The organism is Vibrio sp. ED002 (assembly GCF_023277445.1).
Taxonomy (GTDB): domain Bacteria; phylum Pseudomonadota; class Gammaproteobacteria; order Enterobacterales; family Vibrionaceae; genus Vibrio; species Vibrio jasicida.
Genome location: NZ_CP080238.1, coordinates 1,153,430 through 1,384,115 on the forward strand (window position 1 = coordinate 1,153,430; position 230,686 = coordinate 1,384,115).

General features: G+C 44.8%; 204 protein-coding genes, 7 tRNA genes, 1 other RNA gene and 2 riboswitches (2 of these 214 cut by a window edge). Of the genes, 77 read left to right on the plus strand and 135 right to left on the minus strand.

Annotated elements, in window-relative coordinates; genetic code table 11:
- Window positions 1-314, plus strand: the 3' portion of a protein-coding gene (locus ITG12_RS05360; RefSeq protein ID WP_005528920.1) for a zf-TFIIB domain-containing protein. Its footprint begins 58 nt before the window's first position; 314 of the gene's 372 nt are visible here — the last part of the coding sequence; its start codon lies off the left edge, out of view; it ends in the stop codon at window positions 312-314.
- 63 nt (window positions 315-377) lie between these two features.
- Here the strand turns inward: ITG12_RS05360 and vopD are convergent, their stop codons facing one another.
- The 12 genes from vopD to sctW are packed head-to-tail and all read right to left on the minus strand — an operon-like array spanning window position 378 to window position 10,038.
- Window positions 378-1,382, minus strand: a complete 1,005-nt coding sequence (gene vopD, locus ITG12_RS05365; protein ID WP_038875745.1) for a type III secretion system translocon subunit VopD — start codon at window positions 1,380-1,382, stop codon at window positions 378-380.
- Window positions 1,383-1,391: 9 nt separating this feature from the next.
- Window positions 1,392-2,591: a type III secretion system translocon subunit VopB gene (gene vopB / locus ITG12_RS05370; RefSeq protein ID WP_038875749.1), complete on the minus strand. Its 1,200-nt coding sequence runs from the start codon at window positions 2,589-2,591 to the stop codon at window positions 1,392-1,394.
- A gap of 3 nt (window positions 2,592-2,594) precedes the next feature.
- Window positions 2,595-3,086, minus strand: a complete 492-nt coding sequence (gene vcrH / locus ITG12_RS05375; protein ID WP_005426175.1) for a SycD/LcrH family type III secretion system chaperone VcrH — start codon at window positions 3,084-3,086, stop codon at window positions 2,595-2,597.
- A gap of 12 nt (window positions 3,087-3,098) precedes the next feature.
- Complete coding sequence (locus tag ITG12_RS05380; protein WP_248873807.1) at window positions 3,099-4,916, minus strand: virulence-associated V antigen; 1,818 nt, start codon at window positions 4,914-4,916, stop codon at window positions 3,099-3,101.
- 10 nt (window positions 4,917-4,926) lie between these two features.
- A complete protein-coding gene (locus ITG12_RS05385; RefSeq protein ID WP_005426293.1) occupies window positions 4,927-5,217 on the minus strand; it encodes an LcrG family type III secretion system chaperone in 291 nt (96 codons plus the stop codon).
- Between the two features lie 60 nt (window positions 5,218-5,277).
- Window positions 5,278-5,691, minus strand: a complete 414-nt coding sequence (locus tag ITG12_RS05390) for an LcrR family type III secretion system chaperone (protein ID WP_038866895.1) — start codon at window positions 5,689-5,691, stop codon at window positions 5,278-5,280.
- Window positions 5,691-7,817 carry a SctV family type III secretion system export apparatus subunit VcrD gene (gene vcrD, locus ITG12_RS05395; RefSeq protein WP_104048126.1) on the minus strand — a complete coding sequence of 709 codons (2,127 nt, stop codon included), beginning with the start codon at window positions 7,815-7,817 and terminating at the stop codon, window positions 5,691-5,693. Before vcrD ends, ITG12_RS05390 begins: the two co-directional genes overlap by 1 nt.
- Entirely contained in the window at window positions 7,801-8,139 is a 339-nt protein-coding gene (gene vscY / locus ITG12_RS05400) for a type III secretion system chaperone VscY (RefSeq protein ID WP_038875758.1), read from the minus strand. Before vscY ends, vcrD begins: the two co-directional genes overlap by 17 nt.
- Before the next feature lie 5 nt (window positions 8,140-8,144).
- The gene (gene vscX, locus ITG12_RS05405) at window positions 8,145-8,522 is read right to left on the minus strand and encodes a type III secretion system protein VscX (protein ID WP_038875761.1); all 378 of its coding nucleotides are present in this window, start codon (window positions 8,520-8,522) and stop codon (window positions 8,145-8,147) included.
- Window positions 8,519-8,893, minus strand: coding sequence for a type III secretion chaperone SycN (gene sycN / locus ITG12_RS05410; protein WP_038875764.1), 375 nt, complete (start codon window positions 8,891-8,893; stop codon window positions 8,519-8,521). Before sycN ends, vscX begins: the two co-directional genes overlap by 4 nt.
- Complete coding sequence (locus tag ITG12_RS05415) at window positions 8,880-9,164, minus strand: TyeA family type III secretion system gatekeeper subunit (RefSeq protein WP_005426113.1); 285 nt, start codon at window positions 9,162-9,164, stop codon at window positions 8,880-8,882. Before ITG12_RS05415 ends, sycN begins: the two co-directional genes overlap by 14 nt.
- A complete protein-coding gene (gene sctW, locus ITG12_RS05420; protein ID WP_038875767.1) occupies window positions 9,145-10,038 on the minus strand; it encodes a type III secretion system gatekeeper subunit SctW in 894 nt (297 codons plus the stop codon). The genes ITG12_RS05415 and sctW overlap by 20 nt, the downstream gene beginning before the upstream one ends.
- Window positions 10,039-10,224: 186 nt before the next feature.
- Between sctW and vscN the strand changes: the two genes are divergently transcribed.
- From vscN to sctU, 8 genes are read left to right on the plus strand one after another with little or no spacing between them, the layout of a single operon-like run.
- Window positions 10,225-11,547: a SctN family type III secretion system ATPase VscN gene (gene vscN, locus ITG12_RS05425; RefSeq protein ID WP_038875771.1), complete on the plus strand. Its 1,323-nt coding sequence runs from the start codon at window positions 10,225-10,227 to the stop codon at window positions 11,545-11,547.
- Window positions 11,544-12,005 (plus strand): YscO family type III secretion system apparatus protein, encoded by a 462-nt coding sequence (locus tag ITG12_RS05430; RefSeq protein WP_038875774.1) that lies wholly within the window; start codon window positions 11,544-11,546, stop codon window positions 12,003-12,005. The genes vscN and ITG12_RS05430 overlap by 4 nt, the downstream gene beginning before the upstream one ends.
- A gap of 9 nt (window positions 12,006-12,014) precedes the next feature.
- Window positions 12,015-13,367 carry a type III secretion system needle length determinant gene (locus tag ITG12_RS05435; RefSeq protein WP_038875777.1) on the plus strand — a complete coding sequence of 451 codons (1,353 nt, stop codon included), beginning with the start codon at window positions 12,015-12,017 and terminating at the stop codon, window positions 13,365-13,367.
- Entirely contained in the window at window positions 13,367-14,332 is a 966-nt protein-coding gene (gene sctQ / locus ITG12_RS05440) for a type III secretion system cytoplasmic ring protein SctQ (RefSeq protein ID WP_038875799.1), read from the plus strand. Before ITG12_RS05435 ends, sctQ begins: the two co-directional genes overlap by 1 nt.
- Window positions 14,329-14,979: a SctR family type III secretion system export apparatus subunit VscR gene (vscR, locus tag ITG12_RS05445; protein ID WP_038866882.1), complete on the plus strand. Its 651-nt coding sequence runs from the start codon at window positions 14,329-14,331 to the stop codon at window positions 14,977-14,979. The genes sctQ and vscR overlap by 4 nt, the downstream gene beginning before the upstream one ends.
- 13 nt (window positions 14,980-14,992) lie before the next feature.
- Window positions 14,993-15,259: a SctS family type III secretion system export apparatus subunit VscS gene (vscS, locus tag ITG12_RS05450; RefSeq protein ID WP_005426136.1), complete on the plus strand. Its 267-nt coding sequence runs from the start codon at window positions 14,993-14,995 to the stop codon at window positions 15,257-15,259.
- Window positions 15,256-16,038 (plus strand): type III secretion system export apparatus subunit SctT, encoded by a 783-nt coding sequence (gene sctT / locus ITG12_RS05455; RefSeq protein ID WP_038875780.1) that lies wholly within the window; start codon window positions 15,256-15,258, stop codon window positions 16,036-16,038. Before vscS ends, sctT begins: the two co-directional genes overlap by 4 nt.
- An 18-nt stretch (window positions 16,039-16,056) precedes the next feature.
- The gene (sctU, locus tag ITG12_RS05460) at window positions 16,057-17,106 is read left to right on the plus strand and encodes a type III secretion system export apparatus subunit SctU (RefSeq protein ID WP_038866876.1); all 1,050 of its coding nucleotides are present in this window, start codon (window positions 16,057-16,059) and stop codon (window positions 17,104-17,106) included.
- Window positions 17,107-17,250: 144 nt separating this feature from the next.
- Here the strand turns inward: sctU and ITG12_RS05465 are convergent, their stop codons facing one another.
- The 18 genes from ITG12_RS05465 to ITG12_RS05550 all read right to left on the minus strand — a co-directional run bounded on the left by ITG12_RS05465 (window position 17,251) and on the right by ITG12_RS05550 (window position 31,814).
- Complete coding sequence (locus ITG12_RS05465) at window positions 17,251-18,729, minus strand: CesT family type III secretion system chaperone (protein WP_248873808.1); 1,479 nt, start codon at window positions 18,727-18,729, stop codon at window positions 17,251-17,253.
- An 11-nt stretch (window positions 18,730-18,740) separates the two neighbouring features.
- Entirely contained in the window at window positions 18,741-19,199 is a 459-nt protein-coding gene (locus ITG12_RS05470) for a CesT family type III secretion system chaperone (protein ID WP_248873809.1), read from the minus strand.
- Between the two features lie 344 nt (window positions 19,200-19,543).
- Window positions 19,544-20,704, minus strand: coding sequence for a VopS family T3SS effector adenosine monophosphate-protein transferase (locus ITG12_RS05475; protein WP_248873948.1), 1,161 nt, complete (start codon window positions 20,702-20,704; stop codon window positions 19,544-19,546).
- A gap of 3 nt (window positions 20,705-20,707) precedes the next feature.
- Entirely contained in the window at window positions 20,708-21,139 is a 432-nt protein-coding gene (locus tag ITG12_RS05480) for a CesT family type III secretion system chaperone (protein WP_248873810.1), read from the minus strand.
- Between the two features lie 209 nt (window positions 21,140-21,348).
- Window positions 21,349-21,984: an HrpE/YscL family type III secretion apparatus protein gene (locus ITG12_RS05485; RefSeq protein ID WP_005426171.1), complete on the minus strand. Its 636-nt coding sequence runs from the start codon at window positions 21,982-21,984 to the stop codon at window positions 21,349-21,351.
- A complete protein-coding gene (gene vscK / locus ITG12_RS05490) occupies window positions 21,963-22,628 on the minus strand; it encodes a SctK family type III secretion system sorting platform protein VscK (RefSeq protein WP_248873811.1) in 666 nt (221 codons plus the stop codon). Before vscK ends, ITG12_RS05485 begins: the two co-directional genes overlap by 22 nt.
- A complete protein-coding gene (gene sctJ / locus ITG12_RS05495; protein ID WP_029388702.1) occupies window positions 22,621-23,367 on the minus strand; it encodes a type III secretion system inner membrane ring lipoprotein SctJ in 747 nt (248 codons plus the stop codon). The genes vscK and sctJ overlap by 8 nt, the downstream gene beginning before the upstream one ends.
- A gap of 17 nt (window positions 23,368-23,384) precedes the next feature.
- A complete protein-coding gene (gene sctI / locus ITG12_RS05500; RefSeq protein WP_005426285.1) occupies window positions 23,385-23,729 on the minus strand; it encodes a type III secretion system inner rod subunit SctI in 345 nt (114 codons plus the stop codon).
- Window positions 23,730-23,737: 8 nt separating this feature from the next.
- On the minus strand, window positions 23,738-24,385 hold the full coding sequence (locus ITG12_RS05505) for a YopR family T3SS polymerization control protein (RefSeq protein WP_248873812.1): 648 nt from the start codon (window positions 24,383-24,385) through the stop codon (window positions 23,738-23,740).
- Window positions 24,385-24,741 (minus strand): YscG family type III secretion system chaperone, encoded by a 357-nt coding sequence (locus ITG12_RS05510; protein ID WP_005426289.1) that lies wholly within the window; start codon window positions 24,739-24,741, stop codon window positions 24,385-24,387. The genes ITG12_RS05505 and ITG12_RS05510 overlap by 1 nt, the downstream gene beginning before the upstream one ends.
- 3 nt (window positions 24,742-24,744) lie before the next feature.
- Window positions 24,745-24,993, minus strand: a complete 249-nt coding sequence (gene sctF / locus ITG12_RS05515) for a type III secretion system needle filament subunit SctF (RefSeq protein ID WP_005426103.1) — start codon at window positions 24,991-24,993, stop codon at window positions 24,745-24,747.
- Between the two features lie 16 nt (window positions 24,994-25,009).
- On the minus strand, window positions 25,010-25,216 hold the full coding sequence (locus ITG12_RS05520) for an EscE/YscE/SsaE family type III secretion system needle protein co-chaperone (protein ID WP_005426287.1): 207 nt from the start codon (window positions 25,214-25,216) through the stop codon (window positions 25,010-25,012).
- The gene (gene sctD / locus ITG12_RS05525) at window positions 25,203-26,504 is read right to left on the minus strand and encodes a type III secretion system inner membrane ring subunit SctD (protein WP_248873813.1); all 1,302 of its coding nucleotides are present in this window, start codon (window positions 26,502-26,504) and stop codon (window positions 25,203-25,205) included. Before sctD ends, ITG12_RS05520 begins: the two co-directional genes overlap by 14 nt.
- Window positions 26,505-26,509: 5 nt before the next feature.
- On the minus strand, window positions 26,510-28,381 hold the full coding sequence (gene sctC, locus ITG12_RS05530) for a type III secretion system outer membrane ring subunit SctC (protein ID WP_104046797.1): 1,872 nt from the start codon (window positions 28,379-28,381) through the stop codon (window positions 26,510-26,512).
- Window positions 28,381-28,809, minus strand: a complete 429-nt coding sequence (locus tag ITG12_RS05535) for a YscB family type III secretion system chaperone (RefSeq protein WP_038866855.1) — start codon at window positions 28,807-28,809, stop codon at window positions 28,381-28,383. The genes sctC and ITG12_RS05535 overlap by 1 nt, the downstream gene beginning before the upstream one ends.
- Before the next feature lie 12 nt (window positions 28,810-28,821).
- Complete coding sequence (locus tag ITG12_RS05540) at window positions 28,822-29,802, minus strand: T3SS regulon anti-activator ExsD domain-containing protein (RefSeq protein ID WP_283102924.1); 981 nt, start codon at window positions 29,800-29,802, stop codon at window positions 28,822-28,824.
- A 143-nt stretch (window positions 29,803-29,945) separates the two neighbouring features.
- Window positions 29,946-30,806 carry an AraC family transcriptional regulator gene (locus ITG12_RS05545; protein ID WP_248873815.1) on the minus strand — a complete coding sequence of 287 codons (861 nt, stop codon included), beginning with the start codon at window positions 30,804-30,806 and terminating at the stop codon, window positions 29,946-29,948.
- Window positions 30,807-31,406: 600 nt separating this feature from the next.
- On the minus strand, window positions 31,407-31,814 hold the full coding sequence (locus ITG12_RS05550) for a YscW family type III secretion system pilotin (RefSeq protein ID WP_061034975.1): 408 nt from the start codon (window positions 31,812-31,814) through the stop codon (window positions 31,407-31,409).
- A 359-nt stretch (window positions 31,815-32,173) separates the two neighbouring features.
- Between ITG12_RS05550 and ITG12_RS05555 the strand changes: the two genes are divergently transcribed.
- Window positions 32,174-32,620 (plus strand): CesT family type III secretion system chaperone, encoded by a 447-nt coding sequence (locus ITG12_RS05555; RefSeq protein ID WP_005537110.1) that lies wholly within the window; start codon window positions 32,174-32,176, stop codon window positions 32,618-32,620.
- Window positions 32,621-32,627: 7 nt separating this feature from the next.
- A complete protein-coding gene (exsE2, locus tag ITG12_RS05560) occupies window positions 32,628-32,927 on the plus strand; it encodes a T3SS regulon translocated regulator ExsE2 (protein ID WP_248873816.1) in 300 nt (99 codons plus the stop codon).
- Window positions 32,928-33,161: 234 nt separating this feature from the next.
- Here exsE2 and ITG12_RS05565 read toward each other — a convergent pair whose 3' ends face one another.
- The 3 genes from ITG12_RS05565 to ITG12_RS05575 form a co-directional block, all read right to left on the minus strand.
- On the minus strand, window positions 33,162-34,415 hold the full coding sequence (locus ITG12_RS05565) for an RHS repeat-associated core domain-containing protein (protein ID WP_248873817.1): 1,254 nt from the start codon (window positions 34,413-34,415) through the stop codon (window positions 33,162-33,164).
- A 1-nt stretch (window position 34,416) separates the two neighbouring features.
- On the minus strand, window positions 34,417-38,214 hold the full coding sequence (locus tag ITG12_RS05570) for an RHS repeat domain-containing protein (RefSeq protein ID WP_248873818.1): 3,798 nt from the start codon (window positions 38,212-38,214) through the stop codon (window positions 34,417-34,419).
- Between the two features lie 70 nt (window positions 38,215-38,284).
- Window positions 38,285-39,478, minus strand: a complete 1,194-nt coding sequence (locus ITG12_RS05575; protein ID WP_038876007.1) for a hypothetical protein — start codon at window positions 39,476-39,478, stop codon at window positions 38,285-38,287.
- Between the two features lie 486 nt (window positions 39,479-39,964).
- On the opposite strand from ITG12_RS05575, the gene ITG12_RS05580 reads away from it, so the two are divergent.
- Entirely contained in the window at window positions 39,965-40,249 is a 285-nt protein-coding gene (locus ITG12_RS05580; protein WP_038876005.1) for a ribbon-helix-helix domain-containing protein, read from the plus strand.
- Window positions 40,250-40,338: 89 nt separating this feature from the next.
- Here the strand turns inward: ITG12_RS05580 and ITG12_RS05585 are convergent, their stop codons facing one another.
- From ITG12_RS05585 to ITG12_RS05600, 4 genes are all read right to left on the minus strand, one after another.
- Window positions 40,339-41,259, minus strand: coding sequence for a helix-turn-helix domain-containing protein (locus ITG12_RS05585; protein ID WP_248873819.1), 921 nt, complete (start codon window positions 41,257-41,259; stop codon window positions 40,339-40,341).
- 63 nt (window positions 41,260-41,322) lie between these two features.
- Entirely contained in the window at window positions 41,323-41,460 is a 138-nt protein-coding gene (locus ITG12_RS05590; protein WP_160167704.1) for a hypothetical protein, read from the minus strand.
- A gap of 186 nt (window positions 41,461-41,646) precedes the next feature.
- Window positions 41,647-45,825 carry a tandem-95 repeat protein gene (locus tag ITG12_RS05595; protein ID WP_248873820.1) on the minus strand — a complete coding sequence of 1,393 codons (4,179 nt, stop codon included), beginning with the start codon at window positions 45,823-45,825 and terminating at the stop codon, window positions 41,647-41,649.
- Between the two features lie 21 nt (window positions 45,826-45,846).
- The gene (locus ITG12_RS05600; RefSeq protein WP_219822483.1) at window positions 45,847-46,857 is read right to left on the minus strand and encodes an OmpA family protein; all 1,011 of its coding nucleotides are present in this window, start codon (window positions 46,855-46,857) and stop codon (window positions 45,847-45,849) included.
- A 1,091-nt stretch (window positions 46,858-47,948) separates the two neighbouring features.
- Between ITG12_RS05600 and ITG12_RS05605 the strand changes: the two genes are divergently transcribed.
- Entirely contained in the window at window positions 47,949-48,305 is a 357-nt protein-coding gene (locus ITG12_RS05605) for a hypothetical protein (RefSeq protein ID WP_038875989.1), read from the plus strand.
- 60 nt (window positions 48,306-48,365) lie between these two features.
- On the opposite strand, the gene ITG12_RS05610 is transcribed toward ITG12_RS05605, so the two are convergent.
- The 4 genes from ITG12_RS05610 to ITG12_RS05625 all read right to left on the minus strand — a co-directional run bounded on the left by ITG12_RS05610 (window position 48,366) and on the right by ITG12_RS05625 (window position 52,825).
- The gene (locus ITG12_RS05610) at window positions 48,366-48,932 is read right to left on the minus strand and encodes a transglutaminase-like cysteine peptidase (RefSeq protein WP_248873821.1); all 567 of its coding nucleotides are present in this window, start codon (window positions 48,930-48,932) and stop codon (window positions 48,366-48,368) included.
- A 350-nt stretch (window positions 48,933-49,282) separates the two neighbouring features.
- Window positions 49,283-49,370: transfer RNA gene (locus ITG12_RS05615), tRNA-Ser, on the minus strand.
- 144 nt (window positions 49,371-49,514) lie between these two features.
- Window positions 49,515-49,964, minus strand: coding sequence for an L-alanine exporter AlaE (locus ITG12_RS05620; RefSeq protein ID WP_038866830.1), 450 nt, complete (start codon window positions 49,962-49,964; stop codon window positions 49,515-49,517).
- Window positions 49,965-50,404: 440 nt separating this feature from the next.
- Window positions 50,405-52,825 (minus strand): hybrid sensor histidine kinase/response regulator, encoded by a 2,421-nt coding sequence (locus ITG12_RS05625; protein WP_248873822.1) that lies wholly within the window; start codon window positions 52,823-52,825, stop codon window positions 50,405-50,407.
- A 53-nt stretch (window positions 52,826-52,878) separates the two neighbouring features.
- Here ITG12_RS05625 and ITG12_RS05630 point away from each other — a divergent pair, with 53 nt between their 5' ends.
- Window positions 52,879-53,490 carry a YecA family protein gene (locus ITG12_RS05630; RefSeq protein WP_096030927.1) on the plus strand — a complete coding sequence of 204 codons (612 nt, stop codon included), beginning with the start codon at window positions 52,879-52,881 and terminating at the stop codon, window positions 53,488-53,490.
- Window positions 53,491-53,552: 62 nt separating this feature from the next.
- Here ITG12_RS05630 and ITG12_RS05635 read toward each other — a convergent pair whose 3' ends face one another.
- The 22 genes from ITG12_RS05635 to aspS form a co-directional block, all read right to left on the minus strand.
- A complete protein-coding gene (locus tag ITG12_RS05635) occupies window positions 53,553-54,719 on the minus strand; it encodes a glutathionylspermidine synthase family protein (protein WP_248873823.1) in 1,167 nt (388 codons plus the stop codon).
- 8 nt (window positions 54,720-54,727) lie between these two features.
- Entirely contained in the window at window positions 54,728-55,297 is a 570-nt protein-coding gene (locus ITG12_RS05640) for a DUF1190 domain-containing protein (protein ID WP_038866823.1), read from the minus strand.
- Window positions 55,298-55,305: 8 nt separating this feature from the next.
- Window positions 55,306-55,722 carry a DUF350 domain-containing protein gene (locus tag ITG12_RS05645; protein WP_038866820.1) on the minus strand — a complete coding sequence of 139 codons (417 nt, stop codon included), beginning with the start codon at window positions 55,720-55,722 and terminating at the stop codon, window positions 55,306-55,308.
- Window positions 55,722-56,765 (minus strand): ion channel, encoded by a 1,044-nt coding sequence (locus ITG12_RS05650; RefSeq protein ID WP_038866818.1) that lies wholly within the window; start codon window positions 56,763-56,765, stop codon window positions 55,722-55,724. Before ITG12_RS05650 ends, ITG12_RS05645 begins: the two co-directional genes overlap by 1 nt.
- A gap of 132 nt (window positions 56,766-56,897) precedes the next feature.
- A complete protein-coding gene (gene nadA, locus ITG12_RS05655; RefSeq protein WP_038875982.1) occupies window positions 56,898-57,959 on the minus strand; it encodes a quinolinate synthase NadA in 1,062 nt (353 codons plus the stop codon).
- A 233-nt stretch (window positions 57,960-58,192) separates the two neighbouring features.
- Window positions 58,193-58,948 carry a tol-pal system protein YbgF gene (gene ybgF, locus ITG12_RS05660; RefSeq protein ID WP_038866815.1) on the minus strand — a complete coding sequence of 252 codons (756 nt, stop codon included), beginning with the start codon at window positions 58,946-58,948 and terminating at the stop codon, window positions 58,193-58,195.
- Window positions 58,949-58,963: 15 nt separating this feature from the next.
- Window positions 58,964-59,485 (minus strand): peptidoglycan-associated lipoprotein Pal, encoded by a 522-nt coding sequence (pal, locus tag ITG12_RS05665; protein WP_038866814.1) that lies wholly within the window; start codon window positions 59,483-59,485, stop codon window positions 58,964-58,966.
- A 30-nt stretch (window positions 59,486-59,515) separates the two neighbouring features.
- A complete protein-coding gene (gene tolB / locus ITG12_RS05670; protein ID WP_080869721.1) occupies window positions 59,516-60,868 on the minus strand; it encodes a Tol-Pal system beta propeller repeat protein TolB in 1,353 nt (450 codons plus the stop codon).
- 16 nt (window positions 60,869-60,884) lie between these two features.
- Window positions 60,885-61,907, minus strand: a complete 1,023-nt coding sequence (tolA, locus tag ITG12_RS05675; protein ID WP_038866812.1) for a cell envelope integrity protein TolA — start codon at window positions 61,905-61,907, stop codon at window positions 60,885-60,887.
- A gap of 13 nt (window positions 61,908-61,920) precedes the next feature.
- Window positions 61,921-62,364: a protein TolR gene (gene tolR / locus ITG12_RS05680; RefSeq protein ID WP_038866811.1), complete on the minus strand. Its 444-nt coding sequence runs from the start codon at window positions 62,362-62,364 to the stop codon at window positions 61,921-61,923.
- Window positions 62,365-62,367: 3 nt separating this feature from the next.
- Window positions 62,368-63,066, minus strand: a complete 699-nt coding sequence (tolQ, locus tag ITG12_RS05685; RefSeq protein ID WP_248873824.1) for a protein TolQ — start codon at window positions 63,064-63,066, stop codon at window positions 62,368-62,370.
- Window positions 63,056-63,475: a tol-pal system-associated acyl-CoA thioesterase gene (gene ybgC / locus ITG12_RS05690; RefSeq protein ID WP_010447291.1), complete on the minus strand. Its 420-nt coding sequence runs from the start codon at window positions 63,473-63,475 to the stop codon at window positions 63,056-63,058. The genes tolQ and ybgC overlap by 11 nt, the downstream gene beginning before the upstream one ends.
- Window positions 63,476-63,647: 172 nt before the next feature.
- Window positions 63,648-63,950, minus strand: a complete 303-nt coding sequence (gene ybgE, locus ITG12_RS05695) for a cyd operon protein YbgE (RefSeq protein ID WP_038875975.1) — start codon at window positions 63,948-63,950, stop codon at window positions 63,648-63,650.
- Window positions 63,943-64,050: a cytochrome bd-I oxidase subunit CydX gene (gene cydX / locus ITG12_RS05700; RefSeq protein WP_000270284.1), complete on the minus strand. Its 108-nt coding sequence runs from the start codon at window positions 64,048-64,050 to the stop codon at window positions 63,943-63,945. The genes ybgE and cydX overlap by 8 nt, the downstream gene beginning before the upstream one ends.
- A 12-nt stretch (window positions 64,051-64,062) precedes the next feature.
- The gene (gene cydB / locus ITG12_RS05705; protein ID WP_038866805.1) at window positions 64,063-65,199 is read right to left on the minus strand and encodes a cytochrome d ubiquinol oxidase subunit II; all 1,137 of its coding nucleotides are present in this window, start codon (window positions 65,197-65,199) and stop codon (window positions 64,063-64,065) included.
- A 17-nt stretch (window positions 65,200-65,216) separates the two neighbouring features.
- The gene (gene cydA / locus ITG12_RS05710; RefSeq protein ID WP_038866802.1) at window positions 65,217-66,803 is read right to left on the minus strand and encodes a cytochrome ubiquinol oxidase subunit I; all 1,587 of its coding nucleotides are present in this window, start codon (window positions 66,801-66,803) and stop codon (window positions 65,217-65,219) included.
- A 461-nt stretch (window positions 66,804-67,264) separates the two neighbouring features.
- Window positions 67,265-68,269 carry a Holliday junction branch migration DNA helicase RuvB gene (ruvB, locus tag ITG12_RS05715; protein ID WP_038866800.1) on the minus strand — a complete coding sequence of 335 codons (1,005 nt, stop codon included), beginning with the start codon at window positions 68,267-68,269 and terminating at the stop codon, window positions 67,265-67,267.
- 21 nt (window positions 68,270-68,290) lie between these two features.
- Entirely contained in the window at window positions 68,291-68,902 is a 612-nt protein-coding gene (ruvA, locus tag ITG12_RS05720; protein ID WP_038866798.1) for a Holliday junction branch migration protein RuvA, read from the minus strand.
- 78 nt (window positions 68,903-68,980) lie between these two features.
- Complete coding sequence (locus ITG12_RS05725; protein ID WP_038875973.1) at window positions 68,981-70,432, minus strand: methyl-accepting chemotaxis protein; 1,452 nt, start codon at window positions 70,430-70,432, stop codon at window positions 68,981-68,983.
- Between the two features lie 122 nt (window positions 70,433-70,554).
- Entirely contained in the window at window positions 70,555-71,076 is a 522-nt protein-coding gene (ruvC, locus tag ITG12_RS05730) for a crossover junction endodeoxyribonuclease RuvC (RefSeq protein WP_005426231.1), read from the minus strand.
- Window positions 71,077-71,175: 99 nt separating this feature from the next.
- Window positions 71,176-71,922: a YebC/PmpR family DNA-binding transcriptional regulator gene (locus ITG12_RS05735; protein WP_038866794.1), complete on the minus strand. Its 747-nt coding sequence runs from the start codon at window positions 71,920-71,922 to the stop codon at window positions 71,176-71,178.
- Window positions 71,923-72,066: 144 nt separating this feature from the next.
- On the minus strand, window positions 72,067-73,845 hold the full coding sequence (gene aspS, locus ITG12_RS05740) for an aspartate--tRNA ligase (protein WP_038875971.1): 1,779 nt from the start codon (window positions 73,843-73,845) through the stop codon (window positions 72,067-72,069).
- A 271-nt stretch (window positions 73,846-74,116) separates the two neighbouring features.
- Between aspS and ITG12_RS05745 the strand changes: the two genes are divergently transcribed.
- The 7 genes from ITG12_RS05745 (at window position 74,117) to ITG12_RS05775 (ending at window position 80,711) form a co-directional block, all read left to right on the plus strand.
- On the plus strand, window positions 74,117-74,983 hold the full coding sequence (locus ITG12_RS05745) for a DUF72 domain-containing protein (protein ID WP_038875969.1): 867 nt from the start codon (window positions 74,117-74,119) through the stop codon (window positions 74,981-74,983).
- Between the two features lie 104 nt (window positions 74,984-75,087).
- Window positions 75,088-75,825, plus strand: a complete 738-nt coding sequence (cmoA, locus tag ITG12_RS05750; protein ID WP_038866790.1) for a carboxy-S-adenosyl-L-methionine synthase CmoA — start codon at window positions 75,088-75,090, stop codon at window positions 75,823-75,825.
- A 105-nt stretch (window positions 75,826-75,930) separates the two neighbouring features.
- Window positions 75,931-76,902 carry a tRNA 5-methoxyuridine(34)/uridine 5-oxyacetic acid(34) synthase CmoB gene (gene cmoB, locus ITG12_RS05755; protein WP_038875968.1) on the plus strand — a complete coding sequence of 324 codons (972 nt, stop codon included), beginning with the start codon at window positions 75,931-75,933 and terminating at the stop codon, window positions 76,900-76,902.
- Between the two features lie 220 nt (window positions 76,903-77,122).
- A complete protein-coding gene (locus tag ITG12_RS05760; RefSeq protein ID WP_038866788.1) occupies window positions 77,123-77,869 on the plus strand; it encodes an ATP-dependent zinc protease in 747 nt (248 codons plus the stop codon).
- 11 nt (window positions 77,870-77,880) lie between these two features.
- Window positions 77,881-79,386, plus strand: a complete 1,506-nt coding sequence (locus tag ITG12_RS05765; protein ID WP_038866785.1) for an inactive transglutaminase family protein — start codon at window positions 77,881-77,883, stop codon at window positions 79,384-79,386.
- A gap of 3 nt (window positions 79,387-79,389) precedes the next feature.
- Window positions 79,390-80,358, plus strand: a complete 969-nt coding sequence (locus ITG12_RS05770) for an alpha-L-glutamate ligase-like protein (protein ID WP_038866784.1) — start codon at window positions 79,390-79,392, stop codon at window positions 80,356-80,358.
- A gap of 125 nt (window positions 80,359-80,483) precedes the next feature.
- Entirely contained in the window at window positions 80,484-80,711 is a 228-nt protein-coding gene (locus ITG12_RS05775; protein ID WP_162142535.1) for a hypothetical protein, read from the plus strand.
- A gap of 89 nt (window positions 80,712-80,800) precedes the next feature.
- On the opposite strand, the gene ITG12_RS05780 is transcribed toward ITG12_RS05775, so the two are convergent.
- The 3 genes from ITG12_RS05780 to ITG12_RS05790 form a co-directional block, all read right to left on the minus strand.
- Entirely contained in the window at window positions 80,801-82,441 is a 1,641-nt protein-coding gene (locus ITG12_RS05780; protein ID WP_038875966.1) for a GMC family oxidoreductase N-terminal domain-containing protein, read from the minus strand.
- Window positions 82,428-83,993: a long-chain fatty acid--CoA ligase gene (locus tag ITG12_RS05785; RefSeq protein ID WP_248873825.1), complete on the minus strand. Its 1,566-nt coding sequence runs from the start codon at window positions 83,991-83,993 to the stop codon at window positions 82,428-82,430. The genes ITG12_RS05780 and ITG12_RS05785 overlap by 14 nt, the downstream gene beginning before the upstream one ends.
- Before the next feature lie 81 nt (window positions 83,994-84,074).
- Window positions 84,075-85,565 (minus strand): coniferyl aldehyde dehydrogenase, encoded by a 1,491-nt coding sequence (locus ITG12_RS05790; RefSeq protein ID WP_248873826.1) that lies wholly within the window; start codon window positions 85,563-85,565, stop codon window positions 84,075-84,077.
- A 165-nt stretch (window positions 85,566-85,730) separates the two neighbouring features.
- On the opposite strand from ITG12_RS05790, the gene ITG12_RS05795 reads away from it, so the two are divergent.
- On the plus strand, window positions 85,731-86,762 hold the full coding sequence (locus tag ITG12_RS05795; RefSeq protein WP_038875960.1) for an AraC family transcriptional regulator: 1,032 nt from the start codon (window positions 85,731-85,733) through the stop codon (window positions 86,760-86,762).
- A gap of 69 nt (window positions 86,763-86,831) precedes the next feature.
- Here the strand turns inward: ITG12_RS05795 and mukB are convergent, their stop codons facing one another.
- Genes mukB through cmoM form a run of 4 tightly spaced genes read right to left on the minus strand, consistent with a single transcriptional unit; the run spans window position 86,832 to window position 94,135 of the window.
- Complete coding sequence (gene mukB / locus ITG12_RS05800) at window positions 86,832-91,295, minus strand: chromosome partition protein MukB (RefSeq protein ID WP_248873949.1); 4,464 nt, start codon at window positions 91,293-91,295, stop codon at window positions 86,832-86,834.
- Window positions 91,296-91,297: 2 nt separating this feature from the next.
- On the minus strand, window positions 91,298-92,023 hold the full coding sequence (gene mukE, locus ITG12_RS05805; protein WP_038866775.1) for a chromosome partition protein MukE: 726 nt from the start codon (window positions 92,021-92,023) through the stop codon (window positions 91,298-91,300).
- On the minus strand, window positions 92,004-93,341 hold the full coding sequence (gene mukF, locus ITG12_RS05810; RefSeq protein WP_038866773.1) for a chromosome partition protein MukF: 1,338 nt from the start codon (window positions 93,339-93,341) through the stop codon (window positions 92,004-92,006). The genes mukE and mukF overlap by 20 nt, the downstream gene beginning before the upstream one ends.
- Window positions 93,342-93,343: 2 nt before the next feature.
- On the minus strand, window positions 93,344-94,135 hold the full coding sequence (gene cmoM / locus ITG12_RS05815; protein WP_038876035.1) for a tRNA uridine 5-oxyacetic acid(34) methyltransferase CmoM: 792 nt from the start codon (window positions 94,133-94,135) through the stop codon (window positions 93,344-93,346).
- A gap of 114 nt (window positions 94,136-94,249) precedes the next feature.
- Here cmoM and elyC point away from each other — a divergent pair, with 114 nt between their 5' ends.
- The gene (gene elyC, locus ITG12_RS05820) at window positions 94,250-95,056 is read left to right on the plus strand and encodes an envelope biogenesis factor ElyC (protein WP_038866771.1); all 807 of its coding nucleotides are present in this window, start codon (window positions 94,250-94,252) and stop codon (window positions 95,054-95,056) included.
- A gap of 101 nt (window positions 95,057-95,157) precedes the next feature.
- Here the strand turns inward: elyC and torR are convergent, their stop codons facing one another.
- A complete protein-coding gene (gene torR / locus ITG12_RS05825) occupies window positions 95,158-95,871 on the minus strand; it encodes a two-component system response regulator TorR (protein ID WP_038866769.1) in 714 nt (237 codons plus the stop codon).
- 233 nt (window positions 95,872-96,104) lie between these two features.
- On the opposite strand from torR, the gene torD reads away from it, so the two are divergent.
- The 5 genes from torD to ITG12_RS05850 all read left to right on the plus strand — a co-directional run bounded on the left by torD (window position 96,105) and on the right by ITG12_RS05850 (window position 100,400).
- Window positions 96,105-96,752 (plus strand): molecular chaperone TorD, encoded by a 648-nt coding sequence (torD, locus tag ITG12_RS05830; RefSeq protein WP_248873827.1) that lies wholly within the window; start codon window positions 96,105-96,107, stop codon window positions 96,750-96,752.
- 442 nt (window positions 96,753-97,194) lie between these two features.
- The gene (gene purR, locus ITG12_RS05835; protein WP_248873828.1) at window positions 97,195-98,199 is read left to right on the plus strand and encodes an HTH-type transcriptional repressor PurR; all 1,005 of its coding nucleotides are present in this window, start codon (window positions 97,195-97,197) and stop codon (window positions 98,197-98,199) included.
- Window positions 98,200-98,478: 279 nt separating this feature from the next.
- Window positions 98,479-98,568, plus strand: a riboswitch (cyclic di-GMP riboswitch).
- Between the two features lie 116 nt (window positions 98,569-98,684).
- Complete coding sequence (locus ITG12_RS05840; RefSeq protein WP_038866763.1) at window positions 98,685-99,275, plus strand: TfoX/Sxy family DNA transformation protein; 591 nt, start codon at window positions 98,685-98,687, stop codon at window positions 99,273-99,275.
- A 118-nt stretch (window positions 99,276-99,393) separates the two neighbouring features.
- On the plus strand, window positions 99,394-100,083 hold the full coding sequence (locus ITG12_RS05845) for a TVP38/TMEM64 family protein (RefSeq protein WP_038866761.1): 690 nt from the start codon (window positions 99,394-99,396) through the stop codon (window positions 100,081-100,083).
- Entirely contained in the window at window positions 100,083-100,400 is a 318-nt protein-coding gene (locus tag ITG12_RS05850) for a DUF2007 domain-containing protein (protein ID WP_038866760.1), read from the plus strand. The genes ITG12_RS05845 and ITG12_RS05850 overlap by 1 nt, the downstream gene beginning before the upstream one ends.
- A gap of 37 nt (window positions 100,401-100,437) precedes the next feature.
- Here ITG12_RS05850 and ITG12_RS05855 read toward each other — a convergent pair whose 3' ends face one another.
- The 4 genes from ITG12_RS05855 to topA form a co-directional block, all read right to left on the minus strand.
- Entirely contained in the window at window positions 100,438-101,241 is an 804-nt protein-coding gene (locus tag ITG12_RS05855) for an alpha/beta hydrolase (RefSeq protein WP_038866759.1), read from the minus strand.
- A gap of 122 nt (window positions 101,242-101,363) precedes the next feature.
- Complete coding sequence (gene glgA / locus ITG12_RS05860) at window positions 101,364-102,821, minus strand: glycogen synthase GlgA (protein WP_038875955.1); 1,458 nt, start codon at window positions 102,819-102,821, stop codon at window positions 101,364-101,366.
- The gene (gene glgC / locus ITG12_RS05865) at window positions 102,811-104,028 is read right to left on the minus strand and encodes a glucose-1-phosphate adenylyltransferase (protein ID WP_038866756.1); all 1,218 of its coding nucleotides are present in this window, start codon (window positions 104,026-104,028) and stop codon (window positions 102,811-102,813) included. The genes glgA and glgC overlap by 11 nt, the downstream gene beginning before the upstream one ends.
- A 534-nt stretch (window positions 104,029-104,562) precedes the next feature.
- A complete protein-coding gene (gene topA, locus ITG12_RS05870) occupies window positions 104,563-107,193 on the minus strand; it encodes a type I DNA topoisomerase (protein WP_248873829.1) in 2,631 nt (876 codons plus the stop codon).
- A gap of 480 nt (window positions 107,194-107,673) precedes the next feature.
- Between topA and ITG12_RS05875 the strand changes: the two genes are divergently transcribed.
- Window positions 107,674-107,922, plus strand: a complete 249-nt coding sequence (locus ITG12_RS05875) for a YciN family protein (RefSeq protein ID WP_038866754.1) — start codon at window positions 107,674-107,676, stop codon at window positions 107,920-107,922.
- Between the two features lie 64 nt (window positions 107,923-107,986).
- On the opposite strand, the gene aroA is transcribed toward ITG12_RS05875, so the two are convergent.
- Window positions 107,987-109,267, minus strand: coding sequence for a 3-phosphoshikimate 1-carboxyvinyltransferase (aroA, locus tag ITG12_RS05880; protein WP_104027056.1), 1,281 nt, complete (start codon window positions 109,265-109,267; stop codon window positions 107,987-107,989).
- A 160-nt stretch (window positions 109,268-109,427) separates the two neighbouring features.
- On the minus strand, window positions 109,428-109,904 hold the full coding sequence (locus ITG12_RS05885) for a glycine zipper 2TM domain-containing protein (RefSeq protein ID WP_038866750.1): 477 nt from the start codon (window positions 109,902-109,904) through the stop codon (window positions 109,428-109,430).
- Between the two features lie 41 nt (window positions 109,905-109,945).
- Here ITG12_RS05885 and aat point away from each other — a divergent pair, with 41 nt between their 5' ends.
- The 3 genes from aat to infA all read left to right on the plus strand — a co-directional run bounded on the left by aat (window position 109,946) and on the right by infA (window position 111,653).
- Window positions 109,946-110,656: a leucyl/phenylalanyl-tRNA--protein transferase gene (gene aat, locus ITG12_RS05890; protein ID WP_038875951.1), complete on the plus strand. Its 711-nt coding sequence runs from the start codon at window positions 109,946-109,948 to the stop codon at window positions 110,654-110,656.
- Window positions 110,653-111,354, plus strand: a complete 702-nt coding sequence (locus ITG12_RS05895) for an arginyltransferase (protein ID WP_038875949.1) — start codon at window positions 110,653-110,655, stop codon at window positions 111,352-111,354. The genes aat and ITG12_RS05895 overlap by 4 nt, the downstream gene beginning before the upstream one ends.
- Window positions 111,355-111,434: 80 nt before the next feature.
- Window positions 111,435-111,653, plus strand: a complete 219-nt coding sequence (infA, locus tag ITG12_RS05900; protein WP_001040192.1) for a translation initiation factor IF-1 — start codon at window positions 111,435-111,437, stop codon at window positions 111,651-111,653.
- Between the two features lie 186 nt (window positions 111,654-111,839).
- Here infA and clpA read toward each other — a convergent pair whose 3' ends face one another.
- Entirely contained in the window at window positions 111,840-114,110 is a 2,271-nt protein-coding gene (clpA, locus tag ITG12_RS05905) for an ATP-dependent Clp protease ATP-binding subunit ClpA (RefSeq protein WP_038866743.1), read from the minus strand.
- A gap of 48 nt (window positions 114,111-114,158) precedes the next feature.
- Window positions 114,159-114,479 carry an ATP-dependent Clp protease adapter ClpS gene (clpS, locus tag ITG12_RS05910; protein ID WP_005427554.1) on the minus strand — a complete coding sequence of 107 codons (321 nt, stop codon included), beginning with the start codon at window positions 114,477-114,479 and terminating at the stop codon, window positions 114,159-114,161.
- 698 nt (window positions 114,480-115,177) lie between these two features.
- Here clpS and cspD point away from each other — a divergent pair.
- Complete coding sequence (gene cspD, locus ITG12_RS05915; protein WP_038866741.1) at window positions 115,178-115,396, plus strand: cold shock domain-containing protein CspD; 219 nt, start codon at window positions 115,178-115,180, stop codon at window positions 115,394-115,396.
- A gap of 169 nt (window positions 115,397-115,565) precedes the next feature.
- Here the strand turns inward: cspD and ITG12_RS05920 are convergent, their stop codons facing one another.
- Window positions 115,566-117,791 (minus strand): NADP-dependent isocitrate dehydrogenase, encoded by a 2,226-nt coding sequence (locus ITG12_RS05920; protein WP_248873830.1) that lies wholly within the window; start codon window positions 117,789-117,791, stop codon window positions 115,566-115,568.
- A gap of 370 nt (window positions 117,792-118,161) precedes the next feature.
- Between ITG12_RS05920 and ITG12_RS05925 the strand changes: the two genes are divergently transcribed.
- A complete protein-coding gene (locus tag ITG12_RS05925) occupies window positions 118,162-118,866 on the plus strand; it encodes a pseudouridine synthase (protein WP_248873831.1) in 705 nt (234 codons plus the stop codon).
- A 70-nt stretch (window positions 118,867-118,936) separates the two neighbouring features.
- Here ITG12_RS05925 and ITG12_RS05930 read toward each other — a convergent pair whose 3' ends face one another.
- Together ITG12_RS05930 and ITG12_RS05935 are read right to left on the minus strand one after the other, a co-directional pair.
- Window positions 118,937-119,614, minus strand: coding sequence for a DUF2057 family protein (locus ITG12_RS05930; protein WP_038866735.1), 678 nt, complete (start codon window positions 119,612-119,614; stop codon window positions 118,937-118,939).
- Window positions 119,615-119,690: 76 nt separating this feature from the next.
- Complete coding sequence (locus tag ITG12_RS05935) at window positions 119,691-120,716, minus strand: porin (protein WP_038896302.1); 1,026 nt, start codon at window positions 120,714-120,716, stop codon at window positions 119,691-119,693.
- Window positions 120,717-121,232: 516 nt separating this feature from the next.
- Between ITG12_RS05935 and dinG the strand changes: the two genes are divergently transcribed.
- The 8 genes from dinG (at window position 121,233) to ITG12_RS05975 (ending at window position 132,004) form a co-directional block, all read left to right on the plus strand.
- Complete coding sequence (dinG, locus tag ITG12_RS05940) at window positions 121,233-123,308, plus strand: ATP-dependent DNA helicase DinG (protein WP_038866732.1); 2,076 nt, start codon at window positions 121,233-121,235, stop codon at window positions 123,306-123,308.
- 14 nt (window positions 123,309-123,322) lie between these two features.
- Entirely contained in the window at window positions 123,323-124,108 is a 786-nt protein-coding gene (locus tag ITG12_RS05945; RefSeq protein ID WP_038866730.1) for a TSUP family transporter, read from the plus strand.
- Window positions 124,105-124,650, plus strand: coding sequence for a primosomal replication protein (locus ITG12_RS05950; protein WP_038866728.1), 546 nt, complete (start codon window positions 124,105-124,107; stop codon window positions 124,648-124,650). The genes ITG12_RS05945 and ITG12_RS05950 overlap by 4 nt, the downstream gene beginning before the upstream one ends.
- Entirely contained in the window at window positions 124,650-124,814 is a 165-nt protein-coding gene (gene rsmS, locus ITG12_RS05955) for a pleiotropic regulatory protein RsmS (protein WP_038866726.1), read from the plus strand. The genes ITG12_RS05950 and rsmS overlap by 1 nt, the downstream gene beginning before the upstream one ends.
- A gap of 84 nt (window positions 124,815-124,898) precedes the next feature.
- Complete coding sequence (gene xthA, locus ITG12_RS05960; RefSeq protein WP_038875944.1) at window positions 124,899-125,705, plus strand: exodeoxyribonuclease III; 807 nt, start codon at window positions 124,899-124,901, stop codon at window positions 125,703-125,705.
- Window positions 125,706-126,080: 375 nt separating this feature from the next.
- Window positions 126,081-127,574, plus strand: a complete 1,494-nt coding sequence (locus tag ITG12_RS05965) for an ATP-binding cassette domain-containing protein (protein ID WP_248873832.1) — start codon at window positions 126,081-126,083, stop codon at window positions 127,572-127,574.
- The gene (locus ITG12_RS05970) at window positions 127,567-128,910 is read left to right on the plus strand and encodes an HlyD family type I secretion periplasmic adaptor subunit (protein ID WP_248873833.1); all 1,344 of its coding nucleotides are present in this window, start codon (window positions 127,567-127,569) and stop codon (window positions 128,908-128,910) included. The genes ITG12_RS05965 and ITG12_RS05970 overlap by 8 nt, the downstream gene beginning before the upstream one ends.
- 63 nt (window positions 128,911-128,973) lie before the next feature.
- Window positions 128,974-129,055, plus strand: a riboswitch (cyclic di-GMP riboswitch).
- Window positions 129,056-129,085: 30 nt separating this feature from the next.
- Window positions 129,086-132,004 (plus strand): hypothetical protein, encoded by a 2,919-nt coding sequence (locus ITG12_RS05975; protein ID WP_248873834.1) that lies wholly within the window; start codon window positions 129,086-129,088, stop codon window positions 132,002-132,004.
- Between the two features lie 77 nt (window positions 132,005-132,081).
- Here ITG12_RS05975 and ITG12_RS05980 read toward each other — a convergent pair whose 3' ends face one another.
- The 5 genes from ITG12_RS05980 to ITG12_RS06000 form a co-directional block, all read right to left on the minus strand.
- On the minus strand, window positions 132,082-132,759 hold the full coding sequence (locus ITG12_RS05980; RefSeq protein ID WP_038866714.1) for an ABC transporter permease: 678 nt from the start codon (window positions 132,757-132,759) through the stop codon (window positions 132,082-132,084).
- 3 nt (window positions 132,760-132,762) lie between these two features.
- Complete coding sequence (locus ITG12_RS05985) at window positions 132,763-133,503, minus strand: ABC transporter permease (RefSeq protein WP_038866711.1); 741 nt, start codon at window positions 133,501-133,503, stop codon at window positions 132,763-132,765.
- Between the two features lie 80 nt (window positions 133,504-133,583).
- A complete protein-coding gene (locus tag ITG12_RS05990) occupies window positions 133,584-134,354 on the minus strand; it encodes an ABC transporter substrate-binding protein (RefSeq protein WP_038866708.1) in 771 nt (256 codons plus the stop codon).
- Window positions 134,355-134,438: 84 nt separating this feature from the next.
- Window positions 134,439-135,209, minus strand: coding sequence for an ABC transporter ATP-binding protein (locus ITG12_RS05995; RefSeq protein WP_038866706.1), 771 nt, complete (start codon window positions 135,207-135,209; stop codon window positions 134,439-134,441).
- Window positions 135,210-135,442: 233 nt separating this feature from the next.
- The gene (locus ITG12_RS06000; RefSeq protein WP_248873835.1) at window positions 135,443-136,897 is read right to left on the minus strand and encodes a flagellar sheath protein A; all 1,455 of its coding nucleotides are present in this window, start codon (window positions 136,895-136,897) and stop codon (window positions 135,443-135,445) included.
- A gap of 457 nt (window positions 136,898-137,354) precedes the next feature.
- Here ITG12_RS06000 and ITG12_RS06005 point away from each other — a divergent pair, with 457 nt between their 5' ends.
- The 9 genes from ITG12_RS06005 to ITG12_RS06045 all read left to right on the plus strand — a co-directional run bounded on the left by ITG12_RS06005 (window position 137,355) and on the right by ITG12_RS06045 (window position 150,331).
- Window positions 137,355-138,902 (plus strand): DUF3360 family protein, encoded by a 1,548-nt coding sequence (locus ITG12_RS06005; protein WP_248873836.1) that lies wholly within the window; start codon window positions 137,355-137,357, stop codon window positions 138,900-138,902.
- 306 nt (window positions 138,903-139,208) lie between these two features.
- Window positions 139,209-141,485: a formate C-acetyltransferase gene (gene pflB, locus ITG12_RS06010; protein WP_038866700.1), complete on the plus strand. Its 2,277-nt coding sequence runs from the start codon at window positions 139,209-139,211 to the stop codon at window positions 141,483-141,485.
- Between the two features lie 152 nt (window positions 141,486-141,637).
- On the plus strand, window positions 141,638-142,615 hold the full coding sequence (locus ITG12_RS06015; RefSeq protein ID WP_038866698.1) for a lipid A deacylase LpxR family protein: 978 nt from the start codon (window positions 141,638-141,640) through the stop codon (window positions 142,613-142,615).
- A gap of 144 nt (window positions 142,616-142,759) precedes the next feature.
- Entirely contained in the window at window positions 142,760-143,500 is a 741-nt protein-coding gene (pflA, locus tag ITG12_RS06020) for a pyruvate formate lyase 1-activating protein (protein WP_038866696.1), read from the plus strand.
- A gap of 195 nt (window positions 143,501-143,695) precedes the next feature.
- Window positions 143,696-144,361 carry an energy-coupling factor ABC transporter permease gene (locus tag ITG12_RS06025; protein WP_038875931.1) on the plus strand — a complete coding sequence of 222 codons (666 nt, stop codon included), beginning with the start codon at window positions 143,696-143,698 and terminating at the stop codon, window positions 144,359-144,361.
- A 158-nt stretch (window positions 144,362-144,519) separates the two neighbouring features.
- Entirely contained in the window at window positions 144,520-145,020 is a 501-nt protein-coding gene (locus ITG12_RS06030) for a YfbU family protein (RefSeq protein WP_038866692.1), read from the plus strand.
- Between the two features lie 488 nt (window positions 145,021-145,508).
- Window positions 145,509-147,443, plus strand: a complete 1,935-nt coding sequence (locus ITG12_RS06035; RefSeq protein WP_038867152.1) for a PrkA family serine protein kinase — start codon at window positions 145,509-145,511, stop codon at window positions 147,441-147,443.
- A 45-nt stretch (window positions 147,444-147,488) separates the two neighbouring features.
- Complete coding sequence (locus tag ITG12_RS06040; RefSeq protein WP_248873837.1) at window positions 147,489-148,760, plus strand: YeaH/YhbH family protein; 1,272 nt, start codon at window positions 147,489-147,491, stop codon at window positions 148,758-148,760.
- Window positions 148,761-148,771: 11 nt separating this feature from the next.
- Complete coding sequence (locus ITG12_RS06045) at window positions 148,772-150,331, plus strand: SpoVR family protein (RefSeq protein WP_038866687.1); 1,560 nt, start codon at window positions 148,772-148,774, stop codon at window positions 150,329-150,331.
- Between the two features lie 81 nt (window positions 150,332-150,412).
- On the opposite strand, the gene kdsB is transcribed toward ITG12_RS06045, so the two are convergent.
- The 5 genes from kdsB to ITG12_RS06070 are packed head-to-tail and all read right to left on the minus strand — an operon-like array spanning window position 150,413 to window position 156,379.
- Window positions 150,413-151,168, minus strand: coding sequence for a 3-deoxy-manno-octulosonate cytidylyltransferase (gene kdsB / locus ITG12_RS06050; protein WP_038866685.1), 756 nt, complete (start codon window positions 151,166-151,168; stop codon window positions 150,413-150,415).
- Window positions 151,168-151,347 (minus strand): Trm112 family protein, encoded by a 180-nt coding sequence (locus ITG12_RS06055; RefSeq protein WP_005378451.1) that lies wholly within the window; start codon window positions 151,345-151,347, stop codon window positions 151,168-151,170. The genes kdsB and ITG12_RS06055 overlap by 1 nt, the downstream gene beginning before the upstream one ends.
- Entirely contained in the window at window positions 151,328-152,335 is a 1,008-nt protein-coding gene (gene lpxK / locus ITG12_RS06060; RefSeq protein WP_248873838.1) for a tetraacyldisaccharide 4'-kinase, read from the minus strand. Before lpxK ends, ITG12_RS06055 begins: the two co-directional genes overlap by 20 nt.
- Before the next feature lie 5 nt (window positions 152,336-152,340).
- Window positions 152,341-154,089 (minus strand): lipid A ABC transporter ATP-binding protein/permease MsbA, encoded by a 1,749-nt coding sequence (gene msbA / locus ITG12_RS06065; RefSeq protein ID WP_038866683.1) that lies wholly within the window; start codon window positions 154,087-154,089, stop codon window positions 152,341-152,343.
- Window positions 154,090-154,120: 31 nt separating this feature from the next.
- On the minus strand, window positions 154,121-156,379 hold the full coding sequence (locus ITG12_RS06070; RefSeq protein WP_248873839.1) for a DNA internalization-related competence protein ComEC/Rec2: 2,259 nt from the start codon (window positions 156,377-156,379) through the stop codon (window positions 154,121-154,123).
- A gap of 8 nt (window positions 156,380-156,387) precedes the next feature.
- Between ITG12_RS06070 and ITG12_RS06075 the strand changes: the two genes are divergently transcribed.
- A complete protein-coding gene (locus tag ITG12_RS06075; protein WP_005431694.1) occupies window positions 156,388-156,897 on the plus strand; it encodes a DUF2062 domain-containing protein in 510 nt (169 codons plus the stop codon).
- Window positions 156,898-157,096: 199 nt separating this feature from the next.
- Here the strand turns inward: ITG12_RS06075 and lolE are convergent, their stop codons facing one another.
- From lolE to lolC, 3 genes are read right to left on the minus strand one after another with little or no spacing between them, the layout of a single operon-like run.
- Window positions 157,097-158,341, minus strand: coding sequence for a lipoprotein-releasing ABC transporter permease subunit LolE (gene lolE, locus ITG12_RS06080; protein ID WP_038866676.1), 1,245 nt, complete (start codon window positions 158,339-158,341; stop codon window positions 157,097-157,099).
- A 2-nt stretch (window positions 158,342-158,343) separates the two neighbouring features.
- A complete protein-coding gene (gene lolD / locus ITG12_RS06085) occupies window positions 158,344-159,051 on the minus strand; it encodes a lipoprotein-releasing ABC transporter ATP-binding protein LolD (RefSeq protein WP_038875924.1) in 708 nt (235 codons plus the stop codon).
- Window positions 159,044-160,252, minus strand: coding sequence for a lipoprotein-releasing ABC transporter permease subunit LolC (lolC, locus tag ITG12_RS06090; protein WP_248873840.1), 1,209 nt, complete (start codon window positions 160,250-160,252; stop codon window positions 159,044-159,046). The genes lolD and lolC overlap by 8 nt, the downstream gene beginning before the upstream one ends.
- 251 nt (window positions 160,253-160,503) lie before the next feature.
- Here lolC and ITG12_RS06095 point away from each other — a divergent pair, with 251 nt between their 5' ends.
- The 4 genes from ITG12_RS06095 (at window position 160,504) to ITG12_RS06110 (ending at window position 165,942) form a co-directional block, all read left to right on the plus strand.
- On the plus strand, window positions 160,504-161,073 hold the full coding sequence (locus tag ITG12_RS06095) for a PilZ domain-containing protein (RefSeq protein WP_038866671.1): 570 nt from the start codon (window positions 160,504-160,506) through the stop codon (window positions 161,071-161,073).
- A 5-nt stretch (window positions 161,074-161,078) separates the two neighbouring features.
- Entirely contained in the window at window positions 161,079-164,540 is a 3,462-nt protein-coding gene (gene mfd / locus ITG12_RS06100) for a transcription-repair coupling factor (protein ID WP_248873841.1), read from the plus strand.
- A 7-nt stretch (window positions 164,541-164,547) separates the two neighbouring features.
- On the plus strand, window positions 164,548-165,318 hold the full coding sequence (locus tag ITG12_RS06105; RefSeq protein WP_042602659.1) for a peptidoglycan binding protein CsiV: 771 nt from the start codon (window positions 164,548-164,550) through the stop codon (window positions 165,316-165,318).
- A gap of 78 nt (window positions 165,319-165,396) precedes the next feature.
- Complete coding sequence (locus ITG12_RS06110) at window positions 165,397-165,942, plus strand: GNAT family protein (RefSeq protein WP_038875917.1); 546 nt, start codon at window positions 165,397-165,399, stop codon at window positions 165,940-165,942.
- Window positions 165,943-166,060: 118 nt separating this feature from the next.
- On the opposite strand, the gene ITG12_RS06115 is transcribed toward ITG12_RS06110, so the two are convergent.
- The 7 genes from ITG12_RS06115 to hinT form a co-directional block, all read right to left on the minus strand.
- On the minus strand, window positions 166,061-167,350 hold the full coding sequence (locus tag ITG12_RS06115; RefSeq protein ID WP_038875915.1) for an NAD(P)/FAD-dependent oxidoreductase: 1,290 nt from the start codon (window positions 167,348-167,350) through the stop codon (window positions 166,061-166,063).
- 526 nt (window positions 167,351-167,876) lie between these two features.
- Window positions 167,877-168,416: an alpha/beta hydrolase YcfP gene (ycfP, locus tag ITG12_RS06120; protein ID WP_038875913.1), complete on the minus strand. Its 540-nt coding sequence runs from the start codon at window positions 168,414-168,416 to the stop codon at window positions 167,877-167,879.
- Window positions 168,417-168,495: 79 nt separating this feature from the next.
- A complete protein-coding gene (thiK, locus tag ITG12_RS06125) occupies window positions 168,496-169,374 on the minus strand; it encodes a thiamine kinase (protein ID WP_248873842.1) in 879 nt (292 codons plus the stop codon).
- Between the two features lie 43 nt (window positions 169,375-169,417).
- Window positions 169,418-170,008: a penicillin-binding protein activator LpoB gene (lpoB, locus tag ITG12_RS06130; RefSeq protein ID WP_038866656.1), complete on the minus strand. Its 591-nt coding sequence runs from the start codon at window positions 170,006-170,008 to the stop codon at window positions 169,418-169,420.
- Window positions 170,009-170,095: 87 nt separating this feature from the next.
- On the minus strand, window positions 170,096-170,488 hold the full coding sequence (locus ITG12_RS06135) for a YcfL family protein (protein ID WP_248873843.1): 393 nt from the start codon (window positions 170,486-170,488) through the stop codon (window positions 170,096-170,098).
- Window positions 170,488-171,882 carry a hypothetical protein gene (locus ITG12_RS06140; RefSeq protein WP_248873844.1) on the minus strand — a complete coding sequence of 465 codons (1,395 nt, stop codon included), beginning with the start codon at window positions 171,880-171,882 and terminating at the stop codon, window positions 170,488-170,490. Before ITG12_RS06140 ends, ITG12_RS06135 begins: the two co-directional genes overlap by 1 nt.
- Before the next feature lie 73 nt (window positions 171,883-171,955).
- Entirely contained in the window at window positions 171,956-172,306 is a 351-nt protein-coding gene (gene hinT / locus ITG12_RS06145) for a purine nucleoside phosphoramidase (protein ID WP_038875905.1), read from the minus strand.
- Window positions 172,307-172,541: 235 nt separating this feature from the next.
- Here hinT and ITG12_RS06150 point away from each other — a divergent pair, with 235 nt between their 5' ends.
- Both ITG12_RS06150 and ITG12_RS06155 read left to right on the plus strand, forming a co-directional pair.
- Window positions 172,542-174,533 (plus strand): methyl-accepting chemotaxis protein, encoded by a 1,992-nt coding sequence (locus tag ITG12_RS06150; protein ID WP_248873845.1) that lies wholly within the window; start codon window positions 172,542-172,544, stop codon window positions 174,531-174,533.
- A gap of 165 nt (window positions 174,534-174,698) precedes the next feature.
- A complete protein-coding gene (locus ITG12_RS06155; protein ID WP_038866647.1) occupies window positions 174,699-175,859 on the plus strand; it encodes a DUF1887 family protein in 1,161 nt (386 codons plus the stop codon).
- A 143-nt stretch (window positions 175,860-176,002) separates the two neighbouring features.
- On the opposite strand, the gene udp is transcribed toward ITG12_RS06155, so the two are convergent.
- From udp to ITG12_RS06180, 5 genes are all read right to left on the minus strand, one after another.
- Window positions 176,003-176,761 (minus strand): uridine phosphorylase, encoded by a 759-nt coding sequence (gene udp / locus ITG12_RS06160; RefSeq protein ID WP_038866646.1) that lies wholly within the window; start codon window positions 176,759-176,761, stop codon window positions 176,003-176,005.
- Window positions 176,762-177,069: 308 nt separating this feature from the next.
- A complete protein-coding gene (locus ITG12_RS06165; protein ID WP_248873846.1) occupies window positions 177,070-179,379 on the minus strand; it encodes a zinc/cadmium/mercury/lead-transporting ATPase in 2,310 nt (769 codons plus the stop codon).
- Window positions 179,380-179,479: 100 nt separating this feature from the next.
- Complete coding sequence (locus ITG12_RS06170) at window positions 179,480-180,931, minus strand: MATE family efflux transporter (protein ID WP_248873847.1); 1,452 nt, start codon at window positions 180,929-180,931, stop codon at window positions 179,480-179,482.
- Window positions 180,932-180,994: 63 nt separating this feature from the next.
- On the minus strand, window positions 180,995-181,414 hold the full coding sequence (locus ITG12_RS06175; protein ID WP_038866642.1) for a CBS domain-containing protein: 420 nt from the start codon (window positions 181,412-181,414) through the stop codon (window positions 180,995-180,997).
- Window positions 181,415-181,758: 344 nt separating this feature from the next.
- The gene (locus tag ITG12_RS06180) at window positions 181,759-183,378 is read right to left on the minus strand and encodes an NAD(P)/FAD-dependent oxidoreductase (RefSeq protein ID WP_248873848.1); all 1,620 of its coding nucleotides are present in this window, start codon (window positions 183,376-183,378) and stop codon (window positions 181,759-181,761) included.
- A gap of 232 nt (window positions 183,379-183,610) precedes the next feature.
- Here ITG12_RS06180 and ITG12_RS06185 point away from each other — a divergent pair, with 232 nt between their 5' ends.
- Window positions 183,611-183,934, plus strand: a complete 324-nt coding sequence (locus ITG12_RS06185) for a ferredoxin family protein (RefSeq protein ID WP_110416353.1) — start codon at window positions 183,611-183,613, stop codon at window positions 183,932-183,934.
- An 89-nt stretch (window positions 183,935-184,023) separates the two neighbouring features.
- Here ITG12_RS06185 and ITG12_RS06190 read toward each other — a convergent pair whose 3' ends face one another.
- From ITG12_RS06190 to ITG12_RS06210, 5 genes are all read right to left on the minus strand, one after another.
- Window positions 184,024-184,758, minus strand: coding sequence for an RNA methyltransferase (locus tag ITG12_RS06190; protein WP_248873849.1), 735 nt, complete (start codon window positions 184,756-184,758; stop codon window positions 184,024-184,026).
- A gap of 184 nt (window positions 184,759-184,942) precedes the next feature.
- Window positions 184,943-187,696 carry a cation-transporting P-type ATPase gene (locus tag ITG12_RS06195; RefSeq protein WP_248873850.1) on the minus strand — a complete coding sequence of 918 codons (2,754 nt, stop codon included), beginning with the start codon at window positions 187,694-187,696 and terminating at the stop codon, window positions 184,943-184,945.
- A 707-nt stretch (window positions 187,697-188,403) separates the two neighbouring features.
- An RNA gene (gene ffs, locus ITG12_RS06200) (signal recognition particle sRNA small type) lies at window positions 188,404-188,500 on the minus strand.
- A 136-nt stretch (window positions 188,501-188,636) separates the two neighbouring features.
- Window positions 188,637-190,640 (minus strand): GGDEF domain-containing protein, encoded by a 2,004-nt coding sequence (locus ITG12_RS06205; protein ID WP_038875866.1) that lies wholly within the window; start codon window positions 190,638-190,640, stop codon window positions 188,637-188,639.
- Between the two features lie 172 nt (window positions 190,641-190,812).
- Complete coding sequence (locus ITG12_RS06210; RefSeq protein ID WP_038875864.1) at window positions 190,813-191,556, minus strand: hypothetical protein; 744 nt, start codon at window positions 191,554-191,556, stop codon at window positions 190,813-190,815.
- A gap of 272 nt (window positions 191,557-191,828) precedes the next feature.
- Between ITG12_RS06210 and ITG12_RS06215 the strand changes: the two genes are divergently transcribed.
- Window positions 191,829-192,131, plus strand: a complete 303-nt coding sequence (locus tag ITG12_RS06215; RefSeq protein ID WP_038876030.1) for a DNA base-flipping protein — start codon at window positions 191,829-191,831, stop codon at window positions 192,129-192,131.
- Window positions 192,132-192,168: 37 nt separating this feature from the next.
- On the opposite strand, the gene ITG12_RS06220 is transcribed toward ITG12_RS06215, so the two are convergent.
- Window positions 192,169-192,603, minus strand: coding sequence for a YbaY family lipoprotein (locus ITG12_RS06220; protein WP_038875861.1), 435 nt, complete (start codon window positions 192,601-192,603; stop codon window positions 192,169-192,171).
- A gap of 167 nt (window positions 192,604-192,770) precedes the next feature.
- Between ITG12_RS06220 and tesB the strand changes: the two genes are divergently transcribed.
- Window positions 192,771-193,631 (plus strand): acyl-CoA thioesterase II, encoded by an 861-nt coding sequence (tesB, locus tag ITG12_RS06225; RefSeq protein ID WP_038866625.1) that lies wholly within the window; start codon window positions 192,771-192,773, stop codon window positions 193,629-193,631.
- A 52-nt stretch (window positions 193,632-193,683) separates the two neighbouring features.
- On the opposite strand, the gene ITG12_RS06230 is transcribed toward tesB, so the two are convergent.
- On the minus strand, window positions 193,684-196,731 hold the full coding sequence (locus tag ITG12_RS06230; protein ID WP_038875859.1) for a hypothetical protein: 3,048 nt from the start codon (window positions 196,729-196,731) through the stop codon (window positions 193,684-193,686).
- A gap of 333 nt (window positions 196,732-197,064) precedes the next feature.
- Window positions 197,065-197,532 carry an Lrp/AsnC family transcriptional regulator gene (locus ITG12_RS06235; RefSeq protein WP_038875858.1) on the minus strand — a complete coding sequence of 156 codons (468 nt, stop codon included), beginning with the start codon at window positions 197,530-197,532 and terminating at the stop codon, window positions 197,065-197,067.
- A gap of 145 nt (window positions 197,533-197,677) precedes the next feature.
- On the opposite strand from ITG12_RS06235, the gene ITG12_RS06240 reads away from it, so the two are divergent.
- Complete coding sequence (locus ITG12_RS06240) at window positions 197,678-198,772, plus strand: PLP-dependent cysteine synthase family protein (protein ID WP_038875856.1); 1,095 nt, start codon at window positions 197,678-197,680, stop codon at window positions 198,770-198,772.
- Between the two features lie 71 nt (window positions 198,773-198,843).
- Here the strand turns inward: ITG12_RS06240 and ITG12_RS06245 are convergent, their stop codons facing one another.
- Window positions 198,844-199,161, minus strand: a complete 318-nt coding sequence (locus ITG12_RS06245) for a DUF1244 domain-containing protein (RefSeq protein ID WP_248873851.1) — start codon at window positions 199,159-199,161, stop codon at window positions 198,844-198,846.
- A 202-nt stretch (window positions 199,162-199,363) separates the two neighbouring features.
- On the opposite strand from ITG12_RS06245, the gene ITG12_RS06250 reads away from it, so the two are divergent.
- Window positions 199,364-199,939 carry a porin family protein gene (locus ITG12_RS06250; protein WP_038875854.1) on the plus strand — a complete coding sequence of 192 codons (576 nt, stop codon included), beginning with the start codon at window positions 199,364-199,366 and terminating at the stop codon, window positions 199,937-199,939.
- A 91-nt stretch (window positions 199,940-200,030) separates the two neighbouring features.
- On the opposite strand, the gene ITG12_RS06255 is transcribed toward ITG12_RS06250, so the two are convergent.
- From ITG12_RS06255 to ITG12_RS06270, 4 genes are all read right to left on the minus strand, one after another.
- Window positions 200,031-200,873 carry an IS3 family transposase gene (locus ITG12_RS06255; protein WP_248873950.1) on the minus strand — a complete coding sequence of 281 codons (843 nt, stop codon included), beginning with the start codon at window positions 200,871-200,873 and terminating at the stop codon, window positions 200,031-200,033.
- Window positions 200,870-201,379 carry a transposase gene (locus ITG12_RS06260; protein WP_248873852.1) on the minus strand — a complete coding sequence of 170 codons (510 nt, stop codon included), beginning with the start codon at window positions 201,377-201,379 and terminating at the stop codon, window positions 200,870-200,872. Before ITG12_RS06260 ends, ITG12_RS06255 begins: the two co-directional genes overlap by 4 nt.
- A 76-nt stretch (window positions 201,380-201,455) precedes the next feature.
- On the minus strand, window positions 201,456-204,569 hold the full coding sequence (vmeF, locus tag ITG12_RS06265) for a multidrug efflux RND transporter permease subunit VmeF (protein WP_248873853.1): 3,114 nt from the start codon (window positions 204,567-204,569) through the stop codon (window positions 201,456-201,458).
- Complete coding sequence (locus ITG12_RS06270; RefSeq protein ID WP_038873962.1) at window positions 204,569-205,657, minus strand: efflux RND transporter periplasmic adaptor subunit; 1,089 nt, start codon at window positions 205,655-205,657, stop codon at window positions 204,569-204,571. Before ITG12_RS06270 ends, vmeF begins: the two co-directional genes overlap by 1 nt.
- Before the next feature lie 283 nt (window positions 205,658-205,940).
- On the opposite strand from ITG12_RS06270, the gene ITG12_RS06275 reads away from it, so the two are divergent.
- From ITG12_RS06275 to ITG12_RS06300, 6 genes are all read left to right on the plus strand, one after another.
- Window positions 205,941-206,025 (plus strand) — tRNA-Tyr (locus ITG12_RS06275).
- Window positions 206,026-206,110: 85 nt separating this feature from the next.
- Window positions 206,111-206,195, plus strand: a tRNA-Tyr gene (locus tag ITG12_RS06280).
- A gap of 85 nt (window positions 206,196-206,280) precedes the next feature.
- Window positions 206,281-206,365: transfer RNA gene (locus ITG12_RS06285), tRNA-Tyr, on the plus strand.
- A gap of 85 nt (window positions 206,366-206,450) precedes the next feature.
- Window positions 206,451-206,535: transfer RNA gene (locus ITG12_RS06290), tRNA-Tyr, on the plus strand.
- An 83-nt stretch (window positions 206,536-206,618) separates the two neighbouring features.
- Window positions 206,619-206,703: transfer RNA gene (locus ITG12_RS06295), tRNA-Tyr, on the plus strand.
- 83 nt (window positions 206,704-206,786) lie between these two features.
- Window positions 206,787-206,871: transfer RNA gene (locus ITG12_RS06300), tRNA-Tyr, on the plus strand.
- A gap of 139 nt (window positions 206,872-207,010) precedes the next feature.
- Here the strand turns inward: ITG12_RS06300 and ITG12_RS27720 are convergent.
- Both ITG12_RS27720 and ITG12_RS06305 read right to left on the minus strand, forming a co-directional pair.
- On the minus strand, window positions 207,011-207,145 hold the full coding sequence (locus ITG12_RS27720; RefSeq protein ID WP_265101992.1) for a hypothetical protein: 135 nt from the start codon (window positions 207,143-207,145) through the stop codon (window positions 207,011-207,013).
- 141 nt (window positions 207,146-207,286) lie between these two features.
- Complete coding sequence (locus ITG12_RS06305; protein ID WP_038879452.1) at window positions 207,287-208,159, minus strand: TIM44-like domain-containing protein; 873 nt, start codon at window positions 208,157-208,159, stop codon at window positions 207,287-207,289.
- 255 nt (window positions 208,160-208,414) lie between these two features.
- Here ITG12_RS06305 and ITG12_RS06310 point away from each other — a divergent pair, with 255 nt between their 5' ends.
- The 3 genes from ITG12_RS06310 to ITG12_RS06320 all read left to right on the plus strand — a co-directional run bounded on the left by ITG12_RS06310 (window position 208,415) and on the right by ITG12_RS06320 (window position 211,959).
- The gene (locus ITG12_RS06310) at window positions 208,415-209,005 is read left to right on the plus strand and encodes a TetR-like C-terminal domain-containing protein (protein WP_038865527.1); all 591 of its coding nucleotides are present in this window, start codon (window positions 208,415-208,417) and stop codon (window positions 209,003-209,005) included.
- A gap of 13 nt (window positions 209,006-209,018) precedes the next feature.
- Window positions 209,019-210,893: an MFS transporter gene (locus tag ITG12_RS06315; protein ID WP_038879450.1), complete on the plus strand. Its 1,875-nt coding sequence runs from the start codon at window positions 209,019-209,021 to the stop codon at window positions 210,891-210,893.
- A 160-nt stretch (window positions 210,894-211,053) separates the two neighbouring features.
- A complete protein-coding gene (locus tag ITG12_RS06320) occupies window positions 211,054-211,959 on the plus strand; it encodes a putative sulfate exporter family transporter (protein ID WP_038879448.1) in 906 nt (301 codons plus the stop codon).
- A 3-nt stretch (window positions 211,960-211,962) separates the two neighbouring features.
- Here ITG12_RS06320 and ITG12_RS06325 read toward each other — a convergent pair whose 3' ends face one another.
- Together ITG12_RS06325 and ITG12_RS06330 are read right to left on the minus strand one after the other, a co-directional pair.
- On the minus strand, window positions 211,963-212,145 hold the full coding sequence (locus ITG12_RS06325) for a hypothetical protein (protein WP_038865532.1): 183 nt from the start codon (window positions 212,143-212,145) through the stop codon (window positions 211,963-211,965).
- A 96-nt stretch (window positions 212,146-212,241) separates the two neighbouring features.
- Window positions 212,242-213,123 (minus strand): LysR substrate-binding domain-containing protein, encoded by an 882-nt coding sequence (locus ITG12_RS06330; protein WP_038879445.1) that lies wholly within the window; start codon window positions 213,121-213,123, stop codon window positions 212,242-212,244.
- 157 nt (window positions 213,124-213,280) lie between these two features.
- Here ITG12_RS06330 and nagE point away from each other — a divergent pair, with 157 nt between their 5' ends.
- Window positions 213,281-214,735 carry an N-acetylglucosamine-specific PTS transporter subunit IIBC gene (nagE, locus tag ITG12_RS06335; protein WP_038879443.1) on the plus strand — a complete coding sequence of 485 codons (1,455 nt, stop codon included), beginning with the start codon at window positions 213,281-213,283 and terminating at the stop codon, window positions 214,733-214,735.
- A 50-nt stretch (window positions 214,736-214,785) separates the two neighbouring features.
- On the opposite strand, the gene menE is transcribed toward nagE, so the two are convergent.
- From menE to ITG12_RS06365, 6 genes are all read right to left on the minus strand, one after another.
- Window positions 214,786-216,219 carry an o-succinylbenzoate--CoA ligase gene (gene menE / locus ITG12_RS06340; RefSeq protein WP_038879440.1) on the minus strand — a complete coding sequence of 478 codons (1,434 nt, stop codon included), beginning with the start codon at window positions 216,217-216,219 and terminating at the stop codon, window positions 214,786-214,788.
- The gene (menC, locus tag ITG12_RS06345; protein ID WP_038879437.1) at window positions 216,204-217,193 is read right to left on the minus strand and encodes an o-succinylbenzoate synthase; all 990 of its coding nucleotides are present in this window, start codon (window positions 217,191-217,193) and stop codon (window positions 216,204-216,206) included. Before menC ends, menE begins: the two co-directional genes overlap by 16 nt.
- A 129-nt stretch (window positions 217,194-217,322) precedes the next feature.
- A complete protein-coding gene (gene menB / locus ITG12_RS06350) occupies window positions 217,323-218,189 on the minus strand; it encodes a 1,4-dihydroxy-2-naphthoyl-CoA synthase (RefSeq protein ID WP_038879434.1) in 867 nt (288 codons plus the stop codon).
- Window positions 218,190-218,215: 26 nt separating this feature from the next.
- Window positions 218,216-219,010 (minus strand): 2-succinyl-6-hydroxy-2,4-cyclohexadiene-1-carboxylate synthase, encoded by a 795-nt coding sequence (gene menH, locus ITG12_RS06355; protein WP_248873854.1) that lies wholly within the window; start codon window positions 219,008-219,010, stop codon window positions 218,216-218,218.
- A complete protein-coding gene (gene menD, locus ITG12_RS06360; protein WP_038879428.1) occupies window positions 218,997-220,715 on the minus strand; it encodes a 2-succinyl-5-enolpyruvyl-6-hydroxy-3-cyclohexene-1-carboxylic-acid synthase in 1,719 nt (572 codons plus the stop codon). Before menD ends, menH begins: the two co-directional genes overlap by 14 nt.
- Complete coding sequence (locus ITG12_RS06365; protein ID WP_038879424.1) at window positions 220,712-222,019, minus strand: isochorismate synthase; 1,308 nt, start codon at window positions 222,017-222,019, stop codon at window positions 220,712-220,714. Before ITG12_RS06365 ends, menD begins: the two co-directional genes overlap by 4 nt.
- A 217-nt stretch (window positions 222,020-222,236) precedes the next feature.
- Between ITG12_RS06365 and ITG12_RS06370 the strand changes: the two genes are divergently transcribed.
- The 3 genes from ITG12_RS06370 to ITG12_RS06380 all read left to right on the plus strand — a co-directional run bounded on the left by ITG12_RS06370 (window position 222,237) and on the right by ITG12_RS06380 (window position 225,488).
- Window positions 222,237-223,451, plus strand: coding sequence for a pyridoxal phosphate-dependent aminotransferase (locus tag ITG12_RS06370; RefSeq protein WP_005437583.1), 1,215 nt, complete (start codon window positions 222,237-222,239; stop codon window positions 223,449-223,451).
- Window positions 223,452-223,565: 114 nt separating this feature from the next.
- Window positions 223,566-224,150 (plus strand): 5'-deoxynucleotidase, encoded by a 585-nt coding sequence (yfbR, locus tag ITG12_RS06375; RefSeq protein ID WP_038865545.1) that lies wholly within the window; start codon window positions 223,566-223,568, stop codon window positions 224,148-224,150.
- Between the two features lie 3 nt (window positions 224,151-224,153).
- Window positions 224,154-225,488, plus strand: a complete 1,335-nt coding sequence (locus ITG12_RS06380) for an anti-phage deoxyguanosine triphosphatase (RefSeq protein WP_042602167.1) — start codon at window positions 224,154-224,156, stop codon at window positions 225,486-225,488.
- A 19-nt stretch (window positions 225,489-225,507) separates the two neighbouring features.
- Here the strand turns inward: ITG12_RS06380 and ITG12_RS06385 are convergent, their stop codons facing one another.
- Entirely contained in the window at window positions 225,508-226,125 is a 618-nt protein-coding gene (locus ITG12_RS06385) for a DTW domain-containing protein (RefSeq protein ID WP_038879423.1), read from the minus strand.
- A gap of 3 nt (window positions 226,126-226,128) precedes the next feature.
- On the opposite strand from ITG12_RS06385, the gene rrtA reads away from it, so the two are divergent.
- Window positions 226,129-226,680 carry a rhombosortase gene (gene rrtA / locus ITG12_RS06390; RefSeq protein WP_038879420.1) on the plus strand — a complete coding sequence of 184 codons (552 nt, stop codon included), beginning with the start codon at window positions 226,129-226,131 and terminating at the stop codon, window positions 226,678-226,680.
- A 134-nt stretch (window positions 226,681-226,814) separates the two neighbouring features.
- Here the strand turns inward: rrtA and ITG12_RS06395 are convergent, their stop codons facing one another.
- From ITG12_RS06395 to lon, 4 genes are all read right to left on the minus strand, one after another.
- Window positions 226,815-227,114 carry a helix-hairpin-helix domain-containing protein gene (locus ITG12_RS06395; RefSeq protein WP_038865551.1) on the minus strand — a complete coding sequence of 100 codons (300 nt, stop codon included), beginning with the start codon at window positions 227,112-227,114 and terminating at the stop codon, window positions 226,815-226,817.
- Window positions 227,115-227,259: 145 nt separating this feature from the next.
- Entirely contained in the window at window positions 227,260-229,119 is a 1,860-nt protein-coding gene (gene ppiD, locus ITG12_RS06400) for a peptidylprolyl isomerase (RefSeq protein ID WP_038879417.1), read from the minus strand.
- 214 nt (window positions 229,120-229,333) lie between these two features.
- Complete coding sequence (locus ITG12_RS06405) at window positions 229,334-229,606, minus strand: HU family DNA-binding protein (RefSeq protein ID WP_005430934.1); 273 nt, start codon at window positions 229,604-229,606, stop codon at window positions 229,334-229,336.
- A gap of 191 nt (window positions 229,607-229,797) precedes the next feature.
- Window positions 229,798-230,686, minus strand: the 3' portion of a protein-coding gene (gene lon, locus ITG12_RS06410; protein WP_038879414.1) for an endopeptidase La. The gene runs 1,463 nt beyond the window's last position; the window shows 889 of its 2,352 coding nt (coding positions 1,464-2,352); its start codon lies beyond the right edge, outside the window; it ends in the stop codon at window positions 229,798-229,800.

Genomic DNA, 230,686 nt, shown 5'->3' on the forward strand with positions numbered 1-230,686 from the left:
TTGAACGCTGCACTGAATGTAAAGGCTTATGGATTGACGCCTACGAAGTGGAAGCGATGAAGCCGTTAGCTGATGTGATTGATTCAGGTGACGAAGAAATCGGAAAAGCCTTCAATGCGATTGATCGTATCGATTGCCCTGTATGCCCAAACAATCAACTGCTTCGATTGGTCGATCCAAAACAGCCTCATATCTGGTTTGAAAGCTGTCCTACGTGTAAAGGTCGCTTCTATGACGCCGGTGAATTTAAAGATCTAGCGACACTCGACCTATCTGATTTTTTCAAGAAATTTGGCTTGGTTGAGCGCGTGTAATTTATTTCTTCTTTCCATAAAAAAGGCGCTGTATTCCCAGCGCCTTGATGATTGATAGCAAACCTATACCGTAGGGATAGAGGCACGCCATGCTTGGTTTTGACTATCAGCGATAGAGCGGAAAAGCTCACGCAGCTCTTTTAGCAAACCTTCTTGGAAGCCAATGTTTTCATCGGCTCTCTGTTTGTCTGCTTGAGCACGAGTTGCTAATACCTCATCCTCTTTGCTTCGAGCTTGAGCTTTCGTTTGCTCTACATTTGCAGCTGAATTCGCCATTTGGCCAAGTCCCTGCAATACCGCGTTCTTCGATTGGTTTGCGCCCATCATCTTGTCGAACTTGCGGCCACCACTAGACAAAGTATTTGTCGTATCAGTAATGCTATCTTTTGCGAACGCATGAGCACGTCTCACTTGATCTTGTTGAGTTTTCGACAAGTTAGTATTACCCATTAACTCTTCAACCTGATCAAAGCCTGCTTTCTGCGTCTTCAATACATTGTTGCCCGCGACTTCTGCCTTGATTTCTTTGCCCGCTTTGAAAGAACCCACGGCACCGATAATAGCAGTCACACCAGCCAATACGCCTGATACTACCGCCATCGCGATCATCGCTTTAGCAGAGTTGTTTAACTCTTCCGCTTGGCTCTTGATGCTTGCAACGTTTGCTTCAACGGCAATTTCACGTTGCAGAACCTGTTGCTCACGGCTTAGCTTAGACACTTGGTAAAGCAGAGTAATCAGAGACAGTGATTGCGAAATGGCATCCGATGGTGACTTAACCACTTGCTCACCATTCAGTGCTTTTTCGGTGGTTTGCATTAATAGATTTACGGTTGGAGCCAACGCGCTCATCAGCTTTTCTACCACACGAGCTTGATCGCCAATCGCAGGGGCTTTTGGCCCATCCAATTGGTAGTTCTTCGCACCCGTTACTGCACGATCATTGTTACCACGGACAGCAGCAGCTTCGGTTTTCGTCTCAGACGTTTTCTCTGCCTGAGTTGTTTTGCCTAGTTCACCCAAACCGTAAAGGTCAGCGCGTCCAGTATTACTAATTTTATCTAACATGGTTGCTCCTTAAACCGTCGCTGGGCGACTCATTACCGCTTGCATCGTTTCGCCTTTCGCATGAATCATCTGCATGATGACACTCATTAGCTCTTGGAAATCTTCCATTAGCTTGGCGATTTCTTCTTTAAGTTTGTCGATCACCGCTTGGCTAAGCGTCATCTTCGCCCTTAAATCTGTAATGTCAGCTTGGATTTCAGTTACATGCGCATTGTTTGCAGCATGAACGCTGTCCGTGGTCCCCTTGCCTACGTTAACAGTAAGGTCGACGGTCTCAGCACCGTAACGGATTGCCTTCGCGGTGGTTGTCGCCGCTTTAGAACCCATATCGGCAATTTTCGCCATGTTTGTCGCCGCTTTGGTTGCGATATCAGTGACTTTTTGCGCAATTGAACTTGCACTTTTCGCCGCTAACTTCGCAATACCACTCGCAGCTGCACCACCAAATGTAACTACAGCGCCAATGACGGCAGTCGCAATCTCTAACGCCATGACGACTTTATTAAGTATATCGACGTTAATTCCAGCCTCTTTCATCGCCTCTTGAACAGCAGGCTCTTGCAGAGTCATATTGATTGCGCCCATCACTCCGCCCGCGATCATTAATGCGCCAGCTGCCGCACCAACACCCGTCGCCACCATGATTGCACCAACGACAATAGAAACCACAGCGCTAACCCAACCGAAGATCTTGGAAGCTAAGCCCGATTTTTGTGCTTCTTTCGCTGCCGCTTCAGACTCTTTGATCTTCTCTAGGTTTTCTGCCATCTCTTGTTCGTGCTTCGCTTTCGCTACCTTCACTTCCTGAATTTTGAGCTCGTTTTGAGCGCTTTTCAGTTTGTCTGTGATAGCAGCCAGTTCAACTTCAAAATCATCTGCATAACCTGAGATGATTTTCACTGCTAGCGAGCCCGTACTGTCGGCAACCGCGTGTAAAACCTTGGCAATTGAGTCTACGATTTTTTGTAGCTGCTCCATGGCTTTAAGCGTAAGGTCACTCACCTTATCGCTGACTGCGGCATTTGGTGCATCAAGCTGAACTTTTACCTTACCGGTGTTCAATGCTTCAGCATCTTTACCTTTTACGTTTTCAACGGTTACTGACGGCGATGCATAAGCAGCGGTCTTGTTAACCTTGTTTAACGTAGTTTGGTCAGAATCAGGCGTGTATACCTGACTCTGAATGCGGTCAAGTGCAATAGAATTCATATTCTAGTTACTCCTTTTGTTTCTCACCGCTTCTAACATGATGCCTGCTCGTTGATGCAAGTCTGCATACTCTGATTTCCCAGCAGACATCTCCTTCGCGCTGTAAAACCCACTCTCTGCTTCCGTCAGTTGCTCAAGCTTGAGGTGACATTCTGCAGAGTGGAAAGGTGGGCGTGGATCATTTACGTCCACAAGCGCAGCGTAGCTGTAGGCGTCAAGCGCCTGCAGGTACTCACCCAGTTCCTGACGAGCCGCACCCAAACCAATGAAAAATCGCGCTTGATAGTGATCAAGCATGCTAAGCAGCTGAAATACCTTAGCGGCCTGCTCTATTTTGCCTGACTGGAAAAAGTTGTATCCAACCGCATAAATGTGCTCGATGGTGTCTGCTGATACATCGTGCAGCATTTTTAGCGTGCCCCCCTCTTCCAAAAATGAAAGGAGTTCCTCTGCTTGCATTTGAGATGGGTCAGTTGGCGCGTTTTGTGTAGTCATGGTTATTTATCCTTAAAGGGCTCGTAGGATTTCTTGTAAAATACTGTGGTACTTCTGAACAAATTTGTTCATCGCTTCAACGGTTGCGTTGTACTGAGAACTGGTGTCGTTTAACTCGGTCGTTTTAATCTGCACTTCATCGTTGAGCACTTTAGATTCTGCGGTGACAGAACTGGAGAAATTAGACAGCTTGTCCCCTTTGAAAGAGTCGCTTCCAACTTCCATTCCCTGTTTTACTAAAAAGTCTTTATGGTTGGTGATGTTGTTGTCTTTTAAGTATTTGTATTCAGGAGAAGCCTTAAACGCCGCGTCATTGTCGTAACCAAAATCGCTGGCTTTAAAGTTGTTCGCTGAATCACCCGGCTTGTAAGTGCCATCAACACTTTGGGTCGAGTGTATTTTTGACTGAACGACACTAAACACTTTCAATTGGATCGTTAGATCTTCGAGTTGTTCTTTTTGCTCGTTACGCTTTTCAAGGCGGTCGACTCGGCGCTCGTTTAGAGCAAACAAGACGCGTTCATCAAAGCGGTCACCGATACTAGATTCAATCACCGACAGTAGGTCACGAGCGGTCAATGCGTGCTCGGCATTCACTTCTTTACTGCTCACTTCCTCTGGTGTGATTTTGCCCAAACGATCATTGAGCTTTTCTAGGTTCTCCATCATTTTTTGATGACGTGCAATGAAATCCGTCCCGATGTCTTGGCCTGCGACTATTTTGTCGAAAAGGAGTCGGATATCTTGTGCGGTGTTTTGTTTAATCCGCTCAAGTTGCTCCGGTGTTGTTTGAGTGACCTGGACATCGAGCAAGCCGTTATAGAACGCATCGATCTGAGTGTTGATAAGCGCAATGGCTATATTGGAGAACAAACTCGATAAGGTGATCGCACTAGGATCCGATTTTATTCTCGCGATTTCGGCATCAAGGATAGTTTGCAGTTGAGCAACACCACCTGCGCCGTAAGCATTTTCAAACTGTCCTTTTACTTGTGTCGCTAAGCCATTTAGCGCATCGGTAAGTTCCTGCTTAGACATGCCTGGAATCCAAGCAATCTTGTTCGCCAAGGCCTGTGCATCATCGGTGCTGATGGTGATCCCAATGCTATTGAAAGAGGCAACAAGTTGAGCGGTAACAGCAGCTCTAAAGCTTTCTTCTGTTAAGAAGTAGTCTGAATTCTTAAGCTCATTAAGGTTGACCGAACCAAGATTACCAAAGGCATTTCGCAAGAACGGAATAGCACTCTCGCGAACCTCACTGGCACTCATCTGCACTGCCAGTGCATTTACAAACGAGCTAATCTCTGCCGTTGCTGCTTTAAGGGCGCTCGTATCTAAAGCTTCAATTTGCAGTGCTTGGTTACTCTGGCTTCCCAAACGGAAATTAGCGACAAAATCGGTCGGAAGCGAGCTGTCGACCTTGTCTTTTAGCTGTGTGCTAAACCAAGATTGGAATTGATGTGCGAGCGTAGTATTAACGCCCATCTCCACTTCTTTAGGTGCGTTCTGACCATTCAACGCTTGGTGTTGCAGTGACTGCATCCAATGCGCAGCGGTCTCAGCGGCAGTAGTCCCGGTAAAGGCATCTTGCTTCTTTAACAAGGTTTCCAATGAGTCTGCATAAAGATCCAAGCTTTCTTGTTCGGTGCGCCCAACGACCATAGGTAATTGGCGAATCAATGACTCCAATTGATTCGGGTCGATACGGGCATCGCTTAGAATGGGAGAAAGGGTCTTAACCAAACTCTGCTGGAATGCGATCTGAGAATCACGATTGGCTGTTGTATTGAGAACTCCGGTGATGGAGTTCATGGCTGTCATATCCGTCATGTAAAAACCTCTAGATCACCATGCCACGCATCATGGTCGGTCGCTTGCGCCTAGTGCCTTTGGTGCTCGCGGCTTGCGGTTGATGCTGTTGTTGTCTGCGGCGTTGTACTTCTTCAAGCAGCTCATGCTCTGCTTGCTTCATCAATTGAGGCGAAGCGTTTAACCCATCGAGCAGAATGTTGCCTGCTACCGGACCAACGCCTAATCCTTCGAGTAGTTCATTGAATACGTCAGTCCTGTCTTCTGCATTGCGAATAGCAAGTTCTGAGTTTTCAATGGTTTCAGTAAAGGGTTGCTTCATCTTGGGTCCTATCTTAAAGCGAAGCATCTCTGGGATGCTGTCAGTAACAGTCGAGAGTTTTTACTTTTTTCTCTTTTTAAGTGGGCGGTAATCACTGAGGCGCAAGAAGTACCAATCTTCTTGTTCATCATGGCTCGCCCCACAGGCGCGTAAGTAGAATTGTGCTAACCGATGGCTGCTCATGTTGCTACCTCGCAATACATCAACGTTGCCACGGATAGCCCAGTCGAGCGGGTACAAACGGATGGCATGTTCTGCGAGCATAAATAGCGCGGAGAAAGGGTTGCTTAGACCTTGGTTTGGGCTGATTCTTCGCAGCAATACGATGATGATTTCGCCCTCTTCGACACGAAAGACCAGCTCCATCCCATCACATTCATAACGATGACCAAGTAAGATGGTACTTTTCTGCCAAAAGTAGGGCGTCACTTCGATGCCTGACGCCACTAGAGACTGAGTGAGAAGGCATTTCATCACATACCTACCCTGCCAAGCGGTTGAATATTGATTTGTTGCGTCAGCTCTTGGAACGACAACACCGGCAACTCGTAGTATTCAGATTCAATCAGTTTGCGTACGTAACGACGCACGTCCATCGACACCACCAGCACAGGCTTATTTGGCATGCGGCTTAAATCACCAATGGTTTGCTTAACGTCGCTGACAAATTGCTGAGTGACAGAAGGGTCAAGCGCCAAATAACTGCCCGCAGAAGTCTGACGAATGCCGTTACGGATCGTATCCTCCAAACTCTGATCCAACAGATAAGCTGGCAGCATGTTTTGACCGCTGGCGTACTTGTAACAGATATAGCGTTTCAAGCTTGAACGGATATATTCTGTCAGCTGTACCACGTCTTTCTCCTTCTGGCCCCACTCCACCATGGCTTCTAAAATCACTCGTAAATTACGAATAGAAATGTCTTCAGAAACCAAACGCTGCAGGATTTCCGTCATCTTTTGCAGAGGCACAATACGTTGCGCTTCTTTCACCAGTTCGGAATAGCTGCCTTCCATTTGCTCAAGCAGATAGCGGGTCTCTTGAATACCGATGAAGTCTTGCGCGTACTCTTTCAAAACGTGAGACAAGTGATAAGTCAGAATGCGATCGGGGGTCAGAAAGCCCACATGACTGTTTTGCAGTTTTTCGTGATGACTTTGATCGACCCAAATGCTCGTAATGCCAGGCAGAAAGTCGTCGTCTTTTTCGTAAGGTACGCCCAGCAAATCAATCTGTTCATTACCTTCGGTCACCAGCAGTTTTTCGCTTTCAATTCGCCCGCGAGCTACTGGTACTTCTTGCAATTGAATCAAGTACTCGCCGTTACTCATTCCTTCGTTGAAGCGTAAGTGAATACCGGGGAACGGCACACCGAGATCGAGGTAAAGCGCGCGCCTGACTCGTGCAAGCTCATCGTTCAGAGCCACGGCTTCTAAACTCTCTTGTAAACGAGAATCCAAGTCGATGAGCAGCGGTACTGTCATCGCAAACTCTTCTTGCTCACCCAGCTTGCCTTTGCTATTACGAGATGGCGTCGGTTTATTAGGCTTAGCCGCTGGCGAACCAGCACCTTGGGCGACGAAGCTAGGTAAATCAGAACTGTCGGATTCGCTTTGTTTTTTCTGTTGGTAGAACAAGAAGAAGCCACCACCGCCAACAATCGCGGCAAGAATCAGGAAGGTAACCTTCGGAAAGCCCGGAATAAGAGCAAACAAGATAAGCAGAACGCCACCAACCAACAAAGCTCTTGGCTGAGCAGTCACCTGACCACCAATATCTGAGCCTAAGTCAGAAGAGTCCTCGTTTGAAACACGAGTAACGATGATGCCGGCCGTGATAGCGATAAATAGTGCTGGGATCTGCGAAACCAGACCATCACCGACGGTTAGGATTGCGAACAGCTCAAGTGCCTCAGAGGCAGACATGCCCTTTTGAGTCACACCGATGGTAACACCACCGAGAATGTTCACCACGATGATAATCAGGCCCGCAATTGAGTCCCCTTTCACGAACTTCATCGCACCATCCATCGAGCCATACATTTGGCTTTCTTTTTCGATCAATGAACGGCGGTGACGCGCCTCATGAACATCAATAACCCCGGCACGCATATCGCCGTCGATACTCATCTGCTTACCCGGCATCGCATCAAGGGAGAATCGAGCGCTAACTTCCGCAACCCTTTCAGAACCTTTGGTGATCACCATAAATTGAACAATGGTGATGATCAGGAAAACAACAATACCCACCACCAAGTTACCGCCGACCACGAAGTTACCAAAGGTATATACGATCTGACCTGCATCGCCTTGCAGCAAGATAAGTCGCGTTGTCGTAATAGAAAGCGACAAGCGAAACAAGGTGGTGATCAAAAGCACGGCTGGGAATGCAGAGAATTCCAGCGGTGTCGTGATGTAGATAGCCAACATCAATAAGACGACCGCAATACTCATGTTGGTACCGATCAAAACGTCCACGAGTGCCGTAGGTAAAGGCAAGATCATCATAAAGACGATCGCAAGTAACATCACGGCAAGCATGATGTCTTTACGCTGTCCGACTTTGTTTAGAATATCGATCAACTTATTCATTTGATTCACTATTTAGAGATTGTAGATAACGTCGATGCGCGCGGCGGGCACCTTCAACATCCTGTTGTTTCCAGCGAGCTTGGCTTAGGCAAAACCACAAGCCCGCTTTATTTGAATGTTCGGTTTTCAATAAGCTTTCGCACAACTCGATTGAACGTGTGTATCGACCCGAATTCAGGCATGCCACTGCTAATGTTTGGCGAGCTTCTTGATGCTGAGGTTCGATTTCCAGCAGTGCATCAAGCAAGGTAATCGCTTGTTCCGGCTTTTGATATTGAACTTGGAGTGCAGCGTGGATAAGCAACAGCTCCACGTCTTTCGTTTGCAACATGGGGCTTAAACCTGAATCAGTAGATTCAACGCCATGGTGAGATAACGTTGGTCTAATTGGGTACTTTGCAGTGTTTCCAGTGCCTGATTGAGCGCGTGCGAACCATTTTTCTGCGCCAATTCCTGAAGCCGCAGCTGAGTGGTATCAAACTGTTGACGGTATTTGTCTGGGCGAAGTAGCTCCGAATGCGTCAACTTTGGCTTGGCAAGCGACATCAAGTACTGCTCAGAGGGGCGAAGCTCGTACAGTTTCTCTAGGTGAGTCGCGATGGCTTGACCATCAGGCAACAGTTGAAAGCGCTGTGGGAAGTCGTTTTCAACTTGTTCAAGTGAAACGTGAGTAAAGCCTTCAATACCAACGTTTAATGTACTGATGCGACTCATGAATCCGCCACATCTTTATGTAAACGAGCCAGTAGAGCGAACGCTTGTTCGATGGTTGGCAAGGTCACTTCATCCCCTTCAATTTGTGCAGAGAAGACCAGTGTCTGTTCATCCAGCAACCCAGTCTTAATGAGGAATGGCCAACCTTGACCTGCATGGCAAAAACTCAACGCCTTTTTAATCGGCTCATTCGACTGGTGCCAAGGCAACGGTTTCGCCAGCATGAGAAACAGGCAGTCTTGATGCTTCTCGATATGCAGAGTGCCGCTTTGCTCGAAGCTCAGTTGAACACGTCCTGCTGACGAGAAGTCCACCGCTTCAAGTCCCATTCCTCGGCAAAAATCATCCACTGACGCATCAATCCAATTCATCGTCCCACATTTCCTCTTCTTCTAAATCAATCGCTTCATCAAGCGCCTTTTGCACAGCTTGTATTAGGTTTTGTCGCTGTTCTTCGTCGTTAAATACATCAATTGGAATATGGCGAATCAGTTTGTGCAGTTCCCTAAAAAAGCTAATTTTTCGCTCCGTGGATGCCAACTCCATGGCGTTCACTAGGTTCCATATCTCGGCACTTCCAACCCAACGCTGTTCAACCAAAGCGATGACATCTGACATCAAATCAGTAACTTGATAAGCCATAGTTTGCCTGCTGAGGTGTGAACATCTGGTAGAGGTTACTGACTTGGTCTTGAAGCGTATTCAACGTCTTAAGTTTTTGCATATCGGACATCAAAAGCTGAAGCTTAACGGAGTCAATATTGCTACCTTGCACGCTCAAGTCTGCGCTCATGCCCTGCAACATAAAATCGACCGCCGTGGAGACCTCTTTTGCACCAAAACGCTCAACCACATCCTTGTATGCTGAGCCTAAACCTTGGTAGCTATGTACCGTGTCGCGATAGAAACCACGCAATTGGTGCAAACTGCTAAAGCCTTGCTCTTGGCTGTATTCATCCGCAAAGCTTGAAACACGAATTTCAGTATCAATCTGAGCCCAAGAGTCCGGGTTCTGCTCAAAGGTCAGAATGGCTTGGTCTATCAGCGCTAATAGGTTCTTACTTTCCGGATTGGCTCCGAGGAACTTTTTCACTGCTTGCAGCGCGAGGTACTGATGGCTCTTCTCTTCAGAGAATCCGTTGAGGTACGCCTGTAACTGAGCAATCGTTGATAAGTTGCCGCTTGCCATTTTGGTAGCAAGGTCTTTGATCTTTTGGTTCTTCTCAAGATCAGGCACTTTTCTTAGGTAATCAGAGACCAGCTCATGCGCTTCATTCACGCGAATGCTGCCGTCTTTCACTTTGCGTTTCGTGAGATCTTTTTCTGCTTTTTCTGAACCTAACGCCGTCAGCTCTTCCATCGCATCAAACAACGACTGAGTTGCATTGTGTACGCGGACAGTTTCACCTCGATAATTACCATTAACTGAGGCTCCCGTGCGGGAAGACTCAAGGTTACTTCGGATTGACGCGTCAAATTTGTTGCTCGTTAAAATTTGGCTATTGATAGTGCTCATTGATTTGCACTCCTTCCTACAATAAGAGCGAATTATAGGAATTGCATTTTTAATCGGCTGTCAAAATCAGACGTGTTTTTTTAGGGCGTTTTAAGTTTTCTAAAAACTCCCGACCAATAGTCACTATAAATACGGCGCCATCCTTTCTATTCTCCCAGCATCAGTTATTGCGCATGTTTTCTTAAATTGAACGACTTCTCATACATCACCGAAACTCAACAATCGGCCATCAAGCAAACGCGTTTGATCCAAATCCGTGGTCGCGTGACTCAGGTTACTGGCACCATCATCAAAGCCGTTGTGCCTGGTGTTCGTGTCGGCGAGCTTTGTGAGCTACGTAACCCCGATCAAACCTTGTCGCTGCTTGCGGAAGTGGTGGGTTTTCAGCAACACCACGCGTTGCTTACCCCACTTGGCAACATGTTTGGTATTTCCTCCAATACCGAAGTGAGCCCGCTTGGAAAAATGCACGAAGTCGGCGTTGGCGATCATCTGTTAGGGAAGATTCTCGATGGTCTGGGCCGCCCATTCGATGGCTCTCAAAGCACTGAACCGAGCGCTTGGTATCCGGTTTATCGTGATGCGCCGCCACCAATGCAGAGAAAACTGATTGAAAAGCCGATTTCGATGGGCGTGCGTTCCATCGACGGATTGCTCACCTGTGGTGAAGGACAAAGGATGGGCATTTTTGCTGCGGCTGGCGGTGGTAAAAGTACCCTGCTCGCCAAGCTTATTCGCTCTGCCGATGTCGATGTAACCGTGCTTGCCCTCATCGGTGAAAGGGGCCGTGAAGTAAGAGAATTTATCGAGCACGACCTTGGCGAAGAAGGCATGGCAAGGTCAGTATTGGTTGTCGCAACTTCAGACAGACCAGCAATGGAACGAGCCAAAGCGGCGTTCGTTGCAACCTCTATCGCGGAGTACTTCCGCGACCAAGGTAAGCGTGTCCTGCTGCTGATGGATTCGGTGACGCGTTTTGCCCGAGCTCAACGTGAAATCGGCTTGGCAGCTGGCGAGCCACCAACACGACGAGGCTATCCGCCTTCTGTTTTTGCTGCACTACCAAAACTGATGGAACGTGCAGGTCAATCAGACAAAGGCTCCATCACCGCGCTGTATACCGTACTTGTGGAAGGCGACGATATGACTGAGCCAGTGGCCGATGAGACGCGTTCGATACTCGATGGTCACATCATTCTCTCTCGCAAACTGGCGGCGATGAACCACTATCCAGCCATTGATGTGCTTCGTTCAGCTAGCCGTGTGATGAACCAAATCGTCGATAAAACTCATCAAGCGTCCGCGGCTCACATGCGTGAAATGCTGGCCAAATATGAAGAAGTCGAACTGCTGATCAAAATTGGTGAGTACCAACACGGCGCTGACAGTCGCGCGGATATGGCCATTGCACAGGGAGATGATATCCGAGCGTTCTTACGCCAGGGCACGCACGAGCCAAGTGAACTCGAAGAGACCGTCACACAGCTGCGTGGACTTGCAGGCTTATGATCGAGCAATTGCTAGAGATAAAAAAAATTCGTGCCGACCGTGCCGATCGCGCGGTTCAGCAACAAGAGTATCGAGTCAATAACGCACGAGCCTCACTCCGAAAGGCGGAACAGTCTGTCGTTGATTATCGTCAATGGCGCGAAGAGGAAGAAGAACGGCGCTTTGCGAAAGCCAAACAGAAAACCGTCGTTCTAAAAGAACTTGAAATATTGCGGCAAGAAATCGCGCTGTTAAGGGAAAGAGAAGCCGATTTAAAACAACGAGCTGCAGAAGAAAAAAAGGCATTGGAACAAGAGAACCAGCAACTCAAGGAAAGCAAGCAAGAAGCTCTGGCCGCCCATAAAACCAAAGAAAAATTCATTCAATTAAACGAACAAGAAATCGCTGAGCAAGCACGCCAAGTGCAGTATCAAGAAGAGCTCGAACAAGAAGAGTTCCGCAGCGTTGTTGTTTCATAGAAGGTAAAGATGCGAGTCAAAAACGATCATCCAAACACAACTGAACGTCCGCAACAGGTTCAACAGAGGCCAGTCAACCAAATCTCAGAAGAGCTCGAATCTCGCTTTAATAATGCACTTAAGCCAACGCAAGCAGAGAGCGAACATGAGTCAGAGACCTCTCGCTTATTCGCTGCTGTATTGAACGCAGATAAGCTCGATGGCATGAAGCACAAAGGCAAGGTCAGCAGTGCTATACCTGAGGCGGAGAAAGAGCAGATCGAGGGTGGCCAAGAGCACCCTGAAAACTTGAAAGATCAGCCTGCTAATGAGAAGTCAGACGCTGGTTTGCACCCAGAAAAGCCAAGTCACGATCTCTCAGAAAGAGAAACCGTGCAGGTAATGGACAACAAAGATAAAAACGAAGAGAGCCATAGCGAGGCTTCAGAGCGCCCTGCGAAAGAGCCACATTCAGATACTGGCAAACCCGTAAAACCACACTCTCTAATCGAGCAGTCGGTAGGAAGTAAGGAAGCGGATAAATCACAGCTGTTGACTTCTAACTCTGCGGCAGAAAAAGACTCGAACAATAAGCAAGTCAGCTCGGTAAGCACGGCACCATTAGATAATGGTTCGTCTCGTGATCCTAAAATACCGATGACCAGCTTGCCTAACGCTTTAAAGGGTCAGGTATTACCGATTCAGACTGACCAAGCCAATCTACGGAACAAAACTGAGCCATCAACCGTGCAGAGTGTGCTGCAAGGTCAACTGCATAAATTGGATGCAGCGGCTCACAAACTCGACCCTGCGGCAAAAGACGCTACTGCTATTGTGGACTCGAAAATTGTGGACTCGAAAGCCGCATTGGCCGCGCTTGAAGAGAAGGTTAAGCCGGTAAAGCACATCGAACGGCGTCATCCAAGTTCAGAGTCGGACGCTAAGTTTCACCCGACGGTCAACCTAAGCCAATCGACAGCGCAAGGCGACATCATCCTTAAAAACGTAGAGACACACGCGCCCCAGAGCAGAACTCAAAACGTAAATGAATTGATTAATAAGTTAGTCGACAAGATCTACGTGTCTCTTCCTTCAGCAAACGAAAAAGAAGTTCGTCTGCTTCTTAATGAAGGTCAATTAAAAGGCGGCGAGATCTCCATCAAGCAGGACAGTTCTGGCTACAGCGTGCTGATTAAGCAAGAGCACGCTCTTTCGCTGATCAACCAAACGGCTAAGCAAGAGTTGACCGAGCGTCTGCAACGTTTAGGCATCGACCAACCGATTCGGATCGCCGTCAGCGAACAGATGAACCAACAACAAGACCAACAACGCTCACGACAACAACGCAGCATTTACGATGAATGGAAGCCTGAGGACGAATGATGATATTAGATTTCCCAAAGGTCGAACCTTCAAGCATCGCGCTGAGCAATCAACTGTGCGCAAAACAGTGCCACTTTCAAGATAGTCAGAGCAATAGCTTATCGGCCACGCTTGGCCAAAAACCGGAGTTTTCTGGCTATCGTTTAACGCTACTCATTGGTGGGCAAACCATTCAAATCGATTTCAGCGGTGCGCAATTACAGCAATGGCTACATGGCATTCTTGACTCGACGGCATTTGAATCACTGCCAAACTCATTGCAATTGGCGCTGCTCAGTAGCCAAATTGAGCCCTACACCGACGTGATTAAGCGCTTATTTGGACAACTTCCGGTATTGAGCAAGTTGCAAGTTCATGAGCAGCCTACACCAGAAGAAAACGTGTTGATGCTCACCATCAATCGCGATGATGTCTCTCTTAGCCTGTGGGTCCATGAAGGTCGAGATGTGTTGATTGACACTCTGCCACAAGCGACCTCTTACCTGAGCCAAAACATCGCACTGCCCTTCTGGTTGAGCTTTGGAAAAACGCGTTTGGCGCTCAGTCAATTTGAGCAACTGACACTGGGCGATGTGGTGTTTTTCGATGATTGCTACATCGCGCAACACCAAGTGCTGCTTCAGGTCTCGAATCAGAACCTTTGGCGATGCCAACTCGACAATACGACACTCCATATCCAAAAAAAAGAAACCAATATGAACGATATCAACAGCTCTGAAGCACTTACCGACCACCAGCAATTGCCAATTGAACTGACTTTCGATGTTGGTCAGCAAACCATTACTTTAGAACAACTTAACGCACTGCAACCAGGGTTTACCTTTGAGCTTAACCAACCAATTTCTAACCCAGTCACCATGCGAGCAAACGGAAAAATCATTGGGGAATGCGAGCTTGTGAACATCAATGAACGCTTGGGTGTGCGCGTGCTCGAACTGTTTGGCGGCAGTCAGGAGCCAGCATGATCCAGTTACCTGATGAACTGAACCTCATCGTCACACTTGCCCTTCTTGCTCTGGTTCCTTTCATTGCAATGATGGCGACCTCCTTCGTTAAACTGGCCGTGGTTTTCTCTCTGCTAAGAAATGCACTAGGTGTACAACAGATTCCACCCAATATGGCCTTGTACGGATTGGCGATCATTCTGTCGATCTTCATCATGGCGCCAGTAGGGTTTGAAACCTATGACTACGTGACCCAGCACGAAATCTCACTTGAAGATTCAGAGAGCATCGAAGGTTTAATCGAAAGTGGATTGCAGCCGTATCGTGAGTTTTTAAAAAAGCACATCCGTGAAACTGAATCGGTCTTTTTTACCGATGCGGCAAGAACCTTGTGGCCACAAAAGTATGTCGACCGTTTAGAGTCAGACAGCTTATTATTGTTGCTCCCAGCTTTTACCGTGAGTGAGCTCACTAGAGCGTTTGAGATTGGCTTCTTGTTGTACCTGCCATTCATCGCTATCGATCTGATCGTATCCAACATCTTGCTGGCAATGGGCATGATGATGGTCTCGCCAATGACCATCTCACTGCCATTCAAGTTGTTGCTCTTTGTGTTGCTAGACGGTTGGACCAAGTTGACCCATGGCCTAGTGCTCAGTTACGGATAATGAGGAGAGAAGTATGAATCCGGCTGAAATCATCCACTTCACCACTCAGGCTCTAACGCTTGTTCTGTTCTTGTCACTGCCGCCGATTTTGGTTGCGGCACTTGTCGGTACCTTGGTCTCTCTTGTCCAAGCGCTAACACAAGTACAAGAACAGACGTTAGGCTTTGTCGTCAAACTGATCGCCGTCATCATTACCCTATTTGTTACCACACAATGGCTGGGCGCCGAGCTGCATTCATTTGCCACGTTGACCTTGGATAAAATCCCGCAAATACGATGAGTTACGATGATTTGCACCAAGCCCTGTTCCTATACAGCTTGACGCTCCCTAGGTTAATGGCTTGCTTTATATTTTTGCCGATCTTAAACAAGCAAATACTGGGTGGCACCTTGGTAAGAAATGGTGTTTTGTGCTCGCTTGCACTGTTTATCTTCCCAATGATCAACCAACAAGACCTGCCCGCAGAAACGGATGGGATTTGGTTGATGGTCATCTTAGGTAAAGAGGTGTTATTGGGTATGCTGATTGGCTTTGTTGCAGCAATCCCTTTTTGGGCTATTGAGGCAGCAGGCTTTTTGGTGGATAACCAACGTGGTGCTGCGATGGCAAGTATGTTTAACCCCACTCTCGGCTCTCAGTCAACGCCAACGGCTGTGCTATTGACCCAAACTCTGATCACCTTGTTCTTCTCCGGTGGTGGCTTTGTCGCTTTTATTTATGCGCTGTTTAACAGCTATGCGTCGTGGCCTGTGATTAGCTTTTTCCCAACCGTCACTGAGGAATGGGTGCACTTTTTCTACGCTCAGTTCGAGCAACTTATGTGGCTTGGCGTTTTGATGTCTGCGCCTTTGGTTTTAGCCATGTTCCTTGCCGAGTTTGGGCTCGCGCTGATTAGCCGATTCGCCCCACAGCTGAACGTTTTCTCTTTAGCCATGCCGATCAAAAGTGCCATTGCCAGCGTGCTATTGATTGTTTATTTGGCATTGATGATGGACCACTTTCAAGCCCTTTTCTCTGAAATCGTACTGTTCAGAGAACAGCTCAATACCATTTGGTAATAACAGACAGGAAGAGCAATGAGCGGAGAAAAAACGGAACTCCCCACCCCAAAAAAACTTCGGGATGCCCGGCAAAAAGGGCAAGTCGCCAAAAGTCAGGAAGTCGTCTCATCGGCGTTAATCCTAGCCCTAATTGCCGTCTTATTTGCCTTTGCTGACTACTATATGTCGCACATCTCTGCCCTACTTTTGTTACCGAGTGAGTTGGCTTATCAAGGGTTTCAGGATGCGTTGCTTGACGTAGCCATCGCTATTGCCAAAGAAATGGTCTACCTACTAGCACCGATCCTGATCGTGGCGGCATTGATTGCCATCATGTCGAACATGGGGCAATTCGGCTTGCTATTTAGTGGTGAATCCGTCAAACCAGATATCAAAAAGATCAACCCCGTCGAAGGGGCGAAACGAATTTTCTCGCTAAAGAGCATCATTGAGTTTATTAAGTCAATTCTTAAAGTCTCGCTCCTTTCCTGCATCATTTGGGTAACACTGAAAGGCAACTTAAACACGCTACTGCAAATCCCGACATGCGGATTAGAGTGTGTACCGACCATCACCGGCGTATTGGTGAAACAACTCATGATCATCTCTTCCGTCGGCTTTATTGTGATTGCAGCTGCCGATTACGCTTACCAAAAGTTCGACCACACCAAGCAACTAAAGATGACTAAAGACGAAGTTAAACGCGAATATAAAGAGATGGAGGGCAGCCCGGAAATCAAGAGTAAGCGTCGTCAGTTACACCAAGAGCTGCAAGCTTCGAACCAAAGAGATAACGTTAAACGTTCGAATGTGTTGGTCACGAACCCAACCCACATCGCTATTGGTTTGTACTACAAAAAGGGCGAAACACCGCTGCCTGTGATAACCCTTAAAGAAACCGATGCGATGGCGAAACGTATGATCGCGATAGCCCACGAAGAAGGCATCCCTGTGATGCAAAAAGTGCCGCTCGCACGTGCCCTTTATGCCGATGGTCAATTAAACCAATACATTCCTGGCGATCTTATTGAAGCCACCGCCGAGATCCTGCGTTGGGTTGCGTCTCTTGAGCAGTCAGAGGAATAACGGGAAACGGATTTATTTTATCTTTATAGGAACAGGCATTGGCACTGTTTTTTAAGGAATTTAACTGAACACAAAGGGAGCTTACGCTCCCTTTTGCTTTTCTTCTTAACTACGATTTAGCCGCGAGCTTTTAAACTCAACGGATTAAACCCAGCCTTCTGCTAAGTACATCAATCTTAACTGGCTTGGTGAGCCTAGCTTCTCTAACGCTAATAATTGCCCTTCACTCAGGTTCGGGCTTTTATCCAAGTACACTCGTCCGTTTTCTGCATCGAGAGGCAGTTTGTAGGTCAAGGTCTTATTGATGTCCTGTGCCTTACCTTGATCAATGGCTCGGACGGCTGGCATCAACCAGTCCCAATCTTCACTAAGCAGTTTCTTAAACGCACCATTCGCCACGGATTCAGTTTGACTTGGAGCATCTTCCACACTCAGTTTAAGCATAGGATCGACATCTGGCACCAAGTGTTCACTGGCTTCAGAGCCCAGCATCTTCTTGAGCGTTAAGCGCGCTGTTTCCATTTCCTGTGCTTCTTTCGGCGCTTGAGGAGACGTCATCGACTTGTCCTCTTTTGGGCCTAAATACGCCATCAAAGCACGTACTGACGCGGAATCTTGCATACTAAAGGTAAAGTCTCCTTTGCTGTTAGACACTTCGATACGTGGTAGCACACCAGACATGGGATCTTGACGAAACACCTCTTGAGCTTCGTTATTCAAACCATACGAGCCCGCTTGACCTGCCACAAAACCAGAACCACTGATTAAGCCTGATGCCGCAGCACTGCCCAATGCTTCTTTTGCAACAGGAAGCACACCCGCCGTCCCCACAGAGTTGACTCCAAAAGCACCAAGACTGCCTGTAGCCATCCCTAATGTTGCTGTAACAGCACCTTCAGTCGACAAGGTGGCGTGTCCGTGTGCTAAGGCTTGTTGCATCGGCAACGCAAGTCTCTGATCACGACCGGGCAGTTGCGCAATTTGATCCAATTGATGATGGTAAGCCTCTGCATCGCCATTTACCGCTGCTTTGTGCAACTCACGACCTGTCGCCACCAGCAATCCAACGCCCGGCAAGGCAAGGTTAATCGCCGCATTCACACCAGTGCCTTTGAGCTTATCTTTTGCCATCTCAAGCAACTCTGCCCCAAAGCCGTCCATTTTTCCTGGATATTGATTTTCGATGCTCACCTGTAAGCGAGGATCGTGACTGATCGAATCAAACGTACCTTTGAGGTTTTCATAAGCGCTACCGTCAATCTTAACCTCTTCCAACAAGTTCACTACTTCAAGGATCTTTCGTTCCGTCAGCGGTTCACCTCGGTACCCTGATGGGCTGACAAGGGAGAAAGCTAACAATGCCGTCTCTGGCTTTTCTTGTTTTAATAACGCCCGCTTTAAATCAAGATGAGTCTTAATATTTTCTTGAAAGTACTTTGGGTATTTTGAGCGCAGCAAATGTTCACTCACTGCTGCAAATTTTTGCCCTTTATGGAAGGTCGACGGCTCTTTTACCTTGCCACGCTTGCTGATCACTCGGTCATCTTTTTGCGCCGCAACAGAACGAAATTGGTCTAAGTTAGGAACCGGGCTTTGGCTGATTTTATTCGTTGGATTTACCATGGATGAACTCCTTAGACTCGAAGGGTCTGTACGTGAGATAGCTGTGTGTTGGGTAATGGAGTGATGTCTTGGTCTAGCATCGCAAATCGAGCCTGCCAGAGCTGAGCTTGCTCATTGAGAGCATGGAACCAAGTTGACAAACTCGCAGCATCTAAGTGCTCTATTGGCTTCCTGCCCGCAAGAACAAGCTGCCTGCCATTTGGTGTCAGTGACAAGGTTAAGCGCCCTTCAGCAATGGAGAAATAATTAGCATGAGCCAGAAGCTCAAGGCCTTTCACCCTCAGTTCACCACTTCTTTCGAGTCCGCCAAAAGCCACGGATAGAATAAGATCGTTGTTATCTGTCGCGCTAAAGTAAATAACGTAACGGTCATCAACTAATAACTGACAGCGACCTTCTTCAGAAAAGTTCAGTGGAGGTAACTCATTTATCTCACAAAACTCATTTAATAGAACTTGTAGTGTATTCATTGCAACTCCTCTATTTACTCTCTCTAGTAAAACGTAAATAGAAAGTTTGCGATGTCGAAATTAGCTTTTATTTTGTTGTTTTCCATTACCTCTCGTGAACTACTGCACAAAATAATAGAAATAAACACTTAAATAAAACCTAGCGGAATGAATATAAAAATTCGTTTTAAACAAGCTATTTAAAGATAAGAGTCCGCCAATAAGTTTAATTGATTAATCCAAGGACAAAACATCAAAGCCATTAATGAAAAAACTTATTACTTCGGTTTCACACTTCAATGTTAATATATAGAACTCACAACGAAAAAGAGCGACTTTCGTCGCTCTAAATATGGTCTGGATATTTACTTAATCCCGTGAAGGCTAAGCTCTGCACTTAAAGCAAGAGGCGTGAATGCATCATTTCTCAGCTCAGCAATCGCATACAGCATACGTCCCATACGACCATTCCCATCTGTGAAACCATGGTAGCCAATCACACCAGCAAACAACTGTTTTCCAAGGTCTTTATCTGCCACTGAGTTTTCTTTCAAAAAGCCCTCTATGTGCTGTTTTAGCATGCCTTCACCACCAATGCTTGATGGAAGTGCGCCACCAGCAGTCGCTGGGCCTCGGTAATCTCTTTCAATATTCGGCACCGCTCGCGCATGAAGCTCTTTTAAGTTATCCATGTTCAGCAAGTCTTTATCATTGGCCGCGTATTCTTTAAGAAGCGCGGTAATATTATCAGCATCGTTTCCTTTCGAAGTCGATGCGTTAATGATCCAAGCCGCCGCGCGTTCAAGATTGTTCGTCGTGCCCGTTTTATTGAATTTCTCTTCTGCTAGCGAATCGGCATAAACACCCGAACTCAAATCTGTGTTTGCCAAACCTTCAATATGTGCTTGTGCCGCTTTTAAGTTCTTAACCTCGGTTTCAAATACAACTTCCAAGCCTATCGCGGTATTTGGGTTGTTCTTCACGCCCATCGCACCGCCACCAAAAGCTTTAACAACTTTGCCAGCTAATGCTTTTGTTGAACCCTCACCAATTTGTGACTTCAAGTCCTGTCCTGATTTCGTATCCAATAGCGCTTCTGACATCGCGCGCTCAGCCAATTGGTTAAGTTCACCACTGTCTGACTTAATCGCCTGAGCATCAAGTCGGCTAAAGGCATTTAACACATCGGCCGGCGTTTTAAGGCTGGCATCTTTAAACAGCATTTGACCGTGCTCAACAGAAGAACTGGTTTGCAAGCGCTGAGCTTGTCCAAGTTCATTATCGAATACCGATTTCGTAATCGCTTTCGCTACTGAGTCTGTGTTGCCTTCTCTAAATAGCTTACCCGTTGCTTCAAAGAATCGAGCGACTGCACTATTACTTGGGTTTGAACGAACAAACTGCTGAGTATCTGCATCGACCTTATATTCCTTGCCACCAACATTGAGTTTGCCTTCATTGAGAATATCATTTCGCGCTTGCGGCATTGCGGCTTGTAGCGCACTTACGTTTCCAAAACTAATCATCATTTATACCCTTAGTGTGGCAAATTGAGCCGCATCTATTGTCTGTGTTTGTTCTTGCGTCGCTGGCTCTTGAGCCGTTGCTGACTGTTTTAGCCAGTCCACAAGCTGAACAATCGACGCTTCAAAATATGTCTCAGTTAACATCGTTTGATGAATGTGAATAAAACCGATGTAGCCAGCACCTTCATCCCAACATACGTAGGGCTCATCTTTGGTTAATGCTGCCTTCATGTGTTGAAAATAAACATCGGGATGTGGTTTCTCACCGGAAATTAAGCCAATAAGCGTCAGCTTCTCTTCATTTGTTCGAAGTGTAATCGCCACTTCGTTATCAATAATTAAGCGACAACAGCCTTCTTCATCAAATTCCAGCGTTTCTATTTGGCAACGCTTTGCAAAGTCGTTTAGAAGGGTCGATATAAATCCGTTGACCATCTGGTTTACATTCCTATTTTTGTATTTACATCTCTGCGGTTTAGATAAGAGCAGAGTGTTGGCTGATGGAGTGATTATGCTGAATTCGGATGGGGGAATATGCTAGATATGGTCGGCTTTTTTTCATTTTAAGCCGTTTAGAACAAGGCATATGATGACCTAAAAAAAGCCCAGCATGGCTGGACTTTCGGAGAGCAAAAATAAACGCGTTAGGGCTGTATCTGCTGGCGTTCGCTCAATTGCTTGGTAATAGCTTGCTTGAGCGCTTGCAGCTGACCGTCGATACTCGCATCGATAATACCGACCTCGGTCTCCAGTATGCAGCCGCCGTTTTTTAAACGCGCATCGGCAATGACTTCAACGTACCCCACTTCAGGGAAATCACTGAGTATGGAGGAAACCTTCTCCCGCACTTCAGTAACCTGCTCTGGATGCACATGAAGAATCACTTGCTTTTGGTTACTGACAAGCTGGAGCGCCTCTCTCACGACACTTGCAGTGGTATCCACATCATCAAAGCTGTTGATGATCTTTCTGACGGCATCGAGCACAACGCCTGTCATTTTTTGCTCGACCTGCAAATAGTACTCGTTGCATCGAGCAAGTGTTGCCAGCATGGTTTCGGCGTTCTCGATCTTCGCTTGATCGATGCCGTCCTGATAACCTCGCTGCCTCTCTAGCTCATAGGCTTCGTCCGCTTTCGCAATGATACTTTCTGCTTTTGAGTGCGCCGCCTCAACCAAATGCTGCGAATCTAAGTAACTCACATAGTCTTTTGCTTTGAGCACTTTTAAGCCCGGCGCCAATTGCAAGTTGTCGGTTTTTATTTCAACAAATGAAACCATTGAGGAATTACCTGTTTTGCGATTTTCTTGATAAGTCGATATGCGAGATCACGATGCGCGTCATCCAACCAATCTGCACTGCGATCCGTCAGCGTCAGTTGACGATCGAGCTTAAATTGCCATCGTTGCACTAGCTCTGATGGTGACTTTGCCAGTAAGAACGTGACCCATAAATAACCCAGCTCTCGGGCTGCCTTTTCAAAGCTTTTTTCATCGAGTCTGGTTGGCAGTGGCTTTTGCCAACCGCTGGGCCAGTTGGAAATCATCATCGGCCCTTGTTGGATCAAAAAACGCGTTTCATCCACCCCAAAGACCTGATTAAGACATTGTTTAGGTTGCTTTAGCACCACTTGGCGCATCGCTTGGCAATGCATGATTCCGCCAATCATCAACAGCAGCCGATTTGTTGCCTCTACAGGCAGTAAAGCCAGACTGTTGTATGGATGATTAAAAGCATGATCCGTAATTGGCGACAACGCCCAGTCTTCAATACACCACTGATTGATGGCCGCTTGGTTTCTCCAGCCTTGGAGTTTTAACAACCAAGGCTGTTTTTCCATTACCCAACTTTCGTCAATATAACTGCAAGGGCAATAGTTAAACTGATGCTGAATTTGGGAAACTGGCGTTTCGGAATTAACCACGTTTCACGTTCCTACGGCACCAAGCAAACGTTGCTGCGTTAGAGCCAATGATCAGCAGTACCAAGAAAACAAGGATAGCAATCAGATGGCTTGCGGTGTCTTTGGTCACTTGAATCGACAGAATGCTTTCGAATTGATTACCTTGAGACGTCACACGAACTTCCGAAGATGGCACCATCACCACGCTAATACGATCGTAGTTCAACCCTTCGATACTGTTGTTTACTAACAGCTTAATCTGAGGGACATAAGAGTCCAACGCGACATCCGCGGCATGTTTGATAAATACAGATGCCGATGCTGGCGTTGGGCGCTCACCAGGACGAAGATTTTGGTCTTCAAGTACCACGTGAACGCGAGCGACCAACACCCCATCAATTTGTGACAATGTGGACGACAGCTCTTGCGATTTCGCGTAAATAAGTCTCGCTCGCTCGGCAAGCGGAGACGAAATCAGATCGTCTTTCGGGAAGACTTCTTTAAGTGTCGAGAACTGCTCTCTTGGGTAACCTTTGCGCTTAAGCGCATCAACCGCAAACGCAATTTGTGCGTTATCTACCATCAACTTGACGGTGTTGTCTTTATCCGGTTCTTTGGTGGCGACGACGCCTTCAGAAAGTAAGATTGACAACATTTCGTTGCCTTCTTTTTGGCTTACACCGGTGTAAAGTTCGGTCTGACAACCCACCAAAAATAGAACCAGTAACATGCTTACTGCACGCATTGTTTTTCTTGTGATGACTGACTTCATTGTGACTACTGTGCCTTTAACAGTGTTTCTACGTTTTGCGTCGTTTTACCTACCGTCTTGGCGATCAGTTCCTCTTGAAAGGTAATTCGAGTCAACGCCCATTGCATTTGCAAAAGCTGAGCAGGATCGTCACCCACCATTTTCATACTGTCGGTTAAACTGCTTTTTGCGTTATCGATGGTATTTTTCAGTTCGCTTATGTTTTCTAACAAACCACCTTCTAAACCATTGTTTCCTTCCGGGGCCAACATCGCTTGCTCGAAACGTTCGCTAAGCCCATCCTGAGCTTGCGCATCTTGCACTTGCTCTAGATTCGTCTGCATGACTTCGGTGTACTGCGTATTGATCATCTGCGTTCCTATGAGAGCTCTAGTTTGTGGCTGTAAGTCAGCATGTTTTTGACCATCGAGTTGATTTGTATAACAAAACTCAACTCTTCCCGAACCATGTCTAACAATGGCTCTTGATCAGGAATGTCTTTCAACTCGGCCCAGCTATGCCAAAGTGCTTGTTCCTTTTGCGCCCCCAGAGGGAAATGCTCAGACAGCAGCACTTTTAGCTCCTCACGGTCTTTTGGAGGATCGGCGAGCAAACGTCCAGAAAAGCTGCCCAGTAACTCTTGTTCGAGTGAAGCCAGTAATTCTGGAGACGCTTTATCGGTGCCTTTTACGCTTCTTTCCTGGCTAAGTGCATACCACAACGCCTCTTTCTGCTCGCTTGGAGAAGTAAGCGCTCCGTCAAGTGAGCGCTTAAGTGCCGCTGAGCTAAAGTTTCCGGAACTCTTGAGCGCTTCATACCACTCTTTAATTGCCGTCACTTTGGCCTCAGACTGAGAGACGATGTCCGTGCTTTTTTGCACTGGCGATGCGCTCTTGTTTGATGAATTGCTTTCTGATGCACTTTCACTCATCAAACGGCTCATCTTATTTGCCTCATGCGGATCAACTTTGGCTGGCTGCTGAACCTGACTGAGCACATAGTTGAGCGAGTTGTTTTCAACCTTCATTAAAGGTTCCTGATATCCTGAGAGAAGCTCGTTGCAAAGGCTTGGCTTTCTTCACTGCCTTTTGAAGCCATCGCCAGCCAAGATTCCGCTTTGCTCGCTAACCCTGCTTTACCCGCCGCCAGAGCCGCTAAGCAGACTAAGTCAGGCGAGTTCACGCACACAGGTTCAAGCAGGCGATGCGCCTCTTCGTAGCGACCACGATTCATCAAACTCATAGAGCGAATCATTGCCACGACTTCTTCGGTATCCCCTTGGGATTCGAGGCAAGACGCAATTGTCTCTGCCTCTTCGTGGCGATGCATACCGGTTGCCATCAAAGCCGTTTCGGCCAGCAGCAAACGCATGTCTTTTTCCATAACTTACACCTTCTGCAGAATCGACTGCATCACATCCTTGATAGCACGAGTCGTGGTCGCGTTGATGTTGTAAACCACCGACCATTTGTTGATGGTGTGCTGCAATTCAGCCAGCTTTGATGGGTCGTCAGCGTTGGTTTCTAGGTTTTTGATCGCTTCATTCACGGCTTCATTCGCCGCTTTTGCTTGTTCTTCTAGTTTCGCTTTAACATCATCGAGATAAACACTGTTACTCGCATCGTAAAATGACATAGGTATCGCCTCTTGGTTATTTATTGCATTCGACAGTTTCAATCACAGCTAGAGCCGCTTGGTAGGCTTCATGCTGTTTGAGTAGCAACTGATATTCATGGGGGGCACAGCCAAGGTCGAGCTGGCGCTTAACTGCAGATTGCGCTTGCTTGAACTTGAGGACAATGGCCTCTTTCTGTTCCTGCCCTGAGTCGCTTTGTAGTAGTTGTTCAAGATTTGTCATTGGTATTTCCACCTTCATACCCTAGATCGATCGTGATCACTCGCCCGCCTTTCACCAGCTCTATTCCTGATGGAGTGACGCTAGAAATGCGATACCCTTGAGGGGTGCGAGCCCCAACCATGTAACGAACATTGTCCGTAAGAATCACATAAGGGACTTGGCCGAAATTCACGCTACGAAACGGAAAATCGATGTTGGTTCCCTTGCTTACTTTGGGAATGGACTTCAAAACCAAATAAGGTTTCTCGCCATACTGCTCACGGAAATCCCTCGTTACGCCATAAAAGCGAGTGGTCTCGATATCGTCCAACTCACCGCGTACTTCAATACGATCGCCACTTGTTACTAACTGAACTTTCTTTAGTAACTCTGCTTTTTCAAGCAAGGCTTTGAGCGTATCCATATAGGCGCCCGCTCTTTGCAGTTCGACCTTCCAAGCGACCAGCCCCGGGACATCGCGTTCTAATATCTGCTCGACTTGGCTCCAACGGCTCGCGTCATCGATGTACCCCGTTAAGAGCAGCGTGCCAGTCTCTTCACCATTCTCAACTTTGACTTGGTGATAACCGAGGTTACGCAAGATAAAGCGCACGCCACGACGAATCTCTTCCATGGTTCGCAGGTCACTTTTGTAGTTGATCCCTAGCGCGTCAATTCTTCCCAACAGTTGCAGTTTTGCGGTTCTATCCTCGACGTACCCTTCCAGTACTGCCTGCCTTGCCGTGGCATTCCATTCAACTCGCACATCATCGAGTTTCAATTCGCTCAGAATATTGCGCACTAAAACGATGGGCTCCGCTTCCGTGATGGCATCGCTGTCGCTGGCTCGGATTTGGCTATACCAAACACCGGCAAATATCACGCTTGGAATCAGGCTGCACATCAAGCCGATCAAAACTGTTCTCTTCCAACCTGATGACGGTTTATGGCTGACCGGTGCCGCTTGTTTATCTGCGGCTTCCGTCATGATATCGATCGCCAAGTCATCTTCAAGATGCCCTACCGCAAACGTTAATCGGCCAACCGAAACCAAGGCACTGCGTGATAATTCAATCCCATTAGCGTCAACGGTAACGCTCTCGCTATTGATCGAAACCTCATCACAATCACGCAGTAAGACGGTATCGCCATCGCACACCAATACAAGGTGACTCGCCTTGATGTCCGAATCGGTCAACACAAGGTCGGCGGTAAAGTCATCGCTCCCCAACACCAACGAATCATTGGGTAAGGTCACCTCTACTCCGGCATGAACACCAGAGAGAATACGAATTTTCCATTGCTGCATTGAGGCTATTGCTCCTCTAATGGTCGAACGCAATGATTCTCTGAGCCATCACACTCTTTGATTTGCACTCGCCATCCTTTTTGCCCTGAAGGCAGCTCGCATTGTGATAACAGCGAAGATTTGCCCTGTGACAATAGATCTTGTTGATGACGCTCCGCTTGTACTTGAGATGTACAGCTGTAGAGCGCGAGTGCCGATTTCAGATCTACACTGTTATTTGAAATATTGTTCAAGGTGCCGAGCTTCGGCCTCAAGTCATACTCATTACCGATAAGCACGTTGTCGCCAATGCCATCGACAACAATTCTCGGCTCAATAATGAACATGCGCACCGTTCTTCTGGTGGTATCGGTCGTACTTCTAAACAAGGCACCAAGGTATGGAATGTCCCCTAACAAAGGCACTTTACGCAGTTGATGACTGATTTCATCACGGTATACACCACCGATGAGTAGGCTCTGACCTTGCTTCACGGTCGCTAACGTGCTGATCTCTGTTTTTCGGATAGATGGCACATCATCAACACCGCCATCTGGAATTTGCGCACCATCTTCAAGATGCAAACTCAGGTTGATTTCTGGTCTTTCAACAAATCGGTCTCCGACGATGCGTGGGACGATACGCAGTAAGGTGCCGTAGGTCACTTCTTCAAGCGCTGCAGTTTCTTTACCAATCAACTTGACGTAGAACGTGCTGCTGTTGTTTAGGACCGCTTCAACGTTTTCTTGAGTTAGCAAAGTCGGTCGAGACACGACTTGAGCGCTACCTTGAGATTCCAACAAACGAATTTGAGCCAACAAGTAGTTTAAGTTGGTCGCATCAAGCAGTGACTTAAAAGTCTGCCCGCTACCTAACGTCACATCACCACCATCAACGTCACCTGTGGTTTTGATGTCTAAAATACTGTTGTTACCGACCTCGATACCCGCTCGCCAATCCACACCCAATTGGCTCAAATCATTAGCGCTGATATCGACAATCGAGAGTGCCACTTCAATTCGTGACTGTGGCTGATCCAACTGAGCGACTAACTTGCGGTACAAAGGCAGACGCGCTTGCGTATCACGCACTATGATGGCGTTTAAACCTGGCTCTGCTTCAACCGACGCACCGCCGTGTACAGAAACATTCTTCGTCGTGGTTGCAGCCGTATTGATGTCCGCTTCTTCACTCTCTTTGGTTGCCTTGATCTGAGTTTGAACGCCCGACAATACTCGGCTTAATACCGATGCAATGCCCGGCACCGTCACCGCTTGATCGCGATAAGTGATTTCTCTGTCCGTCGCTGAGGCATATTTCAAAGGAATAATTTCAACAAACAGTTCATCGGTAGAGTTCGACTTTTGAACCAATCGGCTTTCCAGCGCTTCGGCCGTTTGCACAACCAAATCAACGTATCTAGGTGGCCCCGCTAAGTAAACCAGCCCTTTGTTCTCTGCCGCACGCCAACCGTAGCGAGAGTCCCAAATCCCTGTTGATATCAGAGTACTTCGTAGCTCACGGGCAGTAAGAAGTTCAAGCTGTAACAGTCGTGAACGGGTTTCCGTCGCTTTGTACACATGCAACACCGCGCCATCGAAATACCACATCAGGTTGTAGACCTGTGCTAGATAATCAAGAAACTCGGCTGGGTCTTCTGGCGTAAATCGACCACTAACTCGATCGTTTACCTTGTCACTGACCGACACCGAAACGCGATAGTTAGCGCCAAAGTTATTCAATAGTTCTTTTAAAGAGTCATTGTCGGCATAGTAACGAAACGGCTGATCAGGCCAATTCAACTCTGATGCGTGTAAAGGCAATGCCGCCAACAAACTCAAAGTACATGCAACAGACCAAACAAGTCGGCGTAGTTGTTTTTTTAAAACGGCAAGCATTATGGAATCCAAATACTGTGGCTGACGGTATGGTTAACGCGTTGGTGCTCTAGCACACCACTAAACTGCTCCACCAAATTCACATGCTGGGAGAGCTGGGCGCATAATGCTTCTGTGGTAACGCTTTCCATATTCATCTTTCCTTGCACAATCAACTGTTCGTTATCATTCACCGTAAGTGTGCTGCTCGTGTCGCGCAGTGTCTTCAAAGAGAGCTGCATACAATGTTTGAGCGTCTGCTCTTTTTGGTAATCGAGGTGCTGTTCAAACTGAAATGGGAGCACGGTTTCCCACAAGACCCATGATGAATGCTGCCGAATGTTAAGCAGCATCTGGTCGACTTCGATATCATAGGAACCATTATTTGAGGCAATAAAATCCCCAACCCCAAGCGTTGCCGCGAGGGATTTCATCATTTGATCTAACATATTTAGCTCTATTTAAATCTGGCTGAGATGGTTACAAGCTTGACCGCACTGGTTACTCTGAATATCAAAATAGTAGTGATCCACATTGCCAACAGTGTGCATGTCTTGAAACCACTGCCAAATCTTCGCAACCGCATTTAAGTCGCTGTACACAAGGTCACAAGCGTCCCACACGTCGTTGAGTTCCGGCGCTTGCACTCGAGCTTCGCCACACCAGACTTTCCATTCAGAGATAAACTTATCTGAGGTCTCACCGTGCTGAGATAAACCTTTGAGCTTATCAAGCGTTGGTTTCCACTCCTCGACCATGGCTCGGTGGGATTCAACCGCCTGATTTTGTTGTTCATTGAGAACATCAAGCTGCTCATACAGTTCACTCTGCTGACTCTGAATCAATGCCAATTGCTGCTCTGCAAAAATCGCACTGTTCTCTTCTGTCGAGAGCCTCAACCAGTACTCTTTTTGAATACTCAGCTGATTGATCAACTGCTCTAGCTTTATGGTGTCATGTAACACCGTCTGATCTGTCTTTCGGTTCACCCATTCATTCAGGGTTAAATACATTGAAAGAATCAGCGTTTTAGGTGACGCCAAATTGAAGCGAAACCCTAATCGGCTGTTAATGTAATCCAGCCTTTGCTCAAAAGAGCTCAACACGTGATTATCACTCAGTTGCCCACCCACCTCGAGAAAGAGGCGCATGGCAAACCGGTCTAAAGAGGTACCAAACCTTTGATAGGTTTTCACCACTTGGCTTGCACATAAGCAATCAACGACATTGCGGTCAAGCAAACGTTGTAGCAAAGACAATTGTTCTGAACTCAGAACGTCTTCACTAAGCAGTTGTCGGTGATTGACATTAACAACATTGGGCACTTGCGATGATTGGGTTAAACCTTCGTATCTTGCGCCTCTCTGCAATACAGTGACCTTCCTTTGCGTCACAATGTTGTTAGGAAAAAGCGAACGGCGTCGCCAATGCAGCTTTTTCATTGGTGTTGTTCTCCGCATCTACTTCGAACAATCCAGAAGGAAGTAGAGGTAATAGTTTTGTTCGTTGTTACGCTGAGCATAATAGAGTTTACGCCAGTTGATGCCTTTCAAAATTAGTCAGAAAATTTTAGTCGTCAGACATTTCACTTAGCAATAGCGACTTGTTCATCCCCAGAACGTACACGACTTGGTGTCGTTCCAAAACGGCGTCGGTAGCTTTGCGTAAAGTAAGATTGGCTAGAAAAGCCCGCTTCCATTGCGACGTCGACAATGCTCATTTTGCTGGTAAGCAATAACTTATGGGCATGCAGCAAACGGCGCTCACTGATCCACGCTCTAGGAGAAACGCCATAGTGCTCATTAAAGAGCTCTTTAAACGTCGTCAGGCTCGCGCCAAACTCTTGAGCATAGTCCGTCAGCTTCCACTCCTTCAGGTAATGGAGTTCCATAAAGCGACGCAGTCTGTCTGAGGTTTTGTTGGTCAGCTGTGATAATAACGCATACAGGTTCTCACCTTGCTCACCGTGGAGCAATAAGATGAGCATTTCCTCGTATTTTAAGCGCATGATGGTGTCAGGATAAGACTGCTCTTCTAGCGTCTTCATCCCTGATAAGGTCTGCTCTATCAACAAATTGAAAGTAAACGGGAACAATCCAGACTGAACGTTCTCAACTTTTGGTAGCGACATCAGTAAATCACTGTGCTTTTGCAAAAATTGACTGACAAGTTCATTGTCGAATTCGATCACTGACGCCGTATATTGGCCATCTACTGGTGTGTATTCTAGTAAGTAATCCCCTTGAGAGAGATACACCCCACAACCAGCGACCACATCTAACGTGCAGTCCCCCGTCTGAACTCTCAATTGTCCATTGTGAACGACAACAATGTGAGACTGGCGAGAATGAAATACTTCATCGTATTTTTCATAGTAGCAAGTACTATGGATTTTTCGCGATAGCGAGTTGACCCTTTCTGTGTTTAGTTGGCCTAACACATCCATTTTCTACCCTTCATAATTCTAATTTCTCTAATCCCACTAGAGAAATGCCATAGCCTGACTCACACCCAATACGAAAACGTACACGCGGATGTGTAATCAAAACGATGTCAATTAAAGAAGCAAAGAAAAGAGCATAGGTGCGATAGCACGACCATACTCCCCGAATAAATTATAAATAGCTCAAAAAATGCCTGTAGCAGCAAAAAATAATCTTGGAAAAACGTCTCGATATTGTTATGTGATATTCTCGAGAATTAATAAGCTTTTGCTAAAGTTCAACTTATAACTAGTGATACTCAAACAACCAAAGCTCTTATTATATTAGAATAAATGAAAGTACTAATATTTAAGCCTACTTTCATTAATATTGGTATTTCCACAAAAAACGAAGTGTTTATTTTTAAACCATTCTATCTAGCCAACTTCTCAGAAGCGGGGGATATAAACATAAAAATTGCAGTAAGTGCAACTGATATTCATATAAAGAAGAACTGAACCGATGACTTAAACCCAATAATAATTAGGGTTTAAGCGCTGGATTATTCGCTTCATTCAACTTAATTTTTTATTAAAATAGAAAAAATGAAAACGATTACTTTTCTAGTTATTATTGTAAGCTTCTAGTTTTAAGTCCTTATGTACTCTGCCTTGCGTAAAAATATAGCCTTCTTCTTTACTGGCTATGATTTTTCCTTGAGAACGTAACACGGCACGGATTTTCATCTCGCCTTTTCCCGCTTGAATCGGCGCAATAACAAAAGAGTATTGCACAGGTAGTTGAACCCCTTGATACGTCTGCTTTGCGACAGTAATACACCGTTCTGCAGTCACTTGGCATACATCAATATCAACCGATGTACTCACGGGAGCAATATACTTATCAAAAGCGACCCATCCATACAGCACGGCTTGGGAAGAACTCGCAAAACCGCCTTCTAAGGAACTGGTGTGAGTGCAAGCGCTCAAAAGCAGAATGCTTAACAACCCAATAAGCGTTCTAGATTTCACTGCGTACTCTATCTACTTATCTTTTTATTAAAAATGACAGTCGCAATTCTGGTACAGAAATATATAAAAGATCAACCTATATTTCATATATAAATTAAAAATTAAATTCTCAAAAATAAGAACACCTTTAATGGAACTGGATTTACTTTGTTTTAAAATTTGACATTAGTTCCAAGCACATAATCAAACATTATATAAGCGAAATTTATATGCACTAAGGATATAAGCAACACCATCAATAACTTGTTTATTAACCTTATAGAAAAAACGTTTATATAAAAAAATCCAACCAATATTGATAAACATTCAAATGCACTTCCCATAATTTCACCCTTAAAATTCTAAATAGGATAACTTCTATGTCTGCGCGCCAAATCGTAGATGAGGTTTTACTTAAATTTGCTCATCAAATAGGGTTACCTAAATTACAGTTGATTGAAGACGAATTGGGTTTAGCTTTTGATGACAACTTAAGAGTGCATGTGATTTTTCACCCAACAACAGGGATGCTTCAATTAGAAGCTGAGATCGTCGATCTACAAATTGTTAACTCTGACCTTTACCGTTCTTTTATCGCATTCAACTACCATTGGTCTGAGCATCAACTGTTTTTTAGTTTAGATAACCACCGACACAAGCTTTGTTTAAATAGACTGCTTCACGCAGAGTCACTCGACTACGAGCTGTTTGAAGATGCACTGGCTGAGCTGCTCACACAGAGCGAATCTTGGGAAGACTTGTTATCCGCCCACATCGCCATGGAAGCTTTGCCCTCTCAGCTTCAGAGCTCGGATTTAAGAGTTTAGGTAATCTATGTCCAATGACATCCAACCAACACAAAAGCACTTATCTATCGATTGGATCGAGAGCAATAGCCAGACTGAGTCTGTACAGAAGGGAAACTTTTTAGGCAGAACCGTGGTGCAGATAAATCCAAACGAGCGAGAGCAAAACCGCACTCACTCAAAACTGGAGCTAGGCGAGACACTTTCTATGCTTGCCAATACTAAGCTCTCCAACGCGATTTTAAGCTTTGAAAAAGACTCGAATGCAGCACAGAGCCTATTGAGTAGAAAGGTCCAAGTGATCGCGACCAATAGGACAATGAGTTAGGGGCCGCTCTCACTTTGTAAGAAACGCAAAGCCCCGAGATTTCGGGGCATTGCTACTTTCTTAAAGCAAAGATGTAAAGCAGTGATTAGCAAACATACACAACCAAATATAGAGAAACTATACGAAGTTATAACAATATCAGCCTCTTAGGAGAAATATATGCTAACAACCACCCACTCACGCAGGTGGTTTACGGTAAGAGTAAAAGTTCAATAAACTCTTGATATAACGAAACTAAGGGGTGAATCTTCTTGGCTTAGCACCATGCCTATCCCAAAAGCAACCTCGAGGGTCCCACTTACCAAAAGATGCTCCTACAGAAAACGCTGGAGACTCTATAGTGTCCAGGTTATGAGTCCACGTAGGCTGCTTAGAATAAGCAATAACAGGTCGACCTATCTCTGTCGCTAAATCTTGAGCTGCTCCTAGTTTTCCATAACAGCTTAACAAATGAACGGGAGATGTTGGTAAACCTTTATACAAATCAATCCCTTCGTTATTCTTCATGTGTTGTGCGAGTTGAGACCCCGTCAAAGCAGTAAGATTACTATAATCTGTCTCCCACTTATTAGTGACTGGGTCTTTATAGGCTCTTTCTCCCACATATACTTTACCATCTGGGTCACCGTGCAATAAAATCGCTTCTTCGCCTGTATCACGAAAGTTATCAGTATATCCTCTAGGCCAAGGGCCGTAGGCCCCCTGTCCCTCTATACTCATGGGGTGCTTGGTATTACTTCTCATTGGTAAACGACGTTGGGTTGGTCTACGAAATCTTGTAGTGCCCTGTCCTACACCATAACTTCCCAGCCCTACGATAGCACCAACACCAGCACTAATACCAGCTTGCTTAGTAGGCATACCCGTCGCAACATTCAGGCCAAACTCTGTAGCACTTGAAGTTATCGAATCTGCGATTGCTAAGCCCACTTTAACACCAGTCGTAGCTCCTTTTGCAGCTGTACCAAACCCACCACTAATAAGACCTAATGCCGCCCCAATACCTACTTGCTTCCAGTCAAAACTTTGACCAGAAGTTGCAGACCTGATACCTTCAGCAGCAGCCGATATTGTAGCACCGACAACCGCACCTACAATAGCACCAGTTATTATACTCAGTAATGCAAAATGGCCACTGGGATCTGTCCTGTTTACTGGGTCACCAAGACAATAAGCGTAGGAATTTATACCACCTCTTCCGAATGGGCTAACGCTATCTGCTGAATGAAAACGCATAATCCTTGGATTGTACATTCTATAACCATTTCCTAGATGATAGCATCCGGTTACGGGGTCTCTCCGCTCACCGGTATAACCTATAGAGTTTGCTAGTAAGGGGTTTGAAGTTTGAGCTCGAACTTGCCTAGGTGCTAGCACGCCACCTCCCAGCGCTAAAGCACTGACAGCTGCAGATTTTTTCATGAATGAACGCCTTTCTTGGCTCAAAGGTATCATCGGCAGTACTTTATTAAATATATTCTTCTTCATTTTATCTTCCCTCTTCACCATAAGCTGTATAAAGGTGGCTTTTAGTTGTCAAAGAGCCATCTTCATGTTTTGTAACTTCGGTAGTAACACTACCTTGGGTGTCGAGTAGCAGTAAGTCTTCCTGTTTAATTTGATTATCTACGGTACAACGACGAAGCGTTAAACCCGCATTCTCCAAAATTGTATGAGTACCCTCTGATATTTCATGCCGCAGCTCTCCCTGCTGATACAAAAGGTATGTATGAATATCTTCAATTGTTTGAGAAACTAGTTGACCAAACTCATCATGCCCATAATTCGATAGCGTACTACTATTATTTGTAATAGAAGATATTTGATCGAGGGCGTTATATTCATAATTTAAACCCTGCTCATCATTAAGTAAATTACCTGATGCGTCGTAATTAAATTCAATTGAGGCAGGATAACTTTGATGGGTGTTAACAATGTTAACTAAACGACTTGGGGTTTTCTCATCATATATTAGATCCATCTGATTATAGGTTTTGTCAACAAATGTAGAAGTAGTCTGGGTTATGTTACCATAAGTATCATATTTAAAAATTTGTTCTGATATCGCATTCCCGTACTCATCTTTTGGAGCACTATTACCAGAGCAACGGTAATTAACCAATCTCAACATATCATCATACATATAATATTCAGTAATATTGATACCTTCTGAGTCAGTAAATACACGATTTGAAATAAGCTGATCACTATTAAAAGTATTCGAAATAGTTTTTGAATAATCTCTTGTCACAAAAGAACGACTTAATTCCATGCCTAAAAAATCAAATACAACCTCAACTGTCGCAGAAGTTTCTTTTCCATTCTTTACAGTATAAAAGTAAGGTCTACTAAACTGGTCATAGGTTATTTCCGTACAGTAATTATTTCCTAAAATCTCTTGACTGATAGTTTTAACCCTACCAAGATCATCATACTTATAAACTGTCTTATTATTAAAAAAATCCCATTTTTCTTCGAGTTTCCCCAGGAGTGAATAGGAATATTTTGCTTCACGAGGGATATTATCATTTAACGTGACAACTTCTTTTGTCACTCGCCCAAATGAATCGTAGGTGAATGTATGTTCACCATGTATATTTTGTGAAGATTTAAGAGTTCCTATCGCCTTATCATATTGATATAGTCTAGCTAACTTCTCATCGCTCTCAACTTCAAGGCTTGTTTGAGCGCCCAAATAAAGGTCATATTTAGGATATAATACTTGACCAGTAGGTGTTATTTCCGTATTTGGAAAAGGGTTCCCGTTCGTATATGTCCAATGACGTAGTCCTTTAGCCGAGTCTTCTGTTGTAACCCTTCCAAATCCGTCGAATGCTCTAGACCCTAGAATACTCTTATCTAGTGCTATAGTAGCTGGTGTATCCATTTCAACAAAAGTAGGGTAAGTTAGACTTTCTGCTACAAGGACACCATCAATTGTTTTTTTTGTCGTGACTAAACGGTCTAGATCATCATATTCAAATTGTGTCTCTCGATTATTTGTGTCGATTATAGAAATGATATTTTGATAGCCATCATAATTATAAGATGACTTCAAGACCGATTTACCATTTATATCTTGAGTTTCACGGAACACTGGGTTTCCAGACATATTGTAACTTACCTTTTCCTTAACTAAGCCCACGATTTCCGTAAAGCTTGTCAGGGTAGGGATATCTTGCGCGATGTTTTCTATTCTTCCATCTGGATGTTCAACTCTGTTAATCTGACGATTTGAATCATAATTGTATTTAGTTGTAAGAAGTATAATCTTGTCTGAAAGATAGTCTATATCATCTTCTTCTATTGCCTGACCAAAAGCATCGTAGCGTATAGAGTTAACTCTTTTTCCATTCAAATAACTATTAACATGTTTTCCGGCATTATTAAAATTTATAACCATAACATTACCAATAGATTCTATTATTGTAACCGAATTTTGGTTTTCTCCTCTTATATAACTATAAGATCTGGTTGCCTCATAGTCTGTATTTGGAGCAAAAACCTCACTAATCTTTATTCCCAATGGATCATATTGGTAGACAATTTCTGCGCCTACACTATCTATCGATTTTATCAAATTCCCATAAAGTAAATCTATCGTGTTACTTGATGTTGAGTTTAGCCCATCGAAGCTGGATACGTTTAGGTTGATTTCTAAAGAGTTATCATAAAACTCATAATCAAAGTTGTATGATGTTTCCTTACCCTCAATAGTTTTGATTACTGTCTTAACACGTCCATACGTATAAATATTTTCATTATTGTCAAAGTAATGATTTCTAGTTGTAATTTTACTGTAATTTGAACTGCTACTATCTAAAAGGACAAAGTATCTACTGTTATCGTCTAGCCTAGGGAGACTGGTATAGGTAAAATTTCTTCTCCTAATATTAAATTGACTTGATCCTGGAATAAAAGATTCTTCTTTTAGCTGGGCTACAAAGCCATGGGGGTTTTCTGGACAGTCTGAATCACCTTCTTTAGGGTAATATTTACGTTCGATAATTGAACCATCAGTATTTATTTGCTTTAGTAGGTTACCAAAGTCATCGTAATCATATTCTGTTTTAAAAGATTTATAGCCATTGTCATCATTATAAAACTTTAATATCTCACTCTTAGTTAGAGTATATATCCCAGGCTGTGATTCGATACCTTTTGATAGATCTGCAAAATAGGAATAAACAACTTCCTTAAACAATTTCTCATTACAAGTATGTAATTCTAAATCCATTAAATGATATTTATTGAAGGTTCTTTCTATTTGAATCGTATCATTAATCACTTCCTTAGTTGTATACTTATAATCACTTTTTGCTTTAAAAAGAGTATCTTCTCCGCTTTGCCAACTTTGCTCACTGCCGAACCCTAAGTAGTTCATGTCAGTGTAATAATACAAAGTTTTTTTAATATTTTGATTTTCACCAGGATATAAAATATGTTTTGTAACGAAAGGAACCTTTGATATAGGGGCTCCATCTGGTAACGAATGACCGTTATCTAAATAAGTAATTTCTTCTTGAAGTCCTGTACCATGAATCACCTTTTCAATAACTTCATAGTTACAACTTTCTATCCATCGGTATTGAAACTCAGTATAGGGCTCTTCTTCGAAGTAAATATAGCCAAGACCTTTCCAATCTCCCCGACCTATCTTTAATATCGAGCAAGTTTTAAGAACAGAACCTAAACTATTGTGAGTAACTGTTGTTTTATATTCGTTGGTCCACCAATCAATCTCAATTGATTGACCACTATCGTCTGAAATTTTCCATAAAGTAAGACCAAAGCTATTAGGTTGATAAGAATTCGCATACTCAAAGTTAACAACAAGACCATTAGAAGAGACTCTTTTATATAATATTCCTTCTTCATAGCTTATATATTCACTCGTTCCATCCTTGAAATGAAGGACTATAGATGACGGCTCATTATCAATTTTTTCAAGGTATAGTATCTTGATGTCTTTTAGTTTTCTATATGGTGCAATGAATTCGCCTAGAGTATCGTCCCACTTTATCTCAAACACTTGACCTGAAGATAAGGTCAATCTTTTGCTTTTCAGGTTAAAAGAACTTAAGGAATACCCCCAACCACGACCAAATCCTAAGTCAAAGTTTGATGATGAGTTATAACTAATAGAAAAATCATAGGGAGCTCCAGATGTTTTAGATGACAACAACTTAGTGATATCAATGTGAGCATTAAATATACCTGTTCTAGGATCTACATTTGTACTCGTACTATCGATGAAGTTTGTCGCATTACTAGTAACGTTAGACATATTATTTCCTTAACACGCATTTATTATACTAATCATGAAATAAAGCACTCGTATTTGAGTGCTTACGTTTTTATTTTATCAAGCCAATTTTTAATGAATCAAAATCTTTATTCGCGTTCTCATAAATAAAGGTAGCTTGATTCCCCCAGTAATCATATAAGTCCACATATCCAGTATTCTTAGTAAACCGTGACATAGAGTTATAGTGATACAGCGAGCTACCAGTGGTTGGATGGCCACATCGATAATTACTTGGCTTATCGACACAAAGGTAACCTTTAGCCATAAATCCATCATTCCAATAATATACTCCAACGACATTAATCAAACGTTTAGCTGGCGTTGATAACGTAGTACTTTGATGTGATATAGGTGAACTCCAATAGTTGGACGTATCCAAATGCTTTATAACTTGGCTAGTTTTATCGGTTGGATAATGCAAATATGTAAGTGAATCCCAAGTTGATTCATTAGTGTTAACCAACAAAGATGGATCGGACTGCCATGCAGACACGTAGCCATCACTAGATGTATATGTCGGCGTATCCTTGTACACTAAATTTTTTGACCTTTCAGAATACTCATCAACATAAAAGAACTTCATTCTATGCTTCGTAATGGCGTAATTTTTATGATAAGGTTCCTCACTATGTATATCAAAATCGCTTTCTGTATATCTAGTCGGTGCTATTGTAGCTAGTTCTACATGATCTTTATTTTGTGCACTACCAGTACACGTATCACCAATTTCAAACATATCAAACGGATCATCATCATTTACGGCATAAATAACAGGGCATAGCTGGTATGTATTATTTTCTTTATTCGAGGTAATCCAGTAATCTACGGTTTGATGTTCTGATTCTTTATTCAATTCTAATGATAAAAGTTTCTCATCATCATTGAAATAAACTATTGAGACACTCTTATCGTTCTTTGGAATTTTATTTTTTTTCTTGTTGGTGATAAGATGAGAATATCTATTTTCTGTTAATGAAAATTTAACTTCTGACGAAATGTTATCTGAAGTTTGATACTCTCTTAAACCAAAAGCAGCGTGATATCCGTTATTCAGAATACTTCCATCTGGAATATCAAAGGAGACTAAAGCCCCCGCTTGCATTCTATCATTGGCAAAAATTTTACCATCACCATGACTCCATTCTATTTGAAGGTTTTCTATTTCCGCTATCGGTGGTCCTTCACTTGCTACACAAATTAACGGCAGCGTAGCTACAAAAAACAGTGGGATATTTTTAATCATAATATACTTATTCCTATTGACAGCATGTGTCATTTCATAAAATTAATTTAAAAACAACAATTAAAGTAGTGTTTTACATTTATAACAATCACATTTTAAACGTATTTATTCTTTAAAAATATTTATGCCTCCTCCCTTACTTATAGATTAATAAAGCTGATGTACGAAAGTAGATTACGGCTAGTTTAATCTATGTTGGTAGTACATATTTATTTTTACTCAGTAATAAATAGTGGTAGTAAATATATATTAAATTGTTTAATTTTACTTATTACTGACAATCATTTTAATGACAAAAATATATATATATACTAATGATTTTTGAGAACGAAACTCTCATTATCGAATCATAACCAGCAACTAAATGCTCTTAACTATTAATTTAATTAACAATAATTTTCGTTTGTGCTATTTATAAGTTACACAACTATAAGGTAAGTTTTAATTAGTTAAGTTAAAGCTAAAATTATAAACAGAGGGCTGATTATGGTTGGAAAGTCCTTCTTTGACGAACCGCAGTACATATATACTACAAGGTCACGTTCGGTGAGAATCTTGGGGCAAACTACCAGTATAAGACTTGAGAACAAATATTGGGAAATTCTTGATGAGATTTCAGAAAAAGAGAGATTGAGCCGAGGAGAACTCATATCTTTTATTTATGCTAAAGCTCTAGATGAAGGAATGGAATTTATTAACTTTACATCTTTACTAAGGATAATCTGCGTAATCTATATAGAAAATAAAGATAGAATAGAAGTTAAGACATAGAAACTCGCTTCAATGACTAAAATAATAATATAATTAATTGATATGGTACTCACTATAAATATTAGTGAGTACTTTTTTGCTTTCTGTTTTTAAATAAGTTTGTATATTTCTTGCTTAGATAAAAATTTCGCAGAGTCAACTCGATATAAACCATTTCTATATCTACTTTTACCCACTTTAATCAACCCATTGCCATCAAGCTCATCATAAGCAACTAACTCTGCTTCAAGATGTGCCATGTAACCGACTGACCACTTATCAAAAACATAAAAATAGACGTCATGTATATTCCCTCTCAATGATATGAATTCAGGCACCAACTTATTTAAAATCCAATATACCGATTCAAACAGGGAAAACCGGCTAACAATACATATTGCGAACTTGTCAATTTCATTATATTTCTTTGAAGCTGAATACGGTATACTTTTGTAAGGACTACAAAAATGGTTCTTTATTTCTTTTTGATCAAAGATAAACGAAATAGAATGACCTACCATATGATTACTCGTCGAATCAATTATTTTTTTTGCAAATAATTTTCCACTTTTTTGATATTCTATAACATCTATATCAGAAATTTTAGTGTCATCAAAGTTTACGTTGCTTAAAAAATTTCTAAGCTCAGCACTAACACTTCTTGTTTTACAAGAAAAATCAACGATTTTATAACTCTTTTGTAATCCTTCTTGTAAACGTTCCATATATGATGCACTCGTTAACATCGACTCTGAAGAGTGGAATCTCTCTTTCGCTATTTCCCTTAGCAGATCGTTACTCTCATCATATTCCAAACTGGTTAAGTATGGTGTTAAATCATTAGTAAGCACTCTAAGTACTTTTATCGATTTAGAAATGCTTGGTTTAGTTATACCTCGTTCCCATCGACTGATTGTGACTGAATCCAAATGCTGTAGTTCTTGATCAGATAGATTTAAACGTGCCACCAAGCCGCTTTGTGTAAGCCCTTCTGCTATTCTAAGTTTTTTTAAATAATATCCAAAATCCATATTAATCCCTTGACCACTTACTTGAAATTAATGACAGTACCTTATTTAACCTATCTATTATGCTTATAGCTCAAATTCTTTTCTAAGCTTTCTATCTTCCAATATCTCTTCCACTCGTTTTCTTACCTTATATTTACTCAATTCCTCTTTATTCACTCTCTTTGATTTTTTATTTTTACGATGAAATTCCAGTTCTTTCATTTTATATCCTTGTTTATCACCCACCAAATTAAATATTATTATCAATAAGAATTGATTTAACTTAATACATAAAATAAAAGCATATGAAATAATCATGAAAGAGTAATGTAAAGAAAGTGTCATAAAGATAATTATTAAAAATAAAAAAGGAAGCTAAATAGCTTCCTTTTTTTAAGAGTGAGTTTTCTAAGGCGCAATAGATGTTTCGACTATCGCTATATATGGTTGGGCTAATGCAGGGGGATCATCAGATAATGTACCCCATGTTTCAACACTCCAATCATTTTTTATAACCATAAATGAGTCTAAGCTAGAATAAAGGCTTCGAATACCATTACCTTCATCGTTTACAGAGTTAGGTACCTGCCCGCCTTTATTTCGGTCACCCCAGGTAACCACATCTCCATTTTGGTCTATCGCAGCAAAAGCCTCATTTGTTGCTCTGATTACTGCGTCTGGTAGGAGGCTCACACCAGAAACCTGTCCATCGGTAAAATCGCTTCCCCAAGCATAAACTGAGCCATCTCCAGCAATAGCAGAGAAACCAGAGTTACTATTAGTGGGAATAACAGTCTCGATATTTGTCAATGTCAGAGGAAAGGTGTCTTCAGTAGAAAATTGCCACGAAGAAACGGTTTTGTCCCATCTTAACAGAGCAAATTTATTGGTGTTTGAATATACACTTCTAACATTGGTAGTATCAACTGTAGCTGGAATTACACCTGCTCGACTGCTTGAGCCCCACGCCAAAACAGAGTTGTCGCCCAGAAGAGTTAGAAACGAGTTGCTCGTTGACATTATGTCTTTCACTCCTGCAGAAAAATCCAACGTTAGGAAGGTTGTCATGCCATCCCCTTGCCCCCAATAGCTTAGGGTTCCATCGTATTTTATTCCTACAAATCCTACGCCATTGGCATAGACTTCTTTAACACCCGTATTGTAATCAACCCCACTCGTTCTGTTTGGTAAGGCTCTTCCCCATGTCTCTACGGTGTCATCTTCTTTCAAGGCGGCAAAGCCTCTAGAAACCGACGCTATGTCCAACACGGTACCTGTAAGGTCAGCACCACTACTATCGCCACCATCATCGGCAGAACCCCATGTAACAACTTGACCATCATCTTTTATCGCCACGAAAGCAAAGTCTGCTGCATATATTTTAACTACACCCTCACTAAGCTCAGTGCTAACGCTACTGCTATCGCCACCAGTAAACCCTCTTCCCCACGTAACTACAGAGCCATCACTTTTCAGCGCAGCATAGTCCGTTTGGTTTGAGTATATCGTCTCGACTTCACTAGATAAGTCCACACCAGAACTGTCAGCCCCCAAACCGGTTCCCCAAGTAACTACAGAGCCATCATTTTTTAGCGCTGCAAAAGAGCGACTTGCTGAGTAGATTTCTGTTGTGACGCTAACTCTGTAAACACTGTACTCAGAAGTCGTTTGACCATAAATGTCTCGTCCGGTGACCTCTAAGCGAATGCTCAAATCTGGGTTTGTAGCTTGATATGCATATGTTGATGTTGTCGCAACAACCAATCCATCAATGCTCCACTCATATTCATACTGTGAGGCATTACAGGTTGTACAAATCACATTTGAACTGAGCACGCCGCCAATTGTAGGTATGCCTGAAACAGTTAGAGATGTAATCTCGGGCAGAGGTGGTGGTAAGATATCAACAGACACTAAGCCTTGTGCAAAATGAGCTGGTTCATGACTGTCTTTAATATTGTATACAAAGACATCCTTACCATAGTCTCCTACCTTGGGCGTGTAGATCAGCTTCTTGTTGGCATCATCAATAACTACGTCACCTAGAGATGCACCAACAGCACTTACGAGTATTAGTGGTTCAGCAGTTGTGTCAGATGTACTGATCTGTGAACTTAAGTCAATCTCGACGGTTACACCGGCGTCAGTAGTCACACTGACGTCATTGGCATTGAGGTCATGGCCTGCGTCTGGTGAAGATATAATTACAATATCACCAGTATCAGTCAATTCCCCATCAGATACTGTATATATTAACGTATCTACACCAATATATCCGTTTGGAGTATACGTGATTGATTGTCCGTTCAATGTTACTACTGCGGGTGAGGTTGCTGACGTTACATTGGTAATCAACAATTCAGACGTTGGTGTTTCGCTGTCTGATATATAAGCAGATAGATCAACCGTTTTTGCTAAATCAGGTGTAGTTTCTATTTGTACAATATTCGCTACCGGTGGGTTAGGGTTACTTTGAACAACTGTGACCGTTACTGTTGCCATTGCCAATCCACCTTGGCCATCGCTGATCACGTATACGAACTTATCTTCACCCACAAAGCCATTTGGCTCATAGATTATCTCTAGCGGATTGTCCGGATTTACATTCACCTCACCAATGGATGCAATAAGGTCAACTATTTCTAACGGGTCTCCATCGGCATCTGACACGCTTCCAGACACTGAAATTGTTTTCGAAAGTTCAGTGTCTGACATTGTTATAGAAATAGCACCTGCTGTCGGAATTGTGTTATCTGGTGTTGAGTCATTCACAGCTACATTTATTGAGCCAATCGCTGTGCCTCCATTGCCATCAACGACCGTATAGGTGAATTGATCTAGCCCTCGGAAACTACCGGGAGAATAACTTATCCCTGTATCACCAACTTTAACTGCTCTGCCATCGGTGCTGTAGATGTTTTCAATGGTTAATAGATCACCATCCGCATCAGAAATAAGATTTAAATCTATTAGATCAAACGTCCAAGTCGGTAGAACATTTGCATCCAATACATAACTATAATCTTGCGCTTCTGGCGGTGAATTTGGTGATAATGGATTTGAGTCTTCCGAGTTTACAACCACATAAGCTGAAGCAAACCCTCCCTTTCCATCTTCAACAATGTAAGACGCTTGATCCACGCCAACAAAACCATTTGGGGTAAACGTAACTGTGTCACCATTCAATGAAAATCTACCTGAAGCAGAAATCAAGCTACTAATAACTAATGCATCACCATCAGTATCGGACACTTGGTCAGCCAGATTTACGCTTACACTTGTATCGTTAGTTGTTGTTAACGCAATATTCTTGGCTACTGGTGGTGTATTGTCCGGAGATGGAGGTCCATTAATCACGACAATAATGGTTGACATGCTTTCTAAATCACCACCATTGACTCTGTAATTTAGGGTAGCAACACCTGGAGTTTGTGCTTGATAGTTGAACGATGGTGAGTTGACATCCGATACCACACCCAAACCCGTTTCATCTTCAACACTCGTCAGTTCCCATCCATCAATATTATTGAAAGTTACAGATTGACTGACGTTTACAATCACAGAGGCACCTTGTTCCACACTGAGTGTCTGAGGATAAGCTGTGAGTGTTGGTTCTTCTGGTTGAACTGCAGAATCAACTACCGTCACTGTAATGGTTGCAAGCGCATTCGCGCCGCGTCCATCTGTTACTTTGTAAGTAAATTGATCGACACCACGAAAATCTCCAGGCGTATATACTACGTTGTTATTACTGGATAATATTGCTCGGTTGTTGGTGCTGTATAGATTATCAACAGCCAAAGTATCACCATCGGCATCGCTCACCAAATCTGATAAATCGATGTTAATGTTCGCCTGATCTGCAACATCCATTGTTACCGCTTGATCTTCCGCTTCCGGTGGGGTGTTGGCGCTGGTTGAGTCACCTGCATTTACAATGATATACGCTAAAGCGTAGCCTCCTTTCCCATCATCAACACTATAGACTGCTTGATCAATTCCAACATAATCACCTGGCGTAAAGGTTACTTGGTAACCATCTTCAGCCAATACGAAACGTCCCGTTCCAGAGATAAGACTCGTTATTTGTAACGTATCGCCATCTTCATCTGAAATAAAGTTGCGTAAGTCCACGCTAACATTAGAGCCGTCGTTTGTTTCTAACGTGATATTTTGGGCAACTGGTGGGTTATTCCCAACCGTACTTCCATCATTAACAGCCAACACAACTTGTGAGCTTGAGGTTAAATTTCTGTCGCTAACCGTATAATTTAAGTGTCCTACTCCGGCGTTTTCGACAGAATAGTCAAACGATCGCTCGTCTTGGGATAAAACTTCTCCCAACTCGCTCTTGTCATCTAGCGATGTTAACTTCCAGTTAGGTACGTTTTCAGCCAACACTGAATTCGAAATGTTTACGCTCTGAACTTGACCTTTTTTCAAGACAAAAGCCTGAGGAAATGCAACCAAACGAGTCACTTTTTGTTCAGGTTCTAAAAACTGGTCTTTTTTATCGTCTCCGTCACAGCCAACCACCATCGTTGCTAAAACGGTTACCATTAATGGTAAAAACTTCCTATTAGGCATACTTTCTCCAACTTTAAATTCTTACCTTTCAGTTTCTGTAGAAACAACAACATCAGGGATAGTAATCTCAATACGACGGTTCATCGCACGTCCGTCCGAGGTGTCATTATTAGCAACTGGACTTTCTTCACCTCTACCAAGAGTAGAAATTCTCGTTTCAATTATTCCTTCAGAGACTAAGTAATCTTTAACTGCATTAGCGCGGTCTTCGGACAGTTGTTGGTTATAATGCTCAGAGCCAACATTATCGGTATGCCCTTCGATCACAATACTAACTTCAGGGTGTTGCTCCAAAAATTCCAAAACATCAGAAAATGCTGCAGTGTTATTTAACCGGCTTGAATCAAACGCAAAAAGGTGGTTCTGTTTTTGTTCAGAGTACACAAAAGTTTTTGTTTCTTTTATCTCGATCTCTTCTATTGGCATTACAACAACAGCCTCGGTTTGCTCTTTTATAAAGCCAAAGCGCCAATCAAAGCCTACTGTCAACAGATGGTGGTTAGTGTAACCAACGTTCTCATCACCGAGGCTATCCGTGTACTGGTAATCTAACCGAGCCACTAATGAAGAGCTAAAGGCATATTCGATGCCCGCACCTATAACTGGCGCAAACCCTTGCTCATCCGCCTCTCTAAGTCCGCGGCTTTCACCAAACCATGCCGCCCCACCGACTCGTGCATATGGATAAAAAGCGCTATCCAATGGATAACCAACTTTGGCACTCAACACAAGTTGTTGGAACTCCCCATCGATCTCGCCTTGCGGGTACTTAGCATACGCACTTCCTAAGTACTGATAGCTAAGTTCAGAAGAAAGGTATTTGTTTATAGCAAACCCCAAGTGTGCATCCCCGGCAAAGCGAGTGGTCGCACTGTCATAGGCATCTTTATTCTTTACATCCCCATAATCACCGATCCCAACACCTCCACCAACATACCAATATTGCTGGGAATCACTTTCGGATGCTTGCAATGGAAAGCTTGTGGAAACAAAAGTTAAGACACACAAAATATGTCTATTGGTCATTCTCATATTTATCTACCATACATCATTCACTTAAATGGATTTATCGTATGTACACCGATATGCTTATAAAAAATATAGCAAAGTATTCTCAACATGCTGTTAGAGAAGCGTTTTTATTTCAAATTAGCTTCTTACCTCACAAAAAAACATAAGAAAAAACTAAATTAGCAATAACTAAGAAAGAAAGGTGAAATTAAACTTATATAACAGTGAGTTAGAGAGTTTTCTTTATGTAGCAATTGTTACTTAATATCTAGAAACGTAAAACTTGGTTAGTTTTAAGATTAGAAAGTAAGCAAAATATCAATAAAAATAAAAAAAACAAGGTTCAATTAGGTCGAGTCTTAACTTTAAGACTGATAATGAGGTGCATTATCGTTTGATAGTGCTGCACACTCTTAGAATAGATGTTTCTGTAAAGGCAGGGGACATTTTCACCAAAACGGAAGGATTGTTATCACACATTGTAGTCAAAGAACCGACTTCAGCACTGTCCCCCTTAAGCACCCAATCATTTACCGTCGAATAGATTTCATCTTCTGAAATCGAGCGCTTAAAAGCAGAGGCTAAGATGTTGTAAGCATTAATTATTTTCCCTTCAGACACTCGTAACTGATACCTTAGTAAATCGTTATATAAGTACACTGAAGTAATCCAACCAGAAAGGCTAATGATTACCATTGTCAATGAAAAGAAATTTCCTTTAGTACTTTCGAAAAACATAATATTGAGCTACCTCTTTGTTTTAATTATATTTATTTTCTATTACCGACTTTAATTAACAATAATTTTACTCAAACCTCAATTAGAGTAAATAATCAAATTTGAAAAATAACATTCACCTACCATTAAGACACCTATCTCACAATTAAGAAACCAATGTATCTCATATATGAATAACGCATCCTTATGCTTTAAAAACATGAAGTTATAAAATCACAACTAGATTTTGTAAAAAGCAAAAATAGACTCTGATAATATTTTCAAACTAACCTGACATAAAAATAACCAAACGCTATTGATATCAAAATCAAAAAGGTGAGAATATGTAAAACTTTGTGAACAGTACGCACAAAAGATGAACAAGAAGACTTTATATGAAGACGAAATTTAGTAACGCTTTATCTGTGTGGTTAATGCTTTCTCTTAGCTTATCTGGGTGGGTAACGTCTGTTTACCTATTCAAAGAAACTAGAAAACATCAGAATTTTGTTCTGGAAGGAAAATTAATGAACGCTTTTAATATATTAGAGCATTCACTAAAGAATATAAGTTCTGAAAAAGAGGTTTATCAGAAAATCAAAGAGTGGCACCAGCATGAAAAAAGTGCTCAATTAGGCTCACTTAAAACCGTTTGCACCCACAAACCCGAAATGATTGCATTACTATCGCCTATGTTTTGTAAGACTACAGCAATTCGTGTATGCGATATTTTCCTTGAAGAGCAATTTTGAGTCTGCCGTTAAGTGACTCAAACGGAAGCTTATAATCCAATTTAATAGTGATATAACCCACTATCTAAAAACTTCCGTTTCTAACTCTTTAAATCTGGCTTGATGCCTGAAATCCATTTTATCTAACAGTTCTGACCATTTATGCAAAGTGATTTCAGTAATTCTAAACACATGTTCATTAACCCATAAGTAATCATGGTTAAATGATGCTAATCGTGTCCCCTTATAATACCTATCTGCCAAATAAATCTGCTCATATCTGCTGTCAAGAACATATATCAGGTCACCCTCGAAATATTCCAATACCATATGTACGGAGTCACCTTTTAGCACGTAAACTAATCTCAGTTTTTCTTTAGGGACACGCTTGTTTAACAACGAAAAGTATTTAGCAATAGCGATATCTTCGCAATCCCCTTGTTGTTTTGTTAATGTCTCAACCGGAGTCGCCCAATAATCACTGATTCCCCAGAGAACTGCATCTTCAACATACTGAATTCTCTGGTATGTTGACTGAGTATACATGAGCGTTTCAATGCCTTGCGCAAAGCAAAGAACGCTGTTTGTAGAGTATATAGAGAAAACCAAAATAAACCTGACAATCATCATAACCTTCAACTTTAACACTCAAGGTTCACGTAGTTTTAATTGTAGAAGATAAACTCGTAAGCAATCTTAAACTTTAACTCTATGACGCTTTACCAGTTTTATAGTTGTTTATTAGTTTTTGAGAACGCTTATGTTGTTTAAACCCAATGGTACGAAACCAAGCTATGAGAAAGACCACATTAATTAACAATTAATGCCTCTCCTCTAAACCTTGTTACTATACGATCAATTGAGGCAAGAACTTTAATCAACCGTGTTTTATCGCGCCATTGATTCAGGCAGTGGATTTTATTGAGAGATATGGACCTTGTTGATAGGTAAAATTTGATACAAAAAAAGACGTCCTAGGACGTCTTTCTTCAAGAATGTGGCGGTGAGTGAGAGATTCGAACTCTCGATACGTTGCCGTATACACACTTTCCAGGCGTGCTCCTTCAGCCACTCGGACAACTCACCGAATCAAATTTTGGTTGGTATCGTTAACCAACGAGGCGCTAATTTAATGATTATGTGCCTGATGGTCAAGGCTAAACACGAAAAAAAGCGCCCTTTTGCGTTTGTTTGCTCACTATCTAGCTAAATTGCATAAAACAGGGGCAATTATGCTTCTTGATAGTAGCCAGGTACTCGGAACCAACGGCGGCATTGGTCAAGGAAGTAACCGTAAAGTACACCCATACCACAAGACACAACTGCGTTACTCGCTACTGCTGTGATAATTTGGTCAGTAGAAGCGCCTACCGCAAACAAAATGCCCGCATAAACTGGAGATTGGAATAGCACGTAGGCCATCAAGTCAGATACGTTCTTCATGAAAGATGAAGGTGAAAGCTTGTTGCCTTGGCGCAATACCCAGTCACGGAACATGCCATAAGGCCATGCAATCGCGATGTTGACCGGAATAGACAACGTACGCGATGCCAAAGACTGCTCGAACGTCATACCCGAGATCAAAATCTCAATGATCATCCCTGTGATAAAACAAAAAACCACCATAGCAAAAGTATCCGCTGCGGCGTTACGAATACAAAATGGTCCACGAGACTTCATTTACAACCTCTAAAATCAAACACTATTAAAAACGACATCTATAAAATGATTTACTGCATTTAAAACCACATAGCAGTTAATGACGCTATTAGAGCATAATATTTTTAGTTTATGATTCCGTTTTAAAATCTCAGTTGTAAATTAATAACCAACTTTAAGCCCAAAAGTAGCAGCTTTCACCAAAACCAATAAAAGGCACCGCTAAAGGACCTAAAATGAAGTTAAAAAACGTAATTTACTTACCAACGAACGACTTAGCTCGCGCTAAAACACAAAAAACCAGACGAATATCTGGTAAGCGAATTTCAAAAAGATCGGCTTATGCTACTTGGAGAAGGATTTTCAGAGTAAATGCGAAGTTTGTGAGATTTTATGAATGGACAAGGACAGAAGAAGCAACTCGAACCTCTGTTCAAGCGGCTTCCTCTTTATGAGTGAGGTTATTGATCTGCCAATAAAATGGTGAGCTGATCGATGTCTTCTTGTTCAGGAGATAATGCGTTGATCAAGTGACTTTCAATACGTTCGATCACGCCTCTTAACTCCTGCGTGACGCTCGGTTGAACACTGTCAAAAATATGAGCGAGCGTTGTCATCGCTTGTTCTAAGTTACCATCATCTAACGCCATGTAAAAATTCAAAAGCAATGCCTCTACATTACGCGGCTTCGCTGGCTCGTCTCCCTGCTTATTTTGATATTGGTAGAGAATTGAAGAATGGCGATACAAGGCATCATCCAACTCAGACTCAACAATAGGTTTAGCAATAATGTGGTTGGCACCAACATCGAGCATCCGCTCTTGTGTCTCTTTAAATACATCGGCTGTACAACCGAAGATCAACACAGATTTTGCAGGCGAGTCCATGGAACGAATCACAGCGATTGCCCCTACCCCATCGAGTACTGGCATATGGTTATCCATTAAGACCAAATCGAACTCCTGCTTGGCGACCTGCTCGACCGCTTGCTGTCCATTCTCCACACACACACACGTAAAGCCTTTGGCTCGTAAAAAGGTCTCCATAATGATGGTATTGGTTCGATTGTCTTCGACGATCAGAGCGTGTAAGCCTTGGCAATCAAGCTTATGTGTGTTGGTCGATTCCGAAACACCCGCTTCACATGGATTGAGCTCCAGTTCCACCACAAACTTGGTGCCAATACATTCTTGGCTTTGAACGCTAATGCCACCTTTCATGTGTTCAGAGATCTGCTTAACAATCGCTAGCCCTAAACCCGTTCCACCAAATCGACGCATCGTTGAAGATTCGGCTTGCTCAAACGGTCGGAAAATTCGTTTTTGCGCATCGGGATGAATGCCAATTCCAGAGTCTTTGACGGTAATAATAAGCTTAGCGTGATCGCTCTGTATCTGTTCTTCCAACTCAACTTCAACAAAACCGCGATCCGTAAATTTCACGGCATTATTAAGAAGGTTAAACAGTACTTGGCGAAGGCGTGCTTTATCGTTGTTGTACCATCGCCCTTGTGGAACATTTGAGACCACTCGGAACTGTAAGCCCTTTTCAGCACAAAGTGTGTGGTAAACACTGTTAATACTGCCGAGAATGGACTCGATAGGAAATGGGGTGTTATCAAGCTCGATATGACCTTGCTCTATTTTGGAGTAATCGAGGATCTCGTTAAGCAACGTCATCATATGATCGCCAGAATCATACAAGGTATTGAGGTGTTTTCTTTGCTCATCTGTAAGTGGCGTCTTTAACAAGATTTGCGCGGTGCCTAGCACACCATTCATCGGTGTTCTGATCTCATGAGAGAGTGTTGCGAGAAAAGCAGTTTTCGCATTGGTAGACGCCTGAGCCTTCACCCTCTCTTGCTCTAAATAAACGGTTTTTTCGTTAAACTTAGTCACCAAGTGGCCGATTTCATCCTCACTATCATAAGCAATATCGATGATGCCTCCGGTCTTAGAATCATCGACTTTTTGAGCGATTCGCACTATCGGTTCAACGATGTATCGATTTAGCAAGTAATATCCGACCAGCACACAGAGCAATAAGAATGGAATAATACCTCGCTCTACACTCATGACTTGTTCAAACACTTGGTCGGCAACTTTTACCTTTGCGTTAACAACGTCCATCTGCCAATTGAACGCTCCGAAGTCTAATTGGCTGATGTAAATGTCTTTGCTGAGTTGGAAATTGTGCTCAATCACGACTTGCGAATCAGCGTCACGGATAACCACCCCTAAAGAATATTGATTTGTATGCTCTCGAATAAATTGGAATAAAGCTTCTAAAGAGAGATCCACTGTTGCCACGCCAGCAAATAGCCCATCTTCATAATAGGGTGCAGACGCCGTAATCATTTGAACCTGAGTGAAAGTATCGATGTACACGCCAGACCAAGTGACGGTTCCTGAAGGCGCATTGGCCACAGATTGATACCAAGGTTCGTTGTCGTAACCGCCAGATTCAGGATTGTTGTATGAGTGGATCTGATCCAACCCGCCCGTTTCATTCTTATTGAAGAATAAGCTTGTGTATTGCCAACGAGCACCGTTTAGGGTTGGCTTCGGCCATAGGCCACCACTGACAATGATGTCGTCACTCACACGAAGGAGTTGAGGAATCGTCTTTTGTAAGGAGATGCTCTGTTCCGGCGTTTGCCCTAGTCCTACCAGACTATTAAGCAGACCAACTGAGCTGGTCAGCGGCTCTTCTATTTGAGACGCCAACAACTGCGTACGCAAATCGAGATTACGTTCGAGTTTGCTTCGAACTGGTGGCTCAACAACGAGATACACAACAGAGCCAATCGTAGCAATGAAGAAGCACAAATAAAGTGTTAGGGCGAGAATGCTTTTTTTTCTGAGTGACGAGCGAATTTCCATAGATGTAGCCGAATCATTCCCTAATATCGATTTATCACTAATTGATTGGTAATATGAGCGCAACCAACCAGCCCATTAACAAATGGTATTCTATTTTGAAACTACAAGACATCCTTTCTCTTCCAGAACTTGATGGAAAACTACTAAACCTAGCGAAAACTCAAGGCTTCGTAACGGCAATGGCTTCTGCGCCAAACGTGCTGAACCCTCAAGAGTGGCTGCCATTCCTATGGGGCGGTGAAGAAACAGCACCCTTCACAGACGGCGAGCAACTAGAACAGTACATTGATGAGATTGTTCAAATGTGGAACCAAACTCGTCCAGCGCTTCTAGAAGGCGCGTGGCAATGGCCAGAAGGCTGTGAGTTGGATGATCAAGATATCGTGTCAGCAAACACACGTGATTTCTGTGAAGGTGTCCTTCAGGGTTGGCAGTTGACTCGTGATGATTGGGAAACCCTAATGCCAGAAGATAGCGAAGACAGCGCGCTACTGGGCGGCGTTCTGCTTTCTCTGACGATGCTGTACGATCCAGAAACAACAATAGCAACACTGGCAGAACAAGGCATGGAAGGTCTTGAGCAATTTGAAGAAATCTTCAATGCAATGCCAATGATGCTTGGCGGCTTGACTCAGCGTGGTGTCATGCTGGCAGAAGAAGAGTAAGATTCTCTGCTCTGTTGAATACACTAAATGAAAAAGCTCTCCAAGTCGGAGAGCTTTTTTGATCAATCTAGAATGACATGGGGAATATAACGCGCCATATCTTGGGTAACTAAACTGCTGTCTTCACGAATAGAGATACCCGCGGCTTTATCGTTTACTAACCAACTGCCAATTAAAGTATGACTAGAACCAAACTTGGGTAACGGGTAGTACTGCTGAACAATGTTATGAGCCGACTCATAGGGACCTGGAGTTTTCACTAAACGCTGTCCATTCTTCACAATCTCTATATTCGCGCCTTCGCGAGAAAACAGTGGTTTGATGACGTAGTCTTTCAAACGGTCCGCTTTTGGATCATTAGCAAAATACGCCGGCAGTAAATTAGGATGGTTTGGAAAGCGTTGCCACAACAAAGGAAGCAGTGCTTTGTTAGACAGAACAGATTTCCACATCGGCTCTAACCAGTTCACGCTCGCCGTTGCCAAGTATTGGCTGTATTCCTCTTCAAACATAAATTCCCATGGATAGAGTTTAAACATCCATCGAATCGCTCGGCCATCGGCATCGACGAAACACCCTTCTTCCGTTACGCCAATATCTTCGACGTAGACGAACGCGGTCGACAGTCCTGCTTCTCGAGCGCAGTCTTCTAAATATTGGACCGTGCCTTTGTCTTCTTCTGCGTATTTACAACAACTGAAATGAAGCGTTTGCCCTGGCTGCAATTTGGCGATTTCCGCAAAACGTTCAATCAAGAAATCTTGCAAGATGTTGAATTGATCGGCTCTTTGATGGATACGCCCTTTGTTCACGACATCTTCTAACCACACCCACTGCCAAAAACCCGTTTCAAATAAGGATGTGGGGGTATCGGCGTTGTTTTCCAATAGCTTTGCGGGTGATGAACCGTTGTAAGCAAAATCCAACCGGGAATAAAGCGACGGCTCTCTACTTCGCCAAGAAGAGGCAACCTGAGACCACATGGATTCCGGAATCGCGCATTGGGTCAGTAATTGCTCACTTCGAATCACCTCATCCACAACTTCAAGGCACATTTGATGAAGCTCCTCCGTTGGCGCTTCGAGATCTCGTTCGATTTGCTCTAATGTGAATTGATAGTACGCACTCTCATCCCAATAAGGTTGGTCGTACATAGAGTGAAACCCAAAACCAAACTGGCGTGCTAAATCACGCCAGTTTTCTCTTTCTTGTATTTCTCTTCGAAACATAAATGCTGTTAACCGCCTCGACCAACAGAGACTGCTTTACCAAAGCCACCTCGCGACATGGCGCGCCCTATCGTGCCACCACCTCGTTTATTTAAGTTGCTGGTTGCGACTTTAGTTGATTGGTTACGGTAAGAACCATAGAACTGCCCTGCACCGTTGTAATACTTCGACTTGTAGCGATACATCGGCTCTGAGTAGTAACTCTTGTTGTAACCACTCAAGCCACTCACTGCGCGGCTAAAGAAGTAGCCACCAACAAACGGGACATACGAGCGGTGACGTGAGCTGTAATAACAATCGTCTTCATAGAAATCGTCTTCACACTCAAACTCGTTGTTATAGCGCGGAGCGTTTTCTTCTGCTCTCGCCATCGCTTCTTGGTACGCTATTTCACATTGTTCGCTGAATTCTGGCGCGTCTGATTTGCATTCATCCGCATCAACATAGATATAGCCTTCTGTTTCTGACTCTTGAGTCGCCAGAAAGAAGATGCCACCAAAAGCGACAAACGGGATGATTCGCCCAACTTTGAAGCTTTTATCCATCGAAGATCGTTTTACGTTGGAACTGCGTTTCATCGCCCCTCCTAGTAAGTCATGCAAGCTGCGTTAAGTACGCCGACAGAGATAGAGACTCCCGCGAGTACAATACCAGCGGGCACTTCGTCGTTCTCGATACGCTCAGAGACTTTAGGCAATAGAATGAATCGCACAATGCCAAAAGCAATGATTTGAGCCAACATGGCAACAACGCCCCACACCATAAAATCAACAATATTGACTGAGTTCGTTGCCGCTCCAGCAATCGCTAAGCAGTAACCAAGAAAAGCACCACTCAGTGCGACTGCTGCTGCGGTGTTTTTTTCTTCTTTGATTAGGTGCCATTCATCGTATGGCGTCAGTTTTACGTAGACGAATTTAAACGCCAGCACGAAGACAATCGAGACGGAAAAGTAGAGAAGAAAATTGGGAAAACCTGCCAACAGGTCAGCAATCATGTGCATTATTTGTCCTTATTCATGTCGTTCCATGCAAAATTATCAATGCGCTCATCTGCAATGTAGAACAGCTTGGTATTTGGTGGCACTTCTGCTTCGAGCTCGGGGTTTAGCTCAATGCCATTGCCAAGATCGAAGGCGATCAATGTGGCCTGATGATGCTTTTTAATGAAGCTGAACACCTTTTCGACACTGGTTGTCGCCTGATCTTCAGGGTAAATCACCGAGTATTGCGTCATACCTCGAGTAGAAGCTAATAACTCTTGGTGTAGAGCACTTGAACCGGGGTCCACGGCTGCTTTCGCCAGCATCTCAGCACCTACGGCAGGTATGCACTCCGCTTTAGGGCAATGCTGGCTCAACAATCTACCTAAAGCATCATCTTTAAAGTAGGCAAGCAAGTGTGCATCAGGATTCACAGAGGCACAATACAAGGCGGCCGAGAGGGTAATATCATCGGTGAGATTATCAACAATGATACAGTTGGCGCTGGTGATGTTGGCGTTTTTCATCTCTTGTGCATCGGTGTAACTGTTCACCTTGATGAAACCAATCTCACCCGGTAGCGGATTCTCTATATCAGAACGGCTACATAACACAATGGGACGCTTACCCGCTTCTTCATGCTGCAACATACGAATAAGGTGCATGGTCCTTGCGCCATTCCACCCCAACAATACGATATGGTTTTCCACTCTTACTCTCCGTTTACCTAATATACCCGCTCGCCAATAATCGATTGCACCGCCTGCCACACGCCCCAAAATGGCCGCAAACAAGCTCAAGCCACCAGGAATGATAAACAGAACCACGACCCATTTCCCTGCATCCGTCGTTGGTGAATGATCACCGTAACCAACCGTCGACGCAGTCACCATTAGGTAATAAATGAAGTTGGAGAAACTGTCGGTAAGTGCATGCTCCCCCGCGAGAGCCAGCAACAGCCAAGAAATACCAATGTAGCTACCGCTAATGACGAGAAGGTTTCGGTTGCTTAATTTGAAAAGATGGGTGCTCAGCCACTTTTTCAGTACTAGCCATACAGCCATAAGTTTCCGATTCCTTTCTGATTACTATAAGTAAATACTAACTCATTGATTGTAAGAAACAAAAAAACCAGCCAAATTCGGCTGGTTTTTGAGATTTGTCTTAACAAACTGGTGTCTGGGCAGACAGAACGACTATGCGTTCCCTTTCACTTGCATATTCAGTTGTTCAGCAAAGTCTAGCATGCGGTTCAATGGGATGAGTGATTTCACACGCAACGCTTCATCAACGAAGATTTCGTGCTCTTCACCACCTTCATTCAATGCTTTTTCAATCGCTTTAAGACCGTTCATTGCCATCCAAGGACAGTGTGCACAACTGCGACAAGTCGCACCTGCACCAGCAGTGGGTGCTTCAATCAGTTCTTTCTCTGGCACCAGTTGTTGCATTTTAAAGAAGATGCCTTTATCAGTTGCAACAATCATTTTCTGATGAGGTAGCTCTTTCGCCGCTTTGATAAGCTGACTCGTAGAACCAACCGCATCAGCCAGCTCAACCACGCTAGCTGGTGATTCTGGGTGCACTAGGATTGCCGCATCCGAGTATACGTTCTTCATCTTACGCAGTGCGTCCGCAGAGAACTCGTCATGAACTACGCACTCACCTTGCCACAACAGCATGTCTGCGCCAGTCTTGTTTGCGATGTAAGAACCTAGGTGACGGTCTGGGCCCCAAATGATTGGCTTATCTTCTGCGTCTAGGTGTTCAACGATTTCCAGTGCAATACTAGACGTTACAACCCAATCAGCGCGTGCTTTAACCGCCGCAGAAGTGTTTGCGTATACCACGACCGTATGGTCAGGGTGAGCGTCGCAAAACTCGCTAAACTTGTCCGCTGGGCAGCCAAGGTCAAGTGAACATTCCGCTTCTAGTGTTGGCATTAGAATGCGTTTTTCTGGTGTTAAGATCTTTGCAGATTCGCCCATAAAGCGAACACCACCAATGATCAATGTGCTTGCTGGGTGACGGTTACCAAATTTCGCCATCTCTAACGAATCACCAACAAAACCACCCGTTTCTTCCGCTAATGCTTGGATCTCAGGATCGGTGTAGTAGTGTGCGATAAGCACGGCATCTTTCTCTTTAAGCAGCTTTTTGATTCGCTCGATGTAATCGGCTTTTTCTTCTTGGCTTAATGGGATTGGTTTTGGAGGGAATGGGTAAACTGTCTCGATTTTATCTAATATGTGGCTCATTGCTCTTGCTCTACGCAACTTCCTTTAATCCGAGTATTGTAACCTCGTTAATTTTCAAAAACCAACCCAGAGCGGGAATTTCTAGCAGTCTAGCCGTATATCTTTGACGCAAATAACTATTCTATCGACAAAATAGAATTGGGTTGTTGCAAAGAAAAACCAGTGAAGTAAAACGAGCAAACAAGAAAAAAGGAGCCGAAGCTCCCTTTATTAGTCTCAATGTATGAGTTTTATTACTTCAGCTTAGCGCTCGCGATTTTCGCTGACGCACTGCCGGCATATTCATCGACAACTTGCTGATAGTATTTCTTCGCTTGTGCAGCATTATTGTTACGCTCAGCAATATCGCCTAGCTTAACCAATGCGTCTGCACGCTTGTTAGAATCTTTGTAAGAAACCACAGCGGCAAAACTCTTCGTTGCTTCTTTGTCTTGCTTCTTAGCAAAATACAACTGGCCTAGCCAGTAGTGGGAGTTTGCTGAGTAAGTCGAGTTCGGGTAATCCTTTTGGAACTGCTGGAAAGCCGCGATAGCGCCTGTGTAGTCTCGTTTCTTAAGGATCAAATCCACGGCATCTTGATAAGCAGTTTGCTCATCAGCGTTGGACGTGTATTTACCACCTGTTTCTGCAGGCTTGGTTTCTTTTACTGGCGCAGCTTTCATTTCACCACGCACACGATCTAGCTCGACAAACAACTCACGTTGACGCTTTAACATTTGCTGCATTTCGTAGCTATTGCGTTCTAACTGACCACGTAGATCACTGATCTCTTGTGACATTTGGTCAATTTGCTCTTGCATTTGGAGCTGAACACGGTTGCGGTTTTGCAGCAAGCGCTCTAAACGCTCGACATCTGATTCTGAAGAAGATCGAGTTGATACTGATGATGTGCTGTTGAGATCTGATACTGGAGCTGGTGCAGCGAACGCGAAGTTCGCTGCACTTGCCAGTAACGTAAGCGTAACAGCGCGCTTAGTGTTACTGAACATGAGGTTTACCTCGAATTAGTATACTAGAACCGCACGACGGTTTTTAGCGTAAACATCTTCTGATTGACCTAGAAGAAGTGGCTTCTCTTCACCGTAACTAACGATTGCGATTTGGTCAGCTTGAACACCTAGCGCTTGTAGGTAGTTTGATACTGCTTCAGCACGACGCTCGCCTAGTGCGATGTTGTACTCTGGCGTACCACGTTCATCAGCGTGACCTTCGATTGTCACTTTAAGAGCAGGGTTCTTGCTTAGGTAAGCTGCGTGAGCTGCTAGCATCTCTTCGTAGTCACCTGCAATTGTTGAGTTATCAAATGCGAAGTAAATAGTTTGAGTTTCGCGTAGTGCTTGCTCTTTTAGCTCTTGCTCTGTCAATTGACCGTTTGGATCGATTGGCGTTACTACTGTTGTTTCAGAACCGCTAGTGTTGGTTTCTGCACCCGTATTTGAAGCCGCGTCATCACTTGAGCTACAAGCCGTCATTGCCATCACAGGAATCGCGATTAGCAATCCTTTTAGAACCTTGTTCAGTTGCATCTTATTTTCCTTTATTAATCAATTTTATTACTACAAAAACGGTGACCATGCGGGAGCTCTGACACGCCCATTTGTTGCCGGTAATCTAGCTTTAAATCGACCATCAATTGACACCATCGATAGTACGTTTTTCTTGTTGTAGATTGAGCTATAGATAACCATGCCACCATTTGGGGCAATGCTCGGAGACTCATCAAGCAATGTTTTTGTTAGTACCTGAAGAGCACCTGTTTCCAAATCTTGCTTAGCCAAGTTGAAGCCCGAATCACTGCGATTCACCATGACAAGGAATCGACCATCAGGAGTGATTTGACCACCTAAGTTTTGGCTGCCTTGCCAAGTCAAACGGTTAGTAGAACCGCTGCCCAAATCTACTTGATAAATCTGAGGTTTACCACCCCTGTCAGATGTGAAAATCAGTGATTTGCCATCAGGGTGCCAGTACGGTTCTGTATTATTTGATCTGCCACGCGTAATTTGTGTCAGCTTACGAGTTTTCAGATCCAACGTGTAAACCTGAAGTGAACCGGTCTTAGAAAGAACCAAAGCTAACTGACTGCCGTCAGGCGAAAATCTTGGCGCACCATTATGACGAGGGTATGATGTAATCTTCTCTCGCTCGCCGGTGTAGATGTTCATAATGAAGATCTCAGCTTGGCCGTTCTGGAAACTCACGTAAGCCAATTTCTGGCCATCAGGAGACCATGCTGGAGACATCAGTGGCTGTTTAGATTGAAGTACTAAACGTTCGTTGTAACCATCGTAATCGGCAACACGCAGCTGGTAAGGGAAGCGATCTTTGTCGTTTACAACAACATAAGCGATACGAGTCATAAATGCGCCGCGTTCGCCAGTCAATTGCTCGTAGACAAGGTCCGCAATTCGGTGAGCGTACTCACGCATGCGTGGGCCTTCTACCGTCGCTACCTTGTTAAACAACACGTGGTCTTTGGAAAGAACCAGTTCTCCGTCATCACCGAGAGCTTTGCTCTGACCCTTCGTTAATTGGCCACGAACAACGTCAACTAACTGGTAGTTAACCACGTAGTTACCTTGTTCGTTTTTCTTAATTGAACCGGTCAATAATGCATCTACACCCAATCCGGTCCACGCATCAAAGTTTACTTCTGATTCGTTGGTTGGCGTTTGTGGCATTTTGCTGGTCGGTACCGGGCTGAATTTACCACTGCGTTGCAAGTCAGAAGCAATCACAGCGGAAATATCAGTCGGAAGAGGCTCACTGCCTTCCCACTTAAAGGGAACAACAGCAATTGGTCGTGCTGAATCAATACCATCGGTAATCACCAGCTCTAATGCAGCGTGAGCCACATTCGTTAGACTGCCAAGCAGTACAAACATTCCTAGTAAAAGGCGTTTAATCACGTCTCAGTTCCTTAAATTAATAATCAACTGTTAAGTTAATATCACGAATTTTATCTATAATTGCGCGGTCTTTTGGCATAGGGAAATTGCCAACTTGGTTTACTGCACTCTTTGCCGCACCACATAATCGAGCATCACCGCTAATGACTGAAACACCACTTACTACGCCATCTGTTCCAGTTGGCACAAGCTTAATATTCAGCCTACACGACTTTCCCACAAGGTAATCATCCTTAATGATTCGACTTTCGATTAGCTGTTTATAGATGGCTGCATAACGACCAACTTCCGAATCAACATGTTGATTCTTCGCTACTTGGTTAAGTTCGGATTCACTTTCTAGACCAGCAAAGATGTCATCCAACGCCGCTTCTTGCTCTTTGCGTTCACGCTCTGCTTTCTCTGCGGCTTCGCGAGCTTTACGTTCGCGCTCTGCGGCCTCTTTGGCTGCTTTTTCTTTCGCGATGCGTTCTTGCTCGGCTTTTGCTGCGGCTTCACGTTCACGTTTCGCTTTCTCTTCGGCTTCTTTCGCCGCTTTCTCGCGCGCTACACGTTCTTGCTCCGCTTTACGTACGGCCTCTTCTTTGGCTTTACGCTCTTGTTCGGCCTTTGCTGCCCGCTCTTTCTCTTTACGAGTGCGTTCTTCTTCGGCCTTACGTTCTTGCTCTTTCTTTTTACGAGCGACCTCCGCTTCGCGAGCGGCTTTTGCATCTTTTGCTTGCTGCTCTTTCAGCTTACGAATTTGCTCTTCTTCAGCTTTGCGATTCTTTTCAAGCTGCTCAGCTTCACGTCTCAGTTTATCAAGACGATCTTGCTCTTTTTTTGCCGCTTTCTCGCGTTGCTGACGAATTTCTTTGGCTTGTTGTTGGACAAGCTTCGGGTCAATAACAACCGCCTGCACCATTTGCCCTGTCGGCTCGGGTTTAGACATGTTGAAATCTGTACCCCAAAGTAACGCTACGACCAAAAGCGCATGCAAACCAACCGATATTGCTATCGGCTTGGTGTATTCTTTGGTTTTCTTCTTATTGTCTTTCATAGATGTTCGATGTCTATTCCCTGATATCGGTCATCAGACCTACTTTAGGGATGCCAGCCCGACTTAGCTCATCAAGCAGAAGTACCACATCTGCATATGGCGTTGCGGCATCACCCCCTACTGCAACCGGAGAATCAGGTTTGATTTCCCGCTCTGCTTTCACACGAACAATAACGTCTTGTAGTGATAGACCGCGTTGAACCTCTTCATCATTCACGCTTAGGCCCAAATTACCATCGCGATCGATTTCAATAATGATGAAGCTACTGTCTGTTTCACCAGCAAGATCTTGCATTGATTCCGCGGTAGAGGTTTTTGGAAGGTCTACATCCACACCTTGAGTGACAAATGGAGCGGTCGCCATGAAAATGATCAGCAGTACAAGCATAACGTCGATATAAGGTACAACGTTAATCTCTGCGGTCATTTTACGCTTTTTAGGTTGGTAACCCGCCATGCCTTATTCCTTATTCGCGCTGTCTCGACCCGCCATTGCTTGACGGTGCAGGATGCTGTGGAATTCTTCAGAGAAAGTTGCGTATGTATGCTCTAGCTTACTTACTTTGTTGCTTAGACGGTTGTAAGCCATTACCGCAGGGATTGCTGCAAACAGACCCATCGCTGTTGCGATCAGTGCTTCTGCGATACCGGGTGCCACCATAGATAGTGTTGCTTGTTTCACTTCACCCAATGCAATAAAGGCGTGCATGATACCCCATACCGTACCAAATAGGCCGATGTATGGGCTGATAGAACCGACCGTTGCGAGGAAAGGTAAACTGGTTTCTAGTTCATCCACTTCACGAGCTACAGAAACGCGCATTGCACGCCCTGTACCTTCCATGATGTAGGCCGGTGAGTTTGCGTTACTCTTACGCAAGCGTGCAAATTCGGAAAAGCCAGCATAGAAGATTTCTTCTGTGCCACCAATGTCGTCTTTACGAGCTTTCACTTTTTGGTACAGCTGTGAAAGGTCGGTACCAGACCAAAATTTGTCTTCAAAGGACTCAGCGTCTTTTGATGCTTGAGACAGTACTTTGCTGCGCTTAATGATCATTGCCCATGACGCAATTGACATGCCTAGTAGGGTCAACATCACAAGCTTTACCAACAGACTGGCCTGAAGAAAGAGATCTAAAATGGAAATATCAGCAGTCACTATTTGTTAGCTCCGAATTGATAAAAGATGGGATAGCTATTGGTTTCATTTTCTTATTATCGATACATGCTACCTTAACAATTGTCTTGCACAATGTTTTGCCTTCATCATTGACTAACTCTTGACAGAATTGCAGGGACGCACGCTTTATTTCTGACACTCGGGTAAGAACGGTCAAATGCTCGTCCAGTCTCGCCCCTTGGTTGAAATCGATATCCATGTGTCGGACAACAAAGCCAATGTTTTGTTCCAATAACACATGTTGAGAAATGCCTTTTGCACGCAACATCTCAGTGCGTGCGCGTTCAAAGAATTTTAAATAATTAGAGTGATATACAACGCCACCCGCATCGGTATCTTCATAATACACGGTGATCGGCCAGCGGAAGGGATTAGATGTGCCTTGCAAGGGAGTACCAGTACTTTCAATTCTTTAAAGCAATTACTATAACTGAAGCGGCAGTAATTGGTACTGAGCGAAGGGAATATTTTTGAATTTTGTAGAAAAAATAAAAGCCAGACAAGACGTCTGGCTTTTTATTCGATGATTTAATAACCGACTTTATTTCAGAGTGTAACGCTTACATGAAATAGAGTGCTGTTAAATAAACTAAGATAGCGATTGAGAAATAAGGGCTGAACAATACTTGCCAGTACCAATTTCTTGGCTTGAAGCCCACACCGTAAACCATGCTTGAGCAGACTGCCCAAATCAGTGCCGGTGCGATAAACGCATTAAAGCCACCAATTTCTCGATGGTATGCGTTTGGATCCCACATCACCAATCCTACATGCATAAAGCCGAGGATTAAGGCCAAGACTCTCAGTAGAGTCTTGTCCATTGGTGCGTGAAGTTTCGCTACCTTGTCAGCGAGATTACTCACTGTCTTTATCCATCATTTCTGAGTGCTCTAACCAAAGAGCGTTGATGATACCGAATGCACAAGCAAGTAGTACACCTAGAATCCATGCGAAATACCACATAGTAATAGCTCCTTAGTAAAGTGAGTTTTTGTTTTCTTCGATGAACTTGTCATCCAAGCGACCAAACATCTTGTAGTAAGTCCAAGACGTGTAAGCCAAAATGATTGGAACCATAACAAACGCAACGCCTGTCATTAGGTTCAAAGTCAGTTCAGATGAAGTTGCATCCCACATTGTCAGACTTTGGCTTGGCATTAGATCTGATGGCATTACGAATGGGAACATTGCAATACCAGCAGTAAAGATAACACCTGCGTTACCAAGGCTAGAGGTTAGGAACGCGATACCACACTTCTCTAGGCGAGATGCCAATACAGCTAGAAGCGGCATTGCAACACCCAGTACAGGCGCAGCCCATAGCATTGGGTAAGCTTCGAAGTTGTTCATCCACGCACCAGCTTCACGGATAACCTCTTTGTTTAGAGGGTTAGAAGCAGCGCCTGTATCGATACCACCTACGATAACGTAACCTTCGATGCTCTGAATCCAGAAGCCAGCTGCTACGAATGCAACCACAGTTAATAGACCCATTAGCTGAGCAACGTTACGAGCACGAGTATGAACTTCGCCTGTTGTCTTCATTTGTAGCCAAGTTGAACCTTGCATCAGGATCATGAACAAGCTTACTAGACCACATAGCAATGCAAATGGGTTAAGAAGACCAAAGAACGAACCATGGTACGTTGGCATTAGGAATTCGTTCAGTTGGAATGGAACACCTTGCAGAAGGTTACCAAACGCCACACCAAAGATGATTGGTGGAACGAAGCCACTGATTGAGATACAGATATCCCAAGTGTTACGCCATTTTTTATCTTCAATCTTTGAACGGTAATCAAGACCAATTGGACGTAGCCAAAGTGCCGCTAGGGTTAGGATCATCGCTAGGTAGAAACCAGAGAACGATGTCGCGTAAACCAAAGGCCATGCTGCGAACAATGCACCACCAGCAGTGATAAGCCATACTTGGTTACCATCCCAGTGAGGTGCGATCGAGTTAATCATCACACGACGTTGCGTGTCGTTTTTACCGATAATAGGTACAAGCGCGCCCACACCCATATCGAAACCGTCAGTAATTGCAAAACCAACTAGTAGAACACCGATCAGTACCCACCAGATGAATCGCAAGATTTCGTAATCAAACATCTTGTTGTCTCCTTGTCTTACGCTTCTACTTGGCGACTAACTTTGTCTTCAACAGAGTCAGCGTTTTGCTCGAAGTGGTAGCGGCCAGTTTTCAGGCTACTTGGACCTTTACGAGCGAATTTCACCATTAGGTATACTTCTGCAATTAGGAATGCAGTGTATAGCGCTAGGATTGCAAATAGTGAAGTCCAGATTTCACCTGCTGTTAGTGCTGATGCAGCAACGTGTACCGGTAGGATTTCACCTACAGCCCACGGTTGACGACCGTATTCAGCAACGAACCAACCCGCTTCGATCGCAATCCAAGGTAGTGGAATGCTGAACAATGCAGCTTTAAGAATCCAAGGTTTCTGTTCGATCTTCTGACGACATGTTTGGATGAATGACGCACCAAATACGAATAGCATGATGAAGCCACACGCAACCATGATACGGAACGACCAGAATAGCGGCCATACTGTTGGGATTGAATCATCCGCTGCCGCTTGGATTTGGTCTTCAGTCGCATCAACAACCTTGTCTGTGTAACGTTTTAGAAGTAGGCCGTAACCTAGGTCACCTTTCACTTCGTCAAACGCTGTCATGTTTGCTTCAGACTTGTCGCCTGCACGCAGTTTTTCAAGCAATTCGTATGCGTACATACCAGTACGGATACGGTCAACGTGCTCTTCACGTAGATCGTGTAGGCCTGTTACTTGCTCATCAAACGAACGCGTTGCGATGATACCCATAACGTAAGGGATCTTGATTGCGTAATCGGTGTTCATTGTTTCTTGGTTCGGTAAACCAAACAGTGTGAACGCCGCTGGTGCTGGTTCTGTGTGCCATTCAGCTTCTACTGCTGCTAGCTTCACTTTTTGAACTTCACCAAGCTCGTAACCAGATTCATCACCCAGCACGATTGTAGACAGGATTGCTGCCATACCGAAAGAAGCTGCGATAGCAAACGAACGACGAGCGAACGCCACATCACGACCTTTCAATAGGTAGTAAGAACTGATGCCAAGAACGAACATTGCACCACACGTGTAACCAGATGCTACTGTGTGTACAAATTTAACTTGCGCTACAGGGTTTAGTACAACGTCTGCGAAGCTCACCATTTCCATACGCATGGTTTCGAAGTTGAATTCTGCGCCAACTGGGTTTTGCATCCAGCCGTTCGCGATAAGAATCCATAGTGCAGAGAAGTTAGAACCCAGAGCAACCAACCAGGTTACCGCTAAGTGTTGACGTTTTGATAGACGATCCCACCCGAAGAAGAATAGACCAACAAAAGTTGACTCCAGGAAGAAAGCAACCAGTGCTTCGATCGCTAGTGGTGCACCGAAGATGTCACCTACATAGTGGGAGTAATAAGACCAGTTCGTACCAAACTGGAACTCCATGGTAAGGCCAGTAGCCACACCAAGTGCAAAGTTAATACCGAACAGCTTACCCCAGAACTTGGTCATGTCCTTGTAGATTTGCTTGTTCGTCATTACGTACATTGATTCCATAATGGCCAAAAGGAAGGCCATACCAAGGGTCAATGGTACGAATAGGAAGTGATACATCGCTGTCAGTGCAAACTGCAACCGCGACAGATCAACTACGTCAATCATGGTAACTCCTATGTGTCGGCTGAATGACACTCTCTACATATTGCAATCCATACACAAGTGTTATTTACACTTGAAAAATGTTGAATTATCACAACGCTTTGTTGCAAAAATGTGCTTCGTTGGTTAGTTAATTGTTAAGCATCAGCTAATATAGCTAGGCCTAATATTACTGCTAAAAACAGTTTGTTTCAAAAGGTTTATAGCGAGAAACCGCTTTGATGTATATCAATCTTTATGCGCTGAATTTGAACAAAAATCCATCACATTGATCCAGATCAAACGATATCAGAAGAGTATGTTAATAGAGAGTAATCAGGAGAGAAAATAATCAGTTAGGCAAGAACATAGAGTTAACAATCTATAAGTTTTTATTACCTATTTAGTATTAGAAGAGATTTAATAAATGAGAGGTTGGTCAACATTGGTGAAATGCTGAGCGCTGTGCGCCCAGCGTTGGAATCTTACTTTTCAATTCCGAAATGCAGATAGGCGCGATCGGTCGCTATTCTACCACGAGGTGTGCGTTGTAAGTAACCTTGTTGAATCAAATAAGGCTCTAGCACATCTTCAATGGTGTCTTTCTCTTCACCAATGGCTGCTGCCATGTTATCCAGACCGACAGGACCACCACCAAACTTTTCCATGATCGCAAGAAGCAGTTTTCGGTCCATGTAGTCAAAACCTTTAGCGTCGACATCGAGCATGTTCAGCGCTTTATCTGCAACTTCCGCACAGATGTGTCCATTGCCCTTTACTTCAGCATAGTCACGAACACGGCGTAGTAGTCGGTTAGCGATACGTGGCGTACCACGAGCGCGGCGAGCAACTTCTAACGCACCTTCCGACTCCATTGACAAGCCTAGGCAATCTGCGCTGCGCTGAACGATATCCTGCAAGTCTTTGACCTTGTAATACTCAAGGCGCTGAGTAATACCGAATCGGTCACGCAATGGCGAGGTCAATGAACCCGCTCGTGTGGTTGCGCCGATAAGCGTGAAAGGAGGCAAGTCAATCTTGATAGAGCGAGCGGCTGGGCCTTCACCAATCATGATGTCTAGCTGGTAGTCTTCCATCGCTGGATACAGCACTTCTTCAACCATTGGGCTTAAGCGGTGAATCTCGTCAATGAACAGCACATCGTTCTCTTCTAAGTTGGTCAGCAGCGCCGCCAAGTCCCCTGCTTTCTCAAGTACTGGGCCGGAAGTAGTGCGAATATTCACTTCCATCTCATTAGCAACGATGTTCGCAAGTGTGGTTTTACCCAAACCTGGAGGACCAAATATCAAAAGGTGGTCGAGCGCTTCATTTCGCAATTGAGCAGCTTTGATGAAAATCTCCATCTGACCACGCACGTGATCCTGACCTTGGTAATCCGCCAGCTTCTTAGGACGAATCGCACGGTCGATGACATCTTCATCACGAAATGAAGGATTTTCTGGCGCGATTAAACGATCGGCTTCAATCATATTGTTCCCTTGAACTTTTCGTTACACCATTGATTTTAGTGCTTCACGGATCAGTTGCTCACTGGTCATATCCGGTTTAGCGATCTGAGAGACTACTTTCGACGCTTGAGTTGGTTTGTAGCCTAGAGCTAGAAGCGCACTGATTGCCTCTTCTTCAGCATTGCTAGATGCCGCACCAGAATCCGCAGGAGCCGCATCCGTAAACGGAGTAAATAGGTCGCCAGCACCCCAACCTTTAAGGCGGTCTTTCATTTCCACAACAAGACGTTCTGCGGTTTTCTTACCAACGCCAGGTAGCTTCACAAGTGTTGAAATGTCTTCACGCTCTACGCAAGAAACGAATTGGCTAGCAGTCATGCCAGAAAGGATACCTAGGCCCAGTTTAGGACCGACGCCGTTCGCTTTGATTACTTCACGGAAGAGCGCACGTTCTTTGACTGTGTTGAAGCCGTAAAGCAGCTGAGCGTCTTCACGCACAACAAAATGAGTATAAATGATCGCTTCTTCGCCGACGTTTGGCAGTTCGTAGAAACAGCTCATTGGCATCTGTACTTCATAACCAATGCCATTAACTTCAATTAAAACTTCAGGTGGTTGCTTTTCAAGCAGAGTGCCGCGAAGACGTCCAATCACTATAAATACTCTTTGGAAATGAATTTGCGACAGGATAATAAAGAACTGGATAGACATCCAGTCCTTTATGCCGTTCGGTTAGATTTTTGAGACAACTTGATCAAGTTGTTGAGTCAGGTTTCTCACGGTGACGACTTGGCTACTGAGCTCAGTGCCATATTGAGCGACAGTTTCAGCAATGGTCTTGGTGTTCACTACGCCGTTAGCAACTTCGCTACTGGCTTCATCAAGCTCTTTTAATGCGGTCATTTGCGTCGCCATGATGCCAGAAAGACTCTGCACATCATGAGAAATTGTGGTCACTTGCTGGATGATGGTATTCATTCGTTCTGTGCTTGAAGTAACAACATTCTGCCCGTGTTTCACCTCTTGCTCGCTGCGATCAAGCAAGTTACGAATCTCGATTGCGGATTGACTACTCTTTGCAGAAAGCTCTCTCACTTGGTCCGCGACCACTGCAAAGCCTCTGCCCTGCTCCCCCGCTCGCGCCGCCTCAATAGCCGCATTCAGTGCCAATAAATTGGTTTGTTCTGCGACCGAGGTAATCAAGTCTGCCACTTTCATGATGTCTTCATGGCTGGTAATGATCTGGCTGATCGCTTGGGTAGAGTCTTCGAGCAACTCAGAGCTTTTCTCAGCTTGTTGATGAACGTCTTCACTCTTCTCACGAAGCTCTTCAACAAACTTGCTTGACGTTTCAATCCCCGTCGCCATGTGGTGTACTTGCTGACTCATTTGCTCAGCCGCACTGGCTTGAGACTCACTGTTGATATTGAGAGCATTGACTTGAGCACCTAACAGCGAAGATTGTCCATCCAACACTTGCGAAACTTGTTTAAGCTCTGCCGAATTTTGATTAGCTTGCTCTAGTACCTCTCCTAGCCGTAACTCCCCCGCCGTTGCTTTTTGTGCGACCAGTTCACTTTCTGCTTTAGATTTCTCTGCACTTTCAATCGCAATATCTCGCTGCTTGGCAGTAAAGGCTTGTGCAATACAAATCACCACCAGTGGTAACACGGTACCTGACCATATCTCCACACGCTGCGCAGATTCAGACAACACGAGCTGGGGAAAACCAAAACCAGACACATGTTGATACGTCATTACCGCAGAAAGCACTATTACTAACGCGCTCCAAGAGATCGCCATGATACGAGTGCCAGATAAAAAGAAAGCGACGACTAACAAAGGCACCCAGTAAGTTTGGGTAGAATCTACCACGCCACCACTTTGATAAATGATGTTGAGTGCATGCACTGACATGCCTACAAACCCCAGATTGAGCGACAATGCTGGTCGTTTGAACCATCTCAGGCTGAAGGCGGATATCAGTTCGAGTGCGATTAAGAGTACTGAGGTGAAGATTAAGCTTTCATGCCCATGTTTAGACCATTTGATCAGGCTGTAGATCCCGACGAGAAAAGCGATGAAGGTAAATAGCGATAGGATGTCTGCTTGACGTTGTTGTGTTCTTGTCCATTGAGTTTGGCGCGGCATAAATGCACTGCGCCACAGCGTGGCTGGATTCATGTTCAATCTTCCTTGATTGATTTCTTATTAGACCTCTGACCACTATAGTTTTGTAACATTTTCTCAACAAATTCAATCCTTAAATCTGTCTGAGATGTCTCATTTTTAATACGAGAACACGCTTAACGGTAACGACCTTTTCTTGCGCTGGTTGCTTTGCCTGCGAGCGCCACCAGCGTCTTATTGGTGTTAGCGTGACAAATAGCAACACCCAACGCATCGGCAGCATCGGCTTGAGGTTTTGCTGGCAGCTTAAGCATGTGCTGAACCATATGCTGAACCTGAACTTTGTCTGCACCACCTGTCCCCGTTACCGCTTGTTTAATAAGACGAGCTGCGTACTCATGCACCGGAAGATCCGCATTCACAGCCGCAACAATCGCACTGCCACGCGCCTGCCCTAGCTTTAGTGCAGAATCAGCGTTCTTCGCCATAAACACTTGTTCGATGGCAAACACATCCGGTTGAAACTGGGTGATGATTTCCGTCACGCCTGCGTAGATTTGCTTGAGACGACCTGGCAACTCTTTTTCAGAAGTACGAATACAGCCGCTGCCTAGATATTGTAGATGACGTCCCTGCTGACGAATCACACCGTAACCCGTAATGCGAGAGCCTGGGTCAATGCCCAAAATAATTGACATGAATTTTCCTAAGAAAGCAGATCAAGAACGATCTCTATCTCGTTATTATAATTAATGAAAATAAATGGGAACAGAACGCTCTGTCCCCATTGAGTAATCTTATTCTAATGTGGCTGCCACTTCGTCAGAAATGTCACCGTTGTGATACACCTCTTGAACATCATCCAAGTCTTCTAACGCATCAATCAGACGTAGAAGCTTAGGGGCAGTATCCACGTCCAATTCTGCTTTCGTTGATGGGATTAATGATACTTCTGCATTGTCAGCCTCAAAGCCTGCTGCATCCAAGGCATCTTTGACGCTACCGAAATCAGCTGGTGCCGTGTACACATCAATAGAACCGTCTTCGGATGTTTCGATATCATCGGCGCCGCTCTCAAGCGCCACTTCCATCACTTCGTCTTCATCTAAGCCGGAGGCATAAGAAATCACACCTTTCTTATCGAACAGATAATTAACACTTCCATCTGTACCTAAATTACCGCCAGACTTCGAAAACGCGTGACGCACGCCAGAAACCGTGCGATTGCGATTGTCTGTCATGCATTCAACCATTACGGCGGTGCCACCTGGACCGTATCCTTCGTAGATGACGGTTTCCATGTTGTCATCGCCTTCACCACCGGCACCACGACTGACCGCACGGTTCACCGTGTCTCGCGTCATGTTGTTAGAAAGTGCTTTATCGATAGCAGCTCGTAACCGAGGGTTATTGTCAGCTTCTCCGCCACCCTCTTTCGCGGCGACGACAATTTCACGAATTAACTTGGTAAAGATTTTGCCACGTTTGGCATCTTGCGCAGCTTTACGGTGACGAATATTCGCCCATTTACTATGACCTGCCATGATTCACCTTTTAATTTATTTTGACGTTAATGCTCAGCTTTGATTGCTCAACAACGTTACTTGGGAAAGTGCTCGGAATAATTCTTGGGTTCATTAAAACAAAAACTCCCGCAAGTGCGGGAGTTTTCTTTAAATGTTGTGCGCTTATTCTGCGTCTTTTTCTTTCGCAACAGTCACAGCAATTGCTAGCTCTTCCAGAGCCGCTGGGTTTGCAAGGCTCGGTGCGTCTGTTAGTAGACACGCCGCTGCTGTTGTTTTAGGGAATGCGATAACATCACGGATGTTCTCAGTACCACATAGCAGCATTACTAGACGGTCTAGACCGAATGCAAGACCCGCGTGAGGTGGCGTACCAAATTTCAGCGCTTCCAATAGGAAACCAAACTTCAGTTTTTGCTCGTCTGCATCAATACCTAGGATATCGAATACCGCTGCTTGCATTTCTGCGTTGTGAATACGTACAGAACCACCGCCCACTTCGTAGCCGTTTAGAACCATGTCGTATGCGTTTGAGTTCGCTACTGCTGGGTTCGCTTTTAGCTCTTCCGCAGTCACACCTAGAGGTGATGTGAATGGGTGGTGCATTGCGTGCAGGTTGCCTTCGTCGTCTTCTTCGAACATAGGGAAGTCAACAACCCATAGAGGAGCCCAAGTGCCTTCTTTAGTTAGACCTAGGTCTTTACCAAGTTTAAGACGAAGTGCACCTAGTGCTTCAGCAACGATGTTAGCTTTGTCTGCACCGAATAGGATGATATCGCCAGATTCCGCTTGAGTGCGATCTAGAATACCGTTGATCACGTCTTCGCTTAGGAATTTAGCTACAGGAGATTGGATACCTTCCATGCCTGCTGCACGGTCGTTAACCTTCATCCATGCTAGACCTTTCGCACCGTAGATACCTACAAATTCTGCGTAACCGTCGATTTGCTTACGGGTAAGCTCAGCACCACCTGGTACACGGATAACTGCAACGCGACCTTTCTCGTCGTTTGCTGGACCAGAGAATACTTTGAATTCAACGTCTTTCACTAGGTCAGCAACGTCTACTAGTTCTAGTGGGTTACGTAGGTCTGGCTTGTCAGAGCCGAAACGACGAATCGCTTCGCTGAACGGCATTACTGGGAATTCACCTAAGTCAACGTTCAGTAGCTCTTGCCACATTTCACGAACCATTCTCTCAGTCGTTGCACGAACTTGGTCAGCCGTCATGAATGACGTTTCGATATCGATCTGAGTGAATTCTGGTTGACGGTCAGCACGCAAGTCTTCATCACGGAAACACTTAACGATTTGGTAGTAACGGTCAAAACCAGACATCATTAGAAGCTGTTTGAATAGCTGTGGAGACTGAGGAAGCGCGTAGAAGCTGCCTTTGTGAACACGGCTAGGTACTAGGTAGTCACGAGCGCCTTCTGGTGTCGCTTTTGTTAGTACTGGTGTTTCGATGTCTAGGAAGCCGTTGTCATCTAGGAAACGACGAACAAAGCTAGACGCTTTAGCACGTAGCTTGATGCGGTCGCTCATTTCTGGACGACGTAGATCTAGGTAACGGTACTTCAGACGTTGCTCTTCAGAGTTCTTTTGGTTGAAGTCTAGAGGCAGAACGTCAGAGCGGTTGATGATTTCAAGACCTTTTGCAAGGATCTCAACTTCACCTGTTGCCATGTCTTTGTTTACTTGGCTTTCTGGACGAACGCGAACTTCACCAGTTAGCTTGATACAGAATTCATTACGAAGTGTGTTAGCCACTTCATACGCATCTGCCATATCTGGATCAACAACTACCTGAACGATACCTTCGCGATCTCGCATATCGATAAAAATAAGACCGCCTAAATCACGACGACGGTTAACCCAGCCGCAAAGTTCTACAGTTTGTCCTGCAAGGGACTTGTTCAGGTGACCACAGTAATGGGTACGCATAATGAAATTCCCAATCTCTCAAATATTGTTAACTACGCTCTGTCAGCCTCATTGCCGAGCAGAGTAAAGATCCATTTATACGCTGAAAGCCTATGAAAATCGACTACTCAACATACAATTAAGTGTGTTTTATCATTCATTGGTGGTTTTTAGTACAACAAATGTTCAAAAGCGCACCAAAGCGAAAAATTGGTGGGGATTATAGCGTGAAATTACCCATTTCAGCAAAACTCTCGTAAAGTGGGCTCAGGAAAAAACGTAAAGCAGAGATATGGATAATTTACCCCTTCGACTTGGATTGACCATGTGGTCGCACAACCAATGGCAACAAAGCTTTTATGGCAGCGGAACCAAGCCCGCAGAGCGACTCGAAAAGTACGCGCAGGTGTTCCATACCGTAGAGGGCAACACCACCTTTTATGCCACACCGACGCTCAACACGGTGCAAAACTGGAAAGCCGCGACTCACGACAATTTCAAATTCACCTTTAAGTTGCCAAAAGCCATTACTCACGAGCAGATGCTCAGAGGTTGCGACGAGCAGTTACGTGACTTTATGAAGGTCATGGAACCGCTTCATGAGCGTGTCGGGCAATGGACGATTCAGCTCCCTGCTGCTTTTGGCCCCGACTATCTTGATAGGTTGAAGAAGTTCTGTGCTAGCTTTCCACCGAATTTTCCACTTGGAGTGGAAGTTCGCCATATGGCGTTTTTCTCCAAAGGTGAAGAAGAACGTGCGTTGAATCAATGGCTACTTGAGAGTGGCATTGACCGCATTATCATGGACAGCCGCCCAGTGTTCGCCGCGCAGCCGACGACCGAAGCGGTGAACGATGCCCACCAGAAAAAGCCTCGCGTTCCAGTTCATGCAATTGCGACTGCTAAGCACCCGATGATTCGCTTTATCGGTCATCCCGACATGGAAGACAACCTGCGCTTTTTCGAACCTTGGTTGCAGAAGTTACCGATGTGGATTGAACAAGGCATTCAACCTTACTTGATGATTCACACGCCAGATAACGTCTTAGCACCAGAACTGGCTGAAAAGCTTTATAAGCAGCTACAACTTAAGCTTTCGCTGCCCAATTTGTCTTCGTTTCCTGCCAATGATGGCAACTCACAAATACAAATGTTTTAGGTAAGCTTATAATTAAGCAAATGACAGAGGCGCGAATTTCCCATAAAATACGCGCCTTTTTTGATGCCTGACGTTTCGGGCAGCTTGTATGCAGAGATTTGGTTATGAACCCTAACAGCAATCCAGATACTATTTTTTCGGCTCCAATCGATAAAATTGGGGATTTCACGTTCGATGAACGCGTAGCGGAAGTTTTCCCTGACATGATTCAACGATCGGTGCCGGGTTACAGCAACATCATTTCTGCCATTGGTATGTTGGCAGAGCGTTTTGTTAAACCTCACTCAAACATCTACGATCTAGGCTGTTCTTTGGGTGCTGCTACGCTGTCTATGCGTCGTCATATCAAACAAGAAGGTTGTCAAATCATTGCAGTGGACAACTCTCCTGCGATGGTTGAGCGCTGTAAGCTTCATGTAAACGCCTACCGAAGTGACACGCCAGTTGATGTGGTAGAAGCGGATATCCGCGATATTGAAATCGAAAACGCGTCGGTTGTGGTATTGAACTTCACACTGCAATTCCTTTCTCCAGAAGACCGCTACGCGCTATTGGAGAAAATCTACGCGGGTTTGCGCCCAGGTGGCATTTTGATTCTGTCTGAGAAGTTTGTGTTTGAAGATGAAGTGTCTAACGAGCTGTTGATTGACCTTCACCACGACTTTAAACGTGCAAATGGCTACAGCGAACTTGAGATCAGCCAAAAGCGCAGCGCAATTGAAAACGTGATGCGCCCTGATTCGAAGAAAGATCATAAAGAGCGTTTCGCGAAAATTGGTTTCTCAAGCTACGACGTTTGGTTCCAGTGCTTTAACTTCGGTTCGATGTTTGCGATTAAATAGCGAGAAGCGAGAAGCGAGAAGCGAGAAGCGAGAAGCGAGAAGCGAGAAAGTCTTAACGTTTCGCATTTAGTGTCAATTTTTTAATTTATTACTCAGTGAAAAACTATGTTTAATTTTGCTAATTTTTATCAGTTAATCGCGCAAGACACTCGTCTTCAGCCGTGGCTAAACGTATTACCTCAACAGTTAACAGATTGGCAAAATGCTGAGCACGGTGATTTTGGTCGCTGGCTAAAAGCGCTGAACAAGATCCCACAAGGTGCACCAAACCAAGTGGACATCAAAAACTCAGTGACCATCAGCAACGATACGCCTTTTCATGAAGGTGAGCTGAAAAAGCTAGAAAGCCTGCTGCGTACGTTCCACCCGTGGCGCAAAGGTCCATACACAGTGCACGGTATTCATATCGATACTGAATGGCGCAGTGACTGGAAATGGGATCGTGTTCTACCGCACATCTCACCTCTGAAAAACCGCAGTGTGCTCGATGTAGGTTGTGGTAACGGCTACCACATGTGGCGCATGCTGGGTGAAGGTGCACGCTTAACGGTTGGTATCGATCCTTCTCACCTGTTCCTAATTCAGTTCGAAGCGATTCGTAAGTTGATGGGCGATGACCAACGTGCTCACCTTCTTCCATTAGGTATTGAACAACTACCAAAGTTAGAAGCATTCGACACTGTATTTAGTATGGGCGTCCTTTACCACCGCCGCTCCCCACTGGATCACTTGGTGCAACTGAAAGACCAGTTAGTGGCAGGCGGTGAGCTTGTACTAGAGACACTAGTGATTGAAGGCGATGAGAACGCCGTATTGGTTCCGACTTCTCGTTACGCGCAAATGCGTAATGTGTATTTCTTTCCTTCAGCGAAAGCACTAAAAGTTTGGCTAGAATTGGTTGGCTTTAAAGACGTTCGTATCGTAGATGAGAATGTAACGTCAGTCGGAGAACAACGTACTACTGACTGGATGACACATAACTCACTGCCTGACTACCTTGATCCAAACGACCCAACGAAAACCGTTGAAGGCTACCCTGCCCCTCGTCGTGCGGTACTTGTCGCAACTAAGCCATAATTAACTGAGATTTCTGACATTGTCTTAACTCACTCCTTCCTTTAAGACATTAACCTCTCTTCAATCTAATTAAGGATGCATATTGCGTCCTTAATTTTTTAGCTTTTCGTCACTATTCCTCACTCTGTAAGAGACTGCGAGAGATTCTTACTTGTGAGCCTTTGGCGATAACGCTAAACTCTTAAAAAACAAACAACTTAATCCAATCCCAAGGTTTTCAATGTTTATACGATTGACTCCGGTTGTTGCAATCGCCCTATTGTCAGGATGTACCCTTACAAAAGGCGAACAGTACCACCAAGAAACGTTAGCCGCTATTCAAGCTTCAGAGACGAATTTCAATACTCGCGTTACCAACTTAGAGCTTCAACTTAGTAACCAATCGGATTACATCGAAAGTTTAGAAGGCCAAGTGGATAAGTTAAATGGCGAACTCAATACCTTCCGTAAAGAAGCGATGGACGAAGTAAGAAAGCCGAAAGAGCCTATTATCGTTCAAGCTCCTGCGCCTGTTCAGGCGACTCCTACTCATGACATTGTCCTGGGCTCCATAGAGCGAGTGACTATTGACTCCATCAAACAAACTTTCGATGCACGTGTCGATACTGGCGCAGCAACGTCTTCATTAAATGCAGTCGATATTGAAGAATTCGAAAGAAATGGCAAAAACTGGGTGCGTTTCCATCTTGCTGACAATACCAAGTCAGATGAAGAGAAAGACATTTGGATTGAAGCGCCAATTATTCGCTACGTGAAAATCCGTCAAGCAACCACTGAAGAACTAGAGCGTCGAGCTGTTGTTGAACTTTGGGTGCGCGTTGGAAAAATTCATGAAAAAGCGCAATTTACGTTGGCAGATCGTTCTCAAATGAACCATCCTGTGTTACTAGGAAGAGAGTTTATGCGCGACATCGCACTCGTTGATGTGAGCCGTAAATACGTTCAAACGGAAGAAGATAAAAAATAATAAGGTAGATTATGACGTCCAGAATACCGTTTTACCTGTCAATCATCCTGTTGGTGATTGCAGGCATCGCTTTGAGTGTTTTCAGACATCAGAATTACGGCGTACCTTGGACTCCAGGTGAAACACGTCAAATTTGGGATGTTGAAGCCCGTATCGAATTTAATGCGAATGGCAACGAAGTAAAAGCTTCTCTTGCTGCGCCGCATACTCAAAATGGTTACACCCTGATTGGTGAATCAGCATCGTCTCCAGGTTACGGCGTTTCTTACGTCAACTCAGACTCTGGTCGTCGTGCAGAATGGTCAATCCGTCAAGCAAGTGGCCCACAAACTATTTACTACAAAGCCCAGTTCTTAGTTGACCCACAAGCAAAAGTGGATGAACAGCCACCTGCAGGTGAAATCACAAAACCTACCCTTTCAGCGCCGCAACAAGCCGCCGCAAATGCATTGATTGAACGTGCAATGAGCCGCTCAGCAGACAATGTCACCTTTGCTCGCGAGCTGATCAAAACGCTAAACGATCCAGACAGCCAAAACTCAGCGCTGATTCTTAATGACTTTGATCGTACCGATGCATTACACAAGATCCTACTGACTGCTGGAGTGCAAAGCAAAATCGTTGGTGTAATCGAATTAGAAGACGGCCGCCGTCGTCAAGCTATTCAGCCTATGGTTCAGGTATGGTCGGGGGAAGAATGGGTTCTCTTCTCGCCAAATTCAGAGCAAGCCGCAGCACAACCTAACCTTCTCGTATGGGATGAATCGAACGTTTCCCTACTTGACTTAGTTGGCGGTAAAAACAGCCAAGTTCACTTCTCTATGATTAAGCAGGAAGTGACTCCACAGCAAGCCACTGACAATAAAGTGGAAGCGGATGGCCTACTCAACCTTTCTATCCATAGTTTGCCACTTGAAGAGCAAGCCATGTTTAAGACCATCATGTTGATCCCAATCGGCGCACTGATTGTTGTGTTCCTGCGTGTCATCATCGGTCTGAAAACTTCGGGTACCTTCATGCCAGTATTGATTGCGGTTGCCTTTGTTCAAACGCAACTGGTAACTGGTATTGTCGGCTTCCTATTAATTGTCGGTACTGGCTTGATAATACGAAGTTACCTCTCGAGGCTTAACTTACTTCTGGTTGCAAGGATATCCGCCGTAATCATAACCGTAATTATGATCATCTCGGTCTTCACCGTAGTCGCGTTCAAGATTGGCCTAACAGAAGGTCTAACAATTACGTTCTTCCCTATGATCATCTTGTCATGGACGATCGAACGTATGTCGATTCTATGGGAAGAAGAAGGTGCGAAAGAAGTAGTTCTTCAAGGTGGTGGTTCACTACTAACCGCTGTCTTGGTTTACCTAGCGATGACGAACGTTTATATCCAACACTTAACGTTTAACTTCATTGGCCTACAACTGATTGTTCTTGCAGGCATCCTATTACTAGGTACTTACACAGGCTACCGTCTAACAGAGCTACGTCGATTTAAGCCACTAGCGGAGGACTAAACGATGTTTGAACGTTTCACTTCGCCAGCAAAGCTTCGCCATAAAGGCATTATGGGGATGAACAAGCGTAACCATAGCTATATTGGTCGCTACAATGATCGCTCAAAATACCCGTTGGTGGATGACAAGCTAAAGACAAAAATCATTGCTGAAGCAGCAGGTGCGACAGTGCCTGCTCTTATCGGCGTGATTGACAGCCAAGCTGAAGTCAAAAAGATCCACAAGATGGTATTGGACTGGCCAGGTTTTGTAATCAAGCCAGCGCAAGGAAGTGGTGGTAAGGGTATCCTTGTTATCACTTCGCACAAAGATGGCGTTTACACCAAGCCATCTGGTGCAACCATCAATAAAGAGGATGTAGAGCGCCATATCAGTAACGCACTGGCTGGTCTGTTTTCTCTAGGTGGTAAGAATGACGTTGCAGTCGTAGAAAACCTAATCAAGTTCGATGACTGTTTTGATGGTTTCAGTTACGAAGGCGTGCCTGACGTTCGTATTATCGTCTTTAAAGGCTACCCAGTGATGGCAATGATGCGCTGCTCTACTGCAGCCTCAGATGGCAAGGCCAACCTTCACCAAGGTGCAGTAGGTGTTGGTATTGATATTGCGACAGGCAAAGCCATTCGTGCGGTGCAATTTGACCAACCTGTTACGCATCACCCAGATACTGGCAAAGATCTATCAACCCTACAAGTACCTCATTGGGAGCGCTTATTAGAGCTTGCATCGAGTGCGTGGGAAATGACAGGACTTGGTTACATGGGTACTGACATGGTGTTGGACAAAGAAGAAGGACCAATGGTGTTGGAGTTGAACGCTCGTCCGGGTTTGGCTATTCAAATCGCCAACGGCGCGGGTTTGCTACCTCGTTTAAAACACATTGAAAACCTTGGTATGCCGGCCGAATATCCAAAACCAAAAGAGCGCGTTGCTTACGCTGCTGAACAGTTTGGTTCTAAATCTCAGTTCTAATCTCTTAGCTAGCAGCTATTAACGTAGCTGCTAGCTAACCTTTCATATTTGAGCTCTATCGCTCGCTTTCTAAGTAATTCATCACTTCTATCACTGCAATCGATGATCCAGCTAACAGATTACACATGGATCGTTTCTTTTTTTCTCATACTTTTGCTTATCATGTCGTCTCCCCCTTACTCAACTCAAGAGGTTGGGCGATGCTAACAAAAGAAATTAATAACAATGAAACACCGCTTGTTGAACAAGAGAACTTTGATCAACATTTACAACGTTTGTCGGAAATCTCTGTCCAAGCACTTGATGAGCTTGCTGAAATGATCGAAACCGGAAACGACTTTTCAGAAGAATAGCACTTACCTTTTCGCTTTTAAGTGCCTGCTAATAAGCCGAGACTGTTGTCCTACAACCTCGGCTTATTTTATTTTTTGAAGGGTGTAACTTATATCGAAGCGGTGGCTTGCTTCTCAATACTCTCATCTAAGCGATAACTAGCTTTGATGGTATCCGCCACTTTCTCCGCGATCATAATGGTTGGCGCATTGGTATTCCCGCCCACTAGCGTCGGCATAATCGACGCGTCGACAACTCTTAGTGCCTCTAATCCATAAACCTTAAGATTGCTATCTACCACGGCGAAAGGATCGTTCGCCATACCCATTTTGCAGGAGCCTACGGGATGATATTGGGTATCCGCTCGATTACGAATATCTTGCTCGATGGCTTTCTCATCGTTCGCATCCACAGGATAAAAGCTGGCCCCGCGTATGTCATCAAACGCTTGGCTTTCCAGCATTTGGTGTTGCTTCTTCCAGCCTTTAATCATGATTTCCATGTCTTCAGGGTGACTGAAAAAAGCAGGGTCAATCTTTGGTACATCATAAGGGTTTGCACTGTTTAGCTTAACCGTCCCAATACTTTTCGGTCGAAGTAACGTCACATGCGAACTAAACCCGTGACTAGCGTGGATCTTACGAGCGTGATCGTCAACCACCGCCACCACAAAGACAAACTCTAGATCGGGCACGTCGACATCATCACCTGAACGCAAGAACCCTATACCTTCTGCAAAATTACTGGTCATTTTCCCATTACGTGTTTTCATCCACTGTGGTAAAGCCTTAGTCATTTCGGATGCCATTTTGAGTGATACACCAAACGTATCTCGCTTCGCGCTGCTCCGGTAAGTATGAACCAAATCAATATGATCCTGCAGATTCTCCCCGACACCGGGCAATTCATGGATTTGCTCGATTCCGTGGGATTCTAATTCTTTCTTTGCCCCCACACCTGAAAGCATCAGGATCTGCGGAGAGCCAAACGCCCCAGCTGAAAGAATCACTTCTTTCGTGCATTTGATCTGAAAGCTCTGTCCTTTCAGACCATACTCAACTCCAACAGCTCGATTTCCTTCAAACAACACTTTATGAGTCGTCGCTTTGGTCAAGACAGTCAGATTAGGTCGGTTCAGGTTTGGAGTCAGATAGGCTTTTGCGGCGCTGCATCGCTCCCCATTACGCTGCGTTACTTGGGTTGGCATAACACCAAACTGGTCGGCTCCGTTGATATCGTGATTACGAGGTATACCTATCGACTCACAAGCGGTTAAATAACGCTCAAGAACATCACTTGGCGAGCGTAAGTTCGCGACGTTCAGTGGCCCACCTTGCCCGTGAAATTCATCATGATGGACTTCGTTATTTTCGGCTTTCTTGAAGTACGGCAGGCAATCTTGATAGCTCCACCCTTCATTCCCAAGGCTTGCCCAAAGATCGTAGTCGTATCGGTGTCCTCTGGCATACATCATCGCATTGATCGAACTCGAGCCACCTAACGTCTTGCCCCTTGGTTGATAACCCTTGCGACCATTCAAGCCCGATTGAGGAATGGTTTCAAAACCCCAGTTGTTTATTTTGGTTGGCATCATCGCTACGACACCAACCGGCGTATGAATAAAGGGACTTGAATCCGGCCCGCCCGCTTCCAACAAGCATACAGTGACATTAGGATCTTCAGTGAGTCGAGACGCTAAAACACATCCGGCTGAACCACCGCCCACAATAATAAAATCATAACTGTCCATCATCTACCTCCGCGACATCTAAAGGGTGAAGCTCTCGCTTTAAAATCTTGCCTGTGGCGGTCATAGGCAGTGCTTTACGAATGAAAACACGGCGTGGGTATTTGTAGTCAGCAAGTTGTTCACGGCACCAAGCGATTAAAGTGTCAGGGCTACAATGCGCATCTTGATGAAGCACGACATGGGCATGAACTTCTTCACCTAGGCGGTCATCATGCTCACCAACAACAGCCACCATCTCTACATCGGGGTGGCACATCAAGACTTCTTCAATCTCACGCGGATACACGTTGTAGCCACCGCGAATAATCATGTCTTTAACGCGGTCGACAATGAACAAGTTGCCGTGTTTATCCACTCGTCCAATATCGCCCGTTAAGAACCAACCATCGCGCAACGCCTCACGAGTTGCTTCTGGTCGTCCGTAATAGCCTTTCATTACACTTGGGCTTTTTATGCAGACTTCCCCTAATTCACCCACGGCTTGGGCGTGACCTTTTACGTCCGCAATCTTAATCACGTAGCCACATAATGGTTGTCCGACACTGCCTGGTAGTCGGTCTCCATCACTATGATTAAACGTGGCCACTGGTGCGGTTTCTGATAATCCATAACCCTCCAATACTGGCAGTTCAAAGCGTTGTTCAAATTGACGAATCACTTCTACAGGCATAGAAGCCCCACCAGACACTCCTATGCGAAGACTGTGCTTTACTAATTCGGAATGCTCCGGAGATTGCTCACCCGCTCTGAGTAATGCGATGTACATTGTAGGCACACCTGCAAACACGCTGACTTTATGCTGGATGATTTGTTCAATCACAAACTTTGGCTCAAAGCGCGGGATCAACACCATAGTAGAGCCTGTCAGCACACTGGCATTCATCATCACGGTCTGACCAAAACTGTGGAACAGAGGCAAGGTTGCCATGGTGGTATCACTGTATTCCAACCGCATCAGATATTGGGAAGACATAGCGTTCGTTAACATGTTGGTGTGAGATAACTCCGCCCCTTTCGGCTGACCAGTCGTGCCTGAGGTATAAAGAATAACGGCGGTATCGTCACCATTTCTGCTGATTGACTCGAATAGCTTATTGTCTTGCATAAGCCAAGCATCAACAGCGTGCTCTTCTTCTCTGCATCGTTCTGACAAAGAGATAAAGTGTTCGCACTGCTCAGCTTCAGAGAAACCGTGTCTACCGTAGCTTCCCATTGGCAGCTCTTCGCTTCCTTCAAAGCAGAAATACGCTTTTGCATCAGAGTCGTTGAGGTGGTAAGCAATCTCACGGCCTTTAAACAGCACATTTAAAGGAACTACGACACAGCCTGCTTTTAAAATCCCGTAATACACGATTGGGAAGTAAGTAATGTTTGGACAAGACAGTGCAACTTTGTCACCAACTCTTAGTCCAAGTCGATTTAGGTTCGTAGCAATATTGCCTGCAAATTTGTCGAGCAGTGCGTAGTTGATTTCATCATCGCCCATCCTGAGCGCAGCTTTTGAAGGAAAGAGCGCAGCACTGCGCTCCAGATTGACAGCAAGGTTGTGCATCCATGATCTCCTTTGGTCGCAAGGCAGCCAGCGAGCACTGGCTGCTGAAGATTCTTTATGTAGAGAGGTAAGTATTGAGGGTTATGAGTGCTTGTTTAAATCTGGGTCGGGTTTGCCCGTAAACACTCGCAGTACCAGCTTCTGCACCATGTTGCCATATGGCGGTGCAAACAACTGAATCGGGAACCAATCGCGCATTTTTAGTACCGTGCGCGCATGGCTGAGTTCGCGAAAACCTTCTTCTCCATGGTAATTACCAATGCCGGAGTTACCCACGCCACCAAATGGCACTGAATGGTTGAGTACATGCCACCCCCAGTCGTTGATCGTGACACCACCACTATGGGTTTGAGTAAGCAAGATTTCGCGTTGCGCGGCATTATTGCTAAATAAGTAACATGCTAGCGGTCGTGGCCTCTCGATAATGTATTGAATTACCTCATCGAGAGAACGGTAAGTGTGAATAGGAAGAAGCGGGCCAAAGATTTCCTCTTGGCAAATACGCATTTCGGGTGTCAGGTTGGTAGCGATGTACAGCGGTGTTTTACGCCCTTCACCATAGTCGAGGCATTGAGTGATAGTCGCCCCTTTATCACGTGCATCCGCCAGTAGATCGTGGAATCGTTTGTGCTGGGCATCATCGACTAACGCGGTGTAATCCTGATTGGCTTTGATCTCTCCGTACATGGTTTGATGTGCGTGCTTTAACGCCTCAACAAACGCTGCTTGCTTACCTTCTGGTACAAACGCGTAATCTGGTGCGATACAAATTTGCCCTGAATTAAAACCTTTACCATGAGCAATGCGCTCTGCGGCTTTTGCAACGTCATAATCATCAAATACCACCACAGGGGATTTACCACCTAGCTCTAAGGTCACAGGCGTTAGATTCGCTGCCGCATTGGCCATGATGACTTTTCCGCTGGCTGGCGACCCAGTGAACACAAGGTGATCAAAAGGTAGATGAGAGATTTCCATCGCCTCTGGGTGGTTGCCATCCACAATACAAACTAAGTTCTCAGGGAATATTTCGCCTAACATACGACGCATTTGTCGAGTGGTTGCCGGGCAATTTGGTGGCATTTTAATCATGCAGCGATTACCCGCAGCCAACGCAGTGATCATAGGACCAATCGACAGATAAAGCGGGAAATTCCAAGGACAGATGATACCAACTACCCCTTTTGGTTGATAACGCACTTCCAGCTTATTGCCCTTGAATAACCACTCTGTTGGTCTTCGACTTGGCTTCATCCAACCTTTAAGGTGGCGAACAACATGGTTGATATCGAGGATAGGCGCAAGCACATCAGCCATAATGGACTCGGTGTGACTCCGGCCACCAAAATCTTCACTCATCGCGTCTGCCAAGACATCTTGATAACGGGACAACTGTTTCTTTAACGCCAAGAGTCGGTGCTTTCTCACCGCAAATGTCGCGTTCGGCTCAGCTTGGTATGCAGACTGTAATTCCGAGAACCACATGGTGAGCTCACCGACTAAAGGATCATTGGTTGCAAACGTGCCTTGTTCGCGTTGTATTTCCTTATTTTGCGTTGCCAGTACATTCATGTTTCTCTCCTACCGTGCATTTTATTCAATTACAACATTTTGATAACATGTAGCACAGGTTACAAAGAGACAAAAAACGGTGATATTCGGACAGCTTTGAGACAAGGATGACTGAATACCATCCCAATACACGCTAGGATATATCTGAATGTAGAGGGGAAACGCATGGAATACACCGCAGTTTATGAGCCAGATACCGAATCCTGTGGTGTTTTGGACTTGCAGCTACTCACACGCGACCTTGAGCCCAGTATAAAGGTAGAAACGTTACTTGAAGGCAGTGGTATTACTGCTCTCGAACTTTATGCGCCGGACACGCATATTACCCTTGCTCAGAAACTGACCATTTTTAGTAACGCAATTGCTCATTCAGGAGAACCGGGGCTTGGCCTAAAAGTGGGACAACAAGCTCGATTTAGTGACTTTGGCGTACTTGGGTATGCCGTTTTCAGCAGTAGCACCCTACTCGATGCTTTGATGATGGGTTTTAAGTATCTTCGGCTGGCAGGACCCGTTTTAAAGAAAAAAATGTGGGTGGAAGATAATTCGGGCTACTTTCGTGCAGAGCAACTTATCGATCTACAATCACTACTGCCATTTTGTTGTGAATATTGGTTCGCGGCCATTCAAAGCTTGTGTGAAGAGGTAATGCAGAAGCCTTTCCCTTCGAAGGTGATCCGCTTCCCCTACCCTGAACCAGAACACAGCGAACTTTACGAACAAGTGTTCCATTGCGAAATTGAATTCAATAGTGATCGTTTAGAATGGCAGTTTGATGCCACCAGCTTATATGAGCCGCTACCTGCAGCAAATACAATGACGCTACAAATGTGCTTGAAGTCTTGCGATGAAATGTTGGCAAAAGTGAGTGGCAGTGCCAGTTTAAAAGAGAAGATCACACAAATGTTCGTCGAAAGGCCGGGGAGCTATCCGTCGATAGAGCAACTGTCCAGTGAATTAGGCATGTCTTCAAGAACGCTACGACGCCACCTTAAATCGGAAGAGACCAGCTATCAGCAAATTCTCGACCATGTTCGCTTCCACTTAGCTCGTCACTATCTCGCATCGACACAAATGAGCGTTGAAGAGATCTCCGAACGTATTGGCTTTTCAGACAGCGCAAACTTCCGCTGCGCCTTTCGTAAATGGAGTGGGGACTCACCAAGACAATATCGACGACAAGCGCCTCAGTTGTAAGCTTGTTGTTCATCAGAACAGAAACAAAAACGCCCGCATTCATTGCGGGCGTTTTATTAGATTCGGAGTTTAGGATTCAAACTCTTCAATCATCTCTTGCGCTTCGGTCTTAGGTTTGTCTGTTTGACCAAAGCCACGTAAACCAACCACGTGTACGTGTTCGTGATCTTTAAACACCTTACGCACCAGTTTGTAGGTCGTCCCTTTCTCTGGGCTGATGTTTTCTGGCGCTGCGATAAGAAGCTGCATATCCAGACGGTCACACAATTCAAACAACGTCGCGATCGATTTTGTATCCAGACGCGCTGCTTCATCCAAGAAGAGCAAACGACAAGGTACAATGTCTTTGCTGCGCAAACGGCGTGATTCTTCTTCCCAGCTCTGAACAACCATCAGTAGAATTGACTGACCAGTACCGATCGCCTCACCTGTTGATAACGCGCCAGATTCCGCTTGCAACCAGCCATCTGTACCACGGTTCACTTCTACACTTAGCTCTAGGTAGTTACGGTAATCCAATAACTCTTCACCCAAAACCTGAGGAGAACGTTGACCCATATCGATGTGTGGGTTCACGCGTTGGAACAGTTTCGCCATTGCTTCAGAGAAGGTAAAGCGAGTCGATTCAAACAGATCTTTATGCTGCTCTTGTTGTGTCGCTAAACCATTCAGTAGTACTTCGTGACTTTCGCGGATCTTCACGTTTAGACGTACGCCCTTCACCTGACCGAACGAGATGTTCGACAAGCCTTGGTTTAGCATACGGATACGGTTTTGCTCACGCTGAATCGTCTTCTTGATGATGCTTGCTACTGACTCAGAGCTGATCGCTAGGCGGTTTTCACGTTGCGTTAGCTCTTCCGTTAGACGTGCCAGCTCTACTTCCATCTCTTCGATCGCTTCGACTGGATCATCAGTACGGATGATATCTTGACGAATACGCTCACGAAGATGTTGGTAAACCGCGATGTAGAACAGAACCTTACGCTCTGGACGTGCATTGTCTTCTGATAGACGCAGCGCATCACGAAGATCATCGTTGTTCGCAACCGCTAGACGTAGCGCACCCAATGATTTATCCGACATTGAACGCAGTTCATCCGCTGACATGTAAGCCAGTTCACGTTTGTGTAGACGACGCTCAACATCGTTCTCACGCGCTAGGCGAAGTACTGAGCACCAGCCTGCTTTCGCGGCAACCACGAACGTACGCAGCTCAACGTATTCTTTCTGAACTTTCTTCAGACGTTTCGCCAAGCCCTTCATTTCTAGCTCAGTAGAAGTAATGGTACGCTCGTATTCACTCTTACGGCCACGAGACGTATGCAGACGCTCATGCAGCTCGTCACGACGACGCATTGCACGTTCTTCTGAACCTTCGTCTGCGTTAACACCAAACTCTTGCAACTCTTGTTTGAACTCTTGAACCGTTTCAAGCTTCGCTTGGTGTGAACTCTTCAGAGACGCTAGCACTTGGTTGTATTGGTTCATTTGACCTTGCGATTGCTTCAACTCTTCACGAGAGCGTGTGCGCATCTGCTCCGCTTGAACCAATTTCGCTTTTAACTGCTCACTCAATTCGCTGCTCTTGTTCAGTAAGTCTACTGAGTCTGAGTAAGCGAAGTAGTGACGACGTTCAACGAGATCTGAGAGTGCAAAGATTTGCTTCTTAAGATCTTGCAGCTGTTGGTCTGCCGCTTTGTATTCCGCTTCTAGCGCATCGAATTGCTCTGGGTCAGCGTCTAGGGCAACTGCGACTTTTTCCAGTTCCGCCACCGCTTTCGCGTGGTTATTTAGGAAAGCTTTTGCTTCTGAAAGCTGGGCGATTTTCTCTTCCAACTCATCAAAGCGTGCTTGCAGCGACTCATCTTCAATCAGCGCCATGTTTGGTGCTAGCTTGTCTAGAGAAGACAACGCTTGCTTGCTGGTTTGAAGCTGAGAACGTTGTTGTTGCTCTTTTGCATCCAGATCAGCCAGTACGCGAGCGATTTGGTTACGCTTGTCGCGAATGATCGCCAATGCTTGCTCTGGGTCAGCTTCGAATGCTACTTGAATGTGGCTTGCCACAAACTGGTTGAACGCTTGGAACAGACGCTGCATTTTTTGCGAATCGAATGCTGCTTTCGCGTGCTTCTCAACCACTTCTTCACGTTCATTGCGTAATAGCTCTAAACGTTGCTCACGTGCTGCACGGCCAAACAGTGGGATTTCAGGCAAGCGAGAGTAACGCATTTGGCGATCGTTCATGCGAACACAAACCGCGCCTTCTAACTCTTCTGCGTCGAATGAGCTGTCATCAAAGGCATCGATGTCACCTTCAATGATGTACAAGTCTTCTGGACAGTCGTCTAGCTCTACCAGTTTCTCTTCGATACCAGATAGGTCAGAAACAACGATAGCGTGACGAGCCGGACCGTACATCGCACTGAAGTAAGGCGCGTCATCAATCGTGATGTCATCGTAGATCTCAGACAGCAATACGCCGCCCAGTGTATCTGCCAAACCTTTCAGGCGAGGGTCGTTTGAACCACCAGGAGAAGCAAGACGCTCAATCTCAGTATCAAGCTGACTACGACGCTCTGCCAGTTTATCTTTCGCCAGAGAAAGGGTTTTCTCTTGCTCAAGCACCACTTGCATTTGGCTCATGACCGACTGGCTATCTTCTAGCTCAGCGCCACTTTGCTCACGCAGTTTTTCTAGTGCATCGTTCGCCGCAATCCACGTTGGTGCAATGGCTTCTAGCTTGTTGATTTCCGCCGCTGCATCTTGCTCTAGACGACGCTGTTCGCTGCGTTGTTCACGCACGTCTTCTTGCGTCATCTCTAGCGAGTCGATTTGCATCGCGTGACGCTCACGTTCTTGTTCAAACGTGATTTCGTCAGTCAGTTCAACATGGAACTGCTTTTGGTATTCGTTAACGAGCTCACGTGCTTGACGTTGCAGGTTAAGGCTACGCTCAAGGTCACGGTGCTGTGCACGCCATTGTTGTTCGTTTTGCGCGACTTGCTGAGATTCACGCGCTTTCGCAATTGCGGTTTTCGCATGTTCAGACGCATCTTTGCGCTCAACTTGACCAACGATGCTTTGTACCAGTTTAAGCGCGGTTTCGAACTGCTCTGCCGCTGCAGAAGACATATCCAGTTTGTGCTTAACCGATAGCAAAGCGTTGGTGCTTTCTGATTCTTTGCTCTTAAGCTCAGCAACAAGAGCTTGCGCCGATTCTGCCGTTAGGCTGTCGTCACCAAGTAGTTGTTTCGCTTTTTCCAGCGCTTGAACCGCTTGTTGGTATTGAAGGGCACGAGTTTGCTGAACGTCGAGCGCTTGTTGGTAGTCCGCCAATTGCGTCTTAAGGCTATCCACCTCTTCTTCCGCAACAGTCGCTTGCTCTTCTACCATCATCACGCGTTCTTGCGCTTCTTCCACTACCATCATCTGTTCTTCAAGACGCTCACTCAGCTCTTCAAGATCTTCTTGGTAGCGTTCGATCTTCTCTTGCTGACGCAGTGCGTTTTGCACCAATTGCAAGTGATCAGAAGCAGCTTGGTAATCCTGCTCTAGCGCAGATTCCGACTCGATCAACAGTTCTAGCTCTTCTTGAACACGGTTAAGCAGGTTGTTTTGCTCAACGAGAGTTTCACGAGAACCGAACAGCTCTGAACGCAATGACAGCGTTTTATCCAGCTTATTGCGACGATCGTTCGCGTGACGCATGTAGTCCGCGGCCACGTAGTTAGTCGACTCTGTGATCAAGTGTTTGAACAAGTCACGGTCTGCTTGCGTGGTTTTGATCGCTTCTAGCGTCATGCGGTTTTCACGCAGTGCTGATTCCATATCTTGGAACGCTTTCTTCACGCCGCCGTTTTGTGGCAGAAGGTAGTCACGTAGCGAGCGTGTAATCGCACTTGAGATACCACCGTAAAGCGATGCTTCGATCAGGCGGTAGAATTTAGAACGGTCACCAGAGTTACGCAGTTTCTTCGGAATCACACCGAATTCGAACATCTGCGAGTGGTAATCCACAATAGAAGAAAACGCTTTGAATTGAACGCCCTCAAACTCGGCGATCGATTCTTTTACTTCGTTGATTTGACGAACACGAGCTTGAGTCGCAGATACGCTTTCAACCAAGATATCCGTTGGTTTCACATGGCTTGGAAGACCTTGGATAACAAACGGTTTGATGTCTACTTTTTTATCACGACCCGCAACTTGCTGCAGTTTTACTGCAAACAATAGACGTTGGTTACGTGAGTTCACCACGTCCAGCGCCGCGTAACACGCGCCCGGTTGTAGCTTACCGTACAAACCTTTGTCGCGAGACGACTGGCTGCTGCCTGCTTCTGTCGTGTTACGGAAGTGCAGTAGCGTTTGGTCAGGAATCAGTGCGGTGATGAATGCCGCCATAGTGGTTGATTTACCTGCACCATTACCACCTGATAGCGTGGTGACCAGACCATCGATGTCAAACGTACGGGCAAAGAAGCCGTTCCAGTTGACCATGGTCAGCGATTGGTATTTACCGCGTTCAATCATGCTCATGCTTCACCCTCTTCTTTAATTTCTTCTTGGGCTTGGTCGTCTTGTTCTTCTTCAGACAATAGGCTGCCTTGACTTGGTTCTTTAGTGTGCACTACTGCTTCACCATCACGGATCAGACGCAACTGTGCTTCACGCACATCATCGCCAACACGTACATCAGCACCAAAACGGAATACCGCTTCGCTGATGCTGAATTTACCCGTTTCACCGATGTTGATGATCATTCCTAGGCGGCGCAGACGACGAAGTGACGTACGTACTTTTTCAAACAGCTTTTCTTTATCAAGGTCAGAACCGGTTGCACGGTTCGTCACTAGCTTCATCAGCTTGTTTTCATCTGCTAGTGCAAGCAGTTCGTCGTATAACTCTTGGTTAGTGAAGATGCCTTCGTGCGCAAGACGCTCCGGGCTTAGGTAAAGGAAACACAGTACCTTACCCACCAGCATATCCAGCTCGGAAAGGACACTACGACCAATCAAAGAAGTAGAACGTGGGCGAAGGTAGAAGAAACCTTCTGGCGCTTTCACCAATTCGGTGTTGTAACGCTGGTAAAAAGAAGAAAGCTCAAGTTCAAAATCCGACAACAACGCGTGGTTGTCTAGATCTTCACTTGAAACATGGCGCCCTGCTCGAAGCATGCTATCTAGCGCTGGGAACAGAGGGTTAGAAATTGCTTTTGCCAGATTATCTGACATGTATTCATTAGTATCGGTCGATGACATTCGCTTGTACCTTTGCCCCAAATTCGTTGATTGCTTTCCAGTCTGGCTGAATGGCTTGATAGTCGGATTCTGAATAACCCAGACGAACCGCCTGATCAACGACAATGCGAGCTAAATCAAAGTGATGAGTGTATGGGTGTTGTGCAAGGTAATCTCGCAGAACCACGCTCAAGTCGATTGGTGTGCCTTGATCTTTATGCGCTTTCAGCATGTCACCAATTCGCTCTGCCAACTCATCATTGACTTGTTGAAACTCTTCGTATTCCACTTCCATCGGAACTTGGCCAGTGACTTCGTCATCACGCAGTACCAAAGCTTCGTCACGAAGGTCAGAAAGCCTTTCCGCATCTGCATAAGTCAGATACCAAGGCATATCGAAGTAATCTTTCATGGATTGACGCAAACGCGAGCTAAATGCACGGTTCTTATCCATATCGATAGCGGTACGGATGAACTTGTGCACGTGTCGGTCATAACCAATCCAAAGGTCGATCGCTTGCTGGCCCCAGCTGGTAATTCGGTCTAGCTTCATTTGCAGACCAAACAACGCTTCATCGATGAATTCAAGTTCAGGGTCACCGTAGACGATCTCTTGGATATCTAGGATCTGAGTTTGCAGTTCATCACTGGCAGCTTGCAGCGTATCTTGAAGTTCACGCAACGTGCTGGAGGTTTCTGACAGTAGCGCTTCACAGTTGTTGATCGCTTCACGCCAGTCTTTGTTAAGCAGGTCTGCAATCTGTTGTTTCACAGACTGTTGTTGCTCATCCATCACACGTTGGTTAAGGTCGATTTGATCGAAGATTTCGCCTACAGAATATTTCAAAATCCCGTAAACGTTTTTCTTCCAGTGGCCCGGAGTACCACCTTTTTGTGCTGCTTCAATCGCTTTTGCCATTTCATCCGCTACCATCGATAGCTGAATAGAAAGACGCAGTTTCGAGAACTCGCGATGACGCACGTAGTAGTCGGTGATTCCTATCGCTAATGGCGACAAGCGGTAAATGCTCGCTCCGTCAGTAATCTCACTGACAAAACGGCTCATAAGACGCTGCTTAACCATCTCGTTGATGGCATTATTCGCGCGGAAAGCCGAAGCTTCGCCCGTCTCATCAAATAGTCGAGTGACGATGGCAAATGCGTCGTGCAATTCACCTTCACCCAATTCTTCATCGAACCTTTCATTACTTAGTACGGCGATGGCAATCAAAAACGCCAGTCGCTCAGTGGTCAGGTTCAACGAGAAATCGTGCTGCTTAACCCAGCCAACCAACTCATCGATTGGTTGCTCTGCAGCATTGAGAGTCATCTCACTCATCGTTATTCCTGTTTATCGTTCTTCTTAGCCCACACGTGGATATAGCGGCCTAATGAGAGGTATGGCTCTTGTCGACAAAGTTGTTTTTCTAGCGCCAACACATCTTCAAACTCGTAATCGCCCATGTATTCCATATTACCTATGTAATCACTAAAGGAACGAATACCAGATTTACCACAAATACTAAAACCAGAATCTTCTATCCATTGATAGACCTCTTCGGGTTTTAGGCCTTTTTGTGGCTGTAGTTTAAATCTTTTCCGATGAGGCATGCCGTCTAAAATATGAGGAATGTTGCCACAAACCACATTTTTATAGACTAAGCCGTGGTGGTTATAGAACATAACCGATGCAATGCCCCCCGGTTTGACCTGCTCCAATACCGTTTCGAGTGCCGCTTTTGGATCAACGAGCCACTCCATCACAGCATGGAACATGACAAGATCCACCTGCGCGTCCATATGCTCGCCAATGGATTGAACAGGTGAATGAATCAGGCGATACTGCTCAAGCAAACCGTTTTTTTCAATATCCTGTTTCGCTAGTTGCAGCATTTCCGAAGATAGATCACATAAAGCGACGTGATGTCCGAGCTTAGCAAGCTTTTGCGACAATTGTGCTAAGCCACCTCCGGCATCAAGTACTTGGAGGGCTTGATGGTCGGCGTCTAATTCACTTAGAATCTGTAGAAAATCTTCCCACACAATGATTTGGCGGATCTCCCCTTTATCGGAGCCGTAAATATTTTTTGCAAATTTGTGGGCGATATCGTCGAAATTGCGGTCTTCTGTCACTTCTGCTGAGTTATCATAACGGATTGTGCCGCTATTCTGGCACAAGGAAAGCAGGAATAAAGAGGGTTATCCTCATTTTTATTATCAATTGATGTTTTTTCGGACTATTTATGTATGTTTGAGCTGAAAAAAGTAATGTCAGCCTTGCTGATGCCATTACCAGCATTGCTACTGATAGGCTTGTTAGGTCTTGCTCTCATCAGTTTTACCACTAAACGTAAAACTGGCTGCTTTGTTGTTCTTTTCTCTTTTGTTGGCATCTTCCTTGTTGCCTTCCAACCCGTTTCAACCAAGCTTCTTATGCCTCTAGAACGCGAGTACAAAGCGTTTTTGCCGGTTTCTGGCACTGTGGACTACGTTATGGTTCTTGGTAATGGACACGTGGTAGATGATGAAATACCACCAACGTCTCAACTGAGCCGTACCGCTTTAATGCGTTTAACTGAGGGTATTCGTATTTTGCGTATGTACCCAGGTGCGAAGTTAATCCTTTCCGGTTACGCAGGTGGCTCTGAAATCAGCCATGCTCGTATGATGGCAAACGTAGCGCTTTCCCTAGGTGTCGCAAAATCCGATATTATTTTATTAGAGGATGCCAAAGATACTTGGGAAGAAGCACGCCAAGCTGCCGCGTTTGTTAAGCAGAAAGACATTGTTTTAGTGACTTCTGCCAGTCACATGAAGCGTGCTCTTTATGAATTCAACGCAGCGGGCATTAAGCCAATCCCAGCCCCAACGAACTTCATGGCGATTGATGATATCGAACAACCTTGGCAAAAGTACGCGCCAAAAGCTCGCTACTTAGAGCAAACTGAGCTGTATTGGCATGAATACCTTGGCGGGTTATGGCAAAAACTGCGTGATAACGTAGGTCAAACACCGATGGTTGAAGTTGAAGATCCTGAAGTGGCGCAGCCATAGAAGGCTTACCAATCGCAGATGAAGTCCATCATCGCTAAATTGCAGAATTGCAGACACAAAAAAGGAGAGCCTATGCTCTCCTTTTTCTTTGTCGCTATGAATTAGTCACCCGCGAACATGTAGCCTTCACCATGAACCGTCACAAAGATTTGTGGGTTCTTCGGATCAAACTCCATCTTAGCGCGCATGCGTCGAATCAATACATCAATAGTACGATCGTTTGGCGCATCCACTCGGTGGCTGATCATATTCAAAATACGTTCGCGGCTTAATACCTGATTTGGGTACGATGAGAGTGCGACCAAAAGCTCATATTCAGCTTTGGTTAGTTTCACGGGCTCACCATTACGGCTAAGAGCACGACGTTGAATATCAAACGTCCACTCACCGAAACGTACAATGTGTTCTTCATTAGTGTCGTTCGCGATTTTTTGTGAACCATTGCGAGCCGCAGAAATGCGCCACAACAGGTTCTTAACGCGAACCAATAATTCCCTTAATTCAAAAGGCTTTGTCACATAATCGTCTGCACCCATTTCTAGGCCAACGATTTTGTCAATGCTATCCGTGCGTCCTGTCACTAATATGATGCCGATATCTGATTGGCTGCGTAATTCACGCGTAAGCATAAGACCGTCTTCACCGGGCAGGTTAATATCCAGCATGATAAGGTCCACATCACCACCTTGAAGCACTTCGCGCATTTCTGCACCGCTTTCTGCTTCACTGACTTTGTAGCCTTCATTTTGGAAGTAGCCCGCAAGCTTACTACGAGTTACAACATCATCTTCTACGACTAATACGTGATAGCTCATTTACACCACTTTCTGTCTTTTTTATTTTCCAAGACGTATTCTATTCATAACTAGTAACATTTCTAGTCATAGATACATTAAAAAGCAAGATTTTGCGATTTTATTGATTCAAAGCAAGCTTATTTACAGCCATTCATAAACCGGCACATTTTCCCATAATGGATAACAATTATAGTTACTGCTATTCATCTTAATTGTTTACACTTAGGGGATAACCATTCAGGAGCAAAAAAATGCAAGAAGTGAAAGCTTTTAACGAGAAACGCGCAGAAATCTATTGGTGGTTTTCTAGCCTGTTCGCAAAAGAACTGACAGAGAAAGAACTAGAAAGCTACCACAGTGTTGAAATTCGAAGCTTTTTGGCTGGCCTTGGTGAAAATGAGTCATTAAAACCAGCTGTGGATACCCTTGTTGATGCACTTAACCGCCTACAGGATCGTGAAGACGCGCAACTTGAATTGGCTGCAGACTTTTGCGAGCTTTTCCTGAAAACAGAAAAGCACGGTGCACTGCCTTACGCATCTATGTACATCGGTGAATCTGGTCTTTTAAATGACAAGCCAGCAGAAGAGATGGAAAAACTGATGGCCGATTTTGGTGTTCAGGTTGATGAGAACCTGAAAGAGCCAGCGGATCACTTAGCGGTTGAACTAGACTTCTTAGGTAACATGATCATTCGTTCTAACGAATTAGAACAAGACAAACACATGGAAGAAGCGTTCGAGAAACAGAACGACTTAATCCAAAATCATCTTATGTCTTGGTTGCCACAGTTTGCTGCGAAATGTAAGCAATTCGACGAATTTGGTTTCTATGTAAGCGTTGCGCAACTATTAATTGCATTTTGTAAACTGGACAGCACCTACCTTCTTGGTGAATAATTGCCGCCAATTTCAGGGAGCTCGCAAGCGGGCTCCCTATTTTATTCGTTAATTTTTAATCTAGCACATAGAAGCCCTTTCCATTTAGCAGTTAAAATGTGACCTCAATAGCGCAAAACACCTGCTGAAAATATTGCTAGTGTGCCCACATCAGTCTAAAATGTGAGCGCAAACGATTAAATACGACTTATATGTAAACCGCTGAAATATGGCGGTTTTTGTGTTTTATTAACAAGATTGCTGACCAATTCCTCACTTATATAAGTAAGGAACATGAGATTCAGCAACAAATGTTGCTACAAACCTTTTTATACCGATTTCGGAACAACCGCTGCCTAATTAATTGAACCTTAAACTTCAGATATGGTTCAATTCGCGCAACATACTAAGCGTAAGGTTGTATTCACTACGGTATTCAGTAGCTCGATACAGGACATCATTTATGGCCACTATAAAAGACGTTGCTCGCTTAGCCGGCGTTTCTACCACAACAGTTTCGCACGTAATCAACAAAACGCGTTTTGTTGCTGAAGCAACCCAAGAAAAAGTAATGAAAGCGGTTGATGAACTAAATTACGCACCAAGTGCAGTTGCACGTAGCTTGAAGTGTAACTCAACTCGCACTATCGGTATGTTGGTAACGCAATCGACTAACCTTTTCTTCTCAGAAGTTATCGACGGCGTTGAGAGCTATTGTTACCGTCAAGGTTACACGCTGATCCTATGTAATACTGGCGGTATCTACGAAAAGCAACGTGACTACATTCGCATGCTAGCGGAGAAACGTGTAGATGGCATTTTAGTGATGTGTTCTGACTTAACGGAAGAGCTAAAAGAGATGCTTGACCGTCATTCAGATATCCCGAAAGTGGTGATGGACTGGGGTCCAGAGAGTTCGCAAGCTGACAAGATCATTGATAACTCTGAAGAAGGTGGCTACATCGCAACAAAATATCTGATCGACAATGGTCACACTGATATTGCTTGTTTGAGCGGTCACTTCGAAAAAGCCGCGTGCCAAGAACGCATTGCAGGTTACCGCCGCGCAATGGCAGAAGCAAACTTAGCAGTAAATGAAGATTGGGTACTTGAAGGTAACTTTGAGTGTGATACTGCCGTACTTGCTGCTGACAACATCACAGCAATGGACAAACGCCCGACTGCCGTTTTCTGTTTTAACGATACCATGGCGCTTGGTTTGATGAGTCGCTTGCAGCAAAACGGCATCAAAGTACCAGAAGATATCTCTGTCATTGGTTACGACAACATCGAGCTAGCAGAGTACTTCTCGCCACCGCTAACGACTATCCACCAGCCAAAACGTCGTGTTGGTAAGAATGCGTTTGAAATTTTGCTAGAACGCATCAAAGACAAAGAACATGAAAAACGCATTTTCGAAATGCAGCCAGAAATTGTTGTTCGCAACACAGTTAAGAAACTGAAGTAAGCGGCATCGAAGTTTTATAAAGCGCTCGTAAGGGCGCTTTTTTATTGCCTAAAAATAACATTCCAAAAACATTTCAGAATATAAATACCTCCCCTAATTTAGATAAGTTGCTGTTTTAATTGGGCGTAGTCCATTTCCTATATCAACCTTTTGTATGACAAGGGACCGTTCCCAAATATGAAACCAAACACATCAAAAAATCACTATTAACTGAACCAAGATCACACTTTCATGTTTGAAACGTGATGTTAATTCAATATACGAAGTATTCTCAAAGTGTCACGCACAGGGCAAACCATTCGAAAGGGTGGGACGCAAAGCCTCCGGCCTGAACCATCTTATTAGATGGAAGGTAGCGGGGTTACCGATGGCAAATATGCATTAAGTGAGTTTACCCTTTAATGACATTGTGTCTGCATGCATTTGCTAATCTCTCGGACCTGATTTTTGGTGGCGTAATATTAATTACACCGAGATAACACATCATGGATAAACCGATACTCAAAGACTCAATGAAGCTGTTTGAGGCACTTGGTACTATCAAGTCGCGCTCAATGTTTGGTGGCTTCGGGCTTTTCGCCGATGAAACGATGTTCGCACTAGTTGTAAACAATCAACTTCATATTCGAGCAGACCAACAAACTTCATCTGACTTCGAGACTCAAGGACTAAAACCGTACGTCTACAAGAAACGTGGTTTCCCAGTGGTCACGAAATACTATGCTATTTCTGATGATCTATGGGATTCAACGGATCGCTTGATTGATGTTGCAAAGCAATCTCTTGAGACTGCTAAGCAAGAAAAAAAACAGCAAGCGAGCACCAAGCCTAATCGATTGAAAGACCTTCCAAATCTACGCCTAGCAACTGAACGTATGTTGAAGAAAGCAGGCATCGACTCTGTCGAGCAATTAGAAGAAGAAGGTGCCTTAAGCGCATACAAAGCAATCCAAGATACGCATGCCTCTACGGTAAGCCTTGAGTTGTTGTGGGCGTTAGAAGGTGCAATCAACGGCACCCATTGGAGCGTCGTCCCTCAGTCTCGCCGAGAAGAACTGATGAGCGCATTGTCTTAACGCGCACTATCAGCATGACATTGAGTAAAAACCGCAGTTTTCATACTGCGGTTTTTTTTGAAATTTTTTCTTCTCTTATTCTGTCTTATTATTTAAGAAGCCAAATGGAGTAATTACGATGAATAAGAAACTGATTTTAGGACTGATCCTGCTCGCAACCATCCTCTTTTTAGGAGTGAATTTTGGCCAGTATCTCACCTTAGAAAATGCCAAAGCACAACAAGCAGCACTAAATACGTTCATTGACCAAAACTTTGTGTTTGCTGCGGCGACCTACTTCTTGGCTTACATCGCAATCACCGCTTTCTCTATTCCAGGAGCCGCCGTTGTTACTCTGCTCGGCGCCGCCCTATTTGGTTTTTGGACCAGTTTATTATTGGTGTCTTTTGCTAGCACCATCGGCGCAACAATTGCTTTCTTAAGCAGCCGCTACTTATTACGTGAATGGGTACAAAGTAAATTTGGTAATAAGTTAAATGCCATTAACCAAGGTGTAGAAAAAGACGGAGCGTTTTATTTGTTTTCACTGCGTTTGATCCCAGTATTCCCATTTTTCTTGATTAACCTCTTAATGGGGTTAACACCGATGTCTATCAGCCGCTTCTATTTAACAAGCCAAATCGGCATGCTGCCAGGTACTGCCGTTTACTTAAATGCGGGCACTCAACTAGCCACTATCGACAGTCTTTCAGGAATTGTGTCACCAACCGTATTAGCATCATTTGCTCTGCTTGGTTTGTTCCCTATTATCGCTAAATGGGTTATGAATAAGGTCCGCCCTGCTCAAGTTCAAAATGGAAATGCCTAATGAAAATCTTCATCGCTAAAAACCCTGCGGAAGCTCATATCGTTTGTGAGCTCCTCAAAACCGAACAGATTCACTGTGAAGTAAGAGGCGAAGGTATGTTTGGGTTGAAGGGAGAGTTGCCCTTCAGCGATGATACAGACCCCTATGTTTGGCTTTTACATCCAGAACAGCAGTTGAAGGCGTCTGCGATTGTCGAAGACTATCGACAACAAACAGAGCTTACTTACCAAGACTGGCAATGTCCGCAATGTGCAGAGAAGAATGAGGGACAGTTTGGTGCTTGTTGGCAATGTGGATATCAAATAGGGGAGCTATGATGGCTCCCCTATCTTTTTAGATCGGTTCTCAAATCTATTAAGCCGCTAGACTTTGCTGCTTAATAAACTCAATAGAGTGTTGATTGAAATCTTCTGGACGTTCTACGTTGCACACGTGGCCACAATTTGGAATTTCACGTAATGAGCTTAGCTTATGCACTGCAACCATTTCTTTTACTGGCTTAATGAACATGTAGTCTCTATCCCCCATTAGGTACAGCGTCGGAATAGGCAACTCTTTATCTTTAAAATACTTCATTAACGGATTTACATCCGCCGCCAGTGTGAACCAACGCTTAAACTCTTTTTGGCATAACTTCTTTGCTTCACGAATAAACAAGTGACGAGATTCGCGTTGATTTTTTTGTGGCATCACGATGTAAGCAAAGAGCTTATACAACCACATATAAGGGAGGATGTGCTTTCCAAGATTACCGAGTTTAACTAAGATCTGAGAGCGAGTGTTTAAGCGCGTTACCGCCCCACCAAGCACCATAGAACTCACACGCTCTGTTGCCATTTCGGCAAGGTTACGCACAATAATTGTACCCAAAGACATACCAACAAAGTGTGCGGATTGGATCTTCAAATGATCCAGAACCTTTAAAATGTCCTGTGTCACCTCAGTAAAGGTATAACGACTTGTCATCAGTTCTTTGATCAACTGGTTTGACTTGCCGTGTCCACGGAGATCGATTAAGACCAAATTAAAGTGCTCTTTATAGGCCTTTAATTGTTTAAACCATATTGAAGAACTGCCACCAGCACCATGCACGAAAACGACCCACTCATTGCTGGTAGGGTGTAAATAGGTTTTATGGAATAGAAGTGGCTGAGTCATTTATCAGTTTGAAAAGCATTCTGTATGAAAAAGTGTGGGTAAATCCTACCACACTCCATAAGAGCAAAGTAATAAAGGCACCTAATTCGGTGCCTTTCGTTACACTTTTTAAAGATTTTGCGTCAATTTAACGCAGCCCTATACAGTTGCAAATACTCTTCTGCAGCTTTTCGCCAACAAAAGTCTTTTTGCATAGCATGAAGTTGTACACGTCTCACTTCTGTCACATTTTGTGCGTAAAGAAGAAGTGCTCTCAACATTGTCAGTAATAGACCTTGCGGTGTTGGCTCATAGAAAACGAAGCCCGTTGCATCAGCTGGATCCACATCGTAGTCATTCACGCTGTCTTTCAAGCCACCTACCCCACGAACGATTGGCAAAGTGCCATAGGCCATGCTGTAGATTTGGTTCAAACCACACGGCTCAAATTCAGAAGGCATTAAGAAGAAATCCGAGCCTGCCTCAACCAAATGTGCTAGCTCGTTATCGTAAGCCTCTACAAAAACAAACTTACTCGCAAATTGTGCGGCTACGTCTCTTAACTGTGCAGCAAGAACAGGATCACCAGTGCCAACAACGACGAGTTGAACATTATGCTTAAGGAAATCAGCTAATGCAGGCAGCAGGTAATGCACACCTTTCTGTTGCGTTAGACGACACACCATACCGAACATGGCGTTGTCTGATTCTTCAATCCCCAGCCTTTGCTGTAGCGCTTTTTTACATGCATTTTTGCCACGGACCATGCTTTGACGGTTCGCTTTGTAATTTAACGGAAGATTAGAATCGGTTTCAGGGTTCCATGTTCCGTAATCGCAACCATTTAAAATCCCAACAAGATCACCTGCGCGTTGCTGGAATTCCCACGCCATACCATGGCTGCCAAGTTCTGTTTTAAGCTCTTCAGCGTAGGTGGGGCTTACCGCATTGATTTTATCCGCGTTCATCACCCCTGCTTTGAGCATCGTGATGTGCGTTGCGCTTACCGCGGCATCAGGAACATTTCGACTGTGAAATTCAGGTAAACACTGGACGTCATCGTAGCTAAATACCCCTTTAAAGACTGCGTTGTGAATGGAAATTACACTGCGAGTCTTGGCAAAAAATGCTTCATTACCATAACGATGTTTAAGCAAAAATGGGACTAAACCAGTATGCCAATCGTTGGCATGCACAATATCTGGTTGAAAACCAAGTTTTGGCAACATATCTAGACACGCTGCACTAAAAAACGCGAAGCGCTCACCGTTATCCGTGTAAGCTTGGTTATTTTCAGCGTACATTGACGGACGATTGAAATACGGAGGGCAATCAATCAAATAGACCGGATTATCACCAAGGTTTAGCTTCAACACTTTGTATGCCGTATACGGCCAGTGCGCTAACTCGGTATCTAATTCCAACTCGGCTTCCGCTAGTCGCTCGATAGCTGTGTAAGCTGGAATTGTAATTCGTACATCCTGCTGAAGGTTTTGAAGGGCTTCTGGCAGTGCCTTGGCTACATCAGCCAAGCCACCACTCTTTATCAGTCCTTCGACTTCAGACGCTACAAACAGTACAGACAAATTGTTAGTAGCCAACTCTTGCTCCTTTTGGAATCACAACAATGCCATCTTCTGACACGTGGTAGTGCTTTTTATCTTCTTGTAGATTTACACCAATTTGCGTACCAGGTGCAATGTCGGCATCCTTGTCTACAATCACGCGACGAAGTACACATCCTTCACCGACCTTCACATCACCAAGTAAAATACTTTGGCTGATGTCACACGCAGAAGCGATGTTGCTGCGGAAACCCAGTACCGATTTTTCAATTCTTGAGCCTCGCACATAACTCCCGTTACATACTAAGCTGTCGATGATTTGAACTCGGCCATTAACTGAGTCGGTAAACGTTGCAGGCGGCAATGGTGGGTAGTAAGTGTGCAGTGGCCATTTGCGGTTGTAGAGAGAAAACGGGGCGTCTTTTTCCAACAAATCCATGTGAGCTTGCCAGTACGCGTCAATAGTACCGACATCACGCCAGTAAACTTCTTCTTTTTCACCAGTAATACGGTTTGTGCTGAAGTCATAAACAAACACGTCGCCACGTGGGAACATCTTAGGAATGATGTCTTTACCAAAGTCGTGTGAAGACGCTTCATTATCCGCATCTTCAATCAGCTCAGAAAATAGTGCTTGGGCTTCAAATACGTAGTTGCCCATGGAAACGAGTGCATGTTCTGGATCGCCCGGGATTGATTTAGGTTGTGCTGGTTTCTCTTCAAAACCGACCATACGACCTTCGGCATCCACTTCAATAACACCAAATTGCGATGCTTCACACAAAGGCATACGTAATGCTGAAACGGTCAACGATGCCTCTTTTTCTTTGTGGAAGTTCAACATCTGTTTGATGTCCATTTTATAGATGTGATCAGAACCAAAAATACAAACTTGGTCAGGCTCAGCAAGCTCCATAAAACGTAGGTTTTGATAGATAGCATCCGCCGTACCTTCATACCAACGCTTACCCGTACGCATTTGTGCTGGGATTGGGTCGATGAATCGATCGGTAATACCGTTGATGTTCCAACCCTTCTTCATATGATGGAACAAAGATTGAGACTTAAATTGAGTGAGGACATAAATGCGCATCAGATCCGCATTCACGAAGTTGTTCAAAGCGAAATCAATAAGTCGGTAACTTCCGCCGAAAGGGACCGAAGGTTTACTGCGGGATTCCGTTAAAGGTCTCAGACGAGAGCCTTCACCGCCAGCAAGAATCATTCCCAAAACACCAGCCATTCGTTGTTCTCCATATATAGTTATAGCTTGGAATTAGTGTTCGTTTGAGGTGAGCAGGACTCGGGGAGTCAAGCGAACACGTTAGTACATCCATACCGATGGGCTTCTCTGAGCTCTCGCGGTATAAACAAAAAAAGCTATTGCACATCCTCTATGCAGGCACCTTATTTATTTTTTATTCTCAGCACCAAATAGCAGCATACAGTTGCATTATTTGTGTAATAAGTTATCGAACTGGAACTAAATTACAATTTTAAATACGCCATTCTGTGTGACATACAGATGTTACTTACTCAAGACGATATCTTGATCACACAACGGGACGCAAACGATTACATTGTGAAAACAATTTACAAACCGATTGACTACACAAGTGCAGTTTTGCGACAGGATACGATGAAACTATGACCGGAAGATGAAAATAAAAATGCAGGGAGTTGAAGTGAGTCGTATTGATATAACTTATAAAACAGTAGGAATTTACGAAAAAAATAAGGCAGCGAATTCGCTGCCTTATTTCATTTGAACCATTAATTATGCTTTGGCTTTTTTACGTTTGTCGGTGATTTCCCATTTACCGTCAATGTAAAGTGCAGTCCAGCCACTTGGTTTGCCATCGTCTTCCGTTCGCACATAGTTCTCTTTGCTCTTACGGCTAAATCGAACCACTGTCGGACGACCATCAGGGTCAGCAACTGGCGCAGTCGTTAGGTACTTGAACTTCTCAGGCAAACGCTCTTCAAAGCGTGCTAGTTCTGACACTAACGGTGCACGAGTCTCACGCGATTTAGGGAAATTACTTGCTGCCATGAATAAGCCAGAAGCACCATCACGCAAAACAAAGTACGCATCCGAGTTTTCGCATGGCAGTTCAGGGAAATGAACTGGGTCTTCTTTCGGTGGCGCAACTTCGCCATTTTTCAGAATTTTACGAGTGTTCTTACACGTTTCACTCGTACAATCCATGTATTTACCGAAACGACCGTTCTTAAGCACCATGTCAGAGCCACACTTGTCACACTCGACAACTGGGCCATCGTAGCCTTTCACCTTAAACTCGCCGTGTTCAACGATGTAGCCTTCACAGTTCGGGTTATTACCACAAACATGCATCTTGCGCTTATCGTCGATTAGATACGCATCCATCGCTGTTTCACAGATAGGACAACGCTTTTTAGCACGCAGTGCCGCTGTTTCAACGTCCTCTTCAAGAACATTGATGATGCCGTCTTCATCACCCAAGTTGATCGTTGTTTTACAACGTTCTTTCGGTGGCAATGCATAACCAGAACAACCAAGGAATACACCCGTTGAAGCGGTACGAATACCCATTGGACGGCTACATGTCGGACACTCAATATCTGTCATCACAATGTGATTCAGCTTCATGCCACCTTCAGTTTCGTCTTGCTCTGCTTGTTCTAGGTCACCAGTAAAGTCAGTGAAAAAGTTATCAAGAACCGATTTCCACTTCACCTCACCTTCTGCGATTTGGTCAAGCTTTTGCTCCATACGTGCAGTGAAGTCGTAGTTCATTAGATCGTTGAAGCTATCATCTAGGCGGTCTGTAACGATCTCACCCATCTTCTCTGCGTAGAAGCGGCGTTGTTCAACTTTTACGTAACCACGATCTTGAATCGTAGAAATGATTGACGCGTAGGTTGAAGGTCGGCCAATGCCACGTTTCTCTAACTCTTTAACTAGAGCAGCTTCAGTAAAGCGCGCAGGTGGCTTTGTGAAGTGTTGTTTCGGGTCAAGAGACTCAAGGTTTAGCTTATCACCCAATTGGACCGCAGGAAGAATCGTGTCTTCATTTTTGCCCATTGGACGCTGAACACGAGTCCAACCATCGAACTTCAGAATACGGCCTTTCGCTTTTAGCGTGTATTCCGCTGCTTTTACGCTGATGGTCGTCGAATCGTATTCTGCTGGTGTCATTTGACAGGCAACGAATTGGTTCCAGATCAACGAGTACAGTTTATGCGCATCTGCATCAACACCTTGTAGGTCTTCTGCTTTCACCGCAACATCGGAAGGACGAATCGCTTCGTGCGCTTCTTGTGCACCTTCTTTGCTGCCATAAGTTAATGGTTTAGCTGGAAGGTATTTGTCACCAAATTCTGAACCGATAAATCCACGAACCGCATCCACCGCCTCTGAACTCAGGTTTGTCGAGTCGGTACGCATATAAGTGATGTAACCCGCTTCATACAAACGCTGAGCGAGCATCATGGTTTTCTTCACACCGTAGCCAAGACGTGTACTTGCCGCTTGCTGTAATGTCGACGTAATGTAAGGCGCAGACGGTTTGCTCTTCGTCGGGCGGTCTTCACGCCTACACACTTCGTAGCTTGCGTTTTCAAGTACAGACATCGCAGCTTTAGTTTCAGCCTCATTCACAGGCTTAAATGCGGTGCCTTCTTTTTGCGCCACAAGCAACTTAAATGCTGTCTTATCTTTGGTATGAGTGTTTGCGTGAATATCCCAGAACTCTTCTGGAATAAATGCGTTAATCTCGCGCTCACGTTCAACCAATAGCTTAACAGCCACTGACTGCACTCGGCCCGCAGACAAACCACGCGCCACTTTCTTCCATAGCAATGGAGAAACCATGAAACCTACTACGCGGTCCATGAAACGACGTGCTTGCTGCGCGTTCACGCCATCCATATTCAATTCACCAGGAGTCTGGAAAGCTTGTTGGATAGCATTCTTTGTAATCTCGTTAAAAACTACACGTTTGTATCGCTCTTCATCGCCACCGATGATCTCACGAAGGTGCCATGCGATAGCTTCTCCTTCGCGGTCCAAATCGGTTGCGAGATAGACGTGATCAGCATCTTTGGCTAGTTTTTGCAGTTCACTAACGACTTTTTCTTTACCCGGAAGGATTTGATAGTTCGCTTCCCAGTCATGATATGGGTTAATCCCCATTTTCTTGATCAGAGCTTTACGGTCTTTTTCTTTTTTGACACGCGCTTTTTCTTCCGGGCTCATTCCTTTCGTAGAAATTGCCGCGGCTTTTTTCTCACCAGTGCTTTGACCGGCCGTAGGCAGATCACGCACGTGACCAACACTAGACTTAACAATAAAGTCTTTACCAAGGTATTTGTTTATCGTCTTAGCCTTGGCTGGTGACTCCACTATAACGAGCGATTTACCCATAACTGACTCTAACGTCCTTCATAATAATGCGGGTGAAAACTCCAAAAAGAGCCTACCCGCATAATGTTCTATTTCATTGCTTCTTTTTTTACTATTGTGCGAGATGAAAAGAAGATCAACTGCTTTTTTGAAATTCAGATCCGATTGGTTGACAATTCATCGCCTTTATACTTTAACAAGGCAGGGTTCTGCAAAAGGTCTTGAGCGGCATATACTAAGCAGGCAAAGTTTCTGCCCGCTAGTCGAATTCAATAAATTTTGTCTCTCATCACAAAATATTTTTTCTTTCGCTATCAGAACGTAACCTTAGATCATGACAGCGAAATAAGCATCATTAGCATATGAGAATGCTTTGCGGTTTTTCTTCTATATTAATGTGTGCTTTGTAGCAAACACGTAATCACAAATTTACCTCTGCAAAGCCACGGCAATTGTAGGTATACTGCGGCCAATTAAGTTTCATTGAATGACGAGAACGCTATGTCTGATAGAAAACACATTGAAAAATTCGACCTCCTGTTGATCGCAAACCAAATCATCCAAGAGCACGAGGATTTTATCGAAGGAATGCGTGCCACAAGCGTAGAAGAAAAAGACGATGTTTTGGTGTTTAAAGGTGAGTATTTTCTAGACGATAAAGGCCTACCGACCCCCAAAACCACTGCGGTATTCAATATGTTTAAATACCTAGCGCATCATCTTTCAAAAGAGTTCACACTTAGTAAATAAGCTTTTGAAATTTCATCAAAAAAGCCAGAGTATCCACTCTGGCTTTTTTCTTTCAATAAGTGAGTTAACAACTCAGTGCTTTCAACTTATCAAAGTAGTCAGGGAATGTCTTTGACGTACACTTAGGATCGTTAATCGTCACAGGTGTATCGCTTAGCGCCACCAGAGAAAAACACATCGCCATACGGTGATCATCGTAGGTGTCAATCGCCGCATGCGTAAGCTGTGGTACGGGCTTAACGATGATGTAATCCTCACCCTCTTCCACTTCTGCACCGACTTTACGAAGTTCAGTTGCCATTGCAGATAGACGGTCAGTTTCTTTTACGCGCCAGTTGTACACGTTACGAATCGCGGTTGTACCTTCAGCGAATAATGCAGTCGTTGCGATTGTCATTGCTGCATCTGGGATATGATTGTAGTCCATATCGATGCCTTTCAATTGACCAACACGAGAAATGACGTAGTCTTCACCCCACTCGATTTCAGCACCCATTTTCTCCAGTGCGTCAGCGAATTGGATATCGCCTTGAATGCTGTTTTTACCAATGCCAGTGACTTTGACCTCACCACCTTTTATCGCTGCTGCAGCCAAGAAATAAGAAGCCGATGATGCATCACCTTCTACCAAAAAGTCACCCGGCGCAATGTATTGCTGACCAGCAGGAATAACAAACTCTTGGTAGTCGTTATTGATCACTTCTACACCAAACTGCTTCATGATATGCAGCGTGATATCGATGTAAGGCTTTGAAACCAATTCGCCTTCAATATTGATGCGAATTTCGCCCTCAGCCAAAGGCGCTGACATTAAAAATGCCGTTAAAAATTGGCTAGAAATCGAACCATCAATCGATACAGAACCAGATTTAAGACCAGTGCCGACGATTTTCAATGGTGGGTAGTTTTCGTTTTCTAGGTAAGTAACGTCTGCACCAGCCGTTTGAAGGGCTGTCACTAGGTGACCGATCGGACGCTCTTTCATACGAGGTTCACCAGTCAGAACATACTCACCATGTCCAAGACACAATGCTGCGGCAAGCGGGCGCATCGCTGTCCCCGCGTTACCAAGAAATAGCTCTACTGGTTCAGAAACTGAAAATGGACGACCAAGACCTTCTACAACACATTCTGTTTTGTCTTCAGACAGTTGGTACTGCACACCAAGCTTAGTCAGTGCATTCAACATATGGCGAATGTCATCGCTATCTAGAAGGTTGGTCAAACGAGTCGTGCCTTTTGCAAGGGCAGCGAGAAGCAGAGCTCGGTTAGAAACGCTTTTCGATCCAGGAAGATTCACTTCCCCTTGAATTTTGTTGATAGGTTGTAACGTTAGGCTTTCCATTGAAAGTAGATAATCCTTTGTGCCCTCTTTCGATTTTATTAGAGAGCTAAACAATTCTTCGTGAATTCAGACTAACGAAAAAACCAACACAAAACCAGAGTAAATCCATGCTAATTTTTGAATAATTAGTCAGCTCAAAAATTAGTATGCTAACGTCAGCTTAATAAGCGATATCGACCCTTACACCGTCGTCAAAATATAGGATTCGCACATCGTCACCACGGTTAAACAACATACTATTGTCCACGTCTTGAATCACATTAATTAGCTTGTTGCCGTCTACCTTGACCAGTAATTCAACCAATTTATATTCAACCGTATATTCGTAGTTATTACGGTTTTTGACCACGGCCGCACCTGCCAACGCGCCAACTGCGGTTGCGACTTCTTTACCTGTACCACCACCAAACTGGTTACCAACTAAGCCACCAATGGTCGCACCGAGTAGTGTTTCCCAACCGTTGCTTTGCGACTGTTTAACTTCTTGTTGAGTAATGTATCGCACAGAATCAACCTTGCCATACACCACTTGATTCACTGGTTTTGCGACATTTCTTTCATATGCTGCATTGGCGAAAAATGGTAAAAACAGTATGATCCATGCCCATCGTTTTGCGCTAAGTATTGCTCTGCTCATATTTCATTCCTATAGGCTTTGATGTTGGTAAACTCTTCTTTATGGCTATTTATTTAACTGAACTTGATGACTCTTTTGCCTTCCCTTCTCCCTATGAGGCCCTACACGACCCAAATGGCTTGTTAGCATTTGGGGGCGATCTCAATCCTCAAAGGATCCTAACGGGTTACCATCAAGGAATCTTTCCTTGGTATGGGCCTGGAGAACCAATCTTATGGTGGAGTCCATCTCCGAGAGCGGTTTTTGACCCAGCAACTTTCACTCCATCAAAGAGCCTTAAAAAGTTTCAGCGTAAACAACAGTATAAAGTAACGCTAAACAATGCAACCGAGCACGTAATTGAATTGTGCGCTTCTACCCGTCCAGCGGAAGAAACATGGCTCAATCCGGAGATGCAAGCTTCCTATATTGCGCTTGCCAAGCAAGGACACTGCCACTCAGTAGAAGTATGGCACGATGATCAATTGGTCGGGGGGTTGTATGGTATCAGCGTCGGCCAACTTTTCTGTGGTGAGTCGATGTTCAGTCTCAAAGACAACGCTTCTAAAGTTGCATTGTGGTATTTATGCGAACATTTGGCGTCAAACCAAGGCCAATTAATCGATTGTCAGGTGATGAACCCTCACCTGCGATCCCTTGGAGCCTTTGAACTAGAGCGTGACGATTTCGTACAAAAACTACTATCTTTAAGGGATAAGAAAATTAATTTGGAAACGTTCGAACCACAAACTTTGCAAGGCGCTGAATCATGAGCACGGATCTTCAACAAATTCGTATCGGGTTGACCAACAATCATCCATGCAGCTACCTACCGGAGCGCCAAGAGCGCGTTGCAGTGGCGCTAGATCCTAGTTTACACAGCGACCAGAACTACCAAATACTCATGGCCAATGGGTTTCGTCGCAGTGGCGACACGATTTACAAACCTCACTGTGAGCAGTGTAATGCTTGTCAGCCGATAAGGATTGCTGTGCCCGATTTCATCCGTTCTAAAAGCCAAAAGCGTTTATTGAACAAAGCGAAGACCATTCAATGGGAAATGAAATCTGAGCTCGATGATGCATGGTTCGATTTATACAGTCGATATATTTGTAAACGTCACAAAGATGGCACTATGTATCCACCGAAAGAAGATGAGTTCGCAAGATTTGCGCAAACGACTTGGTTGAAGACGGGTTTTCTCCATTTATACACGGATTCTGGGCAATTAATCGCCGTCGCAGTTACCGATATAATGGAGAATTGTTCAAGCGCCTTTTACACCTTCTATGACCCTGATTTTTCCTTATCTCTCGGTACGTTAGCTGTGTTGTATCAGATTGAGTTTTGCCAGCAACAGAACAAACATTGGCTTTATTTGGGCTATCAAATCGATGAATGTCCGGCAATGAACTACAAAACTCGCTTTCAACGACACCAAAGGCTAGTAAATCAGCGTTGGCAAGGGTAGAATACGCCCCAACTTTACATAATTACTGTTTAGCGGCAAAATAAGCGCGCTAATACCGCCTAATTTCTAAAGAGGATTAAATGGCTAAAGAAGACGTAATTGAGATGCAAGGCACTGTGCTTGACACTCTACCAAACACTATGTTCCGCGTTGAACTTGAAAACGGTCACGTTGTGACTGCACATATCTCTGGCAAGATGCGTAAGAACTACATCCGTATCCTTACTGGTGATAAAGTAACTGTAGAGATGACTCCATACGACCTATCTAAAGGCCGCATCGTCTTCCGTGCTCGTTAATCTCTGATTTTCGAATACAATAAAAAACGGAGCTCAAGGCTCCGTTTTTTATTGTCTGTTTTTTTGCTCTCAATACCAAGCTTACTTTTGGGAGTTTCAATACACTCCACAGGCTTGCTCCATTCTTGCAGACACAAAAAAGCGCACACCTAGGCGCACGCTTTTAAAATAGATTTCAACAGAGAATTAGTGAAGTGCTGCTTCTTTCTCGCTTAGGTATTCAAACTTAAGCTCGTCTTTCACAAGCGTGACTCTCACTGTTCCGCCATCTACAAGTGAACCAAACAACAGTTCATTTGCCAGAGGTTTCTTAAGCTGCTCTTGGATAACACGCCCCATAGGACGAGCTCCCATCGCTTTGTCATAACCTCTATCCGCCAACCAATGGCGAGCGTCTTGAGACACTTCCATTGATACGCCGCGAGCATCCAATTGTACTTGAAGCTCAACAATGAACTTATCAACAACTTGATGGATGACTGTTTCGTCTAGGCTATTGAACCAAATGATATTATCTAGACGGTTACGGAATTCAGGTGTGAACACCTTCTTAATTTCCGCCATCGCGTCATGACTGTGGTCCTGTTGGATCAGACCGATCGATTTCTTCTCAGTTTCAGCTACACCAGCATTGGTTGTCATAACAAGGATCACGTTACGGAAATCCGCTTTGCGACCGTTATTATCTGTTAGCGTACCGTTATCCATGACTTGCAGCAGCAAATTAAAGATATCTGGGTGTGCTTTTTCGATTTCATCAAGCAGAACCACTGAGTGCGGGTGTTTTAGCACCGCATCAGTCAGCAAACCACCTTGATCGTAACCAACATAACCTGGGGGTGCACCAATCAGACGACTCACAGAATGACGTTCACCATACTCAGACATATCAAAACGAAGAAGCTCAATGCCTAATAGTTTAGAAAGCTGAACCGTCACTTCTGTTTTACCAACCCCAGTTGGACCGGCAAACAAGAATGAACCAACAGGCTTGTTATCAACGCCTAAACCAGCACGAGATAGCTTGATCGCCTCTGACAGTGCGTCAATCGCATTGTCTTGGCCAAAGACCAGCATCTTCATCTTATCATCAAGGTTCTTCAGAATGTCTTTGTCAGACGACGACACAGATTTCTCTGGAATACGCGCCATCTTCGCAACCATGGATTCGATGTCTGCAACGCCAACCGTCTTCTTACGACGACTCGCCGGCGCTAAACGGCTGCGTGCACCAGCTTCATCAATCACGTCGATCGCTTTATCTGGCAAATGACGTTCATTGATGTATTTCGCCGATAACTCAACCGCTGCACGTAGCGCTTTATTGGTGTAACGGACTTCATGGTGCGCTTCGTATTTTGGTTTCAAACCAATTAGGATCTTCGTCGTATCGTCCAGCGATGGCTCTACGACATCGATCTTTTGGAAACGGCGAGACAACGCGCGCTCTTTTTCAAAGATGTTGCTGTACTCTTGGTAAGTTGTCGAACCGATACAACGCAGTTTACCGCTACTCAGCAGAGGTTTGATTAGGTTCGCTGCATCAACTTGACCACCAGAAGCTGCACCTGCACCAATGATGGTGTGAATTTCATCAATAAACAGAATCGCGTCTTCTTCTTTCTCAAGCTGCTTCAAGACTGACTTAAAGCGTTTCTCGAAATCACCACGATATTTTGTACCAGCAAGCAAAGAGCCGATATCTAGAGAATAGATAACACTGTTTTGAATCACTTCTGGTACTTGGCCTTCAACAATTCTCCAAGCTAGACCCTCAGCGATTGCTGTTTTACCAACGCCTGCTTCACCAACTAGCAACGGGTTGTTTTTACGTCGGCGACAAAGAACTTGAATAGTACGTTCTAGCTCTTTATCTCGCCCGATGAGTGGATCGATATTACCAGCTTTCGCGACTTGGTTTAGGTTAGTCGCAAAGCTTTCCAATCGTTCTTCTGGATTCGTTTCTTCTGGCGCTTCTGAACCAAAAGAGTCAGACGAAGATGGGTCTTCATTAGAACCCGAAGCTTTTGTGATGCCGTGGGAAATGAAGTTAACGATGTCTAAACGAGAGATGTCGTTCTTCTTCAATAGATAAGCAGCGTGAGATTCTTGCTCACTAAAGATAGCAACAAGTACATTTGCACCGGTCACTTCACTACGACCAGACGACTGTACATGGAAAACGGCGCGCTGAAGTACACGCTGAAAGCTCAATGTCGGCTGGGTTTCGCGCGTCTCGTCACTTTCTGGGATGAGTGGCGTTGTTTGGTCGATAAAAATATCGAGTTCGTTGCGCAAAGCGTCAAGATCCGCTTTGCAGGCTAGTAGGGCTTCCTTAGCTGCATCATTCTCCAATAATGCAAGTAGGAGGTGTTCGACAGTCATAAACTCGTGGCGTTTATCACGTGCACGAGCGAATGCACCGTTAAGGCTTGATTCTAGTTCTTTATTTAGCATAAGTACCTCCCGAAAGAACAACTTTGGTTGCTCGAGCAAGTCTTCTTATTACGCTTGCTCCATAGTACATAGTAGCGGATGCTCATTTTCCCTTGAGTACATCGTCACTTGCGCTACTTTTGTCTCAGCAATCTCTGCGCTATATGTGCCACAGATTGCCTTTCCTTCATAGTGGATCTTGAGCATGATTTGCGTTGCTTTATCAATATCATGCGAGAAGAATCGCTCAAGTACCTCTATGACGAAATCCATAGGTGTGTAGTCATCATTGTTTAGAACTACGTTGTACAGCTTAGGTGGCTGAACTTTCGTACTTTCTCGCTCCAGAAGATCAGAGTCTGGAGTCACCCATTCAAAATTTTTACTCATGGCAATTCAAAGATATCGTATCAAAGGGTTGATGTTTTTAACCTATAAAAACAATCTACCATAAGCATGCCATGCGGTGTAGTGAGATGTGGCACCTAATTGGACTTTGATAGATAAAATTTATGTCCTTACATAGAGACTAATGCACCTCTGGCAGGGGCGCAAATAAAAGATTTTTATCCCAACACATGCTTATTTTTGCGGTTGTGTTTACCAAATTTCGACTCACTTCACTTATATTAATTAGTGCTCCGATAAGAAAGAAGATCACATTTAATGGTTGATAATCGGTTATTTATCACGAAAACGTCATTTTTTATTCATTCAGTAGAATCTTCTAATGTAATCAACTTGGTTAGTATGCCTCCCCCCTATATCAACACCTTGCAGTCCTTTTAACTAAAAGCTTACGCATGCGGCAGAAACACTTTGCAAAATTGTTAATCTCAAAAGTGATTTGTTTTCAATAATGTTTCCGATTGTTGCCTTTGACTATTGACTGTCAGAATTCATTGACTACAGTGGAAAGTGTTGATGCATAAATCCTCATTTTGAATTTGTTGGATTTCTAACAGTTTGATGAATATGGAAGTGCCCAACTCGACGTGTGTTAGTGAACGCTAGCAATGAGACCAAGCTAAAGGTATGGCTTGGTGTTGTAACAACATCAGTAAAAAATGCATGAGGGATGTAAAAGCATGGCTACAGGTACAGTAAAGTGGTTTAACAATGCCAAAGGATTTGGGTTTATCTGTTCAGATGAAGAGGAAGGAGACATCTTTGCCCACTACTCAACTATCCAAATGGACGGTTATCGTACACTGAAAGCAGGCCAACAAGTCTCATACGAGATTGAAAAAGGTCCAAAGGGCTCACACGCTAGCAGCGTTGTTCCAATAGAAGCCCAAGCCAAATAACTAGAGCGCTGTCGGAAAGACAAAACCATTTGCTCTCATAACACTGGCTTTACCTTCTAGTGTTATGAAGAGAAAAATAAACCCGCCTATGAGCGGGTTTATTACGTTTGTAAGAGCACTAAACTAAGTAACATACAAACGCGCTACCGAAATAGCGCGAAATCAATGCTTACTTGTTAATGATGCCGTTCAACGCCGTACTTGGACGCATTAGTGTTGATGCAAGAGCATCATCTAGCGCGTAGTAACCACCGAGTTCACCTCTTACACCTTGTGCGTTGTTCAGCTCAGCAACAATCGCTTCTTCTTGTTCTGCAAGGACTTTAGCAACTGGTGCGAATTCAGCAGCCAGTTCTGCATCTGCACTTTGTTCAGCCAAAGCTTTCGCCCAATACGTCGCAAGGTAGTAGTGGCTGCCGCGGTTATCCAACTCACCCACTTTACGTGACGGTGATTTATTCTCGTCTAGGAATTCACCTGTCGCTTTGTCCAATGCCTCAGCCAGAACCTGAGCTTTCGCATTACCAGCGACTGTACTTAGGTGCTCCAATGATGCAGCTAGAGCAAGGAACTCACCCAGAGAATCCCAACGCAAGTGGTTTTCTTTCTCAACTTGTTGGACGTGTTTTGGCGCAGAGCCACCAGCACCAGTTTCAAATAAACCACCGCCGTTCATTAGTGGAACAATTGACAGCATTTTCGCAGAAGTACCCAGTTCCAAAATCGGGAATAGATCCGTTAGGTAGTCACGAAGTACGTTACCTGTTACAGAAATGGTGTCTAGCCCCTCTTTAATGCGCTCTAGAGAGAATTGACATGCATCGATTGGCGCTAGAACCTTGATCTCTAAACCTGAAGTGTCGTGCTCAGGAAGGTATGCATTCACTTTCTTGATCAGTTCAGCATCGTGTGCACGCGCTTCGTCTAACCAAAACACCGCTGGTACACCTGTTGCACGTGCGCGAGTGACGGCAAGTTTCACCCAATCTTGGATTGGCGCGTCTTTCACCTGACACATACGGAAGATGTCACCTGCTTCGACAGTTTGCTCAAGAAGAACCGCACCAGAAGTGTCGACAACACGTACAGTACCAGCAGCGTCTAGGATAAATGTCTTATCATGCGAGCCGTATTCTTCTGCTTTCTGAGCCATTAGACCCACGTTTGGCACGCTGCCCATTGTGGTTGGGTCAAATGCACCGTGTTCTTTACAGAAATCGATAACCGCTTGGTAGATACCCGCATAGCTACGATCTGGGATCATCGCTTTCGTGTCTTTTTGCTTACCATCTGGTCCCCACATCTGGCCAGAAGCACGAAGCATTGCTGGCATAGAAGCATCAACGATAATGTCACTCGGTACGTGGAGATTAGTAATACCACGATCAGAGTCAACCATCGCAAGCGCTGGTTGAGTCTCGTATACCGTTAAAATAGCTGCTTCAATTTCTGCTTTTTGTTCAGCAGGTAGAGATTCAATCTTAGTATAAACATCACCAAGACCGTTGTTTACATCTACACCAAGTTCTTCAAATAGCTTGCCGTATTTTGCGAAAACGTCTTTGTAGTACACTTTAACTGCGTGGCCAAAGATAACTGGGTCCGATACCTTCATCATGGTTGCTTTCATGTGAAGAGACAGAAGGACGTCTTGCTGTTTTGCTTCTGCAATTTCTTTCTCGAAGAACTCAACAAGCGCTTTCTTGTTCATGACTGAGCAATCGATCACTTCTTTGTCTTGCAGAGGGAATGCTGATTTAAGTTCTTTTGCCGAACCGTCAGCAGCGACGAATTCAATTTTAACGTCAGTAGCACCAGTAATGGTCGTCGATTTTTCGCTACCGAAGAAGTCATCTCCTGTCATGCTTGATACATGAGATTGAGACTCAGCTGACCATGCACCCATTGAGTGTGGGTTTTTCTTCGCGTAATTCTTAACTGATAATGGAGCACGACGGTCAGAGTTACCTTCACGAAGCACCGGGTTTACCGCACTACCTTTGATTTTGTCGTAAGTCGCTTTAATTGCTTCTTCTTCGTAAGTGGTCGGTTCTTCAGGGTAGTTTGGAAGCGCATACCCTTTCGCTTGCAATTCTTTGATTGCGGCTTTTAGTTGAGGAATTGAAGCCGAAATGTTTGGAAGCTTAATGATGTTCGCTTCCGGTGTTTTCGCTAACTCGCCAAGTTCTGCTAGAGCATCACCAATACGTTGTTCTTCTTTTAAATGCTCTGGGAAGTTAGCGATAATGCGGCCCGCTAGCGAAATATCACGAGTGTCTACGTTGATGCCAGACGATGCGGTAAACGATTGAATGATTGGTAGTAATGAATAGGTTGCTAACGCCGGGGCTTCATCAGTGATTGTGTAGATAATTGTAGGTTTTTCTGTAGGCATGAAATTTCCCTATTTTTTACTCAACTTAGCTGAACTTCTCAGCAACTGAGTTCGTTGAATTGACGCATTGCTTAACGTTAGTAGTGCATTCCTCCTCACCAACGCGACATGCGGTTTGCACTCTTTCTTATAGTTTGAAGCTCTATGGCTCTATATCCATGAGTGCACTTGGTGCCAAGCTTACTTTGGCGTCCATTTCCGTTAGAAATGTCTCACTAAAGCAACTTAGCTATATCATTAAACAAATAACACGAAATAGTCTATTATTCTGTGCGCTTTTGTTAGTTTTAGGCGCGCAAATGATAGCCGATAACAAGAAAACATAAAACTTTCAAACACAGTTCATTTACATTTTTGCAAGGTAGTTAACATGTCATCTCGCTCGGGTCATGAAAAAGGTCGCGGTACTCACCAATCGAAAACGAGTCATTTTAAACGCTCTGGAAAAGCAAACCACTCAAATGGACAAGCGAAAAATCGACAAAATCGCCCTGCCCGCGCTTCAAAAACATCTAAGCCACGCATTGCCTTAGAAGATCGCAAAGTGATCATTTTTAATAAGCCGTATGACACGTTGAGCCAGTTCACTGATGGAGATGGTCGCAAAACGCTAGCCGACTTTATTCCAGTGAAAAATGTGTATGCCGCAGGCCGCTTAGATCGAGACAGCGAAGGATTGATGGTCTTAACAAACGATGGCATTTTGCAAGCGAAGTTGACGCAGCCCCAATCAAAATCACCAAAAACTTACTGGGTACAAGTGGATGGAGCCCCTAAAGAAGAAGACTTGGAGATGCTACGTAAAGGCGTAGAGCTAAAAGATGGCATGACCTTACCAGCAAAAGTTGAAGTGATGCCTGAACCAGAGATCTGGGATAGGACTCCACCAGTCCGATTCCGAGCAAACATTCCAACCACGTGGTTAGCGATTACTATCATAGAAGGAAGAAACCGTCAGGTAAGACGTATGACTGCATATATCGGTTTTCCGACACTGCGACTCGTACGCTACTCGATGGGAGGGATTGAGTTACACAACCTCAAACCTGGCGAGTGGAAAGAAATAACGCTCTAACAATAAACATCAAAAAACATAAAAGCAGACTTTTGTCTGCTTTTTTAGTTTTTATCGTCACTAATAACGATTATTGTTGAGCAACCCACTTTTTAAAGGTTTCTTTTTCTTGTGGAGTGGCCTTTTGGTACATCGTCTTAAGTAGATCAACCATTTGGCTGTCTTGTGCAGTCGCAGATTTCGTGTCGACTACCGCAACCGCTTTAGGCTCTACGCCTGTAACAGCTTGGCTGTGTTGGTTTACTGTCACATATGTCACAGCAACCCCAGCGACACCGCCTGCAATATTATAGTTGCGAGCTTCCTGAGCATAGTTACGACCAATTTGAACGCCATCGGACTCAAGAACGTCTTCAACAAGATCGATGGGCTGGCCTTTAGAGTCTAGTAGTTGCCACTCTAAAGGAGAGATGTTGGTTTGTGCTTGGCGGTAGGTTTTGAACTTTGGTAGTTCAAATTTCAGTTCTTCGTCTTTTACATCAAACTTGGCAATAATGGCGTCGCCATAAACCCCTTTGATATCATCACCAATCTCAAATTCTGGTTGATACTTGAAGACAATTTGGTTGGTACCGTCAGGAATCTCTATTGTTTTCTCATCCGAAAACAAACCACCCTCCAACTTTGGCTTCTCCATATTTACCGCAAGTAATTTTACGTCTTCAGGAACCACCAAGGTCGTTGCAGCATATAAGTTTGTACTGGCTAGAACAGAAAGTGTGATTGCCACTTTTAATGATAACTGCATAGAAATTAAATCCTTATCTCCAATAGTAAAAGACCCAGCATAAAGCTGGGTCTTACAATATCAAACTGGGTTTTGATTACCAGTAGAAACGTGCACCAACACCGAAGTCAGTTTTGCTGTCTGTCTTCACGTTGTCAGTTGAAGTTTCTTCAAATACGTATGCGCCTTCAACGAATACGCGAGCCCATTTAGAGAACTTGTACTCAACACCAGCGTAGAAACGTGAATCATCACCGTCTACAGTACCAGCTTGGTCAGAAGAAGACATTACTAGCTCGTAACCAGAGTAAAGAGTTGTCTTAGGAGCTACTGCAAACATACCTGCTAGAGAGATACCGTGAGAATCAACAGTTTCGTTTGAAACTTTGTTTTCATCTTCGTTGTAGTAGTAAGTTGCACCTAGAGTGTGCTCGCCTAGAGCGTACTCACCAGTTACTTCAAAAGATAGGTTTTCAGTATCGTGAGCAACGTTGTTTACTGCAATCTTGTTTACAGAAGAAAGGATACCAGCGTGCATAGATAGGTCACCGAAAGACTTACCTACGAATACTTCACGAACTTCTTCGTTCTTGTCTTTCTCGCCTAGAGCGTAACCCGCTTTTAGCCAGAATGCGTCGTTTTCGAATGCGTATTTAATTTGAGAGTCGTTGTTCCACTCGTGTCCGTAAAGAAGAGCAGTACCACCGAAGAAGTAAGAGTAATCCGCACCGTAAACGTCATCAGCGAAAGTACCTTCTTTACCGAAGCGGATAGTACCCATTTCGCCCATGTCGAAACCGAAGATGTGGCGACGAACGAATACAGTGTCGTCAGTACGCTCACTTGAATCAGCACCAGCGCCGTAGTTATCACCTAGAGCTACACCGATTTCAACTTCACCTAGAACTTTTAGGCTATCGTTTACAACGTAAACACCGTTTACACCCATACGTGAAGAGCTAGTGTTTAGCTCTGCAGTGTGGTCTGTGCTGTCTAGGAATAGAAGAGTTGGACGTAGCTGACCGTAGAAATCTACAGAACCTTCGTCAGATTTGAATACTTCAGCCGCATTCACAGTAGTTGCTGTAGCAGCAACCGCTAGTGCTAAAAGAGTCTTTTTCATATTTAATCCACTGCCTTTTCTTAGTTCGGGATATCCTTGTCCGATTCCCTTTTTTTATATTTTTGAGGTAGCTTGTTATCGAAACGTAACAATGCTTTACCTACAAAATCTGGGCACTAGAGTGCAAAAGATTATTCTGACTGTCAAATTTTCTAAATAGTTTTATCAAAAAACAAAAATAACCTTTAAATACAAGGCCTTGTGCATTTACATTTAAAATATTCGATGAAGTTCTAAACAATGAACTTGATTTTTCTTAATTTAGTAATTCATTAATAACAAATAGAAAACACCTTTCAATTGCCATACAACAATAAACTTAAGAATAAAACACTGCAAAGGTATCATTTTTGAAGTTTTATATTTTTCGACTAATGAAATTATTTTCATTTAGTTTAGGTTCAATATTTTTTTGTGAACAAGATCGATATTTATCATAAAAGCATTCCGTTTTGTGAACTACAGTACAACTAGTGATGTGTGCTACTATGCGCCTCCAACGCATTTGAGGCCCGTATGCTAACCAGTAACATTCAAAAATCGATTCGCACCAGTTACCAAAACTTACAAGCGCAGCTTGATAATTTTGTTCCACGAAGAGCACAAAACTACTTAGTTGCAGAAATTGCGAAAACGCTATGCGGGCAATACCACAAGTCAAATCGCATGTTGATTGCAGAAGCTGGTACTGGCATCGGTAAATCACTCTCTTATCTGATGGCAGCGATTCCTGTGGCGGTTTATAACAATCGTAAAGTAGTGATCTCAACAGCCACCGTCGCTCTACAAGAACAGTTGGTGAATAAAGACCTGCCTCTTTTTCGTCGTATCACCGATCGAGAGTTTTCTTTTATTCTTGCAAAAGGCCGACAGCGTTATTGTTGTGCTGAAAAACTCGCGACGGCAAGTGGTGTCGATGGCGGCCAGTTAGCGATGTTTGAAACTAAACCGAAGAAGAAAGATATTGAGCTACTGGAAACCATGTATCGCTCCCTCGCTCAAGGGAAGTGGGATGGCGACCGAGACTCTTGGCCGAAACCAATAGATGATCAGTTATGGCAACTTATTGTCAGTGATAAGCACAGCTGTAACAACAGCTTACCAGCACACCGAGGCTGCCCTTTTCAAAAAGCTCGAGCAGAGTTGGATAAAAATGACGTCATTATCGCCAATCATTCACTCGTAATGGCCGATGCAGATTTGGGTGGTGGAGTGATCCTCCCTGAGCCAGAAAACACAATTTACGTGTTTGACGAAGCTCATCATCTACCTCATGTCGCTCGCGATCACGCTTCTGCGTCAGCCAGTTTAAAAGGTGCAGCTGCTTGGTTAGAAAAGCTCAACCAGTCAATCACCAAATTTTCTTCGTTAACAGATGAAAAACGTGTTGGTCGATTCCGTAATGATCTACAAGAATCCGTACAGGAACTGATTCCTGCGTTGACCCAACTGACTAAACAGTTTGATCCAGCCCAGTTTGAGGAAGGGATATACCGTTTTGAACATGGTGAGCTACCGACTTGGTTGGAAAATCAATCAAAAGATTTAAAACAACTAAGCAAAAAGGCAAACCAAAGCGTCGCAAAGATCGCCGATCTAATAGCTGAGCGCGTTAAAGATGGCGAACTTTCATCAAGATTGGCGGAACCAGCTTTGGCTGAGTTAGGGTTTTACATCCAACGTTTGGAAAACCTAGCTCAAGTCTGGCGTTTAATGGCCGAGCCAAGCCGAGACAAAGGTGCACCTCTTGCACGCTGGTTAGAAAAACACCCAGATCGTGAAGGCGATTTTATTGTCAGCGTTTCCCCGTTGGAAATTGGATGGCAACTAGACCAACAAATCTGGAGTCGTTGCATCGGCGCCGTATTAGTTTCTGCCACTATGCGAGCACTAAACTCATTTAATTACTTTTGCCATCAAGTGGGCGTTGACGCCAAACCGGACTCAGGAACACAGTTTTTGGCACTGGCGTCTCCTTTCGATTATCAAAATCAAGCCGAACTGCTGATACCAGCAATGAAGTATGAACCGCAGGCACCGCAGTTTACTGAATATCTTATTGAAATTTTGCCTAAGTATTTAGAAGACAATAAAGCGAACTTGGTATTATTCTCCTCTTATTGGCAGATGAACCAAGTTGCTGATGCACTCAATGCTGGTTTCATAAAACGAGGTTGGGCGTTGCAAGTTCAAGGCGAAAGTTCACGAACAGAAATTCTAAAAAAACATAAAAGGCTCATTGATAAGCAGAAAACCAGCATCCTTTTTGGTACAGGCAGCTTTTCTGAAGGCCTTGATTTACCTGGAGAGCTATTGGAAAACCTCATTATCACAAAAATTCCATTTGGGGTCCCTACTTCTCCAGTTGAACAAGCACACTCGGAGTACATCGAGAAAAAGGGTGGTAACCCGTTTATGCAAATCACGGTTCCAGATGCAAGTAAAAAGCTGATCCAAAGCGTTGGTCGATTACTGCGCAAAGAACGAGATTCTGGTAGAGTGACCATCCTCGACAGACGCTTGATAACAAAACGCTACGGACAAGCTCTGATTGATTCGCTTCCTCCGTTTAAACGCAAAATAGAATATTAAAAGAATAACTATTTATGGAAATGATTGAGCCAACCATGCTGTTGGTGTTGGCGCTAGTCGCTTTTGTTGCTGGATTTATCGATGCTGTTGCTGGCGGTGGTGGTATGCTGACTGTTCCCGCGTTACTGTCGTTAGGGCTGCCTCCCCACATCGCATTGGGCACCAATAAGTTAGCTGCCTCTTTTGCCTCTTCGACGGCGGCCTATACTTACTATAAGAAACGTCTTTTTAAGCCCCAGTGCTGGGGCAGAGCGTTTGTTGCCACTCTTGTTGGTGCAACACTAGGAACGCTATTTGTTGATGCAATTAGTACAGAATGGTTAGAGAAAGCGCTGCCGCTGATCATTCTCGCTGCTGCGATGTATACTGTTTTCCATAAACCACCACAGTCGACTCATCAAAGCCCAACTCCCGAACCTTGTCCGATGCTAAATAAAAAGCAGTATATGCAAGGCTTATCGATAGGCTTTTATGATGGTTTAGCGGGGCCAGGAACTGGGGCTTTTTGGACGGTGAGTTCCATGGCCTTATACCGACTCAATATCTTGCTTGCGTCTGGTTTGGCTAAAGCAATGAACTTTACCAGTAACTTTACTTCATTGGTTACATTTGCCGTATTAGGACACATCAACTGGGTACTAGGCTTAACAATGGGCGTCTGTTTAATGGCTGGTGCTTTTGTTGGCGCGCATTCAGCAATCCACTTTGGTGCTAAGTTCATACGTCCGGTCTTTGTTACCGTTGTTAGCGTGCTTGCCATTAAACTCGCTTACGATGCATGGTTTGTAGGATTAACATGAACATCAGCCAGCTTTCAGAACATCTAGAACAAATGTCTAAACAGGCTGCAATGCTTGACCGTCAGCGTGGAGAACACCATGTTCCTTTGTTTGATGAGCGTTTGTTCCACTGCCGCTCTCGGCTACTCGTACCCTGTGTAAAAGAAGCAACAGCAACACTTGATTCGATTGTACGCGAGCAAAAGGAGCAAAAGCTCACGGCATTACGAGCAGAGTACTTAACTGAAAGATTAGTCGCGCAAATTGGCGCAATTCAGCGTGAAATTTCCACCACAAAAATTCGCAAAAACGAAGTAAAACACAGCAGTCACTTTAGAAAGCCAATTAATGTCTTGTATCAAGAACTAGCTCAACACCAAGAGTGGGCTCGTCGATTACGAGAAATGGTGCTGGAGAAAGAGAGAGCTGTTGAGTTTTCCCCAAGCTTTGCTCGTGCTGAAGCGCAGAAAGTACTTTTAGCAACAGAACAACGATTAGAACGATGCGAAGCAGCGCTGCTTAAGTTAGAAAATCAAATCACTCACAGGGAAAAGAACCAGTAATGACTGACCAACCAAAATCTCCGCTCGATGATGCCCCAGAAGAGGTGAAGTTAGCCGTCGATTTGATTTACTTGTTAGAGTCGAATGAAATCGAACCTGAAACTGCATTAAAAGCAATTAAAATCGTACAGAATGACCTAGAGAACAAACTCAGTAACAAATAACTGTTCTTATTTACTTTCGACGTTTCCAGCCTATGCCGCCAATGGTAAAATCAAGCACAAATACGCCCTTCAGAAGGATAGAAAATGAAAGTAATTAGCTTTAACATCAATGGACTTCGTGCTCGTCTGCATCAGCTCCAAGCCATTATCGATAAGCACCAACCCGATGTCATTGGTCTTCAAGAAATCAAAGTGCACGACGAAGCTTTTCCAATCGAAGATGTCGAAGCCATGGGTTATAAAGTTTACTTTCATGGGCAAAAAGCACACTACGGTGTCGCGATGCTATGTAAACAAGAACCAATCAATGTGCAAAAAGGGTTCCCTACCGATAACGAAGAACACCAAAAGCGCATGATCATGGCGACGTTTGAAGATGAGAGTGGTGAAAAGGTCACTGTGTTAAACGGTTACTTCCCTCAAGGCGACAACATCGCTCATGAGACCAAATATCCATACAAACGCCAGTTCTACAAAGATCTGATGACCTACCTAAATGATCACCATACAAATGATGAACAACTGATTGTAATGGGAGACATCAACATCAGTCCGATTGATGCAGATATCGGCATCGGCGAGCCGAACCGTAAACGCTGGTTGAAGACTGGTAAATGCTCATTCCAACCGGAAGAGCGCGAGTGGTTGAAGACGCTAATGGATTGGGGATTCGAAGATACTTTCCGTAACCTGCACCCAGAAGTGGATGACCGTTTCTCTTGGTTTGATTATCGATCTCGCGGCTTTGACGATAATCGAGGTCTACGTATTGATGTGATTCTTGCGACGCCATCGCTTGCACAAAAATGTGTTGAGTCCGATGTTGATTACGAACTGCGTGGCATCGAGAAACCGTCAGACCATGCTCCTATTTGGTCTACTTTCAAATAGATAGCTTTAAAGGGCTAATCATCTTGCCAACTTATCGTGATTAGCCCCGACTTACCCTCCTCTTAGTTCATTTTTCGCTTTCCTTCCTCGTCTCAATTTTGAGGCATTTCTCGAACATTCACTTTCTATACTCATTACTACTTCTTTAGTTCATGGAGTAAGGGAAGTATGGTTCAAAAAAGTTGGAGCAACTTGTCTCCTTTTACATTTAAAGCATTAGGCCCAATGACACTGGTGAGCGCCGTAATTAATGCTTTGATGCTAGTTGTTCCAATCTACAGTCTTCAATTGTTCGACCGTGTATTGTCGAGTAGAAGTACAGATACACTATTGCTACTTACTGCTATCGCTCTGTTTCTGTTGATTTCACAGGCATTGCTTGAAACCTTAAGACAAAAATACACCCAAAGAAAAGCCCTTCAGTTTGAATCGGAAAGTGCTCAATGGTTATACCAACTGTGCGGTCAACATTACGACACGAAGACACGTTACGTGTTTAACGACATAAATGAGATACGAGCTCTTCTCATGTCACCCGGTTTTTTTGTTGCTTTCGATCTGCCTTGGACGCCATTGTTCCTTCTGGTCATGTTTATGCTCCACCCTATTATCGGATTGGTTGGTTTGATTGCTGTTATCTGTGTATTAATGGTCGCACTACTCTCTTTCTACGCGAAAAAGAAATTATTTGACGCATCTTACGCTACCCAAATTGCTGCAAATCGAAAAGTCGATGAGCTATTCAACAAACAAGAAACCCTGTTCTCTCAACAAGCAGCCGATGGAACATTTAACAAATTTCAGCCTGTCCTTGCTGAAAAGTTGTGGTTCAGAAACAAAGTAGACCTCGCATCTATTAACCTGACATCTCTCGCCAAACTTGTCCGCATGACGCTACAAATTGGCATTATGGGAACAGGCGCGTTTCTTGTAATTCAAAATTCAATGAGTGCGGGCGGAATGATTGCTGGGTCAATTCTTATGGCGAGAGCGCTCCAACCAATAGAGCAGCTAACCTCTGGGTTTCAAGGCTGGAAGACGGGGTTAGCCGCAGCCAAACGCATAAAAGCGGTTGTAAGCCAATCAAAAATAGAGCTTGAACGTACAACGCTCCCCCAAATCACCGGAGAATTACGCTTTGAAAACGTGACTTGGTCACCAGAGAATCACAAAAGCGAAGCGATCCTCAAACAGCTGAAACTTAGGCTAGAGGCTGGAAACCGTGTTGCAATCATCGGGGCAAGCGGCTCTGGAAAAACCAGCCTTTGCAAATTAATAATGGGAATACACAAACCGACATCAGGCAAGGTGTCTATCGATGGCTTAGATGTCACCCACTGGGAGAAGACACAATTCAAACATACCGTAGGTTACCTCCCACAGAATATTCAGTTTGTCCAAGGCAGCGTGAAAGAAAATATTGCCCATTTCGACACAGAGATCAGTGACTCTCAAATCATTAAAGCCGCCATTCGCGCTGGTGTACACGAGACGATTCTTCAATTTCCAAACAGTTATGAAACCTTGATTGGTGATGGTGGACATCAATTATCTGGCGGGCAAGCCCAAAAGCTCGCCTTAGCACGAGCATTGTGCTTTAAACCCAAACTCTTGGTCTTAGACGAACCCAACTCTCACATGGATAAAGAAGGGGAAGAGTACCTCACAACCCTCCTCGCAACATGCAGAGAAGAAGGCATTTCCGTCGTAATGATCACCCACCAGCCACACTTGCTGCGCCATGTCGATTGGGTGGTTGAAATCAATAAAGGTCAGATTGCGAGAGCCGGGGAAGCAAGCAAGGTTCTCCGCTCGATGATGGATGTGCGTTCAAGAACGCAAACTCAATCAGAGGCTTCCAATGAGTAAGACCACACTTAACCAACATGGCATCGATTTCGAAGATGGTCGTAAACTCTCTTTTACTACCAAGCCAGTGGTCATCACTTCTCTGCTCGTATTACTCGTCATGATCGGCGGCTTCATTGCATGGGCAAGTTTGTCACCTCTGAGTTCGGCAGCGATAGCTCCCGGCGTTGTTATCGTCGAATCAAAGCGAAAACCCGTTCAGCACCTAGAAGGTGGGATTATCGAGAGCGTTCATGTAAAAGATGGGGATAAGGTCAGAACAAATGATTTGTTGATTACTTTGAGTGCGACACAGGCTCAAGCCAGCTTGAATCGACTAAGAGCTCAGTGGGAAAGCGATCTTGCTCGCTTAAACCGACTTCAGTCCGAGCTCGCTGATCATCCTGAAATTCAATTCGATACACGCTTACTTTCTCGAAATCACTCCAAAGAAATTCAATCAATCATTCGTACTCAGCAAGCTTTATACGAAAAACGCCGCTCATTAAGGGATGGAGAAAATAACATTCTGGCAGAAAAGATTGAGCAAGCTAGATTAGACATGTTCGGCCTACAAAAGCGATATCAAGCCGGCAAAGAAAGTTTGCGCTATCTTGCAGAACAGGTCGCTATGCATAAAAAGCTGCTCACCTCCGGCAATACATCAAAATCACGTTACCTCGATCTCCAACGAGAGCACTCACAACTTGAAGGACAAATTGCCGACCTCAGTGCCCAAATTGGACGAGCAAAAGGCTTTGTTGCGGAAGCGAAAATGGAATTAGCCAATGCGGAGTTCAATTACGCCAAAACCTTAGGTGAAGAAGTTCAGGAGCTTGAACGAAAACTCAATGAGACAAGAGAGGCAATGATAAACGCGAATGATGTACTCAAACGTGTCGAAATCAGAGCGCCACAAGGCGGTGTTGTCGTTGGCCTCAATGTTGTCGGTCAACATGCGATTATTGCTCCAGGCGACACGCTCATGGAAATCGTCCCACAAGAGGACGAACTCATTGTGGAAGCCTTGGTAAAACCCGAAGATATTGAAGCGCTTCATATTGGACAAGCGACTCAAGTACGCTTAACCGCATTCAGCTTTAGAAAAACGCCACCTATAGAAGGCAAGCTTATACATATTTCTGCTGACCGCATCAGCGACCAAGCGACAGGCTCTTCAGCCTACCTCGCTCGCGTGTCACTAGATGCAAACATGTTAGCTGAATTAGGGGAATCAGTTTCGCTCTACCCAGGCATGCCTGCGGAAGTCATGATTCTAATTGATGAACAAACCCCACTCAATTATTTGCTCAATCCTCTCGCCGTTGCCTCATATAAGGCAATGCGAGAAATGTAAGACTTATTCATAAAATCATAATCCCTCGACGTTACTGGCTAATTAATTGATTAATAACATAACGGATGACAAAGCCAAACCTACTGCGAAGTGGGGACGGAAAGCTACAGATCTCAAACGGGACTGAGATGGCTGGGCTGCCTCTATGTATCTCGCGATATATGAGGATGAAACAATGGCGGAAGAAGTTTCTGTAACAGAGACCAATGCACAGGTTGGTACCTTAGTTGATGGCCCTACTCAAGATGGAGTGTCAAGGGATGTAGATAATCACCTTGAAGACAATTCAGGTGCAGACCTGGAAGTGCGTGCAGGTAAAGGTGATGATATCGTTAAAACGGGTGATGGTGATGACTTTATCGCTGGCGGTAGAGGTTCAGAAGCGATCAAATCTGGAGATGGCAATGATGTCATTGAATCGTGGAATCACACCATAAATGCAAAAGACGAAGCCGGAGAAAACCCTAACATTAACTTAGCGCGCGAAGGCGATGTTGAAAAAGTGGGCTGCGTTGACGACATCATTGTTGCTGGTTCTGGTAACGACTATGTCGAAGGCGGTGGCAACAACGATATTATTTATGGTGATCGTCGAGCTAAAACGGATGATACCAATTTATTAGCCGATGGCAATTTTGATGATGATGTAGGTGATAGTCCTGTCGTCGATCATGGCGGCTGGCAAACCTACTCTAGCTACGGTGGATGGGAAGCGACCGAAGGTCTAATCGAAATCCAAAATGGTGGTGGCTATGGAGATAACAAAGATCCCGCACGAGGAAACGTGTTAGAACTTGATTCTCACAAAGACGGGGACAATACCGTTACCAACTCTACCGTTAGTCAAACCTTCACTGTTGATACTGCAGGTACATTCAAACTCTCTTTTGATCACACCAACCGTACCGATAATACAGATACAAATGGGCTAAAAGTCCTCATTGACGGTGAAGTTGTTGGAACATACAACAACGATGGCTGGGAAACGGTCAATCTAGATCTAGATCTAGGCGCTGGCGAGCATACCATTTCGTTTATGGCCGATGGTAATGAAGATTCTCTTGGTTCCCTGCTCGATAACGTCGCTCTTCATCAATACCAGGCCAACGATGTGTTGATTGGTGATGGTACTCCTAGAGACGGAGACAACGTCGATAATAGCTCGATGCCGGGAGATGATCTTATTCGCGGTAACAAAGGGGCTGATGTGCTCATTGGTGACAATTTCGATGCCCTCTCTTTCAATGAGCAAACAGGTAACTTTGAACTCGATCTTGACTCAGCACAGACTCCTGAGGGAGAGGATTTAGGTCTTGATAACGCCACAGCATACAACCCTGATGGCTCTGAAGGAAACACGACCCAACAAGGCAGTAAGTATGGGGTCGAAGGCACGGATGAAAGTGGTAAAGATGCACAAATTGGGTATAGCTACGATGACGGAGATTCGGAACCTGGCGATGCAGTTGGCTCCGAAATGCTTTCTGTTTGCTTAGATGAACATACTATGGCCGCCACCGTCGGGATCTCAAATCTTTATGCCAATGAAGGTCGTGGAGAAGATGATGATGTGGACGAAATTGGTATCTGGACTGCATTTCGAGATGGCATTGAAGTCGCAAGTGGATTTTTTAGCGCAAATGAACCTGACGCAGATACCCTAGCCCACTACGCCGCTGCGGGCATGACACTAGAAAATACTAAAGTGCTTTCTACTGATAGCAACAATAGCGGTGAGTTTAGTATTGGTCCAAACGATACTGGCTTCAAAGCCTTTGATGAAATTCAGTTCTCTGCCGCAGGTGAACAATTCAGTAAAGGGGGAGAGAAAGAAGACTCAAGTGACTATTTTGTCACATCATTAGAAACACTTGGGCTCACTGGCGACGGTACCGACATGCTATATGGCGGGCGTGGTGATGATGTCTTACTCGGCGGTGACAATAACGAAATACTGCCGACGCCATCTGATGGTATGTATGATATCAGCCAGTTCAACGGAACGTTCGACGTTGAACTCATCGGGTCCAATGCAGGGTTCAATAACTCCCTTGGTTTCTACACCGCAGACTCAAGCGGTGAAGTCTTGAATGTCGGCATTCTTTGGTCAAATGTAAAACAGCCTGATGAAATGAACACCTCAATATCGAAAGAAATGATGGGGGGAGATGCTTGTAAGTTGGGGTTCTTCGTGGTCCCTGACGGTGCCGATAACGGTATTGAATCTGAGGGATTTATTGATGTTTCAGAATTCGATCTAGATGCGCAATTACTCGGTGAAGCTGCATTTGAATTGGGTCTCCCAGTCCATGCGCAAGTCACTCCTATGGGGGATGGAACCTCCTTATTCGAATGGAATGATAACACTGACCTTTCAACTAACGATGATGACTTCAACGACGTGATCCATAACGTCACTACCATAGCAGAACCTGAACTTCTCAAAGGCGGTCGAGGTGACGACTGGCTAGACGGTGGTGCAGGCGTTGATGTACTTAAAGGCGGCAAAGGCGATGATGTGATCATCGGTGGTAGTGGTGCCGACGAAGTTCGAGGTGGTAAAGGCAACGATACGATCGCTTACGACGCAGATGATACACTAATCAGAGGCGGAAAAGGGTTCGATGTTCTTGTCGCCAATGAGAAAGACGGCCCTATCGATATCGATATGTCTAAAGGTCAAGATGCAGACAACATTAAAGGTATTGAAGCGGTAATAGGTACAAGTAGTGACCAAGATTCTGTTACCTTGACCCTTGGCAAGGCGTACCATCAAGGTGGAGCTAGCGACAATAGTAAGAGTAAAGATGATGGTCAATCAGAGTTCTTTGCCCTTGGCGTTGAAGACATCAAGTTGGACGAAAGCAATAATTGGAGCCTAGAAAGCGATACTCAAGGCGATCCCGATGATGGTGTGACTATGACGGTGGCGGACCTTATGGCGTCATCAGATTACAAGCTAGACCAAGGCATGATTGATTCCTTAGGGTTATCAGGCTCAGATGTCTTAACGGCCTATACCTTTACAAAAGGTGGTAAAGAAGTCGTCATTTATACCGACGCAGCCTTTGACGGTGATTTCCAATTTGTATAGGTAAACTCACTCGCCCTTCATCTACCCAAAAAGAGCGCCAATCGGCGCTCTTTCTTTTAGATATCTATAAAAACGCCTTAGCTTAATGGCCTTAGATATGCCAAGAAGCGCTTCTCTGCGATTTTGAAACACCACAAAATAATGAACGTTAATCCCATGTAGAAGAGACCAGCCGTCAGGAATGACTCAAATGGTGCATAGTAACGAGAGTTCACAAGTCGAGCTGCGCCTGTCAAATCCATAATAGTGATGATCCCAGCGACTGCACTGCCGTGCAGCATAAAGATCACTTCATTCGAATATGCAGGTAAAGCACGGCGTAATGCGCTTGGCAAGATGATGCGACGATAAGTCATAAACTTGCTCATGCCGTATGCTTTTGCTGCTTCTACTTCGCCCTTTGGTAAACCATTGATCGCACCACGAATAATTTCCGCCGTGTAAGCCGAAGTATTAAGAACGAAAGCCACCAAGGCACAGAACCAAGCATGTTCCCAAAGTGTGTCTTTCACAGGAAAGAATTGGTCCATGCCGTAGTAAATGAGATAAAGCTGCACCAACAACGGCGTACCGCGGAAAAAGTAAATGAACGCCCATGACGGCAAACTTAATGCGTAATTCGTGCTATTGCGCGCTATAGCTAAGGGAATCGATACACAGAGCCCGATCACCAGAGCTAATGCCACCAGCCATACCGTTGTCCACAATCCATCTAAGTAGACAGGGAAGCTTTCAATGATCAATGAAAAGTCCATTATCTACCTCGCATGAATACTGAATTTGCGTTCAACAAGCTTAAGTAGACCGGTTGATACACTGGTGAAGAATAAGAAGATGATCGCGACAGCCATGTAAAAAGTGAATGGCATCTTTGTTGTACCAGCGGCAAGTGAACTAATACGCACCATATCTTCCAATCCAATGATTGAAACAAGAGCGGTAGTCTTGAGTAATACCAACCAGTTATTACCAAACCCGGGTAACGCGTGTCGAATCATTTGAGGTAATAGAATTCTTCTAAACGACATAAAAGAACTCATTCCGTAGGCTTTTGCCGCTTCCAACTCACCTTTATCGACAGCCATGATCGCACCACGGAAAGTTTCCGCCATATACGCACCAAAGATAAAACCGATGGTCAGTACACCAGCAATAAATGGGCTCACATCGATGTAATCAGGGAGGTAAGCAGTCCATTCATGTTCAGGGTTGCTTGCGGTAAACCACTCGTTGAGCGTTTCATTGATCGAATAAAGGCTGTTATTCAGTAGAATTTGGCCACCAAAGAAGATAAGCATCATCAAGACTAAGTCAGGAATGCCACGAATAATGGTGGTGTAGAGTGTTGCAATAGCTCTTGCCCATTTATAGGGCGCTAATTTCGCAAGTGCCCCAAGCATGCCTAAAATGACAGCAAGCAACAATGAGAGTATTGCGACTTCGATGGTTACTAGAGCCCCTTTTAGTATCGAGGCTTCATATCCTTGTAAATCCAGCATAGGTGAGTTCCTAATCCCTAAACTCAAAAATCGGCCGTTGGTTACTTCTAGGAACAAGCCAACGGCCGCTTAGTTACGGCTTATTTACCGTAAACATCGTAGTTGAAGTACTTACCTGCGATTTCTTGATAAACACCTTTTTCACGCAGAGATAAGATTGCCGCATCTAACTTTTTAGTGAGATCTTTGTCTTGCTTACGAACCGCAATCCCGAAGCCATCACCAAACCATTTAGGGTCAGTTAGAGAAGGGCCAACAAACTCGTAAGCCTCACCACCCGCCTTATTTAGTACACCTTCTTCAAGAGCTGAAGCATCACCAAGTACTGCAGCGACACGGCCATTTGCAAGATCTAGGTATGCTTCATCAAACGAACCGTAACGTACGATTTCAACTTTATCGCCGTAGTTATCTGTCAGATACTTGTCATGCGTTGTCGCGCGTTGTACCGCAATTTTTTGACCATCAAGGTTGTCGAAGTCTAAACCCGCACCTTTTTTAGCAATGAATTTGTTTGGAATGAGTGCGTACTTACCTGTAAAGTCGACTTTCTTCTTACGCTCTTCGGTGATAGACATTGCAGCAATGATCGCGTCATACTTACGAGCAAGTAACGAAGGAATGATGCCATCCCAATCTTGAGCAACGATTTGACACTTCACTTGCATCTCTTCACAAAGCGCATTCGCCATATCAACATCGAACCCCTTTAAGGAGCCATCCGTTTCAGTCCAGCTAAACGGAGGATAAGCACCCTCAATCCCAAAACGAACTGTTTTCCATTCTTTCGCTTGGGCGACACCAGACACTGCTGTTGCAGCAAGCGTTGCTGCCAATAACCACTTTTTCATTTCCATACTCCTGTGATTGCTATTTTATTTGGTTTTGTTTGTTGTGCTTGTTTAGGAGGCAAAAAGCTGCCACCCAAAGAAATATTAGTAGATAGAAGAGATAAATTGCTGTAATCGCTCCGAATCTGGATTCGTAAAAAGCTTAGCTGGATCTCCCTGTTCTTCCACTAAACCTTGATGCAAAAACATCACATGGTTAGATACATCACGCGCAAAAGCCATTTCATGCGTGACAACTAACATGGTGCGTCCTTCCTCGGCCAGGTCTCTCATTACCCCTAACACTTCACCAACGAGTTCAGGGTCAAGTGCAGAGGTAGGCTCATCAAACAACATAACCTCTGGATCAACGGCCAAAGCACGAGCGATTGCAGCGCGTTGTTGCTGACCTCCGGACAGGTGTCCTGGGTAGTAGTCTTTGCGTTCGTATAACCCAACTTTCTTCAACAGTACTTCCGCATTTTCAATCGCTTGCGCCTTAGGTACACCAAGTACGTGCACGGGCGCTTCAATCACATTTTCTAAAACCGTTAAATGCGACCATAAGTTAAAGCCCTGAAATACCATAGCTAAACGTGAACGAATACGCTGAACTTGCTTTTCATTTGCTGGGACAGACTCCCCTGCGCGGTTGTTCTTCATTTGGATAAGTTCGCCGTTTACCCAAATTTCGCCGGCAGTTGGTGTCTCTAATAAGTTGATACATCTTAGGAAGGTACTCTTACCTGAACCGGAAGAGCCAATGATGGAGATAACATCGCCTTTATGGGCAGAAAGTGAAATGCCCTTTAATACTTCATTTTGTCCGAAGGTTTTGTGCAGGTCTTTAATATCTAGCGCTGGTACATCATTCATGCGCCCTACTCCCTGTGTTTTAGTCACTGCAATAAAGGGACTCCGCCCTCTTTGAATTGGAACAAACTATCACCACCCAAGAGAAGTTGCAACAAATTATTAACCTAAATAAACCGAATAGATAGATACAACAATCAAATGAATATGCACTTTCTAGCAATATATTCTTTTAATGCTGAATAACTGACATAAAAAAGCCCCTCAAGAGAGGGGCTCATTAAGATACAAAAGTGTTAATTAGTTCTCTCTAAAAGCAGAGTCTTCGTTTGGGCTACTCGATTCGCCATATCGCGGACTTGCTTCTCATTCATAACAATACCGAGCACATCTTCTTTAGTGTCTGTACCATTGCCATTAGCAAAAGCTGTCAAGAAGTCTGCAACTTCTACATCACCTTCATCTTGGGTGAAAACATAGCTTTGTGTAATCTGGGAGCTATCAGAGATCACAAGGTCACCTTCAGCACCTGCCGGTACACTTGAGTAGTCCAAGTCTGGTACAACAATACTGCGTTCGATCAGAGAGTAAACAGAGTGTCTTACCACGTATGGCGTAGACCCTACGATTGTACCTTCTTGGTAGCTGACTCGTTGTAATCCGTTTTCGCTACCTAGACCAATGCTATCTGATAGATCAACAACGCTATTCGATACACCTGGTTTAGTATTCTCTGTGTTGTTTACAGCGAACAGTGAAGCATCATCGACTACGATACTAAAGTTGTCAGAAACTTTGTCCGTGTATGCAGCTTCCCACCCCGGAGTTGCGATAGTGCCATCAACGCTGAATGTCCACACATCACCTTTTAAAGCATCAGGGTGATAAAAAGCACTCGTTTTAGGCACTTCAGCTAGACGATAAGAGAAGTTTTTATAAATTGTATCAATATCAATAGTAGAAAAATGGATACCGGAAGAACTCACCATTGGAGTAGAAGGTGTACCAGCAAATACCATGCGATCGTCCGCCCAATCCTCAAAACCATATTGGTATAGGGAAGAACGAGTATCTGTACGGTACTGGGCAATCATTGTTCTTTCTGTACTCACTGCTGGCAACACTTCACCCTTAGTGAAGCGTGATTCATTCGCCGTTACCGTTTCTAGCTGAGAGTCAAAGTAGAACGTTGAATATGGATTACCTACGGCATCTTCGGCCGCTTTGTAATCAAGGTTTTCTTTATTAACGATCGAATCATTGTTTCCTGTTAAACAAGTCGTGTTACTCACATTAGCATCGGCTGAAAGGTAGACATTTCGTAGCGAAGAATCAGCTTCCAACAAATCTTTTGAGAATGTGATTGCATTAATGATGGTGCCATTCACTTCTTGCACCGTCACACTGCCGTCATCAGGAATCGACTGAAGAATGATAGTCAATTTGTCGTTACTCGCGGTTACTAAGTCACCTTTGCGGTTTCCTGCAGCGTCTGAGTAATAAGCGGTTAGCTGTGTATCAAGAACACCACCCAGACGATGGTAGTTCAATACTTGTTCTTCATTGTTCGAGTCAAAACGATCATAAATCGTACACGAGCCATTATTTGCCAGCGCTTGCGTCTTCGCTGCAACAAATGTGAAGTTAAAAGGGGTTTTCGGGGCACCGCCACCACCGCCGCCACCGCCACCACAACCGACCATTAATCCCGAAATAATTGCCACTAGCGGCAGTACTTTAAGCTGTTTCATGTCTTCTTCCTAAACTGAGCGGCAATGATTAGCCAAAAAATCGTCTCTGCTCGGTACTAAGCAAGAATGAAGCCAGCTTTATATACAATTCATGAATGATGTAAATAAATCGCACTGGACATTATTTCTGCAAAACAACGTCTAATTTTATGCAACTTGTGTAATCGAATTACACACGAAATAACCAAGTCATTCGCATGCCAGACACTTTCTGTAGTTTTCTTTCACATCTATTCTTAAAGTGATCTAAATCAATCACCCCAAAGGGCTATCTTGCTAGACTCCGCCACAATGATGAGGAATTTTTTGTGCCTCAACACAATGAGTTATTAGCTATGCTTAGGCACGTGGTATTTGTGCAACAAAATCTAATAATAGCTAGCATAGGAAGTGCCGCAGGAAGCGGAAAAACACAATTCAATTTAGAATTCATAACTTTTAAATATATGAGGAATCTATGTCAGACGCAGTGAATAAAGCGCACTCTGATTCGGATATCGAGACTAAAAGCTACCGCGAGCTTCATCGTCCATCATCTGAGTTCGCAAGCCGTTCAGACTACCTAGACCACGAACTACAAATCATGAAGCCACGCCGTTTTGGCTTAAACTTGCCAGGTCGTGACTTCCGCTTTGAGCTTGAAGACCTTGTTCCAGCGCTTGCTGGTACGATCGGTATTATCGCAATGTACTCTGCGGTAATGATGTCTTGGGCTGAAGGTCTTACTGCTGCATGGGACCACGTTAACTTAGGCAAAGATTTTGCTATCGAAGTTGCTCGTGTAGAAATGCTAATCCCTGCACTCCTTTTCTGTATTCTTGCTTCTGGCTTTATTAACCCTAAAGCCAACCTAGCAGGTAACCACGGTCCAATGATCCCTCTTATTGGTACCATCGCTCTTGCGGGTGCCCATCCTCTTGCATTGGCAATCCTAATCGGTGTGTTTGGTTTGATTTTGAGCTTACTAAAAGGTGGCTCAAAACTCGTAAACCTCACTTCAGAGGGTACAGCTGGGGGCCTACTCATCTTCTTAGGCCTAACAGGTACCATGAGCCAAATCAACTCAATCCAAGCTTGGGCAGTTGGTTTGCAATCGGATACGGTTGCCGCAGGCAGCATGGGCTACATTGGCCTAATCGTTCTCGCGGTTACTATCGGTCTATATGCTTTCCTTGCTAAAGTTAATAAACGTTGGCTAGCCATCCCAGTATGTGCTTTCACGGGCCTCATCATTGCACTTGTACTTGGTGCTGGTTTCGACATCAAATTCGTTACTGAAACAGGTCTTCCGAACCTAAACCCAATCTACTGGTGGGGTAGCACAGAAGAAGGTTGGATGCTTGGTCTACCAAATGTAGAACACTTCATTGCTTCACTACCGTTTGCAATTCTTGCTGTAGCGATGTGGTCTCCAGACTTCCTTGGTCACCGTATTTTCCAAGAACTGAACTACCCTAAAAAGACTGAAAAAGTTCTGATGGACGTTGATGACACAATGACTATGTGTTCGGTTCGTCAAATGGTTGGTACTGCTGTAGGTGGTGGTAACATTACGTCATCTTGGGGTACGTACATGATCCCAGCAGCAATTGCGAAACGCCCTATCCCTGGCGGTGCAATCCTGCTCGGCTCTCTATGTATCATCGTCGCGATTCTTGGCTTCCCAATGGATGTAGCAGTATGGCCACCAGTAATGCGTGTTGCTCTTCTAGTAGGTGTATCTCTACCTCTACTTGAAGCAGGTATGCAGATGGTGAAAGACTCTAAAGACTCTCAAGCAGCAGGTATCTGTATCTTCGGTTCTGCGGTAGTTAACCCAGTACTGGCTTGGGCATTGACTATGCTTCTAGACAACAACGGTCTGATTGGTGACAAAGAGCGAGCATCACGTCTGTCATTTGTAGATAAGATTGTGATCCCTGTAGGTGTACTTGTCGTCTGTTTAGTCGCTATGCTTGCAGTTGGTATGCTAGAAGGACAATATGGCATTAAAGCTTGGCTATAATGACATTCGTTCAAAAATTGTGTGGGTAGCGCTCGTCGCTACCCCATTTTTATCGCTATTTTTTAGTATTTATTGATTTAGTTTAAGGTTTGCAAAATTTTTTTAGTGTAGCCTTGAATTGTGGTTGGGAAGAACCCACATTAGTAGCAGTGACAATATTTATAGTTTTATCGCCCTATTCTTCTTATTTAAGACTATAAATATTGTTATTCATTAAGAGTGTACTGTTCTCCATGTGGAAGTGGAGATAGCTGGCTCAACGGCGAACCAGTACGTATTTTTTTCTACTACAAAGGTAGGTATGTCATGGCAGAGCAATTTGCTAAAGCTTGGGAAGGTTTTGCTGCAGGCGACTGGCAAAACGAAGTAAACGTTCGTGATTTCATTCAGAAGAACTACACTCCGTACGAAGGCGACGAATCTTTCCTAGTTTCTGAAGGTACTGAAGCGACTAACAAGCTTTGGGCTAAAGTAATGGAAGGTATCAAGCAGGAAAACGCGACTCACGCACCTGTTGATTTCGATACTTCTGTTATCTCTACCATCACTTCACATGATGCTGGTTACATTAACAAAGACCTAGAAACTATCGTAGGCCTACAAACTGAAGCTCCGCTTAAGCGTGCAATCATGCCTAACGGCGGCGTACGTATGATCGAAGGTTCTTGTAAAGCATACGGCCGTACGCTTGATCCACAAGTTTCTAAAATCTACTCTGAGTACCGCAAAACACACAACCAAGGTGTTTTCGATGTTTACTCTCCTGACATCCTAAAATGTCGTAAGTCTGGTGTTCTAACTGGTCTTCCAGATGCATACGGTCGTGGTCGTATCATCGGTGACTACCGTCGTGTAGCTCTATACGGTGTAGATTTCCTAATCAAAGACAAAGTAGCTCAATTCCACTCTACTCAAGAGAAGCTAGAGTCTGGTGAAGATCTACAAATGACGATGCAACTTCGTGAAGAGATTCAAGAACAGCACCGTGCACTAGGTCAAATGAAAGAAATGGCAGCATCTTACGGCTACGACATTTCTGCTCCTGCGACTACAGCTCAAGAAGCTATCCAATGGACTTACTTCGGCTACCTAGCTGCTGTTAAATCTCAAAACGGCGCAGCAATGTCTCTAGGTCGTACTTCGACTTTCCTTGACGTATACGTTGAGCGTGACATCGCAGCTGGCATCATCACTGAAGAACAAGCTCAGGAAATGATCGACCACTTCGTAATGAAACTACGTATGGTTCGCTTCCTACGTACTCCTGAGTACGATGAGCTATTCTCTGGCGACCCAATCTGGGCAACAGAATCTATGGGTGGTATGGGTGTTGACGGTCGTACACTAGTTACACGTACTAACTTCCGTTTCCTAAACACACTATACACAATGGGTCCTTCTCCAGAGCCAAACATCACTGTACTTTGGTCTGAGCAGCTACCTGACGGCTTCAAGAAGTTCTGTGCGAAAGTATCTATCGATACTTCTTCTATCCAATACGAAAACGACGACCTAATGCGTCCAGATTTCGACAACGATGACTACGCTATCGCTTGTTGTGTATCGCCAATGGTTATCGGTAAGCACATGCAATTCTTCGGCGCTCGTGCAAACCTAGCGAAAACTCTACTTTACGTTATCAACGGCGGTGTAGATGAGAAGCTTAAAATGCAAGTGGGTCCTAAGACTGCACCAATGACTGACGAAGTTCTAGACTTCGACAAAGTTTGGGCTGGCCTAGACAACCTAATGGATTGGCTAGCTAAGCAGTACGTAACTGCACTAAACGCTATCCACTACTCACACGACAAATACAGCTACGAAGCAGCTCTAATGGCTCTTCATGATCGTGACGTTCGTCGTACTATGGCTTGTGGTATCGCTGGTCTTTCTGTTGCAGCTGACTCTCTATCTGCAATCAAATACGGTAAAGTTAAACCAATCCGTGACGAAGATGGCATTGCAATCGACTTCGAAATCGAAGGCGATTACCCTAAATTTGGTAACAACGATGCACGTGTTGATGACATGGCATGTGAACTTGTTTCTAACTTCATGGCTAAAATCCGTAAGCTTAAGACTTACCGTGATGCAATCCCAACTCAGTCTATTCTTACTATCACTTCAAACGTGGTATACGGTAAGAAAACGGGTACTACACCAGATGGTCGTAAAGCAGGCGCTCCTTTTGCACCTGGTGCTAACCCAATGCACGGCCGTGATGAGAAAGGTGCGGTAGCATCTCTAACATCTGTAGGTAAACTACCGTTTGCTGATGCAAAAGATGGTATCTCTTACACCTTCTCTATCGTGCCAAACGCACTAGGTAAAGAAGAAGTTAGCCAACGTGCTAACCTAGCAGGTCTGATGGATGGTTACTTCCACCACGAAGCTGGCATTGAAGGTGGTCAACACCTTAACGTGAACGTACTTAACCGCGAAACTCTAGAAGACGCTGTTAAGCACCCAGAGAAATACCCTCAGCTAACAATCCGTGTATCTGGTTACGCTGTACGCTTCAACTCTCTAACTGCAGAGCAACAAGCTGACGTAATCGCACGTACATTCACTGAGTCTCTATAAGACTGATTGAATTAGCACTTTGAGTGATAAAATAGAGGCCGATGCTGTATAGCATCGGCCTTTTTTTGTGTCTTGAACTAAAGTTGTGACATTGCCTAAGACTTTGTTCTCGATCTTACGTATGATGCCGAAAACGCTAGCAAACGAAGTATATGAAACTCAGTAAATTATTTATCCTTGCCTTGTTGTCGCCTGCTGCGATTGCATCAACAAAATCTACCGTCTCTTTCACTTTAGATAACGATGGCATATTTGGTGTCGACCAAGACTACACCAACGGTATTTTCCTTTCTTACGCGACCGATAAACTGCGTGAAGACAGCGAATGGAAATGGTTCAGTTTAAACGGTAATGGGCAAGCCAACGTCGATAAAGTAGAACTTGTACTAGGCCACAAAATGTGGACGCCGAGTGATATTGAAGCCGACTACCCTCTTGTTAATGATCGTCCTTACGCAGGCTACCTACATACCGAAATCAACTATATCTCGATCACAGCAGACCAAGCCGTTCGATACAATTTTACTATCGGGGCAACAGGTGAAAGCTCACTATCAGATAAAGCCCAAGATATCGTTCACGGCATCACTGGCTCAACCGACCCACAAGGTTGGGAATACCAAATTGATGACGAAGTCGCATTCAGTGTTGGTTACCGAGCATTCAACAAACTGATGCGCAGCGAAGGTAAAAGCACACAATGGGAAATTACTAACGTAAACGACATCAACGCAGGTAACTTCCGTAGTGATGTATCTCAAGGTGTCATGTTCCGTTGGGGTACCAACTTAGCGAACAGTATCGGTGCGGCAAACATCAGTGTTGAAAGCCCATTCCACGCGAGTATGCTAGCGCAAAGTACATCCAGTTGGTTCTTGTTCACCGGCTTTGAAGGACGTTACCGCTTTAACGACATTACCATCGAAGGCGATCGTTCAGGCATTCCTGAGCCATCCGATCAATACGATGTTACGTTACAAAACTGGCAAGCAAGTGCGGTTGCTGGTGCAGCTTGGTATAACCGAAACTACGGCGCGAGCTTAACCTTTACCGTTAAAACACCGGATTATGAAGAAGCACAAACTGATGTTTATGGTACAGGCTCTCTGTCACTATTTGCGTTCTTCTAAATATAAGTCCCTGTGCGGCGTGTGAGTTTTCATTCGCCGCTTTCTTTGCTCAATATCTCGCCAACGTCCCTCTCCAAGACTGTTTTAACCCTGCAATTTGTAATAAAATAACGGGTAGAATTTATTAAAAAATGAGAGCAAAAGATGTCAACAGCTGGTCGTATTCACTCGTTTGAGTCATGTGGTACCGTAGACGGACCCGGTATTCGATTTATCGTCTTCTTGCAAGGTTGTTTAATGCGTTGTAAGTATTGCCATAACCGCGATACTTGGGATACGCATGACGGCAAAGAAGTGACGGTTGAAGAAATTATTGCTGAAGCAAAAACCTACCGTCATTTCATGAATGCATCAGGTGGTGGCATTACTTGTTCTGGTGGCGAAGCGATGCTTCAACCAGAATTTGTGCGAGACTTCTTCCGCGCAGCTCAAGCGGAAGGTATTCACACTTGTCTTGATACCAATGGTTACATCCGCAAACATACCGATGTTATCGATGAAGTGCTTGAAGCGACAGACCTTGTAATGCTTGACCTTAAGCACATGAAAGACGAAATTCACCAAGATTTCATCGGCGTTTCGAACCGTAGAGTTTTAGACTTCGCTCGCTATCTACATAAAATCGGTCAAAAAACGTGGATCCGCTACGTGGTTGTTCCGGGCTATACAGATGAACCTGAAGCGGCACATATGCTTGGTGAATTCATCAAAGATATGGACAACATTGAGAAAGTGGAACTTCTTCCGTACCACAAACTTGGTGCGCATAAATGGGAAGCATTAGGGCTTGATTACCCATTAGATGGTGTAAACCCTCCATCGAAAGAAACGATGGATGAAATCCAATCGATCCTTTCCCAATACCATCCAAATGTGAAATACTAAGTCATATTAGGTTATTGAATAAATTAAAAATACCAGCAATTCGCTGGTATTTTTTTACTCATATTACCGTCGAGAGTACCAAACAAATCAAAACATTTGATGCCCTATACTCGACACATTAAACGTATACAAACCTGCTACACAGTTAAAACGGTAAGTAAAGCTCGTAAGGAATCAAAAGTCAGGATATCAAACATGGATTGGTTTAATTTCGTATCGGTCATCATTGTTGGTTGGGTTGTAATCATGCATTGCCTACCCGATTGGCGAACAGTCGTTTGGCCTAAAATGGAACAAGAAAAACCATTTCAACATTTGATCTTCGCAACGCTCTTCTTGCTTAGCATTTTGTGGTCTGCACAAGCCGGTGTGAAAGAAGGGTTGCAAATCCACTTCCTTGCTTTGACAACGCTAACAATGATGTACGGTTGGCGAATGGCTTTTCTGCTCTGTATCCCTGCCATGATCATCAATCATTTGATTCACGGTATTCCTCTATTAATGCTGCCAAGTGCGCTCGTACTTTCTGCACTGGTACCAATACTAATAAGCTACCTCGTTTTTCTACTCAGCTATCAATATTTGCCACGCAATATTTTTGTCTTCATTTTTGTTGCGGGATTCTTCAATGGAGCACTAACCGGTAGCTTACACCTACTCATTAACTCGGTTTATCATCTATCAGTCGGTCATTACGACTGGCAAACCATCCAGCACAACTACTTTGTTTTTGTACCATTACTCGCTTTCCCCGAGGGGCTTCTTAATGGGATGTCATTGGCAGTCCTAACCGTATTCAAACCAGAATGGTTAAGAGTATTCTCGGATCGAGATTACATATACAACCACTACCACAAATAGCATGTCACAACGCATTCATACGCTGTTTGTAAACTGGCTAAATTTGATAATTCTTGCCATTTTTCATATTAAATATGTGTTGAGATCATGTTTCAGTAACGTCTGAAACGTTAACCTAAGCACATTAAAAATGTATTAGATTATTTAGTGAGGTCATCATGGAAATGTCAAACGCTCAACGTTTGATCTTATCAAACCAGTACAACCTAATGTCTCAGATGGACCCTAGCAGCGCAGCAAAATACAAGCGTCTACAGACCATCGTAGAACGTGGTTACGAGCTGCAAATGCGCGAACTGAACAAAGATTTTGGCTGCATTACTGAATCTGAATGTCGTGAAATCATCGACATCATGGAGATGTACCATGCGATGCAAGAATCCAACAAGATGCTGGATGACGAAGAGCGCAGCAAAGTCGATCAACGCCGTCTGCAATTCCTTGGTTTTGATATCGCAACAGAAGCCCAACAAGTGCATTACGTTCGTTTCCTTGTGGATTCTGAAGGTCTATATCCTCAATTTGATAAGGCTGATCACCACTTCAACAGCCAAATGCCAATGCAGGAAAAATACCAGCGCATGTTGAAAACATGGCGCAACTGCCCTCGTCAGTACCATTTGTGTGCAAACGAATTGGCGCAAATTTTCAGTGCATAACGCACTAAGCATTTGAAAAGGAGAGTAAACGCTCTCCTTTTTTCATCTCCCCTGTCACGATTTTATCAAATCTCACCTGTCAGCTTTCTCTACGCTTTCCCAAACACCACCTAGAATTCACTGATATCGACGATTTATCGCCAAATAATTGATTTCTTATACTGTCATTCACAACACAAATTCTTCTCTCATTAAACAGTGATTCAAATGTCACTTTTGCAATAAATTCATAATTGTTAAGCAAAATTGGAAATCCCCGACTAGGCTTAAAATGAGAAAGGGAGTGATTGAAAGGTACCTATCCACCGTCCTCCGTTGCAGTGAAAAATTGTCCATAAAGCAAAGCCTTTGGCGTGACCTAACTGGGGTTCGGTACAAACCAAATGCGATAACAGGGCGTATAAGTTCATACAACGAAGGACATATCAAAGGTGGGTAAGCCTGCGTCAACGTTCGTCGGTAGACTGACTATTAAAGGGGAAAGCGACATGAGTATTTTCGACCACTATCAATCAAGATATGAAGCTTCAAAAGATGAAGAGATGTCGTTGCAGGATTTCTTAGCCCTGTGCAAGGACGATAAAAGCGCTTATGCCAATGCAGCAGAACGACTTCTCATAGCGATTGGGGAACCAGAAGTCATTGATACTGCGCAAGATCCAAGACTGAGCCGCATCTTCTCAAACCGAGTGATCTCTCGTTATGAAACCTTCAAAGACTTCTACGGCATGGAAGACGCTATCGAACAGATCGTGTCTTATCTCAAACACGCCGCGCAAGGTTTGGAAGAACGAAAACAAATTCTTTACCTTCTTGGCCCAGTAGGTGGTGGTAAATCATCACTGGCTGAGAAGTTAAAAGCACTGATGGAAAAAATGCCGGTTTACGTGCTCAGCGCCAATGGTGAGCGCAGCCCCGTAAATGATCATCCTTTCTGCTTATTTAATGCTTCGGAAGACGGCGAAATCCTTAAGAAAGAATACGGTATTGAGCATCGCTACCTACGCTCTATCATGTCACCTTGGGCTGCAAAACGTCTGCACGAGTTTGGTGGTGATATCACCAAGTTCAAGGTGCTTAAAGTACGTCCTTCTATTCTAGACCAAGTTGCAATTGCGAAGACTGAACCCGGCGATGAAAACAACCAAGACATCTCATCATTGGTTGGTAAAGTTGATATTCGCCAGCTTGAACACTTTTCACAAGATGACCCAGATGCCTACAGCTACTCCGGCGCGCTATGTAAAGCAAACCAAGGCTTGATGGAATTCGTGGAGATGTTCAAAGCGCCAATCAAGGTGCTACACCCTCTCTTGACGGCAACTCAAGAAGGTAACTTTAACGGTACGGAAGGATTATCTGCTATCCCATTCGACGGCATGATTTTGGCCCACTCAAATGAATCAGAGTGGCAAACGTTCCGTAATAACAAGAACAACGAAGCATTCTTAGACCGTGTATACATCGTGAAAGTCCCTTACTGTTTACGTGTATCGGAAGAAGTGAAGATCTACCAGAAACTACTTGAAAACAGTGAACTTTCTAAAGCACCTTGTTCACCAAGCACACTCGAAACTCTGGCACAGTTCAGTATTCTGTCTCGACTCAAAGAGCCTGAGAACTCGTCCATTTTCTCGAAGATGCGTGTCTACGATGGTGAAACACTGAAAGATACCGATCCGAAAGCGAAGAGTTACCAAGAGTACCGCGACTTTGCCGGTGTCGATGAAGGTATGAACGGTCTTTCCACCCGTTTCGCGTTCAAGATTCTATCGCGTGTGTTTAACTTCGACCAAACCGAAGTAGCGGCAAACCCTGTCCACCTATTCTACGTGATTGAGCAGCAAGTTGAGCGTGAGCAGTTCCCTTCTGAAATGGCAGAAAAGTACCTCGAGTTCTTGAAGGGTTACCTTGTACCACGTTACGTCGAGTTCATCGGCAAAGAAGTACAAACGGCCTACCTAGAGTCTTATTCTGAATATGGCCAGAACATCTTTGACCGCTACGTGACTTACGCAGATTTCTGGATTCAAGATCAAGAATATCGCGATCCAGAAACAGGTCAGCTGTTTGACCGTGCCTCTCTGAATGCTGAACTAGAGAAGATCGAGAAAACCGCTGGCATTTCAAACCCGAAAGATTTCCGAAACGAAATCGTCAACTTTGTGCTTCGTGCGAAAGCCAATAACAATGGTCTGAATCCAGTTTGGACCAGCTACGAAAAACTGCGCACGGTAATCGAGAAGAAAATGTTCTCCAATACCGAAGAGCTACTTCCGGTTATTTCATTCAATGCGAAAACGTCTTCTGAAGATCAGAAGAAACACGACGACTTTGTCGCTCGCATGATGGAAAAAGGCTATACCGAGAAACAGGTTCGCTTACTTTCTGAGTGGTACCTACGAGTACGTAAGTCATCCTAACCAGTTTGAGTTAGGTCGCTTGTGAAACATGAAGAGGGCTATTTCATGGCGCAATTTATAGACCGAAGGCTCAATGGTAAGAACAAGAGCGCTGTTAATCGACAGCGCTTCTTGAAACGCCATAAAGAGCAGATTAAAGAGTCGGTAGCTGACGCAGTGAATCGACGCTCGATCACAAACACGGAAACGGGCGAAGACGTTGCAATACCGCACAAAGACATCAACGAACCTATGTTTCATCAGGGTAAAGGGGGCGTACGTGAGCGTGTGCACCCTGGCAACGACCAATTTATTACTGGTGACAAAATCGAGCGCCCGAAAGGTGGAGGTCAAGGTGGTGGCGCAGGAGAAGACAATGCGAGTCCTGATGGCGAAGGCCAAGACGAGTTTGTTTTCCAGATATCCAAAGATGAATATCTCGATATCTTGTTCGAGGATTTGGAGTTACCCAATCTTGAAAAAAATCAGATTGCTAAAATAACTGAATGGAAGACCCATCGTGCGGGTTACCAAACTGCAGGCATTCCGTCCAACATTGCCATTGTGCGTTCGTTGCAGCAATCACTTGCTCGACGTACCGCAATGACAGCAGGTAAAAAGCGTCTTCTTAATGAACTAGAGGATGAGCTTACTCGCATCAAAAACATCGAGCCAGCTCAGCAGCTCGAGGAAAATCGTCTGAAGAAGGAAATTGAGGATCTGCGCAAGAAAATCGAAAGCGTGCCCTTCATTGATACCTTCGACTTACGTTTCAAGAACTATGAGAAGCGCCCTGTGCCATCGAGCCAAGCGGTCATGTTTTGTCTGATGGACGTTTCCGGTTCTATGGACCAAGCCACCAAAGATATCGCAAAACGCTTCTATGTTCTTTTATACCTGTTCTTGACGCGCACCTACGAAAATGTAGAGGTTGTATTCATTCGTCACCATACTCAAGCAAAAGAGGTCGATGAACATGAGTTCTTCTACTCGCAAGAAACGGGTGGAACAATTGTGTCGAGCGCTCTCAAGCTAATGAACGAAATCGTGCAAGACCGCTATCCTGTAGGCCAATGGAACATCTACGCCGCACAGGCATCCGATGGGGATAATTGGGCTGACGATTCTCCGCGTTGCCGTGAACTCCTAGTGAATAAACTGCTTCCTAACTGTCAGTACTATTCATACATTGAGATCACCCGACGCTCACACCAAACGCTATGGCATGAATACGAGAAGCTTGCTGAAGCCTTCCCAAACTTTGCCATGAAAAACATCCGCTCTGTGGAGGATATCTTCCCAGTCTTCCGTGAACTATTCCAAAAAGAAACGGCGTAAGGAGGCTAGCGATGAATACCGCAACGAAAAACCTTTCGGGGGAAGCTTCGAAGAAGCGCAGAGAAAATATGCTTCCAGACGGCCCAGACTGGACGTTTGAATTGTTGGAGCGTTATCACAAAGAAATCAAGCGTGTCGCGGAGCATTATCGCCTCGACACTTACCCAAACCAAATCGAGGTGATTACCTCTGAACAAATGATGGATGCATACTCAAGTATCGGTATGCCCATCAACTACAATCATTGGTCGTTTGGCAAAAAGTTCATCCAAACTGAGCAAAACTACAAACACGGTCAAATGGGCTTGGCTTACGAGATCGTGATTAACTCCAACCCATGTATCGCTTATTTGATGGAAGAGAACACCATCACGATGCAGGCGCTTGTTATCGCTCACGCTTGTTATGGACACAACTCGTTCTTCAAGGGCAATTATCTGTTCCAAACGTGGACCGACGCCAGCTCGATCATTGACTATCTCTTGTTTGCGAAGAACTACATTGCGGAATGTGAAGAGCGATACGGGGTGCATGAAGTTGAGCAACTACTTGACTCATGCCATGCATTAATGAACTTCGGTGTAGACCGCTATAAGCGTCCCGAAAAAATCTCTATTAATGAAGAGAAAGCTCGTCAAGAAGAGCGCGAAGCCTATCTTCAATCTCAAGTGAACGAACTTTGGCGTACCGTTCCACAGGCAAAAACTAAAGAAGAAGATATCAAGATTCGTTTCCCAAGTGAGCCACAGGAAAACCTGCTTTATTTCTTCGAGAAACATGCGCCATTGCTGGAGCCTTGGCAGCGTGAAATCGTCCGAATTGTCCGTAAAGTTAGCCAGTACTTTTACCCTCAGAAACAAACCCAAGTTATGAATGAAGGGTGGGCAACATTTTGGCACTACACGATTCTGAATCACCTTTACGATGAGGGCTTAGTATCAGAGAAGTTTATTCTCGAATTTCTACATAGTCACACCAGCGTTGTTGCTCAACCTGCTTATAACAGTCCGTACTTTAGCGGCATTAACCCTTATGCGCTTGGCTTTGCGATGTTCAGAGACATAAAACGTATCTGTGAAGAGCCAACCGATGAGGATAAAGAGTGGTTCCCAGAAATTGCCGGAGCCGATTGGTTAGACACGCTTCACTTTGCGATGCATAACTTCAAAGATGAAAGTTTTATCAGCCAATACTTGTCACCAAAGCTAATGCGAGATTTTAAACTTTTCGCCATTAATGATGATGATCGTAAGAACTTCGTTGAGGTTGCCGCCATTCACGATGAGATGGGTTACAAACGCATCCGAGAGGCGCTAGCCGCACAATATAACTTAGCCAATCTAGAGCCAAACATTCAGGTATTTAACGTGGATGTGAGAGGCGATCGTTCGTTAACACTTCAATACGTCCCTCATAACCGAATTCCATTGGATAACAGTTATGAAGAGGTGTTGAAACATGTTTATCGCTTATGGGGCTTCGATGTGATTTTGGAGGAAGTAAAAGATACCGGACACCGAGAGATTCTCTCTACCTGTCCGAAACGCAATCAGTACGACACAAATATCTAGAACTCCCCTTCTACTAATGAATAAAAGAAAAGGCTCCTAACTTAGGAGCCTTTATCTATCTAAATCAGTCAGTGCGGTGTATTAAGCTTGCTTTGCAATAATTGTTCTTACCGCTTCAAGGTCGGCTTGCGTATCCACACCTGCTGCTGGCGCTTCTTTTGCAACCGCAACATGAATCTTTTCACCGTACCAAAGCACGCGAAGTTGCTCTAGACACTCGATTTGCTCAAGTGCGCTTGGCTGCCAATTCACATAAGTATTGATGAAGCCAGCACGGTAAGCGTAGATGCCAATGTGACGCATCAATGGATTTACGATGGTTTTGTCTTGCTTGGCAAAGTTGTCACGATCCCATGGAATCGTCGCACGACTAAAGTACATAGCGTAACCACGCTCGTCCGCGACCACTTTTACCGCATTCGGGTTAAACACTTCCTCTTCCGATTCAATCTCAACCGCAAGCGTTGCCATTGGCGCATCGCAACCTGCTAGGTTATCAGCCACTTGGCGAATAATAGACGGCGGAATCAATGGTTCATCACCCTGAACATTAACCACAATGTGGTCTGCAGGAATTGCCATTTTTTCTACCACTTCTGCTAGTCGCTCAGTGCCAGATTCATGGTTTGGCGAGGTCATACAAACCTTGCCACCAAACTGCTCTGCAGCCGCCGATACGCGCTCATCGTCAGTCGCAATAATCACGTCTTCAGCGCCCGCTTGTAACGCTTGCTCATAAACCCATTGGATCATTGGTTTACCACCAATGTCTGCCAACGGCTTACCCGGTAAGCGGCTTGACGCGTAACGCGCAGGAATGACAACCGTAAAAGACATTAGCGTCCCTCGTCCATGCTCATGGTTCTTGCTTCTGGTTCAAGGAGAACAGGAATACCCTCTTTGATTGGGTAAGCAAGGCGATCTAATTTGCAGATCAACTCTTGATTATCTTTATCGTACGTCAGCTTACCTTTGCACACAGGGCAAGCTACAATCTCAAGCAGACGGTGATCCATAAGTCGCTTTAACCTCTTTTATTCGATTTAAAATTCGTTCTGCATCATGTTGTTCAAACTGAGCAGAAACAGGAAGATACCACCAATTGTCTTGCGCATAGCGGTCGCATTTAACGGCATCTTTTTCTGTCATAATCACATTCGCTCCTTGTTGAGCCAATGCATCTAATTCTTGTTGGTCAAAGTCCTGATGATCGGCAAACCCTTTCGTGACTTTGACATCCGCATTCATTGCGTTAAGTGTATTAAAAAAACGAGGTGGATGCCCAATACCTGCAAATGCGACTAAGTCTTTCAACTCACTCACATCCACTTGCTGCTTCGTCTTCAAATTGATCGCTTTAGACGGCGCTAAAGACATTGGCATTTCATCTTGATGCGCTTTTCCACCGTTAGTGATGATAAAGTCGACTTCAGCAAGACGCTCTACCCCTTCACGTAGCGGACCAAGTGGAATAAGGCTTTCATTGCCAAAGCGACGATTGCCATCAACGATAACGAACTCGATATCTCGCTCTAAAGCGTAATGCTGGAGGCCATCGTCAGTAATAATGATGTCAACGCCAGTTTCAAGCAATGCTTTCACCGCATTAGCACGAATCGGGTCTACGGCTACTGGCGCACCAGTACGACGATGAATTAGCTTAGGCTCATCACCACAGTGTTTCGCTGGTGTATTATCATCAAGAACAAGCGGATACTGAGGTGCTTTTGCGCCGTAACCACGCGATACCACTCCGGGTTTATAACCCATTAGTTGCAATTGCTCTACCAGCCACACTACCACTGGCGTTTTACCATTGCCACCAGCGGTAATGTTACCAACGACCACAACAGGCACGGGTGCTTTGTAGGCTTCTTTCTTGCCGACTTGGTATTGACGGCGTTTCGATTGGCTTATCGCACCAAACAGCAAGCTTAATGGCCACAAAAGCGGCCATAGCAAGTATTTAAGCGGATGGTTTTCGAACCAGATCTTTTCAATCACAGCGCTTAGGCACCAAATTGAATTCGATGAAGCTGGGCATAAGCGCCATCTTTAGCGATCAAATCAGCATGACTACCACGCTCAACGATAGCGCCTTCATCGACTACAAGGATTTCATCAGCGTTTTCGATGGTCGACAAACGGTGAGCAATCACCAGTACCGTCTTGTCTTTTTGCAGTTCATCCAGCGCCGATTGAATAGCACGTTCCGATTCCGTATCCAGAGCTGACGTTGCCTCATCAAGTACCAGCACAGGTGCATCACGTAGAAGTGCACGTGCAATTGCGACACGCTGGCGCTGGCCACCTGACAAACTCGCACCATTTTCGCCAATCATCGCGTCTAAGCCACCGTCCATTTTACCAATGAACTCCATCGCATGAGCCAGTTTGGCTGCACGCTCAATGTCTTCACGTGAGTATTGTTCTTCTGTCGCGTAAGCAATGTTGTTTGCAATCGTGTCGTTGAACAAATGTACGTTTTGCGAAACAAGCGCAAACTGCTCACGAAGATTCTTAAGCTCATAATCACGAATGTCATGACCATCAAGCGTAATTGAACCACTGCTTACGTCATAGAAACGGTTGAACAAATTAGCAATGGTACTCTTTCCTGAACCTGAGCGCCCAACGAGAGCAACCGTCTTACCTTTTGGAATGTCAAAACTGACATTCTCAAGCGCTGGTTTTTCTGCACCTTCATAAGTAAAGCTGACATCTTTGACAGTTACATCGCCTTGCGCACGCTCTACTTTGAATTTACCTTCGTTCTTTTCTGGTTCTAGATCGACCAGTGCAAACAAGGTTTGGCTTGCCGCCATACCGCGTTGGAACTGTGACGTAACATTCGTCAGAGCTTTCAATGGACGCATCAAACCAAACATCGCAGAGAATACAACCGTAAATGTACCCGGAGTCAATTGGTCTTTAATTGAGTCGATACTAGCAAGGTAAAGCACGACAACAATCGCGATAGATGCAATCATTTGAATGATCGGGTTCGCAGCTGCTTGAGCTGTCACTAGCTTCATGCTTTGCTGGCGCATCTGATTGCTGACTTTCTCGAAGCGTTTGCCTTCGATGTCTTGACCACCATAACTTAGTACGACTTTATGACCTTTCAGCATTTGCTCCGCGGAAGCCGTCACATGACCCATCATGGTTTGCATGTTCTTTGAAATTTTTCTGAATCGTTTAGAAACGATACCAATACCCCAAGCAACAACAGGAGCAACAGCAAACAGTACCAAAGACAATTGCCAGCTGTTGTAGAACATCAAAACCAACAAGCCAATGATACTTGCACCTTCACGAACGATACTGACCAATGCTTGGCTAGTTGCAGCAGATACTTGCTCTGAGTCGTAAGTGATACGTGACAATAAGTTGCCTGTTTTTTCTTTATCAAAATAAGAAACAGGCATATGCATAAAGTGGTTGAACACCATTCGTCGAATTTGCATCACGACGTTGCCGGAAACCCAGCTCAAACAATAGGTCGAGACAAACCCACTCACACCACGAATAAACATCATGGCGAAAACAATTAATGGGAGTGTGCGTAGAAAGTCTGACTCTGCATTGCCAAAACCTTCATCAAGAAGTGGTTTAAGCAGGGAAATCATGTAGGTATCTGAAACAGCATTAACGACTAATGCAATGACAGCAACGATCAAACCGGCCTTATAAAGGCGAATAAATTGCCATAGACGCTTAAACGTCTGCCAGGTCGTTTCATCAGTATTTATCGACATAGAAGTGCTTTATTTTCTTACATTAAGACTCTTATTCTACTCCCTTACGCAGCATCTGCCTATACCAAGGGTCAAATGTCTCACTTCGTTTAACTTCGAAGTGCCAATTGTCTTGCTCAATAAACACCGATACTTGACCATCACTGCCTGTGTCTAACCAAAGCGCCTTGCTCTCTTCATAAGCTGATACAACATTTTCAGCAGGCATCCCCCATTGATTACTTTTTGCGAGAGAAGCAATGGCTAATTTGGGGGAAACGGCTTGAACAAATTTGGGGTTCGAAGAACTCTTGCTGCCATGGTGAGGAACCAACATCACATCACTTTCTAGTTTCTCAGGCTCACGCATGAGTATCCATTCACTTATGGCTTCAATATCTCCCGTCAGCAGCAGACGGAAACCAGATTGAGAGTCGACTACCCTAATCACACAAGAGTGGGGATTGTAGGCACGCTGAACCAACTTCGGTGGCCACAACACTTCCATATTCAAGGATTGCCATGACCAGTACTCCCCTGCAACGCACGCTTTGTAGTCAGTGTAATTCTGGCTGCTGAACTTATTGGTCGGATTGAAAGCACTTTCGATGTATTGACGACCTCCTGCATGGTCAGAGTCCGCATGGCTAATGATGACCCCATCAATGGAACCGTAACCTCGACGATGTAAAGTCGGGGCGATAACCTGCTCAGCAATGCTACCGCTCCCCCATCCTTTACCTGTGTCATAAAGCAATACCTTGCCGCCTTTTTCGATTAATACTGCAAGCCCATGCCCAACATCGAGAACATCCACTCGCCATCGGTCTCTAGTTGAATCATGAAAGAACACCACACAAGTCGTGACCAAAAGTAATAAAAGCAGTCCGTTCGCCCGAAAAAAGCGACCAAGCAAAAGACAAGCACTTGCCACACCGACAAGAAGCGTTGCTTTTAAACTGAGAAACTGCCAACTCCCTGTGGCAAAGGGTAAAGACCAACTCAATGGCCATAGCGCCCAGTCCATGCCTTGCCAAAACCACGCCGAAATGAAATAAGAGCAAAGCGAAAACATGAGTGCAAGAAACATCAGAGGAACCACAATCATCCCAAACCAAGGTATAAATACTAGGTTATAAATAATTGAGGTTAGACTGGTGCCAGAGAAGAAATACCCACTGATCGGCACGATCAACAAAGTAAGTACTAACTGTACTTTCAACAACAAGATCAACTTGTCCTTCCAATCCCCCTTGTGGCTCTGAACGGCATTCACCGCAAGCAGTACCGCAACAACAGAGAGATACGACAACCAAAAACTCAGACTAAGAGAAGCAAAAGGTTCAATGCAAAGCTGAATAGCGACTGCTAACAGCAATACACGCCAAGCGCTCCAATACACCAGCCAAAACTTTAATGACACATAAATAACACAGACAGAAAAAGCTCTTATCGTCGGCAAAGAAAAATCTGCAAGCCAAGCGTACAAAAACGCAGTGATAATCCCAATGAAAGGTGGTAACAGCTGGAGATTGAAAAAAATATACCGAAGCGCAACCCCGGCGAAAATACCAAAACTGAATGCCATCCCAATATGCAAACCGGAAATAGAGACAAGGTGCAATAACCCACTATCCCGTAGCAGCTGCCAATCTTGATACGTTAAAAGTGAGCGGTCACTAAAGGCGAGCGCATTGATGAGTGGATAATGTTTGAGGCGCGAGATGCTTCCAGAAACCGACTGAATGATTTGCTGACGAACAGAGTACGAAGAACGAATCTGCCACTTGGCATTACGTGACGACGTTGCCCTTGCAACAATTCCCTGCCCAATGGCTTGTTGCTCAGAATCAAAACCCGCTTCATTTCTCAACCCTAGAATGGGTTTAAGTGAAACTTGAGTAGTAAAGTCACTGTTAACAGGCAGTGGGAAAGGGGTTATCAGACGGATTTTCGGTTTAAGAAAAGGTAACAGGTTTTGAGAATTCACCCCGCGAACCACCGCAATTCCTTCATATCCGTGACTTATTTGCGTAAAAGGGCTGTCAACTTTACCAATTATGGTAATATTCACCCCTGCTTGAAACAGGGCTTGTCTTTGATGTTCCATAACATTGCCGTGGACAATAACAACCATACAGCCCGAAATTACGCCTATGCTAATTAAGCCTCGACGTAATTTGATTATTGAGCCAATGGCAATTATTCCCAGCAGCAACCATCGCCAATCTGGCATCGTCGGCCACCATGCAGACGAAATAACGCTCGCGACAAATAATGCCAAGGTCCAACTTTTTTCTAAGAGAGTCATGTCGTCCTATGCCTAGAAAGCTGATAAAACGCTTCATGCCAGATCATGAAATGATCAAACGCCAAAAAGCACTAAAGGTCTTCGGCAACGTGTTATACAACCCAAACTTGTGGTGTTTAAACCGTCGCTCTGCATCTGGTGCTTTTGCTGTTGGCTTATTTATGGCGTTTGTTCCGCTTCCGAGTCAGATGATCATGGCCGCAGGTCTCGCCATCATGCTTGGCGTTAACTTACCGCTTTCTGTTGCATTGGTATGGATCAGCAACCCTATCACGATGCCAGTGTTGTTCTACTTTGCGTACAAACTTGGCGCTTTGGTTATGCACGTTCCTCCACAGCCATTCCATTTTGAGTTGTCGTGGGAATTCATCATGCAACAAATGAACACTATTGGACCACCGTTCCTACTAGGCTGCGCAATATGCGGCGTTGTATCAGCCATCATTGGCTATTTTGGTATTCGGGGGCTTTGGCGTTACTCAGTCGTGAGAAGCTGGCAAAAACGTAAGATAAGATAAGTACTTATTCTTCAATTAGCAGGTTGTAGAGCATCGAATGGAGAACAGTTAACGTTCGACATGAAAGGCGCTGTAACTCAAGTATGAAGTCTACCGAGCCATGACAGAGATAAGCTGAACATAGATAAAAGAAAGGACCGAGATTCGGTCCTTTTTTGTGCCTGCCGCTTGAGAGCGTCGGCTAAAGTCTTTCTTTCGATTACTTGGAACTCAATACCGCAGCAGGATTGAGCTTCGCTGCGCGAGAAGCAGGGTACCAAGTTGCTAACAAGCTCAACATGATTGCCGTTCCCGAAACCAAAGCCACATCAGGCCAATGCAACTGGGAAGGTAAGAAGTCAACAAAGTAGATGTCACCCGATAAGAACTGATGTCCGATTAAACTCTCTAACGCTTTAATGATGGGGGTTAAGTTTAGCGCGACAAACACACCAACAATACTGCCTGCAATACTTCCGAATACGCCCGAGAACACACCTTGCCATACAAAGATACGTTTAATTAGCCCATCTTTTGCGCCCATGGTGCGTAATATCGCAATTTCTGCAGCGCGATCTTTTACGGCCATCATCAATGTAGAAACGATGTTGAAGCTTGCTACACCAATCACCAGAACCATCACCAAGTACATAATGGTGCGAACCAGTTGGATGTCGCGATACAAGAAACCAAATTGTTGTTGCCAGCTCTTGAGGTAGACATACACATCAATCAGACTACCGACTTCACGCACGATCGAAGGTGCATTAAGTACATCATCTGTCTTCAATGAAATCCCTGTAACACCATCGCCTAAACGTGCATACGCCTGTGCATCTTTTAATGGAACCAGAGCGAGTGAATGATCGATCTGGCCGTTAAGCGTTAAAAAACCTGAGACTTTGACTCGCACACGTTTTGGTGCTTGAACTTTGCTGGTGCTTCCCGTTTGCGGAATCATTAACGTAACGTAGTCACCAACCTCAACATTTAATTCGTTGGCAACTCCACGCCCCAGAATGACTTGCTGCTGACCAGCATAAAAATTCTGCCATGCTTGGGGATCAATAAAATCAGACATGCTTGATACGGCCTGCTCAAAAGCCGGATCGACACCTCGTACTTCAACGGCTTTAAGCTTGCTGCCTTTTTCCGCCAAACCAGTAAAGCGAACATAAGGCGCCGCCGCGACAACATGTTCATGACTCAATGCCTGATTCATAGTTTTGGTGTAGTTGTGCAGTGGTCCATTGACCCCTTCTAACTCACCATGCGGAATAACTGATAACACGCGCGATTGCAGCTCACGTTCAAAACCATTCATTGCTGAAAGGCCAATAATGATAACCGCAACGCCAACCGCAATACCAATCGTGGAAGAAAGCGAAATGAACGACACCATTTTGTTACGCTTTTTAGCGCGGCTGAATCGGCCCCCGATCATCAGTGCTAGAGATGAAAACAAAATTAGCCCTCCGCAACCGCTGTTTCAGTGATAAAGCGATCCACCAGCAAGCCATCTTGCATATGCATTTGGCGATCCATTTTCGCGGCTAACTCGTTATCATGAGTAACAACTAAAAAGGCAATGTTCGACTCTTGGTTTAATTCACGCATCAAATCGTAAATCGCCAGAGCAGTATTGTGGTCTAAGTTACCCGTTGGCTCATCCGCCAATACCAGATCAGGCTTGTTCACCAAAGCTCGTGCAATGGCTACGCGCTGACGCTCACCACCAGAAAGTTCGGACGGACGATGATCCATGCGATGACCTAATCCCACCTTTTCGAGTAGAGTTTGAGCAGCTTCTTTTGCTTCCGATACTTTCGTTCCACCGATCAGCAGGGGCATTGCCACATTCTCTACTGCTGTAAAATCCGCCAACAAATGATGGAATTGATACACAAAACCAAGGTGTTTGTTACGCAACGCGGCTTGTTTATTTGAACTCAATGCAGATAGGTCTTGGCCAAGAAAGTCGACCTCACCTTGTGATGCGTCGTCCAACGCACCAAGGATGTGCAGTAAAGTACTTTTCCCTGAGCCCGATGAGCCAACAATTGACACTAACTCACCTTTATCAATATCAAAGCTCACGCCTTTCAACACTTCTGTATCTAACGAGCCCTCTCGGTAGACTTTACGAATATCACGACATTCTAATAGCTTATTCATAGCGAAGTGCCTCAGCAGGTTTAACAGAAGATGCTCGATAAGATGGATATACAGTTGCAGCAAGACTCAGAGCAATCGCCAGCACTACCACTAATAAAATTTGGAATGAATCGATAACAATTGGCAGATGGCCACCAAAGCTAAATAGCGCCACACCAGCTGCTTCCAGAATCGCATTGAGGTTAAGCGACAAAGCCACGCCTACCACTCCACCAACAATCGCGCCAATTACGCCACTGCTAGCACCTTGAACCATAAAAATAGCCATCACCTGAGATTGCTTCATCCCCTGGGTTTTGAGAATTGCGACTTCAGATTGCTTCTCCATCACCACCATGATCAAAGCAGAAATGATGTTAAACGCGGCAACACCGACTATTAAACCGAGCATCAAGCCCATCATGTTCTTTTCCATTTTAACCGCTTGGAAAAGTTCACCGCGTTGTGCACGCCAGTCACTCCACTGCCAACCTTCAGGCATAGGTTTATCTGCAAACTCAGTCACCATAAACGGGTCGGAGAAAAAGACACGCCAACCAGAGACCGTCTCTTTAGGTAAGCGCATCAACTTTGCCGCATCCGTCATGTTCACAATCATCAATTGTCCATCAACGTCCGAGCCAGTATTAAACAACCCCGCAACGGTAAAGTTACGCTGACTAGGAATACGCCCTAACGGAGTAAATTGTGATGCATTCGTTACCATTAAACGCACTTTATCGCCCATTGAGACTTTTAACGATCGCGCCAAGCTGTGTCCTAAGAAGACCTTATACTCACCCGCTTTTAAAGAAGACAATCGACCTGCGATTAAATGGTTTGAAATAGGGTCGCCTTGTTTTGGTTCAATCCCAATCAAGTAGCCCGCGGTCAATTGTGCAGAACTTTGAATAACCGCTTCTCCACGAACGATCGGTTCAGGCTTTGCCATCGTAGACATCTTCTGGATAAATTCAGGCGCCGTCGCTGTCATTGGCGTTTTGCCATCATGTTGTGAAATTACGGCGTGAGGCAACACACCTAAAATGCGCTCTTTTAGTTGCGCTTCAAAACCGTTCATGACAGAGAGTACGGTCACAAGCGCCATCACACCGATCGTAATGCCTGCGGTCGACATATAAGACACGAATCGACTGAACCTATCTCCGGAACGACCCCGAAGATATCTCAAGCCAATAAACAAAGAGATAGGATGATACATATAGGACAAACCAACTGGTTTTCTAATAGTGCTAAATAATAAGAGTTATCTTACCTTACTCTTACAATGAAGAAGACAAGATAATCGCTAAATTTGTCAACGACATGCAATAAGTCCATTTTTAAGCGAGAAAGTTCACCCAGACAAAACATGGAAACTTGATAACTTATTTCAGTTAGCGATAATCAGTGCCCTATCCCTCTCTTTCTTCAATGAAATGAGAGTGCTCGTTGGCAGAAAAGGACCGATTAATGACAGAGCAAGAATACTTCACCGTACACCACAACCTCACTCTTAATGTCGAAACATTAGGGGCGGACTTCGTTCTGCCTGATGAGGAAACCTTTGTCTCGGAAATTCCAACGCCTTTTATTGTCGCGAGCGAATTTAGCCATTTAGATATGCTGGCAGATAATGCACGCCTTGAACTACAAACTAAAGAGCTGAAACACGTCATCAGCCTGTTGGATACACAGAATTCAAAGCTCAACCTTTTACTTAGTTTTATGCTCTCTCAACAAGACGATGCAACACTGCGCTTTCAAACCACTCAGTTTGGAGCAAGCCAGCTCAGCTATCGCTCAGAAACTGAAATTGAGACTCAACAATTAGTGCGAGTAAAACTGTTCTTAGATCACCCTGCTGCAGCCATTTACTGCTACGCTCAGGTAGTGGCATGCGAGCCTTGTGACCGTGGTTTCATTACCACTCTGAGGTATAAATTGCTCAGAGAAGCCGACCAAGATTTATTGATCAAAGCCGCTTTGTACCAACAACAGAAACTACTGCGTCAGCGTTCACTAGAGCGAGATAACAAATAACGACCATGACAAAAGCAACGATTCTTTCCGTCACTAATCCGTCTGAACGTGGCGATAAAAAACAGCTAGGGAATTTACCTGGCGCGTCATTACCAATGGCCATTGCAGAACTGGCAAAACAACACTCAAGCCATTCAGTCCTTGTGGTGCCCGATCCACAAATCGCGCTAAAACTACAAGCTGAAATTGAGCAGTTTACAGACCAAACCGTGAGCCTGTTCCCGGATTGGGAAACCTTGCCATACGATAATTTTTCACCGCACCAAGAAATTATCTCAGACCGAATTGCACGTTTATACCAGTTGCCTCATCAACGTAATGGTGTGACGATCGTACCAGTCAGCACAATCTTGCAACGTCAGTCTCCGAGAGACTTTTTGCTGCAACACACTTTGATGGTTAAGACGGGCGACCAGTTCTCACTCGAAAAGCTACGTGCTCAGCTAGAAAACTCGGGATACCGTCACGTCGATCAAGTGTTTGGACCGGGTGAATACGCCAGTCGCGGTTCGATCTTAGATTTGTTCCCTATGGGCAGCTCCGACCCTTATCGTATTGATTTCTTCGATGATGAGATCGACACGATACGAACTTTCGACCCAGAGAACCAACGTTCGATCGAAGACATCCAGCAGATCCAATTACTGCCTGCGCACGAATTTCCGACGACCAAGGTAGCAATCGAAGACTTCCGTACCCGTTGGCGTACACAGTTTGAAGCACGCCGAGAGCCTGAATCGATTTATATGCAGGTCACCAAAGGAACATGGCCTGCCGGTATCGAATATTGGCAACCATTGTTCTTCGATCACACAGAGACTCTGTTCGATTACTTACCAGAAGATTCGCAACTGATCATTTATGGAGACATCGAAGCAGCGGTCGATACTTTCTTAAATGACGTTGACTACCGTTACGATCAAAAGAAAATCGACCCACTCCGTCCGCTATTGGCCCCTCATGAACTGTGGCTAAAGAAAGACGAACTATTTAAGCACATCAAACAATTGCCTCAGGCCCTATTAAGCCTAGAGAAAATTGTTAAACGTGCTGGTCGTCAGAACCTCGCGGTACAGTCTTTGGCAGAGCTTGGTGTCCAGCAACAAAACAAAGAGCCACTGTCTCGCCTTCGCCAATTTAGCGAACAATTTACGGGAAAAATCGTCTTTTCTGTCGAATCAGAAGGCCGTCGTGAAGCGCTGACAGAACTGTTGCAAGGCATCAAAGTACGTCCCGTGGTTCATGGCTCAATATACCAAGCACTAGATTCAAATGACCGATTCAGCCTGATACTTGGCGCTGCAGAACATGGTTTTATCCATGATGAGCTGAACTTTGCACTAATTTGTGAAAGCGACCTACTCGGTGATCGCGTTATCCAACGCCGTCGCAAAGACAAAAAAACCGTCAATAGTGACACCGTCATTCGCCACCTTGCCGAGCTAAAACCGGGGCAACCTGTCGTACACATTGACCACGGTATCGGACGCTACATCGGCCTGCAAACGCTTGAAGCCGGTGGTATGAAAACGGAATACGTTACCCTTGAGTATCAAAACGATGCCAAACTTTACGTTCCGGTTTCTTCCCTGAACTTAATCAGCCGTTATTCTGGCGGTGCAGAAGAGAGTGCACCACTGCATAAACTCGGCGGTGAAGCGTGGGCAAAAGCACGTCGTAAAGCGGCAGAAAAAGTACGTGACGTCGCAGCAGAACTTCTGGATGTTTACGCAAAACGCGAGCTAAAACCGGGGTACAAATTCGAGTTGGATCGTGGCCAATACGCCACATTCAAAGCGACATTCCCATTTGAAGAAACGGACGACCAATCCACCGCCATCAATGCGGTACTTTCGGACATGTGCCAAGCAAAAGCGATGGACCGACTCGTATGTGGTGACGTTGGCTTTGGTAAAACCGAAGTTGCAATGCGAGCAGCCTTCGTGGCAACAGACAACAGCAAGCAGGTGGCCGTATTGGTGCCGACTACCCTGCTCGCTCAGCAGCACTTTGAAAACTTCCGTGATCGTTTTGCTAACTTACCAATTCGTGTAGAGGTCCTTTCGCGCTTTAAATCAGCGAAAGAGCAGAAAGTGATCCTTCAAGACGTCGCGGACGGTAAAGTGGACATCGTTGTTGGTACACATAAGCTGCTTTCAAGCGACATTAAATTCAAAGATCTTGGCTTGTTGATCGTCGACGAAGAACACCGTTTTGGTGTACGCCAGAAAGAGAAAGTAAAAGCAATGCGTGCCGATGTCGACATCCTAACGCTGACGGCAACGCCAATCCCTCGTACGCTGAATATGGCAATGAGTGGTATGCGTGATTTATCGATCATCGCAACGCCACCAGCGCGTCGTTTAGCGATCAAGACGTTTGTGCGCCAGCATGAAGATTCGGTCGTTCGTGAAGCCGCATTGCGAGAAATTATGCGCGGTGGTCAAGTGTACTTCCTGCATAACCAAGTCGAAACCATCGAGAAAACCGCTGAAGACTTGCAAAAGCTGATCCCAGAAGCTCGTGTGACGGTTGCCCACGGTCAAATGCGTGAACGCGAACTAGAACGCATCATGAACGACTTCTACCACCAGCGTTTCAACTTACTCGTTTGTACCACTATTATTGAAACAGGTATCGACGTTCCGACGGCAAACACCATTATCATGGATCGTGCCGATAACCTTGGTCTTGCGCAGCTTCACCAATTACGTGGTCGTGTAGGTCGTTCGCACCACCAAGCTTATGCTTACTTATTGACACCACATCCGAAAGCCATCACCAAAGACGCCATCAAGCGTCTTGATGCTATTGCTTCGTTAGAAGATCTGGGCGCAGGTTTCACTCTTGCAACACACGATCTTGAGATTCGTGGCGCAGGTGAGCTATTAGGTGACGAACAAAGTGGTCAAATTCAATCGGTTGGCTTTACACTGTATATGGAGATGCTTGAACAAGCGGTTGAAGCATTGAAAGAAGGTAAAGAACCATCGTTGGATGACTTGCTTCGTGAGCAAACGGAAATTGAAATGCGTATTCCAGCCTTGTTACCGGATGACTACATCCCTGACGTGAATACACGCCTATCAATGTACAAACGTATTGCAAGCGTCAGCGACAACGAAGGCTTGTCGGAATTGAAGGTAGAACTGATTGATCGCTTTGGCTTATTGCCAGATGCAACCAAAAACCTTCTCTCTGTCTCAGAACTGAAAATTGGGGCAGGAAGTCTCAAAGCGAAGAAAATTGAGGCACATGATAAGGGCGGATTCATCGAGTTTTACCCTGATGCTGACATAAACCCAGCGTATTTGGTTAAACTCCTGCAATCACAGCCGCAAAAATTTGCAATGGAAGGTCCAACTAAGTTCAAGTTTAGCGTACCATTAACGGACCGACGAAAACGCATTCAGTTTGTTCAAGACTTACTGAATGATTTTAAAAAGAATTTATTACCAACGAGCTAATAGTCGAATGAGAATACTGATCCCATTATTGCTTCTTTGTGTCTCAATGCCTACTTGGGCTGCGCGTCAATTTGATATTGAAGTAATTATTTTCAAGCGAGCAGTTAACGCTGAAAGTACCAGTGAATCATGGCCAAATGAGCTGCCAAAAATCGAAATGAGCAACGTAGGCAGCTTAGACAGTGAGTCTTACCGCCGTTCTAAAGGCGTCACTTTGCTACCACGTTCTTCTTTCCGTTTGAATGCACAAGAATCAGCATTGAACAATCACGCCGGCTTCAAAGTGCTTAAACACGTAGCCTGGCGTCAAGGCGACCGCGGCAAGGCAAGCGCGCCGATCTTCCATATCGTGGGTGGACGTGATTTCTCAGGCTCTTACAACGCTGACGGCAGCCAAATCAATGGCAATGCACAATCACTTTCAACCGATGGTTACAGTGAAGAAACCGTTAACGGTCCGCTCTACGAGTTAGACGGCAAACTTCAAATCTACGTTCAGCACTACTTGTTCGCTGAGACCACCATAGATTTACGTGAGCCCGCTGTACGTGAAGTTCGTATCGAGTCTCAGCCTTCTGAGCAAATGACGAATGAGTTAGGTGAAGTGGACGGCAACGTTCAAGTAGGCAACTTGGCAGAAGTTTCACCAACCATCACTGAAGAGAAGTTCTTGAAGAGCTTCCGCATGGATCAGAAGCGCCGTATGCGCAGTAGTGAAACTCACTACTTAGACAACCCATTGATGGGAATGATCATTCAAGTTCGTCGCGTTCGATAAGAGCAACATAAACATAAAAGCGCAGCACTGGCTGCGCTTTGTTTTATCTAGCGCCAAACAAGGAAGTAGTATCTGTTCATGAGTCCAGATTTTGAAATCATCACCCCACGCTTGGCACTCAAGCTTATTCCCTCAGAACAAGCCCACTCACTACAACGCTTGTTAGTTGAATCCCCTTCCCTACATCAATGGTTAGATTGGTGTGACGAAAACGTCACCCTCAAAGACGCGCAGGACTTCCTTCTTGCCACTCGCTTAAATTGGGTAAAAACGGAAGCGTTTGGATTTGGTATTTATGATCGTGAATACAACAATTTACTTGGAATGGCTGCTGTAAACGAGCTTTACCATACATTCAACATGGCGAGTATTGGCTACTGGGTTGCAGATAAATACCAACGAAAAGGCTATGCACAAGAAGCAATTCGAGCACTGGCTGAATTTTGTTTCGCCAAGCTTAGCCTAACGCGAGTAGAGATCGTCTGCGATCCAGACAACATTGCCAGTCAAACATTAATCGAATCAGTCGGAGCGAAGAAAGAAGCCATTGCTAGAAATCGTTTTATCTTCCACGGTAAACCAAAAGATGGCGTTGTGTATTCGTTGTTACCCACTGATTTGTAATTAATCGAATGAAAGTGTTCGATTTTAAGACAACAAAAAAGCCACCGACAGACGGTGGCTTTTCGTTTTGATTGTTTGTCTTTCTATCAAGTCAGCAATAGAAAGCCAAGTCATCAAATTAGTGTAGCTTCAAGTTTGGACGAAGTACGCGGTTAATACGGCCAACGAGCATCATCAAGCCAGTCTTAATCACGCCATGCAACGCCATTTGGTGCATACGGTATAGCGAGATGTATACGACACGCGCGATACGACCTTCAACCATCATAGAGCCTTTGGTTAAGTTCCCCATCAAACTGCCAACTGTAGAGAAGCGGCTTAGCGAAACTAAAGAACCATGGTCTTTGTAAACGTAGTCTTTCAGTTCACGACCGTTAAGCTTAGCGACGATGTTGCTGAACGCTTGGCTTGCCATTTGGTGTGCTGCTTGAGCGCGTGGCGGTACGAATGAACCATCAGGTTGAGTACATTGCGCCAAATCACCAATAACAAATATGTCATCGTCACGAGTAGTTTGAAGCGTTCCTTTAACCACAAGTTGGTTGATACGGTTTGTTTCTAGGCCGGCGATGTCTTTGATAAAATCAGGGGCCTTAATACCCGCAGCCCACACCATGATTTGCGCAGGAATTTTCTCGCCGTCTTTAGTGGTTAAACCGTTTTTATCCGCTTGCGTTACCATGGTAGCAGTACGCACGTTAACACCGAGTTTAACCAGCTCTTGGTGCGCCGCAGAAGAAATACGCGGTGGCAATGCCGGAAGAATACGCTCACCTGCTTCCACTAGGTTCACGTTTAGTTTGCTCGAGTCTAAGTCACCAAAGCCGTAAGTACGCAGCTCTTTCACTGCGTTGTGCAGTTCTGCTGACAGCTCCACACCCGTTGCACCCGCACCAACAATCGCAATATCAACGGTACCGTTACCATTTTTCGCGTGCAGTTTTAGGAACTCATTGTTCATACCAGAACGGAAACGGTGCGCCTGTTCTGGACTATCTAGGAAGATACAATTTTCACGAACACCGGGAGTGTTGAAGTCATTAGACGTAGAGCCAATCGCCATCACTAGAATGTCGTACTCTAGTTCGCGACTTGGCATAAGAAGCTCGCCATGTTCGTCTTTAAGCTCACTAAGAATGATCACTTTACGTTCACGGTCGATGTCTTGAAGGCTGCCCATTTGGAAGTCAAAACTGTGGTTTTTCGCGTGAGCACGGTAACTCAATGCGTCCACACCTTCATCCAATGAACCAGTTGCTACTTCATGCAACAGCGGTTTCCACAAGTGGCTCGCTTTACGGTCTACCAGTGTAATTTGCGCACGGTTCTTACGACCAAGAGTGCGACCTAGCTTGGTTGCCAATTCAAGGCCACCAGCACCGCCGCCTACAACGATAATGCGTGTCACAATGTTATCCTCTACAAAAATGAATATATGGGTTCAGCTCGAAGCTCTGACTCACAGTCTTACTGTGGTAAAGCATCCAACCGATGAATTCTTTGGTCTCTAGAGGTGAGCTCACTTTTTGGATAAATCCAATGCCATCTTTAATGTGCGTGTTTGATTAACTTGCTGATGTGGCATTGCTCGTTTGTCTGAAAGATACGATCTCAGACAAAAAATGGGCAAGTTTCTTACTCGCTCTCAATTTTTTTTGATATTTATCAAATTATTTTTACCAAGTTCATTATATAGGGCAATCTTTTGATGGCAACAAAAATCCTTGCTAGGAATACGGATTGGCTAATTTTCAACTGTTTAACGGTATCGTTTTCGTGCCACAAAAGGTTAAAACGATAAATCAAGATAATCAATCGCTACAAAATGTAAATATCTACAGAATTATTGCTATCAAGTTACGTCTTGCAAAAACAAAAACAGCACTTCGAAAAGTGCTGTTTAAACATAGTCAGTTTGTTCGTTTTTATGCAAATTACGCGTTCTTGAATGCCTTCATCGCCTGCAAGTGGTGAGAGATCTTCTTGAATTTATGCGTTTGGGTTTCATCCCAAATGATGTCGTAATGTTTCTCTAATTCCGACTCCGTTTTTCCATTGTCGTGAATCTCATCTTCTTTCGACAAAATCACTAAACAACGCGCTTTGTTCTTAGCACGAAACTCCTCAACACACTTGGTCGCAATGTCTTCGTACTCTTCTGGACGATCAATACGTCCTGCCATTGTCTTCTCAGGATGCAAGTTCGGGTTGAACATCACTTGCTTAATGCCGCAGAGAAAACCGATACGCTCTGACCAATAAGCACCTAAACCAACACCACAGATTAATGGGTTCGAATCGTCAGATTGGTCAATCACCTTAGACACTTCTTTCAGCAGGTGCTGCATATCGTGTTTTGGATGAAGTGTACTGTAGTTGATGAAACGAATGTCATCATCGATGAATTGCAGTTGCAGAACTTTTTCGTGGTTACCTGGGCTTGTACTATCAAAGCCGTGCAAGTAAATAATCATGTGTACCTCTCCCTGTGACTTGCTGGTACTTTCACTTTAAACTACCACTATTTCCTTATGGTTAAAGAGGAAAAAGCCATCAGTTCTCAAAACAGTGATCTTCCATACATAATAAGTCTTTAAACTCGTATGCACTGCTCAAGTATTGTTCATCATCCCATAATTTGTAGGCCAATAAATACCAAAGCATCGCCATCATTCGAGTTCTTGGCATCCACGCTCGCACGCCTTCCAACCATAAAGCGACGTCTTCAATGCCACGAGTTTGGCAATACTGTTCTACACCTTGTTCAATAGGCACGTCGGCGAGTTGCAGAATCAAGGTCAAGTCGAGCCTTGGATCCGCTAAGCCAGCGTACTCCCAATCGATCACTTTCACGCCCTCTTCGCCTCGAACTAAATTGTAACACCCAAGATCAAAATGACACAGCGCTGCAGGGGCTTGCGCCACGCTTGGCTCAGAACGCCACTTTAGATAAAGCGCTTCGTACTCAGTGCCGACGTACTGGCCAGCCAGTTCCAACCAATAATGATCGATGCGCGAAAGATACGAGAACGGTACTAAAGGAACCGCCTTTGCAGGATATTCATGAATCCTAGCAGCAATCGGCAATAGCTCTTCAATATCAATACCTGGCTTCGTCAGCGTTTCACCCGGCACCCATTCCACTAACAAACCTTGCTCATGCACAAAGACAGGCTTTGGTCCTAGGTTGAGAGGCGCAATCGCGTTAAGCACTTGATATTCGTTATGACGAGATATAGCAAAGGCCTTACACACGTTGCTGGTCGGGCGCCAGACGTAAGCAAGGCCTTCTGAGGATTCCAACCGCCAACAGCGATTGGTTAACCCACCAGTGACGGTTTGTACCTTCACTGGTGGAGAAGCAAAGAAGCTATCAAGGGTATTAAGACTAGGGTCTAATTGTTTCGCTTGTTGCCAAGAAAACCACGCCATTAATGACTTCTCCACTCAAGGTCGTAGGACCAAATAGAATCAATTAAAGACCAAATAGGCTCTTCGATTGCTCTTTACGGATTTCAGTTTCATCCGCCCATTCGATCAGACCAGTTTCTAGATCCATCAGACGCATCGTCATTTTGTAATATACGTCTTTGTCGCTACCCGCATCTTTTACGATGCTAGAAAGGTTACCGTAAAGCATGTATTGCGCACCGACCATTTTACCGAACTGAATTGCCGTACTCTGGTTCACTAGCTCATCCGTATTTTGGAAGTTTAGTTGCTCACGAACTGACTCAACACGATCCATGTCCACGAAACGGAACTTACCTGAGTTCAACATCTTAGTAGAAATAGTGTCGGTGATAGACTCCGTATCGATGTGCTCACTTGTTTTGTTCTTGATGCGCTCAACAAATACGATAGGACGTTGGTCACGAGTAATTGCTGCCACTGAACCTGACATCATCATGCTGTCTACCATTTCGCCAGCAATTTTTTGTAGATCCGTCGAGCCGAAATCGATGGTTGTAGTTTCAGTCGCTTGCGCATCACCGTAAGAGACTTTGTTTGAACAACCACCCAAAATGACGGCAAGACCTAAAAGAGCAATAATACTTTTTTTCATGAGAGTTCCTTAGTTTGTGTTTCATCCCAAGGCGTCTCCACCTTGGAAAAGCAGCAAGCTGCCTAAAATTATTTACCCAAAAGTGGGTTAGTTATCTTGTGCTTCGCGAATTTGTACACGGAATTGGGTGCCGTTTGGATTCACTGTCACTTCTGACAGCGTCACTTGTTCAAATCCACGCACGATCATTTTTCGCCATGGACCCGGTTTGGTATTTACCTCAAGACCAGTGTTGTCGTACCAGTAAAAACGGTAAAGGATCTCTTGGTCACCTTTATAGTTACTGCTCAACTGCACAACGCCACGCGGACGGTCATCCACATAAGTCGTGGTAATGTTGTCTACCAACAGGCGACTACCCATGACGTTATCGTGGAAGAATACTTTTTGTGTTTGGCCGTCAATTCGGATACCCGCGGTATTATCAGCGCACCCCGCTAAACCGATGATCATTACCAAGCCAATAAACCATGCTTTCATTACAATCTCCCTAATTGTTTGTGCCATACCGTTGAATGCGTTCCCTGTCGAGAAACCCACACCAACGTGGTTTGCTGTGCTGGCACTTCAAATTGATAAACCTGATCACCAACATTGATACTTTGCTGCCCCGGTTTCACAACTTTAGACGCCGTTTTCACCGTGCCAGGAAGCGTCTGCCAACTTCGGGTATCAGGTTGTTCGGTTAATGTATTCCACACATTGAAAAGAATGTTGCCGACATCGTCACCTTTTGCGGCTTCTTTGCGAATTCGGTCTTTCGCCCAAACACGAATGGCTTGACGGATCACGATGGTCGTTAAACGCTCATGCAAATCATTTTGCGCCATCGCATTCACATCCACTAACGTACTCGAAGGCAGTTTCTTGCCATTCAAAGCCACATCACCGAAACGTTGTGTGCCACGTTTTGGGTAGTAAGGCAGTGCGAGTGAATAAATCGCACCGTCACCTCGGCTGTCATAAATCGGCAAGTCAATACGCCAACCTTGCAGAGCGTCTACCACGCCTTGCTCATCAATCACAATCACACGACCTTGAGCTTTGCTTAAACCTGAAGGAGCTTTACCGTAGCGTTTTTCCAACATGCGTAAGTCCTGACGCATGCCCAGCTTCTTCGCTGCATACATGGTACTTTCAATGACTTGCTTATTATCTGGCATCACAGCGAGCGCGCGACGATAGTCTACGTACGCACTGTTCAAATCTCGTGACGCTTCATAAAGCAAACCAGAAAGATAGAACAAGTAACCGTTTTGTACGGAGCTAAGCTTTTTACCGGCATCCGGATAGTTCGCAAGTACACTACCCAAATTGGCAGACATACCTTGCTTCTTAAGATCCTTCTCTGCCTGCTTTAGTTCCTTTTCACGAGCTTTCTTTGCAGCTTCCTGAACTTGATTGGCTCGGCGCATTTCAACCAAAGCTCCTTCAAGATCATTTTTCTGTAAGTAGTTAAGGCCTAAATACAAATGCAAAAAGCCGAGTTCATAGTCGGCTGGTTGGTATTCATTTAGATTGTCGTTAACGGCTAAAGAACCCACGCTGGTCGCCGTCTCCGTGACAGAAATCGTGGCACGGTCTTGTTGCTTACGTACTGCACGGTCGCTGTCTTCAAGCGAGCTCAAACTGGTTGGGTAATCTGCTGCAAGAAAAGAGATTCGGCCTTGCTCGAAATTACCAAGTATCTCGCCACCTACATCGCTTGATTGAAGTTGCTCAGCTTTCGCGTATTCACCTGCAACCACCGCTTGGTAAACTTCTTTATTTTGGTCACTGTAATGACTGAACAGGTTGCCAGCGGATAAATTCGCACACCCTGTCGCGAGCAAGGTCCAGCTAATTAATCCGAATAGCTTCACACCATGTTTCACATTTATCTCCACAAATGTGTCGTTCGAGGAATAAAGAAGTGGATGACGTTCTTCATCCACTTCCTTCTAAAGATTAGCTCAATACCATAGGACCTAAAGGACGACCACCCACTAGGTGCATATGAATATGATAGACTTCCTGACCGCCATGTGAGTTACAGTTTACGATTAAACGGTAACCGTCTTCTGCAATGCCTTCTTCTTTCGCTAGTTTTTTCGCTACGGTGAACATGCGTCCCATCATTGCTTCATCATCCGCTTCCACATCATTTGTGGTTGGGATTAGCTTGTTTGGAATGATAAGGATGTGGCTTGGCGCACGCGGATTAATGTCGCGAAATGCCGTCACTAGCTCATCTTGGTAAAGGACATCTGCTGGGATTTCTTTGCGAATAATTTTGCTAAAGATGGTTTCTTCCGCCATGGGTACTCCATTTTATAAGGTGTGTAACCTATTTAGTATGCGCTAAGCCAAAAGCGAGCTCAATAAAAAACAGTGTTCACTTAACATTATCAATATAACTCGTGACGTTGAAGCTTTTTTTGTCGTGTGCGTCATAAAACGTGCGTCGCAAACTCAATACAATCCGATGAATTTTGTTACTTTTTTAAGACAATTCTTATTTACGTTGTCTGTTTTTGGGAGAGGAAGCTCACTTATGCGAGGTTCAGTAATTAAACGGATGTATGCAGGCTTCGCGCTGATCATCGTCCTTTTCGCGGTCACGATTGCCATTATGATGGGGGGCATGAATGATATTCACGGCAAATTTGAGACAGTATCTAAATCATCACTTCCACTGGTATCCCTATCCAACCAAACCAGTGTCGAGCTACTTTCTGCGGACAAATCTTTCAAAGACTTCCTGACCACGGAGAATAAACAGCGCATGGATGAAATGCGTCAGGAGTTTGCTAAATCTCAACAACGATTCGAAGGCACATTAGGCCAACTTGAAGTGGCCAGCCAAATCTACCCTTCCCTAGCAGAACCTTTTTCTCAGCTTAAAGAACTTGAGCAGAGCTACTTTACCGAAGCAAAGGAAGCAATGGACAACTACGAAGCGATGTTTGCGGCACAAGAAGAAGTGCAGAAGTCTTCTCGTCGTTTCCAAAAGCTCAACACCGAACTTTCCGTTGGTCTGAAAGAATACGTAGCCGATCAATCAAGCATCTCAGTCAAAGTGATGGCAAAAAGCTATTTCATTAAGCTAAAAGATGCAGAGGTGATCACATCGGACGCATTGGCTAGCTCAAACCCAGAGTTTGTGACTCAAGCCGTTGCGAAAAACCGTAAAGCGGTTACGCACCTGAATTACGCATTTCGTGGATTGGTTACTCAGTTACCTGAGCTTAAAAAAGCCTTTGGTGATTCAGTGGATCAATTTACTCGAGACGTAGGCATGCGTGGTGGTGTATTAGACCAACACAACAACTACTTATCTGCTCGTTCTGCGCTGTACAACAATATCGCAAATCTAGCGACTAAAGTTGATTCAAGCATGTCGATTCTGGAGCAATTTACAACAACAGCGACAGACAAATTGAATGAGTCTCTGACCGATGCAGGTGACATCTATTCTGCTGGTGTAACCAAAGCTATTGTGATCGCAGTGATTGTGGTTCTGTTTGCGACGGCTATCGGCTATCACATTGCACAAAGTGTACGTGAACCATTGACTCGTATCTTGAAGGTATTAGAAAGCTTGACCGAAGGTGACATGACGCAGCGCATCGATAACCGTTACAACAACGAGTTCAGCCACGTGAGTGGTCACATTAATACGTTGGCAGACAGCCTGCACAACATTCTTGTGAAATTAAATGATGCCTCAGATAACCTTGCATCTACCGCATCAACGAATGAACAAACTTCTTCTCAAGCGCAATCTAAATTGAATGCGCAGCGCGAGCAAACCGCGACCGTCGCAACCGCAATGACAGAGATGTCACATTCGGTGCAGGAAGTAGCGCAAAGTGCACAAGGCTCACTTGAAATGGTTCAGCGTGTAGAAACCGCCTCGGACCAAGGTCGAAATGTCATGAACAGCAACATTTCGACGATTAACCAACTTGAAACACGCTTGAACGAATCGGTGTCTGCCGTTTCTGAACTGCAAAAGATGAGTGGTCAAATTGGCTCGATTCTGGATGTGATTCGTAACATTGCCGAGCAGACCAACTTGCTTGCCCTAAATGCCGCAATTGAAGCTGCACGTGCCGGCGAACAAGGTCGTGGTTTTGCGGTCGTCGCAGATGAAGTTCGTGTGCTTGCCTCCAAGACCACACAATCGACAACTGAGATTGAGGCAATGATCAGTAACCTACAATCAAGTTCGCAATCCGCTAACCAAGTCATCCAAAGTTGCATGAGTGACATGGAAATGTCAGTAGAGCAAGCATCGAAAGCCAATAGCTCAATGGAAGAAATCCAAGCGCTTATTATCGAAATCAGCCAAATGAGTACGCATATTTCTCAGGCGGCAGCAGAGCAAAGCGAGACGTCAGCTGACATTGCACGCAATATTGAAGACATCAACAGTATCGCAGATGAAAGCTACCATGCGATGTCGAGCATCGCTCAGACCAGCGAATCTTTAACCCAACTGGCTAATCAGCAAAACGAGTTAGTTCATCGATTTAAACTATAAGAGCAGCATCGACAGTTAACAGATTTTTTGCAACCAACTGTATAAGGGCGACTTTTTATTGAAGTCGCCCTTGTTTTTTATGAGCCTTGTCTACATATGGTTAATATGGCTTGCTCATCCCTTTTCTTTTCTCTTTTCGAGCAAGCCAAATAAGAAGGAAAATCTATGGCTGTTCATGTTGGTATTATCGACCAAGACCCAGTGAGATTGGTCACTCCTCTTTTGGATAATCGCACTGTTAGCACACATATCGTCTTCATCGGCGACAAAAGCCAATCTGATATGTACGAGCGACTGAGTGCCGTGTTGGAGCAGCGAGAAATTACTTCTGAATTTTTTGAAATTCCTTCTGTTGTAAACACTTCTCTTATTAAGCAATCGATCCATAAATTGGCAAAAGACCTCCATGATAGAGGTGAAGAAGTAAAACTGAATGCAAGTTGCGGCCTTCGCCACCGACTGCTTTCTGTGTATGAAGTTTTCCGTACGTACCGCTGGCCAATCTTTGTCGTTGAGCCAAACAGCGACAAACTTTGCTGGCTGTATCCTGATGGTAAAGAAGACACGCAAGTTGAAGACCACATCACCATCTCTGATTACCTGACTATCTTCGGTGCACGCGGTGAATTCCACCACGTCGATCTGCCTCCTCAACTAGACCAAAAACTTTATGAACTGGGTGAGCGTTGGGCTTCCAATGCGCTAGAACTTGGTCCTGGACTGGCGACGCTTAACTATCTTGCGACGACATGTCGTAAAGAACAAAAGTTAGATGTAGAGCTTTCTGAGAAGCAGCAAGGCTACCGTGAATTGAATATGCTTCTGACTGATTTGGTGGAAGCAGAAATTGCAACCTATGAAAATGGGGTTCTCACCTTTATCGATGAAGATGCTCGTCGCTTCTCAAATGGTGAATGGTTAGAAACGTTAGTTCACAGCACTGTGAAGCAAATCCAAGACACAATGCCGACTATTCAAGACCGATCGTTGAACGTTCAGGTTTATCGCAAACTTGGCGAAAGCGAAGTTCGTAACGAGCTTGATGTTGCGACTGTGGTGAACAACAAGTTACACATCATCGAATGTAAAACTAAAGGCATGCGTGATGATGGCGATGATACCTTGTACAAATTGGAGTCATTGCGCGACCTTCTAGGTGGTCTGCAAGCGCGAGCAATGTTAGTTAGCTTCCGCCCACTGCGTCATAACGATATCACTCGTGCAGAGGACTTAGGGTTGGCGCTTATTGGCCCTGATGAGCTGAAAGATCTGAAAACACATCTAAGTGCATGGTTTGAAGCCGCTGGTGGTTCTGACGAAATCTAATCATCTGTACTCAAATAAAAAAGCAGCGTTCTCGCTGCTTTTTTATTGCGTGTCACCCGCAAAATACCATTCTATAGATAGAAAAAACCAGAGGCGAACCTCTGGTTTTTCCCGTTTGTTTAAATGCCAACTAACCGTTGTGCTTAAAGCATCTTACGCGCTGCTTCTACTACAACTTTAATTGAGCGAGCTTCCGTTTCTTTCAGCGTTGCATGATCTGGAATCTCTTTTTGTGTACGGTTGATGATAACACCCGCCACACAACCTGCTTTCAAGCCAGAGCTTGCACACATGGTTAGCAGTGTTGCTGACTCCATTTCGAAGTTCAGAACGCCCATGTCTTGCCACTCTTGCATAGAACCTTGGAAACGCTTAACAACACGGCCAGAGAATGTGTCGTAACGCTCTTGACCAGGGTAGAAAGTGTCACTTGAAGCAGTCACGCCCATATGAACGGTTGCACCAGACTCTTCAACAGCCGCTTTCATTGCTGTTGCGATTTCGAAGTCTGCTACTGCTGGGAACTCCATTGGAGCAAAGTGTAGGCTCGCGCCGTCTAGACGAACAGAACCTGTCGTAACGATCATATCACCTACGTTTACGTGTGGCTGGATTGCACCAGTAGTACCAACACGTAGGAAAGTGCGAACGCCAAGTTGCGCTAGTTCTTCTACTGCGATAGACGTAGATGGACCGCCGATACCTGTAGAACAAACCACAACAGGTTTACCGTCTAGCTCTGCACGGTATAGCGTGTATTCACGGTGACTTGCTAGAAATACTGGGTTTTCCATTTCTTCTGCGATTTTTTGTACGCGTGCAGGATCGCCTGGAATGATTGCTAGAGTCGCACCATTAAGATCCGCTTCAGTAACACCTAAATGGAATACAGCTTGAGACATAAGTCGCTCCTTGTTGTGGCTTATTTTGTAAGCAATAAGCTCATTAGTAAGTTGTTGGGTACAGATGCACTGTAGCGAACCTTTTACCAACATAGAGTGATCATAATCACAATGAAACAATGTAATAAACTTACACTTTCAAATAAAAACGGTTTTGATCACACTTTGAAAGCCATAAAGCTATTGTGTTGCATAATAAACAGTGACTCTTCAATCAAATCATTCAGGAAAATGATTTCAATCATACGATTACAAAAGCCCGAGGCGAATCCACCTCGGGCTAATAATTAATCGATTAGATCGTGAAATTACTTTACTTGTTTGGACTCGAATCGAAGCAATCTCAAAGCATTTAGAGTCACCAAGGCCGTAGCACCACTGTCAGCAAGTACCGCAACCCATAGGCCTGTAATACCTAACAAACTAGTCACTAAGAACACCCCTTTTAAACCCAAAGCCAAAGTAACGTTCTGACGAATGTTATTTAATGTTGCGCGTGATAGCTCAATCATGGCTGGCAGTTCCACCAAGCGGTTGTGAGTCAGCGCAGCATCTGCAGTCTCTAAGGCAACGTCTGTACCGCCTCCCATGGCAATACCAATGCTGGATGCTTTCATTGCTGGGGCATCATTAATACCGTCACCAACCATTGCAACCGTGTGCTGCGCAGAAATTTCTTCGACATAATGGACTTTGTCGGCAGGCAGTAAACTCGCCTTGTAATCGAGACCAATTTGGTTCGCAATCGCTTCAGCACTGCGTGGGTTATCACCGGTTAGCATCACAGATGAAATACCCAGTTGTTTCAAAGCCGCAACCGCTTGCTGAGCATCTTGACGTAACGTATCTTGCCACGCAATCAGACCAATAACTTGAGAGTCATGGCGAGCAACAACCACTGTTTTACCCTGCCCTTCAAGCTCAAGTACACGATCTTCGACTTCTTTATTCAACTTGAATTCGGCTTTAGAAGGTGCAATCACTTGAACCACTTTGCCATCGACTAAGCCAGTCACACCAGAACCTACCTGCGCAGTTTTGTCTGTGGCTTCCGGAATCATCACGCCTTGGTCTTGAGCTTTGTTCACCAGTGAAATCGCTAGCGGATGGCTTGAACCGATTTCAATCGATGCTGTTAGGCTCAATAGCTGCTCATCAGTCACACCTATCGCAACCACATCGGTCACTTGAGGTTTACCTTGTGTCAATGTACCTGTTTTGTCGAACGCAACGGACTCAACACGTCCCAACAGTTCCAATGCTGCACCACCTTTGATGAGGGCGCCTCGTTTTGCTGCCGCTGCTAAACCAGAAGTAATCGCCGCAGGTGTCGAGATAACTAACGCACATGGACAAGCAATCAATAGTAACGCTAAGCCTCGGTATACCCATGTTTCCCAAGGCTGAGCAAACAGCAATGGTGGTGTGATAATGACAAGTAGCGACACCAACATCATCAAAGGAGTGTACCAACGGCTGAACTTATCTAAGAAGCGTTCTAGTGGAGCTTTGCGTGATTCCGCTTCTTCGATCAAATGAAGAATTCGGTCAATCGCGTTTTCACCTTGGCGAGACGTCACTTGAATTTGCACGACTTTGTCGACAACCACAGCGCCAGCCATGATTTTCCCACCTTCAATGTGTTCAACAGGCAGCGATTCACCGGTAAGAGCACTTTCATCAAAGCTTGCGGCTTGATTGATAAGAACACCGTCAGCAGGCATACGACCACCAGGTGCCACTTCAATCACGTCACCCGGCTGAAGCTGAGAAGCAGGGACTTCTTTACGCTCTCCGTTCACAATCAAAGTCGTGTTTTCTGGCACCAAATCCATCAGAGCCTGAACACCGCTACGAGCACGGGAGGATGCATATGCTTCTAACTTTTCACCAATAAGGAAAAGCAATAGCACCATCGCAGCTTCTGCGGTTTCACCAAGATACAGCGCACCTAAAGCCGCCACACTCATGAGCGTCTCGATAGCAAAGGGCGTACCACTGCGTGCGAGTTTGAAAGCTTTCATTGCCACTGGGTATAGACCCAACAAACAGGTCAAGGTAAACAACCACGTGCTCAGCATCGGATTAACGTCCGAAATAAGACCGGCAAATGCCATCGCACCTGCAATAGAAAGTATCTGAGCATTGTCTTTGATGATACCTAACCAACCCTTCTTCTCAGCTTTTGGCTTTGGAGCATCGGTCGAAGACAGTGGGAATCCTGTTTGTTGTGAGATTTGTTCAATCACAGGCGCAAGAGCGCGATTGTCAAAATCAACCACCAGCTTTTCCGTCGCAAACAAGACTTTGGCCTTGAGTACACCGTCTATAGAAGAAACGGCTTTTTCAAGCTTTTGGGCACAGGCAGGGCAATCCATGCCAGACACCAACCAGCTATGGCGAATGGAGGTTTCTATGGGTTCGGCAGGGCCTTCTTCATCAGCAGGGTCATTACTACAACCACCACTGCTGCTGCAACATGACTCTTCTGAAGCCATAACACTGGCTTGAGTGATATTTAAGGTTGGTTTTGTTGGTGCGGAACAAGACTCCGTAGCACCTATTGCCACCGCAGATTTGATTTTGCCTGATTGGCAACCTTGATGTTTATTACACATAATTCACTTTCCTTATTGGTGATAAGTCTTTATCTACCGTAAAGAATAAACCTTGGAGCTTACTCCAAGGTCAAGAGTGTTTATGTGAAATTATTAAAATTTACGCTTTTTCTTCTTCTAAGGTGGCGACGACTTCATCGATCAAAACCGCATCGTGAGAACAGAAAGGCTGAGTATTTACGCACGTTATCGCAGGGTCGTCTTCCACCAAGTCTTCGCCAAAGTTTTGCATCAGATCTTTAATGTGTTTATTTAGCACAACCAATGCCAGCAAGCCGAACACGATGGTACCGACCGCTTGTCCATAGAGCACACCAAGCGCGCCATACCATTGCGCCCCAAAGTACACAAAAGGTAAGGTACCAATCGTCGCTTTACCTAAATTCAATGCTGTCGAGTAAAGTGGCTTACCAAGGTTGTTAAACGAGGTATTTGCCACAAACAGAGTGCCATTGAACACAAAGCTGATTGCCACATAAGTGCAGAAGGCCACTACAATGATTGCAGCATCACCAGTAAGGCTAAACATCGCAACAATGTAGTCTTGCAATAGATACAGTACAACGCACACCGAAAGTGTATAAATCGTGGTGACTAACAACGAGTCCGTCAGCGTTTTTTTCACGCGATCCATTCGCTCTGCACCAAAGTTTTGTCCAATAATCGGCCCTACCGCACCTGATAAAGCAAAAATCACAGCAAAACAGACTGGCGTCAAACGTCCAATAACGGCAAAACCAGCCACAAAGTCTTCCCCAAAATGCGCAATGTGCGTCGTTACAATAGCGTTCCCAATAGGGGTTGCGGTATTAGTAATGATAGCGGGCACAGCAATGGCTAGAATTGGCTTAAGGTTGTTTTTGAGGATGCTGTAATCCGGGAATGAAACCAGCTTGTGCACTTTCACTAATGGATAGAGCGAGAAAGCCAATACGGTAAATCGAGCAATAACCGACGCAGCTGCAGCCCCTTCAACATTCCATTTGAAGACAAAAATAAACAGAGGATCAAGAATAGCGTTAACAATGCCTCCCGCTAAGGTGGCCCACATGGAACGTTTAGCATCTCCCGCCGCACGCAAACCTGCGCCTGCTGACATGCCTAAGGCGAGAATAGGAGCACTTGGAAGTAGAATATTAAGGTAAGCTTCGGCTCTTTCAGCGGCAACGCCCTCTGCACCAATCGCAGCCAAGAGCTCGGGAATGTGCATGTACATGCCAATAGTGATAACCAAGCTGATCATAAAGGCTGTGAGCATGATACTGCCGCTCATCAACCTCGCTCGGTCAAAGTCCTTTGCACCAATAGACTTGGAGACCAGTGCTCCCATCGCGATTGACGTGCCAATCGAAGCTGACGTTGAGAAAAAGATCAATGTCCCAGCAAAACCAACGGCAGCCGCTAATTCAACTTGCCCCAACATACTGATAAACAACATATCGAGTAAATCGACGACGAACAACGCCATCAAACCAACTGAACCTGCGCCAGACATCACTAAGATGTGGCGCATGGTAGAACCTTGGACAAACTTCGCGTCTTGCGTGGACATATTCTTCCTCAACGACAAAAAGACGCCGAGGCGTCTTTTGTCTGAACTTTTATTATTTTGGCTTTAAACAGGATGTTTGAAACATTCGTTTAGCGTCTTCCCGATAGCCCTCAATACATCACGGCGAGTAATTACACCGACAAGCTTATCTTTATCATCCACCACTGGGTACATTTTCGGTTTCCCCACCTTCATCATATCTGCTAGTTCGATGATGGACATTTCTGGTGACACAGACAGTGCATCTTCGTGCATGCACTCTTCTACTGTGTGGGTATCCTGACAGTGGTAACTGGCTTTAACGAGTTTGTCTAAAAGGTCTTGTTCAGAAAGGAATCCAATGACTTTCTCGTTTTCGTCGATAACGGGACCACCTAGAGTAACACTTTGCATCACCTTATCCAAAGCCGCTGTGAGCGACATGTTTTTGGTGAAAGTCACCGCTTGCAACGTCATGTAATCTTTTACTTTTAGTGAGTGCATTCTTATCTCCTTAGCGGCACATTTTTGCTGCCTTTAAGATAAGTGTCGTCTAATTTCTTGATTTTACTAAATGGAAAATGGCAATTTTATTTATAGGCGTTGTCTATTAATCACAGTCACAATAGATTCATAAGATAGAGCAATGAAAGATCAGTTGCATATTTATGTTGTACGCCACCCGCACGGAAAGATCTGACAGAATGCGATGAAATAAGGAACAAACTGGAAACAAACAGGCTTAAAATCGGAAAAGAAAAAGGGGTTAGGTTAATTAGCTATGCATCACGCACAAAAAAGCCAGCCTCAAATTGGGCTGGCTTTCGACAAATTATTATCTGCTGAAATTATGCATTTTGCATTGTTTCAACGATATCACGAGCAACCGCTTCGGCGACTTTAATGCCATCAATACCCGCAGAAAGAATACCACCCGCGTAACCTGCACCTTCGCCCGCTGGGAAGAAACCTTTCAGATTAATACTTTGGAAGTCTTTACCACGCTTGATGCAAACTGGAGAAGACGTACGCGTCTCAACACCAGTCAGTAGGCCGTCTTCAGAAGCAAAGCCTTTGATCTTACGATCGAATGCTGGAATCGCTTCACGAATCGCTTCGATTGCAAACGGTGGAAGCGCCTTAGAAAGATCTGTCAGTTTGATGCCAGGTGTAAACGATGGTTCAACATCACCCAATGCACTTGGATCGCGACCTTTCAGGAAGTCACCAATTTTCTGTGCTGGTGCGTCGTAGTTCTCACCGCCGAGTGTGTAAGCGCCCGATTCTAGTTCACGTTGGAAACGGATACCCGCCAGAGGATCACCCGGGTAGTCAACTTCTGGAGAAATGCCCACTACGATTGCGCTGTTCGCGTTACGCTCTGCACGTGAATATTGGCTCATACCGTTTGTTACTACACGACCTTCTTCAGAAGTCGCAGCAACAACAGTACCGCCAGGACACATACAGAAGCTATAAACCGTACGACCATTCTTACAATGGTGAACCAGTTTATAGTCCGCTGCCCCAAGAATTGGGTGACCTGCACTTGGACCAAAACGCGCTTCGTCGATCATCGCTTGTTTATGTTCAATACGGAAACCAACAGAGAATGGCTTCGCTTCCATGTAAACGCCACGGTCATGCAGCATTTCGAAAGTATCACGAGCACTGTGACCAACTGCCAGAACAACGTGACGAGATTTGATCTCCTCACCGTTTGATAGCGTTACGCCTGTGATTTGACCATCTTCCATATGTAGATCGTCAACACGAGTGCTAAAGTGGATCTCACCACCTAGTTCGATGATTTTCGCGCGCATCTTCTCGATCATGGTAACCAGTTTAAAGGTACCGATGTGCGGCTTACTTACGTATAGAATTTCTTCTGGTGCGCCAGCTGCAACAAACTCAGTGATCACTTTACGACCGTAGAAATTTGGATCTTTCACTTGGCTGTAAAGCTTACCATCAGAGAAAGTACCTGCGCCGCCCTCACCAAACTGTACGTTTGATTCTGGGTTTAGTGTGCGTTTACGCCAAAAGCCGAACGTGTCTTTAGTACGCTCACGCACTTCTTTACCACGCTCAACGATGATTGGGTTAAAACCCATTTGAGCCAAAACCAAACCCGCAAACAGACCACAAGGACCAAAACCGATCACCACTGGGCGTTCTGTTAGGTTCTCTGGTGCTTTCGCAACAAATTTGTATTCCATATCTGGTGTTTGGCGAACGTGCGGATCTTTTTCGAATTTCGCTAGCAACGCTTCTTCATCACCTTCAACGATGATGTCTAGCGTGTAGATAAGATGAATATTGGTTTTCTTACGAGCATCGTAGCCGCGTCTAAAGACATTAAAAGAGATAACTTTCTCAGCAGCAATGCCAAGCTTTTTAGTAATCGCGTCCAATAGCGCGTCTTCCTCATGATCAAGAGGAAGTTTAATTTCATTAATACGAATCATGTGATGTCTCGTTATGGTAGGTGTCTTAGCCAGAACTGCTATTTTCTCCTCGTTAATATCGAGGGTGAAAAAGCAGTCAGCTCACAATGGCGCGCATTTTACGAGAAATTGATTTGTCTGTCATACTAAATCCAAGTTGCGCGGCGGAATTAACGTAGCGAATGTTGAATTTTGCCTTGGGATGAGTATTATCCCCATTCTTCAATTTTGACTAACTTAAGAGCTGATTATCATGGCGTTTGTCGTAACCGATAACTGTATCCAATGTAAATACACTGACTGTGTCGCGGTATGCCCTGCTGATGCCTTCCACGAAGGCCCAAACTTTATGGTAATCAACCCGATTGAGTGCATCGACTGTGGCTTGTGCGTGGACGAATGTGCCGCAGCCGCCATCTTCCAAGAAGACGAGCTGCCAGAAGATCAAGTGATCTACAAAGAGCTCAACGCAGAACTTGCAGAAATCTGGCCGGTACAAACTGAAGTGAAGCCAGCAATGGATGAAGCGGAAAAGTGGAACTGCGTGCCAAACAAGTTGGACATGCTAGAAAAATAATCGCATTAAAACAAAAAAGCGTAATGAACCTCAACTTGAAAAAGTCTGGCTCGTTACGCTTTTTTTGTATCTATGATTCGTTGAGGCGATTAGCTGTTTTGACGACGCATGTTGTCCAGAATAATACCTGTCGCCATTGCCACGTTTAGAGACTCTGCACCGCCAAACGCTGGAATGGTAACCTTGTCGGTCACAAACTTCGATGCCGCTTCACGTACACCGTGAGATTCACTGCCCATCAACAAAATGCATTCTGCTGAGAATTCCGTCTTGTGCACACTCTCGCCCTCAAGGAAAGCGCCATACACTGGCAAGTTTGCATCTTCTAGGTAGCTTGGTAAATCCACTAGGCTCACTTGCACGCGACCAAAGCTGCCCATGGTTGCACTGATGGTTTTTGGATTGTATGGGTCGGCACAATCTGTGCTCGCGATGATGTGCTTGATACCGTACCAATCCGCTACGCGAATGATCGTACCTAGGTTGCCTGGATCAGAAACGCCATCCAATGCGATCATCAAGCCTTTTGCCTGAGGCACTGTTACGTTTGGAATTTCAACCACAGCAATGGCTGCATTGTTGCTCACCAGCGTACTTGCTTTAGTTAAGTCATCTAGTGACGCTTCAATACACTCGAAGCCATTTAGTTCTTGGTTGTGCTGCTCTAGAAACTCAGCAGTCGCAAAAATCTGCTTTACCATGAGTGAGCTGTTCGCCAATTCCAGTACGTTCTTTTCACCTTGAACCAGAAATAAGCCGTGCGCTTTACGCTGCTTCTTTTGACCTAAAGCACGCAGCAGTTTTAGTTGGTTTTTTGAAATCATGAAAATATCCCAGATGAAAGTTGGTGAAGTACCAGATGAAAACGGGGGGGATTATAGAGTAAACCTTCGCACAGCTAAAGAGATGCCTTGCTTGAGAGAAAAGAAAAGCCCGCCAAGCTATCACTCTCGGCGGGCTTTAGGCATCTGTCGCTTCCCTATGCTGAAAGAATCGACATCTCCATTCTTAAACGACTTTGGTTTTCGTCATCTCTTTAATGCCAGACAAAATGAATGTCGGCAGCGAAGACACAAGAATCACACCAAATAGGTGACCAGCACTTAGTGCCTCTGTGTTAAAGATCAGCTGACCAAGACCGGTGTAAATCACACCAAGGGACAGCGTTGCCGATAATGCTACTGCGCCCAAGAGGTATTTGTTGGTGAACGGGTTCTTGCGGTATAGCGAACTAAAACTGCGCGAATCGAACAAGTGCCATAGCTGAGCAAAAATCAGCATTGCGAACGCCATCGTTTGTGCATACTGCGCGCTTTGACCGCTGCTCAGTGCCCAGTTGAACGCCAAGTAGCTCATGCCGCCTAATGCCAAACCACGCGTCACAATACGAGTACCCAGATGGTCGCTGAAGAAGCTTTCGTTCCGCTTACGCGGCTTACGCTCCATCAGATCTTTCTCTTCAGGTTCTACACCCAATGCCAGCGCTGGCAGACCATCTGAGACTAGGTTGATCCATAGAATCATTAGCGGCGTAAGTGGCAGAATCGCCTCTGGGCCCATCATCAAGAAAGCAAACAAGATAACCGATACTTCACCCACGTTTGCCGTCAGGGCTTGGCGAATAAACTTACGCAAGTTATCGAAGATCTGACGACCTTGGCGCACGGCTTTAACGATCGTGCTGAAGTTGTCATCCAGTAGAATCAAATCGCCCGAATCTTTCGCTACCGATGTACCGGTGATACCCATTGCAACACCGATGTCCGCACGACGAAGAGCTGGCGCATCGTTCACGCCGTCACCTGTCATCGCTGCCACTTCATTATTGTGTTGCTGAGCTTGAACAATGCGCAGTTTGTGTTCTGGTGTTACACGAGCAAAGACGGCAACTTCAGGACAGATTTTACGTAGCGCTTCATCATCCATCTCATCCAGTTGTGCGCCCGTAATGACCAAGTCTTTTTCACTGCGGATAATGCCGATTTCACGTGCAATTGCCGCTGCAGTAAGTGCGTGGTCACCGGTGATCATCACCGTGCGAACGCCTGCGTTATAACAGCTTTCTACTGCGTCGCGAACTTCTGGACGTGGAGGGTCCATGATTCCGTACAAACCAAGTACGGTCACATCTTTCTCTAGCTCAGCAGGATCACGCTTGAGATCATCTTCAGTCAGCTCTTTATAACCTACTGCCAAAGTGCGAAGCGCTTGCTCTGCAAAGTCCTGAATTGCCGCTTCGTAGTTCGCAATCACCTCTTCTGCTGGGCTTGCCGCTAACGCAAGGTTACCTGTCGACATGGTTGGAGCTGTTGGTAGCTCACCACCATCAACCATAAAACCAGAGGCATTGCGTAACACCACATCTGGCGCACCTTTAATAGCAAGGAAGTGCTTACCATCCGGACCTTTAACAATCACTGACGCCATCTTACGTGCAGAATCAAACGGGAACTTCTCTACGATAGAGTAACCGCCTGTCGATAGCATGTCTGATTGCTCCAGACCCGCTTTTGCCGCTGCAACAATCAATGCGCCTTCGGTTGGGTTACCACGCACAGACGAGTTATCACCATTTTTGATGTACTCCGCATCATTACACAGGGTCGCAACCACTAAGCCTTTCATCATCTCTGGGCTTTGCTTTGCATCAACCGTGTGGCCTAGAGGTTTGAATTCACCTTCAGGGCTAAAGCCTTTGCCTGACACTTCCCAGTAACGACCACTTGCGTCGTACGCTTTCATTACCTGCATTTGGTTTTGTGTCAGCGTACCGGTTTTATCTGAACAGATAACCGTGGTTGAACCCAGCGTCTCAATTGCAGAAAGCTGCTTCGCCAATGCGTTGTTCTTCACCATGCGCGTTGAGCCCATCGTCAACACAATTGAGATAACTGTTGGCAGACCTTCTGGAATCGCAGCTACCGACAGCGAAATACCCGTATTCAAGATCTCCAGCCAAGGCATACCGTGGTAAAGACCGATACCACAAACCACAGCCACCACACCCAAAGCCGCAACCATCAAGGTTTTTGCGATGGTATCCATACGCTCTTGCATTGGTGTTTTGGTTTCTTCAGTGTTTGCCATCATGTCCGCGATGTGGCCAACTTCGGTCTTCATGCCTGTGCTGACAACCACACCCAAGCCTGTACCAGTGGTCACAATCGTGGTCATAAAGCCCATATTACGCTGATCACCAAGGCCGACGGTTTCGTCTTCAATCACCTTAACGATTTTATCAACCGGCTCAGACTCACCAGTAAGCGCGGCTTCATCTACCGCAAGACGGTTTGCTTCAATGATGCGCACGTCCGCAGCAAGGATATCGCCCGTATTAATCTTTAGAATGTCACCCGGCACAATGTCACGTGCCAACACATCAATCCATTCGCCATTACGACGAACTTGTGCCGTTGGGGCTGCCATTTCGCGCAGCGCTTCCATGCCCTTCTGAGCTTTAAACTCTTGCCAAAATGCGATGATGGCATTGATGAAGATGATCACAGTGATGGCAATCGCATCCACAAGGTGACCAGTAAAGAAGGAAACAATCGCACCAATACCCAGAATGAAGATCAATGGGTTCTTAAATTGGTGTAGGAATAGCTCAAGGGCAGATTTGCCTTCTTGCTCTTGTAGCTCGTTTTTGCCGTGTTCAGCCTGACGCTGCTCTACTTCTTCCGAAGTCAAACCTTGCTCAGTTGATACATTTAATTGAGTCAGTGTTTCTTCAACCGACTCAGTAAACCACTTTTTAGTCATGGGGGTCTCCAAAAAGCATTCAAGCGACATCAGTACAATTTCAAACTGATAAAAAGCATTCGCTGAATAGAATTGAGTTAAATCGCCTCGCTAGTCACCGTTGCACCGTTTATTTTCATTTTGAATATTTATCAAGAATCTATTCAGTGTTATGCCAGCGAGTAAAAATAACCTACCCGAACCGATGAATACTTGTAATTAACTTTCAGATAGCCAGACAGCGAATGCGGGCGAATCTTTGACCCCAATCAATCTCAATTTTATTTTGTCATACAAAAGATCAATTAAGTGTAAATGAACATGAATAAGACCCCGATTAGACTGAAAAAACACTTCATTTTTCCCGAAAAGTGTAATTTTTCTACACGATGGTTTTATTAAGAGTGGCTAACAAGCGTGACAAAAATGCAAACTATCCGAAAAGATTTGCAAGGGGAGATAGAAAAATTGCTAATAAAGAATGACCAAATTTAGCTAGTCGAAATACATCCCGTTCGAACCATGCAATCAGCATATTTATTCACTCCAAAACAAAAGAGAAATCACAAGAGACACGGCTGAATACTGCATACAAATTTGGTTATGAGTAATGAGAAGCCACCAGCCAGACGAATAGCCAGTTGGGAGGAAGGGAAAAGGTTTGAGAGAGTATTTTACAGAGCAGAAACGAAAAAGCCTCGCTGTATAAGCGAGGCTTTTAAAGGGTGGGACCCCAGCCACATCCCGGCACACAAGTCACCCGCTGCGGCTGCTTCCTTCCGGACCTGACCGAGTTCACGAGCTATTGTTGCGAGAGGACCAGGGCCCCATAATTCTGTTTTGAGAGCGTGTCTCAAATGATGTGAGGATTATTCAGTATCGCCTCTCAGATTGCAAGGGCTAAAGCGACGAATTTAACCATTTCACTTCTGTTTGCACAAAACTCGGTCAATTCAGCCTATTAGGTCCCCGCCGGACAGGAATTTCCGTCACAACAATCACGCGACGCCTGCTTACTGGAGTACATGTTCTCATCAGCCAAATGCATGGCTTGCTCCAAACTCACGCTACGCTCACGTTTAGCTGAAACCCCGACAGAGATAGTCACTTCACTCAGTCCATTTAAAGCTTCATCTTTGACATCCAACTGACTGAGCTCCTCCATTGCTCTTTGCAATTGAACTTCGGTTGGGTATCCGAGCAAAATAAATTCATCCCCTCCGATTCGGTAGCTCCTACCCGCCCATACTCGATGTACTTTGAGAGACAGCAATTGCAGTACGCGATCACCAGCTCGGTGTCCGTAGGTATCGTTGATTTGCTTAAACTGATTAATGTCCAAATAAAGAATCGCTAAGTCTTTTGGTACTCCTTGGCGGTACTTCACATGCAGAGCGCGACGATTTCTCAATCCGGTTAAGTTATCGGTATTAGACTGACGATATAAATACAATGTCACCCCAAGTACAAACACCAACACAAAGATAAACACTGCTTGAGTTTGCGTGGCCAAACGTACTTCATATTCCAATGCAGTTCGCCAATCTGGCCTTAAATCGTATTGCGCGACAATTTTCTCAAGATCGAGCATAGAAATCGCGCGACTGAAATACGGCGCAAGAATTGCTCCGCGCTCGTTCGCCGCCAGCCCAACCGACAGCTCTGATTGGTAGAATTCACCAATCGCATCATCTTGCTCAATGGGGATAAGTTCGCTCAAGCGTAAGAAGTGGTTGAGCATCGCGGTATCCATTGCGATGTAATCAATCTCTCTTGCTAGCAGTGCTTCGAGCATCGCTTGCTGTGAATCAAAACGATTAAGCTCTTTTAACGGCAGCATTTGCGTCAAAATTTGATCGAAGAAATCGTCTTTCACTACGCCAATACGTTCGGAGATCAACTGAGAGACATGAGAATAAACGTTGGGTTTGTAGCCAAGACGCTTAACCATCACGGACGTCGGAGAGTAATGAGGCTGAGGAAAATAACTGAATGCTCGTCTTTCTCGACTGATCGTCAATGGAGCAAGCATATCAAACTCCCCCCGAATAAATTGATGATACATGGATTCCCAACTTTCACTTGGTTGACCAACAATCACGCAATTTAGATCCAGAATATCGCAGCTCTTAAGCACAACATCTGCCGTCATACCCTCTACCGAGCCATCCTCGTTATAGACAACGTAGGGAAAAATAGACTCCAGTTTGATCCTAAACGGCTCATTTAAATCGATAGGAAGCTGTTTTAACGACTCTCGTAACGCGGTCTGACGCAATTCAAATTGGTACAGTGCTACTTGCTCTCGTAATAGCTTTTGCACCGATTCGCTATGAATGAAATCAGCAAAGCGATCAAGCTCGTCCAGATGGGTGCCTTTCGCACTTACGATTGATACCGGCTTTATTGATATGAGATCGTTGAGCAATTTGGCATCAAAGCCTTCAAGCAGCATAGGCTTGAGTTGGTTGATGGCATCAACAACGCCATCAACTCGATTTGCTCGTAGCAGCGTCAACGCTTCTTCATACCCTTGATAGGGAACCTGAATGACTTCGGGATAGTTTTGTTTGATCAGGTCTTGATAAATAGTGTCTTGGGGAACACCAACAACAGCGGTGTCTTTTAAACTAGTATCACTCACCCCATAGAGGTAAGTGTATTCAATATTGGTCGGACGCGAATAGCTAAACCGCGCTGCTCTCTCATCGGTGTAGGTAATGTTGGCGGCGAAATCACTTTCACCAGTCGCTACCGAATCAAGAATGGCATCGAAACTGGAGTAGTTTACGTATTGGATCGAGACATCAAAGTTTTCTGCTACTGCATCAAACAGGACTCGAGTAACGACATCATCCGCTTCTGTCGCAACTTTATAATAAGAGGGTGTTACGGGCTCTGCTTTGAGACTCAGGCTCAGTAAAAAACAAGCAAAAACCAACAGCCTTTGAACAACTTTAACCATGACTAACGTTTCTAAAATGCCTCTATATCCATAGAGATTAAGATTGAATTTTTATTTTTAAATACACAATAAATATGAAAGGCCGAACATATAACATCCGGCCTATTATTTCATAATCAGATCAGGAGTCTGCCGCACGGGTCACTATTTAGTCAGCGCGCTTACAACTATTTTATAACTCGGCCTGCTCATCACTACTACGTAAGATGTAGTCTGTCATCCATGCTGTACCAAGTAAGCATATCCAAACCACGAAAACAGGGTTTGGCACGTCAATATTCGGACTGACTACCAAAGCGGCAAAACCTACTGTCGGTAACGTCCAACACAGTAATTTACCCCAGCGTATTGAATTTTTAATCTTAGTCAGCGCTTCCATGGACGCTAAAATACCTGTGATACCTAATGCCAAAAGTACCGCATAAGGTAGGCCAGCTATCCACAATGGCAGCAACAATAACAACGACCACCAGCTGTGTTTTTCGGAAGGTCTCCAACTTCTCGCGGCCCACCACATCACCACAACGGACAGAGTCTGCAAAACAGTAAGCCATGGTGAACCATCTAACTTACCTGCTTGCTGCGTTACCATAATGCCAACTTGAAGTGTCAATACGATCAAACCTGCGGTGAGCAACACGCCCAGTGAGCTGCGTCGAGAAAAAACCACCATGAGCAACGGAAACAGCACTAAGGTACCAATGGATAAAGCGATCGGCTGCATAGACAACGTAACACCATAGACAGTCATCGCGCCCAGTAACACTAGGCCAGCGAAGCCCCCTTGCGGCAAGATCCATAGTGCAGGAATCATCAAAGCAATAACAGGAATGTCACCCTCACTTAAACTAATGGCACGCGCGCACACCACAGCAAGTAGAGTCGTAATAAGAAATTGAAGTGTCGAAAAAATCATAGCGCCTCCTGGCTTCCCCAACCAACTTGGTAATTCAACGGCCAACCTCTTTCGGTTATAACGTCATTGAACGGGTCTAGATTCAAGCTAAGCTTGAGCTTATTTTTGCATTGCTAACCTACTCTTTGAGATCAATGTACAGCTCAGAAAAAAGGGAACGTAAACGGTGTTATTTTGTGAGCAGTAAGTGATGTTAAGGAGCAAGAACTGATAGCGAAATACAAGTCTTGTGTATTACCATTCCTTGGTAAACAACAATGGACACTGTCAGTATGGACCAATTTTTAATGCAAATCTTTGCTGTAATTCACCAAATTCCCACAGGGCGAGTGTCGACCTACGGTGAAATTGCCAAAATGGCAGGCTATCCGGGCTATGCAAGGCACGTCGGTAAAGCGCTGGGTAACCTACCAGAAGGCAGCAAATTACCTTGGTTCCGAGTCATTAATAGCCAAGGAAAGATTTCGTTAAAAGGCCGAGATCTTGAACGACAAAAGAGCAAGCTAGAAGCAGAAGGCATCGAAGTGTCTGAAGTCGGAAAAGTATCCCTTAGAAAATATAAATGGCAGCCTTAAGCTGCCATTTTTTATTCGTTTTGTTTGAAGGTAGCGATTAACGCGTACCAACAAGGCGAATGTTCGCTTCGTGCGTTTGTTCTGCATCCGTGATAACTGGAATGCTAGTATCATTAATAAAGCGCAGCTTACCATCAACTTCGATACGAGCACGTAGGCTATAACGATGGTTAGGTTTAATATCGTTGCTGTTGTAGCTCAGTTCAAACGCTAAAGGCACTTGTTTACCTTCTGTTTCGAACGTTTGTTTCGCTAAAACTTTCGCAGGAGCATCCGCTAAAGAAACATCTTCAAGTGCTACCGTTACTACTGCGTGTGGAGGCAGTGCAATACGCTCGCGGTAAGCCACTGTACCTGTAATTGTCTTCATTGACGCCTCAGCCGATTCCATTTCTGTTGTTTGAGAAGTTTGGCAACCCACTAGTGCAGCACCGAATAGTAAAGAAGTAACAAGTAGTAGTGTTTTTTTCATAGTTTCCTCAACGGGTGTATCGATTCGCGCTAAGTATAGAGGGAGAATATTAAACTGTCTGCGTTAAATGGATTCATTTGACAATAGTTTGACTAAGTTAGAAATTACCAAACAGTTGATTTTGTTTCATAATTGAAGCAGTAATAAAAACAAGGTGAGGAGACATCATGAGTAAACCATTAAGAGAATTGCTCAGCCTACTACAACTCGAAAAACTAGAAGAAGGCTTGTTCCGTGGTCAAAGCGAGAACCTAGGTTTACCTCAAGTTTATGGTGGTCAGGTTATTGGACAAGCGTTATCCGCAGCACGTTACACGGTAGAAGACGCACGCACCGTGCATTCATTCCACAGTTACTTCCTATACCCTGGCGATCCTGAAAAGCCGATCATTTACGATGTTGAAAACCTGCGTGATGGCCGCAGCTTCAGTACTCGACGCGTGAAGGCGATTCAGAACGGTCGCCCTATTTTCTACCTTACTGCCTCATACCATGGGGATACGCCTGGGTTTGACCATCAAAACGCAATGCCCGACATTCCGGGGCCAGAGAACTTTCCATCCGAATCGGAACTCGCAAGTCACATTGCTGAGTTTTTGCCAGAAAGGCTGCGCAAAACATTCTGTGGAGAGAAGTCGATAGAGACTCGCCCAGTGAACATCGTCAATCCTCTCAAGCCTAAAAAGACAGAACCGAAGCAATATCTATGGATTCGTGCCAACGGTGAGATGCCAGACAACCAGCTCATTCATCAATATCTATTGGCTTATGCTTCTGATTGGGGCTTTTTAACCACAGCACTGCATCCGCATGAAGTATCGCTGATGACGCCAAACTTCCAAGTGGCAACCATCGACCACTCTATCTGGTTCCACCGTCCATTTAAGATGGATGAATGGTTGCTGTATGCCATCGAAAGCCCAACAGCAAGCAATACGCGTGGTTTGGTTCGTGGTGAGATCTACAACCAACAAGGCCATCTTGTTGCTACCGCAGTTCAAGAAGGCGTGATGCGCTTTACTAAATAAACCATCGCGATGTTCAATCAAAAAAGGAGTGCTGATGCACTCCTTTTTGTATTTAGTTCTTTTGGTAGTTTAGGCTGACGACAGCCCACTCATAAAGTGATTTCGGGTAACCGTACTTCCCTTCACCGTAAATAGTATCCGGTTCAGCATAGAAGCCGCCCGCATCACTTGCCAAGAACTCTCGCGCACCTTTGCGGTAATGAATCAAAGGGCTCATCGATTCGTAGGCCGTATTTGCATCTAACGGTCGGTCATTAATCACCAGAAAACGCGTCATTCGAATGCTGCTACCGTTTTCGCAATATCCTGCATCTGAATAATCGACAGCAAGGAAAGGTTTCGTGTCATTCTCACTGAGTTGCGAACGACAACCATCGAAACGGGCAACATGCATCCACAGACCACGAGTTTTAGCCGGATCATCATTACCAACTGGCTTCATGTTTAAAAATACGACTTTGCCTTTGCCATAAAGCGCGAGCTCTGTGTCTGTCGGCTCTCGTACACTTCTAGCGCCCATGACACCAAACTCACTCTCTTGAAGATTGGCAAACTCAGGGCCACTTAACGTACTAATCACTACCGTTTGTTCACTATCTAGTTGAGTGTATTTATCGGCGTCACCAGATTCGGCAAGATCAAGAAAAACCGTCACCAATGTACTGTCCAGCGCTTTATAGTCTTGCGTTTCCGCCTCAGAAACGTTCAGTTGAACCGAGTGCCCAAACTCATAACCTGTGAGGGTGATGCTTCCATTCGCACGATCCAGAGTCGCAATTTCTTCACTAACAGAGGTAGCAAACTCATAGCTACGCGTACCAATCGCCGTACCAATATCTAACTCCACACGCTTAAACGGTTCAAATGCCACAGTTTGACGAGTCGCGATTAATCCCGGATGTTCAGCCTTTGCAATCGAGCCATTAACGGTGATCGTCTTTGTCAGATAATTGCGGCTTGTTAACGTGACTTCCAAGGAGTAATCGCCAGCATGAAGCACATCTAGTATTCCCGTATCAGACGATGCCATTTTTACCGTTGGTAATGCTTGGTTAATCAAACGGTAAGAGGTGGTGGTATCGCTGTCTGAGACTACTGGCTTTAGCGTTTTATCTGAACCAAAGGTTGCACTTGGGTATTGGACCGTCGCTCGACTTTCAATTGGCTTGATGGTCACATTGAAGCTTGCTTGACCCGGCGTGAACTTATCATCACCAGAGTCAGAAACCACAATGCGTGTGCTGCCAGCATTAAGAACGCGCATTTCCCCTGTGTCGTTACCTAGAGACACCACATCGGTCGGTGAGCCATCTGCAAATTGGTAAGTCACCTGCCCAACCGTTCCGCTAATAGTCGGTTTGCTTGCCAAAGGTTTGAGTGCATTCCAATTATCTTCAACATCTGATGAAATTTGAATGCGGCTCGGGGCACCTAAAATATTGAAAGTCACTTTATGCTCAGGACCCGCACTATAATTGTCGCTTTCCTTACGACGTAAAGTCAGTGTGGTTTCACCCGCTTTGAAGACATGTACAATCCCATTAGCAATCATGTTTGCTACGTCTGGGTGTGTATTGTCGGTCATCTCAATCACATCACCGGAGCTAAGCTCGTCAAAATCTTTTAGCAGATTGAATTGGTGATCCTTACTGTAGACCTCCTCATAATCACGAGTCGCAAGCGGCTGTCCTTGCGCTTTAGCGATATCAAGGTTCACTTTGAACTGAGTTGACTGATAGAACTCTCCGCCATCATCTTCGAACGTTAACGTGTAGTTACCCGCCGTTTCGAGATATAGCGTATCTGAGGACATGCTCAGCCCCTCTGGTAAATCCCCAATCAGTCTGATATCGCCCTTTTGCCCCGCAAACACGAACGGAATCGATAGACCTTTCTGATAGGTAAAGGACATATCAATGTCTTTGATAACAGGGTGTACTGCTGCAGTAATATCGATATGAAAACGCGCTTTCGTAGAAGGGAAATTACGCAAATCGCCCTCAATCACATCAACCTCAGCACGACCAACACCTTGAATCAACAAAGCGTTGCCGTCGTCAGAAACACGCACCACGTCTTGGCCTGAAACCACATCAAAATGGTAATCTCCCAGTGCACCCTCAACTTGTGGGTACAACGGAGCAAGCGCTTGATAACTTGCCGAGATGTTTGAAGCACTGATGTTTTGTCGCGCTCCCTTGTCAATTGCAACGTTAAATCGAGCCGTTTGCTGCTGCTCAATAAACCCTTCACTGTACGTTGCCGTTGCTTCAACCGTTACTTGCCCAGTGTTTTGAATCAAAAGTAAACCGGTATCTGGATTCAATACCTCAGCGACTTTGTCATCAGGGGGGCTATTGATGATCTCGTAGCGAATGCTTTTGGTCTCTGTACTATCCAGTCTCACTGGTGCCAACGTCAGACCTTCGCGGAACTCACCCGTTAGAGGAGCAAATTGCAGTTGCTCAGCACCAACTTGATAAAGGTGAATATTGACGAGTAAATCGCGAGCTTGGTAATAATCGTCGCCCGAGTCACGAACACGTACTTTTGCCGTTCCAGATTTCCCAATGGCAAACACTCGACCATCGGTATTAACCTGAATCAAATGTTCAGATCCACTTTCTACGGCATAGCTCAGAGAGCCTTTTTGCCCTCGTACAACCAAAGATTGCCCTTCAGTTTCTGACGCGTTAAGGCTGACATCGTTTGCAGCCAGATCGGCATTGGTGCCTTTGTCTACGGTCATCGTAAACGTGGCCTCTGACGTTTCGTAAGTCGGGCTGCTGTCCGTTACTTTAATTGACGCCGTACCTGGACGAAGGATTTGTAACTGACCATCGTCGATTTGAACCACATCAGAAGGGGTTGAAGATAAAACTTGGTATGTGATCGTGCCTTGTACGTTACTCATTGTCGTATTTGTGACATTTCCAATGCCATCAAATGTGAGTATTGCGTCTTCAACTTTAAGTTGAGGTCGACTTTGTTTTGTAGTTTGAGTTGAAGATCCCGAATTACGCGGCTTGGAATCGCCGCCCCCACCACCACAGCCAGCGATTACTGCAGCAAGCAAAAGGAGAAAATAATATCTTTTCATTTTTTGTAATAATTTCTTACATCTTATAAGTGGCGGCGATAATAATACGATGTTTTATTCACCGCCAGCCCCTTTTTTGATTAATAAGATTATCGATAAACTACATTACCATTCGCTAAATAAATAAAATGCCGTCAATTTTCTAAAACAAGCACAGTAATGTCGCGAACAACCGTTTACGATCCGACTTCGCATTAAATTAGCGATGATTAAATTAGGGTTTTCAATAGATTAAAATATAAACAGTCGATCACACTTTAGCTGGCGTGTGGTGTCGATATTGAGGAAATATGAAGTCAACAGAGTGACCTCATATCTTATTTAGGTAGGAATTTAGACGCCGTAAATAGGCAACTCCGTCGTGTACTTTATCGGTTCCATTGCAAAAGTTGATGTCACGTTCGACAAACCTTTTACGCTGTTGACGAGCCGCTTGTAAAACTCGTCAAAACACTTCATGTCTTTAACCAATACTTTCATCATATAGTCGTATTCACCCGCCATACGATAAAACTCCATCACTTCAGGGAAATCACTCACTGTGGTAACAAAGTGGTGATACCAATCTTCAGAGTGGTCACTGGTCTTTAATTGGACAAAAGCGATGAATGACAAATCAAGTTTTTCTGCATTCAGCAACGCGACTCGCTTTTCTATGTAACCTTCATCTTCTAGCTTCTTCATCCGCTTCCAACAAGGTGTTGTGGTTAAATTCACCCGTTCAGCTAAGTCGTTCAAAGACAAGGTGCCATCGGTTTGAAGTAAAGAAAGTAACGTCTTGTCGATTTTATCTAAGCTCATTCCTATAAAAACCTTACAAAGTAGAATTTTTTTCTATCATTAGTGAATATCAAAACAATAATAGCAAAGTTTTTCTCTACATTTATAGGTAGATTATTCCTATAGACAAAAACAACTACCCTACAAAATTCCGAGGAGACACGTTATGTGTACTGACCACAACTGGATCAACAACGCAGTGCGTAAGATTGAAGCTGATTTCCAACGCTCAGCAGACACTCATCTTTTCAAACTTGATCTTCCTTCTCTTGAAGGCATCGACATCTACCTAAAAGATGAAAGCACACACCCTACAGGTTCATTAAAGCACCGTTTAGCGCGTTCGCTATTCCTTTATGCAATTTGTAACGGCTGGGTTGGTCCAGAAACCACGGTGATCGAAGCATCATCAGGCAGTACAGCGGTTTCTGAAGCGTACTTCGCGCGTCTACTTGGCTTACCGTTTATCGCAGTAATGCCAAAAACCACAGCACGCAAGAAAATTGAACAAATCGAATTCTACGGCGGTAAAGCGCACCTTGTTGACCGTTCAGACCAAATTTATGACGAGTCTCGTCGCCTAGCGAAAGAGCTAAACGGTCACTACATGGACCAATTTACTTACGCAGAGCGCGCAACCGACTGGCGTGGTAACAACAACATTGCGAACTCTATCTTTAGCCAAATGGAGCTAGAAGATCACCCAATCCCAAGTTGGGTTGTGATGAGCCCAGGTACTGGCGGTACATCTGCAACGATTGGTCGCTTTATCCGTTACCAAAAATACGACACAAAACTGTGTGTTGTTGACCCTGAGAACTCAGTATTCTTTGACTACTTCCAGTCTGGTAATGCCAATATCAAAGGTAAAAATGGCAGCAAAATCGAAGGTATCGGTCGCCCACGTGTTGAGCCGAGCTTCATTGCTGGTGTCGTAGACGAAATGCGTAGAATCCCTGATGCAGCAAGCGTGGCGACAGCACATTGGCTATCAGGTCTGATTGGTCGTAAAGTTGGCGCATCGACAGGTACCAACCTGTACGGCGTGTTACAGCTTGCATGTGAGATGAAAAAGCGTGGTGAGAACGGCTCTATCGTTACTTTGCTTTGTGACTCTGGAGAACGCTACCTAGATACTTACTACAACACTGATTGGGTAAAAGAGAACATCGGTGATATCCAACCGTATCTTGCTCAACTTGAGATTATTCAAGCAGAAGGCTGTGTGGAACCCGCATGTTGCGGCCCAATCACTGAGTGATTTTCGCTGAGAATAAAGCAACAGCCCGCTGAAATGAGCGGGCTGTTTTGTATCTGCTTAAATGGTGTCTATTACTTTTTCTGACGCGCTTCAAATGCCGCCAACTGTTCTGGTGTCGCTTTTGGCTGGTGGTTTTGTTTCCATTCATCGTAAGTCATACCATAAACGCGCTCACGAGCATCATCGATGTCGATATCCAAACCAAGATCTTCCGCTTCTGCCTTGTACCATTTGCTGAAACAGTTACGACAGAAACCAGCAAGGATCATAAGGTCGATGTTTTGCACGTCTTTGTTTGCATCTAAATGTGCAAGAAGACGACGAAATGTTGCCGCGTCCAGCTTGTCTTGTTCTTCTTGAGTTAGATTTTTGTATTTGAATTCAGCCACTTTACTTTCCTTTTATTTATCTCACAGCTCATAGCAGAGAAATGAGCGAGTTTGATCTGCTTAAAACTTGCGCCATCACAACAAATTTTCGCTCAACATCGCATACTCACCCAAAAGACTGATATGATAACTGCCACTTATCTTATTGATTAAATTAATACTAATTCTAAAAACAGTTCTTCACAAAGGTTATCGCCAAGTTATGAAAAACGCCATTCTAATATTATCGGCACTGACCCTGAGTCTGCCAACTTTCGCAGCTCAAGAGCAAACTCACCAATCCTACTTATACCTAGGCACAGGTAATGTTGGTTTTGACACTCCGAATTTTGGTTCTGATCGCGACAATGGCTGGTCGACACCTCACATTACGGTTGGCTGGGGTTACCATGTAAACCAATACCTCGCATTTGAAGGGGTACTGCGTTATTCACAAAATGAACTTAAGAATGATGCTCTAAAAACTGACTTAGACCTTCACTATTACCAAGCAGGTATGTCTGCTGTTGTAACGAGTGATAACTTAGGCGATACGCCACTGTCACTATTTGGCCGCGTAACCGCGCTTGGCACTCAAGCTGAAATGTATGTTCCAAACGAACAAAAAGTCACAGACGATTCTGGTGCACTATTCAACATTGGTGCAGGTGTCCATTGGGATATGAGTAAAGATATTTGGCTACGTGCAGAATACATCTACAACGTTGCAGACATGGGCTTTGATGACTTCTACGACAGCTATGAAGGCGTGCAAGTGAGCTTGGGTAAACGCTTCTAATCGAACACTCCAAGCTGGTTATAAAACCCAAAATTGGAGACAAAGAAAAGCCGGACGTGATGAAGTGACCCCGTAAAGTTGGACATTTCTGTTAAGCGGCTTTCAAGGCCTGAGTTCGATACTCTATCGGAGTCAGGCCTTTTAGCTTCACCTTTATATGTTTGGTATTGTAGTACTCGATGTATTCTTTAATTTGCTCTATCAGAGTATCTGCATCTTCAAAGCTCTGGTTGTGATACATCTCTGTTTTAAGTAAAGCAAAAACATTTTCTGCAACAGCATTATCCAAGCAGTTACCTCTTCTCGACATACTTTGTATTAACCCACTCTCTTTGATTTTTTGCTGATATTGTCGATGCCGATATTGCCAACCTTGATCGCTATGTATAATTGGCTTTGAGTTCGGTCTAAGCTTTGATATCGCTTCCGTCAACATATCAATGACAAGCGGCAAACAGGCATTTTTAGCTACTCTATAAGCAACCACCTCTTGAGTAAACAAGTCGACAACCGGAGACAAGTACACTTTCTGCTCTTTGACTTTGAACTCCGTAACGTCAGTTACCCACTTTTCATCTGGCTGGGACGCACTAAAATCTCTTTCAAGTATGTTGGGAGCCGTTCTTCCAGACTCACCTCGATATGAACGGTACTTTTTAATCCTGACCGTTGATTTAAGGTTTAGCTGAGCCATAAGCCTTTGAACCGTCTTGTGATTCAACATGAAGCCTCGCTTTTTTAGTTCCAAGTGAATACGGCGGTAGCCGTATCGCCCCTTATGCTCATGATAAATTGACTTTATCAACCGCAGTTCACTTTCGTAACTATCAGTACGCTTGGTCGCTTGAGCCTGATAATAAAAGACACTTTTCGCCAGTTGCAGAGTTTGCAGCAGGTGCTTCAGTGGGTACTTACCTTTAAGAGTTAGAGCTATGACCGCTTTTTCTTTGTTCGACGGTTCTTTTCTTGCTCCAACTCTTCTAACTTTTTTAGAACAGCATTCTCAGTTCGTAAGTAGACCAACTCCTCTCTTAGCTCCTCAAGTGTCATTTCATTATCTGGTTTAGTGGTACGTTGAGGCTGCTGTTTCATTGAAGGTCTTCCTTTCTGGCGAATTTTGAGCCCTTTGATACCGAGCTCGTTAAATCTTTTGAGCCAGACAGAAAGTATCCCAGGGGACGAGAGGTTAAATACTGCGCTAGTGTGCGAGAGAGACCAGTCATTCGTCCACATTAAATTTAATGCTTTTAGCTTTGTTTGAGCAGAAACAGCATGTTTAGTTGGTAAAAATGAAACTGCACCATGGATAGCAAAAACTTGGGCCCAATACCGAATCTGTCTCGAAGAAACTGAATATTGCTTTTCTAAATAACTAGATGACGTACCATTTAAGCATTGTTTAGCAATGACACATTTTAGCTCGCGGCTATATTTGGACATAAAAAGACCCCCAATAATTAGTGTCCAACTATTGGGGGTCAGTTCATTTCGCAGGCTTTTGTGTTTTAAAGTTTGGTTAAGGGTGCGCGATACGTCCCTTCGTATCATGGCTAAGCGCTTTATTCAGCTCAGCTTCAACATAACCAGGGGAACGCGTCTTCGCAGAGATCAATCGATACATCGCAGGGATAACAAACAGTGTAACTAATGTCGCAAACCCCATACCGAAGAAGATAACGGTACCGACGGCCACACGGCTTTCATAACCTGCTCCTGTTGACATGATCAAAGGAATAGCACCAGCTAGCGTAGTAAATGCCGTCATCATGATAGGACGCAGACGGCGAGCTGCCGCATCAGTGATCGCTTTTTCAAACTCGATACCACGGTCACGTAGCTGGTTAGCAAACTCAACGATCAAAATACCGTTTTTGGTTACCATACCGATCAACATAATCATGCCGATTTGGCTGTAGATGTTCATTCCTTGACTCATGACGACCAACCCAAGGAAGCCACCAAATACGCCCATAGGCACGGTGAACATTACCACCAGTGGGTTGACGAAGCTTTCAAACTGCGCTGCCAATACTAGGTATGCAACAAGTAATGCCAAGGCAAATACAACGGCAACACTGGCTTGGTTTTCTTTAAAGTCTTTCGACTCACCAGAGTAACTGACCGAAATATCACCCGGCAGGTTATCAATCGCTTCTTGATCTAAGAAATCTAGCGCCTCACCTAGGGTGTAACCTTCCGATAGGTTAGCAGTAATGGTGATCGACTTCTGTTTGTTGTAGTGGGACAGACGAATTGATGCCGCCACTTCTTCGACTTTAGTAACCGTATCTAGGGTCACTAGCTCACCGCTGTTGGTGCGTAAGTAAATCTGGCTCAAATCAGCCGCGTTATTGAAGCTGTTTTCGTCACCTCGAAGGTAAACATCATATTCTTCACCACGGTCAACGTAAGTGGTTTCACTCTTACCACCAAGCATGATTTCTAGAGTTTCAGAGATGTCTTGTACACTCACTCCAAGTTCAGCAGCACGGCGCTTGTCCACTGACACCAAAAGCTCTGGTGTTTTCTCTGAGTAGTCGATTTCCGCACCTTCCATCATTGGTGACTCTTCAGCTGTGTTCTTGAGCATTTCAGCCCAGACCAACAACTCATCGTAATCAGAGCCACCAAGAACAAACTGCACAGGTTCGCTAGAACCACCACGGAAACCCGGCATGAATGGGAAGACACGAACGTCTGGAATACCGGCCAATGACTTACGAACTTGGTTGAGTGCTTCTTGTGCCGTCACATCTCGCTCGTTCCAGTCTTCTAAAATCATGATAACGAAGCCAGTTTGGTCACCCGCTTGCCCACCAAATGCTGGTGTTTGAATACTGAATGATTTCAGGAAACCTTGTCCCAACAATGGCATCAACCGATCTTCTACGATGTCCATGTTCGCCGACATTCGGTTGTAGGAAGTCGCATCTGCACCACGAACAAAAGCAAAGATAACCCCTCGGTCTTCTTGTGGCGTTAGCTGTGCAGGCACTTGATTCATCAAACCATAACTGCCTCCCATACACGCAAGGATAACCAAAGGCGCAGCCCAACGAACCTTCAATGCACCACGCAGCGCTTTTCGGTAACCAGCCTCTAGCTTGGCAAACAATTTATCGACCGCTTGGTTGAATCGATTCGGCTTCACATTCGCTTTTAGGATCTGACTACCGAGCACTGGAGTCAGCGTTAATGCAATCAAAGATGAGAAAATCACTGACATTGCCAACAATACTGAGAACTCAGTAAATAGCAGACCTACCATGCCATCCATAAAAGAAATCGGCAGGAAGACCATCACCAGAACCAAGGTCGTAGCAACAACGGCAAATCCGACTTCTCTTGTGCCTTTATAAGCCGCCAGCAGTGGTGATTCGCCGCGCTCAATATGGTGGAAGATGTTCTCTACAACAACAATCGCATCATCCACAACTAGACCGATAGATAGGATAAGCGCCATCAGGGTGATTAGGTTGATAGAGAAGCCGAAGTAGTAAGCCGCAATGAATGAAGAAATTAGTGAGACTGGTACCGTCACCGCAGGAATCAATGTAGCGCGCGCCTGACCGATAAAAATATAGAGGACTAAAATAACCAGACCACCCGTAATAAAGAGCGTGCTGTATACCTCATCAATCGAGCGTTCAATAAATACTGTGGCATCATAGTCTATGGCCAGACGAGTACCGTCCGGTAAGAACTTCTGAATCTTATCTACTTCTGAACGCACCGCCTGTGCCACTTCTAGTGGGTTAGCGTCTGATTGCGGAACGACGCCTAAGCTAATGTTGACTACACCATCACTCTTAAAGGTTGAGTTTTCGTTTTCCGCACCAATGAATACGTCCGCCACATCTTTCAAATAAATAGGCGTGTTATCGCTAGCACGTTTCACAACAAGATATTGAAAGTCTTCTGGCGTATTGTACGAACGTGCTGTACGAACTGACATGACGGTTGAATCGTTACGAACCTCACCACCTGGACTTTCCAAGTTTTCACTTCGTAATGCTGTCGTAATATCAGATGCTGTAACCGAGCGACCCGCCATCAGGTCTGGTTTAAGCTTCACATACATTACTTTGTACAAGCCACCAGACAAGTCGATAGAACTTACACCAGAGATCAGACTGAAACGGTCCATCAGAACACGTTCCGCGTAGTCTGTTAGCTGGGTTCGGTCCATTTCAGACGAGCTAAGGTTAATATAGAGGGAAGCTTCGCCCGAACCGTTGTTCTTAAAGACCACAGGGTCGTCGGCTTCGTCCGGTAATGAACGCTGAGCACGAGCCACCGCATCACGAACATCACTTACGCCCGTATTAAGGTCATAACCCAATTCAAAGGTGATGGTGATGCGCGACATACTGTTGCGCGTCGTCGAGCTAATTTCGTCGATACCACTGATACCAGAAAGCTGGTCTTCCAATACCGACGTTATTTGGCTCTCGATAATGGTGGCAGAGGCGCCTTCATAACGTGTGCTGATCGAAACCACTGGGCTTTCGATGTCTGGCATTTCACGGACTGCAAGTTTAGTAAACGACACAAAGCCGAATACACACAGCAGCATACTCAATACCAGCGCAGCGACAGGGCGCTTTACGGAAACGTCAGAAAGTAACATTAGTTCGCTTCCTTAGCCGCTTTGCCTTCTGCATCTGCAGCATGTGCACTTTTCGATTGAGTTGGCGCGACAATTTCAGCGACTTCAACGCCATCACGCATATTTACGATGCCTTGAACCACTATTTTGTCGCCGATCTCAACACCCGATTCGATCACAACCTCATTATCAACACGCGCTCCTAGAAAGACCTCCTGACGCATTGCTTTATTGTCTTCATCAATCACGTATACAAAACGCTTAGTACCTGAATACTCAAGAGCTTGAACCGGAATGATTGGCGCTTTAATCGCAGGAAATGCCAACGATGCATTCATCAGCATGCCAGGTTTTAAGTGATTTTCTGGGTTATCAAATTCGATACGAACACGTAAGTTTAAGGTTTCAGCACTAATTCGCGTATCAATACCTGTTACCTTACCCACGAATTCTTGATTATTCCAAGCACTGGTGGTGGCATGCACTTCCATACCGACCGACAACATCGATAGGTAACGTTCAGGAACTTGAAGATCCAATTCCATGACAGAGAGGTCATCAAGCGTCAATAATTCAGAACCAGCGCTGACCATTTTACCTTTGCTAAAATCAATAAAACCAACGGTACCGGCAAAAGGTGCACTAATATGAAGATCCAATAAGTTAGCTTTAGCGGCATCTAGACGCGCTTGTGCAATTTCAACACTCGCCTTTTGCCCATCAATTTCAGTTTGGGTAATCGCATTACGTTTAACCAAACGCTGAAACTCTTTTAACTTACGCTGTTCATCTTTTAGGTATGCTTTTGCCTCTATTAAGGCAGCTTGTGCTTTATCATCGTTAAGTTGAATCAAAAGCTGGTTTTGCTGAACGTTTTGATTGGCGTTAACGGCGATTTTTTTCACCTTGCCAGCGACTTCAGAAGCAACCACTACGGATTCGGCCGCTTCTAACTTGCCGATCAACGACAGAGATTGGTTAATTTCATGCGTTTCTACTTGTTCAGTTACTACCGTAACTGTAGATGGACCACGTTTGGCAGCAAAAGCTACTGGCGAAGCCATTAAAATAGAAAGCGTTAAAACAGATAAAGTGGCTCTCATACTCATAATCTTGACTATTAATCGAATAAACTTATGTCATTAAACTGAATACAGTTTATCAGTAGATACGTCCTCTAACGTCAAGTAGTGTAAATTCAAGTAAAAAGAAGGTTTTCCTTTTGTATAAACGACATACAAAACGCTGACTTTCTACCATCTTTGCCCAAAAAGGCAGCATTCAACGTAAAAACGTAAGAAAAACGCTTTACAGCCGGAGCGAGTTTGCTATGATGCGCTCCGCACTTGAGAGATGTGTTGGGAAAACAAATCTTAAGTATAAAAATACCCTGGAGGGGTTCCCGAGTGGCCAAAGGGAGCAGACTGTAAATCTGCCGGCACTGCCTTCGATGGTTCGAATCCGTCCCCCTCCACCATATTCTTTCTTATGTTTTTCCTTTGAACATGAGAACAACTTGGAAGCTAGGTTGGGAAACTAACATCTAAGTATAAAAACACCCTGGAGGGGTTCCCGAGTGGCCAAAGGGAGCAGACTGTAAATCTGCCGGCACTGCCTTCGATGGTTCGAATCCGTCCCCCTCCACCATATTCTTTCTTATGTTTTTCCTTTAAACGTGAGAACAACTTGGAAGCTAGGTTGGGAAACTAACATCTAAGTATAAAAACACCCTGGAGGGGTTCCCGAGTGGCCAAAGGGAGCAGACTGTAAATCTGCCGGCACTGCCTTCGATGGTTCGAATCCGTCCCCCTCCACCATATTCTTTCTTATGTTTTTCCTTTAAACGTGAGAACAACTTGGAAGCTAGGTTGGGAAACTAACATCTAAGTATAAAAACACCCTGGAGGGGTTCCCGAGTGGCCAAAGGGAGCAGACTGTAAATCTGCCGGCACTGCCTTCGATGGTTCGAATCCGTCCCCCTCCACCATATTCTTTCTTATGTTTTCCTTGAACATGAGAACAACTTAGAAGCTAGGTTGGGAAACTAACATCTAAGTATAAAAACACCCTGGAGGGGTTCCCGAGTGGCCAAAGGGAGCAGACTGTAAATCTGCCGGCACTGCCTTCGATGGTTCGAATCCGTCCCCCTCCACCATATTCTTTCTTATGTTTTCCTTGAACATGAGAACAACTTAGAAGCTAGGTTGGGAAACTAACATCTAAGTATAAAAACACCCTGGAGGGGTTCCCGAGTGGCCAAAGGGAGCAGACTGTAAATCTGCCGGCACTGCCTTCGATGGTTCGAATCCGTCCCCCTCCACCATATTGAAAAAGCCAGCTCATTGAGCTGGCTTTTTTCGTTCTATAGCTCTATTTTTTCAATGGCTTACCTAACTATTTGGCTAAATCTAGCCTCACTCAACGCGCGATTCTTAGTGATCTTTCGTTAAGTAGTACGACACCTAGGTACTTTTAACTAGCTCTGCTTGAGAGGGAATCCAAGTGTTAGTTGGTTTATTTAGGTCAATGGAATCAAGCCATTGATCATCTCCGTTAGCGTTAGCTTTACCTTCACCATTCCCTACTGTGCGACTCATCGCTGCCTCATAACAACCCTATTAAAGTCGACTTCAACCACTCGTATTGTCTCGATAGATTTAGAGTCTCTGATCTTCAGGCATAAAAAATCCCGCACGAAAGCGGGATTTTATTAAGACTAAATTGAATACTTAAGATAATTAACCTTGAATACCGACGATCAACCACGGTGCATTTGGCACAGTTAGGTCACGCTCTAGGTGCCAGATATCTTCGATTTCTTCTTCGACACCTTCTTCAGCATCACGGTAACGACCACTGAACTGTAAGCTGAGCTGTGCCTTACTTGCGTCATAATCTGCACGAACAATTTCAGCATCAACGTACATCACATCTGTGTGCTGCTCACCATCTAACTTCGCACGTTCTGCTTTCAAGTCTTCAAACAGGCTTGCCGAAACGTATTCTTCAATCGTGTGCAGCTGATTGTGGTTCCAAGCACCTTGCAGGATTCGGTAGTGCTCACGAGAGCCGTTGATGAATGCCGATTGGTCAAAACCCGGTGGGTAGTTATGCGGGATATCAGTTTGTGCGCCGAAACCACCAAAGCCACCAGCATTTGTGTTTGGTTGTTGTTCAAAATTCTGCATGTTTGGCTGCTCGAACTTAGTGTTGTTACCACCAAAGGCTGGCTGCTGACGATGCTGATTCATACTGCCCTGCTTAGCACCAAGCATGCCTCGCATCAGTTTGAAGATAACGAATGCGATCAAACCAATAATTAGGATATCCATAAACTGGATACCTTCAAACGCACCACCAAAGAATGCTGCCAGAAGACCACCAGCAAGAAGACCACCAAGTAAGCCGCCCATCAAACCTTTTTTGCTTGATGATTTAGCACCTTGTTCTTTACCAATGGTGTTTGTGTTTTGTTGCTGCTGTTTAGGAGCAGGCGCGGTTTTGTAACTCTTACCAAAAGACTTACCACCACCAAATTTCTTCGCTTCTGCGATAGGCGTTACGGCAACAGTAAACATCAGTAGGGCGACAATCGAAAATAAACGTTTCATCGTTATCCTTAAAATTGACGATATGTACTTAATCATGCTGATTGATGATGAAGCAAACAAGCATCCATATCAGTAGCACGCTAAATATGAGATGTAACCATCATACTCCGTCAGATACAACAATGAAACATTCCATAATAGAAGACATGTATCAGAATATTGCCAAGCAATAGGTTTCTGACTGGTTTGTGTTATTGACGGTGATTCAGTAGCTGTCTATCATATTGAACGTTGTTCAATAAGTAGTTTTAGATTATGGCGCGCAGAAACGATCACACCAGAGAAGAGTTAGTCAACTTGACCCTTACTACGGTCAAAGACTTTTTAGACGAAAACTCTTACCACGAGCTCAGTCTTCGTAAGATTGCTAACATGATTGGTTACGTGCCAAGCACTTTAGTAAACATTTTCGGCAACTATAACTTGTTGCTTTTACACGCGGTTGCTCAAACGTTAGATGAGCTACAACAAGAAGCAGTGAAAGCGACCAAGAACAGTAAAGATGCCCACCAGGCCTTATTTGAACTGGCTTATTGTTATCACGATTTCGCGCAAAAACACCCACATCGTTGGCAGTTAGTTTTTGAGCACAATATGAATGGCGCAGAACTTCCTGAATGGCATGCAAAACGCATCGACGGTATGACTGGCATGCTAGAATCCTTACTTGCTCAAATCGCACCGCACCGTACTGAGTCTGAAGTACTTCAAGCGAGTCGCGTATTGTGGTCCGGAGTACATGGAATCACGCTACTAAGCGTTGATGATAAGTTTTTCTCTAGTGAACCTATTGATGGTAAAGAGCTTATTGATAACCTGATTTCAAACTATCTGATCAGCTGGTAATAAAGGATTATTCATGTCATCAGACAGCCAGTCGTCCTTGCTTAGGCAACGAAAGTTCCTTCCCTATTTTATTACCCAGTTTTTTGGTGCTTTCAACGACAATATCTTCAAAAATGTGCTGTTGCTGTTTGTCGCCTTTGCGGGGTCTAGTGCACTGCCCGTTTCTAGCAACTTATTTATCAACTTAGCCGCTGGCTTGTTCATCCTCCCGTTCTTTCTATTTTCCGCATCAGCAGGGGTGCTGGCCGATAAGTATGAAAAATCTTGGTTTATCCGCAAGGTAAAACTGTTCGAGATAGGCATAATGTTGCTTGGGGCTATAGGTTTCATTACCGAGAGCTACGGTGTTTTACTCCTACTGTTATTCCTGATGGGCACGCAGTCAGCATTCTTCGGCCCAGTCAAATATGCATTGCTACCACAACAACTTAACGAGAAAGAACTCGTTCCGGGCAATGCACTAGTAGAAGCTGGTACCTTTATTGCTATTTTGATCGGTACACTAGGCGCAGGGCTGATTGCTTCCGCAGATAACGCTAAATACCTTGCTGCATTTTGTGTGGTTATCTTTGCCCTTCTTGGCTACTTATCAAGCCGTTCAATTCCCTTTGCTTCCGCTAGCGCTCCCGATATTCAATTTAAATGGCAGCCATACAAACAAACCAAACACACGCTTTCTATTGCCAAGTCTGACCGCATCGTCTTCCAATGCATCATGGCAATCAGCTGGTTCTGGTTCTTAGGCGCGGCTTACCTCACCCAGTTCCCTAATTTCACGAAAGAGTATTTGAATGGTACAGAGAGCGCGGTTTCATTTCTGTTAGCTTTGTTCTCGGTCGGTATTGCTGTTGGCTCAATGGCCTGTAACTGGCTCTCAAACCACAGAATTGAAGTAGGAATCGTACCGATTGGTGCTCTAGGTATCACCATATTCGGCTTCTTGATGGCGACATCTATTCCTACAGACTTACCTCGATTTCATACCTTTGTTGAGTTTGTAAGCTTCGACGCTTTTTGGCCGCTGTTCTTCTATCTACTAATGATCGGAATCTCTGGCGGCTTGTTCATCGTACCGCTGTACGCGCTTATGCAACACAGAGCAAAAGAGGCAGAGCGAGCACAAGTCATTGCGGGGCTAAACATCTTTAACTCGTTGTTTATGGTGGGTAGCGCAATATTGGGTATCGTCTGCCTAAGCGTGCTTGAAATGACCATCCCTCAATTGTTCGCTCTATTGGCTGTTTTAAATTTCTTAGTTGCGGCATACATTTTCCTGCAAATCCCAATTTTCGTTGTGCGCTTTGCTATGTGGGTAGTCACTCACACGATTTACCGCGTGAAACACAAGAATTTGCACCACCTTCCTGAGCATGGTGGTGCATTAATCGTATGTAATCATGTGAGTTATATGGACTCGCTACTATTAAGTGCGGTTTGCCCACGCTTGATTCGCTTTGTGATGGAAGAAGATTACGCCAACCTTCCACCTCTACGACGTTTTCTTCGCCGAGCTGGTGTGATTCCGATCTCGGCCAGCAATCGCACTTCTATTCGTCGTGCATTCAGTGATGTTGAGGCGGCACTAAGTGAGGGGCATATTGTGTGTATTTTCCCTGAAGGTCGTTTGACATCAGATGGTGAGATGAACGAGTTTATGCGCGGTATAGACATCATCCTTCGTCGTAGCCCTGTTCCAGTGATACCAATGGCGTTGAAAGGCTTATGGGGCAGCTACTTCAGTCGCGCAAAAGGCCGAGCATGTAAGGGCTTACCAACGCGTTTCTGGTCTAGACTGGAAATCGAAGCTGGTACACCTGTCGATCCAAAACATGCCACAGCACAAGCTATGTTTGAGAAAGTAAAAGCACTTCGCGGCGACTGGCGCTAAACTCAAACAGAACAATTCTTAATTTTTGAACATGCGTTTAGTTTTTCTGAACGCACGTTCAATTCATTAAGACTTTCTGACCATAGGCGTTACGATATACTCTGCGCTTTAACTCACTACAACGAAGACACCCTTGAATACAAAGAATATCCCCTTTGGATTGGCACTGCTGTTTTGTTTAACCCCTTTTGTGTCCTCTCCTATCGCGCTTGTGATCGGTTTTCTTTTGGCGAGTTTTAGCCTAGTACCGACAGAGCTTCCTATTGCTTCATTTACCAAGAAGCTGCTTTCTTATTCCATTATTGGTTTGGGCTTTGGGATTCACTTTGACCAAGCGCTCGCGGTCACGTCTGATGGAATAGGTCTAATCATCGCGACCATCCTTGGCACACTTGTGATCGGCATGATGATTGCCAAAGCAATAAAACTTGAACGCACAACGGCGTATTTGATTGCTTCTGGTACTGCCATTTGTGGTGGTAGTGCGATTGCTGCTGTCGCTCCAGCGATCAAAGCAAAGGACGAACAAATCGGTCTTGCACTTGCAACGGTTTTCGTTCTGAACTCACTGGCGCTGTTTATCTTCCCTGTAATTGGTCACGCTATTGGTTTGGATCAGCATACGTTCGGAACGTGGGCTGCGATTGCAATTCACGATACCTCTTCCGTTGTGGGTGCGGCATCTGCTTACGGTGAAGAAGCATTGACTACCGCAACCACATTGAAGCTTGCTCGCGCATTGTGGATCATTCCTGTCGCACTAGTTAGTGCCGTGATCTTTTCTCGTGGAAACGGTAAAGAAGGTAAAAGCAAGTTAGTGATTCCTTACTTCATTTTCTGGTACTGCGCTGCTATTGCATTCAGCGACTTCTTCCCGCAATTTGAAGTGGTGTATCAAGGCATCTTTGCTATTGCTAAGCAAGCTCTTGTGGTGTGTCTGTTCTTGATTGGTTGCAGTATTTCAGTATCGAAGCTGAAGTCGGCAGGGGCAAAACCATTATTGTTTGGTGTCACACTGTGGGTGCTGATTTCTACAACATCACTCGGTTGGCTACTGCTGAGCTAAACCTTAATTAACTTTCTGTGGCTGGGTGAGCTCTGCTTTTTTCGCGCTCTGGTTTTTGTGTACCAACACTAAAGCTATCGCGACCAGAAAGGCGGTTAGCTCAGCCAATGAGCGCGTTAGTCCCTCAGTGCTCATCGCAAGGCCAATTTGTAGCAACACCGCTGCCACCAAAGCTAATTTTATCATCCTGAACCTTATGCTTTATTTCTTAATCTTTAAGCATAATTATGATTCAGAGTTATAAGGATTCGAAATTCCCTTTTCGACTAATTCATTGCTAAATCAACTAAGTTGGCTCTCCACCCATGAAATGAAAGTCTTCACTTTAGGGCGGTGCTCATACCCAGATGGACAGAGTAAATCATACCCCTGCTGAGTATCCATCGTAGGGTAAGGGCTCACTAGTTCTCCTTTGTCTAAGAGATCTTTGACAAACCGATAGCGTCCCATCGCAACACCAACATTGTTTCTCGCGGCTAACACAGCCATATCACGGTGACTAACACAATAAAAGTTTTGGAAAACATCCACATCTAATGCCATGTGAGACACCCACCTCTGCCATACGTCAGAGCCTAATGCATGAATAAAATTAATACGGTGTAGAGAGGCGAGCCCATCTTCTAAAATATTCATCTCTTTCATGTACTGTGGTGTGCAAACAGGAATGTACTTTTCACCAAACAATCGCTGACGATAAACATCAACAAGGTGCTCAGTATCATAAAAAATAGCCACATCGATCTGATTTGTTACAAGATCTAACTGACTTTCTTGCGCAAATAGATTGAGATTGAAACCTGAGTAATGGCGCTTAAAGTCCGCAACCCTTGGCATTAACCAACCGTTTAAGAATCCAGGAGAGGCGGCAATGTTTATCTCGCCCACTAAATCCGTCGACTTTATTTCTTCAATCTCATTAAAAATGGTACTGAGCGATGTAGATAACGTCTTTTGAAAACGACGCCCTTCCTCTGTCAGCTCAAGCTTTCTCGTACCGCGAACGAACAAGGTAAAACCCAGCTCTTGCTCGAGTACTTTAATGCGATGACTAACCGCACCTTGGGTTAAATGCAACTCCTTCGCTGCATGAGTAAAACTAAGGTGCTTCGCTGCGATACTAAAGGTATGAAGATTCCTAAGCAGTAATTGTTGGTTAGCCATGACACACCATGCATTAAAAATATTAATTCATGATAGTAGTGAATTCGTTTGTTTGCGTCGATAATTAAGTTTCAAATAGTCCCTAGAAACTTAATAAAAACGCCAATTTCCAGCATAGATCATATTCTGGGAGGCATTAAAAATTATAGGGGCAAATATGAATATACTCGGCTACATGCAAAAAGTCGGTAAGGCGTTGATGGTTCCCGTAGCGACACTACCCGCTGCGGCAATCTTGATGGGCATAGGATACTGGATTGACCCTGTTGGGTGGGGCTCAGAAAGCGTACTGGCCGCATTTCTAATCAAATCTGGTGGTGCCATCATCGATAACATGGCAGTGCTATTTGCCGTCGGTGTTGCTTTTGGTCTAAGCAGAGACAAGAATGGCTCTGCCGCACTTTCCGGCTTTATTTGTTTTATGGTTTTAACCACATTGCTTGCGCCAGGAGCGGTCACTCAACTGATGGGCATCACAGCAGATGAGGTGCCTGATGCGTTCAACAAGATTAATAACCAGTTTATCGGTATCTTAGTCGGCATAATCTCAGCGGAGATTTACAACCGTTACTCTGGAGTCGAGTTACCTAAGGCATTAGCGTTCTTCAGTGGAAAACGCCTAGTTCCGATCCTAACTTCCATTGCTGGTATGGCATTGGCCTTCGTTCTGCTTTACGTTTGGCCTGTGATTTACGATGCACTGATCATTTTCGGCACTAAGTTGGAAGCAATGGGCGCTGTCGGTGCCGGTCTTTTTGGTTTCTTCAACCGCCTGATGCTGACCATCGGCATGCACCACGCGCTTTACCCAGTGTTCTGGTTTGATGTAGTTGGGATTAATGACATTCCAAACTTCCTCGGTGGTGCACAATCTATTGCGAATGGCACTGCGGTTGTTGGCCAAACTGGTATGTACCAAGCAGGCTTCTTCCCTATCATGATGTTTGGTCTGCCGGGCGCTGCGCTTGCGATGTACCACTGCGCAGATAAAGAGAACAAAAACAAAGTATTTTCTATCATGCTTGCCGCTGCAATGGCGTCTTTCTTCACAGGCATCACCGAGCCACTAGAGTTCAGCTTTATGTTCCTAGCGCCTGTGCTTTACCTAATCCACGCAGTACTAACGGGCATTTCTATGTACATTGCTGCAAGCATGCAATGGATGGCAGGCTTCGGTTTCTCCGCTGGGTTCGTAGACTTTGTGCTTTCAAGCCAAAATCCACTAGCAACCAAATGGTACATGTTGATCCCACAAGGTTTAGTGTTCTTCGCTCTGTACTACACGATATTCCGCTTCGCGATCGTTAAGTTCAACCTGCGCACTCCGGGTCGTGGCGAAGACATGGAGAAGGAAGTAACAGAAAACGTTGGCGAACTTGCAAAAGATTACATTGCCGCTATCGGTGGTGCAGATAACCTCCTAGAGGTAGACAACTGTATTACCCGCCTACGCTTAACCGTAAAAGATTCCTCACTGGCTGACGAAGCAAAACTAAAACAGCTCGGGGCAGCAGGTGTAGTTTGTATTGGTAAAGGTGGCCTGCAAGTCATCATCGGCCTAGGTAAAGTAGATAAAGTAGCGGAGCAAATGAAAGTCGCCCTCGCTAACTAAAGAATTGTGGTGACTCACCATCACCACATCCCCCTGAAGTGCAATAACGCTTAGTCACCGTTTTGCACTTCATTTTTTAACCAGTCTTTTACCGCTTTGCGCGATACTTTAATTCCTCCAGCCAATAAGGTTTGAGGCATTACATAATACGCGACCGGCCATTTGAATTTTTCTAGCTTAGTTTGCAGGTGTTGCTCGTATTGAGCTTTGTCCAGTAATGAATCCGTCTGCATCACTGCTACTGGTCGATGTCCAAATTCCACATCTTCTACCGGTACAACGATGCTCTGCGAAATACTCTCTATTTGGTTCAGTGCCGCTTCTATCTCTTCACAATGAACGTTTTCTCCACCAGAGATAAATTGGTTGTCTGCTCGACCAATAATCTTGAGTTCATCCCCTTGCCACTCTCCGAGATCCTTACTGTCGAACCAACCGTTTTCATTCAGAAGTGAGGTAACTGAGCCTTGTTTGAAATAGCCTGCTGCTAGCGTTTGCCCACCGATATAAATACGTTGTTCCACCAGCTTAATATCGCGGTTTTGCAACAGATGCCCCGCATTGCTGATGCTATCGATTCGCTTAGCTGTTACGGTAGACGCAGCTTCTGTCATGCCATAGCCTAGCCAAGTTTCAATACCCTGCTGTGTTGCTCGCAGTGCCAACTCATGGGCAACATGACTGCCGCCGAGTAAGACATGCGTGAGAGACAATTCGACTTGTTCATCCAGTAAACGCTTAAGCTGCGTCGCAACGAGAGAGGCATGAGAGACACCAAGAATATCATCAGCAAGATTCCCGTTTCCTACTTTGAGCGTTGCGCCTGCAAACAACCAACGGTAGACAATCGCTAAGCCTGAAACGTGGTAAAGCGGCAAGGAAAGCAGCCAGATTTCTTTATGGTTGAATCGAAACTCGGCTAATAAACCTTGAGCTGAAGAAAGGTGCTGACGATGAGTATGTACCACGGCTTTAGGGGTGCCTGTTGAGCCAGAGGTAAACACAATAGACGCTAAAGCATCATGTGCGTAGCCTTCGTTTGAAGTACTAACGTCACTTTGCGATTCGAAATCCAGAGTAGACAGTTGAATGATACAAAGTTGCGATAACTGCTGTTCAGAGTAGCCACTGGCAACACCATCAGCAAACCACACAAAACGTTGTTGGGTTGGCTTATATAGCGTCGTTAACTTACCTGAAAGTGCATCAAATGGCTGCGGCATGGTCAACGCAGCAATTGCGCCTATCTGCTGCGCAGCAAGATAAAACCACAGGGTTTCAACTTGGTTCTTACCGACTAACGTCACCACGTCTCCACTCGTGACACCCAGTTGTTGAAGGTTGCGAGCGTACAAGTCGACACGAGCAGTCAATTGTTGCCAGTTAACTTGTTCTTTGGTTGTTTCCAGCGCAATAGAAAAAGGGCTCATTTGAGCCCAATATTTCCATGGTGCAATCGCAATCGTCTCTATGCTGAATGCCACACTAACTCCTGCTCTGATAGCGGAATAATTGGAAGTTCACATTTAGGCCAACCCTGTTCCAATTGCGCTTTGTACAAGCCAATTGTATCCAAGCCAGGGATTTCATTCGGCAGTTGCCATTGAGCTAAACGTGCTAACTGGTTCAGACCCAAGCTGGATTCAATACTTGAGCTTATCACAGCTTTGATACCCAGAGTTTTAGCCTTCTCAATCAGCTTAATACAAAACTCAACCGAGCCGATCAACGTTGGCTTAATAATGATGGTCTTCACACCGGTAAGATCTTCTAGGCGGAAGTCTTCACGACGAACCGCATCCTGTAGCGTTTCATCCCACGCGATAGCAATCCCCGTGTTGATAGCAAACGACAGACTGTCACCCGGAGAGCGGCATGGTTCTTCCAAGAAGGTGATACGCTGACGCAGTGATGGGGCAATATACTTAGCAAACTGCTGCGCTTTTTCTGGCGTCCAAGCACGGTTTGCATCAAGGCGAAGTGTCAGCTGCGGTATCGACTCAAGAAATAAGTTCACTAGCATGCCGTCGCGAATCGGTTCGTATAGACCCACTTTTACCTTCGCAACTTTCTCGCCTTCCATCTCGTTCAGTTTAGGAATCAGCTCATCAGGGTCACCATTACACAGGGGCGCAGCTTGATACTGCCCTTGTACCGGTAGACCGCCTTCTAGCTCAAGTTGAGCCATCGATAAGCCAAACGCCACAGACGGATACATGTGGTTGTAATCCACGGGTAAATCCGCAACCCAACGCTCCGCTTGAGCTTGCAGTTGAACACCAGCGTCTTCGGTACCTTCAAGGCTAAAGCCCGTTAAAGGTGCAACTTCACCACGACCAATTTTGTCGCCATCCGTTAATTCAAGAATGAAGCCAACACGCTCAGTCAGTTTGTTGTCACGTAATATAACGCCACTGTCCATTGGTAGAGAGTAACGATAAATCTTCGCTTTACGCATAATTCGAATCCTATGTAATACCATATATTCTGAACTTTTTAGCGAGAGAACCCGCTAACCTCCCAGAGGGCGAGGCGCTCAGGACGAAAAACGAAACAGAGGAGCACAAAGGCTCCTCTTCTATACGGATTATGGGTTACGAGGGAACTTATCGAAGTCTGGGCGACGTTTCTCGTTGAATGCGTTACGACCTTCTTGGCCTTCATCTGTCATGTAGAACATCATGGTTGCGTTACCAGCCAGTTCTTGCAAGCCCGCTTGACCATCACAGTCCGCGTTCAATGCGGCTTTCAAGCAACGCAGTGCCATTGGGCTGTGTTGCAGTACTTCACGACACCAACGAACGGTTTCTTTCTCTAGATCCGCTAGTGGCACTACTGTGTTTACTAGACCCATGTCTACCGCTTCTTGAGCGTTGTAGAAACGACATAGGAACCAGATTTCGCGAGCTTTCTTCTGACCTACGATACGAGCCATGTAAGACGCGCCCCAACCGCCATCAAAAGAGCCCACCTTAGGACCAGTTTGACCAAATTGTGCATTCTCCGCCGCAATCGTCAGGTCACACATCATGTGCAACACGTGACCACCACCGACAGCCCAACCTGCGACCGATGCGATCACTGGTTTTGGACAAGTACGAATATCGCGTTGGAAGTCTAATACGTTTAGGTGGTGCGTACCTTGGTCGTCTTTGTAGCCGCCGTAGTCGCCACGGATCTTCTGGTCACCGCCAGAACAGAACGCATCTTCACCTAGACCTGTCAGGATGATCACACCAACAGTCGAGTCATAACGCGCATCTGCCAGTGCATCAATCATCTCTTTTACAGTTTGAGGACGGAAAGCATTACGTACCTGTGGACGTGCAATGGTAATTTTCGCGATACCATCAACAGACTTGTGATAGTGGATATCCTCGTATTTCTCGCTGCAATCTTTCCATTGAACCGGAGCGTAAAGTTCTTCTTCAGAAATGCCTACTGTTTTAGCCATGGTGATTCCCATTGTTCTCGTTGCTCTCACTGAAAGTGAGAATGAATTATTTGATTAATCTGTATCGCAAACTTTTGGGGTTGCTCTTGATGAGCGTTATGCCCTGCCCCCTCAATTTGTCGATATGCCAACCCGCTCATTTCTGCCAGTTGACTGAATTTTTTGTCTTTAGCACCGCACACGTAATACAGCGGAACCGCTTGTTGTTGCAGTGCTGGTAGCAAATAACCTTGCTTAGCCAAAGAAGTCGCAAGCAACATATCTGCGACTGACGAGCCAAGATTAGCACTTCGTTTTGTCACTAATGTTTGTCTTTGCTCATGGTTTAGTGAAGAAAAGACCAACTGTTGGTACCAATCGTTCAAAACACAAGCAAGAGGCTCAATTTTGAAACGCTTTGCCCAGCGAGTGTCATTCTTTAATCTGGCCTGCTTATCTGACTCGTTTTGTAGACCGAAGTTTCCTCCTTCAACAATGGCACCACAAATATTGAGATCTGAAAAACACTGGTGCGCAAGGCCATGCATAGCAATGCGTCCCCCCATTGAGTAACCAATCAAAATAAGCAGCTGTTGTGAAGGAAATAGTAAAGATAGTGTGGAATTGAGCAATTTGCAGCAATCATCTAGATCACGGCAAGAAATAGATTGGCTTTGACCATGACCAGGAAGGTCAATCGTCACACGTTCGAATTGAGGTAACGCGTTTGAGCATAGATGCCAATCCGCTCCGCTACCTAACAAGCCATGCAAAAACACCAGAGTAGGCAAAGTGCTACCTTGGTGCTTTTCCGTTGCTGAAAAGTGCTCAGAATAGAGCATGCAAATTCTTGTTGAACGATTTTAAATGCTCAACAGCTTGGTTAGACGGCGTTTGCACTTCAATCACCAATGCGCCTTGCCCTGAAGCAAAATGCTCAGAAACCAAAGATTGGTATTCTGCTAATGAGCTTGGTTGACGATACTCTAAACCAAACTGCTTCGCGGCGTGCTCAAAGTCGTAACCATGAGGCATTTGGTAGAACGACTCACGATGTTCCTGCGGCACCGGCAGTAAATCAAAAATCGCGCCGCCATCATTGTTCGTAATCACCAACACTGACGGTAACTTACTGTGCGTAAACAACGCCAGTGAATTCAACCCATACAATGCCGACGTATCACCAATAAACATTAACATCGGGTTCTGGCGCGCGCGTTGCACCCCGCTTGCCGTTGCAAACAGACCATCAATGCCTGAAGCACCACGGTTGGTAAACACTTCAGTATTGTCGAGCTTCCCAAACATATCAATTAAGCGAACAAACAAGCTGTTACCCACAAACAGGTCAACACCTTTTGCGCGCTCTGCAACATCAATGGCTAATGCAATCTCGCTTAGCTCACTCTTAGGATCAGAAACGAACAAACCTTTTGCATGCTGAGTCACTTGCTTAATGTCAGTCGCAAGGTCGTCTGCCCAACCAGTATATTCCGATTCAAACTCTGTGGTACGTTCTACCCAAGAGCTCGGTTGTTCAGCCCAATGCCATTGTGGCAAGTGGCTTTGATTATCACGGTCTAAACGTGGAGAAACATACCAGTATTGAATATCTCTACCATGTTGGCTACGCGAAACATGTTTATCGAGCCAGTGGTTAAAACGCTTGGAGATGATTCGGCTACCAAATTGAACCACTAAATCACAGCTATCTAACTGGCTCGCCAATCTTGGATGCTGCAACCACATATCAAAATGGGCCCAATCCGAACTCACACCACTTTGAGGATCAGCCAAAACAGGCCACCCCATTTGCTCAGCAAACGAACGTGCGGCCTGTGCTTGGGCTAAAGGCAAACTCCCAATGACCACGATACCTTTGTTGTCACCACAGCTTGGAATCGCACTGTTCGTTTTCGGGTTGAATCGTTGACAATAAGTCACGCGACTTTCTTTCCAACCAGCAACCGTATCGAGGTAATCTTGGTGAGTACTTTTTTCTACGTTTGAGTATAACGGCTCAGGGAAGGCACAGTTGATGTGTACCGCACTGCCTTTTAGCCGCTGCGTGAACATCACTTCATCCACAGAGGTCAAAAGCCAGTTGAGTGGCGTAGACAATGTCGGGCTTGGCAAATTCAGACTGTCAGAAACATGCTGTGAGAAAATACCAAGTTGATTGATGGCTTGATTTGCACCACACCCTACCAACTCGACTGGTCTATCGGCAGTCAATACCACCAGCTTTTCACCAGTGAGTTTTGCCTCTGCAATAGCGGGCAACAGATTGGCGACGGCAGTACCAGAGGTCACGATCAATGCCACAGGCTCTCTACTGGCTTTCGCTAGCCCTAATGCCATAAAGCCCAAACCACGCTCATCAAAGTGCGTGTGAATGGTAAAATTTGGATTATCCGCCGCCTCCACCGTTAAAGGGGTAGAGCGAGAACCTGGTGCAATACAGATATGATTTACACCAAAGCGGTTTAATTCTGTCAGGATGGTTTCAGACCAAATTCGATTTAAAACAGCTTGATCAGCATTCATGATGCAACCCCAAGCGGTGGGTGGTCTGAAATAAGAGAAAGTAACGTTGACATTTTTTTATCTAACTCGGCCCATTCATGCTCTGCAATGGAACCTGGAACAATACCCGCGCCAGCAAACAGTTGAACTTGTTCTTCAAGGATCAACGCACTTCTGATTGCGACACAAAACTCTGCACGCTCATGGCTGATATAACCCATGGAGCCTGCATACCAGCCGCGTGCAAACGGCTCATTATCTAAAATAAACTGCATCGACTCTTTACGGGGCAACCCAGCAACGGCGGCTGTCGGCTGTAAAGCAGAGAGTAACTGAACGCCATTAATGCCCGTTTTAAGATCCGCATGGATATTACGCTTTAAATGCTGCACTTTTCTCAGGCGAACCAAACGAGGATCAGTTTCAACTTCAACGCTTTCTGAGTGGGGTGAAAGACGTTCAATAATGTCGTCCACCACATACTGGTTCTCATTGAGGTTCTTAGAATCTTGAGATAGCCAGTTCGCCAACTCCATATCTTGAGTCGCATTCTCGCCACGGCCTATCGTACCGGCCAATGCTTCTGTATGTAGCTCGTGTCCGATACGCGAATACAAACGCTCTGGTGTGGATCCCATAAAGCTGTGTTTACTGTCTAAGCTCAACAGAAAATGAAAACTATGATGGTTGTTGAGGTAGCTCGCTTTCAATAGCTGCGCAGCAGAAAGTGTCGAATCTAAATGAACAGTCGATTTGCGAGCCAACACCACTTTTTTAAACTCGTCATTGTCGATACCAGTGAGCACCTTCTCTACCAAATTATTCCATTGTGGCTCTGTCGGAGCGTGATCAATCGAACGGATATGAGAAGAGATTGGTGCTAAGCTAGGCACATCAGAGACCAGCTTTTTCAAGCCTGCTAATGTACGAGTTTTATCTTCTGCGATATTCACCGCAAGTGACCATTGCTGGTCAAACCGAATCAACTCAATTTGCGGAAGAAAAAAGAAGGATGGCATACAGCGACGATTTTTCTCGTGCTGACCGTCAAATGAACGACCGCCCCATACGCGTTGGCCTTCACCAAGGATCGTATAGGCAGGTCCAGGCTCGACAAAGGAGTGGAGTTGGCCTAGAGCAACAACTTCTTCACGAGTATCACGGGACTGCCAGTAAAACTTGGGAAAAAGTGGTTGTGCTTCAAGCCAGTCTATAAACGCGAAATTGGGTTTCTCGCTGAGTGGCTCGATTAAACGTGTTTGATTGCCTTCCGTTTGCTGAACTCGCTCGATAATTCTATTTACGGCTTGATGGAACTGTGACAAATCAACCTCGAAACGTGTGAGGATAAAGGATAACTGACGGCTACTCTAAGTTTAGACCCAAAGCAAATCAAGGTCGTATACGATCTTTTGCAAATTCCTGTGATACCAACAGAACAAAACTTAATCACCAAACGGATAATTTACAGATTTTTATTCTAATAAAAAACAAATTATTGTATTTTAATAAAGAAATTAACGATTTTTTAGGAATTAAGCAATGCAAAATATCGGGATGTCGTCAAAACTCGACAATGTCTGCTACGACATTAGGGGTCCTGTACTCAAACATGCTAAACGCATGGAGGAAGAGGGGCATAAAATCCTAAAGCTAAACATTGGTAACCCCGCCCCATTTGGTTTTGACGCCCCTGATGAGATTCTAGTAGATGTCATTCGTAATCTGCCAACTTCTCAAGGCTATTGTGATTCCAAAGGCATTTATTCGGCGCGCAAAGCTGTCGTGCAGCACTATCAGCGCAAAGGCATCCGATCGTTAGATGTTGAAGATGTATACGTTGGTAACGGTGTATCAGAGCTGATCGTGATGGCGATGCAAGCATTACTGAACAATGGCGACGAAATGCTGATCCCTGCGCCAGACTACCCGCTTTGGACGGCATCTGTTGCTTTGTCTGGCGGTAAACCTGTGCATTATATCTGTGATGAAGGGGCAGACTGGTACCCAGACCTTGAAGACATCAAAAAGAAAATCACGCCAAAAACCCGTGGTATTGTTCTTATCAACCCGAACAACCCAACAGGTGCGGTATACAGTCGTGATTTCCTATTAGAAGTTATCGAGATTGCGCGCCAACACAACCTGATCATCTTCGCTGATGAAATCTACGACAAAGTCCTTTACGACGGCGCGACACACACCTCGGTTGCAACGCTAACAGAAGATGTATTGGTGATGACGTTCAACGGTCTTTCAAAAGCGTATCGCGTTTGTGGTTTCCGTGGTGGTTGGATGTTCCTAACGGGTCCTAAACATCTAGCACAAGGTTACATCAATGGCTTAGAACTGCTTTCTTCGATGCGTTTATGTGCCAACGTACCAATGCAACATGCGATTCAAACCGCATTGGGTGGCTACCAGAGTATTAATGAGCTGATCTTGCCGGGTGGTCGTTTGCTTGAGCAACGTAACCGAGCTTACGAACTGATCAACCAGATCCCTGGTGTTTCATGTGTGAAGCCGAAAGGTGCGATGTATTTATTCCCGAAAATCGACACCAAGATGTACAACATTAAGAATGACCAACAAATGGTGCTCGACTTCTTGAAGCAAGAAAAAGTACTTCTGGTACAAGGTTCTGGCTTTAACTGGCCGAAACCGGATCACTTCCGTATTGTTACACTGCCGCACGTAGAAGATCTCGAAACCGCGATTGGCCGCTTTGAGCGTTTCCTATCAACGTATAGCCAGTAGTAATTACTGCTGATCTCTCATATGCTTAGAGGAGCTCCTAGTGAGCTCCTTTTTCGTATCAAATACCAATGTCACTTACGAACGGTTTGTGGGATCGGTACATAGGAGAGTGCAATGAAAGAAAGCCATTTTTTCGCCCACTTGGCCCGAATGAAGCTCATCCAACGCTGGCCACTGATGCGCTCAGTCTCGCCAGAAAATGTCTCTGAACACAGCTTACAAGTTGCCTTCGTAGCGCATGCCCTAGCATTAATTAAAAACAAAAAATTCGGCGGTACACTAAACCCTGAACGTATCGCTATACTCGCCATGTACCATGATTCGAGTGAAGTACTCACTGGGGATCTACCGACCCCCGTTAAGTACTACAACCCTGAAATTTCTAAAGAATATAAGAAGATTGAAGCAGCGGCAGAACAAAAACTGCTCTCAATGTTACCTGAAGAGTTTCAAGATGATTTTGCACCCTACTTGCTCTCGCATTCCGCTCATGAAGAAGACGCGAAAATCGTTAAGCAAGCAGATTCTATCTGTGCGTACCTTAAATGCTTGGAAGAACTCAGTGCAGGTAATCACGAATTTGCCTTGGCAAAGAAACGCTTAGATATCACATTGCAAGAACGCAAAACACCGGAAATGGAATACTTCCTTCATACCTTTGCCCCAAGTTTTGAATTATCGCTGGATGAAATTAGCTAGTTGATGGAGAGAAATGTGTCATTTGAATTAAACGCTTTATGGCAAGAACGCCATGATGATGAACATAAAATCCGCCGCGATGACCATCGTAGCCCGTATCAACGTGATCGTGCACGCATTCTGCATTCTGCAGCATTTCGACGCTTACAAGCGAAGACCCAAGTGCATGGCAACAGCTTGGAAGATTTTCACCGAACTCGACTCACCCACTCTCTAGAAGCAGCGCAGCTTGGAACAGGTATTGTTGCCCAACTAAAAAAGAAGCAACCTGAATTTCGAGATCTACTGCCGTCTGACAGCTTGATCGATTCATTGTGTCTCGCACACGACATTGGTCATCCCCCTTATGGGCATGGTGGTGAAGTCGCCTTAAACTACATGATGCGTGATCACGGCGGCTTTGAAGGCAATGCTCAAACCTTCCGTATCGTCACCAAGCTTGAACCTTATACCGAGCACTTCGGCATGAACCTATCACGTCGCGCTTTACTCGGTTTAATAAAGTACCCAGCTCTGCTTAGTCAAACACGCTCCACGCGCCTACCGGACCCGGTTGAGCATCAACGCAAACTCAAAGCCAAAGATTGGAGCCCTGCCAAAGGCATTTATGATTGCGATAAGGATTTATTCGATTGGGTCATTGCGCCCCTGACCGAAAACGACAAAGCACTACTAAGCCAAATGCGTTGCCGCCCTGAATCAGACTTGGAGCACTGTAAAACTCGGTTTAAGTCTTTGGACTGCTCAATAATGGAGCTAGCGGACGACATCGCCTATGGCGTACATGATTTAGAAGATGCCATTGTGCTTGGTATGGTAACTCGACAGCAGTGGCAAGAAGGGGCAGCAAGCCAGCTTGCAGATTGCGGAGACCCTTGGTTTGAAGAACACATCGGTTCCATCGGTCAAATGTTGTTTAGTGGTAAACATCATCGACGTAAAGACGCGATTGGTGGCATGGTTAACGCCCTATTGACGAGTATTTCAATCAAAGTAGTTGATGAGCCATTCAATAACCACTTACTGGCTTGGAACGCCTGTTTAGAACCTCATATGGCAAAAGCACTAGAAGTATTGAAACACTTCGTGAGCCAATATGTGATTCAAATTCATCAAGTACAGATTGTTGAATACAAAGGCCAGCAAATCATCATGGATTTATTTGAAGCGCTCAGTGCAGATCCTGAACGCTTGCTACCCAAACACACTCAAGAACTTTGGAAAGAAGCAATGGATGAGAGTGCAAAAATGCGCGTCATTGCAGATTACATCTCAGCGATGACCGACGGCCATGCACAGAAGCTGCACCGTCAGTTGTTTTCTTCAATTGTCTTATAGAGAATGCTCTATAGATTCGCTACTCACCTTTCAGATAGTTCTTCTCAAATACGCCCGGAGGCATCTGGGCGATTTGAAATTCAATCATCTTCTCAAAAGCAATCAACAAAGGAGTAAGATCCTCGCTAGGTTGAAGTAACGAGAGCGCATGAAACCCCGCTTCTACCGTCGACAAGCTGTTATCAGAAGGCGCTTTACGAATCGTATAATGACCTTGTAAGTCTTCCGGTAGTTTAACCGTCTGGATAGTATGAAGGTTCGTCGACAGTTGCCACATCTTGTAGGCTTTCTTCCAAGTACCGTCGAGTAAGATTAAACGTGTTTTCTTATCGGGCACTTCTGCAACCGTCGCCAATTCTGAAAGGCACAACGATTGCTCTGAAGGGTAAAGAATGAAATGTTGGTAGGTTTCATCTTCAAGCAACGCATTCAAGGCCGCACTGTCAGAAAAGTCTTCTCCAATCAGGCAAGTACAATGATTTAGGCTCAAATTGAGAATCCGTGCCGTACCAAGAGGACGATGTTCTTCACTCGTATGCTGAAGAATGATAAGTTCAACCTCGCTTGCTAGCGGTACAATCCATTGGCAAATACAGGCTTTGCGCGATTTTCCACACTGAGAACAATAACGAGACATAGAGTGAACCTTTATACATTGCTGAGCATCATCAGCGTTATCTGTTTAATTCTTCAATTCGAACCCATGGCAAGTCTGACTGAATGGCATGCTTACAATATACGCCATGGCGAATGGTGGCGAATCGTAACAGGAAATCTCACGCATACCAACTTTGCTCATCTCGGCATGAATCTCGCTGGATTATGGGTTATTGGTTTTATCTTTCGACCGACAGCACGTAACTTCACCATCGTATTTTTGATTCTTTGTTCATTTGTCGGTGCGATGAATCTTTTTACCAATATGTCAGTTTATGTCGGGTTGTCAGGTGTATTGCATGGACTCTTTGGTTTCTGGGCGCTCAGTGAGGTTTTCGACGGCAGAAGAAGCAGTTTGGTGTTGGTAGGTGGCTTAATTGCAAAAGTCGCGTGGGAGCAATTCTACGGCCCCTCCACTAGTACTGCAGCTATGATTGGCGCACGTGTTGCGGTTGACGCTCATTTATTTGGTGCAATTGGTGGTTTAGGCATGGCTTGGTTGGAAAAGTTAATGCATCGCCGGATCTTTGGTTAAACCAGCTAAGCGATCTTTGGCCTTCCTCAAATTTAAATCTGACCAAATAAAAAATCCCGAACCGGTAATGAGGATTGGTTCGGGAAAGCAGTAATAGGAAACAGAAACTTCGCTTTTCAATGGCCAAAATGTATTTACAGCAAAATTCGCTCTTGGTTTTTCTTCACCGTTGCTTCCCCAATGCCTTTCACTTTGCTTAGGTCCGCTGCCGTTTTGAATGGACCGTGCTCTTCACGATACTCTACTATCTGTTCGGCTTTCTTCTCGCCAATACCATTAAGTAATGTCGCGATCTCTTCCGCTGAAGCGGTATTCACATTAACAGTAATCTCAATACCTTCGTATTTCGACGATTTCGACTTTGTTGTCTCACCGCCGGCCGCCCATCCCACTGGTGCCAATAGCATTAAGCACAGCGTTAACATCCATTTCATATTGAGTGCTCCTCCTGAGTTATCTTGTCAAAGTACTGACTACTCTAGATAAACCGAGCACGGCATTGAAGTGACTTCAGATAAAAATAAAACGGGCCGCTAATGCGACCCGTTTTAGTTAACATGCAAATTACATTCGTAGTGCTTAGTTGCTCACAACAAAGTACTCGATGTCAGTGTTTGCGCGTAGTACTGCGATAACAGAAGTAAGATCTTGTTGTGAAGAAGCACGTTGCATCTGCATTGCTACTTGCTCTTCTAAAGAAGCATCTAGTTCAGCTTTCACAGCATCAAGCTCGATAACCACGATGTTACCAGCAAGGTCTTTTGACTGACCGTAAACAGGCTTGTCATCAACTGGTTTCGCCATAGCAAATACTGTGCTCGCCAGTGAAGAACGACGGTCTACGGTTTCTTGCTCACCAAACGTTAGATTGTTTTCAGCAAGGATAGCCGTGTTGCCTTCTTTAAGCGCCGCAACCACTTTCGTACCTAGCTCGATGGCACCCTGTTCGCCTTTTACGCGAGACAATTCAGCAACAACTTGGTCTTTCACTTCTGCAAGAGGAAGTACGGTCTCGTCACGAGCATCTTCAACGCGAACAACAATGATGTGCTCAGGTGCGACTTCGATTGCTTCAGAGTTTAGACCATCTTCTTTCACTTCTGGGCTTAGAATCGCTTGCATTACTGCTTGGTTCTTAAGCACTTCAGGCGCGTCAACTTGAGAAATGAAGTCTGTCGTTTTCACTTCTTGGCCAACCGCTTTAGAAGCGTCGTCTAGAGAGTCAGGGAATTCAAACGCTACTTTCTCTAGCTCGTTTTGTAGCTCGTAGAATTGATCAACTGCTTTTTGGTCAACCATCTCTTGTTTGATTTCAGCTGCGACTTCAGAGAAAGGCTTAGCAACAGAGTCTTTAAGCTCTTCAAGCTTGATGATGTGGTAGCCAAAGTCAGACTTCACTAGACCAGTCACGTCACCAGGGTTCTTAAGTGCGAACGCCGCTTCTTCGAATGCAGGGTCCATTACATCGCGCTCAATCCAACCTAGGTCGCCGCCGTTTTCAGCACTGCCAAAGTCGTCAGATTTTTCTTCTGCTAGCTTAGCGAAATCTGCACCACCGTTAAGTTCATCAAGAATGGCTTGTGCTTTCGCTTCATCATCACCTTCAACTAGGATATGTGCGACGCGACGTTGCTCTTCTGAAGAGTATTTATCTAGGTGATCATCGTAGTATTTCTTAACTTCTTCGTCAGAAACTTGGATTTGCTTTTTCAGTGCTTCAGCTGATAGTTCAATGTAAGCGACTTTTACTTGCTCTGGGCGAGTAAACATATCTGGATTTGCTTTGTAGTACTCTTGAATTTCTTCATCAGTAAGATCTACTTTTTTAGCAAACTCAGCTAAGTCGATAGTCACAGTACGAACGTCACGAGTTTGTGTGAACAGCTTACCTTCTGACTGAACTTCACCTGGTAGAGTGAACTCACTGGTTTGTAGAGCGTTAAGCAGTTGCTCACGAACCAATTCACGACGCATGTACTCTGCAAATGAATCTGGAGAGAAACCAGCACGGCGCAAAGAAGCTTGGTAGATATCTTGGTCAAATTGGCCGTTAGACTGGAACTGAGGCATGTCTAGAATCATGCTACGTACTTGAGCATCGCTGATGCGTAGACCTAGTGCTTCAGCTTGTTGATCAAGCAACACATCGTTGATCATACGATCTAGAACTGATTTGCGGAAAGATTCAACGTATGCAGGGTCTGCTAGCAACTGAGAGAAGTTGTCACCCAATTGAGCTTGCATGCGGTTACGCTCATTTTGGTAAGCCATTTCGAACTCACCACGAGCGATCTCGGTATTACCTACTTTCGCCGCAGAGTTGTTGTTACCACCAACAATGTAGCTACCTACACCTGCAAATACGAAAGATAGAATGATAAGTCCAAGGATAATTTTGACCGCGATGCTATTCACGCCTTCGCGTAGTCGATCCATCATAATTTAACTGCTCTCCACAATTGAAGCCGACTGCTTCTAATAGAAAATGTAATGTCGCGATAATATCAGAAAAAGAAATGCGCATCAGTAGGATGCGCATAATTTAAGAAAGTTCGGCTCTTAGTTTGTAAATTTTTGTACAAATCTGACTGTTTGAACAAAAACTATGCAATGGCCGTTCGCTGAACCAGCTCTGCGTCATCGACGCAAAGAATTAGTTACAAGCGTCTTTTAGAGCTTTACCAGCTTTGAAAGAAGGTACTTTAGCTTCTGCGATTTGGATTTCTTCACCAGTTTTTGGGTTACGGCCTGTGCGTGCTGCACGAGTGCGAACGCTGAAAGTACCGAAGCCAACAAGCGCAACTTGGTCACCAGACTGAAGCGTACCACTTACTGCTTCGATGAATGCATCTAGAGCGCGACCAGCTGATGCTTTAGAGATGTCTGCGTTTTCTGCGATTTGTTCTACTAGTTGAGTTTTATTCACTGTGATTTCCCCTTTGTGTCATCTGTGATTATTTTTGTGATGACGTTTCGTTCCATAATTAAAAAATATGCCCCACCCCTTATCCTTCAAGGGCTGGAAGCTATCGAACTTAACTTAGCTTCCAAAAAAAACGCTGACAAGCCTTTTTGAGCCTATCAGCGTAAAGTTTTACTTATTTTTGCTGCACATCACTATTTTTGAGACGGAAACTCAACGCCTGTCGGGTCTTGCTCTAGTGCAACTTTAAGAACTTCGTCGATCCACTGTACAGGGATAACCTTCAGATCAGCGATAACATTTTCTGGAATCTCTTCCAAATCACGCTCATTGTCCTTTGGAATCAGTACCGTTTTGATGCCACCGCGGTGTGCCGCAAGTAACTTCTCTTTTAGGCCACCGATAGGTAAAACTTCACCGCGAAGCGTAATTTCACCCGTCATACCCACTTCTGCTTTTACAGGATTACCCGTCAAGCTAGAAACAAGTGCAGTACACATTGCGATACCCGCACTTGGGCCATCTTTTGGTGTTGCACCTTCAGGTACGTGAACGTGGATATCTCGTTTTTCGTAGAAGTCAGAGTTAATACCCAGTTTCTCGGCACGTGAACGCACAACGGTCATTGCAGCTTGGATCGACTCTTTCATTACGTCGCCAAGTGAACCCGTTTGCGTCAGCTTTCCTTTACCCGGCATTGATTCAGTTTCGATGGTCAGTAGGTCGCCGCCAACTTGTGTCCAAGCTAGACCCGTTACTTGACCGATACGGTTGCTATCGTCCGCTTTACCGAAGTCATGACGCTGAACACCTAGGTACTCTTTTAGGTTTTCCATTGTCACGGTAACTGATTTCAAGCTGCTATCAAGCAGGATGTTCTTCACTGCTTTACGACAGATCTTAGAAATCTCACGCTCTAGGCTACGCACACCCGCTTCACGCGTGTAGTAACGAATGATGCCAATGATCGCTGAATCTTCGATAACAATTTCGCTTGGTTTCAAGCCATTACGTTGAACTTGCTTATCAACAAGGTGACGTTTCGCGATGTTCAGCTTTTCGTCTTCTGTGTAGCCAGACAGG

Coding starts and splice junctions, on each gene's coding strand:
- vopD (WP_038875745.1), bottom strand. CDS start 1,382: ATGTTAGATAAAATTAGTAATACTGGACGCGCTGACCTTTACGGTTTG.
- vopB (WP_038875749.1), bottom strand. CDS start 2,591: ATGAATTCTATTGCACTTGACCGCATTCAGAGTCAGGTATACACGCCT.
- vcrH (WP_005426175.1), bottom strand. CDS start 3,086: ATGACTACACAAAACGCGCCAACTGACCCATCTCAAATGCAAGCAGAG.
- ITG12_RS05380 (WP_248873807.1), bottom strand. CDS start 4,916: ATGACGGATATGACAGCCATGAACTCCATCACCGGAGTTCTCAATACA.
- ITG12_RS05385 (WP_005426293.1), bottom strand. CDS start 5,217: ATGAAGCAACCCTTTACTGAAACCATTGAAAACTCAGAACTTGCTATT.
- ITG12_RS05390 (WP_038866895.1), bottom strand. CDS start 5,691: ATGAAATGCCTTCTCACTCAGTCTCTAGTGGCGTCAGGCATCGAAGTG.
- vscY (WP_038875758.1), bottom strand. CDS start 8,139: ATGTTGCAAACGAAAGACGTGGAGCTGTTGCTTATCCACGCTGCACTC.
- vscX (WP_038875761.1), bottom strand. CDS start 8,522: ATGAGTCGCATCAGTACATTAAACGTTGGTATTGAAGGCTTTACTCAC.
- sycN (WP_038875764.1), bottom strand. CDS start 8,893: ATGAATTGGATTGATGCGTCAGTGGATGATTTTTGCCGAGGAATGGGA.
- ITG12_RS05415 (WP_005426113.1), bottom strand. CDS start 9,164: ATGGCTTATCAAGTTACTGATTTGATGTCAGATGTCATCGCTTTGGTT.
- sctW (WP_038875767.1), bottom strand. CDS start 10,038: ATGAGCACTATCAATAGCCAAATTTTAACGAGCAACAAATTTGACGCG.
- ITG12_RS05430 (WP_038875774.1), top strand. CDS start 11,544: ATGATCGAGCAATTGCTAGAGATAAAAAAAATTCGTGCCGACCGTGCC.
- ITG12_RS05435 (WP_038875777.1), top strand. CDS start 12,015: ATGCGAGTCAAAAACGATCATCCAAACACAACTGAACGTCCGCAACAG.
- sctQ (WP_038875799.1), top strand. CDS start 13,367: ATGATATTAGATTTCCCAAAGGTCGAACCTTCAAGCATCGCGCTGAGC.
- vscR (WP_038866882.1), top strand. CDS start 14,329: ATGATCCAGTTACCTGATGAACTGAACCTCATCGTCACACTTGCCCTT.
- vscS (WP_005426136.1), top strand. CDS start 14,993: ATGAATCCGGCTGAAATCATCCACTTCACCACTCAGGCTCTAACGCTT.
- sctT (WP_038875780.1), top strand. CDS start 15,256: ATGAGTTACGATGATTTGCACCAAGCCCTGTTCCTATACAGCTTGACG.
- sctU (WP_038866876.1), top strand. CDS start 16,057: ATGAGCGGAGAAAAAACGGAACTCCCCACCCCAAAAAAACTTCGGGAT.
- ITG12_RS05465 (WP_248873808.1), bottom strand. CDS start 18,729: ATGGTAAATCCAACGAATAAAATCAGCCAAAGCCCGGTTCCTAACTTA.
- ITG12_RS05470 (WP_248873809.1), bottom strand. CDS start 19,199: ATGAATACACTACAAGTTCTATTAAATGAGTTTTGTGAGATAAATGAG.
- ITG12_RS05475 (WP_248873948.1), bottom strand. CDS start 20,704: ATGATTAGTTTTGGAAACGTAAGTGCGCTACAAGCCGCAATGCCGCAA.
- ITG12_RS05480 (WP_248873810.1), bottom strand. CDS start 21,139: ATGGTCAACGGATTTATATCGACCCTTCTAAACGACTTTGCAAAGCGT.
- ITG12_RS05485 (WP_005426171.1), bottom strand. CDS start 21,984: ATGGTTTCATTTGTTGAAATAAAAACCGACAACTTGCAATTGGCGCCG.
- sctI (WP_005426285.1), bottom strand. CDS start 23,729: ATGATCAATACGCAGTACACCGAAGTCATGCAGACGAATCTAGAGCAA.
- ITG12_RS05505 (WP_248873812.1), bottom strand. CDS start 24,385: ATGAAGGTTGAAAACAACTCGCTCAACTATGTGCTCAGTCAGGTTCAG.
- ITG12_RS05510 (WP_005426289.1), bottom strand. CDS start 24,741: ATGGAAAAAGACATGCGTTTGCTGCTGGCCGAAACGGCTTTGATGGCA.
- sctF (WP_005426103.1), bottom strand. CDS start 24,993: ATGTCATTTTACGATGCGAGTAACAGTGTTTATCTCGATGATGTTAAA.
- ITG12_RS05520 (WP_005426287.1), bottom strand. CDS start 25,216: ATGACAAATCTTGAACAACTACTACAAAGCGACTCAGGGCAGGAACAG.
- sctD (WP_248873813.1), bottom strand. CDS start 26,504: ATGCAGCAATGGAAAATTCGTATTCTCTCTGGTGTTCATGCCGGAGTA.
- sctC (WP_104046797.1), bottom strand. CDS start 28,381: ATGCTTGCCGTTTTAAAAAAACAACTACGCCGACTTGTTTGGTCTGTT.
- ITG12_RS05535 (WP_038866855.1), bottom strand. CDS start 28,809: ATGTTAGATCAAATGATGAAATCCCTCGCGGCAACGCTTGGGGTTGGG.
- ITG12_RS05540 (WP_283102924.1), bottom strand. CDS start 29,802: ATGAAAAAGCTGCATTGGCGACGCCGTTCGCTTTTTCCTAACAACATT.
- ITG12_RS05545 (WP_248873815.1), bottom strand. CDS start 30,806: ATGGATGTGTTAGGCCAACTAAACACAGAAAGGGTCAACTCGCTATCG.
- ITG12_RS05555 (WP_005537110.1), top strand. CDS start 32,174: ATGTCTGCGCGCCAAATCGTAGATGAGGTTTTACTTAAATTTGCTCAT.
- exsE2 (WP_248873816.1), top strand. CDS start 32,628: ATGTCCAATGACATCCAACCAACACAAAAGCACTTATCTATCGATTGG.
- ITG12_RS05565 (WP_248873817.1), bottom strand. CDS start 34,415: ATGAAGAAGAATATATTTAATAAAGTACTGCCGATGATACCTTTGAGC.
- ITG12_RS05570 (WP_248873818.1), bottom strand. CDS start 38,214: ATGTCTAACGTTACTAGTAATGCGACAAACTTCATCGATAGTACGAGT.
- ITG12_RS05575 (WP_038876007.1), bottom strand. CDS start 39,478: ATGATTAAAAATATCCCACTGTTTTTTGTAGCTACGCTGCCGTTAATT.
- ITG12_RS05580 (WP_038876005.1), top strand. CDS start 39,965: ATGGTTGGAAAGTCCTTCTTTGACGAACCGCAGTACATATATACTACA.
- ITG12_RS05585 (WP_248873819.1), bottom strand. CDS start 41,259: ATGGATTTTGGATATTATTTAAAAAAACTTAGAATAGCAGAAGGGCTT.
- ITG12_RS05590 (WP_160167704.1), bottom strand. CDS start 41,460: ATGAAAGAACTGGAATTTCATCGTAAAAATAAAAAATCAAAGAGAGTG.
- ITG12_RS05595 (WP_248873820.1), bottom strand. CDS start 45,825: ATGCCTAATAGGAAGTTTTTACCATTAATGGTAACCGTTTTAGCAACG.
- ITG12_RS05600 (WP_219822483.1), bottom strand. CDS start 46,857: ATGAGAATGACCAATAGACATATTTTGTGTGTCTTAACTTTTGTTTCC.
- ITG12_RS05605 (WP_038875989.1), top strand. CDS start 47,949: ATGAAGACGAAATTTAGTAACGCTTTATCTGTGTGGTTAATGCTTTCT.
- ITG12_RS05620 (WP_038866830.1), bottom strand. CDS start 49,964: ATGAAGTCTCGTGGACCATTTTGTATTCGTAACGCCGCAGCGGATACT.
- ITG12_RS05625 (WP_248873822.1), bottom strand. CDS start 52,825: ATGGAAATTCGCTCGTCACTCAGAAAAAAAAGCATTCTCGCCCTAACA.
- ITG12_RS05630 (WP_096030927.1), top strand. CDS start 52,879: ATGAGCGCAACCAACCAGCCCATTAACAAATGGTATTCTATTTTGAAA.
- ITG12_RS05635 (WP_248873823.1), bottom strand. CDS start 54,719: ATGTTTCGAAGAGAAATACAAGAAAGAGAAAACTGGCGTGATTTAGCA.
- ITG12_RS05640 (WP_038866823.1), bottom strand. CDS start 55,297: ATGAAACGCAGTTCCAACGTAAAACGATCTTCGATGGATAAAAGCTTC.
- ITG12_RS05645 (WP_038866820.1), bottom strand. CDS start 55,722: ATGCACATGATTGCTGACCTGTTGGCAGGTTTTCCCAATTTTCTTCTC.
- ITG12_RS05650 (WP_038866818.1), bottom strand. CDS start 56,765: ATGGCTGTATGGCTAGTACTGAAAAAGTGGCTGAGCACCCATCTTTTC.
- nadA (WP_038875982.1), bottom strand. CDS start 57,959: ATGAGCCACATATTAGATAAAATCGAGACAGTTTACCCATTCCCTCCA.
- ybgF (WP_038866815.1), bottom strand. CDS start 58,948: ATGTTCAGTAACACTAAGCGCGCTGTTACGCTTACGTTACTGGCAAGT.
- pal (WP_038866814.1), bottom strand. CDS start 59,485: ATGCAACTGAACAAGGTTCTAAAAGGATTGCTAATCGCGATTCCTGTG.
- tolA (WP_038866812.1), bottom strand. CDS start 61,907: ATGAAAGACAATAAGAAGAAAACCAAAGAATACACCAAGCCGATAGCA.
- tolR (WP_038866811.1), bottom strand. CDS start 62,364: ATGGCGGGTTACCAACCTAAAAAGCGTAAAATGACCGCAGAGATTAAC.
- cydX (WP_000270284.1), bottom strand. CDS start 64,050: ATGTGGTATTTCGCATGGATTCTAGGTGTACTACTTGCTTGTGCATTC.
- cydB (WP_038866805.1), bottom strand. CDS start 65,199: ATGTTTGATTACGAAATCTTGCGATTCATCTGGTGGGTACTGATCGGT.
- cydA (WP_038866802.1), bottom strand. CDS start 66,803: ATGATTGACGTAGTTGATCTGTCGCGGTTGCAGTTTGCACTGACAGCG.
- ruvB (WP_038866800.1), bottom strand. CDS start 68,269: ATGATTGAAGCCGATCGTTTAATCGCGCCAGAAAATCCTTCATTTCGT.
- ITG12_RS05725 (WP_038875973.1), bottom strand. CDS start 70,432: ATGAATCCAGCCACGCTGTGGCGCAGTGCATTTATGCCGCGCCAAACT.
- ruvC (WP_005426231.1), bottom strand. CDS start 71,076: ATGTCAATTATTTTGGGCATTGACCCAGGCTCTCGCATTACGGGTTAC.
- ITG12_RS05735 (WP_038866794.1), bottom strand. CDS start 71,922: ATGGCAGGTCATAGTAAATGGGCGAATATTCGTCACCGTAAAGCTGCG.
- aspS (WP_038875971.1), bottom strand. CDS start 73,845: ATGCGTACCCATTACTGTGGTCACCTGAACAAGTCCCTTGCAGGACAA.
- ITG12_RS05745 (WP_038875969.1), top strand. CDS start 74,117: ATGGATAATTTACCCCTTCGACTTGGATTGACCATGTGGTCGCACAAC.
- cmoA (WP_038866790.1), top strand. CDS start 75,088: ATGAACCCTAACAGCAATCCAGATACTATTTTTTCGGCTCCAATCGAT.
- cmoB (WP_038875968.1), top strand. CDS start 75,931: ATGTTTAATTTTGCTAATTTTTATCAGTTAATCGCGCAAGACACTCGT.
- ITG12_RS05760 (WP_038866788.1), top strand. CDS start 77,123: ATGTTTATACGATTGACTCCGGTTGTTGCAATCGCCCTATTGTCAGGA.
- ITG12_RS05765 (WP_038866785.1), top strand. CDS start 77,881: ATGACGTCCAGAATACCGTTTTACCTGTCAATCATCCTGTTGGTGATT.
- ITG12_RS05770 (WP_038866784.1), top strand. CDS start 79,390: ATGTTTGAACGTTTCACTTCGCCAGCAAAGCTTCGCCATAAAGGCATT.
- ITG12_RS05775 (WP_162142535.1), top strand. CDS start 80,484: ATGGATCGTTTCTTTTTTTCTCATACTTTTGCTTATCATGTCGTCTCC.
- ITG12_RS05780 (WP_038875966.1), bottom strand. CDS start 82,441: ATGGACAGTTATGATTTTATTATTGTGGGCGGTGGTTCAGCCGGATGT.
- ITG12_RS05785 (WP_248873825.1), bottom strand. CDS start 83,993: ATGCACAACCTTGCTGTCAATCTGGAGCGCAGTGCTGCGCTCTTTCCT.
- ITG12_RS05790 (WP_248873826.1), bottom strand. CDS start 85,565: ATGAATGTACTGGCAACGCAAAATAAGGAAATACAACGCGAACAAGGC.
- ITG12_RS05795 (WP_038875960.1), top strand. CDS start 85,731: ATGGAATACACCGCAGTTTATGAGCCAGATACCGAATCCTGTGGTGTT.
- mukB (WP_248873949.1), bottom strand. CDS start 91,295: ATGATTGAACGCGGTAAATACCAATCGCTGACCATGGTCAACTGGAAC.
- mukE (WP_038866775.1), bottom strand. CDS start 92,023: ATGTCATCGACCGATACTAATGAATACATGTCAGATAATCTGGCAAAA.
- mukF (WP_038866773.1), bottom strand. CDS start 93,341: ATGAGTGAGATGACTCTCAATGCTGCAGAGCAACCAATCGATGAGTTG.
- elyC (WP_038866771.1), top strand. CDS start 94,250: ATGTTTGAGCTGAAAAAAGTAATGTCAGCCTTGCTGATGCCATTACCA.
- torR (WP_038866769.1), bottom strand. CDS start 95,871: ATGAGCTATCACGTATTAGTCGTAGAAGATGATGTTGTAACTCGTAGT.
- torD (WP_248873827.1), top strand. CDS start 96,105: ATGCAAGAAGTGAAAGCTTTTAACGAGAAACGCGCAGAAATCTATTGG.
- purR (WP_248873828.1), top strand. CDS start 97,195: ATGGCCACTATAAAAGACGTTGCTCGCTTAGCCGGCGTTTCTACCACA.
- ITG12_RS05840 (WP_038866763.1), top strand. CDS start 98,685: ATGGATAAACCGATACTCAAAGACTCAATGAAGCTGTTTGAGGCACTT.
- ITG12_RS05845 (WP_038866761.1), top strand. CDS start 99,394: ATGAATAAGAAACTGATTTTAGGACTGATCCTGCTCGCAACCATCCTC.
- ITG12_RS05850 (WP_038866760.1), top strand. CDS start 100,083: ATGAAAATCTTCATCGCTAAAAACCCTGCGGAAGCTCATATCGTTTGT.
- ITG12_RS05855 (WP_038866759.1), bottom strand. CDS start 101,241: ATGACTCAGCCACTTCTATTCCATAAAACCTATTTACACCCTACCAGC.
- glgC (WP_038866756.1), bottom strand. CDS start 104,028: ATGGCTGGTGTTTTGGGAATGATTCTTGCTGGCGGTGAAGGCTCTCGT.
- topA (WP_248873829.1), bottom strand. CDS start 107,193: ATGGGTAAATCGCTCGTTATAGTGGAGTCACCAGCCAAGGCTAAGACG.
- ITG12_RS05875 (WP_038866754.1), top strand. CDS start 107,674: ATGTCTGATAGAAAACACATTGAAAAATTCGACCTCCTGTTGATCGCA.
- aroA (WP_104027056.1), bottom strand. CDS start 109,267: ATGGAAAGCCTAACGTTACAACCTATCAACAAAATTCAAGGGGAAGTG.
- ITG12_RS05885 (WP_038866750.1), bottom strand. CDS start 109,904: ATGAGCAGAGCAATACTTAGCGCAAAACGATGGGCATGGATCATACTG.
- aat (WP_038875951.1), top strand. CDS start 109,946: ATGGCTATTTATTTAACTGAACTTGATGACTCTTTTGCCTTCCCTTCT.
- ITG12_RS05895 (WP_038875949.1), top strand. CDS start 110,653: ATGAGCACGGATCTTCAACAAATTCGTATCGGGTTGACCAACAATCAT.
- infA (WP_001040192.1), top strand. CDS start 111,435: ATGGCTAAAGAAGACGTAATTGAGATGCAAGGCACTGTGCTTGACACT.
- clpA (WP_038866743.1), bottom strand. CDS start 114,110: ATGCTAAATAAAGAACTAGAATCAAGCCTTAACGGTGCATTCGCTCGT.
- clpS (WP_005427554.1), bottom strand. CDS start 114,479: ATGAGTAAAAATTTTGAATGGGTGACTCCAGACTCTGATCTTCTGGAG.
- cspD (WP_038866741.1), top strand. CDS start 115,178: ATGGCTACAGGTACAGTAAAGTGGTTTAACAATGCCAAAGGATTTGGG.
- ITG12_RS05920 (WP_248873830.1), bottom strand. CDS start 117,791: ATGCCTACAGAAAAACCTACAATTATCTACACAATCACTGATGAAGCC.
- ITG12_RS05925 (WP_248873831.1), top strand. CDS start 118,162: ATGTCATCTCGCTCGGGTCATGAAAAAGGTCGCGGTACTCACCAATCG.
- ITG12_RS05930 (WP_038866735.1), bottom strand. CDS start 119,614: ATGCAGTTATCATTAAAAGTGGCAATCACACTTTCTGTTCTAGCCAGT.
- ITG12_RS05935 (WP_038896302.1), bottom strand. CDS start 120,716: ATGAAAAAGACTCTTTTAGCACTAGCGGTTGCTGCTACAGCAACTACT.
- dinG (WP_038866732.1), top strand. CDS start 121,233: ATGCTAACCAGTAACATTCAAAAATCGATTCGCACCAGTTACCAAAAC.
- ITG12_RS05945 (WP_038866730.1), top strand. CDS start 123,323: ATGGAAATGATTGAGCCAACCATGCTGTTGGTGTTGGCGCTAGTCGCT.
- ITG12_RS05950 (WP_038866728.1), top strand. CDS start 124,105: ATGAACATCAGCCAGCTTTCAGAACATCTAGAACAAATGTCTAAACAG.
- rsmS (WP_038866726.1), top strand. CDS start 124,650: ATGACTGACCAACCAAAATCTCCGCTCGATGATGCCCCAGAAGAGGTG.
- xthA (WP_038875944.1), top strand. CDS start 124,899: ATGAAAGTAATTAGCTTTAACATCAATGGACTTCGTGCTCGTCTGCAT.
- ITG12_RS05970 (WP_248873833.1), top strand. CDS start 127,567: ATGAGTAAGACCACACTTAACCAACATGGCATCGATTTCGAAGATGGT.
- ITG12_RS05975 (WP_248873834.1), top strand. CDS start 129,086: ATGGCGGAAGAAGTTTCTGTAACAGAGACCAATGCACAGGTTGGTACC.
- ITG12_RS05980 (WP_038866714.1), bottom strand. CDS start 132,759: ATGGACTTTTCATTGATCATTGAAAGCTTCCCTGTCTACTTAGATGGA.
- ITG12_RS05985 (WP_038866711.1), bottom strand. CDS start 133,503: ATGCTGGATTTACAAGGATATGAAGCCTCGATACTAAAAGGGGCTCTA.
- ITG12_RS05990 (WP_038866708.1), bottom strand. CDS start 134,354: ATGAAAAAGTGGTTATTGGCAGCAACGCTTGCTGCAACAGCAGTGTCT.
- ITG12_RS05995 (WP_038866706.1), bottom strand. CDS start 135,209: ATGAATGATGTACCAGCGCTAGATATTAAAGACCTGCACAAAACCTTC.
- ITG12_RS06000 (WP_248873835.1), bottom strand. CDS start 136,897: ATGAAACAGCTTAAAGTACTGCCGCTAGTGGCAATTATTTCGGGATTA.
- ITG12_RS06005 (WP_248873836.1), top strand. CDS start 137,355: ATGTCAGACGCAGTGAATAAAGCGCACTCTGATTCGGATATCGAGACT.
- pflB (WP_038866700.1), top strand. CDS start 139,209: ATGGCAGAGCAATTTGCTAAAGCTTGGGAAGGTTTTGCTGCAGGCGAC.
- ITG12_RS06015 (WP_038866698.1), top strand. CDS start 141,638: ATGAAACTCAGTAAATTATTTATCCTTGCCTTGTTGTCGCCTGCTGCG.
- pflA (WP_038866696.1), top strand. CDS start 142,760: ATGTCAACAGCTGGTCGTATTCACTCGTTTGAGTCATGTGGTACCGTA.
- ITG12_RS06025 (WP_038875931.1), top strand. CDS start 143,696: ATGGATTGGTTTAATTTCGTATCGGTCATCATTGTTGGTTGGGTTGTA.
- ITG12_RS06030 (WP_038866692.1), top strand. CDS start 144,520: ATGGAAATGTCAAACGCTCAACGTTTGATCTTATCAAACCAGTACAAC.
- ITG12_RS06035 (WP_038867152.1), top strand. CDS start 145,509: ATGAGTATTTTCGACCACTATCAATCAAGATATGAAGCTTCAAAAGAT.
- ITG12_RS06040 (WP_248873837.1), top strand. CDS start 147,489: ATGGCGCAATTTATAGACCGAAGGCTCAATGGTAAGAACAAGAGCGCT.
- ITG12_RS06045 (WP_038866687.1), top strand. CDS start 148,772: ATGAATACCGCAACGAAAAACCTTTCGGGGGAAGCTTCGAAGAAGCGC.
- kdsB (WP_038866685.1), bottom strand. CDS start 151,168: ATGTCTTTTACGGTTGTCATTCCTGCGCGTTACGCGTCAAGCCGCTTA.
- ITG12_RS06055 (WP_005378451.1), bottom strand. CDS start 151,347: ATGGATCACCGTCTGCTTGAGATTGTAGCTTGCCCTGTGTGCAAAGGT.
- msbA (WP_038866683.1), bottom strand. CDS start 154,089: ATGTCGATAAATACTGATGAAACGACCTGGCAGACGTTTAAGCGTCTA.
- ITG12_RS06070 (WP_248873839.1), bottom strand. CDS start 156,379: ATGACTCTCTTAGAAAAAAGTTGGACCTTGGCATTATTTGTCGCGAGC.
- ITG12_RS06075 (WP_005431694.1), top strand. CDS start 156,388: ATGCCTAGAAAGCTGATAAAACGCTTCATGCCAGATCATGAAATGATC.
- lolD (WP_038875924.1), bottom strand. CDS start 159,051: ATGAATAAGCTATTAGAATGTCGTGATATTCGTAAAGTCTACCGAGAG.
- lolC (WP_248873840.1), bottom strand. CDS start 160,252: ATGTATCATCCTATCTCTTTGTTTATTGGCTTGAGATATCTTCGGGGT.
- ITG12_RS06095 (WP_038866671.1), top strand. CDS start 160,504: ATGACAGAGCAAGAATACTTCACCGTACACCACAACCTCACTCTTAAT.
- mfd (WP_248873841.1), top strand. CDS start 161,079: ATGACAAAAGCAACGATTCTTTCCGTCACTAATCCGTCTGAACGTGGC.
- ITG12_RS06105 (WP_042602659.1), top strand. CDS start 164,548: ATGAGAATACTGATCCCATTATTGCTTCTTTGTGTCTCAATGCCTACT.
- ITG12_RS06110 (WP_038875917.1), top strand. CDS start 165,397: ATGAGTCCAGATTTTGAAATCATCACCCCACGCTTGGCACTCAAGCTT.
- ycfP (WP_038875913.1), bottom strand. CDS start 168,416: ATGATTATTTACTTGCACGGCTTTGATAGTACAAGCCCAGGTAACCAC.
- thiK (WP_248873842.1), bottom strand. CDS start 169,374: ATGGCGTGGTTTTCTTGGCAACAAGCGAAACAATTAGACCCTAGTCTT.
- lpoB (WP_038866656.1), bottom strand. CDS start 170,008: ATGAAAAAAAGTATTATTGCTCTTTTAGGTCTTGCCGTCATTTTGGGT.
- ITG12_RS06135 (WP_248873843.1), bottom strand. CDS start 170,488: ATGAAAGCATGGTTTATTGGCTTGGTAATGATCATCGGTTTAGCGGGG.
- hinT (WP_038875905.1), bottom strand. CDS start 172,306: ATGGCGGAAGAAACCATCTTTAGCAAAATTATTCGCAAAGAAATCCCA.
- ITG12_RS06150 (WP_248873845.1), top strand. CDS start 172,542: ATGCGAGGTTCAGTAATTAAACGGATGTATGCAGGCTTCGCGCTGATC.
- ITG12_RS06155 (WP_038866647.1), top strand. CDS start 174,699: ATGGCTGTTCATGTTGGTATTATCGACCAAGACCCAGTGAGATTGGTC.
- udp (WP_038866646.1), bottom strand. CDS start 176,761: ATGTCTCAAGCTGTATTCCATTTAGGTGTTACTGAAGCGGATCTTAAT.
- ITG12_RS06165 (WP_248873846.1), bottom strand. CDS start 179,379: ATGTGTAATAAACATCAAGGTTGCCAATCAGGCAAAATCAAATCTGCG.
- ITG12_RS06170 (WP_248873847.1), bottom strand. CDS start 180,931: ATGTCCACGCAAGACGCGAAGTTTGTCCAAGGTTCTACCATGCGCCAC.
- ITG12_RS06175 (WP_038866642.1), bottom strand. CDS start 181,414: ATGCACTCACTAAAAGTAAAAGATTACATGACGTTGCAAGCGGTGACT.
- ITG12_RS06180 (WP_248873848.1), bottom strand. CDS start 183,378: ATGATTCGTATTAATGAAATTAAACTTCCTCTTGATCATGAGGAAGAC.
- ITG12_RS06185 (WP_110416353.1), top strand. CDS start 183,611: ATGGCGTTTGTCGTAACCGATAACTGTATCCAATGTAAATACACTGAC.
- ITG12_RS06190 (WP_248873849.1), bottom strand. CDS start 184,758: ATGATTTCAAAAAACCAACTAAAACTGCTGCGTGCTTTAGGTCAAAAG.
- ITG12_RS06195 (WP_248873850.1), bottom strand. CDS start 187,696: ATGACTAAAAAGTGGTTTACTGAGTCGGTTGAAGAAACACTGACTCAA.
- ITG12_RS06205 (WP_038875866.1), bottom strand. CDS start 190,640: ATGGTTAAAGTTGTTCAAAGGCTGTTGGTTTTTGCTTGTTTTTTACTG.
- ITG12_RS06210 (WP_038875864.1), bottom strand. CDS start 191,556: ATGATTTTTTCGACACTTCAATTTCTTATTACGACTCTACTTGCTGTG.
- ITG12_RS06215 (WP_038876030.1), top strand. CDS start 191,829: ATGGACCAATTTTTAATGCAAATCTTTGCTGTAATTCACCAAATTCCC.
- ITG12_RS06220 (WP_038875861.1), bottom strand. CDS start 192,603: ATGAAAAAAACACTACTACTTGTTACTTCTTTACTATTCGGTGCTGCA.
- tesB (WP_038866625.1), top strand. CDS start 192,771: ATGAGTAAACCATTAAGAGAATTGCTCAGCCTACTACAACTCGAAAAA.
- ITG12_RS06230 (WP_038875859.1), bottom strand. CDS start 196,731: ATGAAAAGATATTATTTTCTCCTTTTGCTTGCTGCAGTAATCGCTGGC.
- ITG12_RS06235 (WP_038875858.1), bottom strand. CDS start 197,532: ATGAGCTTAGATAAAATCGACAAGACGTTACTTTCTTTACTTCAAACC.
- ITG12_RS06240 (WP_038875856.1), top strand. CDS start 197,678: ATGTGTACTGACCACAACTGGATCAACAACGCAGTGCGTAAGATTGAA.
- ITG12_RS06250 (WP_038875854.1), top strand. CDS start 199,364: ATGAAAAACGCCATTCTAATATTATCGGCACTGACCCTGAGTCTGCCA.
- ITG12_RS06260 (WP_248873852.1), bottom strand. CDS start 201,379: ATGTCCAAATATAGCCGCGAGCTAAAATGTGTCATTGCTAAACAATGC.
- vmeF (WP_248873853.1), bottom strand. CDS start 204,569: ATGTTACTTTCTGACGTTTCCGTAAAGCGCCCTGTCGCTGCGCTGGTA.
- ITG12_RS06270 (WP_038873962.1), bottom strand. CDS start 205,657: ATGAGTATGAGAGCCACTTTATCTGTTTTAACGCTTTCTATTTTAATG.
- ITG12_RS27720 (WP_265101992.1), bottom strand. CDS start 207,145: ATGAGTCGCACAGTAGGGAATGGTGAAGGTAAAGCTAACGCTAACGGA.
- ITG12_RS06305 (WP_038879452.1), bottom strand. CDS start 208,159: ATGAAACGTTTATTTTCGATTGTCGCCCTACTGATGTTTACTGTTGCC.
- ITG12_RS06310 (WP_038865527.1), top strand. CDS start 208,415: ATGGCGCGCAGAAACGATCACACCAGAGAAGAGTTAGTCAACTTGACC.
- ITG12_RS06315 (WP_038879450.1), top strand. CDS start 209,019: ATGTCATCAGACAGCCAGTCGTCCTTGCTTAGGCAACGAAAGTTCCTT.
- ITG12_RS06325 (WP_038865532.1), bottom strand. CDS start 212,145: ATGATAAAATTAGCTTTGGTGGCAGCGGTGTTGCTACAAATTGGCCTT.
- ITG12_RS06330 (WP_038879445.1), bottom strand. CDS start 213,123: ATGGCTAACCAACAATTACTGCTTAGGAATCTTCATACCTTTAGTATC.
- nagE (WP_038879443.1), top strand. CDS start 213,281: ATGAATATACTCGGCTACATGCAAAAAGTCGGTAAGGCGTTGATGGTT.
- menC (WP_038879437.1), bottom strand. CDS start 217,193: ATGCGTAAAGCGAAGATTTATCGTTACTCTCTACCAATGGACAGTGGC.
- menB (WP_038879434.1), bottom strand. CDS start 218,189: ATGGCTAAAACAGTAGGCATTTCTGAAGAAGAACTTTACGCTCCGGTT.
- menH (WP_248873854.1), bottom strand. CDS start 219,010: ATGCTCTATTCTGAGCACTTTTCAGCAACGGAAAAGCACCAAGGTAGC.
- menD (WP_038879428.1), bottom strand. CDS start 220,715: ATGAATGCTGATCAAGCTGTTTTAAATCGAATTTGGTCTGAAACCATC.
- ITG12_RS06370 (WP_005437583.1), top strand. CDS start 222,237: ATGCAAAATATCGGGATGTCGTCAAAACTCGACAATGTCTGCTACGAC.
- yfbR (WP_038865545.1), top strand. CDS start 223,566: ATGAAAGAAAGCCATTTTTTCGCCCACTTGGCCCGAATGAAGCTCATC.
- ITG12_RS06380 (WP_042602167.1), top strand. CDS start 224,154: ATGGAGAGAAATGTGTCATTTGAATTAAACGCTTTATGGCAAGAACGC.
- ITG12_RS06385 (WP_038879423.1), bottom strand. CDS start 226,125: ATGTCTCGTTATTGTTCTCAGTGTGGAAAATCGCGCAAAGCCTGTATT.
- ITG12_RS06395 (WP_038865551.1), bottom strand. CDS start 227,114: ATGAAATGGATGTTAACGCTGTGCTTAATGCTATTGGCACCAGTGGGA.
- ppiD (WP_038879417.1), bottom strand. CDS start 229,119: ATGATGGATCGACTACGCGAAGGCGTGAATAGCATCGCGGTCAAAATT.